Annotated in this window: 201 protein-coding genes and 2 pseudogenes (1 of these 203 running past the window's edge); 112 read left to right on the forward strand and 91 right to left on the reverse strand. The window is 71.4% G+C overall.

Going from position 1 to position 217,329, the window contains the following annotated elements; all coding sequences use genetic code 11:
* The 5 genes from ME121_RS01525 to ME121_RS33110 form a co-directional block, all read left to right on the forward strand.
* Positions 1 to 1,059 carry the 3' portion of an efflux RND transporter periplasmic adaptor subunit gene (locus ME121_RS01525; protein WP_059408177.1) on the forward strand. Its footprint begins 102 nt before the window's first position, so 1,059 of the gene's 1,161 nt are visible here — the last part of the coding sequence; its start codon lies off the left edge, out of view; the stop codon is at positions 1,057 to 1,059.
* 25 nt (positions 1,060 to 1,084) lie between these two features.
* A complete protein-coding gene (locus ME121_RS01530; protein WP_059408180.1) occupies positions 1,085 to 4,243 on the forward strand; it encodes a multidrug efflux RND transporter permease subunit in 3,159 nt (1,052 codons plus the stop codon).
* Between the two features lie 117 nt (positions 4,244 to 4,360).
* Positions 4,361 to 5,650 carry an MFS transporter gene (locus tag ME121_RS01535; RefSeq protein WP_234741259.1) on the forward strand — a complete coding sequence of 430 codons (1,290 nt, stop codon included), beginning with the start codon at positions 4,361 to 4,363 and terminating at the stop codon, positions 5,648 to 5,650.
* Positions 5,651 to 5,659: 9 nt separating this feature from the next.
* On the forward strand, positions 5,660 to 6,400 hold the full coding sequence (locus ME121_RS01540; protein WP_029358525.1) for a phosphatase PAP2 family protein: 741 nt from the start codon (positions 5,660 to 5,662) through the stop codon (positions 6,398 to 6,400).
* Positions 6,401 to 6,572: 172 nt separating this feature from the next.
* Positions 6,573 to 6,740, forward strand: coding sequence for a hypothetical protein (locus tag ME121_RS33110; RefSeq protein ID WP_164891327.1), 168 nt, complete (start codon positions 6,573 to 6,575; stop codon positions 6,738 to 6,740).
* 18 nt (positions 6,741 to 6,758) lie between these two features.
* On the opposite strand, the gene ME121_RS01545 is transcribed toward ME121_RS33110, so the two are convergent.
* Entirely contained in the window at positions 6,759 to 8,540 is a 1,782-nt protein-coding gene (locus ME121_RS01545) for a peptidoglycan DD-metalloendopeptidase family protein (protein ID WP_246753097.1), read from the reverse strand.
* Between the two features lie 699 nt (positions 8,541 to 9,239).
* Between ME121_RS01545 and ME121_RS01550 the strand changes: the two genes are divergently transcribed.
* Positions 9,240 to 9,569 carry a CsbD family protein gene (locus ME121_RS01550; RefSeq protein ID WP_059408191.1) on the forward strand — a complete coding sequence of 110 codons (330 nt, stop codon included), beginning with the start codon at positions 9,240 to 9,242 and terminating at the stop codon, positions 9,567 to 9,569.
* Positions 9,570 to 10,135: 566 nt separating this feature from the next.
* Positions 10,136 to 10,396 (forward strand): hypothetical protein, encoded by a 261-nt coding sequence (locus ME121_RS01555; RefSeq protein WP_012317302.1) that lies wholly within the window; start codon positions 10,136 to 10,138, stop codon positions 10,394 to 10,396.
* A gap of 64 nt (positions 10,397 to 10,460) precedes the next feature.
* Here ME121_RS01555 and bcsS read toward each other — a convergent pair whose 3' ends face one another.
* Positions 10,461 to 11,276 carry a cellulose biosynthesis protein BcsS gene (gene bcsS / locus ME121_RS01560; RefSeq protein WP_012317301.1) on the reverse strand — a complete coding sequence of 272 codons (816 nt, stop codon included), beginning with the start codon at positions 11,274 to 11,276 and terminating at the stop codon, positions 10,461 to 10,463.
* Between the two features lie 162 nt (positions 11,277 to 11,438).
* Positions 11,439 to 13,868, reverse strand: a complete 2,430-nt coding sequence (locus ME121_RS01565) for a response regulator (protein ID WP_059408193.1) — start codon at positions 13,866 to 13,868, stop codon at positions 11,439 to 11,441.
* 435 nt (positions 13,869 to 14,303) lie between these two features.
* On the opposite strand from ME121_RS01565, the gene bcsA reads away from it, so the two are divergent.
* From bcsA to bcsN, 5 genes are read left to right on the forward strand one after another with little or no spacing between them, the layout of a single operon-like run.
* The gene (bcsA, locus tag ME121_RS01570) at positions 14,304 to 16,688 is read left to right on the forward strand and encodes a UDP-forming cellulose synthase catalytic subunit (protein WP_029358533.1); all 2,385 of its coding nucleotides are present in this window, start codon (positions 14,304 to 14,306) and stop codon (positions 16,686 to 16,688) included.
* Positions 16,689 to 16,693: 5 nt separating this feature from the next.
* Positions 16,694 to 19,282, forward strand: a complete 2,589-nt coding sequence (locus tag ME121_RS01575) for a cellulose biosynthesis cyclic di-GMP-binding regulatory protein BcsB (RefSeq protein ID WP_059408289.1) — start codon at positions 16,694 to 16,696, stop codon at positions 19,280 to 19,282.
* Positions 19,279 to 20,433, forward strand: coding sequence for a family 8 glycosyl hydrolase (locus ME121_RS33115; RefSeq protein WP_089230976.1), 1,155 nt, complete (start codon positions 19,279 to 19,281; stop codon positions 20,431 to 20,433). The genes ME121_RS01575 and ME121_RS33115 overlap by 4 nt, the downstream gene beginning before the upstream one ends.
* A complete protein-coding gene (locus ME121_RS01580; protein ID WP_089230979.1) occupies positions 20,418 to 22,427 on the forward strand; it encodes a tetratricopeptide repeat protein in 2,010 nt (669 codons plus the stop codon). Before ME121_RS33115 ends, ME121_RS01580 begins: the two co-directional genes overlap by 16 nt.
* Positions 22,424 to 23,386 carry a cellulose biosynthesis protein BcsN gene (gene bcsN / locus ME121_RS01585; RefSeq protein ID WP_089230982.1) on the forward strand — a complete coding sequence of 321 codons (963 nt, stop codon included), beginning with the start codon at positions 22,424 to 22,426 and terminating at the stop codon, positions 23,384 to 23,386. Before ME121_RS01580 ends, bcsN begins: the two co-directional genes overlap by 4 nt.
* Positions 23,387 to 23,423: 37 nt before the next feature.
* Here the strand turns inward: bcsN and ME121_RS01590 are convergent, their stop codons facing one another.
* The 5 genes from ME121_RS01590 to ME121_RS01610 form a co-directional block, all read right to left on the reverse strand.
* A complete protein-coding gene (locus tag ME121_RS01590; RefSeq protein WP_059408196.1) occupies positions 23,424 to 23,753 on the reverse strand; it encodes a hypothetical protein in 330 nt (109 codons plus the stop codon).
* A gap of 88 nt (positions 23,754 to 23,841) precedes the next feature.
* A complete protein-coding gene (locus ME121_RS01595; protein WP_029358349.1) occupies positions 23,842 to 25,353 on the reverse strand; it encodes a DUF2336 domain-containing protein in 1,512 nt (503 codons plus the stop codon).
* On the reverse strand, positions 25,350 to 26,432 hold the full coding sequence (locus ME121_RS01600; protein WP_029358348.1) for a lytic transglycosylase: 1,083 nt from the start codon (positions 26,430 to 26,432) through the stop codon (positions 25,350 to 25,352). Before ME121_RS01600 ends, ME121_RS01595 begins: the two co-directional genes overlap by 4 nt.
* An 89-nt stretch (positions 26,433 to 26,521) precedes the next feature.
* On the reverse strand, positions 26,522 to 27,151 hold the full coding sequence (locus ME121_RS01605; RefSeq protein ID WP_059408197.1) for a flavin reductase family protein: 630 nt from the start codon (positions 27,149 to 27,151) through the stop codon (positions 26,522 to 26,524).
* Positions 27,152 to 27,162: 11 nt separating this feature from the next.
* The gene (locus ME121_RS01610) at positions 27,163 to 27,726 is read right to left on the reverse strand and encodes a nitroreductase family protein (protein WP_029358346.1); all 564 of its coding nucleotides are present in this window, start codon (positions 27,724 to 27,726) and stop codon (positions 27,163 to 27,165) included.
* Between the two features lie 153 nt (positions 27,727 to 27,879).
* Between ME121_RS01610 and ME121_RS01615 the strand changes: the two genes are divergently transcribed.
* On the forward strand, positions 27,880 to 28,797 hold the full coding sequence (locus tag ME121_RS01615) for an RgsD C-terminal domain-containing protein (protein WP_012317289.1): 918 nt from the start codon (positions 27,880 to 27,882) through the stop codon (positions 28,795 to 28,797).
* Between the two features lie 31 nt (positions 28,798 to 28,828).
* On the opposite strand, the gene ME121_RS01620 is transcribed toward ME121_RS01615, so the two are convergent.
* Positions 28,829 to 29,716, reverse strand: a complete 888-nt coding sequence (locus tag ME121_RS01620; protein WP_012317288.1) for a DMT family transporter — start codon at positions 29,714 to 29,716, stop codon at positions 28,829 to 28,831.
* Between the two features lie 265 nt (positions 29,717 to 29,981).
* Here ME121_RS01620 and ME121_RS01625 point away from each other — a divergent pair, with 265 nt between their 5' ends.
* Positions 29,982 to 30,380 (forward strand): PRC-barrel domain-containing protein, encoded by a 399-nt coding sequence (locus tag ME121_RS01625; RefSeq protein WP_012317287.1) that lies wholly within the window; start codon positions 29,982 to 29,984, stop codon positions 30,378 to 30,380.
* A 77-nt stretch (positions 30,381 to 30,457) separates the two neighbouring features.
* On the opposite strand, the gene ME121_RS01630 is transcribed toward ME121_RS01625, so the two are convergent.
* Positions 30,458 to 30,700 carry a hypothetical protein gene (locus ME121_RS01630; protein WP_012317286.1) on the reverse strand — a complete coding sequence of 81 codons (243 nt, stop codon included), beginning with the start codon at positions 30,698 to 30,700 and terminating at the stop codon, positions 30,458 to 30,460.
* Positions 30,701 to 30,990: 290 nt separating this feature from the next.
* Between ME121_RS01630 and ME121_RS01635 the strand changes: the two genes are divergently transcribed.
* A complete protein-coding gene (locus tag ME121_RS01635) occupies positions 30,991 to 31,485 on the forward strand; it encodes an HD domain-containing protein (RefSeq protein WP_053620654.1) in 495 nt (164 codons plus the stop codon).
* Here the strand turns inward: ME121_RS01635 and ME121_RS01640 are convergent.
* Positions 31,422 to 32,489 carry an alpha/beta hydrolase gene (locus ME121_RS01640; RefSeq protein ID WP_059408200.1) on the reverse strand — a complete coding sequence of 356 codons (1,068 nt, stop codon included), beginning with the start codon at positions 32,487 to 32,489 and terminating at the stop codon, positions 31,422 to 31,424. The genes ME121_RS01635 and ME121_RS01640 overlap by 64 nt on opposite strands.
* Positions 32,490 to 32,690: 201 nt before the next feature.
* Between ME121_RS01640 and ME121_RS33120 the strand changes: the two genes are divergently transcribed.
* The 6 genes from ME121_RS33120 (at position 32,691) to ME121_RS33125 (ending at position 35,861) form a co-directional block, all read left to right on the forward strand.
* Positions 32,691 to 32,918 (forward strand): hypothetical protein, encoded by a 228-nt coding sequence (locus tag ME121_RS33120; protein ID WP_012317283.1) that lies wholly within the window; start codon positions 32,691 to 32,693, stop codon positions 32,916 to 32,918.
* A 345-nt stretch (positions 32,919 to 33,263) separates the two neighbouring features.
* The gene (locus ME121_RS01645; RefSeq protein ID WP_081437732.1) at positions 33,264 to 33,668 is read left to right on the forward strand and encodes a DUF2231 domain-containing protein; all 405 of its coding nucleotides are present in this window, start codon (positions 33,264 to 33,266) and stop codon (positions 33,666 to 33,668) included.
* On the forward strand, positions 33,665 to 35,005 hold the full coding sequence (locus ME121_RS01650) for a PQQ-dependent sugar dehydrogenase (RefSeq protein WP_059408204.1): 1,341 nt from the start codon (positions 33,665 to 33,667) through the stop codon (positions 35,003 to 35,005). Before ME121_RS01645 ends, ME121_RS01650 begins: the two co-directional genes overlap by 4 nt.
* A 40-nt stretch (positions 35,006 to 35,045) precedes the next feature.
* Positions 35,046 to 35,252: a hypothetical protein gene (locus ME121_RS01655; RefSeq protein WP_012317280.1), complete on the forward strand. Its 207-nt coding sequence runs from the start codon at positions 35,046 to 35,048 to the stop codon at positions 35,250 to 35,252.
* Positions 35,253 to 35,369: 117 nt separating this feature from the next.
* On the forward strand, positions 35,370 to 35,627 hold the full coding sequence (locus tag ME121_RS01660; protein WP_012317279.1) for a hypothetical protein: 258 nt from the start codon (positions 35,370 to 35,372) through the stop codon (positions 35,625 to 35,627).
* 75 nt (positions 35,628 to 35,702) lie between these two features.
* Complete coding sequence (locus ME121_RS33125; RefSeq protein ID WP_164891328.1) at positions 35,703 to 35,861, forward strand: hypothetical protein; 159 nt, start codon at positions 35,703 to 35,705, stop codon at positions 35,859 to 35,861.
* Between the two features lie 6 nt (positions 35,862 to 35,867).
* On the opposite strand, the gene ME121_RS01665 is transcribed toward ME121_RS33125, so the two are convergent.
* The 10 genes from ME121_RS01665 to ME121_RS01715 form a co-directional block, all read right to left on the reverse strand.
* Positions 35,868 to 36,056 (reverse strand): hypothetical protein, encoded by a 189-nt coding sequence (locus tag ME121_RS01665; RefSeq protein WP_012317278.1) that lies wholly within the window; start codon positions 36,054 to 36,056, stop codon positions 35,868 to 35,870.
* A gap of 333 nt (positions 36,057 to 36,389) precedes the next feature.
* Positions 36,390 to 38,078 (reverse strand): methyl-accepting chemotaxis protein, encoded by a 1,689-nt coding sequence (locus ME121_RS01675; RefSeq protein ID WP_058606504.1) that lies wholly within the window; start codon positions 38,076 to 38,078, stop codon positions 36,390 to 36,392.
* Positions 38,079 to 38,337: 259 nt separating this feature from the next.
* Positions 38,338 to 38,835: a DUF3617 domain-containing protein gene (locus ME121_RS01680; protein WP_043072984.1), complete on the reverse strand. Its 498-nt coding sequence runs from the start codon at positions 38,833 to 38,835 to the stop codon at positions 38,338 to 38,340.
* Positions 38,836 to 39,049: 214 nt separating this feature from the next.
* On the reverse strand, positions 39,050 to 40,318 hold the full coding sequence (locus ME121_RS01685; RefSeq protein ID WP_059408206.1) for an MSMEG_0569 family flavin-dependent oxidoreductase: 1,269 nt from the start codon (positions 40,316 to 40,318) through the stop codon (positions 39,050 to 39,052).
* A complete protein-coding gene (locus ME121_RS01690; RefSeq protein WP_012317273.1) occupies positions 40,315 to 41,529 on the reverse strand; it encodes an MSMEG_0565 family glycosyltransferase in 1,215 nt (404 codons plus the stop codon). The genes ME121_RS01685 and ME121_RS01690 overlap by 4 nt, the downstream gene beginning before the upstream one ends.
* Entirely contained in the window at positions 41,526 to 42,521 is a 996-nt protein-coding gene (locus tag ME121_RS01695) for a sll0787 family AIR synthase-like protein (protein WP_012317272.1), read from the reverse strand. The genes ME121_RS01690 and ME121_RS01695 overlap by 4 nt, the downstream gene beginning before the upstream one ends.
* Positions 42,518 to 43,060 carry an MSMEG_0567/Sll0786 family nitrogen starvation N-acetyltransferase gene (locus tag ME121_RS01700; RefSeq protein ID WP_175654113.1) on the reverse strand — a complete coding sequence of 181 codons (543 nt, stop codon included), beginning with the start codon at positions 43,058 to 43,060 and terminating at the stop codon, positions 42,518 to 42,520. Before ME121_RS01700 ends, ME121_RS01695 begins: the two co-directional genes overlap by 4 nt.
* A complete protein-coding gene (locus tag ME121_RS01705; RefSeq protein ID WP_012317270.1) occupies positions 43,060 to 44,163 on the reverse strand; it encodes an MSMEG_0568 family radical SAM protein in 1,104 nt (367 codons plus the stop codon). Before ME121_RS01705 ends, ME121_RS01700 begins: the two co-directional genes overlap by 1 nt.
* A complete protein-coding gene (locus ME121_RS01710) occupies positions 44,117 to 45,193 on the reverse strand; it encodes a Nit6803 family nitrilase (protein WP_024827777.1) in 1,077 nt (358 codons plus the stop codon). The genes ME121_RS01705 and ME121_RS01710 overlap by 47 nt, the downstream gene beginning before the upstream one ends.
* 69 nt (positions 45,194 to 45,262) lie before the next feature.
* Positions 45,263 to 45,745 carry an MSMEG_0572/Sll0783 family nitrogen starvation response protein gene (locus ME121_RS01715; protein ID WP_012317268.1) on the reverse strand — a complete coding sequence of 161 codons (483 nt, stop codon included), beginning with the start codon at positions 45,743 to 45,745 and terminating at the stop codon, positions 45,263 to 45,265.
* Positions 45,746 to 46,104: 359 nt separating this feature from the next.
* Here ME121_RS01715 and ME121_RS01720 point away from each other — a divergent pair, with 359 nt between their 5' ends.
* Both ME121_RS01720 and ME121_RS01725 read left to right on the forward strand, forming a co-directional pair.
* On the forward strand, positions 46,105 to 47,544 hold the full coding sequence (locus ME121_RS01720; protein WP_059408208.1) for an aminotransferase-like domain-containing protein: 1,440 nt from the start codon (positions 46,105 to 46,107) through the stop codon (positions 47,542 to 47,544).
* 454 nt (positions 47,545 to 47,998) lie between these two features.
* Positions 47,999 to 48,817, forward strand: a complete 819-nt coding sequence (locus ME121_RS01725) for a hypothetical protein (protein ID WP_012317266.1) — start codon at positions 47,999 to 48,001, stop codon at positions 48,815 to 48,817.
* A 52-nt stretch (positions 48,818 to 48,869) separates the two neighbouring features.
* Here the strand turns inward: ME121_RS01725 and ME121_RS01730 are convergent, their stop codons facing one another.
* The 4 genes from ME121_RS01730 to ME121_RS01745 form a co-directional block, all read right to left on the reverse strand.
* Positions 48,870 to 49,346 (reverse strand): bleomycin resistance protein, encoded by a 477-nt coding sequence (locus tag ME121_RS01730; protein ID WP_012317265.1) that lies wholly within the window; start codon positions 49,344 to 49,346, stop codon positions 48,870 to 48,872.
* 141 nt (positions 49,347 to 49,487) lie between these two features.
* A complete protein-coding gene (locus ME121_RS01735; RefSeq protein ID WP_246753096.1) occupies positions 49,488 to 50,285 on the reverse strand; it encodes a hypothetical protein in 798 nt (265 codons plus the stop codon).
* A gap of 80 nt (positions 50,286 to 50,365) precedes the next feature.
* On the reverse strand, positions 50,366 to 52,153 hold the full coding sequence (locus ME121_RS01740; protein ID WP_058606497.1) for a glycosyltransferase: 1,788 nt from the start codon (positions 52,151 to 52,153) through the stop codon (positions 50,366 to 50,368).
* Complete coding sequence (locus tag ME121_RS01745; protein WP_245337748.1) at positions 52,153 to 53,790, reverse strand: hypothetical protein; 1,638 nt, start codon at positions 53,788 to 53,790, stop codon at positions 52,153 to 52,155. Before ME121_RS01745 ends, ME121_RS01740 begins: the two co-directional genes overlap by 1 nt.
* Positions 53,791 to 54,008: 218 nt before the next feature.
* On the opposite strand from ME121_RS01745, the gene ME121_RS01750 reads away from it, so the two are divergent.
* Together ME121_RS01750 and ME121_RS01755 are read left to right on the forward strand one after the other, a co-directional pair.
* Positions 54,009 to 55,004, forward strand: coding sequence for a glycosyltransferase family protein (locus ME121_RS01750; RefSeq protein ID WP_024827784.1), 996 nt, complete (start codon positions 54,009 to 54,011; stop codon positions 55,002 to 55,004).
* A gap of 31 nt (positions 55,005 to 55,035) precedes the next feature.
* Entirely contained in the window at positions 55,036 to 58,239 is a 3,204-nt protein-coding gene (locus ME121_RS01755) for a glycosyltransferase family protein (RefSeq protein WP_059408215.1), read from the forward strand.
* 160 nt (positions 58,240 to 58,399) lie between these two features.
* Here the strand turns inward: ME121_RS01755 and ME121_RS01760 are convergent, their stop codons facing one another.
* Positions 58,400 to 59,278 (reverse strand): NmrA family NAD(P)-binding protein, encoded by an 879-nt coding sequence (locus tag ME121_RS01760; RefSeq protein ID WP_059408217.1) that lies wholly within the window; start codon positions 59,276 to 59,278, stop codon positions 58,400 to 58,402.
* A gap of 122 nt (positions 59,279 to 59,400) precedes the next feature.
* Here ME121_RS01760 and ME121_RS01765 point away from each other — a divergent pair, with 122 nt between their 5' ends.
* Positions 59,401 to 60,291 carry a LysR family transcriptional regulator gene (locus ME121_RS01765; RefSeq protein WP_089230987.1) on the forward strand — a complete coding sequence of 297 codons (891 nt, stop codon included), beginning with the start codon at positions 59,401 to 59,403 and terminating at the stop codon, positions 60,289 to 60,291.
* Between the two features lie 61 nt (positions 60,292 to 60,352).
* Here the strand turns inward: ME121_RS01765 and ME121_RS01770 are convergent, their stop codons facing one another.
* Positions 60,353 to 61,309: a LysR substrate-binding domain-containing protein gene (locus ME121_RS01770; RefSeq protein WP_059408221.1), complete on the reverse strand. Its 957-nt coding sequence runs from the start codon at positions 61,307 to 61,309 to the stop codon at positions 60,353 to 60,355.
* A 108-nt stretch (positions 61,310 to 61,417) separates the two neighbouring features.
* Between ME121_RS01770 and dsdA the strand changes: the two genes are divergently transcribed.
* The 3 genes from dsdA to ME121_RS01785 all read left to right on the forward strand — a co-directional run bounded on the left by dsdA (position 61,418) and on the right by ME121_RS01785 (position 65,624).
* On the forward strand, positions 61,418 to 62,707 hold the full coding sequence (dsdA, locus tag ME121_RS01775) for a D-serine ammonia-lyase (protein WP_059408223.1): 1,290 nt from the start codon (positions 61,418 to 61,420) through the stop codon (positions 62,705 to 62,707).
* Positions 62,708 to 62,849: 142 nt separating this feature from the next.
* Positions 62,850 to 64,079, forward strand: coding sequence for an MFS transporter (locus ME121_RS01780; RefSeq protein ID WP_029358311.1), 1,230 nt, complete (start codon positions 62,850 to 62,852; stop codon positions 64,077 to 64,079).
* A gap of 48 nt (positions 64,080 to 64,127) precedes the next feature.
* On the forward strand, positions 64,128 to 65,624 hold the full coding sequence (locus ME121_RS01785; protein WP_059408226.1) for an amidase: 1,497 nt from the start codon (positions 64,128 to 64,130) through the stop codon (positions 65,622 to 65,624).
* Between the two features lie 42 nt (positions 65,625 to 65,666).
* On the opposite strand, the gene ME121_RS01790 is transcribed toward ME121_RS01785, so the two are convergent.
* The 3 genes from ME121_RS01790 to ME121_RS01800 form a co-directional block, all read right to left on the reverse strand.
* The gene (locus ME121_RS01790) at positions 65,667 to 65,879 is read right to left on the reverse strand and encodes a PilZ domain-containing protein (protein ID WP_245295878.1); all 213 of its coding nucleotides are present in this window, start codon (positions 65,877 to 65,879) and stop codon (positions 65,667 to 65,669) included.
* Between the two features lie 138 nt (positions 65,880 to 66,017).
* Positions 66,018 to 66,338 carry a hypothetical protein gene (locus ME121_RS01795; protein ID WP_059408228.1) on the reverse strand — a complete coding sequence of 107 codons (321 nt, stop codon included), beginning with the start codon at positions 66,336 to 66,338 and terminating at the stop codon, positions 66,018 to 66,020.
* Between the two features lie 487 nt (positions 66,339 to 66,825).
* Entirely contained in the window at positions 66,826 to 67,113 is a 288-nt protein-coding gene (locus tag ME121_RS01800) for a hypothetical protein (protein WP_012317251.1), read from the reverse strand.
* 586 nt (positions 67,114 to 67,699) lie between these two features.
* Here ME121_RS01800 and ME121_RS01805 point away from each other — a divergent pair.
* The 4 genes from ME121_RS01805 (at position 67,700) to ME121_RS01820 (ending at position 74,577) form a co-directional block, all read left to right on the forward strand.
* Entirely contained in the window at positions 67,700 to 70,963 is a 3,264-nt protein-coding gene (locus ME121_RS01805; protein ID WP_059408229.1) for an efflux RND transporter permease subunit, read from the forward strand.
* Positions 70,963 to 72,348, forward strand: a complete 1,386-nt coding sequence (locus ME121_RS01810) for an efflux RND transporter periplasmic adaptor subunit (protein WP_059408230.1) — start codon at positions 70,963 to 70,965, stop codon at positions 72,346 to 72,348. The genes ME121_RS01805 and ME121_RS01810 overlap by 1 nt, the downstream gene beginning before the upstream one ends.
* 176 nt (positions 72,349 to 72,524) lie before the next feature.
* Positions 72,525 to 73,205, forward strand: a complete 681-nt coding sequence (locus ME121_RS01815) for a response regulator transcription factor (protein ID WP_043072972.1) — start codon at positions 72,525 to 72,527, stop codon at positions 73,203 to 73,205.
* Complete coding sequence (locus ME121_RS01820) at positions 73,192 to 74,577, forward strand: sensor histidine kinase (protein WP_059408231.1); 1,386 nt, start codon at positions 73,192 to 73,194, stop codon at positions 74,575 to 74,577. The genes ME121_RS01815 and ME121_RS01820 overlap by 14 nt, the downstream gene beginning before the upstream one ends.
* Positions 74,578 to 74,640: 63 nt before the next feature.
* Here the strand turns inward: ME121_RS01820 and ME121_RS01825 are convergent, their stop codons facing one another.
* Both ME121_RS01825 and ME121_RS01830 read right to left on the reverse strand, forming a co-directional pair.
* Entirely contained in the window at positions 74,641 to 74,934 is a 294-nt protein-coding gene (locus ME121_RS01825; protein WP_012317246.1) for a hypothetical protein, read from the reverse strand.
* A gap of 565 nt (positions 74,935 to 75,499) precedes the next feature.
* Positions 75,500 to 77,098, reverse strand: coding sequence for a porin (locus ME121_RS01830; RefSeq protein WP_024827797.1), 1,599 nt, complete (start codon positions 77,096 to 77,098; stop codon positions 75,500 to 75,502).
* 792 nt (positions 77,099 to 77,890) lie between these two features.
* Between ME121_RS01830 and ME121_RS01835 the strand changes: the two genes are divergently transcribed.
* The 5 genes from ME121_RS01835 to ME121_RS33135 all read left to right on the forward strand — a co-directional run bounded on the left by ME121_RS01835 (position 77,891) and on the right by ME121_RS33135 (position 84,459).
* Positions 77,891 to 79,663 (forward strand): ethylbenzene dehydrogenase-related protein, encoded by a 1,773-nt coding sequence (locus ME121_RS01835; RefSeq protein WP_012317244.1) that lies wholly within the window; start codon positions 77,891 to 77,893, stop codon positions 79,661 to 79,663.
* Positions 79,664 to 79,677: 14 nt separating this feature from the next.
* On the forward strand, positions 79,678 to 80,715 hold the full coding sequence (locus ME121_RS01840) for a 2Fe-2S iron-sulfur cluster-binding protein (RefSeq protein ID WP_029358298.1): 1,038 nt from the start codon (positions 79,678 to 79,680) through the stop codon (positions 80,713 to 80,715).
* A 75-nt stretch (positions 80,716 to 80,790) separates the two neighbouring features.
* The gene (locus tag ME121_RS01845; RefSeq protein WP_024827800.1) at positions 80,791 to 81,600 is read left to right on the forward strand and encodes a PstS family phosphate ABC transporter substrate-binding protein; all 810 of its coding nucleotides are present in this window, start codon (positions 80,791 to 80,793) and stop codon (positions 81,598 to 81,600) included.
* On the forward strand, positions 81,597 to 83,438 hold the full coding sequence (locus tag ME121_RS33130; protein ID WP_491892817.1) for a diguanylate cyclase domain-containing protein: 1,842 nt from the start codon (positions 81,597 to 81,599) through the stop codon (positions 83,436 to 83,438). Before ME121_RS01845 ends, ME121_RS33130 begins: the two co-directional genes overlap by 4 nt.
* Positions 83,425 to 84,459, forward strand: coding sequence for a putative bifunctional diguanylate cyclase/phosphodiesterase (locus tag ME121_RS33135; protein WP_491892818.1), 1,035 nt, complete (start codon positions 83,425 to 83,427; stop codon positions 84,457 to 84,459). The genes ME121_RS33130 and ME121_RS33135 overlap by 14 nt, the downstream gene beginning before the upstream one ends.
* A 45-nt stretch (positions 84,460 to 84,504) precedes the next feature.
* Here ME121_RS33135 and ME121_RS01855 read toward each other — a convergent pair whose 3' ends face one another.
* The 4 genes from ME121_RS01855 to ME121_RS01870 form a co-directional block, all read right to left on the reverse strand.
* Positions 84,505 to 84,987, reverse strand: a complete 483-nt coding sequence (locus ME121_RS01855; RefSeq protein WP_059408232.1) for a DUF1203 domain-containing protein — start codon at positions 84,985 to 84,987, stop codon at positions 84,505 to 84,507.
* A gap of 97 nt (positions 84,988 to 85,084) precedes the next feature.
* A complete protein-coding gene (locus ME121_RS01860) occupies positions 85,085 to 86,140 on the reverse strand; it encodes an adenylate/guanylate cyclase domain-containing protein (RefSeq protein ID WP_012317239.1) in 1,056 nt (351 codons plus the stop codon).
* Positions 86,141 to 86,173: 33 nt separating this feature from the next.
* Positions 86,174 to 86,533, reverse strand: coding sequence for a response regulator (locus ME121_RS01865; protein ID WP_024827802.1), 360 nt, complete (start codon positions 86,531 to 86,533; stop codon positions 86,174 to 86,176).
* Between the two features lie 49 nt (positions 86,534 to 86,582).
* On the reverse strand, positions 86,583 to 89,507 hold the full coding sequence (locus tag ME121_RS01870; protein WP_059408233.1) for a response regulator: 2,925 nt from the start codon (positions 89,505 to 89,507) through the stop codon (positions 86,583 to 86,585).
* Between the two features lie 291 nt (positions 89,508 to 89,798).
* Here ME121_RS01870 and ME121_RS01875 point away from each other — a divergent pair, with 291 nt between their 5' ends.
* The 11 genes from ME121_RS01875 (at position 89,799) to ME121_RS01915 (ending at position 99,790) form a co-directional block, all read left to right on the forward strand.
* Positions 89,799 to 90,008 carry a hypothetical protein gene (locus ME121_RS01875; RefSeq protein WP_024827804.1) on the forward strand — a complete coding sequence of 70 codons (210 nt, stop codon included), beginning with the start codon at positions 89,799 to 89,801 and terminating at the stop codon, positions 90,006 to 90,008.
* A gap of 358 nt (positions 90,009 to 90,366) precedes the next feature.
* A complete protein-coding gene (locus ME121_RS33140) occupies positions 90,367 to 90,507 on the forward strand; it encodes a hypothetical protein (RefSeq protein WP_012317235.1) in 141 nt (46 codons plus the stop codon).
* A gap of 324 nt (positions 90,508 to 90,831) precedes the next feature.
* On the forward strand, positions 90,832 to 90,978 hold the full coding sequence (locus tag ME121_RS33145; protein ID WP_179239930.1) for a hypothetical protein: 147 nt from the start codon (positions 90,832 to 90,834) through the stop codon (positions 90,976 to 90,978).
* 11 nt (positions 90,979 to 90,989) lie between these two features.
* Positions 90,990 to 91,079: a K(+)-transporting ATPase subunit F gene (locus ME121_RS01880; protein ID WP_059408234.1), complete on the forward strand. Its 90-nt coding sequence runs from the start codon at positions 90,990 to 90,992 to the stop codon at positions 91,077 to 91,079.
* Between the two features lie 21 nt (positions 91,080 to 91,100).
* Positions 91,101 to 92,816, forward strand: a complete 1,716-nt coding sequence (gene kdpA / locus ME121_RS01885) for a potassium-transporting ATPase subunit KdpA (protein WP_059408235.1) — start codon at positions 91,101 to 91,103, stop codon at positions 92,814 to 92,816.
* Between the two features lies 1 nt (position 92,817).
* Positions 92,818 to 93,012, forward strand: a complete 195-nt coding sequence (locus ME121_RS01890; RefSeq protein WP_059408236.1) for a hypothetical protein — start codon at positions 92,818 to 92,820, stop codon at positions 93,010 to 93,012.
* A 103-nt stretch (positions 93,013 to 93,115) separates the two neighbouring features.
* The gene (gene kdpB, locus ME121_RS01895; protein ID WP_059408237.1) at positions 93,116 to 95,206 is read left to right on the forward strand and encodes a potassium-transporting ATPase subunit KdpB; all 2,091 of its coding nucleotides are present in this window, start codon (positions 93,116 to 93,118) and stop codon (positions 95,204 to 95,206) included.
* Positions 95,207 to 95,228: 22 nt separating this feature from the next.
* The gene (locus ME121_RS01900; protein WP_059408238.1) at positions 95,229 to 95,834 is read left to right on the forward strand and encodes a K(+)-transporting ATPase subunit C; all 606 of its coding nucleotides are present in this window, start codon (positions 95,229 to 95,231) and stop codon (positions 95,832 to 95,834) included.
* Between the two features lie 21 nt (positions 95,835 to 95,855).
* A complete protein-coding gene (locus ME121_RS01905; protein ID WP_059408239.1) occupies positions 95,856 to 98,573 on the forward strand; it encodes an ATP-binding protein in 2,718 nt (905 codons plus the stop codon).
* Entirely contained in the window at positions 98,570 to 99,298 is a 729-nt protein-coding gene (locus tag ME121_RS01910; protein WP_059408240.1) for a response regulator, read from the forward strand. Before ME121_RS01905 ends, ME121_RS01910 begins: the two co-directional genes overlap by 4 nt.
* A gap of 45 nt (positions 99,299 to 99,343) precedes the next feature.
* Positions 99,344 to 99,790, forward strand: coding sequence for a PTS sugar transporter subunit IIA (locus ME121_RS01915; protein ID WP_024827811.1), 447 nt, complete (start codon positions 99,344 to 99,346; stop codon positions 99,788 to 99,790).
* A 16-nt stretch (positions 99,791 to 99,806) separates the two neighbouring features.
* On the opposite strand, the gene ME121_RS01920 is transcribed toward ME121_RS01915, so the two are convergent.
* Genes ME121_RS01920 through ME121_RS01930 form a run of 3 tightly spaced genes read right to left on the reverse strand, consistent with a single transcriptional unit; the run spans position 99,807 to position 104,718 of the window.
* On the reverse strand, positions 99,807 to 101,147 hold the full coding sequence (locus tag ME121_RS01920; RefSeq protein WP_024827812.1) for an NCS2 family permease: 1,341 nt from the start codon (positions 101,145 to 101,147) through the stop codon (positions 99,807 to 99,809).
* On the reverse strand, positions 101,147 to 103,882 hold the full coding sequence (locus ME121_RS01925; RefSeq protein WP_059408241.1) for a molybdopterin-dependent oxidoreductase: 2,736 nt from the start codon (positions 103,880 to 103,882) through the stop codon (positions 101,147 to 101,149). Before ME121_RS01925 ends, ME121_RS01920 begins: the two co-directional genes overlap by 1 nt.
* Positions 103,879 to 104,718 (reverse strand): FAD binding domain-containing protein, encoded by an 840-nt coding sequence (locus ME121_RS01930; RefSeq protein WP_053620682.1) that lies wholly within the window; start codon positions 104,716 to 104,718, stop codon positions 103,879 to 103,881. Before ME121_RS01930 ends, ME121_RS01925 begins: the two co-directional genes overlap by 4 nt.
* Positions 104,719 to 104,890: 172 nt before the next feature.
* Between ME121_RS01930 and pucL the strand changes: the two genes are divergently transcribed.
* Both pucL and ME121_RS01940 read left to right on the forward strand, forming a co-directional pair.
* The gene (pucL, locus tag ME121_RS01935) at positions 104,891 to 105,733 is read left to right on the forward strand and encodes a factor-independent urate hydroxylase (protein ID WP_012317223.1); all 843 of its coding nucleotides are present in this window, start codon (positions 104,891 to 104,893) and stop codon (positions 105,731 to 105,733) included.
* 455 nt (positions 105,734 to 106,188) lie between these two features.
* Positions 106,189 to 107,673, forward strand: a complete 1,485-nt coding sequence (locus tag ME121_RS01940; protein WP_059408242.1) for a methyl-accepting chemotaxis protein — start codon at positions 106,189 to 106,191, stop codon at positions 107,671 to 107,673.
* A gap of 25 nt (positions 107,674 to 107,698) precedes the next feature.
* On the opposite strand, the gene ME121_RS01945 is transcribed toward ME121_RS01940, so the two are convergent.
* Complete coding sequence (locus tag ME121_RS01945; RefSeq protein ID WP_024827816.1) at positions 107,699 to 108,418, reverse strand: sensor histidine kinase; 720 nt, start codon at positions 108,416 to 108,418, stop codon at positions 107,699 to 107,701.
* A gap of 1,607 nt (positions 108,419 to 110,025) precedes the next feature.
* Here ME121_RS01945 and ME121_RS01950 point away from each other — a divergent pair.
* Positions 110,026 to 111,732 (forward strand): methyl-accepting chemotaxis protein, encoded by a 1,707-nt coding sequence (locus ME121_RS01950; protein WP_059408243.1) that lies wholly within the window; start codon positions 110,026 to 110,028, stop codon positions 111,730 to 111,732.
* Positions 111,733 to 111,768: 36 nt separating this feature from the next.
* Complete coding sequence (locus tag ME121_RS01955; protein WP_245337750.1) at positions 111,769 to 112,722, forward strand: substrate-binding domain-containing protein; 954 nt, start codon at positions 111,769 to 111,771, stop codon at positions 112,720 to 112,722.
* 71 nt (positions 112,723 to 112,793) lie between these two features.
* Here the strand turns inward: ME121_RS01955 and ME121_RS01960 are convergent, their stop codons facing one another.
* A complete protein-coding gene (locus ME121_RS01960; RefSeq protein WP_024827819.1) occupies positions 112,794 to 113,606 on the reverse strand; it encodes a universal stress protein in 813 nt (270 codons plus the stop codon).
* A gap of 186 nt (positions 113,607 to 113,792) precedes the next feature.
* Between ME121_RS01960 and ME121_RS01965 the strand changes: the two genes are divergently transcribed.
* A complete protein-coding gene (locus tag ME121_RS01965) occupies positions 113,793 to 115,235 on the forward strand; it encodes a cytochrome ubiquinol oxidase subunit I (protein WP_012317217.1) in 1,443 nt (480 codons plus the stop codon).
* 5 nt (positions 115,236 to 115,240) lie between these two features.
* Positions 115,241 to 116,254 (forward strand): cytochrome d ubiquinol oxidase subunit II, encoded by a 1,014-nt coding sequence (gene cydB, locus ME121_RS01970; RefSeq protein ID WP_012317216.1) that lies wholly within the window; start codon positions 115,241 to 115,243, stop codon positions 116,252 to 116,254.
* Between the two features lie 76 nt (positions 116,255 to 116,330).
* Here cydB and ME121_RS01975 read toward each other — a convergent pair whose 3' ends face one another.
* From ME121_RS01975 to ME121_RS02010, 8 genes are all read right to left on the reverse strand, one after another.
* Positions 116,331 to 117,155 carry an alpha/beta hydrolase gene (locus ME121_RS01975; RefSeq protein ID WP_059408244.1) on the reverse strand — a complete coding sequence of 275 codons (825 nt, stop codon included), beginning with the start codon at positions 117,153 to 117,155 and terminating at the stop codon, positions 116,331 to 116,333.
* Positions 117,156 to 117,219: 64 nt separating this feature from the next.
* On the reverse strand, positions 117,220 to 118,503 hold the full coding sequence (locus tag ME121_RS01980) for a hypothetical protein (RefSeq protein ID WP_012317214.1): 1,284 nt from the start codon (positions 118,501 to 118,503) through the stop codon (positions 117,220 to 117,222).
* Complete coding sequence (locus tag ME121_RS01985; RefSeq protein ID WP_059408245.1) at positions 118,500 to 120,278, reverse strand: alpha/beta fold hydrolase; 1,779 nt, start codon at positions 120,276 to 120,278, stop codon at positions 118,500 to 118,502. The genes ME121_RS01980 and ME121_RS01985 overlap by 4 nt, the downstream gene beginning before the upstream one ends.
* The gene (locus tag ME121_RS01990) at positions 120,268 to 122,703 is read right to left on the reverse strand and encodes a glycosyl hydrolase 2 galactose-binding domain-containing protein (protein WP_059408246.1); all 2,436 of its coding nucleotides are present in this window, start codon (positions 122,701 to 122,703) and stop codon (positions 120,268 to 120,270) included. Before ME121_RS01990 ends, ME121_RS01985 begins: the two co-directional genes overlap by 11 nt.
* Before the next feature lie 8 nt (positions 122,704 to 122,711).
* Positions 122,712 to 123,683 (reverse strand): DUF1839 family protein, encoded by a 972-nt coding sequence (locus tag ME121_RS01995; protein ID WP_059408247.1) that lies wholly within the window; start codon positions 123,681 to 123,683, stop codon positions 122,712 to 122,714.
* A 4-nt stretch (positions 123,684 to 123,687) separates the two neighbouring features.
* Positions 123,688 to 124,647: an amino acid--[acyl-carrier-protein] ligase gene (locus tag ME121_RS02000; protein ID WP_012317210.1), complete on the reverse strand. Its 960-nt coding sequence runs from the start codon at positions 124,645 to 124,647 to the stop codon at positions 123,688 to 123,690.
* Positions 124,647 to 125,810 (reverse strand): acyl-CoA dehydrogenase family protein, encoded by a 1,164-nt coding sequence (locus ME121_RS02005; protein WP_012317209.1) that lies wholly within the window; start codon positions 125,808 to 125,810, stop codon positions 124,647 to 124,649. Before ME121_RS02005 ends, ME121_RS02000 begins: the two co-directional genes overlap by 1 nt.
* Positions 125,807 to 126,055 (reverse strand): acyl carrier protein, encoded by a 249-nt coding sequence (locus ME121_RS02010; RefSeq protein WP_199825845.1) that lies wholly within the window; start codon positions 126,053 to 126,055, stop codon positions 125,807 to 125,809. Before ME121_RS02010 ends, ME121_RS02005 begins: the two co-directional genes overlap by 4 nt.
* Before the next feature lie 390 nt (positions 126,056 to 126,445).
* On the opposite strand from ME121_RS02010, the gene ME121_RS02015 reads away from it, so the two are divergent.
* The 9 genes from ME121_RS02015 (at position 126,446) to ME121_RS02055 (ending at position 138,993) form a co-directional block, all read left to right on the forward strand.
* The gene (locus ME121_RS02015; protein WP_059408248.1) at positions 126,446 to 127,534 is read left to right on the forward strand and encodes an acyltransferase family protein; all 1,089 of its coding nucleotides are present in this window, start codon (positions 126,446 to 126,448) and stop codon (positions 127,532 to 127,534) included.
* A 267-nt stretch (positions 127,535 to 127,801) separates the two neighbouring features.
* The gene (locus ME121_RS02020; protein ID WP_059408249.1) at positions 127,802 to 128,971 is read left to right on the forward strand and encodes a glycosyltransferase; all 1,170 of its coding nucleotides are present in this window, start codon (positions 127,802 to 127,804) and stop codon (positions 128,969 to 128,971) included.
* An 11-nt stretch (positions 128,972 to 128,982) separates the two neighbouring features.
* Entirely contained in the window at positions 128,983 to 131,178 is a 2,196-nt protein-coding gene (locus tag ME121_RS02025) for a GumC family protein (protein ID WP_029360463.1), read from the forward strand.
* Positions 131,175 to 132,401 carry a glycosyltransferase gene (locus ME121_RS02030; protein ID WP_179239931.1) on the forward strand — a complete coding sequence of 409 codons (1,227 nt, stop codon included), beginning with the start codon at positions 131,175 to 131,177 and terminating at the stop codon, positions 132,399 to 132,401. Before ME121_RS02025 ends, ME121_RS02030 begins: the two co-directional genes overlap by 4 nt.
* A gap of 44 nt (positions 132,402 to 132,445) precedes the next feature.
* A complete protein-coding gene (locus tag ME121_RS02035; RefSeq protein ID WP_029360461.1) occupies positions 132,446 to 133,582 on the forward strand; it encodes a glycosyltransferase family 4 protein in 1,137 nt (378 codons plus the stop codon).
* Positions 133,563 to 134,807, forward strand: coding sequence for a glycosyltransferase family 4 protein (locus tag ME121_RS02040; protein WP_029360460.1), 1,245 nt, complete (start codon positions 133,563 to 133,565; stop codon positions 134,805 to 134,807). The genes ME121_RS02035 and ME121_RS02040 overlap by 20 nt, the downstream gene beginning before the upstream one ends.
* A gap of 110 nt (positions 134,808 to 134,917) precedes the next feature.
* Complete coding sequence (locus tag ME121_RS02045; protein ID WP_029360459.1) at positions 134,918 to 136,141, forward strand: glycosyltransferase family 4 protein; 1,224 nt, start codon at positions 134,918 to 134,920, stop codon at positions 136,139 to 136,141.
* On the forward strand, positions 136,138 to 137,649 hold the full coding sequence (locus ME121_RS02050) for a lipopolysaccharide biosynthesis protein (RefSeq protein ID WP_059408250.1): 1,512 nt from the start codon (positions 136,138 to 136,140) through the stop codon (positions 137,647 to 137,649). The genes ME121_RS02045 and ME121_RS02050 overlap by 4 nt, the downstream gene beginning before the upstream one ends.
* A gap of 114 nt (positions 137,650 to 137,763) precedes the next feature.
* The gene (locus ME121_RS02055) at positions 137,764 to 138,993 is read left to right on the forward strand and encodes an O-antigen ligase family protein (RefSeq protein ID WP_245337751.1); all 1,230 of its coding nucleotides are present in this window, start codon (positions 137,764 to 137,766) and stop codon (positions 138,991 to 138,993) included.
* A gap of 37 nt (positions 138,994 to 139,030) precedes the next feature.
* Here ME121_RS02055 and ME121_RS02060 read toward each other — a convergent pair whose 3' ends face one another.
* From ME121_RS02060 to mdcA, 8 genes are all read right to left on the reverse strand, one after another.
* On the reverse strand, positions 139,031 to 140,512 hold the full coding sequence (locus ME121_RS02060; RefSeq protein WP_012317198.1) for an aldehyde dehydrogenase: 1,482 nt from the start codon (positions 140,510 to 140,512) through the stop codon (positions 139,031 to 139,033).
* 68 nt (positions 140,513 to 140,580) lie between these two features.
* Entirely contained in the window at positions 140,581 to 141,564 is a 984-nt protein-coding gene (gene gmd / locus ME121_RS02065; RefSeq protein WP_012317197.1) for a GDP-mannose 4,6-dehydratase, read from the reverse strand.
* 176 nt (positions 141,565 to 141,740) lie between these two features.
* Positions 141,741 to 142,667 carry an acyltransferase domain-containing protein gene (locus tag ME121_RS02070; RefSeq protein ID WP_012317196.1) on the reverse strand — a complete coding sequence of 309 codons (927 nt, stop codon included), beginning with the start codon at positions 142,665 to 142,667 and terminating at the stop codon, positions 141,741 to 141,743.
* Positions 142,664 to 143,323: a malonate decarboxylase holo-[acyl-carrier-protein] synthase gene (mdcG, locus tag ME121_RS02075; protein ID WP_012317195.1), complete on the reverse strand. Its 660-nt coding sequence runs from the start codon at positions 143,321 to 143,323 to the stop codon at positions 142,664 to 142,666. The genes ME121_RS02070 and mdcG overlap by 4 nt, the downstream gene beginning before the upstream one ends.
* Complete coding sequence (gene mdcE / locus ME121_RS02080; RefSeq protein WP_059408252.1) at positions 143,316 to 144,032, reverse strand: biotin-independent malonate decarboxylase subunit gamma; 717 nt, start codon at positions 144,030 to 144,032, stop codon at positions 143,316 to 143,318. The genes mdcG and mdcE overlap by 8 nt, the downstream gene beginning before the upstream one ends.
* Positions 144,019 to 144,948, reverse strand: a complete 930-nt coding sequence (locus ME121_RS02085; protein ID WP_012317193.1) for a biotin-independent malonate decarboxylase subunit beta — start codon at positions 144,946 to 144,948, stop codon at positions 144,019 to 144,021. The genes mdcE and ME121_RS02085 overlap by 14 nt, the downstream gene beginning before the upstream one ends.
* Before the next feature lie 2 nt (positions 144,949 to 144,950).
* Complete coding sequence (gene mdcC, locus ME121_RS02090; RefSeq protein ID WP_012317192.1) at positions 144,951 to 145,259, reverse strand: malonate decarboxylase acyl carrier protein; 309 nt, start codon at positions 145,257 to 145,259, stop codon at positions 144,951 to 144,953.
* 39 nt (positions 145,260 to 145,298) lie between these two features.
* Entirely contained in the window at positions 145,299 to 146,945 is a 1,647-nt protein-coding gene (gene mdcA / locus ME121_RS02095) for a malonate decarboxylase subunit alpha (protein WP_012317191.1), read from the reverse strand.
* A gap of 163 nt (positions 146,946 to 147,108) precedes the next feature.
* On the opposite strand from mdcA, the pseudogene ME121_RS02100 reads away from it, so the two are divergent.
* Both ME121_RS02100 and ME121_RS02105 read left to right on the forward strand, forming a co-directional pair.
* A pseudogene (locus ME121_RS02100) lies at positions 147,109 to 147,375 on the forward strand (malonate transporter subunit MadM); the annotation flags it as partial.
* Between the two features lie 123 nt (positions 147,376 to 147,498).
* Positions 147,499 to 148,167: a GntR family transcriptional regulator gene (locus tag ME121_RS02105; protein WP_058607544.1), complete on the forward strand. Its 669-nt coding sequence runs from the start codon at positions 147,499 to 147,501 to the stop codon at positions 148,165 to 148,167.
* Positions 148,168 to 148,192: 25 nt separating this feature from the next.
* Here the strand turns inward: ME121_RS02105 and ME121_RS02110 are convergent, their stop codons facing one another.
* Positions 148,193 to 149,077 carry an NmrA family NAD(P)-binding protein gene (locus tag ME121_RS02110; protein ID WP_024827843.1) on the reverse strand — a complete coding sequence of 295 codons (885 nt, stop codon included), beginning with the start codon at positions 149,075 to 149,077 and terminating at the stop codon, positions 148,193 to 148,195.
* Between the two features lie 74 nt (positions 149,078 to 149,151).
* Between ME121_RS02110 and ME121_RS02115 the strand changes: the two genes are divergently transcribed.
* Positions 149,152 to 149,586 (forward strand): winged helix-turn-helix transcriptional regulator, encoded by a 435-nt coding sequence (locus tag ME121_RS02115; protein WP_024827844.1) that lies wholly within the window; start codon positions 149,152 to 149,154, stop codon positions 149,584 to 149,586.
* A gap of 72 nt (positions 149,587 to 149,658) precedes the next feature.
* Here the strand turns inward: ME121_RS02115 and ME121_RS02120 are convergent, their stop codons facing one another.
* Together ME121_RS02120 and ME121_RS02125 are read right to left on the reverse strand one after the other, a co-directional pair.
* The gene (locus ME121_RS02120; RefSeq protein WP_059408253.1) at positions 149,659 to 150,030 is read right to left on the reverse strand and encodes a cell division protein ZapA; all 372 of its coding nucleotides are present in this window, start codon (positions 150,028 to 150,030) and stop codon (positions 149,659 to 149,661) included.
* Positions 150,031 to 150,072: 42 nt separating this feature from the next.
* Positions 150,073 to 150,357, reverse strand: a complete 285-nt coding sequence (locus ME121_RS02125) for a DUF4164 family protein (RefSeq protein ID WP_024827845.1) — start codon at positions 150,355 to 150,357, stop codon at positions 150,073 to 150,075.
* 450 nt (positions 150,358 to 150,807) lie between these two features.
* Here ME121_RS02125 and gap point away from each other — a divergent pair, with 450 nt between their 5' ends.
* The 7 genes from gap to ME121_RS02160 all read left to right on the forward strand — a co-directional run bounded on the left by gap (position 150,808) and on the right by ME121_RS02160 (position 156,889).
* Positions 150,808 to 151,812, forward strand: a complete 1,005-nt coding sequence (gap, locus tag ME121_RS02130; RefSeq protein ID WP_012317185.1) for a type I glyceraldehyde-3-phosphate dehydrogenase — start codon at positions 150,808 to 150,810, stop codon at positions 151,810 to 151,812.
* An 89-nt stretch (positions 151,813 to 151,901) separates the two neighbouring features.
* Positions 151,902 to 152,387 carry a hypothetical protein gene (locus tag ME121_RS02135; protein ID WP_012317184.1) on the forward strand — a complete coding sequence of 162 codons (486 nt, stop codon included), beginning with the start codon at positions 151,902 to 151,904 and terminating at the stop codon, positions 152,385 to 152,387.
* A gap of 34 nt (positions 152,388 to 152,421) precedes the next feature.
* Positions 152,422 to 153,624, forward strand: coding sequence for a phosphoglycerate kinase (locus ME121_RS02140; RefSeq protein WP_043072928.1), 1,203 nt, complete (start codon positions 152,422 to 152,424; stop codon positions 153,622 to 153,624).
* A 10-nt stretch (positions 153,625 to 153,634) separates the two neighbouring features.
* On the forward strand, positions 153,635 to 153,937 hold the full coding sequence (locus tag ME121_RS02145; protein WP_089231704.1) for a hypothetical protein: 303 nt from the start codon (positions 153,635 to 153,637) through the stop codon (positions 153,935 to 153,937).
* Between the two features lie 167 nt (positions 153,938 to 154,104).
* Positions 154,105 to 155,175, forward strand: coding sequence for a class II fructose-bisphosphate aldolase (gene fba / locus ME121_RS02150; RefSeq protein WP_012317181.1), 1,071 nt, complete (start codon positions 154,105 to 154,107; stop codon positions 155,173 to 155,175).
* A 20-nt stretch (positions 155,176 to 155,195) separates the two neighbouring features.
* On the forward strand, positions 155,196 to 155,840 hold the full coding sequence (locus ME121_RS02155) for a thiamine phosphate synthase (protein ID WP_058607548.1): 645 nt from the start codon (positions 155,196 to 155,198) through the stop codon (positions 155,838 to 155,840).
* Complete coding sequence (locus ME121_RS02160; protein WP_059408255.1) at positions 155,837 to 156,889, forward strand: tetratricopeptide repeat protein; 1,053 nt, start codon at positions 155,837 to 155,839, stop codon at positions 156,887 to 156,889. The genes ME121_RS02155 and ME121_RS02160 overlap by 4 nt, the downstream gene beginning before the upstream one ends.
* A 4-nt stretch (positions 156,890 to 156,893) precedes the next feature.
* Here ME121_RS02160 and ME121_RS02165 read toward each other — a convergent pair whose 3' ends face one another.
* The 3 genes from ME121_RS02165 to ME121_RS02175 are packed head-to-tail and all read right to left on the reverse strand — an operon-like array spanning position 156,894 to position 158,198.
* Positions 156,894 to 157,334: a cupin domain-containing protein gene (locus ME121_RS02165; RefSeq protein ID WP_012317178.1), complete on the reverse strand. Its 441-nt coding sequence runs from the start codon at positions 157,332 to 157,334 to the stop codon at positions 156,894 to 156,896.
* Complete coding sequence (locus ME121_RS02170; protein WP_058607550.1) at positions 157,331 to 157,744, reverse strand: carboxymuconolactone decarboxylase family protein; 414 nt, start codon at positions 157,742 to 157,744, stop codon at positions 157,331 to 157,333. Before ME121_RS02170 ends, ME121_RS02165 begins: the two co-directional genes overlap by 4 nt.
* 28 nt (positions 157,745 to 157,772) lie before the next feature.
* Complete coding sequence (locus ME121_RS02175; protein ID WP_012317176.1) at positions 157,773 to 158,198, reverse strand: DUF779 domain-containing protein; 426 nt, start codon at positions 158,196 to 158,198, stop codon at positions 157,773 to 157,775.
* A gap of 148 nt (positions 158,199 to 158,346) precedes the next feature.
* On the opposite strand from ME121_RS02175, the gene ME121_RS02180 reads away from it, so the two are divergent.
* Positions 158,347 to 158,640, forward strand: coding sequence for a hypothetical protein (locus tag ME121_RS02180; RefSeq protein ID WP_012317175.1), 294 nt, complete (start codon positions 158,347 to 158,349; stop codon positions 158,638 to 158,640).
* A 79-nt stretch (positions 158,641 to 158,719) separates the two neighbouring features.
* Here ME121_RS02180 and adh read toward each other — a convergent pair whose 3' ends face one another.
* The 6 genes from adh to ME121_RS02210 all read right to left on the reverse strand — a co-directional run bounded on the left by adh (position 158,720) and on the right by ME121_RS02210 (position 164,019).
* Positions 158,720 to 160,243, reverse strand: coding sequence for an aldehyde dehydrogenase (gene adh / locus ME121_RS02185; protein ID WP_012317174.1), 1,524 nt, complete (start codon positions 160,241 to 160,243; stop codon positions 158,720 to 158,722).
* Between the two features lie 300 nt (positions 160,244 to 160,543).
* Positions 160,544 to 160,891, reverse strand: coding sequence for a DUF3325 domain-containing protein (locus tag ME121_RS02190; RefSeq protein ID WP_012317173.1), 348 nt, complete (start codon positions 160,889 to 160,891; stop codon positions 160,544 to 160,546).
* Positions 160,888 to 162,381 carry a PepSY-associated TM helix domain-containing protein gene (locus ME121_RS02195; protein WP_059408256.1) on the reverse strand — a complete coding sequence of 498 codons (1,494 nt, stop codon included), beginning with the start codon at positions 162,379 to 162,381 and terminating at the stop codon, positions 160,888 to 160,890. Before ME121_RS02195 ends, ME121_RS02190 begins: the two co-directional genes overlap by 4 nt.
* A gap of 26 nt (positions 162,382 to 162,407) precedes the next feature.
* Positions 162,408 to 162,719 (reverse strand): hypothetical protein, encoded by a 312-nt coding sequence (locus ME121_RS02200; RefSeq protein ID WP_059408257.1) that lies wholly within the window; start codon positions 162,717 to 162,719, stop codon positions 162,408 to 162,410.
* Between the two features lie 161 nt (positions 162,720 to 162,880).
* Positions 162,881 to 163,147, reverse strand: coding sequence for a hypothetical protein (locus tag ME121_RS02205; protein ID WP_024827853.1), 267 nt, complete (start codon positions 163,145 to 163,147; stop codon positions 162,881 to 162,883).
* Between the two features lie 98 nt (positions 163,148 to 163,245).
* A complete protein-coding gene (locus ME121_RS02210; protein ID WP_059408258.1) occupies positions 163,246 to 164,019 on the reverse strand; it encodes a cold-shock protein in 774 nt (257 codons plus the stop codon).
* Between the two features lie 314 nt (positions 164,020 to 164,333).
* Between ME121_RS02210 and ME121_RS02215 the strand changes: the two genes are divergently transcribed.
* The 4 genes from ME121_RS02215 to ME121_RS02230 all read left to right on the forward strand — a co-directional run bounded on the left by ME121_RS02215 (position 164,334) and on the right by ME121_RS02230 (position 167,509).
* Positions 164,334 to 164,807, forward strand: a complete 474-nt coding sequence (locus ME121_RS02215; RefSeq protein WP_012317168.1) for a response regulator — start codon at positions 164,334 to 164,336, stop codon at positions 164,805 to 164,807.
* A 110-nt stretch (positions 164,808 to 164,917) separates the two neighbouring features.
* Complete coding sequence (locus ME121_RS02220; protein ID WP_012317167.1) at positions 164,918 to 166,000, forward strand: Ppx/GppA phosphatase family protein; 1,083 nt, start codon at positions 164,918 to 164,920, stop codon at positions 165,998 to 166,000.
* A 10-nt stretch (positions 166,001 to 166,010) separates the two neighbouring features.
* Positions 166,011 to 166,736 (forward strand): RlmE family RNA methyltransferase, encoded by a 726-nt coding sequence (locus ME121_RS02225; RefSeq protein ID WP_012317166.1) that lies wholly within the window; start codon positions 166,011 to 166,013, stop codon positions 166,734 to 166,736.
* A gap of 11 nt (positions 166,737 to 166,747) precedes the next feature.
* Positions 166,748 to 167,509 (forward strand): hypothetical protein, encoded by a 762-nt coding sequence (locus ME121_RS02230; RefSeq protein WP_053620451.1) that lies wholly within the window; start codon positions 166,748 to 166,750, stop codon positions 167,507 to 167,509.
* Between the two features lie 69 nt (positions 167,510 to 167,578).
* On the opposite strand, the gene ME121_RS02235 is transcribed toward ME121_RS02230, so the two are convergent.
* From ME121_RS02235 to ME121_RS02255, 5 genes are all read right to left on the reverse strand, one after another.
* Positions 167,579 to 168,631 carry a DUF4167 domain-containing protein gene (locus ME121_RS02235; protein WP_029359052.1) on the reverse strand — a complete coding sequence of 351 codons (1,053 nt, stop codon included), beginning with the start codon at positions 168,629 to 168,631 and terminating at the stop codon, positions 167,579 to 167,581.
* 420 nt (positions 168,632 to 169,051) lie between these two features.
* On the reverse strand, positions 169,052 to 169,951 hold the full coding sequence (gene prmC / locus ME121_RS02240) for a peptide chain release factor N(5)-glutamine methyltransferase (protein WP_059408259.1): 900 nt from the start codon (positions 169,949 to 169,951) through the stop codon (positions 169,052 to 169,054).
* A gap of 8 nt (positions 169,952 to 169,959) precedes the next feature.
* Positions 169,960 to 171,045 carry a peptide chain release factor 1 gene (gene prfA, locus ME121_RS02245; protein WP_012317162.1) on the reverse strand — a complete coding sequence of 362 codons (1,086 nt, stop codon included), beginning with the start codon at positions 171,043 to 171,045 and terminating at the stop codon, positions 169,960 to 169,962.
* A 220-nt stretch (positions 171,046 to 171,265) separates the two neighbouring features.
* Positions 171,266 to 173,527: a phosphoenolpyruvate--protein phosphotransferase gene (gene ptsP / locus ME121_RS02250; protein WP_012317161.1), complete on the reverse strand. Its 2,262-nt coding sequence runs from the start codon at positions 173,525 to 173,527 to the stop codon at positions 171,266 to 171,268.
* A 187-nt stretch (positions 173,528 to 173,714) separates the two neighbouring features.
* Complete coding sequence (locus tag ME121_RS02255; protein ID WP_043072921.1) at positions 173,715 to 174,950, reverse strand: aspartate kinase; 1,236 nt, start codon at positions 174,948 to 174,950, stop codon at positions 173,715 to 173,717.
* A gap of 225 nt (positions 174,951 to 175,175) precedes the next feature.
* Between ME121_RS02255 and ubiG the strand changes: the two genes are divergently transcribed.
* From ubiG to ME121_RS02285, 6 genes are all read left to right on the forward strand, one after another.
* On the forward strand, positions 175,176 to 175,937 hold the full coding sequence (ubiG, locus tag ME121_RS02260; RefSeq protein WP_020091504.1) for a bifunctional 2-polyprenyl-6-hydroxyphenol methylase/3-demethylubiquinol 3-O-methyltransferase UbiG: 762 nt from the start codon (positions 175,176 to 175,178) through the stop codon (positions 175,935 to 175,937).
* A 46-nt stretch (positions 175,938 to 175,983) separates the two neighbouring features.
* On the forward strand, positions 175,984 to 176,556 hold the full coding sequence (locus tag ME121_RS02265; RefSeq protein WP_020091503.1) for a YbhB/YbcL family Raf kinase inhibitor-like protein: 573 nt from the start codon (positions 175,984 to 175,986) through the stop codon (positions 176,554 to 176,556).
* A gap of 134 nt (positions 176,557 to 176,690) precedes the next feature.
* Positions 176,691 to 177,311 (forward strand): PAS domain-containing protein, encoded by a 621-nt coding sequence (locus ME121_RS02270; RefSeq protein ID WP_059408260.1) that lies wholly within the window; start codon positions 176,691 to 176,693, stop codon positions 177,309 to 177,311.
* 177 nt (positions 177,312 to 177,488) lie between these two features.
* Complete coding sequence (gene ykgO, locus ME121_RS02275; RefSeq protein ID WP_003601867.1) at positions 177,489 to 177,614, forward strand: type B 50S ribosomal protein L36; 126 nt, start codon at positions 177,489 to 177,491, stop codon at positions 177,612 to 177,614.
* Between the two features lie 138 nt (positions 177,615 to 177,752).
* Positions 177,753 to 178,364, forward strand: coding sequence for a tetratricopeptide repeat protein (locus tag ME121_RS02280; RefSeq protein WP_012317156.1), 612 nt, complete (start codon positions 177,753 to 177,755; stop codon positions 178,362 to 178,364).
* Entirely contained in the window at positions 178,361 to 179,377 is a 1,017-nt protein-coding gene (locus ME121_RS02285; RefSeq protein ID WP_012317155.1) for an alpha/beta fold hydrolase, read from the forward strand. The genes ME121_RS02280 and ME121_RS02285 overlap by 4 nt, the downstream gene beginning before the upstream one ends.
* Before the next feature lie 36 nt (positions 179,378 to 179,413).
* Here the strand turns inward: ME121_RS02285 and pyk are convergent, their stop codons facing one another.
* The 3 genes from pyk to ME121_RS02300 all read right to left on the reverse strand — a co-directional run bounded on the left by pyk (position 179,414) and on the right by ME121_RS02300 (position 182,757).
* Positions 179,414 to 180,850 (reverse strand): pyruvate kinase, encoded by a 1,437-nt coding sequence (gene pyk, locus ME121_RS02290; RefSeq protein ID WP_012317154.1) that lies wholly within the window; start codon positions 180,848 to 180,850, stop codon positions 179,414 to 179,416.
* 139 nt (positions 180,851 to 180,989) lie between these two features.
* A complete protein-coding gene (locus ME121_RS02295) occupies positions 180,990 to 181,472 on the reverse strand; it encodes a DUF1036 domain-containing protein (protein ID WP_012317153.1) in 483 nt (160 codons plus the stop codon).
* Positions 181,438 to 182,757, reverse strand: a complete 1,320-nt coding sequence (locus ME121_RS02300) for a glycerate kinase type-2 family protein (RefSeq protein ID WP_059408261.1) — start codon at positions 182,755 to 182,757, stop codon at positions 181,438 to 181,440. Before ME121_RS02300 ends, ME121_RS02295 begins: the two co-directional genes overlap by 35 nt.
* A 190-nt stretch (positions 182,758 to 182,947) precedes the next feature.
* Here ME121_RS02300 and ME121_RS02305 point away from each other — a divergent pair, with 190 nt between their 5' ends.
* The 3 genes from ME121_RS02305 to ME121_RS02315 all read left to right on the forward strand — a co-directional run bounded on the left by ME121_RS02305 (position 182,948) and on the right by ME121_RS02315 (position 184,478).
* Positions 182,948 to 183,712 carry an N-formylglutamate amidohydrolase gene (locus ME121_RS02305; protein ID WP_012317151.1) on the forward strand — a complete coding sequence of 255 codons (765 nt, stop codon included), beginning with the start codon at positions 182,948 to 182,950 and terminating at the stop codon, positions 183,710 to 183,712.
* A 62-nt stretch (positions 183,713 to 183,774) separates the two neighbouring features.
* The gene (locus ME121_RS02310; protein ID WP_024827862.1) at positions 183,775 to 184,083 is read left to right on the forward strand and encodes a DUF1244 domain-containing protein; all 309 of its coding nucleotides are present in this window, start codon (positions 183,775 to 183,777) and stop codon (positions 184,081 to 184,083) included.
* 116 nt (positions 184,084 to 184,199) lie between these two features.
* Positions 184,200 to 184,478, forward strand: coding sequence for a DUF2312 domain-containing protein (locus ME121_RS02315; RefSeq protein WP_026604676.1), 279 nt, complete (start codon positions 184,200 to 184,202; stop codon positions 184,476 to 184,478).
* A 427-nt stretch (positions 184,479 to 184,905) separates the two neighbouring features.
* Here ME121_RS02315 and ME121_RS02320 read toward each other — a convergent pair whose 3' ends face one another.
* Positions 184,906 to 185,943 (reverse strand): aspartate-semialdehyde dehydrogenase, encoded by a 1,038-nt coding sequence (locus ME121_RS02320; RefSeq protein WP_024827863.1) that lies wholly within the window; start codon positions 185,941 to 185,943, stop codon positions 184,906 to 184,908.
* Positions 185,944 to 186,366: 423 nt separating this feature from the next.
* On the opposite strand from ME121_RS02320, the gene ME121_RS02325 reads away from it, so the two are divergent.
* The 3 genes from ME121_RS02325 (at position 186,367) to ME121_RS02335 (ending at position 189,447) form a co-directional block, all read left to right on the forward strand.
* Entirely contained in the window at positions 186,367 to 187,110 is a 744-nt protein-coding gene (locus ME121_RS02325) for a hypothetical protein (RefSeq protein ID WP_245337809.1), read from the forward strand.
* 136 nt (positions 187,111 to 187,246) lie between these two features.
* A complete protein-coding gene (locus ME121_RS02330) occupies positions 187,247 to 187,669 on the forward strand; it encodes a hypothetical protein (protein ID WP_012317146.1) in 423 nt (140 codons plus the stop codon).
* Between the two features lie 158 nt (positions 187,670 to 187,827).
* Positions 187,828 to 189,447 (forward strand): gamma-glutamyltransferase family protein, encoded by a 1,620-nt coding sequence (locus tag ME121_RS02335; protein WP_059408263.1) that lies wholly within the window; start codon positions 187,828 to 187,830, stop codon positions 189,445 to 189,447.
* Positions 189,448 to 189,451: 4 nt separating this feature from the next.
* On the opposite strand, the gene ME121_RS02340 is transcribed toward ME121_RS02335, so the two are convergent.
* The 8 genes from ME121_RS02340 to ruvA all read right to left on the reverse strand — a co-directional run bounded on the left by ME121_RS02340 (position 189,452) and on the right by ruvA (position 195,696).
* The gene (locus tag ME121_RS02340) at positions 189,452 to 190,420 is read right to left on the reverse strand and encodes a hypothetical protein (protein ID WP_012317144.1); all 969 of its coding nucleotides are present in this window, start codon (positions 190,418 to 190,420) and stop codon (positions 189,452 to 189,454) included.
* A 75-nt stretch (positions 190,421 to 190,495) separates the two neighbouring features.
* A complete protein-coding gene (locus ME121_RS02345; RefSeq protein ID WP_059408264.1) occupies positions 190,496 to 191,854 on the reverse strand; it encodes a DUF817 family protein in 1,359 nt (452 codons plus the stop codon).
* Positions 191,851 to 192,498: an alpha-ketoglutarate-dependent dioxygenase AlkB family protein gene (locus ME121_RS02350; protein ID WP_024827868.1), complete on the reverse strand. Its 648-nt coding sequence runs from the start codon at positions 192,496 to 192,498 to the stop codon at positions 191,851 to 191,853. The genes ME121_RS02345 and ME121_RS02350 overlap by 4 nt, the downstream gene beginning before the upstream one ends.
* Positions 192,499 to 193,137: a 2,3-bisphosphoglycerate-dependent phosphoglycerate mutase gene (locus ME121_RS02355; protein WP_012317141.1), complete on the reverse strand. Its 639-nt coding sequence runs from the start codon at positions 193,135 to 193,137 to the stop codon at positions 192,499 to 192,501. It lies immediately after the preceding gene.
* Between the two features lie 17 nt (positions 193,138 to 193,154).
* Positions 193,155 to 193,952 (reverse strand): 4-hydroxy-tetrahydrodipicolinate reductase, encoded by a 798-nt coding sequence (dapB, locus tag ME121_RS02360; protein ID WP_012317140.1) that lies wholly within the window; start codon positions 193,950 to 193,952, stop codon positions 193,155 to 193,157.
* Between the two features lie 119 nt (positions 193,953 to 194,071).
* On the reverse strand, positions 194,072 to 194,569 hold the full coding sequence (gene bfr / locus ME121_RS02365) for a bacterioferritin (protein ID WP_012317139.1): 498 nt from the start codon (positions 194,567 to 194,569) through the stop codon (positions 194,072 to 194,074).
* 44 nt (positions 194,570 to 194,613) lie between these two features.
* Entirely contained in the window at positions 194,614 to 194,886 is a 273-nt protein-coding gene (locus tag ME121_RS33150) for a (2Fe-2S)-binding protein (RefSeq protein WP_076729208.1), read from the reverse strand.
* Positions 194,887 to 195,078: 192 nt separating this feature from the next.
* Positions 195,079 to 195,696, reverse strand: coding sequence for a Holliday junction branch migration protein RuvA (ruvA, locus tag ME121_RS02370; RefSeq protein WP_024827869.1), 618 nt, complete (start codon positions 195,694 to 195,696; stop codon positions 195,079 to 195,081).
* A gap of 131 nt (positions 195,697 to 195,827) precedes the next feature.
* On the opposite strand from ruvA, the gene ME121_RS02375 reads away from it, so the two are divergent.
* The 16 genes from ME121_RS02375 to ME121_RS02450 all read left to right on the forward strand — a co-directional run bounded on the left by ME121_RS02375 (position 195,828) and on the right by ME121_RS02450 (position 209,582).
* Positions 195,828 to 196,460: a YceI family protein gene (locus tag ME121_RS02375; RefSeq protein WP_012317136.1), complete on the forward strand. Its 633-nt coding sequence runs from the start codon at positions 195,828 to 195,830 to the stop codon at positions 196,458 to 196,460.
* Positions 196,461 to 196,728: 268 nt separating this feature from the next.
* Positions 196,729 to 197,100, forward strand: a complete 372-nt coding sequence (locus tag ME121_RS02380; protein WP_245337808.1) for a hypothetical protein — start codon at positions 196,729 to 196,731, stop codon at positions 197,098 to 197,100.
* 189 nt (positions 197,101 to 197,289) lie between these two features.
* Positions 197,290 to 197,604: a 50S ribosomal protein L21 gene (rplU, locus tag ME121_RS02385; protein ID WP_010683509.1), complete on the forward strand. Its 315-nt coding sequence runs from the start codon at positions 197,290 to 197,292 to the stop codon at positions 197,602 to 197,604.
* Positions 197,605 to 197,692: 88 nt separating this feature from the next.
* Positions 197,693 to 197,959 carry a 50S ribosomal protein L27 gene (gene rpmA, locus ME121_RS02390; RefSeq protein ID WP_012317134.1) on the forward strand — a complete coding sequence of 89 codons (267 nt, stop codon included), beginning with the start codon at positions 197,693 to 197,695 and terminating at the stop codon, positions 197,957 to 197,959.
* A 186-nt stretch (positions 197,960 to 198,145) separates the two neighbouring features.
* Positions 198,146 to 198,742, forward strand: a complete 597-nt coding sequence (locus ME121_RS02395; RefSeq protein WP_012317133.1) for a GNAT family N-acetyltransferase — start codon at positions 198,146 to 198,148, stop codon at positions 198,740 to 198,742.
* Positions 198,743 to 198,831: 89 nt separating this feature from the next.
* Positions 198,832 to 199,860, forward strand: coding sequence for a GTPase ObgE (obgE, locus tag ME121_RS02400; protein WP_012317132.1), 1,029 nt, complete (start codon positions 198,832 to 198,834; stop codon positions 199,858 to 199,860).
* A gap of 70 nt (positions 199,861 to 199,930) precedes the next feature.
* A complete protein-coding gene (proB, locus tag ME121_RS02405) occupies positions 199,931 to 201,046 on the forward strand; it encodes a glutamate 5-kinase (RefSeq protein WP_029359076.1) in 1,116 nt (371 codons plus the stop codon).
* Between the two features lie 159 nt (positions 201,047 to 201,205).
* Positions 201,206 to 202,504, forward strand: coding sequence for a glutamate-5-semialdehyde dehydrogenase (locus ME121_RS02410; RefSeq protein ID WP_043072912.1), 1,299 nt, complete (start codon positions 201,206 to 201,208; stop codon positions 202,502 to 202,504).
* 19 nt (positions 202,505 to 202,523) lie between these two features.
* The gene (locus ME121_RS02415; RefSeq protein ID WP_076729212.1) at positions 202,524 to 203,183 is read left to right on the forward strand and encodes a nicotinate-nucleotide adenylyltransferase; all 660 of its coding nucleotides are present in this window, start codon (positions 202,524 to 202,526) and stop codon (positions 203,181 to 203,183) included.
* Between the two features lie 129 nt (positions 203,184 to 203,312).
* Positions 203,313 to 203,645, forward strand: coding sequence for a ribosome silencing factor (gene rsfS / locus ME121_RS02420; RefSeq protein ID WP_085985303.1), 333 nt, complete (start codon positions 203,313 to 203,315; stop codon positions 203,643 to 203,645).
* Positions 203,646 to 203,660: 15 nt separating this feature from the next.
* Positions 203,661 to 204,155, forward strand: coding sequence for a 23S rRNA (pseudouridine(1915)-N(3))-methyltransferase RlmH (gene rlmH, locus ME121_RS02425; RefSeq protein ID WP_012317127.1), 495 nt, complete (start codon positions 203,661 to 203,663; stop codon positions 204,153 to 204,155).
* 42 nt (positions 204,156 to 204,197) lie between these two features.
* Positions 204,198 to 205,529, forward strand: coding sequence for a murein hydrolase activator EnvC family protein (locus tag ME121_RS02430; protein ID WP_041372452.1), 1,332 nt, complete (start codon positions 204,198 to 204,200; stop codon positions 205,527 to 205,529).
* A complete protein-coding gene (locus ME121_RS02435; protein ID WP_012317125.1) occupies positions 205,529 to 206,869 on the forward strand; it encodes a S41 family peptidase in 1,341 nt (446 codons plus the stop codon). The genes ME121_RS02430 and ME121_RS02435 overlap by 1 nt, the downstream gene beginning before the upstream one ends.
* Positions 206,870 to 207,043: 174 nt before the next feature.
* Entirely contained in the window at positions 207,044 to 208,279 is a 1,236-nt protein-coding gene (locus ME121_RS02440) for a divergent polysaccharide deacetylase family protein (protein WP_043072911.1), read from the forward strand.
* A 94-nt stretch (positions 208,280 to 208,373) separates the two neighbouring features.
* Positions 208,374 to 208,928, forward strand: coding sequence for an RNA pyrophosphohydrolase (locus tag ME121_RS02445; protein WP_012317123.1), 555 nt, complete (start codon positions 208,374 to 208,376; stop codon positions 208,926 to 208,928).
* A 24-nt stretch (positions 208,929 to 208,952) separates the two neighbouring features.
* Positions 208,953 to 209,582 carry a DUF2939 domain-containing protein gene (locus tag ME121_RS02450; RefSeq protein WP_029359079.1) on the forward strand — a complete coding sequence of 210 codons (630 nt, stop codon included), beginning with the start codon at positions 208,953 to 208,955 and terminating at the stop codon, positions 209,580 to 209,582.
* A 31-nt stretch (positions 209,583 to 209,613) separates the two neighbouring features.
* Here ME121_RS02450 and ME121_RS02455 read toward each other — a convergent pair whose 3' ends face one another.
* Together ME121_RS02455 and ME121_RS02460 are read right to left on the reverse strand one after the other, a co-directional pair.
* Entirely contained in the window at positions 209,614 to 209,979 is a 366-nt protein-coding gene (locus ME121_RS02455) for a hypothetical protein (RefSeq protein WP_012317121.1), read from the reverse strand.
* Between the two features lie 24 nt (positions 209,980 to 210,003).
* Positions 210,004 to 210,435, reverse strand: a complete 432-nt coding sequence (locus tag ME121_RS02460) for a response regulator (protein WP_024827877.1) — start codon at positions 210,433 to 210,435, stop codon at positions 210,004 to 210,006.
* Between the two features lie 207 nt (positions 210,436 to 210,642).
* Between ME121_RS02460 and ME121_RS02465 the strand changes: the two genes are divergently transcribed.
* The 4 genes from ME121_RS02465 (at position 210,643) to ME121_RS02480 (ending at position 214,290) form a co-directional block, all read left to right on the forward strand.
* Complete coding sequence (locus ME121_RS02465) at positions 210,643 to 211,317, forward strand: YoaK family protein (RefSeq protein ID WP_058607562.1); 675 nt, start codon at positions 210,643 to 210,645, stop codon at positions 211,315 to 211,317.
* Entirely contained in the window at positions 211,314 to 212,327 is a 1,014-nt protein-coding gene (locus tag ME121_RS02470; RefSeq protein ID WP_059408265.1) for a WD40 repeat domain-containing protein, read from the forward strand. Before ME121_RS02465 ends, ME121_RS02470 begins: the two co-directional genes overlap by 4 nt.
* 93 nt (positions 212,328 to 212,420) lie before the next feature.
* The gene (locus tag ME121_RS02475; RefSeq protein ID WP_024827879.1) at positions 212,421 to 212,945 is read left to right on the forward strand and encodes a DUF2937 family protein; all 525 of its coding nucleotides are present in this window, start codon (positions 212,421 to 212,423) and stop codon (positions 212,943 to 212,945) included.
* Between the two features lie 106 nt (positions 212,946 to 213,051).
* Complete coding sequence (locus ME121_RS02480; RefSeq protein ID WP_058607565.1) at positions 213,052 to 214,290, forward strand: hypothetical protein; 1,239 nt, start codon at positions 213,052 to 213,054, stop codon at positions 214,288 to 214,290.
* 4 nt (positions 214,291 to 214,294) lie between these two features.
* On the opposite strand, the gene ME121_RS02485 is transcribed toward ME121_RS02480, so the two are convergent.
* Positions 214,295 to 215,308 carry an alpha/beta hydrolase gene (locus ME121_RS02485; protein ID WP_029359083.1) on the reverse strand — a complete coding sequence of 338 codons (1,014 nt, stop codon included), beginning with the start codon at positions 215,306 to 215,308 and terminating at the stop codon, positions 214,295 to 214,297.
* 115 nt (positions 215,309 to 215,423) lie between these two features.
* Entirely contained in the window at positions 215,424 to 216,725 is a 1,302-nt protein-coding gene (locus ME121_RS02490; protein WP_059408266.1) for an RsmB/NOP family class I SAM-dependent RNA methyltransferase, read from the reverse strand.
* Between the two features lie 211 nt (positions 216,726 to 216,936).
* Here ME121_RS02490 and ME121_RS33155 point away from each other — a divergent pair, with 211 nt between their 5' ends.
* On the forward strand, positions 216,937 to 217,107 hold the full coding sequence (locus ME121_RS33155) for a hypothetical protein (protein ID WP_012317113.1): 171 nt from the start codon (positions 216,937 to 216,939) through the stop codon (positions 217,105 to 217,107).
* A gap of 21 nt (positions 217,108 to 217,128) precedes the next feature.
* Here ME121_RS33155 and ME121_RS33160 read toward each other — a convergent pair.
* A pseudogene (locus tag ME121_RS33160) lies at positions 217,129 to 217,329 on the reverse strand (ketopantoate reductase C-terminal domain-containing protein); the annotation flags it as partial.

The raw sequence follows: 217,329 nt of genomic DNA on the forward strand, positions 1-217,329 counted from the left end.
GCGGTCGAGACGCCGACGCCGGACGTGTCGGTCGCGACCGTGACGCCGGCGACCGTGCCGCGCCTCTTCGACCTGCCGGGGCGCCTCGCCTCGACGCGGGTGGCGGAGGTCCGAGCCCAGGTCTCGGGCATCATCCGGGAGCGCGCGTTCGAGGAAGGCAGCCTCGTCGCGAAGGACGACGTCCTCTTCCGCATCGACCCGGCCGTCTACAAGGCCGAGGTCGACGCGAAGGCCGCGTCCCTCGCCCGAGCCGAGGCGTCGCGGGTGCAGGCGCTGAAGCAGTCGGAGCGGACCGAGACGCTGCTGGAGCGGCAGGCGGCCAGCACCGCCCAGCACGACGTCGCCGTCGCGACCCTGCGACAGGCCGAGGCCGACGTGGCGAGTGCCAGGGCGCAGCTTGACCGGGCCCGGATCGACCTGGACTTCGCCACCGTTCGAGCACCCATCGGCGGGCGGATCGGGCGGGCGCTCGTGACGGAGGGCGCGCTCGTCGGCCAGGGCGAGGCGACGAAGCTCGCGGTCATCCAGCAGGTCGACCCGATCTTCGCCGACTTCAACGCCTCCGCGTCCGATTACGGGTTGCTGGCGGACCGCGGTGGGGCCGGAGGCGCCGAGGTCCGGCTGGTCCACGCGGACGGCACCCTGCACGCCGATCCCGGCAAGCTCCTGTTCTCGGACGTGAGCGTCGATCCGGGCACCGGTCAGGTCAGCCTGCGCGCCGCCTTCGCAAACCCGCGTCTCTCCCTGCTGCCCGGCGCCTATGTTCGGATCCGCGTCGCGCGCGGGGTGCAGCCGGGCGCCGTCATCGTGCCCGCGCAGGCGATCCAGCGCTCCAGCGCCGGCGAGGCCCAGGCCTTCGTGGTCGGCGCGGACCGGGTGCTGGCCCTGCGGCCCCTGCGCACCGGCGCGATGACCGAGGTCGGCTGGATCGTCGAGGACGGGCTGAAGCCCGGCGAGACCGTCGTCGTCGAGGGCTTCCAGAAGATCCATCCCGGCCTGGCGGTCAATCCGGTGCCGTGGGCGGGCGGCCGCACGGCCACCGCCGCCCCGCAGCCCTGACTCCGTCACGCAGGCTCGACCCGCCATGACCCGCTTCTTCATCGAGCGCCCGATCTTCGCCTGGGCGATCTCCATCTTCATCGTGCTGGTCGGCGCGATCTCGATCGTCTTCCTGCCGATCTCGCAGTACCCGGACGTCGCCCCGGTCACGATCCAGACGACGGCCATCTACCCGGGCGCGCCGCCCGAGCGGCTCTACGACGGCGTCACCCGGATCATCGAGGAGGAGCTGAACGGCATCCCCGGGCTGATGTACTTCGAGTCCACGAGCGACACGTCGGGGCAGGCGCAGATCCTCGCGTCCTTCGCTCCTGGCTCGGACCCGTCGAGAGCCACCGTGGCGGTCCAGAACCGCATCAAGCGCGTCGAGGCGCGCCTGCCCCGGGCGGTCACCCAGCAGGGCATCATCGTCGAGGAGGCCAGCACGAGCTTCCTGCAGTTCGTCGTGGTCAGTTCCCGCGACGGATCCCTGAGTGAGAGCGATCTCGGCGACCTCGCCGCGCGGCGCATTCTGGGCGAGCTGCGGCGCGTGCCCGGCGTCGGGCGCGCGACCCTGTTCTCGTCCGAGAAGGCACTGCGGATCTGGGTCGATCCGGTGAAGCTCGTCGGGCTCGGCATGGTGCCGGGCGACGTCACGGCCGCGGTCCAGGCGCAGAACGCCCAGGTCGCCTCGGGGACCGTCGGCGCCCAGCCGGCGGCGGAGGGCCAGCGCATCGCCGCGAACGTACTGGTCAAGGGCCAGCTGACCACGGTGGCCGAGTTCGCCGAGATCGTGCTGCGCGCCAACCCGGACGGCTCGCTCGTGCGCCTGCGCGACGTGGCCGAGGTCGAGCTCGGCGGCCAGTCCTACGCGATGCAGACTCGCCAGGACGGCCGCCCGGCCGCCGGCATCGGCATCCAGCTCGCGCCCGGCGGCAACGCCCTCGCGGCCGCGACCGGCGTGAAGGCGCGGATCGCGAAGCTCCAGCGCACGCTGCCGGCCAATGTCAGCGTGACGGTGCCCTACGACACGACGCCCTTCGTCGAGGTGTCGATCCGGAAGGTGCTGATGACGCTCGCCGAGGCGATGGCGCTGGTCTTCGCGGTGATGTTCCTGTTCCTGCAGAACATCCGCTACACCCTGATCCCGACCATCGTCGTGCCGGTGGCGCTGCTCGGAACCTGCGGCGCGCTGCTCGTCGCCGGCTTCTCGATCAACGTGCTGACGATGTTCGGCATGGTGCTGGCCATTGGCATCCTCGTGGACGACGCCATCGTGGTCGTCGAGAACGTCGAGCGGATCATGGCCGAGGAGGGGTTGCCTCCGACGGCGGCGACCCGCAAGGCCATGGGCCAGATCACCGGCGCCATCGTCGGAATCACCGCGGTGCTGATCGCCGTGTTCGTGCCGCTCGCCTTCTTCCCCGGTTCGGTCGGGGTGATCTACCGCCAGTTCGCGGTCAGCATGGCGACCTCGATCGCCTTCTCGGCCTTCCTGGCGCTGTCGCTGACGCCCGCGCTCTGCGCGACGCTGCTCAGGCCCGTCGAGGCCGGCCAGGGCCACGCCGAGAGCCGCTTCTTCGGCTGGTTCAACCGCCGGTTCCAGGCTGGCACGCGGGCCTACCGGTCCGGCGTCGCCGGGATGCTGCGCCGGCCCGTGCGAGCGCTCCTCGTCTACGCGGCCCTCGTAGCGGCCCTCGGCTGGGGTTACCTGCGCATGCCCACGAGCTTCCTGCCCATCGAGGACCAGGGCTACGTCATCGTCGACGCGCAGACGCCACCGGAATCGGCCGCGGGGCGCACCCTCGACGTGGTCCGGCGGATCGAGGATCATTTCGGAGCCGAGCCGGCGGTGGCAGCGCGGACGACGCTGCTTGGCTACGGCTTCTCGGGCCAGGGCCAGAACGCCGCCATCGCCTTCGTCACCTTGAAGGACTGGGCGGAGCGCGGTCCCGGCAACGGCGCCGAGGCGGTCAGCGCCCGGGCCAACGCGGTGCTCGGCGGCCTGCCGGACGCCATCGCCATGGCGCTGTCGCCGCCGGCCATCGAGGCCCTGGGCAATTCGAGCGGCTTCGGCTTCCGCCTGCAGGACAGGGCGCAGCAGGGGCAGGCCGCACTGGCCGCCGCGCGCGACCAGCTGCTCAAGGCGGCCCAGCAGAGCCCGATCCTCCAGGGCGTCTACGTCGAGGGCCTGCCGACCGCCCCGCAGATCGAGCTGACCCTGGATCGTCAGAAGGCGAACGCGCTCGGCGTCACCTTCGCCGACATCAACGACGCGCTCTCGACGAGCCTCGGCTCGGCCTACGTGAACGACTTCCCGAACCAAGCGCGCATGCAGCGCGTGATCGTGCAGGCGGAGGCCGGGCGCCGCATGAGGGCCGAGGACCTGCTCGACCTCAACGTGCGCAACGCCAAGGGGCAGATGGTGCCGCTCCAGTCCTTCGCACGAATTGCCTGGACGATGGGGCCGTCGCAGATCGTCGGCTTCAACGGCTACCCGAGCATCAAGATCTCCGGCAGCGCCGCGCCGGGCTACGCCAGCGGCGACGCCATGGCCGAGATGGAGCGCCTCGCCGCGCAATTGCCGCCGGGCTTCGACTTCGCCTGGACCGGTCAGTCGCTGCAGGAGAAGCTCTCGGGCAGCCAAGCGACCTACCTGCTGGCCCTGGCGCTGGTCTGCGTCTTCCTCTGCCTCGCGGCGCTCTATGAGAGCTGGGCCATCCCGCTGGCGGTGCTGCTCGTGGTGCCGACGGGCGTGGTCGGGGCGATCTTCGCCATGCTCGTCCGCGACATGCCGAACGACGTCTATTTCAAGGTCGGCTTGATCACCGTGATCGGCCTGACCGCGAAGAACGCGATCCTGATCATCGAGGTGGCCAAGGACCTCGTGGCGCGGGGCCGCCCCGTCCAGGCGGCGGCGCTGGAGGCCTGCGAGCTGCGCTTCCGGCCGATCATCATGACTTCGTTCGCGTTCATCCTCGGCGTCGTGCCCCTCGCGGTCGCCAACGGCGCGAGCATGAACAGCCAGCGCGCCATCGGCACGGGCGTGCTCGGCGGCATGGTCACCGCGACCGTGCTGGCCGTGTTCGCCACGCCGCTCTTCTACGTGCTGATCGCCCGGGCCATGGGCGCCCGCACCGCCCCGAGTCCGGCGGATGGCGGCGCGCGGGCGGGCGCCCCAGGAACGCCGGAGACGTCGCGCTGAGCCGCGTTCGCGGCGACGGGCCCTCCCGGTGACCGTCCGGAAGTGGGCCGCCCCCTCCGGGCCGGCGCCCGGTGCCCTAGGTTGGCTGAAAAGGGAGCCAGCCGGTTGACGCAGGACATGAGCGAGCGAGGAGGGACGGATCCGGCCCCGCGGGAACCGTCCGTCGCCCGAGCCCTCGATCTGCTCAATCTCCTGCTCATCGACGTCAATGGGGCGATCAAGCCCTATCTGAACGTGTACCTCTTTGTGCATCGCGGCTGGGACGACGCCGCGGTCGGGCTCGTCGGCACGGTGTCGGGGATCGTCGGCATCGCGGCGCAGACGCCGATCGGGACCGCCATCGACGCCGTGGGCGACAAGCGGCGGATCCTGCTCGGGGCGCTCGTGGCCCTGTCACTCGCCACCGTGCTCGTCGCCGTGGCGCCGCACTTCTGGCCCGTCCTCGCCGCCTCCTGCGTCCTCGCCGCGGTCGGCGGGATGCTCAGCCCGACGATCGCGACGCTGACCCTCGGGCTGTTCCCGGCCGGGAAACTGCCCCGGCGCTTCGGCCGCAACGCGGCCTTAGAGCGGACAGGGAACGTGGCCATCGCGGGACTGATCGGCCTCGTGGGCTGGCTGTTCCCGGACCGCGCCGTCTTCCTGCTCGTCCCGGCCTGCGCGATCGTCTCCGCCGCAGCGCTCTACGCGATACCCCGCCGGGCGATCGACGCGCGGCGGGCCCGCGGGGGCGGCGAAGGCGGGGCGGACGCGGCGCCGACGCGCTGGCGGACGCTGCTGACCTGCCGTCCGCTGATGGTCTTCGCGGTCTGCGTGATGCTGTTCCACTTCGCCAACGCGCCGCTGCTGACGCTGGTGGCGCAGGAGATCGGCCAGACCCGGCCGGACTGGTCGTCCGTCATCGTCTCCGTCTGCATCATCGGCGCGCAGGCGGTGATGGTGCCGATGGGCCTCCTCGTCGGCCGCCTGGCCGAGCGCTGGGGCCGCAAGCCGCTGCTGGTGATCGGCTTCGCCGCCCTGCCCGCGCGGGCCCTGCTCTATCTCGTCTGGCGCGACCCGTTCTGGCTCATCGCCGTCCAATGCCTCGACGGCGTCGGCGCCGGGCTGCTGAGCGCGGTCAAACCCCTGGTGATGGCCGACATCACCCGCGGGACCGGCCGCTACAACGCCGCCCACGGACTGATCGGGACCCTACAGGGCGCGGGCGCGGCGCTGTCCTTCGTCATCGCCGGGAGCCTCGTCCAGGCGGCCGGATTCCACGCGGCCTACCTCGCCTGCGCCGCGGTGGCCGTTGCGGCGCTCGCGGTGCTGGTGCTGCTGATGCCGGAGAGCGCCCCCGACGCGCCGCGCGGCAGCCCGGGCGCGTGGCTGCGGGGTCTCGTGCCCGGCGGCGTGTCGAGAGGCGCGTAGGGAGGAATCATGAGGCGTCGAATCACCGGTGCGGAGCGCCGCGCGCGGGCTGCCTGCCTCGCCGGTCTCGTCGTGTTCGCCCTCCCAGCGGTTGCCCCGGCGGCCGCCGGCACCCTGCACAGCACCTACATCGACCCGGAGGCGCTGGCGCTGCAGCGGGTCTTGCCGCCGCCGCCCGAGGCGGACTCCGAGATGCAGCGGGCGGATCTTCGGGCTGTCGAGGCCGCCGTCGGTGCCCGCACCCCTGACGACGAGCGCCGCATCACGGCGAACCTGCCCTGCACGCTCGACCGCTTCACCGAGGTTCTTGGACCGGCCTTCACGGCACGGGCGATGCCCGTCACCGCCGCGCTGATCGAGCGCGTGTTCCAAGACGGCGAACTGGCCGTGCTCGCCGCCAAGACCGCCATCGGCCGGCCACGTCCCTACACGCTCGAGCCCGATCTCGCGACGTACGGGCACCGCTCCGACAGCACGTCCTACCCGAGCGGCCACGCGACCTTCGGCCACCTCGCGGCGACGGTGCTGGCGCAGCTCGTCCCGGCCAAGCGCCGGGCCCTGTTCGCGTTCGCGGTCGGCTACGGCGCCAACCGGATGATCGCCGGGACCCATTTCCCGTCCGATCTGGAGGCCGGGCGGATCGCCGCGGCCGTGATCGCGGAAGCACTGCTGCGCGATCCCCGTTTCCAGCAAGATCTCGGGCGCGCCAGGGCCGAGATCGCGGCGGCCGGCGCCGCCTCCGCGCGATGACGGCGAGGTTGCTTCGGCCGGATCACGAAGGCGGGAGGCGGGTTGCGAGGCCGCCCGACGCCGTTATTTCCCGCCGGTACCGCGTTTCTTCCTCGAGAGACGCGGGCCGCGCTCGCGAATTCCGGAGACAGGCCGTTCGGCAACCGAACCTCGGACAGCAGGAGTTCCCGCCATGCACTACGTCACCAAGGAGAAGGCTGCCGACGGGCACTTTATGGTCAAGGTCGCTGGCCGCGCTGTCACGGAGACGTGCGAGAAGCGGCAAGCCAAGCGCCTCGTCCGCGCGATCCGCGGTCTGCGGCGCCTGAAGAAGGCCAAGCGGCGGGCACAGGCCGTCTGACTGGCGCGGACGACCGGCTCAGAGCGGCAGTGCGGACATCGCCAGGGCTCCGTGGTGGCGAAGTGTGTTCGTGGCCGCTACCTGCCGCTCGAAGGCCGTCATCAGCTTGGCCGATACCCCCTGGCTGTCGGGCAGGCGGATCGCCATCGGATCCAGGAAGTGGCCGTTGACGCTCACCTCGTAGTGGACGTGGGGCCCCGTCGAGAGCCCGGTCGAGCCCATATAGGCAATCACCTGCCCCTGATGGACGGCGGCGCCGGCCTGAACGCCGTGCGCGAGCCGCTGCAGGTGATTGTAGGCCGTCACGTAGCCGTTGGCGTGGTGGATCTCGACGCGGTTGCCGTAGCCGCCGCGCGGACCCGCATACGCCACCGTTCCGTCGCCCGTCGCCATGATCGGCGTGCCGGCCTTGTTGGCCCAGTCGACGCCATTGTGGAAGCGGGCGTAGTGCAGGATCGGGTGAACGCGCGTGCCGAACGGCGAGGTGATCCGCCCCTCCGCGATCGGCATGCGCATGAGGAACTTGCGGAGCGAGCTGCCCGTCTCGCTGAAGTAGCTGGCCGCCCCGGCCTCGGGCGCCTCGAACCGGTAGGCGCGGTGTTTCACGCCGTCGAGCGTCAGGGCAACGTAGCGGACCTCGGGCGGTCCACCCGCCTTCTCGCTCGGACTGAACAGCACCTCTAGCCGGTCGGACGGGTTGACCCGGTGCTGCATGTCCAGGCCGAATGCGAAGATTCCGACGATGCGCTCGGCCAGGATGCCGGGCAGTCCGTTGCGCAGGACCGCCTCGTAGATGCTCCTGTAGAGGGTCGCGCCGGAGCCGTCGCCATCGTCGCCCGTACGCGCCGCCGCGAACTGCGCGGACGGCGGCGCGACCGTGACGAAGCCGCCGGAATCCCGTTCCGCGACGATCTCCTCGACGCCCCCCGCGCCGTAGAGCGTCACGCGGCTGATCTGCCGCGCGGACTGGCCGACGCGCGACCGGATGAGGAGCAGGTCCACATGCTGCCCCTCGGAGAGGCCGGTGCGGGCGTGGTCGCTGAAGGCGGCGAGGATGGCCTTCACGCGCGCGGGCTCGGCGCCGTTCGCCGCCAGCGTGTCGGCCAGGGTCTCGCCGCGCTTGAGCACGACGTCGCGGGTCTCGGTGAGGCTCAGGCCGGAGGCGGGCTCGGTCTCGGCGAGGTCCGTGATGTTCTCCGGAACGACCCGCACCTCGATCGCGTGAAACGGGTCATGGCCCGCATCCGCGCCGGCGGCCTTCGCGGCCCCGTCGTCCGGCGCGGCGACCAGGATCTGGGAGAGCTGCCTCTGCGGCGCGAACGGCACGGCGATCCGCGAACCCGCCTCCCGCGCGACCTGCGCCCGCGTCTCCACGAGAGCGGTGACATCCTCGTCGCTCAGGCCGGGCGCGTCGTCCGGGACCGGCGCTCCCGCGAGATCGGAGCGCGTGATCGTGACCATGGTGCCGGACGGATCGTCCTCCGGTTCGTCGGAAACCGCGGCGACCTGCCCGTCCTCGGCGAGCTGGCGCGTGGGATCGAAGGGCGGGATCTGCCCGTCGACCTCGTCGCCGGACGACAGGCTGGTCACGAGCCGCACGAAGGGCTGGGTCCGGATGATCTCGCGCGCGCCGACTTGGTGAGCCACCGGCGCGGAGAACTCCTCCCGGTCCGAGGCGACGAACTGGTGCCGTACGAGGCGGTCGCCGCGCCGTCCGGCCACACCCTGCCCTTCCGCCACCTGGGCGGGACCCTTGCGGAACGTCGGCGGGGCGGGCCTGAGATCGGTGTCCACGGACATGCGGAGCGCCGCCCCCATCAGGGCCGCGCCGCAAGTAGCGATCAGAGAGCTGGCGCAGAGCCAGCGCCGATTCAGGCGTCGCCGGTCGAGCGGCGTCGCGCCGTCAGCCGGCGGCGCGGCAGCGCTGCTCAGCAGGGACCGGTGCAGTATGGGCAGCTCGCCGCGCGGTGCTCGTCCGCCCTGGTTCATCCGGTCCCCTCACACTCAAGCTTGCCGCTTCGGCGGTGAGTGCGGTTTGAATGAGGCTGCGGAACGCGCCTGACGCCATCGTCCGCCGGCCATGCGCATGCCTGGGTTTCCCGGTGCTCGGGTCCACGGCGCCACGGCCTGGCCTCGCCTCCGACCGGGTTGAAGGCAGCGGATTCCGGGACGACCGCCGCGCACGCGGCCGGGGGCGCCGAGCCCCCCCGACGGGTCCAGGACCAGCCGCACGAGGTCTCGGAAGTCGCGATGCCGGACAGCCCGACGGGGCGAGCGATCGCCGCGCGTCGCGTCGACGGCACAGCGACGGCCCGTGAGCGACGAAGTCGTCGCTTCAATAGGCGACGGAACGGGGGCCCCAAGCGAATCGACCGGTGATCGCGAGCGATCTCGGGAACGGGCGGAGGCGACCGCTGTTGCCCCAGTCGCCACAAAGGGATGGGTGTTCGGCCGCCGCGGCTCCGACACCGGTCCGCGACGGATTCGGAGAGCATGGCAATGGTCGACACCGACAGGATCACGGGCGCCGCACGCGAGCTCGGCGGCAAGGTACAGGGCGCAGTCGGCGACGCGGTCGGCTCGAACCGACACTCGGTCGAGGGGCGCCTGCGCGAGGCGCAAGGCACCGCCGAGACTCTCTACGGCCAGGCCAAGGACGCCGTGCGGCACGCGGCCGACGAGGTCTCGGACCGGGCCGCCGAGGCCTACGACCGGAGCCGGCACGCCGCGTGGGAAGGCCATCAGGCATCCGTCGCGTGGCCTCACGCCTCCCTGATCTTGGCCGGTCTCGTCGGCTTCGGGCTCGGCTTCCTGGTCAGCCGTCCCTGACGCCGATCCCCGCGCGCCGCCGTCGGCTCCGCGTCGAGGGGATAGCGGCGCGCGGCCCTGTCCGAGATGGTAGCGCCGTTCGCGATCGGGTTGGGACCGAGGCCTTGGCCGAGCCCCTGCCGTCTGTGGCGCGGATGCCCCATCGCCTGCGGGGCCGGGACAGGGTGAGGGATCAATTCGTGCCGAAGGAGGATGGCCTGATCGAGCCCGCGACGGCGCGCGATCGGGAAGCGTCTTCGCTCTGACCCCAGCCCTCTCCCTCACGCATGAGGCACGGCGCGAATGCCTCGACCGGGGTCGCCGGCTTTCCATTCCGTTGCGACAGGATCGGAAGCGGCTTTAGCGGGCGCAGGCACATCTCTCCTACTCCCGGGTCGCCCCTTCGGAAGCGCCCCTCGGCGCAGGAACAGATCGGGGCTCGAGCAGACGTCGGCGTCAGCCCGCGAGAACCTCGGACCAGGTCCGAGATTGGGCCGGCCGTATCCGCGCCTGTATGAGTTCTTGTTCCGATATGGAACAAAGTTCTTGGCGCTATTCTCGCTTTTGACACCGCTCAGAGGTGTCTAATGCATCAGTTTATCGGCCTATTCGCCATCTTCGTGACACTGGCTGGAGTGCTCCACACCTGGGGCGTGCCGCGCTGGGCGATCGCCGGTCTGTGCCTGATCGGTCTCGCCGGCGCGTCCGCCACGCTCATCGGCAGTCAGCCCAGGGTGGCCCCGTCGCCGATGTCACGGGTGAACGCGCTCAACGACGCGATGCAGCCGGTTTTCGAGGGCGTCTGGGACCCGCTGAGGCCCGGCCGCCTCCTGACCACGTCGCGGTAAGGTCGCCGGTCAGCGCGGTCGCAGTAGCAGCGCGCGGGTCGCTCTCGAGAGCCCGCGCATCACCCTAGAAGGTCGAGCGCGCCTCGATGCTGGAATAGTAGCCGGAGCCCTGCACCCGATCCCGGACGTACCCGGCGGCCACCGACATCTGGACGGGTCCGAAGCGGACGCCGGTCAGATGGGCACCGATGCGGTACTGGCGGAAGAAGTCGTCGCCTAAGAACAGCGCTTCAGGCCCGATATAGACGCCGTCCGCGAGCATGTAGCCCACACGCAGGCGTGAGTAGTAGGCGTTGAATTTGGTCGAGTAGGAGCCGTAGGCCGAGATCATGGTCCGGTCGGTCGGCGTCGCGTAGAAGTTGCCAGCGACCTTGAGCCCGACGCCCGTACCGACGACCGGGTTGCCCGGGTCGGGGATGGACAGCTGATTGCTGCGGACGTTGAAGCCGATAAATCCGGCGAGAGCGGCGTCCTTCCAGACCCACTCGTAACCCGCCTGAAGGGCGCCTTCCTGCTGGTAGCCGGTCACCCGCGTCGCGACGGACCTGCCGGGATACGAGTAAGTTCCCCCGATGGCGTCGACGCGGACCCGCAGGCCGTCCCGGGTGGGGGAGCCGTTGGGTGCGGCGGTGACGGTCACGGAGCCGAAGGCCGAGCTGTTCGACGTGACGCTGGTCGATCCGTCGACCGCGACGGCCCAGCTGTCGTCGACCGCCTGCTGCGAGGCACCCGTGTACCAATCGGCGCTCGCCCCCCGGGCCGGCAGGTCGGCGGCGGTCGCGTGCGTGACCGATGCGGCGGCGCAGGCGCACGAGAGAGCGAGAGCAGTCGTGAACGGCGTGAAAGGACGTCGGGCAGTCGGTTCCGCAGTCCCGCCCATATTCGCCGGCTCCGTTCAGGTACGATTTACGCTTTAACCAACACTCGGCGACAATGGTTAACATCCGATTTTGTGGTGACTGCTTCTCGATATCGGCGGCGTCATCGAGGTCGGGCGACGCGCGCTCGCGAACCGCGCGTGGCGTGCCGGAGCGCGCCGCGGTCAGGCCGCGCGGGCGCGGCTCGCCGCGGCGTCGAGGACGACCTGCAGGTCCTCGTTGCGGAAAGGCTTGTCGATCCGCAGGAAGGCGTCGGCGGATTGCGGCAGCTGGCCGTGCGGGCTGGCGAGGATGATCCGAATCTCCGGATACCGCTCGACCACCGTGGCGGCGAGCTGGAGGCCGGCCATCACCGGCATGGATTGGTCGACGATCATCGCGTCGAAGGCGGGGTCGCGGGCGAGAATTTCCAGGGCGTGCGCGCCTGAGGCGGCCTGCACCACCGCGTGGCCGAGATCGGCGAGCACCTCGGCGACGCTGGCCCGCACGAGACCGTCGCTCTCGACGAGCAGGATCTTCAGGCCCGCCGCGCGGGCCGGCGGGAGCTTGGCGACGGCCGGGGACGCGGCGGGCAGCCAGAACTCGGCCAGGAAGGGCTCGGAGTCGGTCCCGTCGCGGATCAGGCGCCAGAGGCCCCCGCTCTCGGTCACGAGGGCGGCGGCCGACGTCAGGGTCGGTCCGGTGCCGGCCGGCAGCGGCGCGGCCTCGGGGCGGCGACCGCTACTGACGAGCACCCGCACGTAGGATGCAAACGCCGCCTCGGCGCCCGCGTCCTCGGGCGCGCCCTCGACCGCCGCGATGGCGAAGCCGGCGAGGCCGGCGTCGCGGATATGGAAGGCCAAGTTGAGGAGCAGCAGTTCCAGCACGCGCTCGCTGCACAGGACGGGCGGCAACCCGGCGGGGATGCGATTGAGGACCGGCATCTCGCCGAGGGCGTTCGCGGCCAGGAATGGCAGGTAGCCTTCGAAGGTGGTGGCGAGGTCGGTCTCGGCCAGGGTGATGCTGGTCTCGTCGCCGCGCACGAGGTGCAGCATCCGGCGGGTCAGCGCCGCGCCCCGGCGCGCGCCGGCCGTAGCCCGCGCGACGAGCCGTTCCTGCTCCGGCGCGAGGGCGTGGCGGCGCGTCAGCAGCGTGAGATTCGTCAGAACGACGGTGAGGACGTCGTTGAACTCGTGGACGATGCCGTCGGTCACCCGCCGCAGAACGAGATTGCGGCGCGGCTCGACCTGCTGCGGCAGGGGCGCCGCCTCGCCGCCCGGGAGCTTGCGCATGAGGGCGAAGAGCCGTCGGTCGCCCCGGGCATCGGCGAGGCTCAGCAGCCTCACCTGAACCTGCTGCTCCGGCCAGTCGCGCAGGTGCAGGACCACGTCGTGCGGGCCGTCGGCTCCCAGGGCGGCAGCGCGCGCCCGGTCGAGAACGGGGCGGTCGTCGGCAACGAAACAGGCGGCGAACGGGGCGGCGGACGGGTTTCCGTCGCTGCCGAGCGCGGTCCGGGCATCCAGGAGGGTCCGGCCGGTGTCGGGATCGATCTCGCAGCAGGCCCAGCCGGAGACCGCCTCGAAGGTTGTCAGCCGCGCCTTGAGCCGCGCGACCTCGGACCCGGCACCGGCCATCATCAGCCCGGCGCTCCGGCGATGACCCGCGAGGACGTCCGAGAGCGCCGCGAACTCGCCGATCCACGGCAGTGGCGCCTCGGATTCGCCCGCGGCTGTCCCGCCCTCCCCCTTCATGAGGCGGCGCAGCGGTCGCGTCAGCCGCTCCCCCGCGACGTAGCCGAGGGCCGCCGCGCAGGCCACGAGGACGAGGCCGATGCCGAGCATCCGCCAGTCCGGCGGCGCGGTCCGCGCCGCGCCGGAGGGGACGGCTTGCGCTGTCACCAGCCATCCCGGTGAGCCGATCTCGGCCGCGACGCGCATCGGCGTCGTGGCCGAGGCGCCCATTGTCCGGAACGGGCTCGGGGTCCCGGAGAGAACCCGACTGTCCGGGGTGGCGACGAGGAACGCGAGCGTCTCGGGCAGCGCCCCGGCGCGCCGCACGTCCTCCTCGACCTTGGTGAAGTAGCTCGGGTCGGCGTCGAGGCGCAGCAGGCCGTCCTGTCCGCGCTCGCCCAGCGCGACGGCCGCCCCGAACGGCGCGTCGGCCTCCGTACCGTCGCTGACCACGATGACCCCGGCCGCGCGGCCGCGCAGGAACCAGGTCTGCCGCGCGACGCTGCTGCCGATGCGGTGCTCGTCTCGGGCCGCCAGCACGGTGCCGTCGGGCGCGACGAGCACCGCGTCCCGGTAGGCCGGGTTCAGGGCGAGCCACGCGCGCAGGCGCGCGGCGCGCTGGTCGGCGGAGAGCAGGCCGTCGTCGTCGCGGAGCGTCAGAGCAGCGTTGCGCGCCTCGCCCACGGTCTGCCGCAGCCGCGCCGCGATGGCGGCGACGTAGGCGCGCGAGGCCGAGTCGACCATCTCCTGCGGGGACGAGGCGGTTCCGGGTTGGGCGGCCGGCACCACGATCAGGAGGGCGGCCGCGAACCCCGCCGCGGCGGCAATCGCCACCTGCAGCGCGTTGAGCAATCCGAGGGAGATCTTCAGCGGCTTCGCGGTCATCCGTACGCCCGGGGGTCGGTCCCGAGCGAGGCTCGATTTTCGTTAAGGGTCGATTAAGGCCCGCGGCGCACCGAGACGGCGGCACCGGGTCCAGGCCCAGCCGGCCGGCCGGAACGCCTAAATCGCAACGACTATTTGTGGCGCTCTTCCTCGCATGCGCCGGGCCATCACCGATTATCGAGAAGTTTACGAACGGATCGTTAATGTATTCAGCGTGGCGGCGCGTCTCAAGTCCGCTGCTGCAGCCAGATCCACTTCGTGACGCCGCCTCTCGACTGGGCTGGCCGCATTCCTTAGTTAACTGTAATTTTCGATCAAGTGCATCTTGCCGGATATTGCGAATGGGTTTGTTCATTGACCTTCGTCGCTGTACAAAGCCGGCCTTAGAGCCGTTGCACCTCGATCCGAGGGATTGTTGGCCCGGGAGGCTGTAGCGTGAGGCAGGCGTTGCGTTGGCTGGCCTGGGTTGGGGCGACAGTCGCCAGCCTCGCCTTGCTCAGCCAGCCCGTCGGGACGCAGGCCCAGCTCGCCATGAGCCTCGCCGCCATGGCGGTGATGATCGTGCTGTGGGCGGTGCTCGACGGGCCGCGAACGCGGTTCGTCTTCATGGCGCTCGGCAGCCTCGTGGTGCTGCGCTACATCCTGTGGAGGCTCACCAACACCCTGCCCTCGCCGGGCGACCCGGTCAGCTTCGGGTTCGGCCTGATCCTGCTGGTGGCCGAGCTCTACTGCGTCTTCATCCTGTTCGTCAGTCTGATCATCAACGCGGACCCGCTGCGGCGCGACCCGCCGCCGGCGGCCCCGGCGGCCGACCTTCCCACGGTCGACGTGTTCGTGCCGAGCTACAATGAGGACACTTCGATCCTCGCCATGACCCTGGCGGCGGCGCGGCAGCTGAACTACCCGCCCGACAAGCTCACCGTGTGGTTGCTTGATGACGGTGGCACTGACCAGAAGTGCAGCGATGCCGACCCGGCCAAGGCCGCGGCGGCGCGCGCCCGCCGGGGCGAGCTGCAAGCGCTGTGCGACGAGCTCGGCGCCCGCTACCTCACCCGCGCCCGCAACGAGCACGCGAAGGCGGGCAACCTCAACAACGGCCTCGCCCAGGCCCGGGGCGACCTCGTGGCGGTGCTCGACGCCGACCACGTCCCGTTCCGCTCGTTCCTGACCGAGACCGTCGGCTACTTCGCGCAGGACCCGCGCCTGTTCCTCGTCCAGACGCCGCACGCGTTCCTCAACCCCGACCCGGTCGAGCGCAACCTGCGAACCTTCGAGCGCATGCCCTCGGAGAACGAGATGTTCTACGCGGTCACGCAGCGCGGCCTCGACAAGTGGAACGGCTCGTTCTTCTGCGGGTCGGCGGCCCTGCTGCGGCGCACCGCTCTCGACGAAGCCGGCGGCTTCTCGGGCATCACCATCACGGAGGATTGCGAGACCGCTTTCGAGCTGCACTCGCGCAATTGGACCAGCGCCTACGTCGACAAGCCGCTGATCGCCGGCCTTCAGCCGGACACGCTGGCGGACTTCATCGGCCAGCGCTCGCGCTGGTGCCAGGGGATGTTCCAGATCCTGCTCCTGAAGAACCCGGTCTTCCAGAAGGGCCTCAAGCCCATCCAGAAGATCGCCTACCTCTCCAGCATGACCTTCTGGTTCTTCCCGATCCCGCGGCTGATCTTCATGTTCGCGCCGCTGCTGCACATCTTCTTCGACCTGAAGATCTTCGTGGCCAGCGTGGACGAGTCGATCGCCTACACGCTGACCTACATCGTCATCAACCTGATGATCCAGAACTACGTCTACGGCAAATTCCGCTGGCCGTTCGTGTCGGAGCTCTACGAGTACATTCAGGGCGTCTACCTGGCCAAGGCGATCGTCTCGGTCATCGCCTCGCCGCGCAAGCCGACCTTCAATGTCACCAACAAGGGCGCGACCCTCGACCACGACCATATCTCGTCGCTCGCCCTGCCGTTCTTCCTGATCTACCTGCTCCTGATGCTCGGCTGCGCGGTCGCGGCGTGGCGCTACCTGTACGAGCCCGGCGTGACCAACCTGATGCTGGTGGTCGGGCTCTGGAACTTCTTCAACCTGCTCACCGCGGGCGCGTCGCTCGGGGTCTGCGCCGAGCGGCGCCAGCTCGAACGCACGCCGTCGCTGGCGATCGATCGCCGCGGGGTCCTCAGCCTCTCCGGGCACAGCGTCGACGTGGCGATCGAGCGGGTCTCCGCGGACGCCTGCACCCTGCGCCTCCTCAGTGGCGCCCTCGATCCGGGTCTCACCCGCCCGCCGCTGCGGGGCGCGCTCAGCGTCGAGCCGACGGCCGGGGCACGCCGGGCCGCGCCGCTGCCGGTCCATCTGGAGCATGCGACGCGCGACGGCCCTGAGCTCGTCATGCGGGTGAATTTCGGCACGCTGGCGGTTCGCGACTACCCGGCGCTCGCGGGCCTCATGTACGGCGACGCAGAGGCGATGCGCCGTTTCCAGCTGCGGCGGCGGCGGCACAAGGACATCCCCACCGGCACGCTGCAATTCGCGTGGTGGGGTCTCGTCGAGCCGTTCCGCGCCCTGCGCTATCTCCTGGCCAGCCGGCGCCCGCGGCCCGTCGAGATCGAGGAGGCTCCGGTCTACGACGCGCCGTCGGCGGCCGTCGCCCCGACGCCGTCCGTCCCGGCCGCGGCGACGGCCGGTGCGGCGCCGACACTGCCCACGGCCGCCAAACCCACCGACGTCGAGAGCGGGGACGACTGGGTCCGCCTGATGATGGATTACGAGAACGAGCGCACCCTGGCCGAGCTTCGCGGCCGGCGCACGAGCGCGGCGTGACGGCGATGGCGACCCGGCTGCGCCTCCCCGTGCTGGGGCTGCTGGTCTGTCTCGCGAGCGGGCCGGCCTTCGGCCAAAGCTTCCTGGGCACGGGCCCCGCGGAGCGGCTGACGGTCCCGCCCAGCGGCAACGCCCTGCGCGCGCCGTCCGAGGATGGGGCAAGCCCCGCGCGCCGGCCGGACGCCGCGGCGGCGGAGCCGAAATCGACGCCGCGACCGCCCGAGCCGCCGCGGGCCGCCGCGCCGCAGACGGTGCCGCGCGCGGTGATCCAGTCGACGATCGCGCCGGCGCGGCGGCTTCCGTCCGGCCCGCGCGGCTTCCGCCTGACCGGCGAGGAGGATTCCCTGCGCTACCCGGTCTACCTCACCGACGCGCAGACGCGGGGACCGGTGAGGCTGCGCCTCTCGTATCTCTCGGCGATCTCGGTGGCGCCGGAGAGCTCCGAGCTCGCCGCCTTCGTTAACGGCGCGAAGGTCGGCTGGACCCGCATCCAGGCGCCCGGCGCCGTGAAGGTGGTGGAGTTCGCCATTCCCGACGGCGTGCTGAAGGCCGGCTTCAACGCCGTGACCTTCACCGCCAGCCAGCGCCACCGGGTCGACTGCTCGGTCGGCGCGACCTACGAATTGTGGACGCAGATCGACCCGTCGCGGTCCGGCCTCGTGGTGGGAACGGCGACCGACATGGACGTCCGGTCACTCGCTGCCGCGGAGCCCGACGAGAGCGGCGCCCTGCCGATCCAGGTCATCCTGAATGAGCGTCCGAACCTGGCCCGCCTGGAGCGCATGATCGAGGCGGCGCAGGCCCTCGCGCTCGTGGGGCGGGTCGCCCGGCCGACCGTGACCTTCGGGCCGCCCCTGCAGGGCCGCAACGGCATCAACCTCGTCGTCGGCACCGCCTCCGAGATCGCCGGCGTCGAAGGCGTCTCCGAACTCGGCCCGATCACCGGGCCCCGCCTCGCCATGCTGCCGACGCGGCCGAACACTCCGCCGACCCTGGTGGTCACCGGGGCCCGCGATGAGGACGTCCGTCAGGCCATCACCAATCTCGCCGTCCCGGCCGACACCGGGACGCCGAACGGGCTGAAGGCGGTGCAACTCTTCCGCGGCTACATGGTACAGGGCGGCGAGAACCTGACGCTCGACCGGCTCGGCGCGACGTCCCGCGAGTTCTCGGGCCGGCTGCTCCATGTCGGCTTCGCCCTTCGCTTTCCCGGTGATTTCGTCCCGGCCGATTACGGCAAGGTCATGCTGCACCTCGCTGGGGCGTACGTGGCCGGGCTCTCCTCGGACGCCCGCATCGTCATCGACATCAACGGACGCAACGCGGCCAGCGTCCCGCTCCCCGACGCGCGCGGCGAGGTGTTCGACGACAGCGCGATACCCCTGCCCTTCAGCCTGTGGCGTCCTGGGGTGAACCACGTGGAGATCTCGGCGCAGCTGCCGAACGCCGCCGACCAGGTCTGCGACACCCTGAGCCCCGCGGCCAAGCAGGCGCGCTTCCTATTCCTCGACCGCTCCCGGATCGAGATCCCGCACTTCGCCCGGGCGGCGCGCAGCCCCGACCTCGCGGCGATCAAGGGCGGCGCCGTGCCGTTCGTCGTCCCGGGACGGCGCCCGCGCCTCGTGCTGCCGACGCCCGACCGCGACAGCGCCGACGCGGCCGCGACTCTCGCGGCCCGGCTGGCCATGGCCGCCGAGCGGGTCATCGATTTCGAGGTGGTGACCCAGCAGCAGGTTGCGTCCGATACCAGCCAGCTCGTCGTCGCGCCCGCCCGTGCCCTCGACCCCGCGCTCCTCGAGGCGGTCGGTTTCGATCCGCAGCAGGTTCAGCGAGTCTGGGAAGGCCGCGCCGATATGGTCGCCACGCCGGGCCAGTTCGGCCCCGAGGGCGTGCTCACCCTCGATCGCCTGCGTCGCAACCTGCCGATGCGCTGCGCCCTGCCCACCCTGATCCCGCAGGTGCGCCCGGCTCAGCCCGCTCAGGCACCGGCGTCCCAGAGCGAGGCGAGCGCCGCGCCCGCGCCGACCTCGGCTACCGTCCCGGCCACCGCTCCAGGCTCCTCCTCGGACCGAGAGCTCATCGACCGCTGGGAGGCGTCGACGCGCGGCTCGCGCCAGATCTGGGCCGCCCTCGACTCCGTCTGGAACGAGATCACCGGGACGGCGCGCTCCCTGCGCCAGACGGTGACGGCGCAGGTGAAGCCGGACGAGACAGTGGAGGTCCCGGCCACGGCCTCGCTGCTCATCGCCGAGGGTCCGCCGGTCCAGTCGAGCAACACCGTGATCGTCACCGCGCCGAACGCGTCCCTGCTGAAGGCGTCCGTCTCCTGCCTCGTCGACCCCGTGGTCTGGGCGAGGCTCGGCGGCAGCGCCGCCTTCCTCGACGCGTCGAACGGCACGCTGGTGACGTCCCGGTCCGAGCGGATCGAGATCGTCGAGACGCAGCCGCGATCCCTGGCCAACCTGCGCCTCGTGTCCGCGGCGTGGCTGTCGATCAACACGGAATACTACGTCGGCATGACCCTCGCGATGGCACTCTGCCTCGGCCTCGCGACCACGAGCCTCGTGCGCAACGTCGGCAGGAAGAACTCATGAGCCGCCGCGACCGCGCCCCTCTCGCCGCGGCCTTCCTCGTCGCGGCGATGCTGCCCGCGGCGGCGGCCTCGACGCAGGACGAGCCTGCCGTGCCACCGAGTACCGCGCAACCGGGCACGCAGCCCGCTCAAACCGCCAGGGCGGCGAGCCCCGGCCTCGCCGGCAAGCTCGGCAATGACGCCGCATGGCGCGCCTACCGCTCCCGGTTCATCACCGATCAGGGTCGCGTGGTGGACACCGCCAACGGTCTGATCAGCCACAGCGAGGGCCAGGGCTACGGCATGCTGCTCGCCGTGGCGGCGGGCGACCGGGTCAGCTTCGAGCGGATCTGGGGCTGGACCCGCGCCAACCTGATGGTCCGCGGCGACGAATTGCTGGCGTGGCGCTGGTCGCCCGACAAGCGGCCGGCGGTGAGCGACATGAACAACGCCACCGACGGGGACATCCTCGTCGCCTGGGCCCTCACCGAGGCGGCCGAGGCCTGGAACGAGCCGAGCTACCGCACCGCGGCCCGTCGGGTCGCCATCGAGTTCGGGCGCAAGACCATCCTGTTCCGTGACCCGCACGGGGCGCTGCTGCTCCCCGCGGTCTCGGGCTTCTCGGCCCGCGAGCGCCCGGACGGCCCGCTGGTCAACCTCTCCTACTGGATCTTCCCGGCCTTCCCGCGCCTCGCCCTGGTGGCGCCGGAATACGACTGGGCGGCCCTGACGCGCAGCGGCCTCTCCCTGCTGCGGCAGTCCCGCTTCGGTCCGAGCAACCTGCCCACCGAGTGGATCTCCGCCAAGGACGCTCCGCACCCCGCAACCGGCTTCCCGCCCCTGTTCTCCTACAACGCCATCCGCGTCCCGCTCTATCTCGCCTGGGCGGGGCTGGTGCGGCCCGACGACCTCGCGCCGTTCCAGGCCCTGTGGTCGAGTTCTGACCGGGAGCGGCTGCCGATCGTCGACACCGGCGACGGGCGGAAGGTCGAGTGGCTCACCGAGGCCGGCTACATGGGGATCCCCGCCCTGGTGGCCTGCGCCCTCGACGGCACGCCCTTTCCGGAGGATGCCCGGGGCGACATCGGCAACCAGAACTATTATCCGGCGACCCTAAGCCTCCTCGCCCTGACCGCGGCCCGCATGCGCTACCCGTCATGCCTGAAGTCCTGAAGGGCCCTCCGCCGGCCCGGGTGCGAGCGGCCGCCCCCTGCCTCCTACTCCTCGCGCTCGCCGCCTCGCCGGCCGCGGCGCAGGTCGACGCGCGTTCCGGACAACCGCCGCAGCCCTCCGCCGCGCCGACGCGGACCGAGCCCCGGATCGTCTACGGCGACGGCCCGCGCGCGCCGGCGATCCTGGCCGACCCGGCCACGTCCCGCACGACCAACATGGTCGACGAGAGCGCGCTCCGCTACTACGCGGCCCAGAAGCAGACGGCGCGGATGAAGGCCGAGATCGCCCGCCTGAAGCGTCTCTATCCGGGCTGGAACGAGCCGCCGGACCTCGACGCGCTGCAGCCGAGCCCGCCCGAGGAGGCGCCCCTGTGGGATCTCTTCACCGCGGGGCGGTTCGACGACCTCCGCACGGCGATCGCCGCACGCCGCTCGATCGATCCCGCGTGGCAGCCCTCCGAGGAGCTGGCGCGCAAGCTTCGCCGGGCCGAATTCCGCTCCCGGATCACGGCGCTCACCGGCAAGGAGGCCGACGCGATCATCCACCTCTACCGGGCCGATCCCGGCGCCCTCGACCCCCTCGACGTCCAGAGCATCTGGACGGTCGCGGACGCCCTGGGCGATTCCGGCTCGGGCGACGAGGCGTTCGAGCTCTATAAGTCGATCCTCGACGGCAGCGCCGATTCCGGGGTGCGCCTCGCCACCATCCAGAAGGCGATGGCGCATCTGCGCATGGCGCAAGCGGAGCGCCTGATCGAGATGGGTCACCGCGGCGCGAACGGGGCCTCGGAGTTCGACGCGATCCGCCTCGACATCACCCGCGCGCGGATCGCCGCCTTCCTGCACGAGGAGAGCGCCGAGACCCCGTCCCCGGCCGATCTCGCGGCTTTCCAGGCCGTCGCGCGCAAGAGCGGAGATCCGAGCCAGACCAGCCTGCTCGGCTGGTACGCCTACAAGCGCCGCCAATTCCGGGAGGCGCTCGAGTGGTTCAAGCAGGCGATCGCCCGGGGCGGTGACGCCATGGTCGCCCACGGTCTCGCCCTGACCCTGCGCCAGCTCGACATGCCGCGCGAGGCCGAGGAGGTCGCTTACGCCTGGCGCGACCGGTTCGTTGGCAACGAGCTGCTCTACATCGACATCCTGGAGCAGAAGCTGACGCTGCCTCGCCCGCCCGCGATCGAGCCGGCGCGCATCGCGCGCTACGCCCAGGTCGTGACGGCCTCCACCTCGGGCGAAGGCGCCCAGGGGCTCGCGTGGTACGCCTACAATTCCTGCCAGTTCGACACGGCGCTGGAATGGTTCCAGCGGGCCGTCGCCTGGATGCCCAGCGAGGGAACCGTTTTCGGCTACGCCCTCACGCTGCAGCGGCTGAAGCGGCAGCGGCCCTTTTTAGAGGTCGTGAACCGCTACGACGGCCTCTTCCCGAAGGTGGTCGACCTGCTGTTCCGCGAGACGACAGGCGGGTCGCCGCTGCCCTGCGAGCCCGCGTCCTCGACCGCCGCGGGCGCGCCCGGGCGGCACGCGGCTCCCGCGACGCGTGCCGAGACGCCGACGGCCAACCGGGTGCCGCGGCCGGACCTGCCTTCGGTCGCGGCGGACACCAAACCGCTCGCCGTCCAGCGCGGCGAATTTCCCCTGGCGGTCTCCTTGGAGAACGCGCTCCGCTACCCGCCGCCGGGGCTCGTGCGCGCCCTGGCCGAGCCCGTCCCCGCGGGGACCTACGTCCGTGAGCCCGCGACCCAGGCGCCGCCCCTCGTGGCCCGGCGCGTACCCGGCGCGGGGCCGATGCCCTACGAGCGGTTCGGCTACGCCCTGCTGCCCGACTATCGTGGCATCGATAAACCGGAATTCCTGTCGCCGCCTGCCGCCGGGACCCTGTGGCAGGACCAGCAGGCCGAGCGCGGGCGGTCCGAGAACTCGGAAGGGAAGCGGTTCCAGATGCCCGGCCGCTCGGCCTACGACACATCCGCCACGACCGAGCGGACCACCCCTTGAGGCGCGCGGCGATCCGCTCGGTCCGGCTCTGTGCCGTGGCGTGGCTCCTGCTGCTTGCCGGCGCGCGGGCGCAGACGGTGCCGGTCCTGACGCTGCCCGGCGCCGGGGCGCTGACCGCGGTGATCGAGACCCGCGAGCGCGACGGGTTCGACCAGCGGTTGCGCTACGCCGGCGGCGACGGTCGCAACCACGCCGAGATCGCCCTGCGGCGGGAGACGGCGGACCTGCTGCTCGCCTTCCCGCCGCGGCTGGCCAAGCCCAGCGAGTTCGGGATCGCGGGTGAGATCGCCGTCCGGTTCCCCGGGCAGGCGATGACGGTGCGGCCGCCGCTCCGGAACGCCTACGGCCCGGTGGGCATCGCGCTGGGTGCCGACTGCCTCTACGCGTGGCAGTGGATCGAGGGCGGCCGCGGCGCCGCTGTCGCCGGCGGGCAACCGCCCGCTCTGTTCCAGGCGGAGCCGACCGCGCGCCGCGCAATCTCCCTGCGGATCCGGCTGTGCCGCACCGCCGACGCGAGCCTCGGCGACCTCGTGCGGTCGGTGGAGAGCCTCCGGATCACCTTGCCGGGCACCCGCCCGCCGCCGGCCGTCGTGCGCGAGCGGCCGCGCCGGGCCGCGCCCCGAACCGTCGTCCGGCGCCCGAGCCGACCGGCCGCGGCGCGGAAGGACGAAGCCCCGCCGCCCCGGGCGCCCGCCGCGCCACCGCCGCAGACGCCGGTAGCGCCGCCCGTCGCGCCACCCGTCGCACCCCCTCCCAGCGCCGCGACGCCGGATCAGAAGCGGTACATCGTACCGCCGACCCCCCAGGCCCCCGCGGCGGTGCTGCCGGAGCCCGGCGGCCAGCGCTACATCACGGAGGGGAGCGGCAGCGGGATCGCGCCCAAGCCTGCCCCGGGGCAAGCCCCCGGCGAGACGTTCTTCCGCGACCTGCCGCCGGAGGCCTATCGGCCGCCCAATTGAGCGTGCGGATGCGGTGAATTCCTGCCGGACTGCGTCATCAGAGCACGAAACGCCCCAGCTCGTTGGCCGGGAAGGTGCGGAAGCGCCGGTATCCGCTCTGCACGGCCTGGGCGACGGCCGCGATGCCCTCGAGATCGCCCCGGTCGGCCCGACGGGAATCCTCTTCGGTGAGGACGAGGCCCACCGTGATCGAGACCGCGCCGATCGCGACCGGCACGGCGAGAACGTGGCGGCCGGTCTGGCCGTCGGAAGCGGCCACGTCGACCGCGTAGAGGCTGAGCCGGTAGGCGCGCTCCGCGATCAGCGTCCGTGCCGCCGCCAGGACGTAGCGCGGCTCCGCGCCCGGAAGCCGACGGTATCGGGACATGTCCGGTGCTATCACTCCACCGCGAGACCTGACTTTGCTGGGCGGGACGCGGGGCTCGGAAGCCCCCGTGCGGCCGGCGCCGCGACGATCAGGCGGCGATGCGCTCCGGCTTGTCCGCGCTCGCGTCGGGCTCCGGCTCCGCGCGGCCTTGGCTGGCGCGGAAATGATCGAGGAGGCTGTCGCCGAGGCCGTCGAGCACGAGGTCGGTCGCGGCCTGGACCTCCGGGTCCAACTCCTCCGGGCGATACCAGGCCAGGATCTGTTCGGGCAGCGCGTCGAGGATCACGCCGACCGGGTTGACCGGCTCGACCTCGGGCAGGACGTCCGCGGTTTCGGGGACCGCGACGACGAGCGGGGTTTCCGTATCGGCCTCCTTCGCGAAGGCGGTCCGGCGCTGGCTCTCCAGGGCGGCGCGCCACGCGGCGTCGGCGGCCTCGGCCTCCCGGCGGGCCGTCTCGCGCGCCAGCGCCTGGGCGGCGATGGCGCGCGCCACCTCGCGGGCCTCGTCGCGCGCCGCCTCGGCCTCGTAGCGGTTGAGCAGCGCGATCACCGGATGCATGTCCGGATCCGACAGGTCACCGCAGGCCGCGATGGCGGACTCGATGAGGCGCCGGGACAGGCCGGTTCCGCGAACGGGGGCGGCCCCGCGGACGAGATCCTGCCACGCGGACAGCGCCGCCTGCATCGCCGGCAGGAGCGCGCCGGGCAGCCCGGCGCGGTCGTGCAGGTCGGCAAACAGGCGCGGGTCGCGCATGGCCCGGGCGACGCCGGCATGATCCTGGCCCGACAGGTCGGCCAGGGCGGCCAGGGCGAAGTCCGTCCGGCCGGACAGCACGGCGCGCAGGATCAGGCCCGCGGTCAGCTGGCGGGTCGCGCGCAGGTGCGTCACCAGCCGCGTGACGGCGGCCGCGCCGAAGCCGTCGCAGGCCTCGAGCGCCACCCGCTCGCCGGCCTCGCGGCTCATCCGGTCGCAGCGCTCGGCGCCGAGCCAGGCGCGGTCGGTGACGAACCCCGTCAGCGCCCGCGCCACCGCGATCCCGAGGGCGTGGCGCACTTCCGGCGGCAGGTCGGCGCGGGTGAGGAGCGCCTCGCGCAGGGCGGCTTCGTCGCCCCTCCGCTCGATCATGCGCAGCATCCGGCCCGCGGTGATCTTCGCCGTCGGATTGGCCGCGAGCACGACCAGCGTGTCGGTCTCGCCGATCTCGGAGAGCGCGCCCGCGACCGCGTGGGACAGGTGGTGCCGGGCGGCGATCACCGCGCGGGTCGATTCGTCGCCGAGGGCGGCCGCGTCCACGAGGTCGGCATCGGTGAGGACCGGCGACCGCGCGAGCACCGGCCGCGCCACTTCCGGAACGTCGCAGGACAGGGCGACGACCAGCGGCCGCGGTGTCCGCGCCGAGGCGGCGCAGGTCTCGGCGAGCGCCCGGCGCACCCGGGGCGACGGGTCGTCGAGGAGCGCGAGCAGCGCGGTCTTGGCCTCCCAGGCCGCCTCGGCGCCAAGGTCGCCGTACAGGTAGGTCCGGGCCAGCGTCGCGGTCGCCTCGGCCCGGCGCTCTGCCGAGGCGTCCTGCGTCCAGGCCAGAAACTCGCGGATGATCATCGACCGCTCCGGGGGGCGAACAGGCTGGTCCTGTTGCCGGACATGGACGCTGCGGCCGCGAGTTCCGCGGGTCGGCGGGGCGGCAGCGGCGGATTGAGGAGGGCGGCGCCCGGCGGCGTCGCCGGTTCGCTGAGGGCGCCCGTGACGTCGGGCTCCACGGTGGCGACGCGCGGCGGCGGTTCCGAGTCGGAGCGCGGGAAATAGGTGGGCGCCGCGTGCTGCACCGGCGCGGCGCCGTTGCGCGCCTGCCAGAGTCGGGCCGCGGCGTCGGAGGCCGCGCCGCGCTGGTCCGTCTGGAAGAGGCTGCGCAGATCCGAGGTCCCGCCGAAGGCGGTCGCCGCGCTGGCGTAGGCTGACACGGCCTGCGGCGCCGCGGCGCCGTCCTGGCGCAGGCCGGTCAGGTCGGTGGCGGCGGCGCCCTGGGCCGCCGCCGCGAGGCTGGCATAGAGTTCGGCGGCGCTTCGCGGCCGGCCGGCGCGATCGTAGAACAGCGCCCGGTTGGCGCCGGCCGCCTCCGGCAGGTCGAGGGCGGCGGCGCGCTCCGGAAAGGCGCGGGCGGTCGAGATCAGGGCGGCCGCGCCCTTCGCGCCCAGCACGTGCGCCGCGTAGAGATCGCCCGCGGTCGGCTCACGGCCGAGGGCGCTCGTGAGGGCGTCGGCGTTCTGCTGGGTCAGGGCGCCGGCCAGCGTCGCGGAGATCTTGGGATCGCGGCGCAGGTCGAGGATCGCCTGCCGCTGGCTCGCGTCGGGCACCGTGTAAGTGCCGTCCGACTGCCGGGTGATGGCGTCGGCCTGCGCCTGCAGCCCGAGCCGCGGCCCGGCATTCTTCATCACCCCGAGCCAAGTCTGCTCGATGAACTGGAACAGGCCGGTGGCCGAGGAGGTCCCGGCCTTGGCCGCGGGATCGAGGGCGGATTCGCGCCGCGCCGTGGCGAGGAGATAGTCGAAGCCGACGCCGCTCGCCGTCGCCCCGTCACGGATGGCCTGGACCACCGGCCCGGAGGCGGGCGTGCCCGGCAGCGCCCGCGCCTGGGGCGGCGGGTTCTCCGGTGGGCTCGACGGCGTGGTGAACAGGAACATCCGGGCGGGCACGGTGCTGGAGACCGCCCGAACCTGCGCCCGCTATAGTAAACAAGTCCTCAATCGGCCGCGCACAACCGGTTCCTGTTTCAGGACCCGGTGAACTCACCCGCGCCCTTCGGCCGGCGCATCTGGAAGCGCGTGTCGGCGGTCGCGTGGAAGTAGTCGAAGTATCCGCCCCGCATGATCGGATGCATCGCCGCCGTATCGACCATGCCGTCCGTCACGAAACGTTCGTCGACGTAGATCGACACCACCTGTCCGATCACCAGGAAATTCTCCGCCTCGCCGCCCCCGAGAGGCACCAGCGGCACGGTCTGAAGCCAGCGGCACTCCAGAGCCGCCGGTGAGGCGGCCACGCGCGGCGGCCGCACCTTCCGCGAGGGGGCGGTCTCCAGGTTGGCGAAGGCGAACTCGCTCGTCCCGCGCGGCAGCGACGCCGAGGAATCGTTCATCCCGTCGCGCAGGTCCCAGGTGGCGAGGCTGCAGACGAATTCCCGGCCCTCCTCGGCGAAAGTCATCGCGTCCTTCCGGCCAGAGGACGAGAACGCGACCATATTGTCGGCCACGGCGTTGAAGAACGAGTAGGGCGCGAGGTTGAGCGCGCCGTCGTGATTCATGGCGCTGATCCAGCCGATCGGACGCGGCGCGACGATGGCCTTGAGCGGGTTGTGCGGGAGGGCGCGCGCCTCGCGCGGCAGGTCGAGATCATAGTGCACGGCCGGTCCCTTCAGAGGTAGGTGACGATCTCGTCGAGCGCCGGCCGCGGCCGGTCGGAGGGCACCTCGCGCGCCCGGCCGATATGGACGAAGCCCGCGAGTTTCTCGGTGGGCGCGAGGCCGAGGGCGTCGAGGACGCGGCGGTCGTAGGCGAACCATTCGGTCAGCCAGGACGTGGCGAAACCGGCGGCGTTCGCGGCGATCAGGAGGTTCATGGTCGCGGCGCCGGCGGAGAGCACCTGCTCCCATTCCGGGATTTTCACGTGCGGCCCCGCCCGCGAGACCACCGCGATGGCGACCGGAGCGTGGGTCAGGCGGGCCCGTTCCTGGGCGAGCCGCTCGGGTCCGGCGTCGGGATTGTCGGCCGCGAAGGTCGCCGCGATGACCTCGCCCACCTTGGCCCGGGCGTCGCCGGCGATGACGATGAAGCGCCAGGGCGCCAGCTTGCCGTGGTCGGGTACGCGCGCGGCGGCGGTCAGGATGGTGTCCAGCTGCGCCCGGTCCGGCCCGGGCTCGTCCAGCAGCGCCGGCGGTACCGAGCGGCGGGTCTTCAGGAGATCGAGGGTGGCGGTCATGCGCTCCGTCCCGGTATCGCGTCCCGACCGGGATGTGGCATGCGCGGCCCGCCTGTGGAAGAGCGGCCTTGCCGCCGCCATGGTCGGAGGTCAGAGGCGGACCCGGACGATCCGGTGTCGCGACCGGCGTGACGAGCAGAGAAGGGCCGACCGATGCGCATGAGGCTTGCAGCGACCGCGCTGGCGATTCTCGCCGCCGGCCCGCCGGCCGCGCGCGCGCAGCAGGACCCGTTCCAGAACCGGCTCGGCGGCGCTCTGCCGTCGCCGTCGATCACCACCCCGAACCTGCCGCCGTCTCTTCCCCCCGCCGAGCCGGAGGCGCAGCTGTCCCTGTCCGCGCTCCTGTCGGGCCCTGGCACGGCCCTGCGCCAGGGGCTCGCGTGGCGGATCTACGAGGATCGCGGTGACGGCACGCGCCCGTCGATCGTCGCCCGCTCGACCGAGGCCGAGCCGCACTTCACCCTCGCGCCGGGCGCCTACGTGGCGACCGTAACCTACGGTTTCGCGAGCGCGTCGAAGCGGATCGTGATGGGCGGTCAGCCGACGACCGACACGCTCCGGGTGGCCGCAGGCGCCCTCAAGCTCGCGGGCGCGGTGGGCGACCAGAAGATCCCGCCCGGGCAGGTGACGTTCTCGGTTTTCGTCCCGGTCGGGACCAACTCCGAGGGCCGGCTCGTGCGCGCCGGCATCAAGACCGGCGAGCTGCTGCGCCTGCCGGAGGGTACGTATCACGTGGTCTCGACCTACGGTGAGTCGAACGCGATCCAGCGCGCGGACCTGCGCGTCGAGAACGGCAAGGTCACGGAGGCGACGCTCAACCACCGCGCCGCGACGGTGACCCTGAAGCTCGTGGCCGCTCCCGGCGCCGAGGCCTTCGCGGGCACCGCCTTCTCGGTCCTGACCCCCGGCGGTGACACGATCCGCGAGGCGATCGGCGCCTTCCCACAGGTGACTCTCGCGGAGGGCGACTACGTGCTGATCGCCCGCCACGACGGACAGGTCTACACCCGGGAGTTCAAGGTCGAGAGCGGCCTCGACCGCGACATCGAGGTGGTGGCCAAGTCCGGCTGACGAGGGCCGGCCGACGGCGCCCGGCCCGCTCTCAAGCGAAGCGCCGCGCCAGCGCCACGCAGGCCGCCACTGCCAGGGCGGCGCCGATCATCGCGGGCTCGATCCGCTCGCCCAGGATCAGCGCGGCGACGCCGAGGCCCAGGAAGGGCTGCAGCAGCTGGAGCTGTCCAACCGACGCGATGCCGCCGCGCGCCAGAGCCCTGTACCAGAACACGAATCCGATCAGCATGCTGAACAGGGCGACGTAGCCGAGGCCCGCCCAGGCCGGCAGCGGGATCGCGGCCAGCTCGGCAGGCCGGAGCAGCAGGGCGAGGGGCAGGCTGACCGGCAGCGACAGGACGGTGGCCCAGGCGATCACCTGCCAGCCGCCCAGCCTGCGGGCCAGGACGCCGCCCTCGGCGTAGCCGAGCCCGCAGAGCAGGATCGCGGCCAGCATGAAGGCGTCGCCGGCACCGGGTGGTCCATCGAGCCCGCGCGCGGCGAAGCCGACCGTCACCAGCGCGCCGGTGATCGAGAGCAGCCAGAAGATCGGCGACGGCCGTTCGCCGGAGCGCAGCGCACCGAACAGGGCGGTGGAAAGGGGCAGCAGGCCGACGAAGACGGTGCCGTGCGCGGCGCCGACCGTCCGTAGGGCCAGGGCGGTGAGGAGCGGGAAGCCGACCACGACGCCCGCGGCCACGATGGCGAGCGCCGGGAGATCGGTTCGTCGCGGGCGGGCCTGTCGGAGCGCCAGCAGAGCGGTTGCGCCGGCGAGGCCCGCGAGCGCAGCCCGGGCCGCGCTGAGGAACAGCGCGTCCATGCCGGTCAGCGCGAGGCGTGTCGCCACGAGCGAGGCGCTGAAGATCGTGACGCCGATGAGGCCGTCCACCCAGGCGCCGGTCGCCGATCCGCGCCTCGTCTCGAGCACTCCTCCCGCCACGGTGTCTCCTCCCGACCTCTGCGAGTCCCGGCATGCCGTCCCGGGGTAAGGTCGGCCAGGAACGATCGGTGCGCAGTCGGGCGATCTGTCCCGGCCGATCTTCAATACAGTTGCCGCTTCGCCCACGGCGTGGCCGCGTTGCCACCCTGCCCGCGCACCGGGCGAAGGTTCCATGTTCCGCGCATTAACATTTCCGTGTTGTCGCGGAACGATGCGATCGAGGCGACGATTTCCGAGCACCCATACCGGGCCATTGGAGTTCACTATGCGCCGCCTCGTCCTCGCTGCCCTCGCATCCGCCGCCCTCGCCGGCCCCGCCTTCGCCGCCAACGAGGCGCCCGCGACGGTCGCGCCGAAATTCGAGACCGTCCCGCAGGACGCGGTGCTCAGCTACAACCTGATCGGCCTCAACGTCACCGACGCGCAGAACAACACGGTCGGCGAGATCAAGGACCTCGTGATCGATCACGAGAAGCTGGCCGGATACATCGTCTCCGTCGGCGGCTTCCTCGGTATGGGCGAGCGCTACGTCGCGGTGGCCCCGAGCTCGATCGCGATCGGCTACGACGCCGACGCCAAGAAGTGGAAGGCCATTATCGGCGCCAGCAAGGATCAGCTGAAGGCGGCGCCCGAGTTCAAGTACGAGGGCAAGTTCAAGCGCTGACGCTCACCAACGCCGCGGCCGGGCGCAGTGCCCGGCCGATCCAGCGGTCCCGCGGCCCCGACGCGGCGCAACCGCGCCTAGAGGGGTGTGTCGAGGGCCTGACGCGCCAGCCGGGCGACCAGGGCCTCGCGCTTGGCCTGACGCAGCACGATCCGCGCCGCGGCTCGCGCGTTGGACGCGCGCAATTCGGCCCGCGGACCGCCGTCGCGCAGGGCCCGCCACGCCAGCGCGCGGAACCACCGGACGTTGGCCAGCGCCGCCGCCCGGCGGCTCAGCGGCCCACCGACATCCAGCGGCTTCTCGAGTGTCCCGGACGTCATTGTCTCGATCCTGAAGCGCGACCCGCCGCTTGTCCGATTACGGAACAAGAGATGGCGATTCCACGGGAGCTGGGCAATAGTGTTGCCAACCTGAACTTTTGAATCGACAGCGAAGACTGCGCATCCACGAAATGGGGTAAGCGCGCCGCCACGAAGCGTACGGCGTCACGGCGCCGCGCGGCGGGCGCGGCGGCCGGTTGAGCGGGAACGCCGCGGCGGGCACGCGATTTCCCGGAGCGGAAGGCCGGCGCGGCGTAGCTTCGGGTCGGTCGATCTGGGGAGCCGGGTGCGTGCCGACGATCTTCGATGCCCATACCTTCGCCCTCACCGCGCATGCGGGCCAGCTCGACAAGGGTGGCGAGCCGTGCATGCGGCACTTGGAACGCGTCGCGAACGCCGCCCAGGCCCGGGCCGGTCACGCCCGACTCATCGACGGGCTCGACATCGAACCGATGCGAGTCATGCAGGCCGCGCTCCTGCACGATGTGCTGGAGGACACGCCGCGCACGGCAGCCGACCTCCGCGCCGCCGGCTTCGAGGCGGACATCGTCGAGACGGTGACGCTTCTCACCAAGCCGCCGAGCCGGACCGCCTATTCCGAGCGGGTCACGGCCCTGATCGCCGCCGGCAATTTCGCGGCGCTGCTGATCAAGATGTCCGATACCGAGGACAATCTCTGTCCGAGCCGGATCCCGCCCAACGCCGCGTTCCTGCGCGAGCGCTACGCCACGGCGTTCGAGCGCCTGAAAGAGGCGGCCGTAGCTTCGGGGTATACAGGTCGCTGACGGCGTGCGTCGGACGCGCTGACACGACGTCGGATGAAGGCGCCGGCCTCGTCGAGGGCGCGGGTCGCCTCGGGGATCGGCGCCCCGACGAAGACGTGGCACTGGCCGGGATACCGGTACAGCGCCACCTCGCGCCCCGCCCGCGCCAAGCCGTCTGACAGGCGCAGGGCATCCGGATGAAGGATGTCCCGCGTGCCGGTGACGATCGCCGTCGGTGGGAGCCCCTCGAGGGACCCGAACAGCGGGCTGATCCGCGGATCCGTCAGCGGCGTGCCGCCCGCCCAGAGGCGCGCCGCCTCGCGGCAGCCGGGCACCGCCAGCATCGGATCTCGCGGCGCGATGGCCGCCACCCCGGGATCCGAGAACGTCAGGTCGAGCGCGGGTGAGAACAGCAGCAGACCTGCGGGGAGCGGCTCGGCCCGCGCGCGCAGCCGCTGCGCGATTCCGAGGGACAGGCAGCCTCCCGCCGAATCGCCCGCGACGATCAGCCGGTCGCGCGCCTCAGCGCCGATCGAGCCCAGGAGCTCCTCGAGGAACGCGTAAGTTTGGCGCCAGGTGCTCTCGGGCGCCAGCGGGTAGCGCGGGAGGATCACCCGGGCACCGGTGCGCGCGATGAGGGCGTCGACGATCCGCCAATGCGGACCGAGAACGTCGAACACCCAAGCGCCGCCGTGAAGGTAGAGGATCGTGATGTCCGAGCTTCCGCCGCGCGGGCTGACCGTGATCACCTCCGCGCCGTCCAGTAAGTCGGTTCGGACGCTGCGCTCGCGGCGCTGCCAGAGGGTCGGCCGTGCGGGCTCGATCCGCCGGTGCCGGGCGATCTCGCGCCGCAGCCCCTGCGCGTCGCGCGCCCTGCGCTTCATGCCGCTCAGCGGCAGCGCCACGTCGTTCACCAGCTTGGCACGGACGCTGACCCGGGAACGCCGGGCCCAGGCGACGAGGCCGACGGCTGCGAGCGTGACGGCTCCTGCCGTCAGCGCGGCGACACGCGACGAGCCGTCCAAGAGAATCCTCCTCTGCGCCGAACCCGCCGCTTTAATGAACGGCGGATCGGCCTGTTCCCGAGTCCGAACGTGCCGCCGCGGCACCGCTCCCGCAGGAACACCGTCGGACCCGCAGGGTTGGCCAGACATCGCCGACCGGTTTCGTGCCGCGCGGATCTTCGGAGAGACGGCCAGCGCGGCGGGCGCATCAGCAGGAACGGTATGAGCACATCGAAGAAGACCCCCGCAGCCGACCGTCATCACGGCGGACCGGGCAGCAGCCATCAGGATGCCACGAAGCCGCACGACGCGGCGGAACACGGGCCCGCGCCGGGAAGCCCGACCAACGACTCGAAGTCCCACGTCTCCGGTGGGGGCGGCGAGCGGGACAGCCACCATACCCACAGCACGAAAGGCCGAGCACCGGATCGCGCCGATCGATCGCACTGACGCGGGAGCGGCGGGCATACGGCCTGGCGCACGCCCGTGACCGCAGGCGTCAGCGGAAGCGCGTGCAGATCGGCGAGCGGGCGTTCCGGCAGATCGGGCCGGGCGGCTCTGCTTTAACCACCGCCCATCCCTCTGCACAGGTCGTCGACAGAACGACCTCATACCGACCGACATCGCTCGGCCACGCGAGAGCGTAGGACCTCGCCTGGCGGCCGGAGCCGGGAACATTCGGCTCCGGCCGCCGGTACATCCTGCATCGAAGCAGCTCCGTCCGCCGAGGATCCCGGCTTGATCCTGAAGACCCCGCAAGCGACGGCCCGAATCGCAGGTCACCCCATCCACGTGATGCTGGTCCCGATCCCGGTCGTCTGCTTCGTGGGGACGCTGGTGACCGACATCGCCTACTGGCTCACGGCCAACATGCAGTGGGCGAATTTCTCGGCCTGGCTCCTCAGCGTCGGCCTGATCGCGTCGACCTTGGCCGCGGTGGCGGGGCTCATCGACTTTCTCGGCGATCGCGGTATCCGCCGCCTTCGGCCGGCCTGGATCCACGCCGCCGGCAACGCGGTGGCTCTGGTCCTGAGCCTCATCAACGTCTTGGTGCACAGTCGCGACGCCTACACGTCGGTCGTGCCGACCGGTCTGATCCTGTCGACCGTCGTCGTGCTGATCCTGCTGGTCACTGGCTGGAGCGGCGCCGCGCTGGTGCACCGGCACGGTGTCGGCGTGCGAACGGAGGAGCCGGCATGATCCGGCGCGTCCCGCTCCTCGCCGCCGGCGTTCTGTTTCCGCTCGCCGCCTGCGGGCCCGATCCCATCGACCCGCAGACCCAGGTCGGACCGAACCCGCCACTGCCCGATCTGCATCAGTACCTGCTGCAGCCGATGCACGTCTCGAGCGCGGTCGGCTGGAAGGACGGCGAGACGCCCGAGGGCGCATCCGGGCTGCAAGTGAAGGCCCTCGCAACGGGCCTGAAGAACCCGCGCTCGCTCCTCGTCCTGCCCAACGGCGATGTCCTGGTGGCGGAGAGCGGCGGCCCGACGCCGCCGATCAACCGGCCCAAGGAGATCATCATGGGCTGGCTCGAGCGGAAGTCCCATTCCGCGGAGACCCCGGGTCAGCGCATCACCCTGCTGCGGGATGCCGACGGCGACGGCGTCGCCGAGCAGCGGACCGTGCTGCTCGACAAGCAGAACGCGCCCTTCGGCATGGTGCTGGTCGGCGGCGACCTCTACGTCGCGGAGACCGACGCGGTCGTGCGCTACCCCTACAAGTCCGGCGACACCGCGATCACCGAGCCGGGCGTGAAGCTCGTGGACCTGCCGGCGGGCCGCATCAATCACCACTGGACCAAGAGCCTGACCGCGAGCCCGGACGGCTCCAAGCTCTACGCCGGCGTCGGATCGAACAGCAACATCACGGAGAACGGGCTGGACGAGGAGAAGGACCGGGCCGCAATCTGGGAGATCGACCGGACATCCGGCGCGCACCGGCTCTACGCCACGGGCCTGCGCAATCCCAACGGCCTGACCGTCGAGCCGCAGACCGAGACCCTGTGGTGCGTGGTCAATGAGCGCGACGAGCTCGGGCCCGACCTCGTGCCCGACTACATGACCTCGGTGAAGGATGGCGGCTTCTACGGCTGGCCCTACAGCTACTGGGGCAACCACGTCGATCCGCGGGTGATGCCGCAGCGTCCGGACCTGGTCGCCGCCGCACTCATGCCCGACTACGCGCTGAGTTCGCACGTGGCGCCCCTGGGAATGACCTTCTCCAGCGGCGCGGGTCTGCCGCAGGCCTATCGTGCCGGCGCCTTCGTGGGCGAGCACGGCAGCTGGAACCGTGAGCCGCTGAACGGCTACAAGGTGGTCTACATCCCCTTCGAGAACGGCCGGCCGGCCGGTAAGGCCCAGGACGTGGTGACCGGCTTCCTCACGGATGACGGACACGCTCGCGGGCGCCCGGTCGGGCTGGCGATGGACGGTCACGGCGCGCTGCTCATCGCCGACGATGCCGGCGGCGCCGTGTGGCGCGTCACCGCCTCCGGCTCGCAGACGCGGGCCGAGCCGGCCCCGATCGTCCGCTGACCCGGTCCACGATCGAGATGTCAGTGCTGGAGAAGTGCCGATGACGCCATCGACCCGTTCACCCGCCGCGATCAGCGACGAGGGGCGCCACGCCCGCGACCGCGGCGATCCGATCACCGCGAACCCCTATCCGCCGGACACGGAGGCCTGGGCCACCTGGGATCGGGGCTACCGGATGCCGGACGAGCAGGCGCGTGTAGCTACCCCGACGGCAGTCCGGCCGGACGCGCCGCCGGAGGCATCCTGATCCGGCACCCGCGCGCGCGTCGAAGACGTGGCCGGAACAGGCGCGACGGCGTGCGGTTGCCCGGATGACCGGTAACGGCTCCGCGAGCGCGATTGCCGGACCGAAGGGAGATCCGCCATGAAACTCACGAGTCTCGCCATCGCCGCCCTTCTCGCCGCCGCCATCCCCGCAGCGGCCGCGGAGAATACCGGCGGTGCGACCAGCCGGTCGGGCACGGCCAACAGCACCGGACCGAGCGATGCGGGGTCCGGCTCCACGCCGGGCGCCGCCGGGAGCGGACCGTCGACCGGCTCGATGAGCCGCTCCGGCACGACGAATAGCACCGGCCCGAACGATGCCGGATCCGGTTCCAAGCCGCCGGCCGGCAGCCGCTGACGGGACCGCGTCACGGCGCGAGCGGCGCTGTCCCGCCCGCGGACGGGCGCCGCTCACACGCCGCAGGGAGGATCCATGACGGTAGGAACGCGCATCGCGCTCGCCGGGCTACTGCTGCTCAGTCTCGCTTGCTGCGATGACAAGCAGGCCCAGAACAGCACGCCGACCAAGCCCGACTCCACTAAGATGGAGCCGCAGACCGACCAGTCGGCACCGAACACGCAGAAGCGCTAGGCGCGCTCACGCTCGGATCGCATTTGCGCCGGTCTCGGGCGTGCCGGTATTCGAGCTCGCGGGCGGATCGCCGGACGGGTCGACGATCAGCGGCACGGCCGCGCCGAAACCGAGGGCGGCCTCGACGAGAATGTCGTCGAGAGTGTCGGCGACCCACTCGGCGCCGTCGACGACGGAAGTCAGGAATCGATTCATCGGCCACCTCCCTCCCGCATCCCGGGGCGCCGTCGCCGGACGGCGGCGTCCCGGGATGCGGTCTTCATCCGCTTCGCACCCGCCGTCTCAGACGAAGTGCATCGGGAGGGCGCGGTCCAGGATCTCGACGTAGGTGCCGGCGAGAACCGCGACGGTGGCGGCGGCAGCGGCAGCGGCGAGGGTGAAGCGGGCAACGCGGGTCATCGAAGTCTCCATCAGGTCCGCGACTGTGTTCGCGGTGTGACCCTGATGTAAGCTCAAGCTTTCCCCGCCGAGGTGCTGCGGCACACCCCGGCGATTGACTATCGAGCGCTGCCCTCGTCGCGCGGCGCGTCAGGCCGCGCGCACGGTGGCGAGGAACCGTCCGACCTCGGCCGACAGGTGTTCGGACTGGCGAGACAGCTCGGAGGCGGCGCCCAGAACCTGGCTCGCCGCGGCGCCGGTCTCCTCGGCGGCACCGGCCACGCCGGCGATGTTGCTCGTCACCTCGCCCGTGCCCTGCGCGGCCTGGGTGACGTTGCGGACGATCTCCTGCGTCGCCGCACCCTGCTCCTCGACGGCGGCCGCGATCGAGGTGGCGACGCCGTTGATCTCGCGGATGCGCCCGGTGATCGTCCCGATGGCGGAGACCGCCTGCCCGGTGACGCCCTGGATCCGGCCGATCTGGGTGGAGATCTCCCCGGTCGCCCGGGCCGTCTGCTCCGCGAGGGCCTTCACCTCCGAGGCCACCACCGCGAAGCCGCGGCCCGCCGCGCCCGCGCGGGCGGCCTCGATCGTGGCGTTCAGCGCCAGGAGGTTGGTCTGACCGGCGATCGAGGAGATCAGGCCGACCACGTCGCCGATCTTGGCGACGGCGGTGCTGAGTTCCTGCACGAGGGCCCCGGTCTCGTCCGCCTCGCCGGCGGCGGAACGGGCCAGCTCGGCCGAGCCCTGGACCTGACGTCCGATCTCCTGGACCGATGCGCCGAGTTCCTCGGCGGCCGCCGCGACGGTGCTGACATTCGAGGCCGCCTCCTCGGCGGCGGCCGCGACCGCACCGGACTGCGCCGAGGTCTGCCCCGCCATGGCCGACATGGAGCCGGCGGTGGCCTGCAACTCCGTCGCGGAGGCGGAGACTTGCCCGACGATGCCGCCAACCGCGGCCTCGAAGCTGTCGGCCATCTGGCGCATGCCGATCCGGCGCTGCTCCTCGGCGGCGAGGCGCGCCTGCGCGGTCTCGGCCTCCAGCGCCTTCATCTGGACGAGCCCCTGCTTGAACACCGCGACGGCGGACGCGATGGTGCCGATCTCGGTCTTCTCGCCCTGGTACGGGATCTCGGCCGACAGGTCGCCGGCGATCAGCGCCTGCATCGGCCGCACCACCGAGGCGATGCCGCGGGTGACGCCGAGGACGATGATCACGCCCGACAGCACCGAGACAGCCACGGCGAGACCGATGGCGACGAGGCTCAGCGTCCAGGTCTCGTTGAAGATCGCGGTGCTCTGAGCCTGCGCGGCGTCGGCGCCGGCGTTGTTGATGGCGATCAGCTTCTCCAGGGCCTTGGACGCGGCGCGACGCGGGATCAGTCCCTTTGTCTCGTAGAGCTGATAGGCCTCGGCCTTCTTCCCCGCCCGCGACAGGTCGACGACGTCGTTGCGCACCGTCTTGAAGGTCTGGGACTCCTGGTTGAACGCATCGAAGAGCGTCCGCTCGTCGGGGGAGCTGATCAGCCCCTTGTAGACGGCGATCCGGTCGGCCAGCTTCCGATCGAAGCTGTCCATGTCCTTCTCGATGGTGGCCAGCAGCGCCGGATCGGTCGCCTGTGTGTGTCGCAGCAGGAGACCGCTGCTGCGTGCGGTGAGCGTGTCGATCTCGCCCAGCGCGCGGATGCTCGGCATCCAATTCGTATCGATTTCGACCGCCTGCTCGCGGAGCTTGCGCGTACTCATGAGCCCGAGCATGCCGAGTCCGACCACGAAGACGGTCAGAACCGAGAATGCGACCACGAGCTTTGTGCGAATTGAGACACTCTGTAGCGACACGGCGGCCTCGCGGCAGCCGAATAGAACAATTCTGCGGCTGCGGGGCGCACGATTAGCCGAATGTATTTAATATCCCATAAATTGAGCTTGCTCGCCGGCGTGGGCCGGCGCCGGCCTCGCGGCATGGATCCTCGCCGCGGATCGGAGCCGCTCGGACGCCGTGGCGCGTGCCGCAGAGATTAGGACGGGGTGCGACGCGCGTGTGGCGTGTGCGGAGCTCCGGCAGCCTCTCCCGCGCCCGACGAGCCTGTCGAGACGCCTATCGGGGCGCCGGCTGGGGCATCTTCACGATCTTGCCGTCGGGCAGGATGATGTCGCCGGGGCTCTGTCCAGCCTCACAGGGACCGATATAGGTGGCGTCGATGACCATCTGGCGCCGCATGGGCTCCTTGGCGTTCGGCAGGCCCGTCAGCGTCGTATCCACCTCCATGTGGATCTTGCTGTTGAAGTCACCGGTGATGACGGTGTTGCCCGCGGCCGAGATCGGGCCGAGCTTGCACTCCGTCTCGCCCTTGTAGCCGGTGCTCGTCTTCACGATGGTGCGCTTCGAGCAGTTCTGCCCACCGCCGAACGCGGCCTGCGCGATCTGATCGGTCTTCTCATCGATGCATTGGCGCGCCGTCGTGTTGCCGTCGGTCGAGGTGGTCTTGCTCTCCCACAAGCCGGCCTTGCGTGCCGGCAACGTTTCGGCGGATGCCGCGCCGGTCATCACCGATAGAGCCGTCGCGATCCCGACACCGACGATACGTCCTCGCATGGATAATTCCTGGGTCTACGCGGCTCAGACGCCGCAACGGCGCTTGGCTAACCGATGCGATACAGGCGAACAAGCCGGGATCTGAACGAGGTACGACGCCGAACACTGGATCCCAACGGCGCTTCGGTGCTGCGGATACCCCGCATGTCCGGCCCGAATAGCCGCAATATCTGCGACGCGCGCCGGCGCAACTTTGCCCCGACGAGAACCCGGCTCACACCGCCCGCTTCAGACCGACCGCGCCGGCGCCGAGACGCGCCTGGATCACCTGCACGATGTACTCGGCGTCCCGGCCGACCGCGCCGAAGCGCCCCGAACCCCAGGTGTTCAGCCAGGGCAGGCCGACGAAGGAGATGCCCGCCTCTTGCGTGACGCCGCGCCGGTGCTTCGGCCGCCCGGCGCCGTTGAACACGGACGCGTCGAGCCACCGGAAATCCGGCGCGAAGCCGATGCACCAGACGATGCTGGTGATGCCGGATCCCTCGAGGGGAAGCGCGGTGACGGGCTCGCCCGGCTCCCAGACCGGGCTGTAGGGCGCCTGGACAGGCGCCGCGATGCCGGCTTCGGCGATGTAGGCGTCGATGGCCGCGTTGATGCCGTTGTAGGTCCGGTCGGCTTGGTCGAGCGAGCGCCGCAGGTTGTCGCGGAAGCGGAGCGCGCCGTCGGCGTAGTCGTCGAGAACGCCGTGGAGCGCCATACCCTCCAGGGCGAAGCGGCGCAGGTCGATGTCCCGGCCACCGTCGCGACCAGTCACGTAATGGTTGGTGTTGTCCCGGACGCCGTCGCGCAGCGGGTGATCGTCGACGGTCTTCTCGTAGTACCCCATGTCGGCGAGCCACGCGACGACGTCGCGGCCGCGGTAGAATCGGGCGCAGCGGGGCGCGTCGCCGACGGCGAGGTGCACCTGCCGACCGGCGAGATGCAGGTCCTCGGCGATCTGTGCACCGGACTGCCCGGAGCCGACGACCAAGACCGCGCCGTCGGGCAGCTGCGCCGGATTGCGGTACGCGTTCGAGTGAATCTGGGTGATCGCGGGCGGAAGCCTCTCGGCCAGGCGCGGGATGATCGGCGTGTGGTAGCCGCCGGAGGCCACCACAATCTCGTCCGCGGTGTAGTCGCCCTCCGAGGTCTGGACCGCGAACAGACCGTCGTCGCGCCGCGCCACGCGCGTGACCGCCACACCCTCGCGGATCGGCGGCCTCACCTTGGCGACGAAGGCTTCGAGGTAGGCGACGATCTCATCCTTCCTCATGAACCCGTCCGGATCCGGTCCATCGTAGCGGTGGCCCGGCAAGTCGCACTGCCAGTTCGGCGTGACGAGGCAGAACGTGTCCCAGCGCTGCGTCGCCCAGGTATGCGCGGCCGTGTGCTTCTCGAACACGAGGTGCGCGATGCCCCGCTGCTTGAGGTGGTAGCTGACCGAGAGGCCGGCCTGCCCCCCGCCGACGATGGCGACGGGAACGTGACGGGTCGTGGACGTCATGGCTCCAACTCCGTGAGGGCTGCCGGACCGGCGAGAGACTGGGAGCGCCCGGCGGCCGCGCCGCGGGCGCACCCGGCGTAGGCGTCGAGGTGGCGCGCGGCGCAGGCGCGCCAGGAATGGGTGGCCGCACGCGCCAGCCCCGCCGCTCGCAGGCGGGCGCGGGTCCGCGGCTCCAGCGCCGCCGCCATGGCGTCCGCGATGGCGTCCGGGTCGGCGGGATCGACGAACAGCGCGTCGGTCGGCGCGAGGTACTCGGTGAAGGGGGGGCGGTCGGAGACGATCGCGGGCGTTCCGCAGGCCATGGCCTCAAGCACGCACAAGCCGAACCCCTCCGTCCACGACGGGAAGGCCAGCAGGTCCGCGGCTCGGTAGAGCGCCGGCATGTCGGCCTGCGGGACCGGGCCCGTCGCGACGACCGCGAGGCCGCGACCGACCTCGAGGCCCGCGGCGGCCAGGGCCGCGCGGCAGCGGTCTCGATAGGCGGCGTGGTCGAGGAGCGAGGCGCCGCCGGCGACGACGAGCTGCGCGCCGGGGTGGCGCGCCCGCAGGCGCGCGAAGGCCCCGACGATGCCGAGCGCGTTCTTGCGCGCCTCGAAGCCGCCGACGCTCAGGATAATGGGCCCCCCGCCGAGACCCCACCGGTCCCGGAACGCGGCGTCCGCCCCGGTCGGCGCGGGCCGGTAGACCGACAGGTCGACCCCGTTGCCGACGATCCCGGCCTCCGCGCCGAGCGTGTCCCGGATCCAGTCGGCCCAGAGGCGGCTGACACAGAGCAGCCGATCGGCCTCGCGGATCGCGCGGTCCTGCCACGACGCGAGCACGGGATCGGCGAAGCTGTCGACGTGATGCACGGTGCGGACGAAGCCCGGGATCAGGCGCCGGTGCCTGAGCGTCGCGAGGGCGTTGCCGCCGATCCCGTCATGGGCGTGGAAGACGTCGAAGTCGCAGGCGGCCGGCGTCGCGAAATGGCGCAGGTAGTCGTGGATGCGGGCCCGCACGAGATCGACCGTCGCACCCTCGACCGGCTCGGCCGCCACCGCCACCGTGGGACAGGCCGCGTCCCGGTAGAAGCCGCGGCCCGCCGGGTCGGGCGCGTGCACCACCGCCTCGTGGCCGAGGGCGCACAGGGCCTCGGCGAGCGCGAGGCTGTGGGCGACGCCGCCGCGCGGGTTCGTGGAATGGGTCAGGATCGCGACGCGCAGGCCCGTCACGGCACGGCCTCCGCTCTTTCGCGGCCGCAGCCGGTCAGCGCGTCGGCAGCGAAGTCCCAGACGACGGCCTCGTCGCCCGTCCGGTCGCGCACCCGGGCGACCCGGCTGCCGTCGAGGCGCCCGATCTGCGCCGCCGCGATGCCGCGCGCGGCGAAGCGCGCCACCACGGCCGCCGTGCGGTCGGGTCGGACGCTCACGAGGTAGCCGAAGCTCGGGAAGGCGTTCACCCAGCGCGGCAGCGGGACGTGGTCGGGACGCGGGATCGCGTCGAGGTCGATGACTCCGCCCACCCCCGAGCACTCGAGCAGCATCAGCGCCGTGCCGACGATGCCGGCCATGCTGATGTCCTTCGCGGCGTGGGCCAAGCCGTCCTCGGCGAGGCCCGGCAGCAGCGCGAGGTCACCGCGCAGCCGCGCGCCCGGCGCGCCGGTGGAGGCGTCCCAGTACGGGTGCGGGTCGCGGAAGCGCCCGCGCAGGTCGATGGCGGCGACGAGGTCGTCGCCGGGCGCGGCGTCGAAGCTCGTCAGAAGGCGCGGCCCTGCCCGGCCGAGCACCGCGACCGCGAGGTTGCCGGCGGCCGCGCGCGTGTTGGTGTGGCCGCCGACCACCGGGACGCCGTAGAGCGCGGCGGCATCGGACAGGCCGGCCAGGACCGGATCGGCGGCCGCTCCATCCGGGCTCCAGAGGGCGTCAACCACGGCGAGCGGGCGGCCGCCCATGGCGGCGACGTCGCTCAGGTTGACCATGATCCCGCAGTAGCCGGCGAAGTAGGGGTCGTCCGCCACGAAGCTGTCGAGGAAGCCCTCGATGGCCAGCAGGAGGTGCCCGTCGCCGTCGGGGATCGCCGCGCAGTCGTCGCCGACCGGCACGGCCGCGTGCCGGCTTCCGAGACCGAGCCGCCGCACGACCGCGTCGATGTCGCGCTTGTGGCCGACCCCGCGGGCCTCGCGGATCTGGCGGGCCAGCGCCCGTGTGTCGACCGCGGCGGTCACGCGGCCCTGCGGAAGGTGAGGAGCCCGTTCTCGGGATCGTGCATCGGCGGGTAGGCCGCGAGATCCGCCTCCATCAGGCGGTGGGGCCGCCCGTGCAGGTCCAGGGCGTCGAGGCTCTCCCAGTGCAGGGCCTCGAACAGCGCGACGTTGCCCTCCTGCACGTGCGCGAGGAAGCGGGTGCAGCCCCGCGCGCGGGCCGAAGACACCGCGACCCGGATGAGCCCGGTCCCGAGGGCGGCGGCGCTGCGGAAGGGCTTGGCGACGGCGAGGCGCGAGCCCCACCACGTTCCCGGACGCGCGCGGTCCTCGTGGATCCGCACGGTGCCGACGACGGCGTCCGCGTCGCCGCCGAGCGTCGAGAGGGCGCAGATCGGGAGGGCGTGCGCGTCGATCGCGTCGCAATCGTCCTCGGCGAAGATCCCCTGCTCCGCGCAGAAGACCTGCCGGCGCAGGGCCGCGCAGGCGCGCCGCTCCCAGGGCGCGACCGCGAACTTCACCCGGAAGTGGCTGGGCCGGTACGGCGGCACGGGGTCGAACATCACGCCGCCCCGCCCGCGCGCTCGTAGGTGGAGAGCGCCGAGCAGGCGCCGCACCGCCCGCAGCCGGCCTTGATGTCGGCGGAGCGCAGGTCCGCCCGGCCCAGCATCTCCGCGAGCGGCTTCAGGACGGCGTGCATGAAGTCGGGCCCGGGGGCCGGATGGCTCTCCAGCGGCGTGCCGGAGATCGGCACGAAGGGCACCACGAACGGGTAGACGCCCATCCCGATCAGGCGGTCGGCCGTCGCCAGGATCGCGTCCGGCGCGTCGCCGAGGCCGGCGAGGATGTAGGTGGAGACCTGGCCGCGCCCGAAGACCGGCACGGCCGCCGCGAAGGCGTCGAAGTAGCGCTCCAGCGGCACGCTCGCCTTGCCGGGCATGATCCGCGCCCGCACCTCGGGCGTGACGGCCTCCAGGTGCATGCCGAGCGCGTCGACGCCGGACGCCCGCATCCGCTCGAACCAGCGGTCGTCGTCGGGCGGCTCGCACTGGGCCTGGATCGGCAGGTCGACGGCGGCCTTCACCGCGAAGGCGCTCTCGCACAGGATCGCGGCGCCGCGGTCGGTGGCGTTCGGCGTGCCGGTGGTCATGACCATGTGCTTCACGCCGTCGAGCAGCACGGCGGCGCGGGCGACCTCGGCGAGCTGCTCGGGCGTCTTGCGCGCCACGGTCCGCCCGGCGGCCAGCGACTGGCCGATCGAACAGAACTGGCAGGTCTTGGCGCGGCTCTGGTAGCGGATGCAGGTCTGCAGCACCGTCGTGGCGAGGACGTCGCGCCCGTGCAGCACCGCGATCTTCGCGTAGGGCACGCCGTCGAAGGTGGAGAGGGCATAGAAGCGCGGGCGCCCCGGGAAGGTGACGCGGCCGACCACGACGCCCGCGTGCTCGATCACCGCGATCCCGTCCGCGTCCGGCGGGCGCACGAGGAAGGGCGAGTCGAAGGCGGCCTCGGTATGGACCGGCACCATCACGGTGCGGCCCGCGATGGTCATCGCCTTGTGATCCGACGGCCCGGCGCCGCCGCGGCGGCTCGGCGCCCCGGCGCGGCTGTCGGCGAGCCTAACGCCGTAGGATTGCAACGCGTTGATCAGGCGCTCCGTCGGCATCCCGATGAGGCCCGTCGGGACCGGCGGGGACGCGCGACGACTCGTCGGAAGCGGGCTGCTGCTCATGGTCGAGGCTCCGGTGGGCGGGCTGCGAACGGGCCGGCCGCTGCACGGAGGCGGCCGGGCGGTCGTCGTGGAGCAGGCTGAGGAGTTCGGGCCGCGCGTAGTGGCCGACCGAGTCCATCATCCGCTTGCGCTTGGTCACCAGCGCGAGGTCCATGTCGGCGATCAGGATGCCCTCGCCCGGCCCGAGAGGATCAGCGAGGTGCTTGCCCTCGGGCGACACGATGGCGGTGCAGTTGCCGCCCCGGCAGGCGCCGCGCAGGCGCTCGTCCGGGCAGACCTGCGCGACCTGCTCGTCGGTGAGCCAACCCGTGGCGTTGACCACGAAGCAGGCCGCCTCCAGGGCGTGGTGACGGATCGTCACCTCCATCTGGTCGGCGAAGATCTGGCCGACCAGGGAGCCCGGGAACTGAGCGGCGTGGATCTCCTCGTGGCGCGCCATGAGGGCGTAGCGGGCGAGCGGATTGTAGTGCTCCCAACAAGCCAGCGCCCCCACGCGGCCGACTGCCGTCTCGACCACGGCGAGCCCGGCGCCGTCGCCCTGACCCCAGATCATGCGCTCGTGGTAGGTCGGTGTGATCTTCCGGCGCTTGAGCTTCAGGGCGCCGTCCGCGTCGAAGATCAGCTGCGCGTTGTAGAGCGAGCCGTGGTCGCGCTCGTTCACGCCCAGCACGATCACCGCACCGTGGCGCCGCGCGGCCGCCGAGACCGCCTGCGTCACCGGGCCCGGCACGGCGACCGCGCGCTCGTAGAGTCGCAGATGCTCGGGCCCCTGGAGCGCGGGCGGAAGGACGAATGAGAAGTAGGGGTAGTAGGGCAGGAAGGTCTCGGGGAAGACCATGAAGCGCGCGCCCTTGGCGGCGGCCTCGTCGACCGCATTGAGCACGCGCTCCAGGGTGCCGTCCGGGCGGTCGAGGTCCGGCGCGATCTGGACCGCGGCAGCCCGCACGATCTGCGTCTCTGACATGGGTGGTCCTCCGGCTGAGCCGGCGGCCGCGCGCGTCCCGCGCGGCCGCCGGGAGCGTTAGCGCGGTCGTCAGACGGTCCAGGTGTCGATGATCACCGCGTTGTCGCGCTTGTGCAGGAGGATGCAGTCGAGCACGTCGAGGGGGTTGATCATGCGGATGCCCTCGATGAAGGCCGCCTCGCCGTGCCCGTACAGGGCCTGTGTCGAGAAGCGGCAAGCGTAGACCTTGCCGCCTTCGGCCATGAACTTCTCGAGCTGGTTGTTGAAGTTGAGATGGCCCGGGAAGGCCTCGTCGCCGAGCCGCGGGAAGCCCCGCTGGACACCGAGGGTGATGCCGGGGCCGTAGAGCAGGATCGAGGTCTCGAAGCCTTTGCGCTGCAGGCGCGTGGCCTGGAGCAGGTTGACGAGGCCGATCGAGCCCTCGAACGCGACGGTGTGGAAGGTGACGAGCGCCTTCTGACCCGGTTCGGCCTTCACGTCCTCGAAGACCTTCTCCTCGTAGTCGACCAGAACGTCGCCCTTCTTGTGCGGCTCGCGATTCACGGCAGGCATTGCTCACGCTCCTCGGTGATCTGGACCGCTGCAGTCGGCGCTGCGCGCGATCAGCCGAGGCAATGGCAAGCGGTGTGCCAGAACAGCGCGATCATGGATCCAGTCAATGCGTCGCCCTGCGATACATACAATATTGCGATCAATGGACAGTCGGCGACCGGCGAAGATCTATTTCCTTTCGCACATTTCATCACCAAGTCGTGCGCATGCCATGGTCAATCGACGCCTGTTTCGGCGTCGAATATTGTACGCATTGAACGGATCGTATGAGCCGTGACACGCGATGCGGCGCCCGGTACGGTGCTTGCAAGCCATACAATCGATCATTGATCGCTTTTCACGACGCGGGTGCAGGACGGATGAGGGCGAGCGGGCGGGGAGTTCGGTTCGTCGATAGGGGCGGCGCGGACAATGTCTGGACGCCCGACCTCAAGCGCTGGGGCAAGCCCCATTACCTCGCTATCGCGGACGCGCTGGCGGACGATATCCGGACCGGTCACCTGCTGCCGGGCACGCGCCTGCCGACCCAGCGCGCGCTCGCCGCCACGCTCGACCTCAACTTCACGACCGTGTCCCGCGGCTATGTCGAGGCTCACAGGCGCGGCCTGATCGAGGGGCGGGTCGGCCGGGGCACCTTCGTGGTCGACCCGGCGGACACGACCCGTCCCGCTGAGGCCGCGCACGCCCGGCGGCCCGGACCGGTCGACTTCACCATGAACCTGCCCCCGGAGCCCGACCTGCCGGGCCTGCAGGCCCGCATGCGGTCGTCCTTCGCGGAGCTGTCCGGCAATCTCGCCGACCTGCTGCGCTACCAGGGCTTCGGCGGGACGGAGGCGGACAAGGAGGCCGCGCTGCGCTGGCTCGGGGGTCGCGGGATCGTCGCGGCGCGCGAGCGCCTCCTGATCTGCCCGGGCACGCACAGCGCCCTCTCCAGCATCCTGGGACAGGTCGCGCAGGCCGGCGATACCATCTGCGCCGAGCGCATCACCTATCCGGGCATCCGGACCCTCGCGGCGCATCAGGGCCTGCGCCTCGTCGGCCTGCCGATGGACCGCCACGGGATCGACCCCGACGCCTTCGCGGCCGCCTGTACCCGCGGCGCGCCGAAGGCCCTCTACCTCAATCCGCTCCTTCAGAACCCGACCACGGCGACCCTATCCCGCGCGCGGCGCGACGCCATCGTGGCCACAGCCCGCCGCTACGCGGTCACCATCATCGAGGACGACGCCTACGCGCGGATCTGCCCGGCACCGCCGCCGAGCTTCGCCGAACTGGCGCCCGAGATCACCTACTACGTGGCGGGCGTCGCGAAGTGCCTGGGCGCGGGGCTCCGCCTGGCCTTCCTGGTCGCGCCGAACGCGCGGGCCGCCCTGCCCCTCGGCGATGCCCTGCGCGCTGCGACCGTGATGGCGTCGCCGATCTCGACCGCGCTGACCACGCGCTGGATCGTGGACGGGACGGCGGACGCCATCGTGGACTTCGTCCGCGCCGAGTCGGCCGCGCGCCAGAGCCTCGCGGCCGCGCTGCTGCCCGCCGAGGCCTACGTCGCGGACCCGCACGCCTTCCACGTCTGGATCACCCTGCCGGCTGGATGGACGCGCTCGGCCTTCGCCAGCCAGGGCCGCGCGGCGGGTCTCGGGGTGGTCGGCAGCGATCCCTTCTGCGTCGCCGGAGCGCCACCCGAGGCCGTCCGGCTCTGCCTCGGAGGCCCCTCGACCCGACAGCAGATCGCCCACGGCCTGGAGAGACTGGCCCACGCCCTGGACGGCTCGCCGGCGCTCGCCTCGACCTACATCTGAGCCGCCCGGCCGCGTTCCCACGCCCAAGGATCGTGGTCGGCAGAGTCTTTCCGGCGCGTCGCGTCCAGCTCGCGTCGCGCGGGCGGTGCGCCGAGCCGGCCGTGGAGATCCGAAGTCCTATCCGGCAGATCGGTGTTGCCAAGCGCCACGGAAGGTACACCGTGGCCGGCTCTCGAAGCCGAAATCCGTGCTCTCGACTGCATCAATCTCGGTCATTGAAGTCGAGAATTGGGTGAAAGTCTATCGCGCTCGCAAAACACGGCCGCCCGCTGCGTCCGGACCATCGCGGGCGGCACGGCGGCGGTCGCGCGGGCCGACGAGCAGGTCGCCCCGGCCGGTTTCGTAAGCGCGGATTCGCGAGCCGGCCGCTTTGGCCGGGACCGGTCGCCCGTGATAGCGAGGGCGTGGCTCCGATGCCGACCCGGGTCGGCGACGCGACGCGCGGGAAACGACCTTGGCGGCGATTTGGCTGACGGCCCTGATCCGGGCGCTGACCTCCGGGACCGTGGTGGTGCTCGCCTCCGTCCTGGCCGAATGGCTGGGGCCGGTCTGGGGCGCGCTCGTCGTCAGCCTGCCGGTGTCGGCCGGGCCGGCCTACGTGTTCATGGCGATGGAGCATGACGCCGCGTTCGTCGCCGGGGCGGCCCTCAACGGCTTCGCGGCGAACGCCGCGACGGGCCTGTTCCTGATCGTCTACGCCCACCGGGCGGCCGGTCGCGACATGATCGCCACCCTCGGGCCGGCGATCCTGGCGTGGCTCGCGGCGGCCCTGCCGGTCTCGGCGCTCGCGTGGACGCCGACGACGGCGTTCCTGCTCAATGCCCTCGTCTATGGGGCCGGCGCCGTCTCGACCCGGCACGTGGTGCGCGCGACCCTTGTGCGGAGCGCCGTCGTCGCGAGGCCGCGCCCGCTGGATCTGCTCATCCGCGCGAGTGCCGTCGCGCTGTTCGTCGCGGCCCTGCTGGCGCTCAGCACCGCCCTCGGTCCTGCCCGGACCGGGGTGATCGCCGCCTTCCCGGTTACGATGACGAGCGCCTTCGTCATCCTTCATCGCCGAATCGGAGGCGCGGCGATGGCGCGCTTGGCGAGCGTCGCGATCCGCGGGGTGTTCGGCTTCGGCCTGACCCTGCTGACGCTCCACGTGATGATCGAACCGTTCGGTGCCGCGCTCGCGCTGACGGTCGCGCTCCTCGTCTCGCTGGTCTACTCGGCCGGACTCCTCGTGGTTCAACCCCGTCCCGGCCGGCAGGAGCCGAGCATCGTCACGCGCTGACGCGGCCCCTGCGGCCGCGACGGTGTCGTCTCCCGGTCCGGACGGGCGGGGGCTACGCGGGTTGTCGGTGACCGAGATCCTCGGCGAGGCGCACGAGGTACCCGTCGGGATCCTGGACGAGGAATTCCCGCTGGCCGCCCTCGACCGGACCCGTCCGGTACCAGGCCTCCCGCGGCGCCTCGAACAGCGGCCATCGCGCGCCGGCGAGCGCCGAGAGGATCGGATCCAGCCGATCGACCATGATCTGGAAGTTGACCCCGCGGCCGCAGGGCGGATCCAGCGGGCCCGTGCTCCAGCGGCCGTTGTGCTGGCACAGCATGATCTGCGCGCCGCCTCGCGTCAGATAAGCGAAGCGCGCGGCCGGTCGATCGTAGGCGACCGTGAAGCCGAGCAGATCGCACCAGAAACGCAGGCTCACATCGAGGTCCCGGACGCTCAGCTCGGGGGTCAGGGCGGCGAATCCGCCCTCCGGGGGCTGACCCGTACCGGGAGAGCGAGCGCGCGCGATCGGGTCGGTCAGCGGTTCCATCGCGCCGATCAGGCCACGCTGGAGAGACGATGGTCAAGGCGCGGGCAGGCGGTGTCGTCCGCCGCCGGCCCGCGCGCCCCGCCCGTCGACCCGGCGCCGTCGACGGTGCGCCGGCACCGCCGCCGCGTTGGCCGGATCGCCTCAGAGCCGACCGGCCTCCGTCTGCAGGGCCCGCTTGCGCCAAGCCGTGAGGAGCGTAGCGAGCGTGTCGGGATCCAGTCCATAGTTGTCCGGCAGCGCCGCGTTGCGCCCGATCAGGCGACGGTTCATCGCCCCGAGGCGGGTCGTGACGGCGCTCGCGTCGTCGAACGTGACGAGACGTTGGCCCGAGCCGGCTGCGGCGACCGCCGCGAATTCGCTCACGTCATGCCACCGTGCGCGCCGCGACCGGCCCAACTGCACGACGGTGAATCCGGTCTCGTCGAGCTGCAGCGCCGAGCCGCGGATCGCCGTGAGGATGAGGACCGGGACGCCTCCGAGGAAGAGCACGACACCCGGCCACAGCAGCAGGTGCATCGTGGTTGAACGCGTCTCGTGCAGCAGGATCCAGAGCGTCACCCCGCCGAAGCCGGCGGCCATCAGGGCGAGGAACAGGAGTCTCCGCAACGAGGCGCGCAAGGTCACTGGGCCAGGAAACTGGGCCGCCAGTGACCCCGCCGACCGGCTCTCCGATTCGAGGAGGTCCGGCCGCAGCTGCCAGACGGCGACGGCCGCGCAGACGCCGAAGAACACCGTCGTCGCGACGCCGCCATCCGCGCCGGTGACGATCATCCCGAGACCGGCGGCGACGAAGAGGAGGCTGATGCCGAGCAGCACGAGGTTCCGGCCGCGGTCGCCGCGCGCTTGTTCCAACACGAACGCCATGTCCTCCCGCGAAACCCGTGGCCGGCCGTCGCCACCGGATTCCGGAAAGCGACCATATCGGAGCGGGTCCGGCAATTCCCGGTCCCGCGGAGGCTGTCGCCCCGCAGCCTCTCGCGCTTCGCGCCGATCTCGCACGCCGCTCCGCGAGGCCGCACTCACGCGCGCTGTGCCGCGTCGCCGTTCGCGCCCAACATCGCCAGCACCTGCGCGGCCCCCTCCTCCGGGGCGATGCGGGACGTGTCGAGGAGCGGCAGCCGCAGCTCCTCCGCGAGCGTCCGGTAGCCGGCGATCCGGTCCTCGGTCATGTGCTCCGACGGGTTGGGGACGCCGCGCGCGACCATGCGGGCGATGGTGGTGGGGCGGTCGGCCCAGCACATGACGGTGAACGGGCGCGGCTCCCATCCCGGACGATAGGCCGGCGACAGGAGCTGCGAGGCGGTGAACCAGTGCCGATCGAAGACGACCGGTCCCGGCGGCGCGTTGGCGATCGCCGCCGCGACGGCCGCGTGCGCCACGTCGTCGGCGAGCGCGTGCTGCCCCGTCCGGGCCAGATGGACCAGGATCGCGCCGACCTGACCGCTGAAGGGATTGAGCACTGTCGCACCGAGCGCCTCGGCGACGCGACGCGCGATGCTCGACTTGCCGGAGCCGTCGAGCCCGTCGACCGCGAGCGCGATCCGCGATGCCTGGGCGGCCTTCTGCTGCGCCCGCGTCAGGTTCGAGGGGTAGATCCGGCCCTCCCGCCGGCCGTGCTCGAGGTAGTGCAACTGCCCCTGCCACGCGTGCTCGAACAGCGCCGCGAGGTCCGGATGCAGCCGGATATAGCCGAGCGCGTCGAAGTCCTCCGGCAGCGCCCCGTCCCGGCGCGCGAGGTCGGCGAGGCGCAGCACGGTCTCGCGGGGCGGCGTGCCGGACGGGCGCGCCGCCGTGGCCCGGTCGGCCCGCAGCGCGATCGCCTCTGCGACGGCGGCGAGCAGCCCGTCCGCGTAGGTGTCCCAGTCGAGCGCCCGGATCCGCGCTCGTCCCGCCTCGGCGCGGGACGCGGCGGCGGCGGGATCGGTGACGATCCGGTCCGCGGCCAGCGCGACGGCGGCACCGAGCGCCGCGTCCGGACCGTCCGGCACCACCAGGGCGGTCACAGCGTCCTCGGCGAAAGCCAGCGTGCCGTGCACGGTCGTGACGAGCGGCGTGCCGCAGGCCATCGCCTCGGCGGCCGGGTTGCACCAGCCGGCATGCGCCTCCGCGCTGCAGAACGCGTCGAGCCCGTGGTACCACGCGGGCAGGTCGGCCTCGACCAGCGGACCGTGGACGACGAGGCGGCCCGAGGCCACCAGATCGGCGCGCGCGCCCACGAGCCCCCAATCCGGCCGTCCGAACCAGTGCAGCGCCCACGCGTCGCCGAGCCTGTCGAGCGCGGCGAGCTGCGCGGCGGGGCGCTTGTTGGCGATGCCGCCGAGCCGGTGCCGCGCGCCGCGCGCCGGCCTCGAGACGGGCGGCGCGAACAGGCCGGCATCGACTGCACCGACGAGTCGGCGCCACGGCAGGCCGAGGGCGTCGAGGGCCGCATCGTCCCAGTGGGCGTTGTTCGCCACGACGAGGTCGGGCGCGAAGGTCCGCGTGACGCGCGCGTAGGCGTCCCGTCGCGCCGGGGCGTTGAGGAAGTGCTGAATCCGGGCGCCGAAGTTCGGGGCCCGCAGGTCCGCGAAACCCTCGATCGTGGCATCCGGGAAACCGCCGCCCGGCACCATGACGGCGTCCCAGCTCTCGCGCGCGGCTTCCTCGGGGTGCAGGACGCGGTGACGCGTCTCGAACCCGTCCTCGCCCGTGCCGAACGTGAGGAAAGAGAACGTGTGCCCGCGACGCGCGAGCACGCGCCCGACCCGCTCGAAGCGCAGGAGGCCGCCCGTCAGCGCGAGGTGGTCACAGGCCACGAGCAGCCGCATCAAGGGGTCCCTCTGAGCAGGCGCAGGAGGCGAAGGGGCAGACGGCGCCCGTAGGCGGACGAAGCGCGGCGGGCGTCGAGCGTGTTTTGAAGGTGGTCGCGCGCGCGGTGCAGTTCGGCCGCGTAGGCGATCACGCGGTCGGTGCGACGGGCGCTCTCGCGCTCGGTGTCCGCATGCGCGGCGGCGTCGGCGGTGCGCGCGGCGCGCAGGGCCGCATTCTCCTCGCGCAGCCGGGCGATCTCGGCGGACGCCTCGACGAGCGCCGCGCGGGGATCCGCGCCGCTGCGGGCCGGACCGCCGGCCGGCAGGCGCGTCGCCGCCGCCCAGCCCAGACCGCGCTCGATCACGCGGTCGCTGACGATGGACTGGAACCGGCTCTCCCGGGCCAGCCGGTCGGCGAGCTGCGCATCGTCCAGGGCGAATCCGAGCCTCGGCAACAGGGCGCGCAGGGCGTCCAGCAGGGTCAGGCCGGACGCTCCGCCGGGCCGCCAGTCCGGCGCGTCGGTCAGCGCGTTGACGAGGCCGCGCACAGCGAGATGACCCGCGTCCAGAGGGACGCCGAGGTCCCATTCCAGGTCTATGAATGTCCGGTTTGTACCCGAGACGAGGTTCTTCGGGATCGCGTCGAGCGCCCGTGCCGGGAGCAACGTGTCCGGTCCCATCCGCGCCCCGGCCGCGAAGCAGCGGGAGACGGCCTCCAGCCACGTCCCTGCCCAGGCGGCGACCGCGTCCGGGCACCAGCCCTCCCGCGCGAGCCGCGCCTCGAGATCCGCCGACCAGAGGGAACCGGGCGCGTAGGTCTCCGATGGCAACAGGTTCGTCACCCCTGCGACCGCGACGGGAAGATCAGGGTTCACGCGCGCGCGGCGCACCGCGATCCGCGACCCGGCATCCGCGAAGGTCACCAGACGCTCGAATTCCGGGCGGCGGCGCAGTCCGAGGTGGATCGCCAGCCGGTCATCCGGCGGCAGCGGCGCTTCCGACGCCGCGACCGCGAAGGCCGGCGCCAGATCGCCGGTGAGCCCCAGATCCGCCACCGGCCCCCAGGCGCGCCGGGGCGAGAAAAGTGCGCCCGCGCAGGCTGCGGGTTCCGGGCCGGCTGCGCCGATCGCGAGCATTCCGGGGTCGAACCCACCCGGCCGCGCCAATCCGCGCTCGGCGACGAGGCTCAGGGGTCGCCCCTGGTCCGGAAACGGGAACCACCAGTCCTGATGGACCAGGCCGCGGGCCCCCAGGGACCGCTTCAGACCTGCCCGCGTCGGCAGCCGGGCGCCGTCGGATCGGGGACGCCCTTCGAGGCTCGGGAAGCCGCGCTCCCCCGCCGTCTCGGACCCCGAGGCGAGGCCGTGGAGCGACAGCGCGTTGTCGACGACGAGGATCAGCCGCCCGCCGAGTCGCAGCCGCTCCTGAGCCCAGGCGATCGTCGCGTCGAGCGCGCACCCGCCCCCGTCGTCTCGTCGGGACAGGAGACCCAGCAGAACGACGGCATCGAAGCGCGTCGAGGCCGGAAGGTCGGCGCCATCCGCCGTGTGGACCACCGCGGCGGTGGGTGCCCAGCGCGCCCTGCTCTCCGCGTTGGGCCTCGTTCCCAACAGCAGAAGGCTGCCGGTCAACCACGGCAGGAAGGGGTGCAGCACCTCCGCGCACGGCTCACCCGGTGGGGTCGGCGCGCCTATTGCCAGTTTATCCCGTTCCATACTTCCTAATTGCCAACAGTAGACTGCCCAAAATTTCCCGCGCGACAGGAGGTTGGGGGAAATTAATGTCCGAAATGGACACGCGACAGTTGCGTGTCTACTTACAATTGGCGTTAACCTGCAAACAAAACTGGCCTGTCTCGCCGAGGTCAATAGGGATGAATTTCGTCAGCGCGATCTCGTTGGCCGGGCCGCACGTGCTGGTCACGAGCACCTTCCCCGATGCGCTCAATCGAAATCCCGGGATCCGGAGCGATCTCGCCGAGGGCTTTGCCGAACTTCTCGGTGCTGAGCGGGTCGCGCAGACGCCTCTGGAACTTGCGGACGCGGCAATCCGCGCGTCTCGCCCGGATGTCGTGGTCGCGGTCGGAAGCCTCGTGCCTGACCTGGCGGATCTGCGCGCGCTTCGCCGGGCGGTGGACGCCGTCGGTGGCGTGCTGATCTTCTGGCTGACTGATGACCCGTACGAGTTCGACTACGCCTTCAAGGCGGAACTCTACGCCGACATCGTCGTGAGCAACGATTCCTGGGCGGCGCAGCATTACCGTCACCCGGACGTCCATCACCTGCCCCTGGCGGCCGCGCCCAACCGGCACTTCCGACCGATCGTCCCGGTCGCGGAGCGGGAGACCGTCCTGTTCTTCTGCGGCGTCGCCTACCCGAACCGTATCGCCCTGATGCGTCGGATCGACGATCTCCTGTGCCGCCACGTCGTGGAGATCCTGGGCGCCGGGTGGCCGGACACGCTCCGGTGCGCGGTGAACCGCCGCCTCACGCCGGCGCAGATGGCCGACTACGCCGCGGCGGCCCGGCTGACGCTCAATATCGGCCGCGACCTCGACGTGGCCAATCGCCGGCTGTCGCTCCCGCAGGCGACGCCGGGGCCGCGGACCTTCGAGGTCGCCCTGTCGGGCTCGGCGCAGGCCTTCTTCGTCACGGGCCTGGAAGTCTGCGAGCATTTCGAGCCGGATACGGAAATCCTGCTGGTGGACGGCGCGGCCGACATCGCGCGCGCCATCGAGCGGTCGCTCGACGAGCCCGCCGGCATCGAGGCGATCGCGCGCCGGGCGCAGGCGCGGGCGCTGCGCGACCACACCTACCGGCACCGCGCGGCCCGCCTGCTCGATCTCAGCCACCTGACGGTCATGGCCTGAACACGTCGCCACAGAGCAGACCCGACCGACCATGTCCGACCTGTCGATCCTGTTGCTGGACACCGAGCCGCAGACGCACAACCGCTACCTCGTGCTCGCCATCGCGGACGCGCTGCGGCGCCATCCGGCGGTCGGCCGGGTCCAGGTCGGCGGGCATGGCGATGCCCTGGTCACCTTCGTCGAGCAGGCCCTCGACACGCTGATCGCGTTCGGCGGCGCCCGCGCGCACGCGCCCCTCGTCGGGCGGCTCGCGGGGCTCGCCCGCACCAGCGTGCTCTGGACCACGGAGGATCCGTACGAGCGCGAGGCGAACGTGCGCGGGTCGGCGGCCTTCGATCTGGTCTTCACGAACGACCGGGCCACGGTCGCGGCCTATGGAGGTCGGGCCAACCACCTCGCGCTGGGCGCCTCGTCGCTCTTCCACGATCTCGCGGTGATCGAGGACGACGCGCGCTACCGCTACGATCTGCTCTTCATCGGAACGGCGTGGCCGAACCGGGTCGCGACCCTGAACGCGCTGTCGGCGAAGCTGCCGCGGGACGTGAAGTTCAAGCTGGCGCTGCCGTGGAACGAGCATATCGGGCCGCCCGAACTGGAGGACGAGGCGCTCGTCACGGACTGGCGCTGCGGCAACCGGGACTTCGCCCTTCTGGCGAACCGCAGTCGCGTCGTGCTGACCCTGCCCCGGATCTTCTCGTCGGCGCGCGCCGATCAGGCGACCGGCTCGACGCCGCCACCGCGGCTGTTCGAGACCGCACTCGCCGGGGGCTACCAAGTCGTCGTCTCGCCCGAGCCGGAGACGGCCGCGTACTACGCGCCCGGCGCCGAGATCGCCCTCTGCGGCGACGAGGCCGCTTCCGTCGACGCGATCCTGGCGGCCCTGACTGACCCGGAAACCCGCATCGCGCGCGCCCGCGCCGCGCAGGCCCGGACCCGCGCCGAGCACCTCTACGACCACCGCGTGGCGACCATCCTGGACGCGGTCATCGACCACCGGCAGACGCAGACGCGTCGGCCGCACCGGGCGGCGACCGCGACCCGCACGGTCCTGATGCTCACCCACAACCGCCTGGGGCATCGCCACGGGGGCGGGGTCGAGGTCTATCAGGAACTGCTGACCGAACTCGGCGAGCCGTACCGGATCCTGTTCCTGTTCCCCGTCTTCGGCGACGGGCGCTGGGCGCTGCGGCTCGAGGGTCCGGGGATCGCGGAGAGCTTCGCCTGCGGCGCCGTCACGCCGCCGCTCTCAACGGACCCGTTCGTGGAGGGGCTCTTCCAGCGATTGCTGTTCGAGCATCAGGTCGATCTCGTCCACATCCATCATCTGATGCACGTCCCGCTGTCCCTGCCCCTCATCGCGCGGGCCTGCGGCATACCCACCGTCTATCACCTGCACGATCACTTCCTCATCTGCGAGCGCTGGCTGCTGCTCGATCACACCGGCCGATTCTGCGACGTCGTCAATCGCGGCGCGGACCAGTGCGACGCCTGCCTGATCTCGGGCAACAACTATCCGCCCGGGTCGAAGGCGCGCCGCGACGGCATGATGACCCTGGTGACCGACGCGATCGACGCGTTCGTCACGAGCACACCGGAGACGGCGCGATACCTCAGGCGCTACTATCCCGCCATTCCGGCCGAGCGGATCGTCGCGATTCCGATGGTGGCGCCGAGCCCCGCGGCCGCCGAGGTGCGGTCGGTCGCCCGGCGCAAGCGCGACGCCGATCGGCTGACCGTGGCGATCCTCGGCAACCTCGCGGCCCACAAGGGCGGGCAGCAGGCGATCAACCTGATCCGCAGCTGCGAGGCCTATCCCATCCACTTCAAGGTGATCGGCCGGATCGACGACCCGTACCGCGACGCGGTCGCGGGCTTCGGACCGGATCAGGTGAGCGTCACCGGCGCCTACGAGCAGCACGCGATCGGCGGCCTGCTGGCCGGGTGCGATGTCTCGCTCCACCTCTCCACCTGGCCCGAGACGTTCGTCATCGCGCTGACCGAAGCGTGGCAGGCGGGCCTCGTCCCGATCGTCGCCGATATCGGGGCCCTTGCCGAGCGCGTCGAGGACGGGATCGACGGATTCAAGGTGCCGCCTGACGACGCCGGCGCCGTCAGGGCGCGTCTCATCGGGCTACACTACGATCGCGCACGCCTGGGCCGGATGCAGGCCCTCATCGGCCGCAAATCCTTCCCCGACGTCGGCAGCCACCTCGTATCGGTACGCGCCCTCTACGAGCGCCTGATCGAGGCCCGGCCCGTCCGCCACGGACGGGTACCCAGCCACCTGCGGCACGGGTTCGACCTCCGGCTCGAGACCTTGGGGGTGCGGACGAACGCCGCCTCGTGGACCAGCGGCGCGATCCAGTGGGACGAGGCCGCTCGTCCTCCGGCCGCGCCGTCCACCGCGATGGCGGGCGCACGGGCGCGCCCGCTGCCGGATCTGCCCGACGAAGTCCGGCGCCTGACATCGAGGCCGATCCGGCGCAGCGAGTGCGGATGGAGCCTCGACGTGCTGCGCACGGACGAGCGCCTCAACCGAAGCCTGGATCTCTCGTCGGTCGTCGCGCGGGCCTCGGTGTTCCTGCGCGGGTGGCTGCACGTCTCGGGACCGGCGCCGACGGCGATCTACCTGCGGCTGACGGGCCGCAGCGGGACATCGTGGGTCGCGCTTCAGAGCGATCTGCGTCCGGACGTGGCCAAGTGGTATGGCGAACCCGCCGCCGCGACGTCCGGCTTCACCGGCCAGATCGACGTCGCGGGAATGACGTTCGGTCGCTACGCGCTCGCCATCGTCCAGGTCGCCGACGGCTGCCTCCGAACCCTGGACGACGTCGCGTCGATCTTCATCGCACCCGACACCGAGCCGCCGGCGCGCTTCGTTCCGGAGCCGCGCCAACTCGTTGGCGGGCCGCCGCACAGTCTGACCCTGCTTCACAGTCTCCCGGACACCGACGAGGCACCCCAGGTCTCGCCGGGGCAGCTCTGGGCCGCGGAAGTCGCGTTTCCGGGAACCGCGCCCAAACTCGGCAAGGACACGCTGGCGGTGTTCCGGGCCGCCAACGGTCAGACGTGGCGGGCGCCCGTCCTCCAGATCGACGAGCGGACGGTGCGCATCACCGCCGCCGTCCCCCACATCGATCCGGGCGCCTACACGGTGTCGCTCGCCGAGCCGCACAACAGGACGTTGCGGAGCCTCGCGACGCTGTTCCGCGCGCAGGTCGCGCGTTCGGAATGAGGGGAATACCGGGAAGCGCGGCGTCGCTCCCCGTTCCCCGCCGACCAAGCCTCGACGCGCTGACCGCCGAAGATGCGCGCGATCGGGAGCTCGAAGATGAAGCAGGGGCTGAGCTTCGGCGAAGCGGCGGCCTCGTCGAGGCGGGCCTGCGGCTCGGCGGTCAGGCGCCCCGCCAGTCGCGGGCGACCTCGGCCGCGAAGGCGCGGTAGCTGCGGGGCCTGCGGCCGAGCAGGGTGGCGAAGCGCTCCACCTCGGCCTCGGTCGCGACGGCGCCGTCCTCCTGGTAGCGGCGCATCATCACCCGCAGGTCATAGGCGAGCCAGGCGGGCGCGAAGCCGCGGAGCCGCTGCTCCAGCCCGTCGAGATCGTCGCCGCCGTAGCGCACCGCGCGCCCGAGGGCCTGAGTCCAGATCTCCGCCAGCGCGTCGCCCGTCAGGGCATCCGGCCCGACGACGTCGAAGGTCTCGGCCGGCAGCCTCTCCGGCGCGCGCTCGCGGCGCAGCAGCGCGATGGCGGCCGCCTCGGCGATATCGCGCACGTCGACCATCGAGACGCCGGCCTGCCCGACGGGCACGCCGAAGATTCCCGCTCCGAGGAGCGGCTCCTTCTGGGCGAAGTCATTCTGCATGAAGTAAGAGGGCCGCAGCACCGTGGCGGGCAGGTCGAGGGCCGCGATCATTCGCTCGACGGCGTGCTTGCCGGTGAAGTGCGGGGCGTCGACGTAGGCCTCGCTCTTGAAGACCGAGAGATAGACGATGCCGCGCACGCCCGCGTCTCGGGCGAGGCTGAGCGTCGTGATCGCCTGGGTCAGCTCGTCCGGCACGTTGGCGACGAGGAGAAACAGGGTATCGACACCCGACAGCGCCGCGCGCATCGCGTCGATGTCGGCGGGATCGCCGCGGACGGCCTCGACGCCCGACGGGAAACGCGCCGTCTCGGGCGCGCGCGTCAGGGCGCGCACGGCGGCGCCCTCCGCCACGAGGTGATCGACGACGGCGGAGCCGATGCGGCCCGTGGCACCGGTGACGAGGATGGTCATGACGAATCTCCTTGAAGCGCGGAGGCCCGGGGCGGGCCGCCGATGTCCCGAAGATGCGCCGTTCCTATTCTGAGCCATAGATGGCAGGATCGGGACTGGGTGTCCCGCATATGGAACAGCTTATGGACCTCTCGGCGCTCGCCGACTTCAACCTCGTCGCCACTCACGGCGGCTTCGGCCGCGCCGCCCGGGCGAGCGGGCGGGCGAAGGCGACGCTGTCGCGCCGCGTGTCCGAGCTCGAGGCGAGCCTCGGGGCGCGGTTGATCGAGCGGGGCGAGCGCAGCCTGCGCCTGACCGAGGCGGGCGCGCTCCTCCATGCCCGGACGGGGCCGCTGCTCAGCGAGATCGCGGAGGCCGGCGCGGTGGTGGGTGGCGGCCTGGACCGGCCCCGTGGGCGCCTCCGGGTGAGTGCTCCGCTCCTCCTGTCCGACACGCAGCTCGGCTGCGTCGCCGCGGACTTCGCCCGCGCCTATCCCGAAGTCGAGCTGGAGATCTGCGCCGAGGACCGGTTCGTCGATCCGATCGAGGAGGGTTTCGACGTGATTATCCGGGTCAATCCGAAGCCGGACGAGCGGCTCGTCGGGCGCTGCGTCCTGCGGGACGAGCTCTGGCTGGTGGCGCCGCCGGATCTCCCGCGCCCCGATACGTCGGCTGAGAGCGACGTGACGCCTGTGCCGGCGGCGGTCCGCTGGACGCCGCGTCCGGAGGAGGCGTGGCAGGTCCATGATGGCCGGACACGCCGCGCCTTCGCGCCCGTGCCGGTCCTGCGGCTGTCCTCGCTGCCGACGCTGCGCGACGCGGTGGTGGCGGGCGCCGGCGCCGCCCTGCTGCCGCGCTCGCTGGTCGGGGGTGACGTGGCGGCCGGACGGCTGGCCTGTTGGGGCTGGCTCGAGGGGCCGCCGACGGAGCTGTGGGCGCTCCACACGTCCCGACGTCTAGTCAGCCCCAAGGTGACCGCCTTCGTGGCCCACCTGGCGACCGCGCTGTCGACGGATCTGTCCGCCAACCGATAGACCTTCCGTCCGGGACGAGGGGGCGCCGCGCAAGGCCGTCGCGCGCATGCCGGACGCGTCCCTATTCGCGGTTCAGCGCGCCGTCCGGGTGGAACGGTTCGGGCGAGCCCGGCGGCCCCGCCATGCTCTGGCCGAGCCAGTCGACGAAGGCTGCCGCCGGCCCCGCGGGCGGCAGGGCACGCACGAGAACGAAGTACCGGAGCCCGCTCATGACGGCCTCGCCGCAGGCGGGCACCAGGCGCCCGTCGGCGCGATAGGGCGCGACGATCAGTGAGCGTCCGAGCGCGATGCCCGATCCGCCGAGCGAGGCCCGCAGCGCCAGTTGCGCGAGGTTGAAGTAGAGGTTCTGGATCCGGCCGTCCCAGGGCGCCCCGTGGACGCGCATCCAGCGATCCCACTCCTCCGAGACGGTCGCCGCGGCCTCCCACGGTGTCGCGTCGTGGAGCAGGACGACGGCCCCGCCGGGCGTCGCGGCCGCATCCCGGTAGGCGGGGGCGCAGACCGGGTAGACGGGCTCGGGATGGTCGAAGACGACCGTCGCACCGGGGGGCGGCGCCGGGCCGTAGCGGATCGCGACGTCGTTGCCGGACTGCGCCATGCGGTCCGGGTCCAGGTCGTGGGTCTCCCCGAAGACGGCGACGTCGATGCCGGGATGCCTGTCGCTGAAGGCTTTCAATCGGGGCGCGAGCCACTCCGATGCCAGGGAGGGTATGCAGCTGATCCGGAGCGTCTCCCGGCCCTCGCGCCGCTCCGCCCGGAGCAGGGCGTCGCCCATCCCGTCGAAGCCGTTCCGCGCCGCGGCGAACAGGTCGTGGCCCTCGGCAGTCAGGCGGATCTCGCGGCCGCCCCGCTCCAGCAACAGGTAGCCGAGGCGCTGCTCCAGCCGCTGGATCCGCTGCGTGACCGCGCTCTGCGTCACCGCCAGGCGGTCGCCCGCCCTGGCGAAACCGCCCGCCTCGACCAGGGCGCGGAAGAAGAACAGGTCGCCGACCAGGCGCGCATCGAGCCTTACGGGCATGCGCGATCATAAGCTGGCCTAATAGGCTGCACCAGAGAATATAATTGGCCGCCCCTTAATCTTTCGCGCAGGTTCGGCGCGCACGTACCCAGCAGGATCGGAAGCGCCATGGCAGCGGCCGTCGAGATGCAGTCCCGACAGTGGGGCGACCGGATCCCGGAGGCCGTCAGGCATGCCAGCCCTGCGATCTGGATGAACCCGTCGCTGACCGCCACCGCCTCCGTGCTGCCCAATCTGGCGATCGGCCGCGCCGACGTGGACGGGGCCGTGGCGCGCTGGAACCGGTTCGCACCGCTTCTCGGCCGGCTGTTCCCTGAAGAGGGTGCCGGCCGGATCGACTCGCCGCTCGTCCCGCTCGACGGACCGCTGGCCCGGGACATCCTGGACGGGGCCGCCGGGCGCGTGCTCGTGAAGGCCGACCACGCGCTGCCGGTGACCGGCTGCATCAAGGCGCGCGGCGGCGTCTACGAGGTCCTGGCCTACGCCGAGGAACTGGCCCTACGGGCCGGCCTGCTCGGCGAGGGGCAAACCTACGCGGCCTTCGCCGATCCGGACTTCCGCGCCCTGTTCGCCCGCCACATCATCGCGGTCGGCAGCACCGGCAACCTCGGATTCAGCGTCGGCCTGATGGGCCGGGCGCTCGGCTTCGCGGTCGAGGTCCACATGTCCCACGACGCCAAGGCGTGGAAGAAGCAGCGCCTGCGCGAACTCGGCGCCCGCGTCGTCGAGCATCGCGGCGATTACGGCGCCGCGGTCGCGGCGGCGCGCGGCGCCTTTGCCGGCCGGGCCGACGCCCATTTCGTCGACGACGAGGATTCGGTCGATCTGTTCCTCGGCTACGCGGCCGCGGCCCTCGACCTGCAGCGGCAGCTCGCGGAGGCCGGTATCGCGGTGGGGCCGGCGCATCCCCTGTTCGTCTACCTGCCCTGCGGCGTCGGCGGTGCGCCGGGCGGCGTCGCCTTCGGGCTGAAGCTGCTGTTCGGCGACGTGGTGCACCCGGTTTTCGTCGAGCCGGTCGCGTCCCCGTGCATGCTGGTCCAGCTGGCCGCCGGCCTCGACCGCTCGGTCAGCGTCTACGATGTCGGCCTCGACAATCGCACCGCGGCGGACGGGCTGGCCTGCGCCTCCGCGTCGATGCTCGTCGCCCGGACGCTGGAGAAGCTCGTCGCGGCCGTGGTCACGGTGCCCGACGACGCGCTCTATCACTGGCTCAAGGTGATGTGGACCGAGGCCGCCGTTCGCCTGGAGCCTTCGGCGGCGGCCGGCTTCGCGGCTGCCGGGCGCTTCGCCGCCACACTGCCCGCGGAGGCGCGCGCCGACGCCACCCACGTGATCTGGACGACGGGCGGCGCGCACCTCCCGGCCGAGGAGTTCGAGGGGGCCCTCGCCCGCGGCTGAGGCGCGAGCCGGCGCATCGATGCCGGCTGAGAATCGGAGAACGCGCGGCCCTCGGCGCCGCGTGCACGGGCGGCCGAGCCCGACTCGGCAACCTGCGCGGGGATTCGGCTCCGCGCGCGCTTTATCGAACCGGAGCCAGACCATGGACCCCGCCCAGCCCGCGCGACCGGGCCGACCCTATCTGGGTTTCGCGCTGCTGTACGCCGCCTACTGCATCTCCTACGTGGACCGCGCCGCGATCGCGCTGGCCCTGACCCAGATCGGGCGGGAGTTCGGCCTCAGTCCGACCGAGTACGGCGTGGTCCTGAGCGTCTTCTTCTTCGGTTACTCGCTGATGCAGCTGCCCGGCGGCTGGCTGGCGGACCGGTTCGGGTCGAAATACGTCGTCATCGGCACGGCCGTCGCGTGGTCGATCTTCACCGCGCTGACCGGGCTCGCGTGGTCGTTCACGTCCCTGATCGTCATCCGGCTGATCTTCGGTCTGGCCGAGGGCGGCTTTCCGGCGGCCTGCATCAAGGCGGTCTCGGAGCAGTTCACCGGACCGGCACGCCCGAAGATGTCGTCGCTGATGATCTCGTCGAACTACGTCGGAAGCCTGCTCGCGCCCCTGGTGATGGCCCCGCTGCTGATCTATTTCGGCTGGCGCCACGCCTTCTTCATCGTCGGCGCCGCGGGCCTCATCTTCGGGCTCGTCTATGACCGCATGATCCCGCACCGCCCCCCCGCAGAGGTCCCCGGCGCAGCCCGCGCCGGACGCGGCCCGTCGGCTCCGGCGCGCGAACTCCTGCGCAACCCGCTCCTGTGGCAGCTGATGCTCGTCTGGTTCGGCCTCGGCTGCATCAACAAGGGCCTCGACGCGTGGATGCCGACCTACCTGCTCCAGGCGCGCGGTCTCGACCTCAAGGCGGTCGGCCTGCTGACGCCCCTCCCCTTCATCATGGCGAGCATCGCGACGGCGATCGGCGGCTGGGTCATGATCCGGTTCTTCGATGGCCGGGAAAAATACATGATCGTGGTCAGCACGATGCTGACCGGAATCTTCCTCTATCTGATGTACCAGGCACCGACGATCGCGGGCGTGATCACCTTCCAGTCGATCACCTACTTCTTCAAATCGTTCGTCTTCGCCGCGGCCTTCGCCCTCCCGACCAAGCTCATGCGGGACGATCAGATCGGCACCAGCATCGGCATGGTCAATCTGGGAGGCCAGTGCGCCGGCTTCATCGCGCCCCTGGTGATGGGCCTGCTGGTCGATCACTACGGCACTTACGACGCCGCGTTCGACTTCCTGTTGACCGCCGCCGCCGTTGCGACCCTGGTCGCATTGACCATCCGGAGCCGCTCGACCGCCGCCGTGCCGCAGGCGGCCTGATGACGTTTCCCATCGATCCGCGTGCCGAATTCTGACGGAGATGACGCCGTGACCGACCTTTGCGACATGTCCGCGGTGGACCTGCGCCGCCTCATCGGGCGCGGGGATGTCTCCCCCGTCGAACTCATGGACTCGTGTCTCGACCGGATCGCCCGGATCAACCCGGCAGTGAACGCGGTCGTCGCCCTCGATACCGAGCGGGCGCGGGCCGCGGCGCGGAGAGCCGAGGCCGCGGTCCGCGTCGGCGAGCCCCTTGGCCCGCTCCACGGCATCCCGGTCGGCATCAAGGATACGGAGGACACGGCCGGGCTGCGCACGACCTACGGCAGCCCGATCCACGCCGACAACGTCCCGGCGCGGGACCTCGGCGTCGTCGCGCGGCTGCGCGAGGCCGGAGCCATCGTGCTGGCCAAGACCAACACGCCCGAGTTCGCGGCCGGCGCGAACACGCGCAACACCGTCTACGGTGCCACCGGCAACGCCTTCGATCCGACGCGCTCCGCGGCGGGGTCATCGGGTGGCTCGGCGGTCGCCCTCGCCTGCGGCATGGTCCCGCTCGCGTCCGGCTCGGATACCGGGGGGTCGCTGCGCAACCCGGCCGCCTACGCGGGGATCGTCGGGATGCGCCCGTCCTCCGGACTGGTCCCGAACGAGCGTCGCGGGCTCGGCTGGGCCAATCTTCCGGTGAACGGGCCGATGGCCCGGACGGTGGGCGATGCCGCCCTCATGCTCGGCGCGATGGCCGACGATGATCCGCGCGATCCCCTCGCCTACACGCTGCCGGGCGAGCCGGTGCGCGGGCGCGCGGATCGCTACGACCCGCACCGCGCGCTCGACCTCGGCGCCCTCCGCGTCGCGTTCACGGAGGATTTCGGCTTCGCGCCGACCGAGCAGCACGTCCGGCGCGTGTTCCGTCACCGGGTCGCCTCCCTGTCGCCGCTCTTCGCCACCGCCGAGACGGCGACACCGGACTGCGCGGGGGCGGATGAGGCCTTCGCGATCCTCCGGGCCGCGCAGTTCCTCGCGCTCCACCTCGACAATTACCGCACCCGGCCGCATCTGCTCGGACCGAATGTCCGCGCGAACGTCGAGGAAGGCCTCGGCTACACGCTCGCCGACTATGCCCGGGCGGCGAGCGTCCAGACCGCCATCTACCGGACTTTCGTGGACTTCTTCCGTCGGTACGACCTGCTGATCAGCCCGACCATCACGCTCTCGCCCCGCCCCTGGACCGAGCGGTACCCGACAGAGATCGACGGTGCCGCCACCCGCTCGTACTTCCACTGGCTGGCCCTGGCCTACGGCGTGACCCTCGCAGGCCACCCGGCGATCAGCCTGCCGCTCGGTCTCGACGAGGCCGGCCTGCCCTTCGGCGTACAGGTCGTGGCCCGGCGCGGCGGCGACGCCGACCTGCTCGCGGCGGCGGCGGCCATCGAGGCCCACTGCGCCGGCCGACCGGAGCTGACCCGTCCGAGACCCGACCTCGCTGGACTGGCCGGGCGGGCGCCGATCGCCCGGAGCCCCGGCTTCTTCGATCTCGGCTGATCGATCGCGCGCGCCGGTGGAGCCGCCGGCACCGGCCGGCGGTCACTCCATCAGGTCGGTCAGAGCCCCGATCTCGTCGGCATTCTTCCAGACCGTCTCGCAGCCGATGACCTTGTCGGTGGCGTCGATGGTCAGCGTGAACGCGGAGGGAACTCGATCGGTCCCCACGAGCCTGAGGCGGACGCCCCACCGCGACATGTCGTGCACCACGCAGGGGATGGCGGGGTGGCCCGCCACCGAGATGCGTCCGTTCAAGTTAACGGATACGCGCCGGGCGTTGCGCTGGTTATCCATAAGTACTCCGCGCTCAAGCGCCGAAGACTGGACCGCCACAGTTCAATAAGCCGTTCACAAACTGACGCCAATTGCGCTTAGAACCCGCGTCGGGCCGCCTCATTCTGGGGCTTTCGGTTGCCGGTTGGGAAGCCACCGGGAGACGAAGGGCAGCGGCCGCGCCGCCCCGGACCGGGTGCCGGCATCACCGTGCGCCTCGTCCGGAAGCAGCGACGCGATCAGATCGAGCAGCTTCTCGCGCTCCTCCCCGGTGAACAGCACGAGGAACGAGCCGAGATCCAGCTGCACCTCCGGCGCGTCATCCCCGGGGCGATGGGAGACGTAGGGCTGCCCGGACTGGCCGTCGCGCATCAGCGCCCAGCGGTCGCCGCCGACACCGACATGGAATTCGCGCGCGATCCGTGGGGCCTGTTCAATCATCGCTCATCCAGCGCGCGATCAGCGTGCAATGTTCGATGAAATAAAGCGCACAGTGGCGACGAGATATAACCTGGTACAAGGATTCACAGGTTTCGGCGGCCGCCGCGTGGTCGCGCGGGACAGCGCGTCGTTTCTCAGGTTGCGCGCCGCCGTCAAGGGGTTTCCGCAGCGGCTCCGACCGGGCCGGTCGCGGTACGGACGCGATGTTCGGCCCCGCGCGTAACGTCGGCCACCGCAACGGCGACCATGTCGACCACGGCGCCCGGGATGGCGTGCTCGGCTGGACCCCATCCCGCACGTCGATTGCCGGGGCGCGGACCGTCCGGTGCGCCGGATCGTGCGCGGGCGGCACCCGAGCGCCGGTTTGGCGCCCCGCTACGGCACGGGGCTGCACGACTCTCTGACCCGATCGCCTTCGGTCCGGCGGGCTCTGTCGCGCGCTCGGCGCGGGCTCGTCGCCCGCTCTCGGCCCCTTCGACGAACGGCTCTAGCGATACGCGTGCGGGCGAGAGCGCTCGAAGGCGTCCGCGCAGGCGGTGTCGAACAGCTTGCAGGGCGGCTGAGCGTCGCCCGGCTCAGCCAGCATCGGCTGTCCGCGGATGTCTCCGGCGGAGTGGACCTGCGCGTACCGCGATCGCGGATCGAAATAGGGATCCGCGGTGTAGCTGCTCATGAACGCACCGCCCGCCGGCATCTCGCTCTCGGACAGCGCCGGGCCGATCTGCAGCGGAAGCGACAGCGCCAAGACGAGGAGCCGTGAACATCGTCTGACCATGGGCGCGTTTCTCCCCGAGCGCGCGTGATCGGCAGCGCGCAGGCCGGTCGCCGAATTTCTCAGGCTGGAATGACGTCGCCGCCGCGAGATCGGCGGCCGGTCTATTCAGGAGGGCCCACCGTCACGTGGGCATTCCAGGGACAGCTTTCCGCTGCGCATTCAGCATGACCGCCCCCCCGCCCCGACCGCTTTCGCCGGATCGGCCAGTCCCGTTTTCGGGAAGATCGTACAAGATGACCTCGGGCCGCAAGAAAATAAGATTTACGCCAGCAAAGATCGAATTTCTTTTCAAAATCTTTTTTCAATACCCGGTGCGAGAAACGGCGATAGCGATCCGCTGCGCAGGATGGGCCGGTGGCGGATCAGTCTCACACTTCAGAGAACCCGTGTCGTTTTAAGTTTCTTAAAACCGCTTCAGTTTGTCGTGCCGAATTCATTCGAACAGCGATTTTACGAAGGCTATATCTGCGTCGCGCCGGGCTATTGCCCAGGCTTCTCTTCGCAGACGAGGCTCGATCGGCTCGTTGTCCAGCGGACACGCCGCGCGGAACGAGGCCAGGCCACGGCAGGACATCCGACTGATCTCATGGAACTCGTCCGGTTCGCCCTGAAATTTCGCAAGAGCTTCTATGTTCTCGCCGTCCTCATGTTCCTCACGGGGCTCGGCTCGATCGCCGTCGCGCCGAAGGATGTGCTGCCCGCCGTCGACATCCCGGTGGTGGTCGTGGTGTGGACCTACAACGGTCTCGACGCGACCGACATGGTCCAGCGCATCACGAACTACAGCGAGTTCTCGCTGTCGAGCAACGTGAACAACATCCGGCGGATCGAGTCGACGTCGATCCAGGGCACGGTCACCGAGCGGATCTACTTCGACTCTGCCGTCAGCATCGACTTGGCGATGACCCAGGTCGACTCGGCGATGAACGCGATCCGCTCGCGCATGCCGCCGGGCGTGCAGCCCCCGGTCATCATGCGCTTCTCCGCGTCCTCGGTGCCCGTCATCCAGATGGCGCTGTCGTCCTCCAAGCTGCCGCTCACCGAGGTCTTCGACTACGCCCAGTACCGGACCCGCCGGCGGCTCGCCGAGGTGCCGGGCTCCACGCTGCCGTCGCCCTACGGCGGGGCGCCGCGTCAGGTCATGGTCGATCTCGACCCCGCCAAGCTGCGCGCGATCGGCATGACACCGCTCGATGTCCTGAACGCGGTCCTCACGCAGAATCTCGTGGTTCCCTCGGGTCTCGCGAAGATCGGGACGCAGCAATACACGGTGCGGCTGAATTCGAGCCCGCAGCTGATCGATCAGCTCAACCGCATCCCGATCAAGGTCGAGAACAACCAGCCGGTCCTGCTGCGCGATGTCGCCCACGTCCGGGACGGCGCGCCCCCGCAGATCAACGTCGTCCGCGCCGACGGCCACCACTCCGTCCTGCTGCAGGTCCTCAAGAACGGCGCGGCCTCGACCCTGGACGTCGTCAACGCTGTCAAGGCCGCCCTGCCGGACATCCACGCCGCCGCGCCGAAGGGTATGACCATCACGCCGCTGTTCGATCAGTCGGTCTTCGTCTCCGACGCCATCTCCGACGTGGTGCGCGAGGCGGTGATCGCGGCAGGGCTCACCGGTCTCGCCATCCTGCTGTTCCTGGGCTCCTGGCGCTCGACCATCGTGGTGCTGATCTCGATCCCGCTCTGCATCCTGACCTCCCTGTCGATCCTCGTCGCCCTGGGCCAGACCATCAACGTGATGACCTTGGGAGGCCTCGCCCTGGCCGTCGGGATCCTGGTGGACGACGCGACGGTGGCCATCGAGAACACCTACCGGATGTTCGAGGAAGGCTTCTCGTTCCGGCGCTCGGTGGTGGAGGGCGTCGCCGGCATCGCCAAGCCGGCCCTGATCTCCACGCTCGCGATCTGCTCGGCCTTCTCGGCCGTCTTCTTCCTCACCGACGCGCCCCGCTACCTCTTCGTCCCGCAGGCCGAGGCTGTGGTCTTCGCGATGCTGACCTCCTACCTGCTGTCGCGGACGCTCGTGGCGATCCTCATCGACGTCCTCGTCGCCCCGGAATACGCACGGCACCACGGCGGCCCGGTCGCTGAGACCGAAGGGGCGTCGCCCCGCCGCTCCGTCCTCGGCCGGATTCTCGGCGGCGTGACTCGGCCCCTCGCCTGGATCCTCCGGTATCCGCTGCGCGGCGCCCTCGCCTTCCGCAACGCGTTCGAGCGCGCTTTCGCGCGCTTCCACGCCGGCTATGTCGGCCTCCTCTCCGCCGTGCTCGGCCATCCCGCCCGCGCGCTGTTCGGCGCGCTCGCCGTCGTCGCGGTGACAGCTGCGATCTTCCCCTTCGTCGGGCAGGACTACTTCCCGCAGATCGAATCCAGCCAGATGACCCTGCACATCCGCACGCGGCCGGGTGAGCGGATCGAGCAGGCGGAGAAGACCTTCGCGCAGGTCGAGGACGTCGTCCGACAGGTCGTCCCGAAGGACGAGCTCGGGCTCATCCTGGACAATATCGGCCTACCCGCCTCGAACTACAATTTCGCCTTCATGGACGCCTCTTTCGTCGCGTACAATGACGGACAGATGCTGATCAACCTGAAGGGCGAGCACAAACCGATCTCCTACTACGAGAAGCGGCTGCGCCAGATCCTGCACGAGGCCTTCCCGGACGATACCTTCTATTTCCAGCCGTCCGACATCATCACGCAGATCCTGAATTTCGGGACGGTCGCGCAGATCGACGTGCAGGTGTCCGGGCGTCACGATGCCGAGGACCTCGCGCTAGCGCAGGACCTCGTCCGCCGCATCGGGGCGGTCCGGGGTGCGGTCGACGTCCACCTGCATCAGATCGTCGACGCCCCGCAGATGTACGTGAACGTCGACCGCAGGCTCGCCTCGGAGATGGGCGTGAGCGAACAGTCCATCGCGCAGAACCTCAACGTCTCGCTCTCCGGCTCCTTCCAGGTCAGCCCGAACTTCTGGGCCGATCCCAAGTCCGGCATGCCGTATCAGCTCTGGGTCCAGACGCCGGAATGGCGCAACGCCGACATCGCGCAGCTGATGAACACGCCGGTCTCCGTGCACGCGACCGCGCATGACAGGCCCGGCATCCCGATCCTGCTGTCAAACATCGCCACGATGCAGCGGCGTCCCGAGCAGACGGTGATCAACCACGTCAATCAGCAGCCGACCTACGACATCCTCGCCAATGTCCAGAACGCCGATCTCGGCAGCGTCCGCAATGCCGTCGACCGGATCGTCGCCGAGGAGCAGGTCCGGCTCCCGGCTCCGGACAAGATTCTCGTGCGCGGCCAGATCGAGAGCATGGAGAGCGCCTTCTCGCGCATCGAGATCGGGCTCGGGATCGCGCTGGTCGCGGTCTACCTGCTGCTCGTCCTGAACTACCAGACCTGGGTCGATCCCTTCGTGGTCATCGCCGCCCTGCCGCTGGCCTTCTGCGGCATCGTGATGAGCCTGTTCATCACCAGCACGGCGTTCTCGATCCCCGCCCTGTTCAGCGCGATCATGTCGGTCGGCGTGGCGAGCGCGAACTCGATCCTGCTCGTCACCTTCGCCAAGGAGCATCGCGAAGCCACCGGCTGCTCGGCCAGCGAGGCCGCCCTGATGGCCGGCCACACCCGCCTCCGGCCGGTGCTCATGACCGCCTCCGCCATGTTCCTGGGCCTGATCCCGATGGCGATCGGGGCGGGCGAAGGCGCCGAGCAGAATGCCGCCCTCGCCCGCGCGGTGATGGGCGGGATCGGGATGGGCACCGTCTCGACCCTGCTGTTCGTCCCCCTTCTCTACACCCTGCTCCGCCGCAACCCGATCAAGCCCCTCGAGGATTATTGATGACCGACTTCAACGACGCTCCCGGGAGCGGCGCCGAAGCCGCCGCGCGGGCGCACCGGCACGCGGTCGAGATCGACCCGCTGCGGCAGGACCAGGCCGGCGAGGTGCTGGTCCACGCCGTGCCGCCGCCGCCGCGCAAGCGCCCGTTCCTCGTGGCGCTCCTGGCGCTCGGAAGCGCCCTCGGGCTCGGCGCCTGGCGCCACTGGGAAACCTATCAGGCCTCCCTGGTGACGCAGTCGGAGGCCGTGAACTTCGTGCCCAACGTCCGCACCGGGCCGGCGCAGGTGGATGACGGGCCGATGATGCTGACCCTGCCGGGCCAGACCGAGGCCTTCGACCATGCCGACATCTTCGCCCGCGCCACCGGCTACATCGCTGAGCGCCGGGTCGACATCGGGTCGCAGGTGAAGAAGGGCGATCTCCTGGTCCGGATCACCGCGCCCGACCTCGATCAGCAGGCCCGGCAGGCCGAGGCCCAACTCGGCCAGTTCGAGGCGCAGCTCGCGGTCGCGCGGGCCGACGTGGAGCAGGCCGAGGCCAGCGTGACGCTCGCGAACGTCACCGATGCCCGCACCGCGACCCTGGCCGGGCAAGGCTGGGCCTCGAAGCAGAATGCCGACCAGACCCGGGCCGGGATGCTGACCGCCACCGCCTCACTCGCCGCCGCGCAGGCGAAGGTGAAGGTCGCGGAGGCCAACATCACCGCACAGCAGGCGACCGTCGACCGGCTCCGCACGCTGACCACATTCGAGAACGTCGTCGCGCCGTTCGACGGCATCGTGACCGCCCGCAAAGTCGATGTCGGCGACCTCGTCCACGGCGATGCCGGCTCCGGGACGCCGCTCTTCACGATCGACAGCACCGATGTCCTGCGCGTCGCGGTGCAGGTGCCGCAATCGGCCGCCGTGGGCATACGCGACGGGGTGAAGGCGCGCGTTCAGGTCGCGCAGATCCCGGACCGCGTGTTCTCCGGCTCGGTGTCGCGCAGCTCGGTCGCTCTCCGATCCTCGGTGCGGACGCTCGACACCGAGGTCGACGTCGCCAACCCGGACGGGGTTCTCCGGCCCGGTCTCTACGTCGCCGTCACCTTCGCGGTGCCGCGCACGCATCCGCGCGTGATCGTGCCGTCCGAGGCGCTGATCTTCGACGCGGACGGGACGCGGGTCGCCGTGGTCGGGGCCGACGGCACCGTCCGGCTGCGCCCGATCACGATCGCGCGCGATCTCGGCACGCGCCTCGAATTGCGCAGCGGCCTCGAGAGCGGCGACACCGTGGTCCTCAACCCGCCCGCCGGCCTCCAGGACGGCAGCCGCGTCATACCTCGGAGTTCCGTCGCCTCGCAGACCCCGACAGCCAAGCTCTCAGAGCAGGCGAGCGCGGAGTGAGGCGCATGGTCCAGATCCCCCGCTCTCCCGTAAGCTTCGCCGCTCCGATGATGCAGACCGCCGGCCGCGATCGGACCCCATTTGACTCCGGGACTGAAGAGGATAAATCCACTCCTCCCTCCGAGCCGCAGGAGACCAGACAGGGCCGGCGAATACAAAATAAGAAGGAAAAACGAATGGCCAACGTATTGGTAGTCGAGGACGACCGGCGGGTCGCCGCCGAGATCGGGTCGGCCCTCGCGGAATACGGATTTCAGGTAGACGAAGCGCCGAGCGGCAGCATCGGACTACGCAAGGCCCTCGGCGGTAACTTTGACGTGATCGTGCTCGATCGGATGCTCCCGGAGATCGACGGCCTGTCGCTGCTCACCGAGCTGCGCGCCGCCAAGGTCTCGACGCCGGTCCTGATTCTCAGCGCCCTTTCGGCCGTCAACGAGCGCGTCGACGGGCTGCGCGCCGGCGGCGACGACTACCTCGCCAAGCCGTTCGAGTTCATCGAGCTGACGGCGCGCGTCGACGCGCTCGCCCGGCGCAAGATGGCGGCCGAGGCGGTGAACGAGCTGGTGGTCGGCGATCTCCGCCTGGACCTGATCGAGCGCGTCCTCTACTGCGCGGGGCGCGAGATCGAGCTCCTGCCCAAGGAGTTCGCGATCATCGAGTTTCTGATGCAGAACGCCGGCACGCTGGTCAGCCGGAAGATGATCTTCGAATCCGTCTGGGGCTACAGCTTCAACCACCAGTCCAGCGTCATCGACGTCCATATCGGCAAGATCCGCAAGAAGCTGGATCCCGACGGGCTGAATCCGCGGATCCACACGGTGCGCAACACCGGCTTCATTCTCCGTGCGCCTTCTTGAGATCCGGCGCACCAGCGGCTTCCGGGTCGCCTGCCTGTTCTTCGCGACCTTCGGGACCGCGTCGCTCGCGCTGTCGGGCTTCCTGTACGTCGACACGCGCAGCTACGGCCGCAAGGCCGCGTTCGAGTGGGTCGGGTGGGAGTCGAAGCACCTCCTGAGCCTGTCGCCGCGGGCGCTGCGCGAGCGCATCGACGCCTCCGAGGATTTCGCCGAAGGCGGCCGACCGCTCGTCCTGTTCGGGCCAGACCACGTGCGCCGGGCGGGCGCGCCGATCGACTTTCCCGATCAGGCGCCGATCGGGAGGCCGTTCATCCTGTTGCAGCCGGTGGACCACCGCAGCCGCACGCTGTTCAGCCAGCTCACCGAGCTCCCGAGCGGCGAATACGTCCTGGTCAGCCGCTCGGCCCAGGATCTTCAGGCTCTCGAGAAGGCGCTGGTCGAGACCTTCGTCTGGGGGATGGCCGCCACCATCGTCATCGGCCTGATCGGTGCCGTGGTCTTCGGCGCCGGCTCACTGCGGCAGAACGATGCGATCACCAAGGCGGTAGAGCGCATCATGCGCGGCGACCTGAGCGAGCGCCTGCCGACGCGCGGCGTCTCGGCCGACCTCGCCCACCTGACCCGCGTCGTCAACGACATGCTGGATCAGCTCGAGCGGCTGATGCTGGAGATCAAGGGCGTTAACGAGAACATCGCCCACGACCTGCGCACGCCGCTGACCCGGGTGGTCGGCACGCTGGAGCGCTCGCTCCGCAAGGCCGACAGCGTGGAGGCCTTTCGCACCTTCAACGAGGACGTCCTCGCCGAGGTCAAGACCATCGTCGTCCGGTTCTCGGCCCTCTTGCGCATCTCCGAAATGGAAGACCGTCTGCGCCGGTCGGGCTTCACGCAGGTCGATCTCGGTCGGCTGCTCGAGGACGCGGTGGAGTATTACGAACCCCTCGCCAGCGAGCGCGGCATCGAACTCCTCTGGGACCGCCCGGAAGACACCTGTGCGATCGAGGGCGACCGCAGCCTGATCTTCGAGGCGGTGAGCAACCTGATCGACAATGCCCTGAAGTTCACGCCGGCCGGAGGAGAGGTGACGGTCGCGCTGATCCGGAACCCGCTGGGAATCCAGGTCACGGACACGGGCTGCGGCATCCCGGCCGAGGAGCTGAGTGCCGTTCGCGCCCGGTACCGCCGCGGGGCGCTGAAGACCGACAAGAGCGGCTTCGGGATCGGCCTGAGCCTGGTCGACTCCATCGCGCGGCTGCACAGCGCCGCCTTCGACATCGCCTCCGACGGGACCGGCTGCCGCGTGACCCTCAGCTGGACCCACACGGTCGGGACTGATCCGTCCGTCGATCTCCTGCCCGCCGCGTCCCACTGACGCCGTCGCGCCCGGCCGATCCCGTCCCGCGGGATCGGCCGGGCGCATGGCCTCGGAGGGGTCTCAGTAGGACGGCTGACCGCGCCGACGCTCGCGGCTGTTGAGGCGGCTCCACTGCCGATTGGCCGGGACGGTCTCGATCGCGCTGGGCCGCTGGACCGCGGCGCTGTAGCCGGTCGCGCCTTCCCACATGCCGCCCGCCTTGTCGTTGCCCTCGGACGCGGACCACGGGTCGAGGCCGCTGCCGTTCGTCCGGATGATGAGGCTCGGATCGATCGCCGCGCCCGCGTCCTGAGCGAAGGCAGGACCCGCGACCAGCACTGCGCCCATCGAGCAGGCCAGGACGATGTTCTTCATGATGTTCTCCCGCTTCTTGAGCTGTCGCCCAACGGCGACGTGCCTGCAAGATGCCGCATGACTGGTTTAAACTCTATATATTATTGAATAATAATTCTTCTGCTCTTTGGGTAGTTTTCAATATTACAAATATTTTTGTTTCCCGGGTGCAGTGGCACAGATCCGCCTGGATCGCGACCACCGCGACCGCGTGCGGGGCTGCGCCGCTCGAGTCTCGCGGACTGCCGCGCATGGCGGGAGCGTGCAGCGGACATGAAAAAGCCGACCGGTTGCCCGGTCGGCGAAGTCTTATGGGTCTGAAGCTCTGGGTCAGACGGGCCCTGCCCTGGTACCCGGGCCAGCCAGTCTGAAACCATAGCATCCGCTCGCTCGGCGGCGAAGCAGGCCGCTGAAGAGCTGCTCTCGTTGTAGATGATTCCGCGCGATGCGCAAGCAAAAGATCTTTTATTTGTTTAATGTATTCGAATTCATTCAACGATGTATGTCCGCAGCCAATGATAAAAGCCCGACCTCGCGGTCGGGCTCAAGATTAGATCGTGCGTTTGTAATGAAGCTTCACATCGGTTCAGAAATCTCGCTGCACGCGGAACCGGAATTGGGCCGCGTCCTGCGAATTGACGTAGCGCAGCGCGTTCTTCGAGATGTCCGGCGTGACGCCGCTATTCAGCGCCGTGCGGATGTACTCGCCCTCGACGCCGATATCGAGGTCCTTCACCGGGGTCCAGATCAGGCTGGCGCCGGTGATCATCTGGTTGTTGCCCCGCAGGATGGGGCTCGTGGCGAAGGCCAAGGCGTTGGACGCGCTGGCCCCTGCCGGGGCGAAGCCGAAGCCCAGCAGACCCAGCGCGTTGCGGCCTTTGGAGTTGTAGTCGATCTGCGCGTAGCTGCCGAAGAAGGCAGATCGCCAAGCGGGCGACCAGTAGTGGAGCAGGGACGCCACGGCGGAGAACGAGGTCGATAGCTCGAGTCGACCGGTCGTCGGGTTCAGCACCGCGTCCGCATAGTATTGCGCGAACGAGCCACCGCCGACCGGCGCCGCACCGAGAGCGTCGTACGGCGCCGTGTAGTTCGAGATGCCCGTGTAGGCGATGGCACCCTGCCCGTAGGCGCCCTGCAGGTAGAGCGTGTCGCCCGTCGCGATGAACGGCAGGTTGACCTTCAGGCCGCCCTGAACTGCCCAGCCGTAGGCGTTGGAGGCGCGTCCCGTGGGCGAGATGCCAAGACCGGCCGTCGCGGTGGTAATGCCCGCGACCGTGCTGCCGGCGTCGCCGGCATTGATCTCGTGAACGGCGGCGGAAAGCTGTGCCGAGCCCCAGGCTTGGTCGATGCGGGCCACGCCGATGAAGTCCGGCATGCGGCTCTTCTGCGTGACATCGACGAAGGCGACGTTGCCCGCACCGACGACGATCGGCGCGAGCCAGGTCGACGGGGTGAACGGGTTGAAAGCGTTGCTGTAGCCGGCAAACCCGCCGCCCGCCGTGAACGCACCGACCGCCGAGCCCGTGCCGAAGATCGGAAAGCGCCGGTAGGTCGGGTCCTCCATCGAGGCGGTCAGCGTGATGCCGTTTCCGAAGACTGCCGAGTAGGCGAGCAGGTTCGTGCTGAACGTATCGGAGCCGGCTGTACCGCCGATCAGCTCGAAATCGTGCGCGTAGAAGTCGAAGAACGAGGACGCACGGCCTGCGGTGAGTCCGGCGAACTGGATGAAGGCCTTGTCGGCATTGACGTAGGTCTGTGTGCGGCCGAAGGCGTCGGCGCCGAGGCCCGCAATGGCCAAGCTCTCGCGCTGCCGGGATCCCGAGGTCAGGAACGGCCCGCTGCGGTTGGCGACGTCGATGCGCAGGAACGCGCGCAGGGTTCCGTAATCGGTCTGGGTCCGCGAATCGAGATTCAACCGCATCAGGCCGAGATAGCCGGTGAGGTCGCCGCCGCCGCCCGTACGAACCTTGCTGGTCTGATACAGGAAGTCATACCGCGCTCTTCCGGACAGCCGGATGCAGGTATCGGTCCCTGGGATGTAGAAGAATCCGGCGCCATAGGCGTTGCAGACGCGTACGAACTCGACCGGCGCCGCCTTGAATGTCGGGAGATCGGCGGCGTACGCACCGCCGATCGGGATCATCAGGGCCGAGCAGCCCAGTAGCAGCGCCTTGATTCTGGTCATCATAACCCCGCATCCGACGCCGTGGACGTGCCACTGCAGGCGTCAACCCAACAATCCGCGTTCACGCACGTGTTCGGGTGCCGACACGATGCGACGTCGCAGTGGTTTAGAGAATTGGCCGCTCTATCGAGAGACAGCTTGACCGTATCCGTCAAGGATTCATTTTACAAATAAATTGCACTTCTATAATTCAACGAGAATTGACTTCATGAAATTTGTTTCGGTATCTTAAGCGATCGCGAGAAGGTGAGCGCGCGTTCGGCGCATTTCGGCCATCGCGGCCGCGTCGGATTGGCGGAACGGGTCGGGCCGCACGAGAGGAGCCGCCCTACAAGAGGACCTCGCGGGCCGGATCGTGTTCAGATCTCGATGTTGAAGTGGCGCGGACCGAGACCCGCCGCGCTGCCCGTTGCGGGCAGCGGCGAGCGACCGTCCGCCACCCATCAGGGGACAACTGATCCGACGACAGAGTTGGGGGCGGCCTCGGAGAACGCGTTCCGAAACGGCCACGAAGAAGAGGCCGCTGCCGCGTACGGGTCCGCTATCGCGCGGATAGCGAGGCCTATCGGCCTCGTCTGACGATGTGCGCCGTCGGCGCGCCTTGTCCTGCCGGCGCTGCGGCGGGGCGGCAACGCCGCGGGCCCGCCCGACGCGCGCGGACGATCGCGCCCGTTAAGCATGTTCCTCAAGAGTTCAAGATTGCAAAGCTCGGCTATATCCGCGAGCCGTCATCGTGATTTACAAAGTTCTAACGTAGCGAGTCCAATTTGCGGCGACGGTGCGGAGAAACGAATGTCGGAACCGCTGACCCTCTCGCCGCACCCGCCCGGCGGACCCGACGCCGCCTCCGGTTGGCGCAGCACGCCCGCCGCGCGGGCCGACCGGCATCCTCGCTCCGATGTCGGGACGATCGTCATCCACTGGATCGTCGCTATCGCCATGGTGGCGAGCCTGCTCACCGGCCTGCGCATCTCGGCCGACGCGCCCGTGGCGCGGACCGCGAAGTTCCTGGCGCCGATGCTCCCGCAGGGAGAGGTCTGGACCGTCCATTTCGTGGCCGGCCTGACCCTGTTCTTCGGCATCACGGCCTATCTCGTCTACCTCGTGCGCGGGCGTCTCACCGACCGCAACGGCCTCTCGCGGCTCCGCGCCCTCCGCGTCAGCGGGCGGACGAAGGCGGCCCGGAAGGCCCGGTGGGGCGGCATCAACGTCGCGCTGCACTGGCTGATCTACGCGGTCACGCTCATCCTGACAGGCACAGGGGTCGCGCTCTACCTGGGCTACGGCGGCTGGGTGGTGTGGCTGCACGCCACCTGCGCGCTGGTGGCCCTGGCCTACATCGCGGTCCATACCCTCGCGCACTTCATGTACGGCGGGCTCTGGCAGCTCCTGCGGTTGTTCCGTCCCGCGGCCCTGGCGGACGGCGCGGCGCGGCGGCGGCGGCCGCTCCTGGCGGCCGCCGTGATCGGTCTCCCCGTCGTCGGCGGCCTGGCCTTCGCGGACGTGAAGGGCCGCTCCACACTCGTCGTCGACAAGGTGTCGGCCGGACCGGACCTGTCCAAGCTCCTCGAAGACCCGGTCTGGCGCACGGCGCGGCCGGTCTCGGTCCGGACGATGCAGGGCGCCAATTTCGGCGGGACCGGCGAGACGACCGTCGAGATCCGCGCGGTCCGCGACGACGCGAACGTGTACTTCGCCTTCCGCTGGTGGGATCCGTCGCGCTCACTGAAGCGCGTCCCGATGATCAAGAAGGCGGACGGCTGGCACCTCCTCGACGCGGACGCCGCGCGCGCGGACGTGACCGCCTACTACGAGGACAAGCTGGCGGTGATCTTCTCGCGATCCGACGCCTTCGGCAGCGGCGGGTCGACCCATCTCGGCGCCCGGCCCCTGCCCGACGCCCCCGCCCCGCTCAACGGCCGCGGCTACCACTACACCACGGACGGCAGCTACATCGACATGTGGCAGTGGAAGGCGGCCCGGGGCGGCATGCTCGGCGTCGTCGAGGACATGCATATCGGGCCGCCCACCGAGCCGACCGCCGCCGAGCGGGCCGTGAAGGGCCGCTATCAGGCCGGCTACTGGGGCGATCCCGGCACCAGCGCGTACCGCTACAACTTCAAGTTCGAGGGTCCCGGCGGTTACGCGGGCGCGGTCGAGCCGCTGCGGCTTCCCAAGGACTGGCGCGCGACGGTGGCCAAGCTCGGCACCGTGGATCTCGCCTTCGACGCCAGCACCTCGCCGGGCTCGGAATGGTGGATGGTCGAGAAGACCGACACGGTGCCGTACACAGCGGCCGCAGACGCGGAGATCCCGGTCGGGACCGTCATGCCGGGCGTCCTCATGACCGACGGCTATACGGGGGATCGCGCCGGGATCTCGGCGGCAGCCGACTGGGCCGACGACCACTGGACCCTGGTCGCCTCCCGCAAGATCGCGACCGGCAGCAAGTACGACGTCGATTTCCTGCCCGGCAACACCTTCTACCTGTACGTCTCGGCCTTCGATCACACGCAGACCCGCCACACGCGGCACATGCGGCCGGTCGAAGTCCTGTTGCGCTGAGGCGGGAGCGCGCCATGGCCGATCGCGTCGACCTCATCATCAACGGACGGCGCGTCAGCGCCGTCGCGGGACAGACCCTGCTCGACGCGGGTCTGGCGGCCGGACGCGCGATCCCGCACGACTGCGCCACCGGTCAGTGCGACACCTGCCGCGTCCGGATCCATTCGGGCTCGGTGGACGATGCGGGGACGCGCATCGGCGAGACCGTGCAGGCCTGCCGGGCGCGCCTGACCAGCGACACGGTCATCGAGTTCGACGAGGTTCCCGAGACCGTCCGGCGCGCCGGCACTGTGGACCGCGTGGTCGATCTCACCGCCGAGATCGTCGAAGTCACGGTCGCGCTGCGCAAGCGGCTGATCTACCTGCCGGGCCAGTATGTCCGGGTCTCCTTCGCCGGGCTGCCGGCACGGGACTACAGCCCGACCCTGCGCTCGGATGGATCGGGCGAACTGAACGAGTTGATCTTCCAGATCCGCCGGCAGCCCGACGGCGCGGTCTCGCCGCTGCTCGGCAACAAGGTCGGACCGGGAACGGCGGTGAAGGTCGAGGGTCCGTTCGGGGCCGCCTTCCACCGGCTCGGACGCGGTCGCCTCGTCGTCGTCTCGTCCGGCGTCGGTTGGGCGCCGGCCTGGGCGGTCGCACGCGCGAGCCGGCTGCGCGAGCCGGAGCGCGAGCTGCTCGTCGTGGCCGGCGCGCGGCACCCGCAGAACCTCTACATGCGCCCGGCGCTCGACTGGCTGCGCGAGCGCGGGGCAACGACGATCCTGACCTGCAGCGGCAGTAACCCACCTCCGGATGCCCGGGCGGGGCGACCGACCCTCCACATGCCGATGCTCACGCGGGACGACATCGTCCTCGCGGCCGGCGCCCCGGAGATGGTCGCAGCGGTCCAATTCCTGGCCGCGGCCACCGGTGCGACCTGCTACGCCGATCCCTTCTACGCGGCCGCGCGCGGCGCGGAGGAGAACCCGCCGTCCGACACGAATTTCCTGCAGCGCTTCCTGCAGCGCGTGGCGGGCCATCGGACCGCTAAAACGGAGCCCGTCGCCTAGCAGATCGTCAACCACACCTTCAATGTACGGTATCCGGTGACCTCGAGTTAAGCACTCAAGGCGCATTATCCGGTCATGGCACTGTCATTCTCGAATCTTCGGCGCGTCATCGCGGGTGGAATCATCCTCCTCGCCCAGTCGGGCGGCGTCCGGGCGGACGATCTCCCGATCGTCGGCACGGGTGACGGGATCGAGATGCTCCAGGCGGTCGCGGCCGCCTACAATGCCGAGGGCGGCGACGCCCGCGTCTCGGTTCCTCCGAGCATCGGCTCCGGCGGCGCCGTCGCGGCCGTGGGCGGCGAGCGCCAGCGGCTCGGACGGGTGGCGCGCCCGCTCACCGAGGCCGAGAAGGCCCAGGGCCTGGTAGAGGTGCCGCTCGCCCGCATCCCCTCGGCCATCTTCGTCCACCGGGGCGCCGGCGTCACGAACCTGACGAGCGCGCAGGTCGCGGCCATCTTCGCGGGCACGACCGACAATTGGAGCGCCCTCGGCGGACCCGATCTCAAGATCCGCGTCGTCCGCCGCGAGGAGACGGACAGCACGCTGTCGGTGCTTCGGGCGACCATGCCGGGCTGGCGCGACCTCGTCCTGACCAGCCGCTCCAAGACCGCGACCACGACCCAGGACGCGATCGCCACGGTGCGCGAGACGCCCGGCGCGATCGGCTTCGGTCCGTACTCCCCGGCGCTCGCGGGCGATCTGACAGTGCTGACGATCGACGGTAGGGCGCCGCGCGATCCGGCCTATCCGAGCGCCGTGACCCTCGCGCTGATCTACAAGGCCGCCACGCGCGACGCCGCGGCATCCGCGTTCCTCGCCTTCGCGACGTCCGATCGCGCGGGTCAGGTCATGGCGGAGCGGGGCGGCGCCCCGCTCAGGCCGTGACGGGCACCGTCTTCTCGCGTTCCCTGCGCGCGCGCCTCGTCGGCGCGACGCTCTCCACGGCCGCGGTCGCGCTGGCGGCCCTGGTCTTCCTGGTGGTCCTGCGCTCCGGGCAGACGCTCCGCGAGCAAGAGCGAGAGGTCTCGACTTGGTCCGAGGCGCAGCTCTCCGACCGCCTGTTTAGCGACGCCAAGCTCGCCGCCGCCCGGCTCCAGATGCAGCGCGAGGACGTCGAGCGGCGCTTCGCCACCATGGCCAAGCGCTGGGACGTCGCCAAGGCGGTCTTCTCCGGCAACACGGTGGCGGCCTCGGAGCTGCTCCGGCCGGCGCTGGCGCTTGCGGACCTCGACGGTGCCATCGCCTTCGACCTCAATCTCCGCGCTCTGACGGCCGACCGCGTCGACGCGGATCTCCTCGCCGCCAACGGGGCGTTCGGGACGTCACCCGTCGCGACGGCCCTCCGGGCGGTGCTCGCCCGCAACGATAGGGAGCGCGCGGACGGGTTCGTGCTGTCGCTGCGCTGGGACGACGCGCTGGCGCGCGCGCTCGCCGCGAACGAGAGCGGCACGGTCGCCGACATCTTCGGCCAGCCGCTCTTCGACGATTTCGGCGAGGTGATCGGCGGCCTCGTCGGATACCGGGTCCTGCGTCCGCACGAGCCGACCCTGACGGCCTTCGCGTCGCTCAGCGGACGCGACGTCCTCATCCTCTCCGGCCAGAGTCTGCTCTCCTCGGCGGGCGCGGAGGTCTCCCACGCCCAGCTCGGACCCGCGTCGGGTGCTGAGCTTCACGCCGTGGTGGGGGCCGAGAAGGTGGCGCGCTGCATCGCCCAGCCTGCCGACATTCGCCTCTGCGTCGCGGCGCCGCTCAAGGAGCTGCAGCAGCTCACCGGCAAGGTCGTGGGCATCGGCGAGGAGAGCTCGCGCTCGCTCCTGCGGACGCTCAGCGTCGTGGCGGGTCTGACCCTGTGCCTGGTCGCGGTCGTCCTGCTCTTCCTGTCGAGCCGGATCACCCGACCCCTGGTGCGCATCACCCAGACGGTCTCCGAGGTCGCGCGCGGCAACTGGCACGTGAGCGTGCCGGATACCGATCGCGCCGACGAGGTCGGCGATATCGCGCGCGCCGTCGTCGTGCTCGAGCACTCCCTCTCTGAGCGCGATCAGCTGCGCGACGACGTGTTCCGGCAGAACACGATCCTGACGGAGCGCGAGCGGCAGCTCCAGGAGCAGAACGAGCGGTTCGACGCGGCCCTGAACAACATGTCCCAGGGCCTGTGCATGTTCGGGGGTCACGGCCGGCTCAAGGTCTACAATGCCCAGTTCTGCCGGATCTACGGCATCGCCCCGGGCGCGCTCGATACCGAACCGGCGCAGGCAGAGGTTCGCCGGCTCGCCGGTCTCGCGGACTGGCCGGACGCGGAGAGCGGGCCGAGCCGCCGGACCCTCACCCGGACGCTCGCCGACGGCCGCTGCGTCGAGATCACGGTCGAGCCGATGGCCGATGGCGGCTGGGTGGAGACCCACGAGGACGTCACCGCGAGCGTCACCGCGCAGGCGCGGATCGCGCATCTCGCGACCCACGACGCGCTGACCGGCCTGTCGAACCGGGCCCTGCTGGCCGAGCGTCTGGCGGCCGCCTTCGCGGACCATGCGGGCGGCGGCCGGGCAGTGACGGTGATCTGCCTCGACCTCGACGACTTCAAGGGCATCAACGACACCCTCGGGCATCCGGCCGGCGACGAGCTTCTCCGGCAGGTCGGGCGTCGCCTCACCGCCCTGTGCCCGCCCGGCGGCACCGGTGGCGCGCCTTGGCGGCGACGAGTTCGCGATGGTCCTCTGTGAGGCGGATCTGCCGGACGGAGTCCTCGTCCTCGCCGAGCAGATCCTGACCCAGCTCAGGCGGCCGTTCTTCCTCGCTGGCCAGTTCGTTTCCGTGGACGGGAGCCTCGGCATCGCCGTCTCCGGCACGGAGGATGCCGACGGCGACGATCTCCTGCGGCGCGCCGACGTCGCCCTCTACGCCGCCAAGGCCGACGGCGGTCGGCGCGTCCGCGTCTTCGAGCAGGAGATGGAGGAGCGCCAGAACCAGCGGCGCTGGCTGGAACGAGAGCTGCGGCTGGCGATCGGCACCGCGCAGATCGAGCTGCACTATCAACCGCTCTTCGATCTGGCGACGAACGCGGTGACGAGCTTCGAGGCGCTGGCCCGGTGGCATCACCCGGAACGCGGGATGATCTCGCCCGGCGAGTTCATCCCGGTCGCCGAGGCGACGGGGCTGATCGACGCCCTCGGCGCCTACGTGCTCGAGCGGGCCTGCGCGGATGCCATGACGTGGCCCGGCTCCCTGCGGGTGGCCGTCAACATCTCGCCGATCCAGTTCCGGGAGGGCAATCTCGACCGCTTCGTCGAGGAGGTCCTGCGCAAGACCCGGCTGCCGAGCCACAGGCTCGAGCTGGAGATCACCGAGTCGGTGATCCTGAGCCAGGATCAGGCGAGTTTCGACATGCTGAGCCGCCTGCGCCGCCTCGGCGTGCGGTTCTCGATGGACGATTTCGGGACCGGCTACTCGTCCCTCAGCTCGCTGAACACATTCCGCTTCGACAAGATCAAGCTGGACCAGTCCTTCGTCCGGAACCTGCTCGAGAAGGACGAGGCCGCGGCCATCGTCCACGTCGTGGCCGAACTCGGCCGCAGCCTGAAGATCACGACGACGGCCGAGGGTGTCGAGACCCCCGAGCAGTTGGCCCGGCTGCGAGCGAGCGGCTTCTCGGAGGTCCAGGGCTACCTGCTGAGCAAGCCGATCCCGGCTGCCGGCGTGGCCGCCTTCATCACAGCGCAGCAGCATCTCCACGTCGCGGCCTGATGGGGCGCCGGCACGGCTTGCGCGGAACGGCGCGGAGGACCGCGGTCAGCCGGGCACGCGCTCCACGCGCACGAGCAGGCACCCGGGTCGGGCCGTGTGGACGTTGACGAACCGGGTGCGCGGGTCGGCGAGGACGCCGAGGAGCGGACCTTCGGCCTCGCTCCCGGCACAGACCTGTCCGAGATCGTAGAGACAGAGATGCTCCGCGTCGTAGGCGCGGATCGACACGAGCGCGTTCGCGCGGACGATCGGCGCGAGTTCGTCGACCGTCTCGGCGCGCGGGCAGTCTCGCGCGTGCAGGAAGATCGGGCTCGGAGTCCAGTAGATGCCGCGGGGCTCCGGCAGATCGTAGGATCCGAGCAGCATGGACTCGCCGGGCTGGCCGAGTCGCAGGCAGTGGCGGCACGGAAAGCCTCCGTCTGCCGTCGCGGCGACCAGCCGGATCGGGTTGCCCCGGTCGTCCAGGCCGGCGCTGCGGAAGCGATCGGCGGTCTCCGTCGGGATTGGAACGCATCGAAAACGGGTCATGGTGCACCTCCGGGACGGGCCCTAGGCCCCGCCCCGGCGCGCCGCATCCCGCTTCTTGCTGCGCAATCCGGAACGCTTCGTGGCCGCCGAGGCCGTCTCAGGCCGGGTCCGCGTCGCCGGCCGCGAGGGCGTGGCAGTACACGTCGACCGCGCCCTTGCCCTTCAGCGTCACGGCGCCGATCGGCCGGACGTCGCGCGGATCGGCCAATCGGTCGAAGGCCTCGCGCGACAGGTGCAGCGCGCACCCGTCGCCGAGGCCGGCGAGGCGCGCGGCGACGTTCACGGTGTCGCCCCACAGGTCGAAGGTGAACTTCGTCCGGCCGACGATACCGCCGACCACCGGCCCGATGTGGATGCCGCCGCGGATCCGCCAGCCCGGCTCGCCCGCCGCGGCGATCGCCACCATGTCGGCGGCGCAGCGGATGGCGGCGGAGACCGGGTCGTCGTGGGGCCGCAGCAGGTTGGCCGTGGCCATGAAGGCGTCGCCGATCGTCTTGATGTTCTCCAGGCCCCGCGCCTGCGCGACCACTTCGAAGGCTTCCGCCAGGCGCTGGATCTCCGCGACGACGACGTCCGGGCCCTGGTCGTGGCACCACGTGGTGAAGCCGACGAGGTCGATGAACAGGACCGCGACGTCGTCGAACAGCCGCGGCTTGACCTGCCCGGTCTCCATCAGCTCCGCCACCGCCGAGACCGGCAGGATGGCGTGGAGCAGCTCGTCGGCGCGCTTGCGCTCGCGCTCGATGGTCCGCAGATGCGCGACTTCACGGTCATGCGCCCGCTTCCGCTCCAGGCAGGATCGGATGCGGGCCTCCAGGATCACCGGCTCGAAGGGCTTCGGCAGGTAGTCGAACGCGCCGAGCTCGATGCACCGGACAATGCTGCCGATCTCCATCAGGGCGGAGATCATCACGACGGGCGTGTGGCGCCAAGCCTCGTGGGCTTTCATGCGCTCGAGCACGGCGTAGCCGTCCAGGGCCGGCATCATCACGTCGAGCAGGACGAGGTCGAACGGCTCCTCGCTCAGCCGGTCGAGGGCTGCCCGCCCGTTCGCGGCCCGCACGCTGGTATGTCCGAGGAGCTCCAGCTCCTGCTCCAGCAGGTCGAGGTTGAACGGCTCGTCGTCGACGATGAGGATGCGGGCTGGCTCCACGGGTCCTCCCTTCCTGGCGTGCGACGGCCGCGCTCAGCCGAGCCAGTGCTGCAGCTTGGCGAAGAGGAGGTCCTCGTCGACGGGCTTGGTCATGAAGTCGTCGCAGCCGGCAGCCCGCGCGCGGTCCTCGTCGCCGGACATCGCGTTGGCGGTGATCGCCATCACCGGAATGGCGGAGGTGGTCGCGTTCGCCTTGATGCGGCGCGTCGCCTCCCAGCCGTCGACGAGCGGCAGCGACAGGTCCATGAGGATGAGATCCGGCCGGTGCGCGATCGCCATGTCCACGCCGTCGGCCCCGTCGACGGCGATCAGGATCTCGTACTCGTCCTCGAGCAACTGGGTCAGCAGATCGCGGTTGAGCGCGACGTCCTCGACGATGAGAATCCGCTTCATGGGCCGGTCCCGGGCGTTGCGGGCCGCCGCGCCCAGGTTGTCCCGAGCCTCATCGGCCACCGTCGGCGGTCTCAGTCTCCAGGACCGGCAGCACGCGGCGGACCTCGCGAATCAGGGCGGCGCGGTCGAGCCCGCCCTTGTCGATCAGCCCGAGCACACGCTCCCGCAGCATGCCGCGATCGGCTGAATCAAGCGACGCGGCGGTCAGGACCACGACAGGGATCGATCGGGCGGCGGGGTCCGCCTGCAGGGCATCCAGGAAGGCTAGGCCGTCCATCCGCGGCATGAGCAGGTCGAGGAGGATGACGCTCGGCCGGGCCTGCGCGATGCGCTCCAGGCCAGCCGCGCCGTCGGCCACCCAGTCGACGGTGCAGTGCTCCGAGTCGAGCAGCTGGCGCACGAGGTCGGGCACGTTCGGATCGTCGTCGATCACGAGGACGCGCTCGTTGTCGGGGGCGATCCGCGCGAGGGCGCCGATCAGGGCCTCCCGCTCGAACGGCTTCACGATGTAGTCGGTCGCGCCGAGCCGGAAGCCGAGCTCCTTCTGGTCGACGATCGAGATCAGCACCACCGGGATGTCGCGGGTCAGCGGATCGGTCTTCAGCGCGTGCAGCACCTGCCAGCCGTCGGTGCCGGGCATCATGATGTCGAGTGTGATCGCCCGCGGCTGCAGCTCCCGGGCCTTCGTCAGACCTTCCTGGCCGCTCGCCGCGCCGACGACCGTGTAGCCGGCATCGGCGAGATTCTCCTTCAGCAGGTAGACGACGTTGGGATCGTCGTCGATCGCCAGCACGACCTTGGCGCCCGAGCGCGGCGCGGTGACGGTGGCGGGCGCCGGCTTCGGGGGCGGCGCCTCGGCGCCGCCGGCGATCCGCGGCGGGATGGTGAGGGTGAAGGTCGAGCCCTCGCCCTCGCGGCTCTCGACGTCGATCCGGCCGCCGAGCAGGCGCGCGAGCCGGTGGCTGATCGCGAGCCCGAGCCCGGTGCCGCTGTGGGACCGGGTCGCGCTGTTGTCGACCTGATGGAACTCCTCGAAGATCGCGCTCAGGGCGCCCGCCGGGATGCCGATGCCGGTATCCATCACGGCGAACTCGATGCCCTCATCGACCGAGCGGACGCGGAGCGTGACCGATCCGGCCTCGGTGAACTTGATGGCGTTGCTGAGCAGGTTGATCAGGATCTGCCGCAGCTTCTCCTCGTCCGTGCGCAGCATCGGGGGCGGGTCCCGGACGTCCCGGACGAGGCGCACGCCCTCGTTCTTGACGAGGGGCTCGACGGTGCGGAGGCACAGGTCGAGGACCGGCTCCAGGGCGAAGTCCGAGGGCTTCACCTCCATGCGCCCCGCCTCGACCTTGGCGAGGTCGAGGATACTGTTGATCAGCGAGAGCAGGTGCTCGGAACTCGCCAGGATCTTCTCGAGATTCTCGAACTGCTTGACCGGCAGGACATCCTTCGCCCGCCGCATCACCAGCCGGGTGAAGCCGATGATCGCGTTGAGCGGGGTCCGCAACTCGTGGCTCATGTTGGCGAGAAAGCTGCTCTTGGCGCGGCTCGCCTCCTCGGCCGCCTCCTTCGCCTGACGCAGGCTCTCCTCGGCCTGCTTGCGCTCGATCACGCGGCCGAGCTGCGCGCCGATGTTGCTCATGACCCGGAGCAGCGAGGCGTCCGGCGGGGACGCGTCGCGGGCGAAGAACTCCAGCACCGCGACGACGTCGCGCCCCACCGTCACCGGAAAGCCGAATCCCGCCCGGATGCCGTGCTCGACCGCCGCCGGCGCGCGCGGGTCCGCGGCCAGCGTCGGGTCCCCGACGCTCCATTCCGGCGCGCCCGAGACGAGAACGCGGCCGGCCAGGCCCGATCCGGCGGCCAGCAACGTGGCGGCCGTGGCGGCCTGGAATCGCGCGACATCCGCGCCGGGATCGCAGTGCCAGATGCCGGTCGGGAGCAGCGTCCGCGTCCCGTCCCGGGCCAGGATATGGGCGTGACCGACAGGCCAGCCGGCGTGCTGCGCGACGCGCTCGAGGCAGAAGCGCAGGGCGTCCTCGACCGTCGGCGCCTCGTTGGCGGCCGCGGCGGCGGCCTGGAGCAGCTCGACGAAGGCGGTCTGCTTCTGCAGCGCCAGCTCGGCTTCTTTGCGCTCGGTGATGTCGCTCCAGGACTCGACCACCTCGACGGGCTGTCCGCCCAAATCCCGCAGGAGGCGCTGCTCGTCCCGGACCCAGCGATAGGTGCCGTTCGCGTGCTGGAACCGGTACTCGATGACGTTGTGCCCGTCGGCGAGCAGGCGCGGGAACTCGGCGAGCACGCGGTCGCGGTCGTCGGGATGAAGCCGCTCCAGCCAGAATTCCGGCCCGGCCAGGTAATCGCCCGGCTCGTAGCCCAGGAGATCGCGCACGTTCTCGCTGATGAAGGTCGGCGCGTTCCTGCCGCCGACCTCGAAGCTGCAGATCATCGACGGGGACGCGGTGAGCAGGTAGGTCAGCCGCCCCTGCGTCGCTTGGAGCACCTGCTCGGCGCGCTTGATCTCGGTCACGTCGGTGTAGACGGCGACGACGCCGCCGTCGTTGGTCTTGCGCTCGTTGACCTGGACCCAGCGGCCGTCGACGCGCTGCTGGAGAAGCGGGCCTCCCGGCGCGCGGTAGTGGGCGATCCGCTCGGCAAGCCAGCCCTCGACGGTCATGCCGTTCGGGCGAACGACGCAGGTCTCGGCGACGGCGCGGGCGATGGCCTCGAAAGCTACGCCCGGCACGATGATCGTCGACAGGCCGGGATGGAGATCTTGGAAGTGCCCGTTGCATATGACGAGGCGATCGTCCGAATCGAACAGTGCGAAGCCCTCGGAGCTGCACTCGATCGCCTCGATGAGCTTCTGCTTGGCGACCCCGACCTCGTCGAGCGGCCCGGCGTTCCGGACCGGGGCGGCGTCCGCGGCCCGGCCCGCTCCGTCAAGTGACCCGGCCGGCGTGTGGGACATGACTCGAACCACTCCGACACCGATGCGCCATGGCGTGACGCCCTGCCCTAGAAGGCCTGATCTGCGCGATGCCCGAGGCTGCGCAATTCATTATTCGGCACCGTCGCATGGTCTATTTTGCGGATCAAGCTGTACGGAGACTGCTGTCCCGCTCCAGTCACGGGTTGACCGTTTCTGACCGATCTACCCGTATGTCGCCGCCGTTCCCGCCCGAAACGCATCGGTGCCATGTCTCGGCGCGACGTGGCGGCACGCCGAGAAGGTGTATCTTCCGTGAAAACGGAGGAAACGATGGCTTACAAAATCACTTTTCGCCGCGGGAAGCGCGAGAGCTTCACCAAACTGTGGCCGTGCGATCTCGAGGCGGCGACGGCCTACGCGCTCGCGCAGCTCCCCGTGCAGCAGCGCGAGAACGGGGCGACCTCGGTCAGCGTGGTCTGCGAGCGGACCGGCGAGGTCGTGTTCAACTCGACCGAGCAGCCAGAAGCCGCGACGGTCTAGAACCGCGCCCGGCCGCGTCGCGGCCGGGTCCGACATCCGGCGTCCGACGCGGCGCCCGGCCTGACGGCCGGCCGCGGACAGGACGCTTCCGGAGGGACCGCGTCATGCCGTCAGACCCGACCCGCGCGCCCGAGGGTGTCCCCGCGTCGCCGAGCCGCGACGAGCCGGACTTCGGCGCCTACAGCTCGCCGCCCTGCTTCCTGCACGAGCTCGACCCGAGCTTCCTGGGCCTTGCGGACGCGCCGCCGCCCGGTCCTGATGACATCCCTATGCCGGACGCCTCGCACGCGTCTTGGTCCCTCACGGCCGATGCGGACGTGGTCACGCCATCGGGCAACAGCCCGGATGGAGCCTCCGCATGCGAATCGTCCGCCACATCCTCGCCGAGTGCAGGGCCGACCACGTCTTCGCGCTGATGGTGGTCGCGCTCGGCGGGTGGTCCGCCGTGTCCCTCGCGCTGCTCGCACTGAACCTCTTCGAACCCCTGCAGGTCCGGTGAGCGCCGGAGTCTCTCCCGCCTGTCGCGGCGCCGCTGCGTCGCCGGCCGACGCGTCACCCTCGCCCTGCCCCATCGAGCCGCTCGCCGGACGCTGCGGCGTCTGCGGCCTCGGTTACGGCGGGATCCTCGGCCGAGAGGCCGGGGTGATCCGCCTGGACCGCGCCCGGTGGCGCGCCCTCTGCCCGGGCGCGGCTTGGCTGACCGTTCCGGCAGCCTGCGCGGGCCTCCAGGCGAGCTTCGGCCGACGCACCCGATCCTAACGCGACCCTTATATGTTCCGGCTCGGTCCTCGCTCGAACCCTAACGCGGTTCCCGGCGAGACTGATGGTCGGCCAAGCCCGGCCGCGGAGCCTCCGCGGCCGGTCCGCCGAACCGGACCTGACCTCCATGCTCGACATCGTCTTCCTGGCCGGAGGGCTCGCCTTCTTCGTCGCGGCGGCCGGCTACGCGGCCGCCTGCGACCGGCTGTGAGAGAGGCCGCCATGACCCTCGACCTCGTCCTCGGCGCCTGCGTGACCGCCGGCCTCCTCGTCTACCTCACCTACGCCCTCGTCCGCCCCGAGCGGTTCTGAGCGGCCCGCAGGATCTCCCCCATGACCCTCAACGGCTGGATCCAGATCGCGCTCTACGGCGCGATCGTTCTGGCGCTCGTGAAGCCCCTCGGGTCGTACATGACCCGCGTCTTCACCGGAGAGCGCACCTTCCTCTCGCCCGTGCTCGGACCGATCGAGCGCGGTCTCTACCGTGTGTCCGGCATCGATGACCGCCAGGAGCAGCACTGGCTGGCCTACACGGGTGCGGTCATCCTGTTCCACGTGCTGGGATTCGCGGTCCTCTACGCGATCCTGCGGCTGCAGGCGGTGCTGCCGCTGAACCCGGCCGACCAGACCGCGGTGGCGCCGGACCTCGCCTTCAACACGTCGACCAGCTTCATCACCAACACGAACTGGCAGTCCTACGGCGGCGAGACCACGCTCTCGTACCTGTCCCAGATGCTGGGTCTGACGCACCAGAACTTCCTGTCGGCGGCGACCGGCATCGCGGTGGCGGTGGCGCTGATCCGCGGGTTCGCCCGCGCCTCCAGCGGCACGATCGGCTCGTTCTGGGTCGATGTGACCCGCGCGACTCTCTACGTGCTGCTGCCGATCTGCGTGCCCTACACGCTGTTCCTGGTCTGGCAGGGCATGCCGCAGACGCTCGGCGCCTACGCGGACGCCACGACGCTGGAAGGCGCCAAGCAGACCATCGCGCTAGGCCCGGTCGCGAGCCAGGTGGCGATCAAGATGCTCGGCACCAACGGTGGCGGCTTCTTCAACGCCAACGCCGCGCACCCGTTCGAGAATCCGACCGCGCTGTCGAACCTCGTCCAGATGGTTTCGATCTTCGCGATCGGCGCCGCCCTCACCAACGTCTTCGGCCGCATGGTCGGCGACGAGCGGCAGGGCTGGGCCATCCTCGGCGCCATGGGGATCCTGTTCCTCGCGGGCGTCCTCGTCACCTACTGGGCCGAGGCCCACGGCAGCTCCGTCCTGAACAGCTTCGGGCTGACCGGCGGCAACATGGAGGGCAAGGAGACCCGCTTCGGCATCGCCGCCTCGGCGCTGTTCGCGGTGATCACCACGGCGGCCTCCTGCGGTGCCGTCAACGCCATGCACGACTCGTTCACGGCGCTCGGCGGCCTGATCCCGCTGCTCAACATGCAACTCGGCGAGATCATCATCGGCGGCGTCGGCGCCGGCCTCTACGGCATGCTGATCTTCGTGATCGTGGCGATCTTCGTGGCGGGCCTGATGGTCGGCCGCACCCCCGAGTACCTCGGCAAGAAGATCGAGGCGAAGGAGGTGAAGATGGCCATGCTCGGCATCCTCTGCCTGCCGCTGATGATGCTGGGCTTCACGGCGCTGGCGACGGTGGTGCCGGCGGGCCTCGCCGGCCCGGCCAATGCCGGCCCGCACGGCTTCACCGAGATCCTCTACGCCTACACGTCGGCGGCGGCCAACAACGGCTCGGCCTTCGGCGGGCTGACGGCCAACACGGTGTTCTACAACAGCACGCTCGGCATCGGCATGCTGGTCGGCCGGTTCTTCGTGAAGATCCCCGTGCTCGCCATCGCGGGCTCGCTCGCCGCCAAGAAGACGGTCCCGGCCTCGGCAGGCACGTTCCCAACCCACGGCGGCCTGTTCGTCGGGCTGCTCGTCGGGGTGATCCTGATCATCGGCGGCCTGACCTTCTTCCCCTCGCTGGCGCTGGGCCCCGTGGTCGAGCACCTCGCGGGCGCCGCCGGCCAGACCTTCGCGACGGGGGGCTGAGATGCCGCGCGCCCTCCCCGCCCGGCGCGTCGCGCGCCACCACCTCGTGCTGCACCGGCAGCCGCATCGCGCCGGCCGTGCCGGAGCCCCGCCCCCGCGGACGTCGGACCTCGTGCTGGCGCTTCTCGGCGTCCTCCTCCTCGGCGGCTTCGCCCTGCTGGCGGCCTACGCGCTGACCCTCGGCGTCGCGGGCTGAGCCCCTCAGCAATCGTCCTCGCGAGCGCAGCGCGGCCCTGGATCGCATCGCTCCGCCCGCGAGGACGGCAGCCCCACTTCCGTCTCTCCTCCGGACATTTTCCATGTCTCGCCAGACGTCATCCCTGTTCAGTGCCGCCCTGATCGGGCCGGCCCTCATCGGCTCCGTCAGGAAGCTCGATCCCCGCGCCATGATCCGCAACCCGGTCATGTTCGTGGTCGAGGTCGTGGCGGTGCTCACCACGATCCTGTTCGCCCGCGACCTCATCACCGGCGGCAGCGATCTCGCCTTCTCCGGCCAGATCATCCTCTGGTTGTGGTTCACCCTGATCTTCGCCAACTTCGCCGAGGCCCTCGCGGAGGGGCGCGGCAAGGCCCAGGCCGACAGCCTGCGGCGCACCCGCACCGAGATGACGGCGAAGCGCCTCAAGGGACCGGGCCGCGCCTACGAGACGGTGCCGGGCACCGCCCTCAAGGTCGGCGACGTCGTGCTGGTCGAGGCCGGCGACCTGATCCCCTCCGACGGCGAAGTGATCGAGGGCGTGGCCTCCGTGAACGAGGCCGCCATCACGGGTGAATCCGCGCCGGTGATCCGCGAATCCGGCGGCGACCGCTCGGCGGTGACCGGCGGCACGCAGGTGCTCTCGGACGAGATCAAGGTCCGGATCACCGCCGCGGCCGGCTCGACCTTCGTGGACCGGATGATCGCGCTGGTCGAGGGCGCCTCGCGACAGAAGACGCCGAACGAGATCGCCCTGAACATCCTGCTCGCCGGGCTCACCATCGTGTTCGTCTTCGCGGTGGCCTCGATCCCGAGCTTCGCGAGCTACGCGGGCGGCTCGATCCCGGTGATCGTCCTCGTCGCCCTGTTCGTGACCCTGATCCCGACGACGATCGGCGCGCTGCTCTCGGCGATCGGCATCGCCGGCATGGACCGGCTGGTCCGCTTCAACGTGCTCGCCATGTCGGGCCGCGCCGTCGAGGCGGCGGGCGACGTCGACACCCTGCTCCTCGATAAGACCGGCACGATCACGCTCGGCAACCGGCAGGCCACCGAGTTCCGCCCGGTCTCCGGCGTGAGCGCGCAGGAACTCGCCGACGCGGCGCAACTCGCCTCGCTCGCCGACGAGACGCCGGAGGGCCGCTCGATCGTGGTGCTGGCCAAGGAGAAGTACGGCATCCGCGCCCGCGACATGGCCGCGCTCAACGCCACCTTCGTGCCGTTCACCGCACAGTCGCGGATGTCGGGCGTCGACTTGGAGAGCGCCTCGATCCGCAAGGGCGCCGTCGACGCCGTGATCGCGTCGCTGTCCGGTCAACCGGTGGCGAGCCGGGGCTCGAGCGCCGCCCTGGCCTCTCAGCCGGCTCCGGAGACGGGCGCCGTCAAGGAGACCCGCGCCATCGCCGAGGAGATCGCCAAGGCCGGCGGCACGCCGCTGGCCGTCGCCAAAGACGGCCGCCTGCTCGGCGTCGTCTACCTGAAGGACATCGTGAAAGGCGGCATCCGCGAGCGCTTCGCCGAGCTGCGCCAGATGGGCATCCGCACGGTGATGATCACCGGCGACAACCCGATGACCGCGGCGGCGATCGCGGCCGAGGCCGGCGTCGACGACTTCCTCGCCCAGGCCACGCCCGAGGACAAGCTCGCGCTGATCCGCAAGGAGCAGGCGGACGGCAAGCTCGTCGCCATGTGCGGCGACGGCACCAACGACGCTCCGGCGCTGGCCCAGGCCGATGTCGGTGTCGCCATGAACACCGGCACGGTGGCGGCCCGCGAGGCTGGCAACATGGTCGATCTCGACAGCGACCCGACGAAGCTCATCGAGATCGTCGGCATCGGCAAGCAGCTGCTGATGACCCGAGGCGCGCTGACGACCTTCTCGATCGCCAACGACGTGGCCAAGTACTTCGCCATCATCCCGGCGATGTTCCTCGGGCTCTACCCGCAGCTCCAGGCGCTCAACATCATGGGCCTCGCCTCGCCGCAGAGCGCGATCCTGTCGGCGATCATCTTCAACGCGCTGATCATCGTGGCGCTGATCCCGCTGGCCCTGCGCGGTGTCACCTACCGGGCCGTCGGCGCGGCCGCGCTGCTGCGCCGGAACCTCCTGATCTACGGCCTCGGGGGCGTCCTCGTGCCCTTCGTGGGCATCAAGGCCATCGACCTCGCCGTCAGCGCCCTCCACCTCGTCTGAACCGGTCCCTCGGAGACCCGCCATGCTGAAACAGCTTCGCCCTGCCCTTGTCCTGCTCACCGCCCTGACGGCGATCACCGGCCTCGCCTATCCCCTCGCGATGACCGGCCTCGCCGGCGCCATCTTCCCCGCCAAGGCCGCCGGCAGCCTGATCGAGCGCGACGGCACGGTCATCGGCTCCAGCCTGATCGGCCAGAACTTCACCGGTGCCGGCTACTTCCACGGCCGGCCTTCGGCGACCACGGCGCCGGACCCCGCCGACGCCTCGAAGACGGTGCCGGCGCCCTACAACGCGGCCAATTCCTCGGGCTCCAATCTCGGGCCGACCAGCGCGGCGTTGGCCGAGCGGGTGAAGGCCGATGTCGAGGCCTTGAAGGCCGAGAATCCGGGCGCCCCGGTGCCCGTCGATCTCGTGACGACCAGCGGGTCCGGCCTCGACCCGGACATCTCGCCCGAGGCCGCCTACTTCCAGGTTCGCCGCGTCGCCAAGGCCCGCAACATCCCGCAGGACAAGCTGCGCGACCTCGTGACCGCCCGCATCGTGGGCCGCACCCTGGGCATCCTGGGGGAGCCGCGCGTCAACGTGCTGGCGCTGAACCTCGCCGTCGACGATCTCGCCCGTCGCTGAACGGCGCTAAGTAGAGGGATCATGCCCGAGACCGGCCGCGACCCGACCCGCCCCTCGCCCGACGCCCTGCTCGAAGCGGCGCGCCGGGAGGAGCGGACGCGCGGCCGGCTCAAGGTGTTCCTCGGGGCCGCCCCCGGCGTCGGCAAGACCTACGAGATGCTGACCATCGGCCGGGCGCGCCTCAAGGCGGGGATCGACGTCGTGGTCGGCGTCGTCGAGACGCACGGCCGGGCCGAGACGGAGGCCCTCCTCGACGGGTTCGAAACGATTCCCCGGCGGTCGGTGCCGTATCACGGCACCGTCCTCCAGGAGATGGACCTCGACGCCCTGCTGGCCCGCCGGCCGGCCCTCGCGCTGGTCGACGAGCTCGCGCACACCAACGCCCCGGGCTCGCGCCACCCGAAGCGCTACCAGGACGTCGAGGAGTTGCTCGACGCCGGCATCGACGTGCTCACGACGCTCAACATCCAGCACGTCGAGAGCCTCAACGACGTGGTCGCGTCGATCACCCGCATCCGGGTGCGCGAGACGGTCCCGGACGGCGTCCTCGACCGCGCCGATGACATCGAGGTGGTGGACCTCAATCCCGACGACCTGATCCAGCGCCTGAAGGACGGTAAGGTCTACGTCCCGACCCACGCCGAGCGCGCGCTCAAGCACTACTTCTCCCGCGGTAACCTGACGGCGCTCCGCGAGCTGGCGCTCCGGCGCACCGCCGACCGGGTCGACGACGAGTTGCTCGGCCACATGCGGGCCAACGCCATCGCCGGTCCCTGGGCGGCGGGCGAGCGCGTGCTGGTCTGCGTGAACGAGGATCCCCGCTCCTCCGGCCTGGTGCGCTACGCCAAGCGGCTGGCCGATCGCCTGCACGCCCCCTGGACGGCGCTCTCCATCGAGGGCGCGCGGGCGGCGGCCCTGAGCGAGGCGGAGCGCGACCGGATCGCCGAGGCCCTTCGGCTCGCCGACCGGCTCGGCGGCGACGCCGTCACCCTGCCCGGCGGGCGCCGGATCGCCGACGACGTGCTCGACTACGCGCGCTCGGCCAACGTCAACCACATCGTCGTGGGCAAGGCGCACCGGTCCTGGCTGTTCGAGCTGCTCAACGGCTCGGTGGTGCACGACCTCGTGCGGCGCAGCGGCGCCATCAGCGTGCACGTCGTCCCCGGCGAGGCCGTCCCCGACGAGACGCCGCCGCGCCGCGCCGTGGCGGTGACCGCGCCGCGGCCGGGATTCGACGCGCGGCCCTACGCGATCGCCCTGGCGGCGATCGCCGCGGGGCTCGGCGCGGCCATCGTCGCGGAGCCCTACGCGGGCGTCGAGAACGCCGACCTGTTCCTGCTGACCGCCGTCGTGGCGGTGGCGGTGCGCTGGGGTCTCGGGCCGGCGCTCGCCGCGGTCGTGGCGGCCTCGCTCGCCTACAACTTCTTCTTCCTGCCGCCGGTCTACACGCTCACCATCGCAGACCCGACCAACGTCGCGGCCTTCCTGCTCTTCACCCTGGTGGCCGTCCTGGTCTCGAACCTCGCCTCGCGCGCGCGCCGCGTGGCGGTGGTCAGCCAGGGCCGCGCGCGGGCGACCGAGCGGCTGTTCGGCTTCTCGCGGAAGCTCGCCGCCTGCGGCACCCTCGACGACGTGCTCTGGGCCACCTGCGCCCAGGTCGCCGCGATGCTGAAGGTGCGCGTCGTCCTGCTGCTGCCCGACGGCCAGGCCGTGACGGTCCGGGCCGGCTACCCGCCCGAGGACATGCTCGACGAGGCCGACCTCGCGGCCGCGCAGTGGGCCTTCGACAACGACCGGCCCGCGGGCCGGGGCGCCGACACGCTGCCCGGTGCCAAGCGCCTGTTCCTGCCGATGCGGACCGGGCGCGGCACGATCGGGGTGATCGGCCTCGATTCCGACGGCTCCGGGCCGATCCTGTCGCCGGAAGGCCGCCGCCTCCTCGACGCCCTGGCCGACATGGGCGCCCTCGCCATCGAGCGGGTCCGGCTCGTGGAGGATCTCGACCGGGCCGAGCGCGCCGCCGAGACCGACCGCCTGCGGCAGGCGCTGCTCACCTCGATCAGCCACGACCTGCGCACGCCGCTCGCCTCGGTGCTGGGCGCGGCCAGCACGCTGCGCGACCTCGACGCGGCGCTTCCCGCCGAAGCCAAGGCGGAGCTGCTGGCGACGATCATCGAGGAGTCGGAGCGGCTCAACCGCTTCATCGCCAACCTCCTCGACATGACCCGGCTGGAGGCCGGCGCGGTGGCGCCGAACCTCTCCGCCCAGGACGTGGCCGAGACGGTCGACACCGCTCTGCGCCGCACCCAGAAGATCCTGGCCGACCACCGCGTGGCCGTGGAGGTCGAGGCCGACCTGCCGGCCCTGGCGCTCGACCCGGTCCTGTTCGAGCAGGTCCTGGTCAACCTCCTCGACAACGCCGCCAAGTACGCGCCCGAGGGTTCGACCGTGACGGTCCGAGCGCGCCGCGCGGGCGACCGGGTCCGGATCGCCGTGCTGGACGAGGGCGACGGCCTGCCCGAGGCCGATGTCGAGCGGGTCTTCGACAAGTTCTACCGCGTCCGGAAGGGCGACCGGGTCCGGGCCGGCACCGGCCTGGGCCTCGCGATCTCCCGGGGCTTCGTCGAGGCGATGGGCGGCACCGTCACGGCCGAGAATCGCCGCGACCGCGGCGGGGCCTGCTTCACCGTGAGCCTGCCGGTTCCGGCCCGGAATGCGCCCAGGGACATCGCCGCATGAGCCCCGCCGTCCTGGTCGTCGACGACGAGCCGCCGATCCGCAAGCTCCTGCGCATGGGCCTGGCCACCCAGGGCTACGCCGTCCTGGAGGCGCCCGATGCGCGAACCGCCCTGGCGCTGCTCGGCCGCGAGGGGGTGGATCTCGTCATCCTCGACCTCGGACTGCCCGACATGCGCGGCCACGACCTGCTGCGGTCGGTGCGGACGAGCCATCCGGACCTCCCCGTGGTCGTCCTGTCGAGCCGCGACGACGAGGGCGGCAAGGTCGAGGCGCTCGATCTCGGCGCCAACGACTACGTGACCAAGCCGTTCGGCATGGCGGAGCTGCTGGCGCGCCTGCGGGCCGCCATGCGACACCAGCTCGCCGCGCGGGGCGAGCGGCCGATCTTCCGCGTCGACAACCTGTCGGTCGATCTGGTCCGCCGGATCGTGAAGGTCGACGAGGCCGAGGTGAAGCTCACGCCGCGCGAGTACGACTTCCTGCGCGTCCTGGTCCTGCACGCCGGCAAGGTGCTGACCCACGCGCAGCTGATGCGCTCCGTGCCGTCCTCGTCCGACCCGCAATACCTGCGCGTCTACGTGCGCCAGCTCCGCCAGAAGCTGGAGGCGGATCCCGAGCGGCCGCGGATCTTGCTGACCGAGACCGGCGTCGGCTACCGCCTGCGCGCGCCGGACGACGAGCCGGCCCCGCATTCCCGCGGCGCCGACGGCGCGACCGCCCACTGATTCCGAGGACGAGTTGATGCTTCGCAGCGCCCGCGATCCCGCGCGATGACGATGGATCGGATCCTCGCGCCCGCCGACGTACTCGTCGGCCTGCGCGCCGCCAGCAAGAAGGCGCTGCTCGAGGAGATGGCGTGCCGCGCGGCCAGCGCCCTCGGCCTCGCCGTGGAGACGGTCCTCTCGGCGCTGATCCGGCGCGAGACCCTGGGCTCGACCGGGATCGGCGACGGCATCGCCCTGCCGCATGCGCGGCTCGAGGCTGTCGCGCGCCCGTACGGGATCCTGGCCCGGCTCCGCGACCCGATCGAGTTCGATGCGGTCGACGACCGGCCGGTGGACCTCGTCGCTCTGCTCCTGCTCCCGACCGCCGCCGAGGGCGAGACGCTGAACGCGCTGGCCTGCGTGGCGCGGCGCCTGCGCGACCCGGGGGCCGCCGCGGCGATGCGCGGCGCGCGGGACGCGGCGGCGCTCCACGCGGCCGCGACGGGCCGTTAGGGGCGCCGCGCGGGCGTCAATGCGCGCCGCCGGTCTCCACGAACTTGAACAGGAAGACCGCGGCGATCACCCAGACGATCGGCTTCACCTCCCGGGCGCGGCCCGCGAACAGCTTGAGCGCGGCGTAGGTGATGAAGCCGCACGAGACGCCGGTGGCGATCGAGTAGGTGAAGGGCATCAGCAGGGCTGTGACGCAGGCCGGCACGACTTCGGTGAGGTCGTCCCAGTCGAGTTCCGTCAGCTCGCGCAGCATCAGGCAGGCGACGTAGAACAAGGCCGGCGCCGTGGCGTAGGCAGGCACCGCGCCCGCCAGGGGCGCGAAGAACAGACAGGCGAGGAACAGTACCGCCACGGTGGCGGCCGTGAGCCCGGTGCGGCCGCCCTCCTCGACGCCGGAGGCGCTCTCCAGATACGCCGTGGTGCTCGACGTGCCGAGGAGCGAGCCCGCGAAGACCGAGACGGAATCGGCCATCAGGGCCCGGTCGAGGCGGCGCATCCGCCCGTCGGTCAGGAGCCCGGCCCGGTTCGCCACGCCCATCAGCGTGCCGGTGGCGTCGAACAGCTCCACCAGGAACAGGACCAGGATCACGTTGAGCAGGCCCGCGGAGAGGGCGCCCGGAATGTCGAGGGCGAACAGCGTCGGGGCGATCGAGGGCGGAAGGGAGACGATGCCCTGAAAGGTGTTGCCGGCGAAGATGAAGCTCAATGCCGTGACGGTGAGGATGCTGGAGAGCAGCGCCGCCCGGACCTTCCGGGCGGAGAGGACCGCCACGATCAGGAAGCCGATCACCGCCAGGATCGCCTCGGGCTTGTGCAGGTCGCCGAGCGTGACGAAGGTCGCCGGGCTCGCCGCGACGAGGCCGGCGTTCTTGAGCGCGATGATCGCCAGGAACAAGCCGATCCCCACCGTGATGGCGATGCGCATGGATCGCGGGATCCCGTCGACGATGAGCGCGCGCAGGCCCGTCAGCGTCACGATCAGGAAGCACACGCCCGAGATGAACACAGCGCCGAGGGCCGCCTGCCAGCTGTAGCCGAGCTGCTGGACCACCACGTAGGTGAAGTACGCGTTGAGCCCCATCCCGGGCGCTAGGGCGATCGGGTAATTGGCGTAGAGCGCCATGATCAGCGAGCCGAGCGCCGCGACGAGGCAGGTCGCCACGAACACCGCGCCGCGCGGCATGCCGGCATCCCCCAGGATGCTCGGATTGATGAAGACGATGTAGGCCATCGTCAGGAAGGTGGTCAGCCCCGCCAGCAGCTCCGTGCGCACGCTGGTGCCGTGCTCGGCGAGGCGGAAGGTCCGCTCCAGGAAACCCGGCTTCGCCGTCGGCATCGTGTCCCGCGCGCGATCCATCACGGGAGCCCGGCCCGGCCGGCCGCCACGGCCCGGTAGATCCTGTCGGGCGTGAAGGGAGTCGCGGTCAGGCGAGCCCCGGTCGCGTCCCGGATGGCGTTGCCGAGCGCCGCCGCCACCGGGTTGAACGGCGACTCGCTCATGGACTTGGCCCCGAGGGGGCCGACGCTGTCGTGGGTGTCGGCGAACAGGACCTCGGTGTCGGGCACGTCGGCGCAGGCGGGGATGTGATAGTCGCGGAACGTCTGCGTGACGAGGCTCCCGTCCGCGGCGATGCGGACGTCCTCGTAGAGCGCTGCGCCGAGCGCCTGCGCGATGCCGCCCTCGACCTGACCGCGGCACTGCATCGGGTTGATCACCCGCCCGGCATCGGCGGCGTGGACGCTCCTGAGAATCCGCACCGCGCCGCTCACCGGGTCGACCGCCACACGGAAGGCGTGGACGTTGAACGCCACCGAGCGCGGGCTGCCGTCGGCCCGGCCGGTCGCGTCGAGGGGACCGACCGCCGCCAGCGTCACCGGCCCCGCCGGCGTCTCGACCTGCTCCCCGTTCAGGCGGCACGAAGCCGGGGGCGCGCCCGCGATCTCCGCCGCCCGCGCGCAAATTCGCACCGCGAGCGCCTCGGCCGCGCGCAGGGTCGCCAGACCCGCCACCACGGTGCCGGTGCTCCCGTAGGCGCCCGTGTCGTGTCCGACGATATCCGTATCCGCGCCCGCGATGCGGACACGCTCCGGCGCGGCACCGAGCGCCGATGCGGCGATCTGCCGATGCACCGTGCTGGTGCCGTTGCCGAACTCCGCCGTCCCCACGCGCACCGTGAAGTGCCCGTCGGCGTCCAGGCTGACCCGCGCGTCGGCGTGGTGGCCGCGCGGCGGGATCGTGTCGATCATCGCCATGGCCATGCCGGTCCCGGCGCGCCAGCCGGCCTCCGGATCGGGGCCCGGATCGGCCCGCAGCGCCTCCTCGACCAGGGTCAGGCACTGGTCGAGCCCGTAACTGCCGAAGATCACGTCGTGCGGTTCCAGGCTGTTAGACACCATGGCGTCGCCCGGCTTGACGGCGTTGCGCCGTCGCAGGGCGAAGGGGTCGAGGCCGACTCCGCGGGCGACCTCATCCAGGGCGGATTCGAGCGCGAAGATCGTCTGGCTCAGCCCGTAGCCCCGGAAGGCCCCCGCCGGCACCGTGTGGGTGTAGACGGCGCGGCCGCTCACCTGCTTGTTCGGGCAGACATAGGCGGCCAGCACCTCGTGGCAGGCGTGGTGGATCACGCCGCCCGCGTGATTCCCGTAGGCGCCGGTCTCGGACAGGACATCGAGGCTGAGCGCCGTGAGGGTGCCGTCCCGGCGGGCGCCGACTTTCACGTCCACCCGCATCGGGTGGCGCGTCGTCGTCCCGACGAACTGCTCCTCGCGGGTCAGCTCCCAGCGCACGGGCCGCCCGGTGTGCAGGACCGCCAGGGCGACGAGGTCCTCGGTCAGCATCTCCTGCTTGCCGCCGAAGCCGCCGCCGACCCGGGCGCAGACGACGCGCACCGCGTCCTTCTCCAAGCCGAACAGGTCCGCCAGCGCGTCCCGGGTCAGGAACGGCACCTGGGTGCTGGTGCGCAGCGTCAGGCGCCCGTCCTCGGCGCGCCAGCCGATGCAGCCGTGGGTCTCCATGGCAGCGTGCTGGACGCGCTGCGACCGGAACGTCCCCGCGTAGACGAAGTCCGCCTCGGCGAAGCCCCCGTCCACGTCGCCGACGGCGCCGTGCACCTCTCCGGCGAGGTTGGGATGGCGCCCGAGGGGCGGTGCGTCCTCGCCCGGGCAGTCGCGGGGGTCGTGAATCCGGGGCGCGTCGGCCTCGAGGGCGCGCTCCGGATCGAGGAGCGCCGGTCGGACCTCGTAGGTCACTCGCAGGGCGCGACATCCGGCCTCCGCGGCCGCCTCCGTCTCCGCCACAACGGCGGCGACGCGCTGGCCGACGAACCGCAGGATCGGGTCGAGCACCCGCGTGTCGGAGGCGTCGTCCCGCGGATCCTCGTGGCGGGCGGTCGAGAACCGGCGCGGCGGTGCGTCGGCGTGTGTCAGCACGGCGACCACGCCCGGCACGGCGCGGGCCGCCGACGCGTCGACCGCGACGATCCGGGCATGGGCGTGCGGCGAGCGCAGCACCTTGAGATGGAGCGTGTCGCCGAGCGGCAGGTCCATCGTGAATCGGGCGCGCCCGGACACCACCAGCGGCGCGGCCGGCGCCGCGAGGTTGCGGCCCACGGGATCGCCGCACGCCCCGCTCTCGACCGGATGCGTGCCGCCCACGATGGCCTCGCGCACGGCCCGGTAGCCGGTGCAGCGGCAGAGATTGCCCTTCAGGGCGGTGCCGAGATCCTGCTTCTGGCCCTGGTTGAGGCTCGCGGCCGTCATGATCATGCCGGGCGTGCAGAAGCCGCACTGGAAGCCCTGGGCCGCCAGGAACGCCTCCTGCATCGGGTGGAGCGCCGTCGGCTCGGCCGCGTCGGCACGGCAGGGACCGGCCAACCCCTCGATGGTGGTCACGCTCCGCCCCTCGGCGCGGAAGGCCGGCATCAGGCAGCTGTGCACGGGCTCGCCGTCCAGATGGATCGTGCAGGCGCCGCAATCGCCGGCGTCGCAGCCTTTCTTCACGCCGAACCATCCGGCCTCGCGCAGGTAGGTCCTGAGGCATTGCCCCGCCCGCGGCGCACCCTCGTGCGCGGCACCGTTGATCGTGAGCTTCATGACGCGGCTCCCGGCGACGGCGCCGCGTCGAGCGACCCGCGGATCTCCTCGGCGAAGTGACGGGTCATGTGGCGGCGCCAGTCGGGCCGCCCGTGAACATCGTCATGGTAGAGGGCCTCCGGGACCGCGTCGTCGAGCGCCCGCACCAGCTCGGCCCGACCCGGAAGCCCCTCGAAGGCGAGGCGGAGCGGCCGCTTGACCGAGGCCGTGACCGTGAGCGCGAACGCGCCGTCCGCGCCGCGCGTCCCGATCAGCAGCGCGCCGGAGCGGCCGTTCGGGCTGAGGCTGACGCGGCGGAAAGCCGTGCGCCGCGCGAGCGCGGCGGCCGGCATCGACAGGCTCCGCAGGATCTCCCCCGGCGCGAGCGCGTTCCGCTGCGGCGCGAGGACGAAGTCGAGGATGGAGACGGTGCGCTCAGCTCCGTCCCGGGACCAGATCGTGCAGGTGGCGTCCAGGGCCGTCGCGAGGGCGATCATCGGGCCGGCCGGGAGGGCGAGGCAGATATTCCCGCCAACCGTGGCCACGTTCCAGATTTTGAAGGAGCCGAGCAGGGCGCGGCAGCACTGGCCGACAAGCGGCGCCGCGTTCCATCCCGACGGCAGCTCGAGCCGGTCGAGTTGCGCGATGGTGCAGGTCGCCGCGAGGGTGAGGCCGTGCGCGTCGATCGCGTGCGGAGTCCATTCCAGGGCCGCGAGGTCGACGAGGCGCCGCGTCCCGACCTGCGGCTCGGAGAACAGCCACGTCCCGCCCCCCAAGCAGGCATCGCCGTCCGCCCAGGCGGGGAGCTCGGAACGATTCTTCGGCCGGACGACAGTCTCGATCGTGTGGAGGTCCATGCCCGCTCGCCGGTCCGAGGCCGGTTCGGCCCGGCCCTGCACTATGCCGGTTTCCATGAGGCCTCGGTCAAGCCGCACCGACACGTTCGAACCTTGGCGCCCCCACGCGCGTCGGCCTAGGATGAATAAGATTTGCGTGAGATGGCCGGCGACGGTCCGGTCGGAGATCCCCATGGCCCTGACGGCATCGCGGTACGGCAAGGAACGGGTCCGGGTGCTGCGCCTCGCCCGTGACGGCGACCACCACACGCCGCGCGAAGTGACCCTGTCGGTCATGCTGACCGGGCGCTTCGAGGCCGCCTGGACCGGGGGTGACAACCGCGCTTCCATCGCCACCGACAGCATCCGGAACATCGTCAACGTCACGGCAGCGCGGAACCTCGCGCTCGACGCCGAGGGATTCGTCGTCGCGGTCGCGCGGGTGCTGCTCGAGACCTATCCCCAGGTCGAGACGGTGGCGATCGAGGCGGAGGAGGTCCGCTGGCTGCGGCACGCGATCGCCGACGCGCCGCACGGCCATACCTTCACGCGAGACGGGAACGGCGCCGGCTTCGCGGGTCTCACCGCCGATCGGAGCGGCTCGACCCTGCGCTCCGGTCTGCGCGGGTACACCTTCATGAAGACCACGCAGTCGGGCTGGACGGGCTTCGTGGCGGACCAGTACCGGACCCTGCCAGATACGACCGACCGCATCGCCGCCACCAGCATGGACGCGACCTGGACCTGGGCCTCGGCCCCGCAGGATCACGGCGCGGCCAATGCCCGGATCCTCGCGACGCTGCTGACCGTGTTCGGCACCACCTACAGCCGCGGGATCCAGGACAGCATGTACCGGATGGGCGAGGCGGCCCTGGCCGCCGTCCCGGAACTGGCCGAGATCGGCTTCGTCATGCCCAACAAGCACTACCTGCCGATCGACCTCGCGCCGTTCGGCCTCGACAACCCGGGCACGGTCTTCCTGCCGACCGACGAGCCCTACGGCCGCATCGAGGCGACGATCGGCCGGACGGGCTGACGCGGGCACCGACGCCGGCCTCGTCCCGCGGCGGGCGTGTCGGACCGACCGGACTCCGCACGTCATCGTGCGGCGTCGTAGGGCGAGATGCGGCGCTTCGCGCAGATCCTACAAAGGCGGGCCGGGAGGCCTTCCGGGCGGCGTCGGCCACACACAACGTAAAATAGTGGCGCCCTTGATCGAGGCTGATCCGCTACGCCTTACAGCTGTGTTTGTAGACCTTATCAAACATCACTGCACGCATCGTCCCACTCCACGCTTTTTGGTCAGGAGGCGAACCATCTTAACGGCCGCGCAACGGTGTCGTCCTATGCCAGACATCGCTATAGCAGGGCCTCGACAGACATCTGACGTCGCCCAGCCCGATAGAAGGCGGACTCGGTCAAGAAGATCTTGATCTGACCGCCCAGGTGCGCGTTTCGGCCGCACCCTCATCACGGGATGCGGAGGAATCGATGTTCGAGGGCGCGAAGGTTCGGAAAGATCAGGCTGCCAAGCTCGCGGCCCTCAGCCGGTCCCTGGCCACGATCGAATTCGCGTTGGACGGCACGATCCTCGACGCGAACCCGAATTTCCTGGCGACGGTGGGCTACACGCTCGAGGAGATCCGTGGCCGGCATCACAGCCTCTTCGTTCCGCCGTCCGAGCTGGGGAGCGACGCCTATCGGGAGTTCTGGGACAGCCTGCGACGCGGCACCTTCGCCAGTGCCGAGTACAAGCGGCTCGCCAAGGGTGGACGGGAGGTCTGGATCCAGGCCTCCTACAACCCGGTGCTCGACGCCAGCGGCAAGCCAGTGAAGATCGTCAAGTTCGCCACGGACATCACTGACCAGAAGCTCCGCGCCCTCGATCTCGAAGGGCAGATCAGCGCGCTGCACCGCTCGCAAGCGGTGATCGCCTTCTCGCTCGACGGCACGATCCTGACCGCCAACGCCAATTTCCTCGACGCCGTGGGCTATCGGCTCGACGAGATCGTCGGTCGGCATCACAGCCTGTTCGTCGGCGAGGCGGAGCGCGTCGGCGAGGAGTACCGGATGTTCTGGGCCGCACTCGCGCGAGGGGAATTCCAGTCCGGCGCGTTCAGGCGCACCGGCAAAGGCGGTCGCGAGATCTGGATCCAGGCGACCTACAACCCGATCACGGACGCGGATGGACGGCCCGTCCGGGTCGTCAAGTTCGCCACAGACATCACCGCCCAGGTCCACGAACGGCAGCAGCGCGCCGCCGCGCAGCGCGCCATCGGCGCGGAGCTGGACGCCATCGGCGACGCCGTGGCGGACGTGACCCGGCAAGCCGACGCGGCGGTCGCGCGCGTGGGCCGCGTGTCCGGCGACATCCGGTCGGTGGCCACCGGCGCTGAGCAACTGTCGGCCTCGGTGGACGAGATCAGCCAGCAAGTGAGCCACGCCGCCGAGACGGCCGGGCAAGCCGTGGAGCAGGCGCAGCGCACCGGCCGGATCGTGACGGGCCTCAGCGACCAGGCCGCGCAGATCGGCGAGGTTCTGGGCCTCATCTCCGGCATCGCCGCGCAGACGAACCTGCTCGCGCTCAACGCCACCATCGAGGCGGCCCGCGCCGGCGAGGCCGGTCGCGGCTTCGCGGTGGTGGCGTCGGAGGTGAAGATTCTGGCGGCGCAGACCGGCCGCGCGACGGATCAGATCCGCCACCAGATCGCCTCGACGCAGGCGGCGACCCGCGAAGCCGTCGACGCCATCGACGCGATCCAGGGCACGATCCGGACATTGAACGCGGTCTCGTCGACCATCGCGGCGGCGGTAGAGGAGCAATCCGCGGTGATGCGCGAGATGTCGGGCAGCATGCAGACCGCTGCGGAGGACGTCTCGGCGATTTCCGGCGGGATGACCACGATCGCGCAGGCGAGCGGCCGGGCGGACCGAGCGGCGCGGCAGGTCCGGGAGACCGCCCGGGCCTTCGGGTGAGGCGATCCGCGCGTTCGACGCCGGCTCAGGGCGGTTCGGCGCCTTCGTCCGCGCGCTCGTCCTCGACCAAGCGCCCGATCCGCGGGATCAGCGGGCAGTCGACCGTGCAGCGCAACCCGTCGGGCTCGAAAGCGAGCGCGACGGTCGCGCGCAGCTCGTAGCTCAACATCTCGGTGAGCACCTGCATGCCGAAGCCGCGCCGGCTCGGCGGCGTGACGCCCGTGCCGCCCGTTTCCTTCCAGACGAGCGTCAAGTCACCGGGCGCGCTCGTCCCGTCCCCCGCGACCGCCCAGGTAACGTCGACACCGCCCTTCGAGAGACCGAAGGCGCCGTGCTCGACCGCGTTGCTGCAGAGTTCGTGGACCGCCAGGGCCATCAGCTGCGCGGCCTTGGGCCTGAGGCGCACGGACGGTCCTTCCAGCGTCGCCTGCTCGCCTTCGCGGATCAGGTGGACCATCAACTCGTCGGAGATCAGCGTGTGCAGGCTGACCTCGCCGAAGGTGTCGGCCGCGACCCGCACGCGCGCGATAGCATCGAGCCGACCTTCGAGGTGCGTCGCGTAGCCGTCGACGGTCTCCGCGGTCTCGGCGGAGAGCCGCAGGACGGCCCGCAGCATCGCCAACGTGTCGCGCAGGCCGTGACGCAGACCGTCCGGTGTCCCGGTCTCGTCCAGGAGGCGGCGCAGACGGGCGTTGTCCGCTTCGAGCTGTGCGAGGCGCGCGTCCGTTGCTTCAGGCTCTGCCATATTCGCTCTCTCAGCGTCGAAAGCCGGGAGGATTCGTGTATCTCAGATAACGTGTGACGGTCCTACGCCAGCATCACAGGCCGGAGATTTTTGCTCAACCGGGCCGGCGAGGCCGGCACCAGACCAGCCGATCTGAACACGGGCCGACGCGTCAGAGTCATGCGGGACCGGCAGCCGGCTAGGCCGCGAGCCCGGACGATCGGCGCAGCTATTCACCGCGTTGCCGGAGCCTGATCCGATCAGGGCACGCGGACCGGCGATGGTTCTTCCAGCTGGTCCAGAATTCTCAGACCTCCGATCAACGTGGCAAGCATCGCGCCAACATGACGCACCGGAATGCTCGCGGTAACATCGGGTATGCCCGGCGACGACGTGACCTTCGCTGAAGAAGCACTGGCGACGCCCTTTGGGCCCGACGCGCCGGCTTCTCGATACTCCTGGTCCTGCGAATCCGCCGACGAGCGAGCGCCGGTTGCGTGAGAATCCAGGGCTACGGCCGCACCCTGCGCGATCCGGCCGATCCGCCGACAGACGCGAAATCGTGAGCGGTAGGGCGACGGGTGCGCCTGCCCAGGGGGGCTCGCATACGCCCGACGCCGGGCCGGCGTCCGACCCTTGTTTCGGCCCCGCTAACCATCTCCGAAGCCCTCGCCTACCCGTGACCGCCTTTGATGCGCGGGAGACAGATGCGTGGCGGAACGTAGCTTGCGGAAGGCGGGACGGCTGAAGCGGCTCTGGCCCGGGCGCTCGGCCGCCCTTCCGCCTGCACCGCGCCCGCCGGGACCCGCCCTCCTTCCCGAGCCGCCACCGCTCCGAAGCCTCACGGCCTCGGAGTTGATCGCTATGGCGCGGCAAGCCCGCGCCGCGTCCGCTGAGCGGGATCCGGCAAAATTCCCGAGCGTTTCCTGACGTTCACTGCGCCCTGCCGGGAGGTCCCATGGGACTGGTCGCTTTCATCGTCTTCGTCTGTCCCTGGATGGGCGTCGCCGGTCTGCTGTGGCTGCGCGCCCAGCAGGCCAAGCCGCTCTGATCGGGCCCTCATCGCGGCGGCGCTCCGCGATGATCGCTGGCAAGATTCTTCCGTCGACGCGTCCGCTCGGGGGCGCGCCACAGGGTGCGTCCACACCGCCCGCGGACCGGGGAGCGGATGCCCCGTGCTCCCGACCTGGGCTCAGGCCTTCCGCGAGGGGACAGAGAGGGGTCCGGCCTGCACTTCCGCGCGTACCGCGCGCTGACGAGCGAGGCCGGTGACCGGTTCCGTTCCAGTCACGGTCTCCGCGAGGCGCACCAGTACCGCCGAGTCGTTCTCGTTCGGTACGGTGAAGCGGGACAGCACATCCAGCTCGACCGCCGCCCAGTTGCCCGGCTCCCGACATCGCGCGTCTCCACACTGCTGCCCATCGATATTGATCTCTGATGGTCAAGCGGGCGGTCGAGATGCATTAGATGCGGCCTGCTCGAGGTGAAAACATGATAACTTTCGATCAATAATCTCGATTTTCGTGAATTCGATCTATCGCGCTGGCGCGTGTAATTGTCGTGAGCGATTGATTTTCTGCGGCTCGTAAAATAGACGCGGTCTCGAGGTCATGCCTCGGACCGCATCTATGGTGTCTTTCCCTATTCTGCGCGATGATCATTATGATTTGGGTCTCAGGACCTTCGTGATCGGCTTCACGGCCTCGTTGTTGTGTATTCCCCTCGCTTTCGGTTGCGTTTCGGCATTTCAATTCGGCACCATCGACTCCTCCAGTCGGTCTCTGGTCAGAGAGATCGAAGCTGTCAGGCTTCTCGGCACCATGAAGCAGCTGACTCAGGAACTTCGCGCGCTCGACCATCTGGCGCACGCCGCATCGACCGATCGGGCGCGCCGCGACAAGGCCGCCCGAACTGCGCAGGCGCACGACGCATTCACACGGGCCTGGAGCGCCTATGCGCCGACCGTCCGGACGGCGGATGAGCGGAAGCGGGCGCAAGGTCTGTGGGAAGCCTGGCAGCACTTCCTGACCGCGGAGGCCGAAGCAGCCGCTTTCGACCGAGCCGGGGAGCGCGATCTCGCCGAGACGGTCCTGATGACAGTGTCGCAGGCCGACGCGGCGGCCTTCACGCAGGCGGCCGACGCGGTGCTGAGCGACCACGAGGCAGGGATCACGGCGCTGATCGATGCTGTCGACGCCGCCGGCACGACCTATCGTCTGGCGCTCGCGATCGGCTCGTGGGGCGCCGCCCTCGCTGCCCTGGGGCTGATGCGTCTCGCCCTGCGCCGCGTCGCGCACCCGATGACCGCGCTGGCCTCCGCCCTGCAGCGACTGGCCGACAACGACCTCACGGTTGCGATCCCTTCGACGTCGCGTCCCGCCGAACTCGGCGTCATGGCGGCCGCGACGAGAGCCGTTCAGGAGACCCTGCGGCACGCGGCGCGGCGCGACGCGGAGGCTGCTCGGTTGCAAAGTCAGGGCGAGCAGCGCCGCATCGTGGTCGAAGAAGCGACCGTGCGGGTCGAGAGCGCGATCGCCGGCATCGTCGAGACCGTGAGTTCCAGCGCCGCGGCGCTGCGCGGCACCGCCGACGGCGTCGGCCGTTCGATCTGCGAGACGGCACGTCGATCGACGATGATGAACGCCCTGCTCGCGCAGACGCGATCCAGCGTCCGGCGGGTCGCCGACTCCGCCGGTGCGCTCGGCGCGGCGGTCGGCGAGGTCGGCGCGCAGGCGGAGGCCGCCGCAACCCTGGCCGAGACAGCCGCGGCGGAGGCGGAGCAGTCGACCGCCCGTGTGCGGGCGCTCAGCGGCGTCGCGGACCGGATCGGCGACGGAGTCCGCCTCCTCGCGAAGGTCACCGCTCAGACGGATCTTCTGGCGCTCAATGCCACGATCGAGGCCGCGCGGGCCGGCGACGCGGGCCGCGGCTTCGCCGTGGTCGCTTCCGAAGTGAAGGCCCTGGCCGCGCAGACCAAGGACGCCACCGACACCATCGGCCAGCACGTGGCCGAGATCCGCGGCTCCACCGCGGAGGCGGTATCGGCGATCGCGGGCGTCGCGGCGCGGATCGAGGGCATGAGCCGCGCGGCGCGTGCCATCGTGGATGCCGTGGCGCGGCAGGGCGCGGCCGCGCGGGAGATCGCGCAGAGCATCGCGGCGGCGGCCGACGGCACCGACCAGTTGGACACCGACAGCGCGGGCGTCGCCGACACGCCGGAGACGGTCGATCCGGCCGCGACCGCCGTGCTCACCGCGGCGGAGAGCCTGACGCAGGACGCCGCGCGTCTCGGCGACGAGATCGCCGGCATCTTGGAGAGCCTTCGTGCGGCCTGAATTGTGTAGCGCGGCGAGCGGGACGGAACAGGCCTGATGACCTGGACTGTGTGGGTGCGCGGCCGCTTCGCCGGCCGGTCGCTCCGAAAAGCAGCCCTCGTCCTCGTCCTCGTGGCTTGGACGCTGCCGGCCTCGGCTACCACCATCGCGATCCTGATGCCGCCGCCTGCCCTCGCCCGGCGCCTGCACGACGGCCTCGGCGAGCAGGCGCAGGCGCGCGGGGTGGCCGCCCGCTTCGCCTACGCGCCCGAAGGTGCGGGCGAGGTGCAGATCGCGCAGGTGCGGCGGTTCATCGCCGAGAAGGTCGACGCCCTCGTGGTGATGCCGGTCGACCCGACGGCCCGCGAGGAGATCAACCGGCTGGCCCTGGAGGCGGATGTCCCGCTGGTCCTCATCGGCCGGGGCCCGCGCACGGACTGGTTTGCCGGACGCGTCACGCATGTCGTTCCGAACGACCTCGTTGCCGGGCGCCTGCAGATGCGCAAGCTCGCTCAGATGCTGGGCGGGGTCGGGCGCGTCGCGATCATCGCGGGCAGCCCCTCCGACCCCGGCTCAGTGCTCCGCCAGAGGGGCGCCGGGGAGGTGCTCTCGGTGAGCCCGGGCCTCCGTCTCGTCGCGGAGACGACCGCGGATGGAAGCCGCGCGTCGGCGCGGGCCGCCGTCGGCGCGTGGATCGCCCGCGGCATCGGCATCGATGCGATCGCCGCCGGCAGTGACGAGATGGCGCTCGGCGCCTCCGATGCGATCGAGGCGGCCGGGATCCCGGTAGGCCAAATCCTCATCGGCGGCGCGGATGCCACTGCGGACGGCATGCAGGCGATGCAGGACAAGCGCCTCGCCGTGACGATCTACCAGGACGCCGGCACCCAGAGCCGTCGCGCGATCGACGACGCCCTGGGACTGATCCGGCGCGAGCCGGTTCCGCAATACGACTGGGTGCCGTCCGAACTCGTCACGGACCGCATGTCGACCACCCATTTCTCGCGCTAGGACCGCTTCGCCCGGGCAAGCCTCGGTCGGCCCGTCGACGATTCGGTCGGCCGCCGTGCCGGTTCAGCCCATCAATGCGCCATCAGGCAGCAGAGACTGCTCGCCTGCAGGATGTCGCGGGTAGCGCCACCGAAAGCCCATTCCCGAAGGCGCGAGTGGCCGTAGGCACCCATGACGATCAGGTCGGCCTGCTGCTCGCGGGCGAAGCGCAGGATCTCCTCCCCGTCGCTCACCGCCGTGGTCAGCAGGTGGGTCGTGATCGCCGCGCCGTGGAGCTTGAGATGGGCGGCGACCTCCTCGGCCCCTTCGAGGCGGGCGCCCTGACCGGTCGTAACGACGAAGACCTGGCCGGCGGAGCGCAGGAACGGCAGGGCGCCCGACACCGCCCGCCGGGCCTCCGGCGTATCCTTCCAGGCCACGACGATCCGGCGGCCCGGCTCCCCGGCATGGTGCTGCGGGACGACCAGGACGGGGCGCCCCGCCTCCATCAGGACGGGTGCGACCGCCACGCCGAACGGGCTCGGATCGATCTCGGTCTCGCCGGCCCCGCCCACGACGATCAGGTCGGCGGCGCGGCCCCGCTCAACGAGATGGGCGAACGACCGCTCCGTGCCGCCCCGCCAGGCGGTGCGGGGCGCCGCGCCGGCGCAGCGGGCGAAGACGGCCTCCGCGCGCTCCACCTCCTGCAGGATCTTCGCTTTCGAGCGCTCGTACTGGGCCTGCGCATCCCGGATGTCGTGGGCGAAGAGCGGCGCCGGCACCTCGGCGGCGGCGGCGCCGGTCAGCGTCGCGTCGAAGCGGCGCGCCAGCGCGGCCGCGAGCCGGACGCGGTCGGCCGTCGCCTCGGCGAAATCCACGGATACCAAGATGTTGGCGTAGGACATGGCGGTCTCCTCGCGGGCCGTGACCGAACCCCCGCGCCACTGTCGGCGGACGCGCGAGCGGCGGCCTTGATCCAGCGCAATCGCCTCGCCGCGCTCAGAATCGCGGCCCCGGCCTTGAGCTGAATCAACGCGTCCGCGTCCGGGCCGCGGCAGAGCTGCCGCGTTTGTCCTCCCCTGGAGACCGCGATGTCCGCCCTCGAACTGCCGAGTGCAGTCAATCTCGCGCGAGCCCAATTCGCGCTCACCGTCGTCTGGCACTTCCTGTTCCCGGCCTTCACCATCGGGCTCGCGAGCTATCTCGCCGTGCTCGAAGGCTTCTGGCTGCGGACGGGCAAGGCCGTCTATCTCGACACCTACCGCTACTGGCTCCGCATCTTCGCCGTCGCCTTCGCGATGGGCGTCGTGTCGGGCCTGGTCATGAGCTACCAGTTCGGCACGAACTGGTCGGTCTTCGCCGACCGGACGGCGCCGGTGCTCGGGCCGCTCCTCGGCTACGAGGTGCTCACGGCCTTCTTCCTGGAAGCCGGCTTCCTCGGCGTCATGCTGTTCGGCTTGGAACGGGTCGGCAAGGGACTGCACTTCCTGGCGACCTGCCTCGTCGCCGTCGGCACCCTGACCTCGGCGTTCTGGATCCTCTCGGCCAATTCCTGGATGCAGACGCCCACCGGCCACGTCGTCGGGCCGGACGGCCGCTTCAACCCGGCCGACTGGTGGGCGATCGTCTTCAACCCGTCCTTCCCCTACCGCTTCGCCCACACGGTCACGGGCGCCTACCTCACCACCGCGATGATCGTCGGCGCCGTGGGCGCGTGGCACCTGCTGCGGGACCGGGCCAATCCCCGGGCCCGGCTGATGTTCTCGATGGCCATGTGGATGGCCGCCGCGGTGGCGCCGGCCCAGCTTGTGATCGGCGACCTGCACGGTGGCAATTCCTACGCGCACCAGCCCGCCAAGGTCGCGGCCATGGAGGGGCACTTCCGGACGGAGCGCCGGGCCCCCGCGATCCTGTTCGGCTGGCCGGACGCGGAGGCGGGTGAGGTGCGCGACCGGATCGGGATTCCCGGCCTCGCCAGCCTTTACCTGACCCACGAGCTCGACGGTGAGGTCCGCGGGCTCAACGACATGCCGCGCGACCTCTGGCCGACCAACCTCCCCCTGGTCTTCTGGTCGTTCCGGATCATGGTCGGCCTCGGCCTGCTGATGATCGCCCTCGGCCTCGCCGCGCTGTGGTTGCGCCATCGGGGGCGGCTCTATGACACCCCCTGGCTGCACCGCTTCGCCGTCGGCATGGGACCGTCCGGCCTGATCGCCGTCACGGCCGGCTGGACGGTGACGGAGGCCGGCCGTCAGCCCTTCACGGTCTACGGCGCGCTGCGCACGATCGACAGCGTGTCCCCGGTGGCGGCCCCGGCCGTCGCGGCGTCGCTGGCGGCCTTCGCGGCGGTGTACCTCGCGGTGTTCGGCGCGGGCATCTGGTACCTCCTGCACCTGTTCAACCAGGCGCCGCATGCCCACGAGCCCGGGCCGCCGCCCGGACAGCCGATCCGCACCGCCGGCATCACGCCCGCCCCCGCCCTCGTCGCCGGCGCACAGGATGCCGGCCGCCCCCTCGCGCAGCCCGCGGAGTAGTCCCGATGTCCCTCGATCTCACGCTCATCTGGGCGCTCCTCATCGCCACCGCGGTCTTCCTCTACGTGGTGATGGATGGCTTCGACCTCGGGGTCGGCATCCTGTTCCCGGCGGTCCGCGGCAAGGCGGACCGGGACGTCATGGTCAACACCGTTGCGCCGGTCTGGGACGGCAACGAGACCTGGCTGATCCTCGGCGGCGGCGGGCTCTTCGCGGTGTTTCCGCTCGCCTACGCCACGATCCTGCCGGCGCTCTACATGCCGCTGATTCTGATGCTCCTGGCGCTGGTGTTCCGCGGCGTCGCCTTCGAGATGCGGTTCCGCGCGGCCTCGCCCGGGAGCCAGCGGACCTGGGACCGGTCCTTCTCGTGGGGCAGCTACGTGGCGACCTTCTGCCAGGGCATCTGCCTCGGCGCCCTGGTCCAGGGCATCCGGGTCGAGGGCCGCGCCTACGCAGGCGGCTGGTGGGACTGGCTGACGCCGTTCTCGGTGCTGACCGGCGCCGCCCTCGTGGCCGGCTACGGCCTGCTCGGCGCCTGCTGGCTGATCTGGAAGACGCAGGGCGACCTCCAGCTCCGGGCCTACCGGCTCGCGCGCCGGCTCGGCCTCGTCACCCTGGCGGCCATCGTGGTCGTCTCGGCCGCGATGCCGATCCTGAGCGAGGCGTTCCGGGCGCGCTGGCTGTCCTGGCCGAACCTCGCCCTGGCCGCGCCGGTGCCGGCTCTGGTCGCGCTGCTGGCGTGGCGCTTCTTCGTCGCGCTCGATCGACGGGCCGAGGTGACGCCGTTCCTCTGCGCCCTGGGGCTGTTCCTGATGTCGTATGTCGGGCTCGGGATCAGCCTGTGGCCGATGATCGTCCCGCCCGCGATCTCGATCTGGGACGCGGCGACCCACCCGAGCAGCCAAGCCTTCCTGCTGGCCGGCGCGGTGGTCCTGGTGCCGATGGTCCTGGCCTACACGGGCTACGTCTACTGGCTGTTCCGCGGCAAGGTCGCGGCGGGCGCGCCGGGCTATCACTGAGGCCGCGGCCCGTCGCGGGCGTGGGCGGCGGGGATCGGCGCGGGCCGCGCCGATCCCCGCCCACTCGCGCTCCGGGTCACGGGCCGGCGTGGGCGCCCTTGACGAAGCGCGCGACGTCGTCCGCGACCGAGAACCGGAGATTGAACGGGAAGCTCATCGCGTGAACGATCTGCCCGTGGCCGAGATCGGGGTAGATCTTCACGGTCTCCTTGCCGTCGAAGCCCCGCAGCGCGCGGTCGAGCGCGAGGGTTCCGGCAGGGTTGACGTCGAGATCCGCCGCCCCGGTGGCCAGCAGCATCGCGGGATGGGAACCCGCGGCGTGGTTGATCGGCTGCAGAGCCGGGTCGCTGCCCACGAACACCTGGCGATCCAGCGGATCGGTCAGAGCCGACGTCGCGTAGGGCCCGGCCAGACCGACGATGCCGGCGAGCTTCGCGGGACTGGAGCCGGCCCTGTCGAGCCAGGTCCGGTCGAGACCCAGCATCGCGGCGGCCCAGGCCCCCGAGGAATGCCCCACGACGGTGACGCGGGCGGGATCGCCGCCGTACGCGGCCGCGTGCGCGATGGTCCAGGCGACCGCGGCGGCGTTGTCCGCGAGGATGTCGGGGAGGGTCGCCGCCGGGACGTGGCGGTACTCGGGGATGACCGCGACGACACCCCTGCGCGCGAAGGCCGCGCCGACATAGGCGACCTCGTCCTTGGATCCGGTCCGCCACCCGCCGCCGTACAGGAACACGGCGACCGGCCGCGGCTTCCCCGCGGGTGGCCGGTAGATGTCGGCCCGGTGCTCGCTCCCGGCAGCGTAGGGGACGCCCTTGTCGACGTGCACGTCCAGCGGCGCGAGCGCGTTCAGGACCGCGAGGGTCAGGCCGACAATCGTGTCACCCAGGTAGCTCAGCATGGACTCGGCCTCCGTCGGGTCGGAGTTCAGGCGCGTCTCTGAACGGGCCGCGTGGGCGGTCGCTCTACGTCAGCTCGACGACGCCGAGGCGGTCCGTGACCGGGATCGGCACCCGCCTGCCCGCGGGAAGATCCACCACGCTCACGGCGCCGTCGTCGTCGAAGCGATGGAGGCGCGCCCGCCGGGGCTGCCGTGACAGGCAGAGCTCTGCGGTGCGCGCCGGCATGTCCGGCCGCGCTGCCCGGCCGCGCCGGTCCCAGCCGTCGAGGCCGAGCCAGATCGGGACGAGCGTCGCCCCGTCCCGCCGCGCGAAGCGCGCGGTGACGAGATCGGGAACGGGGGCGGCGAGCGTGACGTCGCGGTCGGCCGGAACCGCGGCGATCTCCGCGGCGGGGGCGCCGAACAGCCGGACGAGGTTGCGCACCGCCGCGAAGGCGGGCGTCGGCCGGCCATCGTGGGCGAGGAGGCCGAAACGGCTCTCGGGATCCGCGTCGCCGCGGTCGAAACTGGAGATCAGCTCGTACAGGTAAGTCCGCCGCACACCTTGAAGGTAGCTCCAGAGCAGCATCCGCGGGAGGTATCGGGCGCGCAGGCCCGGCGAGATCGGCAGGTGGGCGCTGCCGGTGGCGAGCGCCGTGTGATAGCCGTTCTCGGTCGCGATCACCGGCGCGTCACCGAAGACCGGGCGCGCGGCCGCGACGAAGCGCGCGAGGCTGCCCCCACCGTCGGTTTCCGGGTGCTCGGCCCCCGGATAGGCGTGGATGTTCGCGAGGTCGACCACCGCGGCGAGGTTCTGCGCCGCCGCGACGTTGCCCTGGATGTAGCTCGGTCCGGCAACGCGGACGGCCCGGGCCCGGTCATCCGCCCGCACCGCGCGGAACAGGGCCGCCTGGTGATCGGCCGACAGCCGTGCGAGGCCCGGCCGCGCCGCCACCGGCGGCTCGTTGCCGCCCTCCGCCACGAGGAGCCCGTCGCCGGCCCAGCCGGCGATCTCGGCGAAGCGCTCGGGTGGCACCCGCGGCCCGGGCGTGAGCCCGTCGTAGAAGATCAGGCTGAAGCGGTAGCCCCGGTCGGCAAGATCGGCGATCCGCTCGAACTGCCCGGCCGGCTCGTCACCGATCAGCACGATGTCGTCGCGCAGGTGCCGGATCCCGAGTTCGTCGAGGGCCTGGGCGCAGGCGGCGAAGCGGTCGACGTAGGGGCTGCCGCGATGGCCGAGATGCACGTTGACGCCGATCGAGTCGATCAGCGCCTCGCAGCGGTGCAGCGGCTCGGCCGCGGCGGCGCGACCGGACGCGAGGGCGCCCGCCGCCAGGGCGAGGGCCGACCGGCGCGTGAGCCGGGTCACGTCCGGCCCGCCAGGGTCAGCTCGCCTCGCGGCGCGGCGGCGGCCGCGGTGACGCGCGTCGCGTGGGCGCGCCGGACAGCCCGCAGGAGATCCTGCAGCGCCTCGGTGACGCGGGCCTGAGCCTCTTGGGAGCCGAAATTGTGGTCGACGCCAGTTACCACCGTCACGGGTGCGCCGACGCGGCGGTCCGCTGGGCCGGGCGAGCGTCCGAGATGGCGGCGGACGGCCGCGAGCCCGGGGTCGCCCGCGCTGTAGAGCAGGCGGATCTCGGCCCCCCTGCGACGCAGGGCGGCGATCCGCCGGGCGGGCGAGCCCCCGGGCGGTCCGGGGCGGAGAGCCCGGCGGATCCTGCGAAACGCGGCCACGATTCCGCGCCGGGCCAGGGCGGCCGCGATCGCGAGGATCCGGATCTCGCCGCGGATCAGCCGGCGCCACGTCGCACCACGCTTGAGCAGAGCCGCGTAGGTGGACGCGCTGCCGAAGGTCTGCCGGATGACCTGGTCGAGGTCCTGATCCGGATCCCAGTCGAAGCAGTAGAGGTTGAGCAGCAGCGCCCCGTCGACTCGGCGGTCCCGACAGAGCGCGTGGAAGGCCGCGTAGGCGCCGCTGCACCCGCCCACGAGCAGGATCGGGCCGCCCGTTCCGGCGATCGCGTCGATCGCCGCCGCGACGTCGGAGAAGCCGTCCGCGGCGAAGAGGGGCTTGCGGCCGTCCGGCCGGTCGTCGCTGTCGCCGATGCCGCGCAGGTCGAACCGGAACGACGCGACCCCCTCAGCGGCGAGGCGCCGGGCCAGATCCGTGGTCTGGCGCCCCCAGCCGGAATGCACGCTCATGCCGGTCGAGACGAACAGGATCGTCGGCGCCGCTCCCTCCCCTCGGTCCGGCCGGCACCGGATGCCGAGCAGGCCGTGGCCGAAGCGGACCGGCACCTCCGCCCAGCCCGGCCCGGTCAGACCGTTCGCGAGCCGGCCGTCGGCGGCGGTGCCGCCGGATCGCGGCCCGGCGACCGGCATGCCCTCTGTCGCGAAGCCGATCACGCGGGCGAAGTCCGCGTCCGGGACATCGGAGAAGATCGGGTCGGCGACGAGCGCCGCGAGACCTGGGAACGCGCCCGTCGCCACGTCGCAACCGAGGGCGCCGAGGCGGGCGGCCAGCGCCTTGGTCTCGGCCGCGAGGAGCAGCGCGTGTCCGGCCGGCGCCCGCCGGAGCCGCGCGAGATTCAAGTCGGCGAGATCGGCCAGGAACGCGGCTTCCATCCGGAAGCCGCCGACGGTGAGGCAATCCGGGTCCTGCGCCGGGGCGGACCCGTCCGGCAGGCGGCCGATCGTCTGCGCCCGCAGCCGCATCTCGCGGAGATAGGCGCGTCCGGTGGTGACCGGCGCCAGCAGGACGAGGCGGTCCACGGCCTCGCCCTCTGCGGCCAGCGCCGCGAAGGTCGCGCCGAGACGCAGGCCGACGACGACGATCTCGGTGACGCCGGTTGTCGCGCGCAGGAAGCGGACCGCCCGCCAGACCGCCGCGACGCAGGCATCGACCCGGGCCTCCCCGGGATCGGCCGAGTCGCCCTCGCCCGGATAGTCGAAGCGCAGCGTCGGGCAACCTGCCGCGGCGAGGCCTTCGGCCAGCGAGCGCCAGGGCCGATGCGCGGCCATCTGCTCGAATCCGTAGGCCCCGCAGAGGACCACGCCGCGCATCCCGGCCGCCGGATGAAGCCACCCGAACAGCCCCTCGAACGTCACCGGCACCGCGGCCTCGGACCGGACCTCACCTGTCATGACCGAAGTCCACGATCTCGCCGCTGTTGATCGCCCGCACGCACCCGCGCGGAAGCCGGGCGGCTTCCGCGAACCTGATGATCCGGCTCGACCCGGGCGCGAGATGGAAGCCGCTGTCATCCGGCCGCGCTCCGGGGGCCAGAACCTGAACGCCGAGGGCGAAGCGCTCGGTGCTGATCCGCAGACCCGGTCCTGCCCCGGTCGCCACCGGCTCGGCCCGGAGCCCGACGGCCGACCGGTCGACCGGCCGCGCGCCGGGGAAGTAGAAGCTCTCGGCGATCACGCGCCCGTCGGCGTCGCTCAGCCGCGCGTGCGCGAGATCTTGGATGCGCGGTCCGAAACGGTAGCTGTCGGTGGCGTCGAAGAAGCGGCCGAGCAGGGCGGCAGAGGTGAGCGTGAGCGCCGCCCGCGAGCCGACCAGAAGGTCGCGCTCGGCGCGCGCCGCGACGCGGCCCGCGACATCGCAGAAGGTCAGCGTCAGGGTCAGCGCCCGCGCCGCGGCCGTCTCGTTGAGGACATGGACGTGCAGGCCGTCGAGGCCCTCGTCGGCGAGGAGGACCTGGACCGGGCGGAAGGCGCGCTTCAGCGCGTACCAGGCGGATTTCGGCCGCTGCGTCCAGTCGATCACGCCCCAGCCGGCGCCCGGCGCGAGGTCGCGCAGCATCAGGACAAGGCCGCCGGCCGTCAGCGAGCGCGGGCGGCGCCACTCCGCGAAGGTCGCCTCCATGACCTCGGCCACCGCGGCGCGGCCGAGGTCGAGGTAGCGGTCCGGGTCGTCGGCGCGCAGCGCGGCCGGATCGACGCCGTAGAGCGCGGCGACGTAATGGTCGCGCACCCCCTCGAAGTCCCAGTCGGCACCCCGATCCCGGGGGATGCCGGCCTGCCAGAGCGGATCGGCCGGCCCGCTCGGGCCCGGCGTGCCGGGATCCGGCGGGTTGGCGAAGGCGAGGCACTCGCTGGCGAACCCGACCTCGGCCCGGCGGGCATCCCCGAGCGGCCGACGATAGGCGCCGACGCCGAAATAGTGGGTGCAGCCCGCGCGCGGCGAGAAGGGCAGGTCGCCACCCGAGGGGGAGTTCGGCGCCACGACGAGATCGGGGCGCCGCTCCGCGACGCGTTGCGGAAGCGTCTCCGCGCAGAAGGTGTCGGCCCAGACGGCGCGCGGAGCACCGAGCATCGCCGCCTGCTGCCAGACCTCGCTGCCGCCGCAGACCACGCAGAGCGACGGTGCGGTCTGCGTCCGGTCGAGGAATGCCGACAGCTCGCGGTCGAGCGCGGCCGCGAAGGCCGGATCGTCGTGCGGGTAGTCGAAGTTGGCGAGCATCAGATCCTGCCAGACCAGGATGCCGAGCTCGTCGCAGAGGTCGTAGAAGTCCGGGGCCGGATAGAGCGTCGACCCCGGGACGCGCAGCATGTTCATGCCGGCCTCGCGCGCCAGCCGGAGCAGCGTCTCAGTGCCGTTCGAGCCCAGCCCGACGAGGTCCGGCGGCGTCCAGACGGCACCCCGGCAGAAGACCGTCACGCCGTTCACGGCCAGCGCGAGGCCCTCCTCGAAGGGCCGCGCGAGCGACAGGGTCCGGAAGCCGACGCGGCCCAGGTCGATCCGCGCACCGTCGACGCGGATCTCCACCGGGTGGAGGTTCGGCGCGCCGTGAGTATGCGGCCACCAGGGCGCGATGCCCGGCAGCGCCAGCTCGCCCGCGAACAGCCCCGGCTCGACCGCGGCGAGCGGGATTTCCTCGCCGCCGCACCTGAGGATCACGGGGCCGACCGGCCCGTCGACCCGCAGGCGCACGGCGAGGCGCCCGACGTCGCCGTCGAGCGTGGAACGCACATCCGCGGCGCTCGCGCGGGGGCGGACAGGCTCGACTGTCAGCGGGCGGTAGGGACCGACGAGGTCGATCCCGGGGCACCAGCCCGGCATGAAGCCGAGGACGCTCGTGCGCACATGGCGCAGCGACCCGGGCGTGATCATCCGCGGCCGCCAGCGCCCGCGCTTGGCCGGACGGTCGAGCTCCGACCCGAGCGCGCGGAAGCAGAGGACGAGATCGGAGACATCGCCGAGGACCGCGTCGACGGCGTGTTCCTCGAACATCGAGCGCACGCACAGGAGCGGGACGCCGTCGAGCCAGACCTCGGCGATCGTGGCGAGACCCGCGAAGCGCAGCCGGGCCGGGCCGGAACCGGTGATGCGTGTCCGATACCAGACGTCGCGATCGTGGATCGGCTCCGGCGTCGCCTCGCTCCAGCGTCCGGCCGCCCGCAGGGCGGACGCGGCGGTGCCGGGAACCTCGGCCGCGATCCAGTCGGTGACCCCGTCGAGGTCGCCGGGGCCCGCGCAGGCGCCCGGCGGCGTCACGGCGAGCCGCCACGGCCCCAGCTGGACCTCCGGCGCCCGGTCGTCGAGGCTGCGGATGCGGGCCATCGCGGCGCTCAGCGGTCCAGCGCGCGGTCGAGACCCGCGAAGACGCGGTCGTAGGTCGCCGCGAGGCGGTCGAGGCGCGGCGCCAAGCCGTCGGCCGAGCGGCGGTGGAAGGCGCGGGCGAGCTGGAACTGGAAGGCCTTGGCCTCGCGGCTCAGATCCGCCGCGGCCGCGGCGGCCGGCGCGAATCCGTCGGCCTCCCGGTCTTCGAGCCACGTGAGATGGCTGGCGAGCATCTCGAAATTGGCGCCGAGCTGGCGCGTCGTGTTGAAGGCGTAGGCGTGGAACACGCTGAGCGGCCGGACGACCAGATCCCCAGCGGTCGCCGCGAGGGCGTCGCGGAACGCCAGGACGGGGTTGCGCCGGGGTGCGCGTGCGCGATGCCGGACGAGCAGTTCGCGCGCCACCGTCGGCAGCTCGGCCGTGCCGAGCGGCGGGGCGACAGTCTTCACGAACTCGGCGTAGGGCGGCAGCGTCGCCGGCCCGAAGATGCCGCCGTAATCGTCCCCCGAGAGCCGGAAACGACCCGCATTGTGCAGGTAATCGAGTTCCCGGGCCGCCGGATCGAGGGCCAGGATGCCGATCGTGGTCTTGCCGTGCTCGCGGCCGTAGGTGGTCCCCTGCGTGTCGGGCAGGTAGATCGCGTCGACTTCGACCAGGACCGGCCGGCCGGCGGCGGCCTGGATCTCCGCGTGGTTCTCGAGGCCGCCGTAGACCGCGAGTTCCAGCACTTCCAGACCGTAGAGGCGCTCGATATCGCCGGTCGGCGGCTTGAAGAAGGTGAACTGGTCGCCCTCGAAATCCTGCCGCAGGGTGAAGCCCAGCATCGCCTCCGGCACGAGGCCGCGGCCGTGCAGGAGCTCGATCCAGAGGTCGACGTAGCAGTTCGTCTCCGGCCAGTCGCGGCCGGAATCGTGGAGCGGGTGCGGGACGTGGGGTCCCGCGGCTCCGAGACCGACCGGCAGGCGCAGAGCGGCGGTCACCGCCTCAATCCCACAGCTCGGCGCGCACGGCCTCCGGCCAGGCGGCGAGATCGAGCCCGTGGTGGCGCAGGAGCGCCAGGGTGATCCGCTCCAGGCCGAATCCGACGCAGGCCGTGTGAGCGACCGCGCCGTCCGCCTGGCGCAGCTCCCATGTGCTGCCGAAATGGTCCTGGTGATAGTTGAAGCTGAGGCAGGCCGTCGGCTTGTCGACGCTGTTGACCGGGACGTTCAGCTCGAACTTCAGCCCCTGAGCCCGCTGGTTGTTGGCGAGCATCCGGCCGGCGCGGCCGAAGAACGGGTCGTTGGCCGCGTCGATGGCGAGGGGCAGACCGAGGGCGCGCATCATGGCCGTGCCGCGCTCGAGCCAGGTTTCGCGGAAGGCCAGAACCTGCTCGGGGCTGCCCATGCGCACGTACTCGCGCATCCGGAAGAGCTGCATCCGGGTCGGCTCCAGCGACGGCTCGCGCCGGAAGCAGTAGGATTGCAGGTCGAACAGGCGGCCCTCGGTCGGCAGCGCGCCCCGCGCGGCGGCGACCGGATAGACCGGGTAGCAGGCCGCGGGCGTCAGCACGACGTCGGTGGCCTCCTGCTGGCCGGTCCAGTCGGTCCCGGCCTCGAGGCAGGCGAGGATCTCGGCGTGTCCGCGCGCGTCGCCGCAGAAGCTGTGCACGGTCCCGGCGAGGTTCGGGAAGCCCTTGAGATAGCCGCTGCGCTCGAAGGCCGGGCGGCTCATGGCCGGCGGGAACCGCAGCACCTCGGCCCCCTCGGCGGCCCCGAGGCGCGTGATCATCCGGTCGAGGGCGTCGACGACGCTCTCGAAGCCGCCGCTGCGGCCGTAGAGGCCGTCGACGCCGGTCCGGACGAGCAGGCCGCGGTCGAACAGGCGGTCGAGGAAGGTCGGGCCGCCGGCCGGCTCGTCCTCGAGCAGGACGACGTCGCCGGCGGGAGAGGAGATCGATTCCATCACGCACTCATGAGCTGGCCGCTGCCCTTCTGCACGAGCAGGAGCTTGGCGGTGTTGGCGAGGATGCGGTCGTTGCCGATCATCAGCGGCGCGGAGAGGACGTCGCGCAGCGGCCGTCCCAGGCTGAAGGGCGTGTCGTTCCGGTAGCCGGCGAGACCGACGATCGCGAGCGCCCGCCGCACGATGTCGACCGCCATGTCGGAGACGGTGACCTTCAGATTGTTGAGCATCACGCAGAAGCCGACGGAGCCGATCGTGTCGGCGTCCCCGTGGGCGTCCTCGAAACGGCGTAGGGCCGACGCGATGGTGCCGCGCATGGCCTGGTGCGCGTTGGAGACCTCGGCGAGGCGCGTCGCCGTCGGCGGCACCTGCCCGGGCCGGCGCCGCGCCTCGGCCTGCACGAAGGCGCGGGCGCGATCGACCGCGTAGGTCGCGATCCCGTACCAGACGCTGCTCCAAAGCAGGTGCGAGGAGGCCAGCATCGACTGGGCGGCGATCTCCGCGAACGGCTTCGGCAGGATCTGCTCGACCGGGACGTTCCGGGCCTCCAGGCGGAAGCCCTCGCTGCAGGTCCCGCGCATGCCGAGGGTGTCCCAGTCGCCCGTGCGCACGAGGGAGACCTGGTCGGCCATCAGCGCGACGAGGACCTGATCGGACGTCGCCGCGTCCGGATGGCGCCGCGCCGTGGCGAGGATCAGGTCGGCGTGGGCGCCGTAGGAGATCACCGACGCGTCCTTGCCGAGGGCGAAGACCTCGCCGTTGGTTTCCACCGCGCAGAGGCTGTTCCGGAGGTCGCCGCCGATGCCCGCCTCGGTGGTCGAGGAGGCGACCAGCAGTTGCTCCCGCGCGATCCGCTCCATCAGGCGTCCGTGCCAGGGGCTGTCCAGGCCGTGGGTCACGAGGCTGGACACCTTGATGTGGTGCATCGCGAAGGTCATCGCCGCCGCGCTGCAGGCCTGCCCGAGCGTGCTGCACAGCTCGGCGATCTGCACCAGCCCGGCCCCCTCGCCGCCGAGCTGACCCGGGATCTGGAGGCCGAGCAGGCGCTCGGCCTTCATGGCGGCGACAGCCTCCACGGGGAAGCGGCCTTCGCGGTCGACGGCGTCGGCGTGGCGCGCCGCCACCGCCGCGGCCCGCTCGGCGCGCGCGGCGAGCGTGCTCATGCGGCTTCCTGCTGAATCAGGGAGGAGACGGCCTCGCGGATGGCGCGGATGGACGAGAACGACTTCCGATTCAGGAGCTCGTCGGGGAACTCGATGCCGAAGCGCTCCTCGAGGCCCAGCATCAGCTGAACCGAACCGAACGAGTCCAGGCCGAGATCGAACAGGCTGTCATCCTCGGAGAGGTGATCCGCCTTCCCTGCGAAGGCTTCGTTCGAGCCGAGAATCTCACGGATGTCCTGAGCGATGTTCAAGGCGGAACTCCTTATTCCAGTTGTCGAGACGCTATTGAACCGATCGGCCCGGCGTCAAATTATCTAATGATTAATAGTAAATAGCGGCTGGCACTGGGCAGAACGGGGTGGCGCACTGTGCAAGCGGGAGATCCGTGCGGCCGGCGTCCCACATTTGACGGCCGCCTCTTTACGATCACTTTCCAGCTCTTGATTTCGTGATCTTCCGTCCAGAGATTTCGCGGATCTAGCAACTCATGCGTGTAATCGCTCCGCCTGAGCTTAATTCGAGACCCGGAGCCATTTAGGACGTTTCGGGACTCGTCGTGACGCGGTGGGGCCATCTCGGCCATAAGGGCGCGATGTCGCCCGTCTCGGGCGGGCCCAGCGATCAGCCGGCGCGCGATGATCTACAACCTTCAAATCCTGCGCGCCGTCGCCTCGTACCTCGTCTTCCTCACGCATTTCGGCCTCTATGTCGGCCCCGTCCTGCCGCGGCCTGACCTCTTCGCCTTCGGGGCGAGCGGCGTCGACGTGTTCTTCGTGCTCTCCGGGTTCATCATGTTCGTGAGCACGAGCGGGCGCCGCGAGAGCCCGGGGGAGTTCCTGCTCCGCCGCGCCTCGCGCGTCGTCCCGGTCTACTGGATCGTGACGATCGGCCTGGCGTTGATCGCGCTCACCGGGCTGAGGCCCATCGGGATCGTGGAGATCCGGACGGATTACGTCGTTCAGTCCCTGCTGTTCCTGCCGTTCTCGCGGGGTGGTTTCATCGAGCCGCTGAACTCCGTAGGCTGGACCCTCAATTACGAGATGTTCTTCTACGTGGTTTTCGCGGGATTGCTGCTGGTGCCCAAGCCCGCCGTCCGGGCGCTCGGCGCAGCCGCGGTCTTCCTCGCGCTGATCCTGCTCGGATTGCTGCCGGCGTCGGGCCTCTACTGGGCGTACTACACCAAGCCGATCCTGATCGAGTTCGCTGCCGGCATCGGGCTGGGCTACGCCTACCTGAGGCTCGGAGTGTTGCCCGCAGGCTTCCCCGCCCGCCGCGTCGCCGGCGCGGTCGTCGCGGCCGCGGTGCTGCTCATCCTCGGCGGCCAGGTCGTCACCGAGGCGCTCGGCGCCAGCCCCGAACTGTCGGGGTTCGCCCGCCCGCTGGTCTGGGGTTTCGCGGCCGTCCTGATCGTGGGCGCGATGCTGCTGCTGGAGCGGGCCGGCATCGTGTTGAAGTCGCGCTGGCTGCTCTCGCAGGGCAATGCCAGCTACTCCTTCTATCTGGTTCACAATCTGCTGCTGCACAGCGCCGCCAAGATCGCGGCGCTCGTCGTCGCGCCCGGCATCGCGCGCGCTGTCCTGATCTTCGCGATCGCGTTCCCAGCGGCGGTGGCCGCGGGGGAGTTGCTGTTCCGGTATGTCGAGGCGCCGGTGATCGCGGCCCTGCGGCGCCGGCTCGACCGGCGCCCCTCGCCGGGCCCCCTGCCCGCCCCGATCGCCTCGTAGATCGCGGCGTCGAGTCCGCAGGCAACCCCATTCCGGCGGCGCGGCGAGCTCCTGACCTTAACGTTAATCGTTCGCAAAAATTAAGTTTACACGTCAGGTTTAAGGCTCGAATCAGCACTATTTTCGATAGTTGCTGGCGCGGTGACCCCTTTTTTAGAGATCACGTCTCTATTACCCTCACGTGTGTGCCTACGCTCGCTGTCAGAGGCGGGGCCGGCAGGACGGAATGCATTTTCCAGCGTCCGGCGCACCGACGAGGAAGCTGTGATGCGCGTCGCGATTGTTCACGACTGGTTGTATATCGTCGGTGGCGCCGAGCGTGTCCTCGAGCAGCTGCTGCGGATCTATCTGGACGCGGACGTCTTCGCCCTCTTCGACTTCCTGCCCGACGCAGACCGGGCGCGGCTGGGCTACACGCAGGCGCGGACGAGCTTCATCCAGCGCATGCCCTTCGCGCGGACGCGGCACCGCAACTACCTGCCGCTGATGCCGCTCGCGATCGAGCAGTTCGATCTGTCGGCCTACGATCTGGTCATCTCGAGCAGCTACGCGGTGGCGAAGGGCGTCCTGACCGGGCCCGACCAGCTCCACGTCTCCTACATCCACTCGCCCATGCGTTACGCCTGGGACATGCAGCACACCTACCTGCGGGAGAGCGGCTGCGACGCGGGCATGAAGAGCCTGCTCGCCCGGCTGATCCTGCACCGGATGCGCGTCTGGGATTTCCGCACGGCGGCCGGTCCCAACGCGATCGTGGCCAACTCGGCCTTCGTCGCCCGCCGCATCCACAAGGTCTACGGCCGCACCGCCGAGGTCATCCACCCGCCGATCACGCTGCCGACCCTGCGGTACGACGGCCCGCGCGCGAACCACTTCCTCGTGGCCAGCCGCCTCGTGCCCTACAAGAACGTCGAGGCGGTGATCCGCGCCTTCGCGCTGCTTCCCGATCTCGAACTCGTGGTGGCGGGCTCCGGGCCGGATGCCGCGCGGCTGCGCGAGATCGCGGGGCCCAACGTGACATTCTCGGGCTTCGTGCCCGACGCGGAGCTGCGCCACCTCATGGCCACGGCCCGCGCCTTCATCTTCGCGGCCGAAGAGGATTTCGGGATCATCGTGGTCGAGGCCACGTCGGAGGGCACGCCCGTCCTCGCGCTGGGCCGCGGCGGTGCCCGCGAGACGGTCCAGACCCGCGGCCCGCAGCGCACCGGGATGTTCTTCGACGTGCCCGAGCCCGAGGCCATCGCCGAGTGCGTCCGGCGCTTCCTGCTGCAGGAGAGCCACTTCACCCGCGAGGCCTGCTGGGCGCAGGCCGAGACGTTCTCGGCCGAGCTGTTCCGCAGCCGGTTCTCGAACTTCGTCGATGACCAGATGGCCCTGCACCGGGCCGCCTGCGAGACGCGCCCGCGGATCGTGCCGCGCCTCGAAGCCGTCGGCTGAGGGCAGATCGCATGTCCTTCCTGACTGTCGATCTGGCCGACCGGGCGCCGGTCCGGGCCCTCCCCCAGGAGCCGGCGCGCGGCGGTCCGCTGGCCGCCGCCCTCGCGCGGATCTGGCATCGCCGGACCCTGTTCCTGGCGGTGTTCGCCGCGGTCCTCGGCCTCGCCGTCACCGCGCTGCTGATGATCCAGCCGCAATACGTGGCGAGCGGCTCGGTGATCGTCGCCGAGGCCGAGCCGGGCGCCAACAACGCCTCGATGGCCTGGATCCAGAAGATCGGCGACCCGGCGGACATCGAGAGCCAGATCCTGGTGATCCGCTCGCCACGGCTCCTGCGCCTCGCCATCGACGACAACCTCGTCGCCGCGGTCCTCGCCGAGTGCCGCTACGCGGCGACCGGCGGTCATCCCGACCGGATCAGCGACAAGAAGGACGCCGCCTGCACAAAGCTCACGACCGACCGCAACGCGCTCGTCGAGTATCTGCAGAGGCGCTACACGGTCCTGAGCTCCGGCCGCTCGCGCATCATCACCATCGGCTACAAGTCGCCGCTGCCCGAGACGGCGCAGACCATGGCCAACGGCCTGATCAACGCCTTCCTGGAAGACCAGCGCGAGGCGCAGGCCTCGAGCCGCAAGGCGGCGGCCGACTGGCTGCACACCGAGATCAGCCAGCTGGACGCGTCGATCCGGGCCGACGAGACCCGCATCCAAACCTTCCGGCGCCGCAAGGGCCTGCTGAAGGGCTCGCTGGCCCCGATCAGCGCCGAGCGGCTCACCAGCATCAGCCAGCAGCTCGCCGCGGCCGAGACCGCCAAAGCGGACGCCGCCGCGCGGCTGAGCGAGATCGAGGCCAGGGGCGCCCGCGGCGCCGACAGCGCCCCGGCCGTCCTGGCGAGCCCGACCATCGTCTCGCTGAAGCAGCAGCTCAGCGGTGTCAGCGCGCAGCTCGCCAACCAGAGCACCCTGCTGGGCGCGAACCATCCGGTCATCCGGGCGCTCGAGACCGAGCAGGCGAGCCTGCGCGCGCGGATCGAGCAGGAGATCGGGAACGTCGCGCGGGGCCTGCGCAAGTCCTACGAGGCCTCGAGCACCCTCGCCAAGTCGCTGCGCGCCCAACTCGAGACCGCGAAGACGGACGCCGCCGCCGCCATGGACGACGAGGCCTCGATCGAGGGCATGGTGCGCAACGCCGAGATCAAGCGCACCCGCTACGCCGATCTGGTGAAGCGCGCGGGCGAGCTCGAGACCGAGCGGCGGATCCTCACCGGCAGCACGCGGCTGGTCAGCCTCGCCGAGCTGCCGCAGGAGCCGTTCTCGCCCAAGGCCGTGCCGTTCCTGGCGGGCGGCCTCGTGCTCGCCGGCGTGCTCGCCGCCGCCGCCGCGCTGCTGCGCGACTACACCGACCGGCGCGTGCGCACCTCGGCGCAGCTGATGGCGGGCACCGGCGCACCGGTCTTCGCGCAATTGCCGAGCCTGGAGACCGCCGGCCTCGTCGGCCGCTTCTCCGAGCGCCAGCGCGAGCTCGACCTCGCGGAGGCCCTGGCGCGGGCGCGGGTCTATCCGGTGATGCAGAACGTCCTGCGCAACCTGCACGCCCATCTCGTGCTGGCCGGCGCCGGCAAGTCCCGCGTCATCCTGGTCACCTCGGCGAAGCCGCGGGAGGGCAAATCCTTCACGGCCTTCGCGCTCGCCGGGATCGGCGCCGCCAGCGGCCGACGGGTGCTCGTGGTCGAGTGCGACCTGCGGCGCCCGAACTTCGAGGCCTCCCTCGGGCTCGGCCGCGGCGCGGGCCTCGGCGGCGTGCTCCGCGGCGAGATCGACCCGGCCGAGGCCGTTGTCCGGGCCGGACGCTTCGACGTCATCCCCGCGGGAACGCCGACGGCCGACTCGACCGAGCTCCTGATGGGCGACCGGATGGCGGACTTCCTCAAGTGGAGCCGCCGCTACGACCTCGTCCTCCTCGACACGCCGCCCACGAGTCTCCTGATGGACGCGCCGATGCTCGCCCGCCAAGTCGACGGCGTGCTCTGCTGCGCCCGCTACGGCCGCTCGCAGCTCTCCGACACCGTCGAGACCGTGGCGAACCTGCGCCGCGCCGGCGGACACGTCCTCGGGATCGCCATGACCATGGTCCGCCCGGGTATCCAGTCGACCTACGACGTGATGCCGCTTCCCGATCCCCGGGCGGCCGCGAGCGCGCGATGACCGACGTGCTTCCCGCCGAAGCGCTCGCCGAGCGCGGCCTCCTTGACCGGGTGCGGGCCACCCGCTCCGACGTCGCCGCTCGGCCGCGCGTCCTGTTCGTGAGTCACACCGGCACCATGTCGGGAGCCGAGCTGGTGCTCCGCGACGCCGTCCGGCCGTGGCCGGGCTCGACCGCGTTCCTGTTCGAGGACGGCGCCCTCACCGAGGCCCTGCGCGATCAGGGCCTGGAGATCCGCCTCGCGCGCCGACGGTCCGCCCTGGCGGGCCTCCGGCGCGATGTCTCCCCCCTGAGCGCGCTGCCGGTCCTGGGCCAGCTCGGCGCCCTGGCTCTCGAGATCGCCCGGGCGGCCCGTGTTTGCGACGTGGTCTACGCCAACTCGCAGAAGGCTTTCCTGCTCTCCGCCCCGGCGGCCCGCGCCGCCGTGCGTCCCCTGATCTGGCACCTGCACGACATCCTCGACGGCGCGCATTTCGGCCGGGCGCAGCGCGTCCTGCAGGTCCGGCTCGCCAATCTCTGCGCCGCCCGGGTGATCGTGCCCTCCGAGGCCGCCGCGCGGGCCTTCGTCGAGGCCGGCGGGCGCCGGTCCCTGATCCGCGTCGTGCCGAACGGCCTCGACGTCGACCCGGTGCCCTGCGGTGCCGCCGCCCTGCGCGCGGAGCTCGGCCTGCCGGACGGTCCCCTCGTCGGCGTCTTCAGCCGCCTCGCGCCGTGGAAGGGGCAGGACGTCCTGATCGACGCGCTGGCGACCCTGCCCGGCCTGCGCTGCGTCGTGGTGGGGGCGCCCCTTTTCGGCGAGGATGCCTACGCGGCGCATCTGCGCGACCTCGCGGCGCGGCGCGGCCTGTCGGACCGGGTCCTGTTCCTCGGCCAGCGCGACGATGTCCCCAGGCTGATGCAGGCGGTCGACGCGGTCGTGCACTCCTCGGTCGATCCCGAACCGTTCGGCCGTACCCTCGTCGAGGCCATGCTGGTCGGCGTGCCGGTGATCGCCACCGACGCCGGCGCGTCCGCCGAGATCCTCGACGGCGGCGCGGCCGGAACCCTGGTGCCGCCGCGGCGGCCGGACCGCCTCGCGGCGGCCCTGTCGGCGCTGTTCGCCGCTCCCGACGCCTTCAGGGCGCGCACGGCGCTCGCGCGCGAGCGGGCGCTGTCCCGTTACGGCGCGGACCGCATGCAGCGCGATCTCACCGACATCATCCTCCAGGTCGCCGGCCGGGCCTGACGGGCCCGCGTTTCCCTTTCCCGTTCGGAGCCGTCAGACCCGCCATGCCGCGCGTCCTCGTCAACATGCCGAGCCAGCATGCCGGTCGGCCGTCGGGCGTCGCGCTCGTCGCCTTCCGGGTGATCGCCGGCCTCGTCGCGCGCGGCACCTTCGCGGTGGTGCTGCGCTCCCCCTGGCGTCGCGATCAGCTGCCGGCGGCGATCCGCGACCGCGTCGAGGTCGTGACGGTGAAGCGGCCGCGGATCATGCTGCTCGACGTCCTGCGCCAGTGCCTCGCCGTCCCGCGGCTGTGCCGCGCCCGCGCCATCGACGTGGTGCTGAACATCGATCCCTACGGGGCGGCGTTCGGCGGCCGCGCCCGCGTCAGCGTCGTGCACGACCTCTATTTCCGCACGCTGCCCGGGCGCATCCGCTCCCGCGAGGCCCTGACCACCGACCCGATCTTCCGCCTGGTCCTCGGCAGCAGCGCCCGGGTGATCGCCGTCTCGGAGGCGACGCGGCGCGATCTGGAGCACCACTACCCGCGACTCCACGCCCGGACGCGGACCGTGCCGTCCGCGGCCATGCTCGACCCGACGGCGGGTGGCTCCGCCGCCGAGATCCCCGCGGGGCCGTACGTGCTCGCGGTCGGCAACGCCCTGTACAACAAGAACTTCGCGACGCTCGCGCGCGCCGTGGTCGGGCTCGGGCGGCCGGGACTCGGGATCGTCCACGTCGGCGAGGATCATGACGAGGCGATCGCAGGGGCGCTCGGCGGCGCGCCGGTCCCGCTGACCCGCCTGTCGCATATCGGCGACGACAGGCTGGCGGCCCTCTATCGCGGCGCGCTGTGCCTGTGTGTCCCGTCCTTCGCCGAGGGATTCTGCCTGCCCGTTCTGGAGGCGCAGGCCCTCGACTGCCCGGTGATCTGCTCGGACCGCTCCGCCACACCGGAGATCGCGGGCGCCGGCGCCCTCACCTTCGATCCCGCCGACGCGGCGGCGCTGACCGCGTGCCTGCGGCGCCTGCTGGACGAAACCGGGCTCCGGACCGCGCTGATCGCCCGCGGTCGCGACAATGTCCGGCGCTACGACTGGGCCGAAACCGCCCGCCGCTACGAGACACTGCTGCTCGACGCGCTGCGGGACGGCGCGACGGCGCGTACCGCCCGGGAGGTGCCGCATGCGCATCCTGCACCTTAGCTCGCTCTACGCGCCCGAGCAGGTCGGCGGCGCCGAACTGATGGTCGAGACTCTCGCCCGGACCCAGGCGGAGCTCGGCCACAACGTCGCCGTCGCCTGCGCGGCGCGGACCGAGGGCGGACCGGTCCTGCAGGACGGCGTCACCGTCTACCGGACCGGGTACGGAACGCCGTTCCACATCCTCGACTGGTCCCAGCGCGGGCGGGTCGACCGCCTCCGCTACAAGCTCGCGGCGCAGTGGAACCGCCACGCCCTCGACCGGATGATGCGGGCGGTCAGGGACTTCGCCCCCGACCTCGTCAACACCCACTCCATCTCCGAGCTGCCGCCGGCGCTCTGGCCGCTGCTTCGGCGACTCGGGGTGCCGGTCGTGCACACGCTGCACGACTTCACCAGCCTCTGCACCAACGGCGCCATGGTGCGCCACGGGCGTTCCTGCGCCGGCCAGCATCTCAAGTGCCGCCTCTACGCGGCGCCGCACCGGCGCTGCCAGCGCGCCGTGACGGCCGTCACCGCCGTGGGCTCGGACATCCTCGATCGCCACCTCGCCGCCGGCCTCTTCGCCCACGTGCCGCCGTCGCTGCGCCGAGTGATCTGGAACCCGATCCGGCCCGGTTCACCCGTGGCGCGGAGGCAGCGCGCGCCCGGCGCGCCGGTCCGGTTCGGCTATCTGGGCCGGATCGAGGGCGCGAAGGGCTTCGACGTGCTCCTCGAGGCCTGCCGACGCCTGCCGGAGGCGGGCTGGCGCCTCGCCGTCGCGGGCCGCGCCGTGGACGGGCTGGACCGTTACCGCACCCTGGCCGAGGGCCTGCCCGTCAACTTCCTGGGCTACGTGGAGCGCGACGCCTTCCTCGACGGTCTCGACTGCCTCGTGGTCCCGCCAGTCTGGCCCGAGCCCTTCGGCCGGACGGTGGCGGAGGCCTACGGGCGCGGCGTCCCGGTGATCGGCACCGCCACCGGCGGCATCGGCGAGCAGGTCGGGCCGGGCCCCTGGCTGGTCCCGCCGGGCGACGCGTCGGCGCTCGCCGCCGCGATGACCCGGATCGTCGCGGAGCCGGCCCGCCTCGCCGAAGGTCTCGCCCGCGCCGCCCGGATCCGCGCCGGCACCGATCCGGTCGCCGTCGCGACCGCCTTCCTCGACCTCTACGCCGCGACCCGCACCGAACCGCTTCCCGAGCTTTCCGCCCGCGCGGAGCGCCCGCATTTCAGCGAGTGCCGTCCATGATGACCCCCTCCCTGTCGTCGAACTACGCCCGGCTCCTGACCGAGGAGCCGCGCGCTCAGGGCCAGGACCGGCCGAGGGATCAGGCCACCGCGCGCGCGGTGACCGGACCGCTGCGGATCCTGCATCTGAGCGCCCTCTATCCGCCCTACATCGTGGGCGGCGCCGAGCGCTCGGTGGAGCATCTCGCCGAGGAACTCGTCGCGGCCGGCCACACGGTGGCGGCGGCCTGCATCGCGCGGGAGCCGGAGCCCAAGAGCGTGCGCGGCGGCGTCACGGTCTACCGCATGGCCCACCACAACGATTTCTGGCTGGAGGACTGGCCCCAGGCGAGCCGGTTCGGCCGCGCCTGGGCCAAGCTCAAGCAGCAGTGGAATTTCGCCGTGGCGGCCGAGTTCGGCCGCGTCCTCGACGACTTCCGGCCCGACATCGTCAACACGCACTCGCTGCTCGACGTCTCGACCCTCGTCTGGCGCGAGGCGGCCAAGCGCGGGATCCCGATCGTCCACACGGTCTGCGAGTACGACCTGATCTGCGGCAACGCCGCGATGTTCAAGGACGGCAAGCCGTGCGACCGCTGGCACCTCGGCTGCAAGGTGGTCAACGCCGCCAAGCAGATCACCAACCGGTCGGTGGACGCCGTCGTCAGCGTCGGCACCGAGATCCTCAAGACCCATGTCGACCACGGGTTGTTCGCGCATCTCGCGCCCGAGCGGCGCCGGGTGATCTTCTATTCCTGCACGGTTCCCGGGGGCGACCCGGAGGCACGGCGCCGGATCGACCGGACCGGCAGGCCGATGACGTTCGGATATCTCGGCCGGATCAACACCGAGAAGGGGGTCGGCACGATGATCGATGCCTTCCGGCGGATCGGTCCCGGCGACTGGCGGTGCCTCGTCGCCGGCCACGCGATGGACGACTCCATCGAGCGCTTCAAGGCGCGGGCCGAGGATCTGCCGATCGAGTTCGTCGGCTGGGCGAAGCCCGCCGAGTTCCTCAGCGCCGTCGACGTGCTGATCGTCCCCTCCTTCTGGGCCGAGCCGTCGCCCCGGACGATCTACGAGGCCTACACGATGGGCGTTCCGGTCATCGGGGCGGCCTCCGGCGGGATCCCCGAACTGATCGGCGAGGACAACGCCGACTGGCTGTTCACGCCGGGCGACGACGCCGACCTCGCCGCGCGGTTGCGGACGGTGATCGACCGTGGCCGCGGGAACCTGCCGGACGAGCGCGCCTTCCAGCACGTCATCCGCGAATCAACCTCGGAGCGCGTCGCCGAGAAGTATCTCGACCTCTACGCCGAACTCGTCGCCGAGCGTCGGGCGAGCCGCCCGTGACCGCCGCCGCGCCGGTCCTGTCGGAGGCCGCCGCCGCCGAGGAGGAGCCGGGGCTCGCCTCCGGCGCCGCCGTGACGCGCCGCTCGTTCGACGCCGCGCGCTGGGTGGCGGTCGCCTCCGTCGGCAACGTGACCTTGAGCTTCGGGGTTTTCCTCGTGCTCGCCCGCCTGATCGGGCCCGCCGAGTTCGGAATGGTGGCGATCGCGGCGGTCTTCATCGACATCCTGCAGATCGTCGCCCGCTGCGGGCTGCCCGACGCGGTGGTCCAGCGCGCCGACCTCGACGAGGACTTCGCCGCCACCGCCTTCTGGGTGATGCTCGCCACGGGCGCCGTCTGCGCCGCCGGCCTCGCGGCGCTGTCAGGCCCGATCGCCTGGATCTTCGACCTGCCCACGCTGCAGCCGGTCCTGTGCGCGCTCTCCGCCTGTTTCGTGATCACCGCCGCAGGCGCGATCCACGAGGCGCGGCTCCAGCGGAGCTTCGGCTTCCGCAAGCTCGCGCTGCGCGCGCTCGGCGCCAACATCCTCGGCGGGGCCGCGGCCCTCGTCCTGGCCCTCGACGGCTACGGCGTCTGGAGCCTCGTGGTGCAGCGGCTCGTCGCCGCGACCGCGACCACGCTCCTGACCTGGGTGGCGGCCCGCTGGATCCCGCCCCTGCGGCTCCACCTCGCCTCCGTGCGCGAGCAGATCGCCTTCGGCTCGCGGCTGTTCTGCACCTACCTGCTGCTCGTCGCCTCGATCCGGAGCCAGGAGGTGATCGCGGCCTACTTCATCTCCGCGACCGAGGTCGGCTATCTGCGCCTCGCGTGGCGCTGCATCGACCTCGTGAGCCAAGTGGCAGTGATCCCGCTTACCACGGTCGGGCTGACAACCTACGCGCGCCTCCAGGACCAGCCGGGCGAGTTGGCCGCGGCCTTTCACCGATTCGCCGAGGCCTCGGCGTTCCTCGCGGTGCCCGCCTTCTTCGGCATGGCGGCCGTGGCCCCGACCCTCATCCCGTTCCTGTTCGGCGACCAGTGGCACGACGCGGCGCCGGTGCTGCGGACGCTGGCCCTCCTCGCCCCCGAATTCGTCGCGACCTCGATGCTGTGGATGGTCTTCACGGCTCTGGGCCGCAACGGCACCGCCCTGCGGCTCGCCGGCGCGCAGTTCGGCCTGGGCGCCGTGGCGGCGCTCGTGAGCGCGCCCTTCGGCCTCGCCGCACTCGTCGCCGGGCACGTGGTGCGGGCCTACCTGTTCACGCCCGCGATCGTCGCCAGCGCCGGGCGCGTCGTCCCGGTCACCAACGGGCGGCTCGTGCGGCTCCTCGCGCCGATCACGCTCTGCGCCGGCGCGATGGCCGGGCTCGTGCTGCTCGTCCAGACCCCGATCCACGCCGCCTTCGGGGACCGGCTCGGCCTCGTCGCGGCCGTCGGTATCGGGATCGCGGCCTACGTGAGCCTCGCCTGGATCTTCATGCGCGACACGCTCCGCACGGCCGTCGGCCTCTTCCTGCGGCGCCCGGCCTGATCTGCACCCTCCGCCAACGATTGTGGGCGACACTGCCTGCCGGAGACCCCGCGGCCGGCAGGCGGCATCGGCGGCGGGTACGGGAGACGGTGCGGGGCGATGGCGGGACAGGCGTTGCCGATCGGAACGAGTGCGCCGGCCGCGTCCCTCTTCGCGGACCGCGTCGCCGTGTTCCTGCTCGGCGCCGCCCTGAACTTCAACGTCCTGACCTCGACCTTCGGGCTTCCGTTCCAGCGCCTGTCCGACCTGCTGCCGTTCCTGCTCATCCCCTGGCTGGGTCTACGCCGGGCCGTCGTGGCAGAGGCGGTGCGGCAGGCCGCGCCGCTGTCCGGAATCCTGGCGCTGATCGCGGCCTCGCTGGTGCTGAAGGCGCACAAGCAGGCGGGCGACGTCTACCTGACCCTCGTCCTGCTGCTCTACGTGGTCCAGGCGTTCATCCTGCTGGTGATGTTCCGCGACCGGCGCGTCGAGGACGCGTTCTGCGTCGGCCTGCTCGCCGGCATGCTCGCCTCCCTCGCCGTGCTGCTGCTCGCCGCCTCCGGCACGCAGCTCGACCGGCTCGGGCTCGCGGTCCCGACGGACGGGCTCGACGAGGAGCTGAAGCTGTTCGTGCAGGACAAGCAGGGCGGCCTCTGGGCCTCCGGCAACGAGACCGGCCACGTCTTCGCGCTGGCCGGGGCCGCGGCTCTGCTGCTCAGCCTGCGCTATCACCTCAAGATCATCTACCTCGCCTACGTCGCGGCCCTCCTGGCGAGCTTCCCGTTCACCAACAACCGCGCCGGCCTGTTCATGCCGCTCCTGTTCCTCGGCCTGGTGATGCGGCGGAACCTCAGGGCGTACGCCGTGCTGGTTGCGCTCGGCGTCCTGGGCGTCCTGCTCGTGGCCTGGGCAGTGACGGGGGAGATCCCGCTGCCGGGAACCCTGTCCCAGGCGATCGAGCGGCGCTTCGCCGGGGACCACAACGTCACGGGCAATTTCGACGAGCGGTTCCTGTCCGGCGTGACCGCGCTCCAGCTCGTCGCCGAATACCCGTTCGGCGTCGGCGAGGTCGCTAGGCGGGAGGAGCTGCAGGCGCTGACCGGCCTCGTCACGCCCCATAACGGCTTCGTGTCTCTGGCGCTCCAGAGCGGCATCGCCACGGCGCTGCTGCTCATCGCAGGCCTCGGGCGGATCCTGCTGGCGCCCGCCGCCTTCGGGCCGTTCCTGACCTACAGCGCGGTGTTCCTGATCCCGTCGCTGATGTTCGAGGAGCTGTCGGTCAACCAGTACTTCCTCTTCTTCATGGGTTTCATTCTGGCGTCCCTCGCGCTGCCGCCGGACCGCGCGCCATCGGCCACGAATTAGGGGCGGGCCGCGCCGCACCGCGGCGCGGCCCGCTCGGTCACCGCATGACGAAGGGGTTCTCCGGCGCGTCGCGGCTCGTGGAGATCCAGACGCTCTTGGTCTCCAGATACTCGCGGATCGACTCGATCCCGCTCTCGCGGCCGATGCCCGAGCGTTTCATGCCGCCGAACGGCATCATGTAGCTCACCGCCCGGTAGGTGTTCACCCAGACGGTGCCGGCGCGGAGCCCCTTCGACATGCGCATCGCGCGACCGATATCCTGGGTCCAGACGCCCGCCGCGAGCCCGTAGATCACGTCGTTGCCGACCTTCAGCGCCTCGGCCTCGTCCTCAAAGCCGATGATCGACAGCACCGGGCCGAACACCTCCTCCTGGGCGATGCGCATATCGTTGGTGACGCCCGTGAAGATCGTCGGCTCGACGAACTGGCCGCCGAGCACGCCGGGACCGGAGGCGGGATTGCCGCCGAACACGCAGCGCGCACCCTCGCTCTTGGCGAGCGCGATGTAGTCAAGCACCTTCGTGTACTGGGGCGGCGTCGTGATCGGCCCGATGTTGGTGTCGGCCTGCATCGGGTCGCCGAGCTTGGCGGTGCGGGCGAGCTCGATCAGGCGCTCGGTGAATTCCTGGCGGATGCTGTTCTGCACCAGCAGGCGCGATCCCGCGATGCAGGTCTGCCCGGTGGCCGCGAAGATGCCCGAGATCGCTCCCGCGGCGGCGGCCTTCAGGTCGGCATCGGCGAAGACGATGTTGGGCGACTTCCCGCCGAGCTCCAGGGATACGCGCTTGATCTGCCGCGCGGCCGCTTCGTAGACTTTCGCCCCGGTGACGTCGGAGCCCGTGAAGGTGATCTTGGCGACGTCGGGATGCTCGACGATGGCGGTGCCGGCCTCACCGCCGAAGCCGGTGACGACGTTGAACATGCCGTCGGGCAGCCCGGCCTCCTTGGTCAGGCGGGCGAATTCCAGCGTGCTCGCGGACGCGAACTCGGACGGCTTCACCACGACCGCGCAGCCGGCCGCGAGCGCGGGGGCGCATTTCCAGGCGACGAACAGGAGCGGCGAGTTCCACGCCGTCAGCGCCCCGACCACGCCCACCGGCTCGTGCCGGGTGAACGCGAAGGTCTCGGGCTTGTCGATCGGCACCTGCGCGCCCTCGACCTTGTCGGCGAGACCCGCGTAGTACCACCACCATTCCGGCTGGTAGCGGGTCTGGCCGTACATCTCCGCGAAGAGCTTGCCGTTGTCGCGGACCTCGACTTCGGCGAGTGCCCTGGCTTCGCGCTCGACGAGATCGCCGATCCGGCGCAGGACCTTGCCGCGGGCCGAGGCCGTCATGGTGGCCCAGGGGCCGTCCCACATGGCGCGCTTGGCGGCGGCCACCGCCCGGTCGACGTCGGCGCGCCCGGCGCGCGGGATGCGGGCCCAGGGCTCGCCGCGATAGGGGTCGATGGACTCGAACCACGAGCCCTCGACCGGATCGACCGATTGCCCGTCGATGTAGAGCTGGTAGGTCTTCACGGCGCGCCTCTCCGTTCAGGGATGCGCGCCATATGGACCCGGAGCCCGCCGGCGGCGAGCCCGACGGCTCAGGCGTTGGCGCTGAGGCGCTTGATGTCGGCGTCGACCATCTCGGTGATCAGCGCCTCGAGGCTGGTCTCGGCCTCCCAGCCGAAGGTCGCCTTGGCCTTGGCGGGGTTGCCCAGCAGCACTTCGACCTCTGCCGGCCGGAACAGCGCCGGGTCGACGATCAGGTGGTCGTCCACCTTCAGGCCGACGTGCTTGAACGCGATCTCGCACATGTCGCGCACCGTCGTGGTCCGGCCGGTGGCGATCACGTAATCGTCGGGGCGGTCCTGCTGCAGCATGAGCCACATCGCCTTCACGTAGTCGCGGGCGTGGCCCCAGTCGCGCTTGGCGTCGATGTTGCCCAGCCGCAGCTCCTTCTGCCGGCCGAGCTTGATCCGCGCCACCGCGTCGGTGACCTTGCGGGTGACGAACTCGACGCCGCGCAGTGGGCTCTCGTGGTTGAACAGGATGCCGTTCGACGCGTGCAGCCCGAAGCTCTCGCGGTAGTTGATGGTCATCCAGTGCGCGTACAGCTTGGCCACGCCGTAGGGCGAGCGCGGGTAGAACGGCGTCGACTCGCTCTGCTTGGCCTCCTGGATCAGGCCGAACATCTCCGAGGTCGAGGCCTGGTAGTAGCGCGCCTGGGGCGCCGCCGAGCGCAAGCATTCCAGCATGTGCACCGCGCCGAGGCCGGTGACCTGCCCGGTCAGCAGCGGCTGCTGCCAGGACGAGGTCACGAACGACTGGGCCGCGAGGTTGTAGATCTCGTCGGGCTTGGCCGCCTGGACGATGCGCAGCAGGGCGGACTGGTCGAGCAGGTTGCCGTCGACCAGCTCGACATCGTCGAGGATGCCGAGCCATTTCAACCGGTGATCGAACACGCCGGCATGGCTGGAGCGCCGCACGATGCCGGTGACGGCGTAGCCCTTCTGCAGGAGCAGCTGCGCCAGATACGCGCCGTCCTGGCCCGTCACTCCCGTGATCAGCGCTCGCTTGGCCGTCATGAACCCGTCCCGTCCCGAAGATGCCCGGCTGCTACGACCGCAACGGGCCGCGCGTCAAGGCGAGGTGTCGACATCAGTATTGTGCCAAGCAAGCGGAGCCGGAAGGGCACATCACCAGACTAGCGCCGCCCGGGGACAACCATCCGCAAGGGTTGTGCGGCATCTGTGCGACGCCGCTAAGGTCGCGCGAGCCAGTCCGCCACGCCGCCGAGCGAGCGGAATTCCTCGATGGCGTGAACGCGCGCCGCCGGGAGGGCGGCCCGGGCCATCGTGGCGAGGGCGTGGCCTGGCCCGAGTTCGAGCACGCGGTCCGCGCCGTACTCGCGGCACGCGTCGAGGCAGGCGGCCCAGTCGATCGTGCGCGAGATCTGGAGCGCCAGATTCTCGCGGCCGTCGGCGTCGCGGAACACCGTGCTCCCGTCCAGCCCGCTGACCAGCCGCGGCGCGCGGAGCGGCGGCCGACGCGGCGGCACTGCGGCGAGCGCGTCCCGGAAGGCCGCCGTCGCGGCGTGGAGCAGCGGCGTGTGCGACGGCGTGTGGACGGGCAGGACCACCGCCCTCTGGGCGCCCGAGCCGGTCGCCTCCCGGCACAGCGTCTCCAGCGTCGCGCGCGGACCGCCGACGACACCGCTGTCGGCCGCGTTGCGGATGGCGAGGTGGCAGCCGTGGCGGTCCGCGAGATCCGTGAGCGCGTCGAGGCTCAGGCCGCGGATCCCCGCAAGCCCGAACCCCGTGCCGGAAGCGGCGTCCATGGCCTCCGCCCGTCGGGCCGCCAGGGCGAGCACGTCGGCGGGGTCAAGGCGGCCGGCGACGCCCCAGGCCGCGAGATCGCCGATGCTGTAGCCGGCCACGATCGACCGGTCCGGCGCCGCCTCCTCCAGCGCCCGCCACGCCGTCAGGGCGGCGACGCAGCACAGGATCTGGCCGGTCCGATTCGCGTGCAGGTTGTCGCCGCCCGCTCGGGCCAGGTCGCGCGGGTCGGCGCCGCCGAGGAGCGGCCTGGCGGCCGCGAACGCCTCCTGGGCCGCCGGATGATCGGCCGTCAGGTCGAACATCGCCGGGTGCTGGCCACCCTGGCCCGAAAGGAGGATCGCGAGGGTCATGCGGGGCCCGGGCCCCGCAGGCCCGCGACCGGCCGCAGAAGCAGCCGCTCCAGGCTCTTGGCGAGCACCGAGCCATCCTCGGGCGCCGCGCGCAGCTCGCGCCAGTGCAGACCCGCGCCGTCCGGCAGCAGGATCTCCCCGTCGATGCCCATCGGCGCCGCCTCCGCCACCGCGGCGATGCCGTCGAGCAGGCCGACCGGCACCGGAGGTCGGCACGGCCAGAGCAGGTCGAGGTCGGAGGTGGCGCTGAGGTAGGTGAGGCCCGTGACCGCCTGCCACAGGAGGCTGCCGAAGGGCCGCGGCGCGAGGCCGTGCCGTCGGCCGAGCTCCGTCAGCGCGTCGAGGGTCGCGCTCCAGGGCACCGGCGCGTGCGCGGCGGCCTCGGCGAGGCTCACCACCGGCGCCGGCGACAGCGCGGATGCCGGCAGGGCGAGCCCGATCCGCCGCTTGCCGTCCGCGGGCGGCAGCGGCAGGCCGAGCGGCACCGCGTCGCCGGTCTCCCCGGGGATGCGGCGGCGGACGATCAGCGGTCGGCCCGAAGCGGCCCAGTGCTCCAGATGCGGGACGGCGCTGAGATCGGGCCGGCCAACGCGCCACGCCGCCCAGGCCGCCGGGTCGGCCCGGACGAGGTCGTGGCGTCGGAAAGGCTCAGCCAAGGCGGGCCTGGTCGGCGACGGCCGCCGCGACGGCGCGGGCGACCGGGCGGCCGCCGCGCTCGGCGCCCAGACGGTCGCGGATGTCCTGCGCCTGCATCGTGTCGATCGCCCCGCGGATCTGGCCCTCGAGGGGCTGATCCGGGTCCAGGACCACGTGGACGGCGCCCGTCGCGACCATGTTGTCGAGGCCGGGCGCGAAGACCGGCGTCGTCTTCGCCATGTCCTGCAGCTTCTCGAGGGGCAGCTTGGTCACCCGGGCGACGGACGGCAGGTCCATCACGCTCGGATTCGCCCCGGGCAGTGCCGCGAGGACCCGCGTCGCAAGGGCCGTCGCGATGAAGGCGCCGGCGGCCGAGTGGCCGTAGATCAGCCCGATCGTCGGATGGCCCGACCGGTCCGCCAGGAGCAGCGCCTTGGCGAGGTGCGCGAGGCACTCGTTGAGGCCCAGCAGCTCGTCGCGGCGGCTCATGCGCTGGCTGTCGGAATCCACCGCCACGAGGATCGACGCGCGGTCGCCGGACCGCACGGCGTCGAGCACGGCCCGCGACAGGACCAGTGCCCCGTCGGTGCCCAGCGGCGTGTCGCCGTCGACGCCGACCACGTGCATCCGGCCGCCCGCGAACGGTCCGGTGCCGGACACGAGACCGTCGCGCACCGCCACCGCGTGACCCTGCGGGAACAGGGAGGCGAGGATCTCAGCGAGCGTCATGGTCGGCCTCCGGACTCCGGGCCACGGTCTCGTCGAAGGCGGCCGTGTCCATCGCGGGCACGGCCTCGGGATCGTTCACTCCGAGGCGCGCCCAGACATCGGTCGCGTCGCGACAGTCGCCGAACCGCTCGATGCGGGCCTCCAGGCGCGCCTGCTCGGCTTCCAGGGTGTCCAGGTCGAAGGGCGGGGCGCGGCCGACGAGGTCGCGGGCGGCCGCGCGGAAGGCCGAGACCGTGTCGGCGCAGAAGGCGTCGGCGCCGCCGATCAGGCGGCGGTGCTTGCCGCCCATGGTCCGCCAGACCAGGGCGCGGTCGCGGGAATCGAACTCTTCGGCGCCCTTGTTGGTCTCGATCACCTCTGGGCCGGACACCGAGATCCGCCCGCCTTCCGACACGGCGAGCCGCGAGCAGGTGCCGGCGATCAGACCGCCGCCACCGTAGCAGCCGGCCCGGCCGCCGATCAGCCCGACGACGGGGATGCCGGCCGCGCGGGCCTCGACGATGGCCCGCATGGTCTCGGCGATGGCCGTCTCGCCGGCATTGGCCTCCTGCAGGCGGACGCCGCCGGTGTCGAACAGGATCAGGACCGCCTTCGGCCTCAGCTCCAGGGCCGCCCGGAGCAGGCCGACGAGCTTGCCCCCGTGCACCTCGCCGAAGGCGCCTCCCATGAACCGGCCCTCCTGGGCGGCTATCAGGACCGGCTCGCCGTCCAGGCGCGCGCGGCCGACCACGATGCCGTCGTCGAAGGCGCGGGGCAGATCGAAGAGCGGCAGGTGCGGGCTCATCCGCCGCTCCGTCGGCGGCAGGAACTCGCGGAAGCTTCCCGGATCGGTGAGCGCCAGCACGCGCTGGCGGGCGGTGGCCTCGTACCAGCTCAGGGCGTCCGGATCGGGGCGCGCGGCGCGGTCGCCAGCCATGGTCAGGCCTCCATCAGCCGCGCGCCCTGGAGCAGGCGCAGCGACACGGTGTCAGGGCGGGCGCCGCCGTCGTTGATGCTGATGCGGAGGCCGCCCGGCTGCGCCCGGGCAACGAAATCGGCCACCACCGCCTCCCAGACGCCGCCGTACCCGGCGATTGGGGTCTCGATGGCCACCTCGCAGGTATCCGGCGGCAGGACCCGCTCGAGCAGGATCTCCAGGTTGCCGGACGCCACGACGCCGGTGATCGCGCTCGGTGCCGAGCCGGAGAGCGGCTTCTCGGTGGTGTGGCGGAAGGTCAGGGATTCCATCGCCGTCTCCTCGCGTGCGGATCCGTCATCGCGCGACGCTCACCAGTTCCGGAACCGGGCCGGCGGCTCGTAGAGGCCGCCCGACCAGTGCACGAGATCCTTGATCGACTTCGCGGCGAGCAGCGCGCGGTCCGCGTCGAGCGGCTCGATGCCGAGATCCTCCGGGCGGCGGATGACGCCGCGGGCGCGCAGTTCCTCGACCTTCGCGCGGTCGCGGCCGCGACCGACCCCAGTGTAGCCCGCAACGCCCCGGATCGCCTGCTCGCGCTCGTCGGCGTCCCGGCAGAGCAGCAGGTTGGCGATGCCCTCCTCGGTGACGATGTGGGTGACATCGTCGGCGTAGATCATCACCGGTGCCAGCTCGAGTCCGATCTTCTTCGCCAGTTCGAGAGCGTCGAGCTTCTCCACGAAGGTCGGGACCAGCTTGTCCCCGAAGGTCTCGACCAGCTGCACCACGAGCTTGCGCCCGCGCATCAGCGCCGGATCGCCGACGATCTGGCCCTCGCGGCCGGCCTTCATCCAGGCATCGGAGGGGTGGCGGCGGCCGTGCGGGTCCGAGCCCATGTTGGGCGCGCCCCCGAAGCCCGCCACCCGCGACTGGGTGATGGTCGAGGAATGGCCCATCAGGTCGATCTGGAGCGTCGCGCCGATGAACATGTCGCAGGCGTAGAGGCCGGCCGTCTGGCAGAACGCCCGGTTCGAGCGCAGGCTCCCGTCGGCGCCGGTAAAGAAGACGTCGGGCCGCTCGCGGATGTAGCGATCCATCCCGACCTCGGAGCCGAAGCAGTGGACCTGCTTGACCCAGCCCGACTCGATCGCCGGGATGAGGGTCGGGTGCGGGTTGAGCGCCCAGTGGGTGGCGATCTTGCCCTTGAGGCCGAGCTTCTCGCCGTAGGTCGGCAGCAGCAGCTCGATCGCCGCCGTGCCGAACCCGATGCCGTGGTTGAGCCGCCTGATGCCGTACTCGGCGTAGATCCCCTTGATCGCCATCATGGCGATCAGGATCTGCGTCTCGGTCATCGCCGCCGGGTCGCGGGTGAAGAGCGGCTCCACGTAGAAGGGCTTGTCGGCCTCGACCACGAAGTCGATTCGGTCGCCCGGGATGTCGACCCGCGGGACCGTGTCGACGATCTCGTTGACCTGCGCGACCACGACGCCGTTCTTGAAGGCGGTCGCCTCCACGACGGTCGGCGTGTCCTCGGTGTTCGGCCCCGTATACAGGTTGCCGTTCCGGTCGGCCGAGACGCCGGCGATCAGCGCCACGTTGGGCGTCAGGTCGACGAAATAGCGGGCGAACAGCTCGAGGTAGGTATGGACCGCCCCGAGCTCGATCTGGCCGCCGTAGAGCATCTTGGCGATGCGGGCGCCCTGCGGGCCCGAGTACGAGTAGTCGAGCCGCTTGGCGATCCCGGTCTCGAACACGTCGAGGTGCTCGGGCAGAACGATTCCCGACTGGACCATGTGCAGGTCGTGGATCTTGGCGGGATCGCAGGCGCTCAGGCCGCGGGCGAGGCAGTCGGCCTGCTTCTGGTTGTCGCCCTCGAGGCAGACGCGGTCGCCGGGCCGCAGGATCGCCTCCAGCAGGTCGACCACGGCCGCGGCCGGCACGACCTTGCCGTCCGCGTGGGCGCGCCCGGCCGCGATCCGCGCGTCGCGTGCCTGCCTCTCACCGCGCCAGTCGCCCATCCGCGTGCTCCAATCGGTGTACCGGACTTTACATAGCCCCCAGTTCGGTATTTTAAAACCCGTGCCATTGACAGTTTCGTATACGGGATTGCTGTTCCGCCAACCTCTTGCATACCTTCCGCGACAGCTCAAAGGCCGATCCGGGAAAGAAACGCTCCCCGACGCACGCGTCGACGCGGATTCCACCGTGATGGCGCTGTCCATCGCCACCGGCGTGACCGAAGCGATCATGGTGATGTCGGGACGCCCCTGAGTGGCCCGGCTGATCGGCATCGACAACCCGCGCTCGGCCATGGCGTATGGTGGCCTGGCCGCGACCGATCCGAAGCTCGTTCCCTACGGCACGCTGACGGCGACGTTCCACACCGGCATCGGCTGCCTCGTCGGACCGTCGATCCTGTTCCTCACGGTCCGGGCTTTGGTCGACTGAAGCGGCGGTCTCCCGGTGCGCCCGGTCGAATTGCGGGCGCGCGCGCGCGGATTAGGGTATTGTTCCTCATCGTCTTCCCGAGGACTGGCAGGCGTCGCTGAAGGGACGATCGAGGAACGGCGGATGCACGGAGACTTCCGGAAGATCGACAGCGGGCTGCTCTCGGACCGGATCCGCGACGCCCTCACCGACGCCATCGCGTCGGGGACGATCGCGGCCGGCACGGCCCTCGACGAGCAGAACCTGGCCGATCGCTACGGCGCGTCGCGCACGCCCGTCCGGGAGGCGCTGCGCCAGCTCGCCGCCTCCGGGCTCGTGGAGATCCGGCCCCGCCGGGGCGTGGTGGTGGCGCGCCTGACGCCGCAGCGGATCGCCGACATGTTCGAGACGACCGCCGAGATCGAGGCGATGTGCGCTCGACTCGCGACCTACCGGATGACGCCCCTCGAGCGCGGGGAGCTGATGGAGCTCCACGAGGAGTCCGCCCAGGCGGTCGAGGCGGGCGACGTCGACGCCTACGACCGATTCAACCGTGCCTTCCACGAGGCGCTCTACACGGCGACCCATAACGGCTTCATGGCCGAGCAGGCCCTGGCGATCCGCGAGCGGCTGGCCGCGTTCCGGCGCACGCAGCTCCGCCATGCCGACCGGATCCGCCGCTCGCGGGAGGAGCACGGCGAGATCCTGTCGGCGATCGCCGAGGGCGACGGCGAGACGGCCGCCCGGCGCATGCGCGCGCACATGCTCCGGGCCGCGGCGGCGCTGGGGCGCTACATCGCCGAGACGGAGTGACGATGCGGACAGTCGCGCACGGGATTCAGAGGCGCGCGACGGCGTCGTGCACCGTGGACCTGTAGGGCGTCGTCGGCCTGCCGATCAGCGCGCTCAGCTGACGCGTGTCGTCGTCTAGCGCGCCGCGGGCCGCGGCCGCGTCCGAGTCGGCGAGCAGCGCGGCGAAGTCTGACGGTATCCCGGCGGCCACGAGCGCCGCCCGGTACTCCGCCTGCGGCAGATCGCGGTACGCGACCGGTCTGCCTGCCGCGGCGGCGATCGCCGCCGCGAATTCGGTCAGCGTGTAGGACTCGTCGCCCGCCAACTCGTAGATGCGGCCGCCCTGCCCCTCGGCGGTGAGAGCAGCCGCCGCCGCCGCCGCGTAATCGACCCGCGCGGCCGAGGCGATCAGCCCGTCGCCCGCGCAGCCAAGGACGGCGCCGTGGGCGAGCGCCGGCGCGATGCCGGCGGCGTAGTTCTCCGTGTACCAGCCGTTGCGCAGCACGACGAACGGCACGCCGGAATCCGCGAGCAGCCGCTCGGTCTGGCGATGCTCCTCGGCCAGGGCGAGGGCCGACGTGTCGGCGTGCAGGACGCTCGTGTAGGCGATCAGACCGACACCGGTCCGTCCGGCACTGTCGATGACGTTGCGATGCTGCGCCACGCGCCGGCCGATCTCGCTCGACGAGATCAGCAGGAGGCGCTGGATGCCCTGGAACGCCGCGTCCAGACTCGTCGGATCGGCGTATTCGGCCCGGCGGACCGCGACGCCCAGGCTTCGCAGGCTGCGAGCCGACTCGCCCTCGATGTCCCGCGCGCCGGCCACCACCGCGCCGGCCGGGACGCGCTCCAGGAGCGCCGCGATGACCTGTCGGCCCAGCAGGCCCGTGGCGCCGGTCACGAAGTAGCTCGGATGATCGGTCCGCGTCATACCTGTCTCCCATGGTTCAATTCCGGGACATGGTCACTAGATGAGACCACCCGGGCGGTGAAGGAGGCAGGATTTTGGGACCAGGTTACGCGAAGGAGACCGCGCTGCCGCCCGCCCGCGCCGAGCTGGCGGCCAAGTACGCGGTGTGGCGGGCCGGCACCCTCGATCCGGCGGCGTGCCCGGTCCGGGACGTGCTGGATCGGGTGGGCGACAAGTGGTCGATGCTGCTCCTGATCGCCCTGGCCGACGGGCCGCTCCGATTCAGCGCCCTCCTCCGCACGCTGCCCGACATCTCCAAGCGGATGCTGACGCAGACGCTCCGGGATCTCGAGCGGGACGGGTTCGTGGCGCGGACGGTGTTCCCGACGAAGCCGCCCAGCGTCGAGTACCGGCTCACGGACCTCGGGGGCGCCCTGCTCGAGCCGCTGGCGCGCCTCGTCCGATGGGCCGAGGAGAGCCACGGCGCGATCCAGGCGGCGCGGACCCGGTTCGATGCCGCGCCTTCCTAGGACAGGCGCTCACGGCCTGTCTCTGATTCATGGGGACGTCGGTCCTCGCGAGGCACGTCCGGGCGCCGCGGATCAGGCCCGCGGCGCCGACGCGCCGAGGGCGTCGGCGAGCCGCCCGATATGCTCGGCCGCGCGACCGATCCCGAACGCCGCGCGCTCGGCATCTTCCGTCCGCCCCCGCTCCGCGGTCTCGGCGGCGGCGCGCAGTTCCGCGACGTTGCCTTCCAGCGTCGCGATCCGCGACCGCAGCTCCGCGAGCTCGTCGGCGATGGTCAGCGCCGCCATGACCTGCAGGCGCATGTCGCCGATCTCGCCGAAGCTCTTGCGCATCTCGGCGATGCGCCCGTCCAGGGTGGCGGCGAGGCCCATCAGATGCGCCTCCTCGCCCTCGCCGCAGGCCATGCGGTAGCTGCGGCCGTCGATGGTCACGTTGATCTGCGGCAAGGATGGCTCCGCTGGTCGCTCCGACAGGCGGGGGCGGTGGGGTCAGGCGCGTCCGAGCACATCCTGAACGGTCTCGATGGCCCGGTCGAGCCGGTGCCCGACCTCCCCGGTCGTCGCCGAGACCGCGGCGAGGCGGGCGCTCGCCGCGTCGAGGGCGGCGGCCAGCCGGGCTCGATCCTCGTCCATCAGGGCGAGCTCCGCGTCCCGGTCGTCGGGCTGCGCGTCGGTCTCGAGGCGGTGCTGGACGACGGCGTCGAGGCGGGTGATCGCCGCTTCGAGCCGGCTGAGCGCGTCGTCGATGGAAAGGGTCTCGGTCTCGTCGGCCATGGTTCTTCGTCTACCCCGACGCGAAGCTTTCGGTCGAATGCAGGCGGAATTCCAGCGCGAAATCGCGTTCGATCCCCGATCCGCCCGCTGACCGAATGGATCCTGGCAATCCCTGTTTATTGGTCGGTGGATCGAAGGTCTTTGTCACAGCGACGCGTTTGACAGGTCGAGGCTCCATGCTAGACAGCCGCGCGATCCCGAGAGGGACCGCGCGAGACATGCCGGAGGGCCGGTCCGCGACAGTTCCGAGGCCTCAGCCAGCACCGTCCGATCCGACGGTCACGGGCGTCGAAGCCCGGCCTCTCCCGGTCCGGTTCATCGCAGGTTCAAACCCGCCCGCCCAGATCCCGTCCGGCCCGGCCCGGACGGTATGGCGGGCCGCCGAGACCGCTTCGCGGACCGCTCCCGAGGTCCGGCGCGCGGCGAGCCGCATCAGGAAGGAGTCACGCCGTGACGAAGGTTGCCATCAACGGGTTCGGACGCATCGGCCGCAACGTCCTGCGGGCGATCGCGGAAGCCGGCCGCAGCGACATCGAAGTCGTGGCGATCAACGATCTCGGCCCGGTGGAGACCAACGCCCACCTGCTCCGCTACGATTCCGTGCACGGCCGCTTCCCCGGCGAGGTCGCGGTCGACGGCGAGTTCCTGGTGGTGAACGGCAAGCGCATCAAGGTCACGGCCGTGCGCAACCCGGCCGAGCTGCCGCACCGCGACCTCGGCGTCGACATCGCGCTCGAGTGCACCGGCATCTTCACGTCGAAGGACAAGGCGAAGGCCCATCTCGATGCCGGCGCCAAGCGCGTCCTCGTCTCGGCCCCGGCCGACGGCGCCGACCTGACGGTGGTCTACGGCGTGAATCACGACAAGCTCACGGGCGAGCACCACGTCGTGTCGAACGCCTCCTGCACCACGAACTGCCTCGCCCCGGTGGCGAAGGTGCTGGACGAGGCCGTCGGCATCGAGCGCGGCTTCATGACCACGATCCATTCCTACACCAACGACCAGCCGTCGCTGGACCAGATGCACAAGGATCTTTACCGGGCCCGCGCCGCGGCGCTCTCGATGATCCCGACCTCGACCGGCGCCGCGAAGGCCGTCGGCCTCGTGCTTCCGGAGCTCAAGGGCAAGCTCGACGGCACCGCGATCCGCGTGCCGACCCCGAACGTCTCGGCGGTGGATCTCGTCTTCACGGCCAAGCGCGCGACCACGGTCCAGGAGATCAACGACGCGATCAAGGCCGCCGCTTCCGGTCCGCTGAAGGGCGTCCTCGGCGTCACCGACCGGCCGAACGTCTCGATCGACTTCAACCACGACCCGCATTCGTCGACCTTCCACCTCGACCAGACCAAGGTCATGGACGGCGTTCTGGTGCGCATCCTGACCTGGTACGACAACGAGTGGGGCTTCTCGAACCGCATGGCCGACACGGCCGTCGCGATGGCCAAGCTCATCTGAGCTGGACTGCAGCGGTCGCCGCCTCCTGAGAGGCCGGCGGCCGCACTTCTCTTCGGACGGCCTATCTTCGAACCAGGGACTCTTCAGGGATGACCGACGCTTCGCAGGGCACGTCGAGCGGGCCGGCAGCCGTGCCGCCCGCCCCCAGGCCGGCTCCGCCGCCGCCCAACGCACCCGCCGTGGCACCGACCGCCGCACCCGCCGCCTCCGCGGTCCCGTCCCACACGCTCCCGGCCAATCAGCTCTTCGATCAGCTCGCGCGGATCGAGGACAAGTGCTCGCGCATCGAGGACAAGTACGCCCGCTCCGAGGCGCTCCTGTCGCGGGTCGAGGACAAGGTCGAGAATGCCGCGAGCCGGATGAACGAATCCGCGCGGCAATCCGACCTCGCGGCGCTCCGGACGGAGATGCGCGGCCTCGCCGAGCGCACCCGGCGCCTGCCCGGGACCGGCGCCCTCGTCCTCACCGCCGTGATCACCGCCATCCTGACCGTGGTCCTGATGGTGGCCGTCCAGCGGCTCAACCTCGACCGTCTGCTGCCGCAGCGGGCCACCATCGGCACCACCGCGCAGTAATCGCCCCGCCTCGCACAGGACCGCACCAGACCGCATGAGCGCCTTCCGCACCCTCGACGATGCCGGCTCCCTCAAGGGCAAGCGGGTCCTCATGCGCGTCGACCTGAACGTGCCCATGGAGAGCGGGCGCGTGACCGACGCGACCCGCATCGAGCGCGTCGCGCCGACGATCCGCGAGGTCGCCGAGCAGGGCGCCAAGGTGATCCTGCTCGCCCATTTCGGTCGACCGAAGGGCAAGCGCGAGCCGAAGGATTCGCTCGAGCCGGTGGTTCCCGCCCTCGGCGCGGCCCTCGGACGCGATGTCGCCTTCGCGGCTGACTGCGTCGGCGGCGCCGCCGCGCAGGCGGTGGCGGCCCTCAAGGACGGCGACGTCCTCCTCCTCGAGAACACCCGCTACCACGCGGGTGAAGAGAAGAACGACGCGGCCTTCGCGGACGCCCTGGCGGCGAACGGCGACGTCTACGTCAACGAGGCCTTCTCGGCGGCCCACCGCGCGCACGCCTCCACCGAGGGTCTGGCGCACCGGTTGCCGGCCTATGCCGGCCGCGAGATGCAGGCCGAGCTCGATGCGCTGACCAAGGGCCTGGAATCGCCCCAGCGCCCGGTGATCGCGCTGGTCGGAGGGGCCAAGGTCTCGTCCAAGATCGATCTCCTGGAGAACCTCGTCGCCAAGGTCGACATGCTGGTGATCGGCGGCGGCATGGCCAACACCTTCCTGCACGCGCAGGGGAAGGCGGTGGGCAAGTCCCTCTGCGAGAAGGATCTCGCCGAGACCGCCACGCGGATCCTGGCGGCGGCCGAGAAGGCCGGCTGCCGGATCATCCTGCCGGTCGACGCGGTCGCCGCGAGCGAGTTTCAGGCGCAGGCCCCCCACGAGACCGTACCGGTGGACGCCGTGCCGGACGCCAGCATGATCCTCGATGCCGGTCCGCGCTCGGTCGCCGAGATCAACGCCGCCATCGACGGGGCCAAGACCCTGGTGTGGAACGGCCCGCTGGGCGCCTTCGAGCTCGCCCCGTTCGATGCCGCGACCGTGGCCGCCGCCAAGCACGCGGCCGCGCGGACGAAGGACGGCCAGCTCGTCTCGGTCGCGGGCGGCGGCGACACGGTGGCCGCGCTCAACCATGCCGGCGTGGGGCAGGACTTCACCTACGTCTCGACCGCCGGCGGCGCCTTCCTCGAGTGGCTGGAAGGCAAGGCCCTCCCGGGCGTCGAGGCGCTGCGGGCGAAAGGCTGAGAGGGTCGCCTTGCTCTCCTCCGCCTGCGGCACGACCCTATCTACATGGCCGGCCGTCGTCGGCCGGGGGGCCGAGGCCAGGGGTGACCACGTGGAGATCGCAGCCTTCGAGATCCCGAAGGGCGTCCAGGCGAGCCTGGCGCATCTGCGGACCGGGACGGTGACGCGCCTCGACGGGCGGATCGACCGCCTCGATCTCGGCATGCGCGACGAGGGGCGGAACGCGGCCGAGATGCGCGCGACATCGCGGGTTACGGCCGTGACTTCGTCGCGCGAGTCAGCGAGGGCGAGGAACGCGTCGTGGCACCGGTGAACCGGACCGGGTGAGGATCATCCGCCGAAAGAATGTCCTGCGCCCTGCCGGAGATTGACCGAAAGCGAGGCACCCGGCAGAGCGACACGATACAGCGCAGCTGAGGGTTTCTTGATACCCCCGGCGATCCGGCGGACGACGAAACGGGAAACGGGAAGACACGCACGATGGCACGCATCACCCTCCGGCAGCTCCTCGATCACGCCGCTGAGTACGAGTACGGCGTGCCCGCCTTCAACCTGAACAACATGGAGCAGGGGCTCGCCATCATGGCGGCCGCCGACGCCACCGACTCGCCGGTGATCCTCCAGGCGAGCCGCGGCGCCCGGGCCTACGCCAACGACGTCGTGCTGGCCAAGCTGATCGACGGCCTCGTCGAGATCTACCCGCACATTCCGGTCTGCATGCATCTCGACCACGGCAACAACGAAGCCACCTGCGCCACCGCCATCCAGTACGGCTTCACCTCCGTGATGATGGACGGCTCGCTGAAGGCCGACGGCAAGACCCCGGCCGACTACACCTACAACGTCGAGATCACCCGCAACGTCACCAAGATGGCCCACTGGGCCGGCGTCTCGGTCGAGGGCGAGCTGGGCGTGCTCGGCTCGCTCGAGAGCGGCCAGGGCGAGGCCGAGGACGGCCACGGCGCCGAGGGAACCCTCAGCCACGACCAGCTCCTGACTGACCCTGACGAAGCGGTGAAGTTCGTCGAGGCCACGAAGGTGGACGCGCTGGCCGTTGCCATGGGCACGAGCCACGGCGCCTACAAGTTCACCCGCAAGCCCGACGGCGAGGTGCTGGCGATGAACGTGATCGAGGAGATCCACCGCCGCCTGCCGACGACCCACCTCGTCATGCACGGCTCGTCGTCGGTGCCGCAGGACCTGCAGGACATCATCAACCAGTACGGCGGCCAGATGAAGCCGACCTGGGGCGTCCCGGTCGAGGAGATCCAGCGCGGCATCAAGCACGGCGTGCGCAAGATCAACATCGACACCGACAATCGCATGGCGATGACCGGCCAGATCCGGAAGGTGCTCACCGAGAACCCGTCCGAGTTCGACCCGCGCAAGTACCTCAAGCCCGCCATGGAGGCGATGACGAAGCTCTGCAAGCAGCGCTTCGAGGAGTTCAACACCGCCGGCAAGGGCTCGAAGATCCGACCGATCTCCGTCGCCGAGATGGCCAAGCGCTACGCCAGCGGCGCCCTCGACCCGAAGATCGGGCCGCAGTAGGGCGCGGGTTGCCGGTTTCGATGAGCAATAGCGCCCGTCTCGCCCTGCTCGGACCGCACGGTCTCGAAGCGGAAGGCATCGCCGCTTTCGTGACGGCCCTGAAGGTTGCGTGCGAAGCCGGCGATGTCGCCGCCGTGATTCTGCGGCTGGCTGCTACCGACGAGCGCGGGCTGACGGCCCGCGTCAAATCGGTCGCTCCGCTCGTGCAGGAGCGCGGCGCGGCCCTGGTCGTCGCCTGTCCGGGTTTCGCCGGCGATCTCGCCGCGGTGGCGATCCGGGGCGGCGCCGACGGCATCCACGTCGACAAGCCGCGCGACCTGAAGGACCTGCGCGGCCGGCTCCGGGAGGGGCGAATCCTCGGCGCCGGCGGCCTCGAGACCAAGCACGGCGCGATGGAGGCCGGCGAGGCCGGGATCGACTACCTGATGTTCGGCGGCCTGTACCCGGACGGCGTCGCGCCCGAGGCGGAGACCGTGCGGGCCCGCGCCGCGTGGTGGGCCGAGATCTTCGAGACACCGTGCATCGCGGTGGCGACTGCCGCCGATGAGATCGCGCCTCTCGCCGCGACGGGTGCCGAGTTCGTCGGCCTGGAGAGCGGCCTCTGGCTGCCGGATCCGGGCGCGGTCGAGCGGGCCCAGCGCGCCGTCCGGGAGTCCGAGGCGTGAGAGGCCGCAACGTCCGTCGGCTGGCGGCCTTCGCCGGCGCGGCGCTGCTGGCGCTGCCGGCCTGGGCGGCCTCGGGACCGGCCGATCCGGCCCGGACCGCGGCGCCCGGCGCGATCGGCCCCGCGGCGCAGACCGGCAAGACGCCGATGCCGGAACTGCCGAGCCCCTATACGCCGAACTACTCGCGCGGCGCCGTGCCGCCAGCGGGCGGCCAGCCACCGGACTTTGCCTACGGCGCCTATCAGAAGGGCCAGTACGTCACCGCCTTCCGCGAGGCGACGAAGCGCATCGAGGCGAATTCGAAGGATGCCGCCGCCATGACGCTGCTCGGCGAGCTGTACAATCAGGGCCTCGGCGTGAAGCAGGATCCGGTCAAGGCGGCCGACTGGTATCGCTTGGCGGCCGCGCAGAACGACGCGTCCGCCATGGCCTCCCTGGGGCTGATGGCCCTCGACGGTCGCGGCATGCCGAAGGACCCGAAAGCCGGGCGGCGCTGGCTCGAGCAGGCCACGGCCCACGGCTCACCGACCGCGGCCTACAATCTCGGCCTGATCCTGATCGGCACCGGCGCCACGGCCGACGAGGCGGCGGCCGCCGCGCAGTTCCGCAAGGCGTCAGACGCCGAGATCGGCCCGGCCCAGCACGACCTGGGCGTGCTCTACCTGCAGGGGCGCGGCGTGCCGAAGGATCCGTCGAAGGCCGCGGAGCTGTTCCGGCGCGGCGCCGACAACGGCGATCTCGCCAGCGAGGTCGAGTACGCGATCCTTCTCTTCAACGGCACCGGCGTCACCAAGGACGAGCGTGCGGCCGCCCGGTACTTCCTGCACGCGGCCTCGCGCGGCAACGCCATCGCGCAGAACCGCGTCGCGCGGCTGTACGCGGTGGGCCGCGGCGTTGCCAAGAACCCCGTGGAGGCGGCCGCCTGGAACCTCGCGGCCGCCGGACAGGGCCTGTCCGACGCGTGGCTCGATCAGACCCTCTCCGGTCTCTCGGCCGACGAGCGCACCCGGGCGGAGCGTCTCGCCAACGAGCGGATCGAGCAGCGCTGAGACGCTAGGCCTCGGCCTTCGACCAGTCGACGCCCGCCTCGAGGTGCGGCAGCAGGACGACGCTCTCCTGCTCGTTCGGGTCCGTCCGGGCGATCACGGCCGTGACCGGCTCCGTCTGGCTGCGGTTGTAGGGCAGGTGCGGCACGTCGGCGGCGATGTAGACGAACTCGCCGGCGCCCGCGATCGCGTGGTTCTCCAGCCGCTCCCCCCAGAAGCAGCCCGACACGCCCGACAGCACGTAGATCGCCGTCTCGTGGTGCTCGTGCTTGTGGGCGTGGGCCCGCTCACCGGGCGGGATCTCCAGGAGCTGCATGTGCAGCGCCCGCGAACCCACGGCCTCGGCCGAGATCGCCGGCCGGTAGATGTGTCCCTGCTTGCCGCGGAACGGCGCACTCTCGTGCACCACCCGGAACCCCTGCTTCTCCGTGCCGGACGCGGAACTCATGGACCTTCCTCCACTCTGAAGGCGGCATCGATGGGGATCTGCATACCGTTGACCAGCGCGTTCGTCTGGTTGGCCATCCCGACCACCGCCAGGAATTCGCCGTGCTGGCCCTCCGTCAAGCCCTTGGCCCGCGCAGCCGCGGTGTGGGAGTGGATGCAGTACGGGCAGCCATTGGCGATCGAGACCGCGATGTAGACCAGTTCCTTGGTCAGGGGATCGAGGGTCCCCGGCCCCATGACGGTCTTCAGGGCGGACCAAGTCCGCTCAAGCAGCGCGGGATCGTTGGCGAGGCCGCGCCAGAAATTGTTGACGACGTCGGATCCCCGGGTCGCCCGGATGTCCGCGAAGACCGCGCTGACGCGCGCGTCGGCCTCGGCCTCGGCATCGGACCAGAGTTTCACGGTCGCCACGGCAATCGCCTCCCCGCTCAGCCCGTCCTCAGAGCTTGCACGCGCCCTCGAGCGCACGATTCTCCGCCTCGGAGAACAGGCGCGAGCGGATATGGAAACGCTTCTCCCGGCCGTTCTCCAGCGAGAACATGCCGCCGCGGCCCGGCACCACGTCGAGGATCAGGTGCGTGTGCTTCCAGACCTCGAACTGCGACCGGCTGATGAAGAAGTCCGCGCCCCCCACCGTGCCGAGATTCACGTCGCCGTCGCTCACCAGAAAGTCGCCCACCGGGTAGCACATGGGCGAGGAGCCGTCGCAGCAGCCGCCCGACTGGTGGAACATGACCGGACCGTACTCGCGCCTCAGCTCATCGATCAGGGCGAGCGCCGCCGGGGTGGCGGTGACCCGCAGGGGTGTCCCGTCGACGCCGGCCTGCTCGGCGACGTTGGCGTCGATAACCTGGTCCGAAGTCATGCCGTCCTCCCTGTCGATGTCTGAATATGCTGTGTTCCCGGCCGGTTTCCACTGCGCATCGCGCCGGATGCCGGCGCCGAACGGTCGCGTCGCGCGTTGTGTCGCCGAAGGGCGGCGGACACCGCCCGACCGATCAGGAGCCCGCACCATGTCGGTTCGCACACGCGCTGCCTGCCTCATCCTGGCCGTGGCCGGTCTCGCAGGGCCCGCCGCCGCCGAGCCGCTCGTCCTGCGCGTTCAACCCCGCGAGCACCCCCTGTTCGTGCAGCACGCGTGGCGCGTCGCGGGGAATCCCAACGTCACTCCCGATAACCCGATGGGCGTGGTCGGCTGGGACGGCCCGCCGGACGACGTGCCGAGCGTCAGCGGCGATGCCGGGCCGCTGGCTCCAGGCTCCATCGTCAACGCGCCGTTCGAGGGCTACGGCTTCGGCCTCTACTGACCGCGCGATCCGGGATCGAAAAAGCCCCGGCCTCTCGGCCGGGGCTGAAGTTGTCTCGGGGGTTGACCCGGGAAGAAACTCAGAAGAACCCGAGCTTCTTGGCCGAGTAGCTGACCAGCATATTCTTGGTCTGCTGGTAGTGATCGAGCATCATCTTGTGGGTCTCGCGGCCGATGCCGGACTGCTTGTAGCCGCCGAAGGCCGCGTGGGCCGGGTAGGCGTGGTAGCAGTTCGTCCAGACGCGACCCGCCTGGATCGCCCGGCCGAAGCGGTAGGCGCGGGTCCCGTCGCGGGTCCAGACGCCGGCGCCGAGGCCGTAGAGCGTGTCGTTGGCGATGGAGAGCGCCTCGGCATCGTCCTTGAAGGTCGTGACCGACAGGACCGGCCCGAAGATCTCCTCCTGGAAAATGCGCATCTTGTTGTGGCCGCGGAACACGGTCGGCTTCACGTAGAAGCCCTCGGCGAACTCGCCGTCCTTGACGTTGCGCTCACCGCCCGTGAGGAGCTGCGCGCCCTCCTGGCGGCCGATATCGATGTAGGAGAGGATCTTCTCCATCTGCTCGCCCGAGGCCTGGGCGCCGATCATCGTGGCCGGATCCAGCGGCGAGCCCTGGGTGATCGCCTCGACGCGCTTCACCGCGCGCTCCATGAACCGGTCGTAGATGGACTCGTGCACGAGCGCGCGGCTCGGGCAGGTGCAGACCTCGCCCTGGTTGAGGGCGAACATCGTGAAGCCCTCGAGGGCCTTGTCGAAGAAGTCGTCGTCCTCGTTCGCCACGTCAGCGAAGAAGATGTTCGGCGACTTGCCGCCGAGCTCCAGCGTCACCGGGATCAGGTTCTGCGACGCGTACTGCATGATGAGGCGGCCGGTGGTCGTCTCACCCGTGAAGGCGATCTTGGCGATTCGCGGCGACGAGGCGAGCGGCTTGCCGGCCTCGAGGCCGAAACCGTTGACGATGTTGAGCACGCCCGGCGGCAGCAGATCGCCGATGATCTCGGCCAGCACCAGGACCGAGGCCGGGGTCTGCTCGGCCGGCTTCAGGACCACGCAGTTGCCGGCGGCGAGCGCCGGGGCGAGCTTCCACACCGCCATCAGGATCGGGAAGTTCCACGGGATGATCTGGCCGACGACGCCCAGCGGCTCGTGGAAGTGGTAGGCAACCGTGTCGTGGTCGATCTCGGAGATCGAGCCCTCCTGCGCCCGCACGCAGCCGGCGAAGTAGCGGAAATGGTCGATGGCCAGCGGGATGTCGGCGTGAGTCGTCTCGCGGATCGGCTTGCCGTTGTCCCAGGTCTCGGCCAGCGCGAGCAGGTCGAGGTTCTCTTCCATCCGGTCGGCCATCTTGAGGAGGATGCGGGCGCGCTCGGCCGGCGCCGTGCGGCCCCAGGCCTCCCGGGCCGCGTGGGCGGCGTCGAGGGCCTTCTCGACGTCCTGCGCGTCCGACCGGGCCACCTCGCACACTACCTTGCCGGTGATCGGCGAGGTGTTCTCGAAGTAGCGGCCGGCCGCGGGGGCGACCCACTGGCCGCCGATGAAGTTGTCGTAGCGGGCCGAGAAGGGCGACTTGACCTTCGAGTCGCCGAGGAATTCCGGCTTGTTCATGGCTATGTTCCCTCCGTGGGCCCCGGCCTCGCGAACCGCGGCTCTTGGGCTTAAGCTGGCGCTCGGACGACCGATCGTGGGGGCCGCATCCGCTTCCGCTCTGTTCGCAGCCAATGGCTTTTGGCCTGTCGAATCAAGGTGGACTTTTGGCCAGTGCGCGAGTGGGGCGATCCTACGCGCTTCCCGCCGTCACCGCGAGCGGGCAAAGATTCCCAGTCCGGACCGTACTCCCGCGACGAGCGGCGTTTGGGACGTCCGGACGGCCGAATCACCGTGCGCGCCGAGAGTCGGCCCCGTCGCTCAGCCGAGCAGGGCGAGCGGAACGGTCGCCGCCGCGAGCGGGAGCGCCGCCAGGGCCGCAATCCGCAGCCAGGTCGGCCGATAGGCGACGATCGCCACCACGGCCAGGGCGGAGCCCGTCAGCGATCCGATCCACTGCACCGGTCCGAAATTCCAGCCCGCCGCCGCAACGGCCGCCGCGAACGAGAGGCCGAGTCCGCACCAGCCCGCCATCCGCAAGCTTCCGACCCGCGCCTTCGGCACACCGACGCGGTAGGCGGCCCGGTGATGCCGGTCGAGGCTGAGGGCGAGGGCCGCGAAGCCCGAGAAGCTGAGGAGCAGGCTGAGGATCAGCGCGGCGGATGTCATGCTTCGACCGTCCGTGACAGACTGGCTTTGGCGGGGCGCGCGGTCGCCAGCTTACGCCGCGCCGCCAGCCAGGATCCGACGCCGAGAGTGACGCCCACGGCCACCAGGGCGACGTCGAAGGCGAGGAAGCGCTGCTGGCCGACGAGGATCGCGTCCACGAAGGCTATCGCCAGGAAGGCGCAGGCCGGCACGGCCAGAGCGAGCGACCACGCCCGCTGCCGCGGATACAGGGCCGCGGCGAGGGCGGCGGCGACCCAGGCCGCGAAGAACGCGCGCACCTCCCAGTCCGCCCGGGCCCCGAGCCCGTCGGGCAGCAGCCGGTTCGCGAGGAGATACGCGGCGAGGCCCACCGGCAGGCCCGCGATGGTCCCGAGGTTGAGGAATCGCACGAGGCGCAGGCCGAAGCCCTCGGGATCCGCGCCCTTCGGCGCCCGCGCCACCGTCCAGAGGACGAGGCCGCTCGCGACCGTGGCGGCACCCATCACGCCGCAGAGGAAGAACAGGAGGCGCAGCGGCGCGGCGGCGAAGTGCGCCTCGTGCAGACCCGCCATCACGGCCCCGGTGCGGGTCGCCGCGCCGGCCTCGCCGACCCGGGCGATCTCCGCACCGGTATCGGCCGCGTAGGCGATCTGCGGATGCAGGTGCGCGAGCCCGTGCGGCTCCTCGAAATACGCCGTCACGGTGGCGCCGGCATCGCCCGGATGGGAGACGAGTATCACCTCGGGCGCCTCGCCGCCGGCAGCCGCGGCGCGGGCGACGATCTCGCCGAGCGGCAGCGGCCTGCCGGGACTGCCAACCGGGGCCGTGCCCGGCGTCGCGAGGCCGGCCTCGGCGTAGTAGCGCAGTATGTCGTCGCCGTAGACGGCCTTCATACCCCAGGGCATCAGCGTCGCCGACAGTGTGACGAGGCCCGTGTAGACGATCATCAGGTGGAAGGGCAGCGCCAGCACGCCGACCACGTTGTGTGCGTCCAGCCAGCCGCGCTGCGCCGAGCGGTCGCGGCGGAAGGTGAAGAAGTCGGCGAAGATGCGCCGGTGCGTCACGATACCGGAGATCAGCGCGATCAGCAGGACCATGGCGCAGGCCGACACGATCCAGCGCCCCCAGATCGGCGGCAGGCTCAGCTCGAAGTGGAAGCGGTACAGGAAGTCGCCGCCGCGCGTGTCGCGGACGCGCGCGGGCTCGCCCGTGGCGGGATCGAGCAGCGCGTGGTGGAACGGGCCGCTGAAGTTCGGCCACCAGTAGACCTCGACGGCCGAGGTCTCGGCGTTCGGCAGCTTGATCGACCAACCGGCCGCGTCCGGCATTGTCCTGCGCAGGAACGCGCCGGCCCGCGTCGCCGCCGCGGCGGGATCGGGGGCTGCCGCGGACAGCTCCGGCCGCATCCAGTCCGAGATGTCGGTGCGGTAATAGCTGGCGGTACCGGTGACGAAGATGGCGAACAGCACCCAGCCGACCACGAGGCCGGACCACGCGTGCAGCCACGCCATCGCCTGGCGGAAGCTCCGGGCAGGGCTCACGCGGCCGCTCCGGACACGAAGGCGCCGGCGAGCCACAGGGCGCCGGTCAGCAGGAGGGCGATCAGGCCGAGGACCAGGGCCGCGCGACCGAGCGTCGGGGCGGCGAACACCCAGATCACCGCGCCCGCCATGATGGCGAAGCTCGCCAGCGTTCCGGCCGAGACCGCCTCGGCGCGCGGGACGGGAAGAATCAGCGCCAGCAGCGCGCTTGCCAGGGCGGCGACCGCGTAGCCGCCGAGCGTCGCGAGCAGCACGCGCCCGGCGACTGCCGCGCGATCCGCCAGCGTCGGCATGGTGCGGGCGCTCATGGCGCCACCTCTCGTTCCCGTGAGCCCATAGCGGGACCTAGCAGCGGCCGAGGCCGCGGTGCAACGCCTATGTTCCGGAACGATTCCAGTGTGAAACGAGGTATTTAGAACGGACTTCGGCCGCGCGCGCGGCGATGCTCTCCCGCGCTCGGAGCCTCGTCTCAGAAGCCGGCGGCTCCCGGTGCGCCGTCGCGTCCGGACCTGCGGATTGCCACGGCCGCGTTCCGGGCGCTCGGCGGCAGGTCGGCTCCGGGGTCCGGTTTGGTCGAGGCCGCGGCGGATCCGGGCACCGGACCGGCGGCACGGCCGTCGCGCGCGTGTCCCCATCCGTAGCCCGCGTTGATCCCGGCGTAGAAGCCCGTGAAGTCCTCCGCCCGGGCACTCCCCGCGAGCAGCATCAGGGCCGTGGACAGCAGCAGGCGGCGCATGGATCGTCCCGAAACGAGGAAGGCGGCGGCCCCGCAGGGAGCCGCCGCCTCGCAGTCTTCGCGCGGATCGCGGCGGCAGAGAGGCCGCCGCGTGCTCCTCAATCCTCGACGTTGATGCTCTGGGCCTCGCGGCCCTTCTGGCCCTCGACCACGCCGAGCGTGACCTGCTGACCTTCGGCGAGCGAGTCGAGACCGGCGCGGGACAGCGCCGAGCGGTGCACGAACACGTCCTTGCCGCCGTCGTTGACCGAGACGAAGCCGAAGCCCTTGGCGGGATCGTACCACTTCACGGTGCCGCTCATCTCCACCGACGGGCCGCTGGCGAAACGGCCACCGCCGCCACCACCGCCGTAGCCGCCGCCGCCACCGTAACCACCGCGGTCGCGGTCGCCGTAGCCGCCGGCACCGGCGCCGTAGCCGCCGGTGCGCGGGCGGAACTCACGCCGGGGCGCGGGCGCCTCGGCCGTGGAGGTGTCAACGCTGGTTACGCTCGTGACCTGCGGGCCCTTCTGGCCCTGGGCCGTCGTGACCGTCAGCCGGGTGCCCGGCATCAGATCGTCGTGGCCGGCCGCCTCGACAGCGCGGATGTGGAGGAAGGCATCGCCCGAACCGTCACCGAGTTCGACGAAGCCGAAGCCCTTCTCCTTGTTGAACCACTTGACCGTCGCATCACGCTCCGGCCCGGACGCGACCGGAGCCGCGCCACGCGACGGGCCGCGATCGAAACCGCCCCCGCCGAAACCACCGCCGCCACCGCCGAAACCGCCGCCGCCGTATCCGCCGCTGGGGGGAGCCTGATCAGGCCATCTCGGCTCGCCACTCTCGTCGAAGCCGCGCTTCTGCGGCCCTCTGAAATCACGACCACGTCCCATAGAAAGCTCGCAAAAACCGTCCGCCGCCCTTGTCTCGAATACCGCGTGCGCGCCATCCCAGACAGCCCACGCCCCGCACTATCATTACCCCAGGTCGCGGTAACCAAGAATAACGCCCCAGTCCTGACGCAATCGGGCCTTGACCGCAAGGACCTTCTTGGCCCAGAGGCGCCCGTTTCGTTACTTTCTTGCGGCAAACAACGGAGCCCGCCCCCGCCGCCGGGCCGGCCCTTTCTCATTTGAGGGAAGGCGTTAGCGAAACGCAAAGGCTGTCCGGCTACACTCGGCCCCGCGCCCCGCAGACTCGGCCGGCCATGATCGCGACACCGACTTTCCCCGATCTCTCTGCTCTCGTGGTCGACGAGAGTCTCTACATCCGCCGAATCGTGCGCGACATGCTGATGCGCGTCGGGATCAAGCGGGTGCTCGAGGCGCCGGACGGGGCCGAGGCGCTCGGCGTGCTCGCCGAGAGCAAGCCCGACATCAGCATCATCGACTGGGACCTGTCGATCCTGTCGGGCGAGGAGTTCATCCGGCTGGCGCGGACGCCGACCACTTCCCCCTGCCCCACGATCCCGATCATCCTGATGCTGGCCCAGCCGCGCCGGAACGTGGTCGACCGGGCGGTGGCGCTCGGCGTCAACGAGATCATCGCCAAGCCGTTCTCGCCTAAGACGCTGTGGTCGCGGCTGGACGAGGTGATCAACCGGCCCCGCCCCTACTCGCAGGTGAAGAGCCTCCTGCGCCCGATCCCGCGCCGGGCCAGCGCGATGAAGGCCGTGGCCTGACCGCGACCGCGATGGGACATTGCAGTTCGCCGCCGAGCCTGTAGGGTCGCAGATCAGCGAAGGCCGAGCGCGCTGCTCAAGGCCGACCCGAAGGATCGACGGCCGCGCCGATGAGGGACGAGACCGCCGCGGCCGCGCCGTCCCGAATTCAGACCGGCGCGGTGCCGCTTCAGACGCAAGCTCCTATACCGGGCCGTGAGCGTCGGCGCGCCGCCTACGCGGCGCTCGACCTGGGCACCAACAATTGCCGCCTGCTGGTCGCGGAGCCGACCTTCAGCGGCTTCCGCGTGATCGACGCGTTCTCGCGGATCGTGCGCCTCGGCGAGGGACTCGGCACGTCCGACCGCCTGAGCGAGGCGGCGATCGAGCGGACCGTGGAGGCCCTGCGGATCTGCCGGGCCAAGATGCAGGCGCGCGGGGTGCAGCGAGCCAAGATCATCGCCACGGAAGCCTGCCGCCTCGCGGTGAACGGCGCCGCCTTTGTGGAGCGCGTCCGCCGCGGCGTCGGCCTCGACCTCGAGATCGTCGACCGGCAGACTGAGGCCTATCTCGCGGTCACGGGCTGCGCGGCGCTCGCGGATCCGCTCGCCGAATCGGTCATCATCTTCGACATCGGCGGCGGCTCGACCGAGATCGCGTGGCTGGACGGCGCGGCCGCCAACCCGTCGACCGACCCGACTCTGCGGATTCGGGCCTGGGATTCTCTTCCGGTGGGCGTGGTGACGCTGGCCGAGCGCCACGGCGGCGCCGAGGTCACCCGACGGATGTTCGAGGGCATGGTCGAGGAGGTGGCCGAGAAGCTCTCGGCCTTCGCGCTCCGGGCCGCCCCGGCGGCGACGGCGCCGCACTTTCACCTGCTCGGAACGTCCGGCACCGTCACGACCATCGCGGCGATGCATCTGCGGCTCGCCCGCTACGAGCGGCGGCGCGTCGACGGCTTGTGGATGAGCGACGACGCGGTCTCGACCGCCATCGACGACCTGCTCGACACGCGGCTCGAGCAGCGCGCCGACAACCCCTGTATCGGCCGCGACCGCGCCGATCTCGTGCTCGCGGGCTGCGCGATCCTCGAGGCGATCCGCCGGGCCTTTCCCTCGGAGCGCCTGCGCATCGCCGATCGCGGCCTGCGCGAAGGATTGCTGATGAACATGATGCGGGAGGACGGGGTCTGGAACCGGAAGGCGGTCCGATGAGGGCGGCGCGATGAGCGACCGGCGCGGCGGCGCGAGTTCCGGCGGCGGTGTCCGGGGCGAACTGAAGCAGCGGGTGAAGACCGGCCGCGGACGGACCCTGTCCCAGAAGCGCTGGCTCGAGCGCCAGCTCAACGATCCCTACGTGGCCCGCGCCAAGCGCGAGGGCTACCGGTCCCGGGCGGCCTACAAGCTCCTGGAGATCGACGAGCGCTACAAGCTCCTGCGCCCCGGCCAGAAGATCGTCGATCTCGGCGCCGCGCCGGGGGGCTGGTCGCAGGTGGCCGCGCGGGTGGTCGGGCCGACGGGCCGCGTCGTGGGCATCGATCTCCTGGAGATCGAGCCGATGGCCGGGGTCGAGTTCATCACCCTCGACTTCCTCGACCCCGAGGCGCCTGACCGTCTGACCGGGATGCTCGGCGGCCCCGCCGACCTCGTCATGTCCGACATGGCCGCCAACGCCACCGGTCACAAGAAGACCGACCACCTGCGGATCATCGGCCTCGCCGAGACGGCGGCGGAGTTCGCCCGCGAGATCCTGGGCCCCGGAGGCGCCTACCTCGCCAAGGTGCTCCAGGGCGGCACCGAGGGCGCGCTGCTCACCGACCTGAAGCGCGACTTCGCCACGGTCCGGCACGTCAAGCCGGCCGCGAGCCGGGCCGATTCGAGCGAGCTCTACGTCCTGGCGACCGGCTACCGGGGCGCGCCGGGCCGGGCGGCGTCCGTCGACGAGGGCTGAGCCGCCCGGCGATGCTCCTCGCCTGGGCCCTGTCCGCCCTCAACCCGGCGCCGCTTCCCCTGCGCCGGCTCGGCTATGTCCGCCAGAGCGGCCTGCTCCACGCCCGCTCGCGCCGCTGCCGGGCGGCCTGGGCGCCACACCTCGCGCGGGCGCGGTCCGTGATCGCGGCGGCGGCCGGAGCGACCCGGCAGCGCCGGCACGCGGTGGTGCTGGGCTCGGGCCTGCTCGACGACGTGCCGCTCGACGCCCTCGCCCGCCTGTTCGACCGGGTCAGCCTCGTGGACGCCGTCCATCCCTGGCCGGCGCGCCTCGCCGCCCGCCGATATCCGAACGTCGCGCTGGTGACCGCGGAGATCAGCGCCGGTCTCGCCGGGGCCTGGGCCGAGCTCTGCGCGGAGGCCGACCTGATCGTCTCGGCGAATCTGCTGTCGCAGATCCCGCTCCTCCCGATCGAGGCCCACGAGACCCGGGGCCGCGAGGCGCCCCCGCGGCTCGGCGCGCACCTCGTCGAGACTCACTTGGCGGCGCTCGACGCGCTCGCCGGGCGCGCCGAGCGAGTCTGCCTGATCACCGACACGGTGCAGCGCGAGGAAGACCGGGCGGGCCGGACCGTCGACAGCGCCGACCTGCTGTTCGGGATCGCGCTGCCGCCCGCGCCGGAAGCCTGGGACTGGGAGATTGCGCCGTTCGGCGAGATCGGCCGGCGTCGCCGCCTGATCCACCGCATGCACGCCTACCCGGACTGGAAGGCCGCGCGGCGGTCCGCGCGCTGAGCCGCGAACGAAGAAGGCCGCCCCGGTTTCCCGGAACGGCCTCGTTTCAGTCTCATCCGGGATGTCGGATCACTCGGTCGGCACGTCCGCCGCCGGCGTGGTCGCGCCGCCCTCGTCCGCGGCGCTCTCGAAGCGCGGGCGCCGACGGCGGCGGGGCTTGGCGGCCGGAGCCTCGTCGGCCGCCGCCTCGGGCTCGGGAGCGCTCGACGGCTCGACCGCGGGCGCGGGGCGCGCGGGGGCCATCAGGAAGGCCGGCAGGCCTGTGGGCTCCTCGGCCTCCGCCGCGGGCGCGGCCTCGCGGCGGCGCTCGCGGCGCGGCGCGGCCTCGGCACGGGGGGCCCGCTCCGGGCGAGCCTCGGGACGGGTCTCCTGCCGGCCCTCGGCGCGCGGGGCATCGCCGCGCCCGTTCTCGTAGCGGCCCTGGTCGCCGCGATTGTCCTGACGGTTGTCCTGACGCGCGTCCTGGCGGCCATCCTGCCGATTGTCCGGACGGTCCTGGCGATCCGGCCGACCCTCGTGCCGCTCCTGGCGGTAATCCGGACGGCCGTAATCCTGGCGGTCCTGACGATCCTGCCGGTTCTCCTGGCGATAATCCTGCCGCTGGTAGTCCTGGCGCTGATAATCCTGACGCGGCTGGTCCTGGCGCCGGTAGTCCTGACGACCGTTGTTGTCGAACCGGCGCTGGTCGCGGTTCTGGAACCGGTCACGGCCCTGGCGACCGTCCTGATTCCCGTCGGGGCGGCTCTCGTAGGGCTGCGGCTGCTGGCCGGGGTCGTTGTCGTCGTAGCCGTTATAGGCGTGACCGTTCTGGGATCCGCCATTGCCCTGGGCGTCGTCGTCACCCTCGTCCATGTCATCGTCGTACGGACGACTGGCATAGCCGCCGGTGTTGGCCGGGCGGTTCTGGTCCTGAGCGCCAGAGACAATACGGAAGTAGTGCTCGCCGTGCTGAAAGTAGTTCTCGGCCGCCACCGGGTCGCCGGCCGCCAGAGCATCCCGCGCGAGCTGCGCGTACTTGTCGGCGATGTGCTGCGCGGTGCCGCGGATTTTGACGTCGGGACCGTTGGATTCGTAGGAGCGCGTCAGCGGATTCGGACCCTTCGGCCGATTCCGGCCGCGCATCCGTCGATTCTGGTTTGGTCTCATCGGTCTGTAATGACCCTCGTTCACGCAAACGACTGTCTACGGAGGCGCCCGGGCGGATCTCGTGGCGCAGTCCGGCCAAGCGCATCCGGCGGCGCCGCGCGTGGGACCGCTCTTCGGTCCGCGCGTCTGCCTGACCATCCCTCGAACCAGGCGCCCGGTGAAAGCCGCCGATCCTCAGTCGATTGTCAGGTTCGAATGTGTCGTCCCGCCGCGCTGGCACCGGCGCGTTCTGGTTCGACGGTCTAGGGGGATCAGCGAACCAGCCGGCGACCCACGGTCACCACCGACCTTACAGCCGTCCGTCTTAACGGACGGTTCGCGATCTTCAAGCCGACTCTAGCGTTCCCCGGTTGATGCAACAAGCAATTTTTCGGTGCCGGGATGGTTGACCCAGACTTAGGCATCCCTGTGGCCGGAAAAAAGACCCTCCGGCCGATCGAAACTCAGCACCCGGTCGTGACCGGCGAGGTCGCGGGTCAGTCCGCGGGCGCGGTAGCCTGCGGCGCGCGCCAGATCCGTCACGGCCGCCGCCTGATCGTAGCCGATCTCGAGCACGAGCAGGCCGCCCAGGGCGAGACACGCCCCCGCGCCGCCCAGGATCCGCCGGTATGCCTCGAGGCCGTCGGCACCGCCGTCGAGGGCGGCGGCCGGGTCGTGCCCGCGGACCTCGCGCTCCAGGGTCCCGATGACGGCGCGGGCGATGTAGGGCGGGTTCGAGACCACGAGGTCGAAGCGCCCCCGCAGGGCGTCGCACCAGTCACCGGCCACGAAGCGCGCCCGGTCGCCGACGCCGTTCGTGACGGCGTTGTCCCAGGCAACGCGCAGGGCGCCCTCGGAACGATCGAGCCCGACGCCGGTGGCGCGCGGTCGCTCGGACAGGAGGGCCGTCAGGATGCAGCCCGTCCCGGTCCCCAGGTCCAGGCAGCGGAGCGGCGCGGCGCGGTCGGGCCGCGCCGCCAGCGCGACCTCGACCAGGATCTCGGTGTCCGGGCGTGGCACGAGCGTGTCGGGCCCCAGCCGGAACGGCAGGCCCCAGAACTCCCAGGCGCCCAGGATGCGGGCGACCGGCTCGCCGGCGAGCCGCCGGGCCAGCGCCGCCGCGAGGGACGCGGCGTCCGCTGGGCCCAGGCGCCGGCCCCCCTCAATCAGCAGGTCTCGGGTCTCCAGGCCCAGGATGCCGAGCAGGAGGAACCGGGCGTCGCCCGCGGCTTCGGCAACGCCGCCGGCGTGCAAACGCGCCGTCAGCGCGCGGAGCGCCTCGCGGCGCGACAGGTCTTGGAGCGCGTCCGGCGTCACGGCGCGGATCAGGCCATGCCCTCGGCGGCCAGGAGCTCAGCCTGGTGCTCGGTGATGAGGGCGTCCACCACCTCGTCGAGGGCGGTCCCGGCCATCACCTCCTCGAGCTTGTAGAGGGTCAGGTTGATCCGGTGATCGGTCACGCGACCCTGCGGAAAGTTGTAGGTCCGGATCCGCTCGCTGCGGTCGCCGGAGCCGACCTGCGCCTTGCGGTCGGCCGCGCGCGCCGAATCCTTGGCGTTGCGCTCGGCCTCGTAGAGCCGCGCCCGCAGGAGCGCCATGGCGCGGGCCCGGTTCTTGTGCTGCGACCGCTCCTCCTGGACGAAGACGACGATGCCGGTCGGCAGGTGGGTGATGCGGATCGCCGATTCCGTCTTGTTGACGTGCTGGCCGCCCGCGCCCTGGGCCCGCATCGTGTCGATCTTCAGGTCGGCGTCGTTGACGTGGATGTCGACCTCCTCGGCCTCGGGCAGCACCGCCACGGTGGCGGCCGAGGTGTGGATCCGGCCCTGCGTCTCGGTGTCGGGCACCCTCTGCACCCGGTGAGCACCGCTCTCGAACTTGAGGCGGGCGAAGACGCCACGTCCCTTCACCTCGGCCACCACCTCGCGGAAGCCGCCGACGGTGCCCTCGCTCTCGGAGATCACCTCGACCCGCCAGCCCTTCGACTCGGCGTATTTCGCGTACATCCGGAACAGGTCGCCGGCGAAGAGGGCGGCCTCGTCGCCGCCGGTGCCGGCGCGGACTTCCAGGATCGCGCTCTTCTCGTCGGCGGCGTCCTTGGGCAGGAGCAGGAGCTGAAGGGCCCGGTGGGCGGTCTCGAGCGCCGCCAGCGCCTCCGGCTTCTCCTCGGCGGCGAGCGCGCGCATCTCCGGATCCGTGCCGGGCTCGTCGATCAGGGCCTCGACGCCCGCGAGGTTCTCCAGCGCGGCGCGGTAGGCGCGGATCGCCGCCACGACCGGGTCGAGGTCGGACAGCTCGCGGGAGAGCTGGACCACCGTCTCGGGATCGATCTCGCCGGAGGCGAGCTGCGCGGTAACGATGTCGTGCCGCGCCAGGATGGCGTCGAGGCGCTCGGTGGGAAAGGGGATCATCGCCCGTGTTTCTGCAGGTCTGCGCGCGCCGTTCCGGGCCGGGCGCGGGTCTCGTCCCGGGGACGGAGACGCGTGGCTTCGAGGGTGTAGGACCCGGTAGGACGTCCCCCAAATCCACGCCTCGTCCGTCCGAGAGCGGAAGCCGCGGCGCGTCGACCGAAATCGTCGTGGCGTTGCCGTACAACCCCGGCCGAATGTTCGGCAAGGGTCGCGTTCGCGCTTAGATAGGGATGCCGTGCGCGTGCGCGAAGGCCGTGAGCGCCGGGCGCAGGGAGTCGCCGTCGTGCATCCGCGCCATCTCGGCGTCGATGAGCTCGGCGACGGCGGCCGCGTCGAGGCTCAGCACCATCGCCTTGACGGGACCGATCGCGGCCGGCGACATCGACAGCTGGCGGTAGCCGAGGCCGATCAGCGCCATGGCGTCGAGGGGCCGGCCGCCGATCTCGCCGCAGACCGTCACCGGGCAGGAGGCCGCGTTGGCCCGCTCGGCGATCAGCCGGAACGCGCGCAGCGCCGCGACACTCAGCGGATCGAACCGGTCGGCGACTCGCCGGTTCTCGCGGTCCACCGCGAACAGGAACTGCATCAGGTCGTTCGACCCGACCGAGAGGAAATCGGCCTCCTTGGCGATCTCGTCGATCTGGAACAGGAGCGAGGGCACCTCGATCATCGCGCCGAGGCGGCAATCGGTCGGGAGCCGGTAGCCGTGGCGTCGCAGGTAGGCCTTCTCGCGCTCGACGATGCCGCGGGCGCGCACGAACTCGTCCACCGTGGCGACCATCGGGAACATGATCTTGAGCGGGTCGCCGTCGGCGGCCTTGAGGAGCGCGCGCAACTGCATGCGCAGCAGCGCCGGCCGGTCGAGGCCGATGCGGATGGCCCGCCAGCCGAGTGCCGGGTTCTCCTCCTCGAGCTTGGCCATGTAGGGCAGGATCTTGTCGCCCCCGATGTCGAGGGTGCGGACCGTGACGGACTTGCCCGCCGAGGCCGCGAAGACCTTGCGGTACAGCTCCTCCTGCTCGGCCGCCGACGGCATGCGCTGCGCCACCATGAACTGCAGTTCGGTGCGGAACAGCCCGACTCCCTCGGCCCCGGTCTCCTGCAGGTGGCTGAAATCGACCAGCAGGCCGGCGTTGAGGTGCAGGCCGACCCGCACGCCGTCGCGGGTCTGGGCCGGGACGTCGCGCAGCGCGCGGTACTGCTCCTGCCGGCGGGCGCGCAGGCGCACCATCTCGGCGTAGGCGGCCTCGACCTCGGGGCCGGGCCGGACATGGATCTCGCCGGCCACGCCGTCGACGATGATGGCGTCGCCCGCGTCGCACAGGGCGGCGGCGTTCTCCACCTCGCCCACCGCCGGGATACCGAGCGCCCGGGCGACGATCGCCACGTGGCTCGTCGGACCGCCCTCCTCGAGGACGATGCCGCGCAGGGTCGACGCCTCGTAGTCGAGGAGCGCCGCCGGCCCCATGGTGCGCGCCACCAGGATGGCGTTCTCGGGCAGGACCAGGGCGCCGGCCGCCTCGGGACCGATCAGGGTGCGCAGGACGCGGTTGGCGAGGTCGTCGAGATCGTGCAGCCGCTCGCGCAGGTAGGGATCCGACTGCCGCATCATGCGGGCGCGGTTGTCCGATTGGACCCGCTCGACCGCGGCCTCCGCGGTCAGGCCGGAGCCTACGGCCTCGCGCATCCGGCGGAGCCAGCCCTTGTCGTGGGCGAACATCCGGACGGTCTCGAGGACCTCACGGGATTCGGCGGTGCCGATCCGGTCGCCGCGCTCCACCAGCGCGTCGATCGCTGAGCGGACCTCCTCGATCGCCGCGTCGAGGCGGGCGACCTCGCGCTCGACGTTCTCGGCGATCAGCGTCTTCACCACGACGCGGGGCTCGTGGAGCACCACGTAGCCCAGGCCGATCCCGTCCGCGAGGGCGATGCCCCGGGCCAGGACCGGGCGCCGGGCCGCGGTGCCGGCGTCCGGCGCCAAGCCCTCCAGCTCGCCCGAGGCGATCATCTCCGAGAGCACCATCGCGGTGGTCTGGAGCGCCTCGATCTCTTCCTCGGAGTAGACGCGGTAGGTCTTGTTCTGGACCGTCAGGACGCCGAGCGTGTTGCCGGCGCGCAGCAGCGGCACGCCCAGGAAGGCGTGGTAGGCCTCCTCGCCCGTCTCAGGCCGGTACGAGAAGGCCGGGTGGTTCTGGGCGTCCGAGAGGGAGAGCGGCTCCGCCGTGCGCGCGATGAGGCCGACGAGGCCCTCGTCGGTGCGCATGCGGGTCTGGTGCACCGCCTCGCGGTTCAGACCTTCCGTGGCGAACAGCTCGAGCGTGTTGTCGTCGCGCAGCACGTAGACCGAGCAGACCTCGGCCACCACGTTGGCGGCGATCAGGACGACGATGCGGTCGAGGCGCGCCTGGGGGCTGACCGGCTCCGCCATCGCTTCGCGGAGGCGGCGCAGCAGCAGGCGCGGGCCTCCGGGCGCAGCGGGCATCGGTTCGTCGTTCCAGCGTCGGTGAGTGGCCTTGGCGTCGACCACCCTGCAACCTTGGCGCCAAACCCGGGACGGGCCGGCGCCGGATGGACCGGACCGCTGATCCCAGAGGCGTTCTGGGATCGGCGGATCGGCCCGTGACTGTTCAGTTCACACCACGCGCCCCGCTCGAACCCGCGTCCCAGGCTCAGGCCTGATCCAGGCCGTATAGCGAGTGAAGCGTGCGCACGGCAAGCTCCGTATAGGCGGCGTCGATCAGCACGGAGAACTTGATCTCCGAGGTGGTGATCGCGCGGATGTTGATACCCTTCTCGGCGAGCGCCCGGAACGCCTTCGCGGCGACACCCGCGTGGCTGCGCATCCCGACGCCGATCGCCGACACCTTCACCACGTCGGTGGCACCCTCGATCTGCGCGTAGCCGATCTGCGCACGGGCCTCGTCGAGGATCTTCCGGGCACGCTCGTACTCGGCGGACGGAACCGTGAAGGTCATGTCGGTGGTCGACTGGTCACCCGACACGGTCTGGATGATCATGTCGACGTTGATGTTGGCGTCGGCCAGCGGCCCGAAGATCGCGGCCGCGACGCCCGGGCTGTCCTTGACCTTGCGCAGGGTGATCTGCGCCTCGTCCCGGGAGAAGGCGATCCCGGTGATGATCTGCTGTTCCACGATGTCGTCCTCGTCGCAGATGAGGGTACCCGGACGCGCGGCGTCCGGCGGATCGAAGGAGGACCGGACCGTGGTCGGCACCCGGTGGACCATGGCGAGCTCCACCGAGCGGACCTGCAGCACCTTGGCGCCGAGCGAGGCCATCTCCAGCATCTCCTCGAAGGTCACCCGCTCCATGCGGCGGGCCTTCGGCACGATGCGCGGGTCGGTGGTGTAGACGCCGTCCACGTCCGTGTAGATGTCGCAGCGCTCGGCCCCGATCGCGGCCGCCACGGCCACCGCGGAGGTGTCGGAGCCGCCGCGGCCCAGCGTCGTCACCCGGCCGGTCTCGTCGTGGACGCCCTGGAAGCCGGCGATGACCGCGACCTCCCCCTTGGCGAAGCCCGCCTCGAGGTTGCTCGGGTCGATCTCGGCGATGCGGGCCGAGCCGTGCGCGTCCGACGTCACGACCGGGATCTGCCAGCCCTGCCAGGAGCGGGCCTTGATCCCGTCCTTCTGCAGGGCGATCGCCAGGAGGCCGGCGGTGACGAGCTCGCCGGACGCCACGACGGCGTCGTACTCGCGCGGATCGTAGAGCGGGTTCGCGTCCTTGACCCAGTCGACCAGCTCGTTGGTCTTGCCCGACATGGCCGAGACGATCACGGCGACGTCGTAGCCGGCCGCGACCTCGCGGGCGACGTGGCGCGCCACGTTGCGGATACGGTCGACGTTGGCGACGGAGGTGCCGCCGAATTTCATCACCAGACGGGGCATGGTCTCTCGGTCGCGGGTTCCCGGTGGCGACTGAACGGGCCGCTGCAGCCCCGTCCGGACGGTGCCCGGCGGGTACAAGCGGCCCGGGGGAGTGTCAACAACCGGCCAAGCATGGCGCCCGCGCGCCGCGGCGACTTCCGGGCGATCGCCGTGCTAGAGCGCGGGCACGACGCAGCCACGAAACCGCGCGGCGGATCCCGGCCGCCGGCATGAGGACGGAACACGATGGACAGGTCAGCCACGGACCGGGTCACGGAAGGCTTCGTCGACCGCGCCGAGGTTGCGCGCTTCGACGCGCTCGCCGCCACGTGGTGGGACGAGACCGGCCCGATGCGCGTCCTGCACCGGTTCAACCCGGTGCGGCTCGCCTACATCCGCGACGCCCTCTGCCGGCGCTTCGGTCGCGACCCGAAAGCCCCCTTCCCGCTCGACGGGCTGACGATCTGCGACGTCGGCTGCGGCGGCGGCGTTCTCTCGGAGCCGCTGGCCCGTCTCGGCGCCCGGGTGACCGGGCTCGACCCGGCCGAGCAGAACGTCGCGGTCGCCCGAACCCATGCCGAGGCGGCCGGGGTGCCGGTGGATTACCGCGGGCAGACCATCGAGGCGGTGGTCGCCGGCGGCGAGAGCTTCGACGCGGTGCTGATCATGGAGGTCGTCGAGCACGTCTCCGACATGCCGGCCTTCGTGCGGACCGCCTGCGCGGCGGTGAAGCCCGGCGGCATGCTGTTCGGGGCCACCCTCAACCGGACGCTGCGCTCCTTCGCGCTCGCCATCGTCGGCGCCGAGTACGTGCTCGGCTGGCTGCCGCGCGGCACGCACGACTGGGAGAAGTTCGTGACGCCGGACGAGCTCGCCCGCGCGATCCGGGCCGGCGGCCTCGACGTCACCGACACGGTCGGCGTCGTCTACAACCCGCTGACGGACGGGTGGCGCACCGGCCGCGACAAGGCGGTGAACTACATGGTCGCGGCCGAGCGGTCGGCGTGAACCGGTCGCGTCCGCCGCCGTTGCCATCGCGGCGGAGGACGCGGCGATGCTCGAGAAGATTCCCGGTGTGCTCGGCGAGGCGCTGTCGGGGCTGAAGGCGGGCCTGGACAAGACGACGTCCCGCGCTGACTTCCCCGACGTGCCCGAGACCGTGACGCTGTCGAGCCCGGCCTTCGCCGACGGGGCGGACTTGCCCGCCCGCTTCACGGCCGACGGCGCGGGCGTGTCGCCGCCCCTCGCCTGGAGCGGGCTGCCGGCGGGCACCGCCGCCCTCGTCCTCCTCGTGGAGGATGCGGGCAGCCCGACGCCCCGGCCGCTGGTCCATCTCATAGCCTGGTCGGTCCCGCCGGAACCCGCCGGCCTGTTGGAGGGTGCGCTGCCGGGTCCCGGCCACGCGGGCACCGTGGAGGCCGTGGGCCGGAACAGCTTCCTGCGCGCGGAATGGCTGCCGCCGGACCCGCCCACCGGCCACGGGCCGCACCCATACCTCTTCCAGATCTACGCGCTGCGGCAGCCCCTCGCCCTTGCCGAGGCGCCGGGCCGCGGCGCGCTGATCGAGGCCATGCGCGGTCAGGTCCTCGCGAAGGGGATATTGACCGGCGTTTACCATCGTCCCTGATCCGGCCGATACCGATGCGATACAGCTCAGCCCTGCAGAACTCGCGCGTTGTGCCGCATTCGTGATCTCAGTATTGTGTCGACCAACGAAGCGGTCTGGGCAGACCGCCTGAAAAATGGCTGGAGGTCGGGCCTGTGGGCGTCGGCGTGCGCACGAAGCGGCGGGGCGGCAGCAGTGTGGCGCGCGCGCTCGCTGTGTCGGATGTCGGGACTTGGACCTGGCACATCGCCGACGATGTTCTCCGGTGCGACCCCGTCGCGGCGACGATGCTGGGCCTGCCCCGAACGAAGAGCGGCAGCGGGACGACTTTCGGGGCCTTCCTCGACCGCATCCACCCGGAGGATCAGCGGCGGATCGCGTCGATCCTCGACGACCTCCGCCGGCAGGGCGGCCTATACATCGCGCAGTACCGGACGGTTCCGGAGCCGGGCGAGGTCCGGTGGATCCTCGCGCGCGGCCGCTTCATCCTGGACCCGGAGGGCGGCGTCAGCGAGGCCCACGGGATCGTCATCGACGTGACCGAGTGCGGCCGCGACGGTTTCCTCGACGAATCCGCCTTCTGCGCGACCGACGTGGCGGCCGGCGGCATCGACCGCGTGGCCGAGATGGCCCTGGCCCTCTACAACGCCGCCGAGGACGGCCTGCCCCGGCCGGGGTTCGAGCGCCTGAAGCCGCTGCTCGACGTGCTGCTACACGAGATCGGCCGGCAGCTCGTGCTCGCGCCGGCCGTGCCGGATCTCGACAGGGTTCACTGAGCCGCCCCGCCTCCGCTCGATGCCCGTCGCGCCTTGCCTTCCGGGGGCGAATCCTGATATGGCCGCGCCATCCCGCGATGCGTGAGCCGTGATCGCCGGACGCGACGCCGCGTCCAGCCTCGTGACCACGTTCCCGACACCCTACACAACGGACGGCCCTCCGGGCTCGAGAGACCCATGAAGATCCGCAACTCCCTCAAGTCCCTGCGTGGCCGCCACCGCGACAACCAGCTCGTGCGCCGCAAGGGCCGGGTCTACGTGATCAACAAGACCCAGAAGCGCTTCAAGGCCCGCCAGGGCTGAGGCCGCTCCGCCCGGTCAGGCCGGGTCGGACGACGATCGACGTTGGGACGGCCGTACCCGAAGGGGCGCGGCCGTTTCCGCATGCGCGCGGCACCGCGGCACGTTGACGGATCCCGGGCCGGCGCACAGTCTGGCCGCATGACGCCGACCCGCCTCCTCGCCGCCCTGGTCTGCCTGTCGGGCCTCGCCCTGGACATCCCGGCGGCGCGAGCGGCTCCGGAGACCGGGCGTCCCGGCCGCACCGCTCCCGAGGGGAAGCCGGCCCCCAAGCCGCCGAGCCTCGACGACCTGTTCGCCCGCCTGCGCGCCAGCGAGGACCCGGCCGAGGCCAAGGGCATCGCCCGGCTGATCGAGCGGCGCATGGCCGGGTCGGGCAGCCCGACCGCCGACCTCCTCACCGACCGCGCCCGGCAGGCGGTCACCGCCCACGACTTCCCGCTGGCGGCCGAGCTGATGGACCGCGTCACCGCCCTCGAGCCGAACTGGTCGGAGGGCTGGAACCGGCGCGCGACAGTGTTCTGGCTCCTGTCCGACAAGGACGACGCCCTGGCGGATCTTCAGCGGGCCCTGGTGCTGGAGCCGCGCCACTTCGAGGCCTGGGCCGCGATGGGCCGGATCTACGAATCGCTCGACGACAAGGCGCGGGCGCTGGCCGCCTTCCGGCGGGCGCGGGCGCTCTACCCGCAGATGGAGAAGATCGGCGAGGCGATCAACCGCCTCACTCCGGAGGTCGACGGCCGCGACCTGTGAGCCGGGTGACCGCCGTCCTCCTCACCCTCCTGGCCCTGCCCTTCGCCCTCGCCGGGCTCGTGCTCGCGGCCGGCGCGCTGGCAACGCTGGCCATCACCCTGCGGGTCGGCGCCGCCCACCCGCCGGCAGGCCCGTTCGTGGCGGTCACCGGCGGCCGGCTCGCGACCCTGCAGGACGGGCCGGCCGACGGACCGCCCGTCGTGCTCCTGCACGGCGCCTCGGCCAACGCGTCGGATCCGATGGAGGGGATCGGCCACCGGCTCGCGGCGCGGGGTTTCCGGGTCATCGCTTTCGACCGGCCGGGCTTCGGCTGGAGCGAGCGGATCGGTGGCGACGCCGCCGCGCCCCCCGCGTCGCAGGCCGGACTGATCGCGGAGGCGCTGGAACGGATGGGTGTCGGCCCGGCGCTCGTCTTCGGCCATTCCTGGGCCGGCGCCCTGGCCCTCGCCCTCGCGCTGGATCACCCGGACCGGGTGTCGGCCCTCGCCCTCGCGGCGCCGGTGGCGATGCCCATGCCGGACCGGATGCCCGATCTGCCCTGGTACTGGCGGCTCGCCGTGACCCCGCCGGTGGCGTGGCTGCTCAGCCGGACGGTCGGGCCGCCCATCGCGCAGCACTTCCTGCCCGAGGCGGCGCGCCGGGTCTTCCAGCCGCAACCGCCGCGTGCGGATTACCCAGACCTGGCGCGGTCGGACCTGGTCCTGCGGCCCGCAACGCTGCTCGCCAACGTCCAGGACCTGCTCGGTTTGCCGCTTGCCCTCGCGGCGCAGAGCCCGCGCTACGGCGCGATCCGCGTGCCCACCGTGGTGATATCCGGCGAGGCGGACCCGATCGTCCGCGCCGACACGCAGGCGGTGCCGCTGGCCCGCGCGATCCCCGGCGCGCGGCTGGTACTGCTGCCGGGCATCGGCCACATGCTCCAGTACGTCGCCGCCGATCGGGTCACCGAGGAGGTGGCCCGGCTGGCCGGCGCGACGGGCGCGGCCGGCCCGGAGCCGGCCGTCGCGCACTGACACGCCGGCCGGTCCCGCTCTCGTATCCCGGTGCCATCAGGCCTTCTCGGCATGCTCGCGAGTGATGAAGGTCAGACGCACAAGGTTGGTGGCGCCCGGCGTGCCGAACGGCAGGCCGGCCACCACGATCACCCGGTCCCCCACGGCGGCGAACTTCTCGCGCACGGCGAACTTGGCGGCCCGGAACGACATGTCGTCCACGTCGCTGGCGTCCTTGGTGACGATCGGGTGCGTGCCCCAGGCCAGGGCGAGGCGCCGCGCCGTCTCGCGCCGGGGCGTGAGGGCGATCACGGTGGCGTTCGGGCGCTCGCGCGACAGGCGCAGGGCCGTGGAACCGGAATTGGTCCAGGCCATGATCGCGTCGAGGCTCAGCGCGTCGACCATCTGGTGCGCCGCCGCCGCGATGGCGTCGGCCGCCGTCTCGTCCGGGGTCGCGCTCTGCGCCCGGATGATCGACCAGTAGATCGCGTCCCGCTCCACCTGCTCGGCGATGCGGTTCATGGTCTCCACGGCCCCGATCGGGTGGGCGCCCGAGGCGCTCTCCGCGGAGAGCATCACGGCGTCCGCCCCCTCGTAGACCGCTGTGGCGACGTCGGAGACCTCGGCGCGGGTCGGCACAGGCGCGGTGATCATCGACTCGAGCATCTGGGTCGCCACGACCACCGGCTTGCCGTAGCGCCGGGCGCCGCGGGTGATGCGCTTCTGCACGCCCGGCACCTGCTCCAGGGGCATCTCGACACCGAGGTCACCGCGGGCGACCATCAGCCCGTCGGAGATCTCGATGATCTCGTCGAGGCGCGCCAGCGCCTGCGGCTTCTCGATCTTGGCCATCACCAGGGCGCGGCCGGCGCAGACCTTCTTCACCTCGGCCACGTCCTCGGGGCGCTGGACGAACGACACGGCGATCCAGTCGGCACCGGCGTTCAGACCGGCATCGAGGTCGGCCCGGTCCTTGTCGGTCATCGCCGGCACCGGGATCACGGTGTGCGGCAGGGACACGCCCTTCCGGTTCGAGATCCGGCCACCGACCTCGACGCGGGTCACGGCGCGATTGTGCGCCGTCTCGAGCACGGTCAGCCGCAGCTTGCCATCGTCGACCAGGATGGCGTGGCCCGGCTCCAGCGCCTCCAGGATCTCGGGATGCGGCAGGTGGCAGCGTGCGGCGTCGCCGGGCGTCGGGTCGCCGTCGAGCACGAAGGTGCCCCCGGCCTCGATCATCGCGGCGCCCTCCGCGAAGGTGCCGAGCCGCAGCTTCGGCCCCTGCAGGTCGACCAGAATGCCGATCGGCCGCTTCGCCTCGCGCTCGATGGTGCGGATCGCCTCGACCTTCTCGGGCAGCTTCTCGCGCGGCAGGTGGCTCATGTTGAGCCGGAATACGTCGACGCCCGCGCGGAACAGCCGTTCGATCATCTCCGGCGAATCGGAGGCCGGACCGAGGGTGGCGACGATCTTCGTGCGGCGTGACCGTTTCAAGCGTATTTCCTCCGTGTTCTCGTTGCCGCGCAGCGTCGAGCGCCGGCGGTTAGAAGATCTGGCTCAGGGAGCGCCGATCGGCTGTGAGCATCCCCAGCCGGACAGCGTCAAGGCCGCAATCACGGCCGCCGTCGTCACATTACGGTTTCGCCGGCGCGTCTGCCCGGTTCGGATCCGTGAGCTGGATGGTCCAGCTCTTCTGCTCGCCGGTGTCGACTTCGAAGAAGCCGTTCCGGTCGTAGCCGCGGGCGAGACAATCCTCGATCCCGCGAATCGTGAACTCCGAATCGCGGGTGCACATCAGCGAACGGCCGCTCCACTCGCCGCCGCGCGTGTAGTCGACCGCGAAGACGTAGTAGAACCGCGCCGCCAACGCGCCCTTGAGCAGCGTCTCGCAGGCTTTCGGCGCCAGATCCCACCAGCCCTCCGTCACCCACCCCTGCGGGTCGCGGTAACCCAGCGAGATCCCGACCTTGCTGGCGGTCTGGTTGCATAGGCGCAGGTCCGCCCGGGCGGGACTCGCGCCGAGGAGCGCGAGGCCGAGGACCGTGACTGCCGGGAGGAGCTGAGCCGCCGAGACGCGAGACCTAGTTGACGAGGATGATGCGGCAGTCGTTGACATTGGTGCAGGTCGGACCGGGGTTCACGAGGTCGCCGAGGGCCGCGAAGAAGGCGGTGGAGTCGTTCTGCTCCAGCATCGCGGCCGGGTCGAGGCCGGCGGCCCTGGCCCGTTCGAGGGTCGAGGGGTCGACGAGGCCGCCCGCCGGGTCGGTGGCGAGGCCCCGCCCGCCGTCGGTCCCGTCGGTGTCGGCGCTGATGCCGAAGATGCCGGGTTCGCCGTCGAGCGCCACCGCCAGCGCCAGGGCGTATTCCTGGTTCGGGCCGCCATGGCCCTCGCCGCGGATGGTGACGGTGAGCTCGCCGCCGGAGATCAGCGCGACGCGCTTGCCGGCCGCCTTGTGGCGCTTGGCCTCGGCCGCGTGCTCGGCCGCGACCTCGCGGGCCTCGCCCTCCAGGTCGGCGCCCAGCAGGATCGGCTCGTAGCCGGCCGCGCGGGCCGCCTCGGCGGCGGCGTTCAGGGCGTCGATCGGCCGGGCGATGATGCGGTACTCGGCGCGGGCGAAGGCGGGATCGCCGGCCTTCGGCGTCTCGTTGTTGGGGTCGTTCAGGAGGCGCACCGCCTCCTCGGGCAGCGGAATGCCGCGCTTCTCGCAGATGGCCCGGGCATCGGCCAGGGTCGACGGATCGGGCACGGTCGGCCCGGAGGCGATCACCGCCGGATCGTCGAAGGGCACGTCGGAGATCGCCAGGGTGAGGACGCGCCGGGCGTTGCGGGCCGCGAGCGCCAGGCGGCCGCCCTTGATCCGCGAGATGTGCTTGCGCACCGTGTTGATCTCGCCGATCGGCGCGCCGGAACGGAGCATCGCCCGGGTGATCGCCTGCTTCTCCACGAGGGTCAGGTCGCCGGCCGGGGCGATCCAGTTGGCCGAGCCGCCGCCCGAGAGCAGCACCAGCACCTCGTCGTCCGGGCCGGCCTCGGTGGCGAGCCGCAGCGCCTCCCGGGTCGCCGAGATGCCGGCCTCGTCGGGGACCGGGTGGCCCGCCTCGACCATGTGGATGCCCGGCGCGTCCTGTCCGTAGCCGTGGCGCGCCACCGCGAGGCCGACGATCCGGTCATCCCCGAGGCCGTGCTTCTGGCGGTAGAAGCGGCTCGCTACGGCGCTCATGCTGCCGGCGGCCTTGCCGGCGGCCAGGATGATCAGACGGCCCGGGCTCGGCTCCGGCAGGTGCGGCGGCAGGCAGAGATCCGGGTGGGCGGCGCGGATCGCGGCCGTGAGGATCGAATCGAGAAGCGCGCGCTGGTCCCGGGTGGCCGCGTCGGCGACGGGCGGAACGGTCTCGGTCATGGCGTTGAACGGGCTCCTCTCTCCATTGTGTCGCGCGATCCCCGCCCGTTTCTTCCCAGGGCGGCGGGCCCGTTTCTTGCCGTGAGCGCACGATCCTTGATAGGTGATCTGCCCGAGCGGCCGCGCGACGGCAAGCGCCATCGGCGCCCTCGCACAGATCTGAAGACCTCTCGCAAGACCTCGGAGCCCCGTGACCCGTCCGGAGACAGAAACGGCCGTCGCGCCCGCGCATCCCTGCGAGATCATTCCCGGCGATCCCGCCTGCGGCCTCGTCATCGCCTGCGATCACGCCTCGAACTTCGTCCCGCCGGACATCGCGCTCGGCGTGCCCGCGTCGGAATATGCCCGGCACATCGCCTACGACATCGGCGCGGCGGCGGTAACGCGCAGCCTCGCGGCGCAGCTCGGCGCCCCGGCGATCCTGACGAACTTCTCCCGCCTCATCATCGACCCGAACCGCGGGCGCGCCGATCCGACCCTGGTGATGCGCCTGTCCGACGGTGCCGTCGTGCCGGGCAACGCCCGGATCGACGAGGCCGGGAAGCAGGCCCGGATCGCCCGCTTCTACGCGCCGTTCGACGCGGCCATCGACGACGCGATCGCCGCCGCCCAGTCAGCCGGCCGGCCGCCGGTGCTCCTGACCATGCACAGCTTCACGCCCTACTGGCGCGGGATCGCGCGGCCCTGGCAGGTCGGCATCCTGTACGACCGGGACGAGCGCTTCGCCCGCCCGCTCATCCGCGCGCTGGAGGCCGATCCGGCCGGGCTCACCGTCGGCGACAACCAGCCCTACGGCGGCGGCCTGCCGGGCGACACGATCGACCGCCACGCCACCGCCCGCGGCCTCGCGAACGCCCTCGTCGAGATCCGGCAGGACCTGATCGCCGGCGCCGACGGTCAGGCCGAGTGGGCCGCGCGCTTCGCCCGCATCCTGCGCCCGCTGCTCGCGGCTTGATCTCCGGCCGGCCGGTCCCGAAATCGGGAGCGGCCCGCCAGACCCGAAGAGAGTTGCGACGAATGAGCGAGATCGATCCCCGGACCCAGACGGAACTTGAGGCCGCGGTATTCCGCCGCCTCGTCGCGCATCTGCGCGAGCGGCCGGACGTGCAGAACATCGACCTGATGAATCTGGCGGGCTTCTGCCGGAACTGCCTGTCGAACTGGCTCAAGGACGCCGCCGACGGCGCGGGCGTGGCCCTGACCAAGGACGAGAGCCGCGAGGCGGTCTACGGGATGCCCTACGCCGAGTGGAAGGCGCGCTTCCAGACAGAGGCGAGTCCGGAGCAGCAGGCCGGCTTCGCGGCCGCGCAGCCCAAGGACCACTGAGGCTGCGCCCGCGTCGCGGCGAATCGGCTAAGCTTCCGGTAAGGCCGGCCCGTTAACCACGGGTCCAGGGCGCAACCGCGCCGTGCATTCGGGAGAGCCCCATGAACGCCCATTCGATGCCCACTGCCGCGCAGCGGCCCGGCGGCGACGTCTCGTCGGCCGAGGGCGTGGCCGCGGACGAGCTGAAGCAGTTCATCGAGCGCCTGGAGCGTCTCGAGGAGGAGAAGGCCGGCATCATGGGCGACATCAAGGAGGTGTTCGCCGAGCTCAAGGGCCGGGGCTTCGACGCGAAGGCGGTCCGCACGATCCTGCGCATCCGCAAGCAGGACCACAGCGAGCGCCAGGAGCAGGAGGCGATCCTCGAGCTCTACATGCAGGCCCTCGGCATGGCGTAGCCGGACCGGGCGGCGAAGCGGCCACCCGATCTGCAGCCCCGCTTCCGACAGGACCGCACCGCAGCGGTAGCCGGAACCTGCACGGCAATGTCGATCGTGTCCCGACGTGGCCGGCCTCGACCACCATCCGGCCGCTCACCGGCGCGATGGTGTCCGACGCGGTGACGGCCGGGGACAGCGAGTGGGTGTCGGTGAACCGCGCCCCGCCCCGCCTCGGGTCGTCGATGATCGGCTAGGTCGCGACGCTCGAGGGGCTGCCGTGCAGACTGCTGGTCGAGCACACCGCGCATTCACGTCGCGGACGGAAGCGCGCGTCACCCGATCCACGGCATGAGCCCCGACACTGACAGACGCGTGACGGATCCCAAGGATCGTGTCCCGAGGATCCGTCCGAAGGATCCCCCTCCCGCCGGGAGAGGGACCGGTCTCAGGCCGCGCGCTTGGCCCGGTTCAGCAGCTTGCGGTTGACCAGCACCTCGGCGATCTGCACCGCGTTGAGGGCCGCGCCCTTGCGGAGGTTGTCCGAGACGCACCAGAAGTTCAGGCCGTTCTCCACCGTCGCGTCCTCGCGGATGCGCGAGATGTAGGTCGCATCCTCGCCAGCCGCCTCGTGGGGGGTCATGTAGCCGCCGTTCTCGCGCTTATCGATCACCAGCACGCCGGGGGCGGCGCGCAGGATCTCGGTAGCCTTCTCGGCCGAGAGCGGCTGCTCGAACTCGATGTTCACCGATTCCGCGTGACCGATGAAGACCGGAACGCGGACGGCGGTCGCCGTCAGCTTGATCTTCGGGTCGAGCATCTTTTTGGTCTCGGCGACCATCTTCCACTCTTCCTTCGTGTAGCCATCCTCCATGAACACGTCGATGTGGGGGATGACGTTGAAGGCAATGCGCTTGGTGAACTTGCCGCCCTGCTTGATCTCGCCGGCGGTGAACACGGCGCGGGTCTGGTTGAAGAGCTCGTCCATCGCCTCCTTGCCGGCGCCGGAGACCGACTGGTAGGTCGACACGACGACGCGCTTGATCGTGGCCGCCTCGTGGAGGGGCTTGAGCGCGACGACCAGCTGCGCGGTCGAGCAGTTCGGGTTGGCGATGATGTTGCGCTTGGTGAAGCCCACGACCGCGTCGGCGTTCACCTCGGGCACGATCAGCGGCACGTCGGCGTCGTAGCGGAACGCCGACGAGTTATCGATGACCACGCAGCCCTGCTGGCCGATGCGGGGCGACCACTCCTTCGACGCCTCGCCGCCGGCCGACATCAGGCAGATGTCGGTGTCGGAGAAGTCGTACGTGTCCAGCGTTTTGACCTTGAGCGTCTTGTCGCCGTAGGAGACTTCCTGACCCTGGCTGCGGCGCGAGGCCAGCGCCACGACCTCGTCGGCGGGGAACGCCCGCTCGGCCAGGATATCGAGCATCTCGCGGCCCACGTTGCCCGTGGCGCCGACGACGGCGACCTTGTAACCCATCTCTCGTCTCCGCGCGGAAAACCCCGACCGATCCGGGTGCCGCGCCTGTGCCAGTACAATCGGCCGAAGGATCGTTCGTGCCGGATGCGCCCGCCAAACGGGCGCGGCCGCAGACCCCGTCCTCCGCAGAGGTGGGGGCGACGGCCGGGTCGAGCAAGGCGCGCAAGGGCGCGCGCTGTCAAGGCCGCCGACAGCGCAACACTCGATTCACCCTGCCTCCGGAAACCCGGTGACGGCCTCCAGCCGGGAGAGGGAATTCAATCCTTCGGCGCGACCCTGACCGCCCATCCCCGCGGCCTCCCGCCGCCACGGAGCACGCCCCTGACCGGAACAGCGCACCTCGTCGATCGGATCGGGCTCGGCGTGCCGGGCGGCCGGGCCACGCGCGGGCCGGACACCCCGGGCTCTCCGGGCTCTCTGGGCGTGCGCATCGTCCTGGCATCCGCGGCGATCGCGCTGCTGTGGGCCCTCCCCCGCTGGACCGCTGAGACCCCGGGGGTCGCGCCCGCCGCGCCGGTCGCCGCGGAGACCGCCTTCGTCCCCTCCGTGCAGGCCTTGCCGGCGCCGCCCGCGGCCTCGGTCGCCCAGTTCGGCCTCGCGGAGCCGGGGCTCGATCCGGTGCGTGTGTCCGCCCGCGTCGATCCGCGGACCGGGCTGCGCGAGGACACCCTGATCCGCGGCGACGTCGCGGCGATCGAGGCGCCGGCACTGCGGGTCCAGCTCACTCGCGGGCCTCGGTCCGGCGCACCGCCGACGCTCTTCGTCCTCATGGCCCGGCGCGCCGCGAGCGGTCCGGCCCTCGACCGGCCGGCCCTGGCCGTGGCCCGGACCGGCGCCCGCGACCAGATCCGCACCAAGTTCGGTGCGGTCGAGACCCTGGAGGTGACCTTCGCGGGCCCCGCGCAGCGGACCTGCACCGGCTTCGTCACCCGCGACACGGCGTTCCAGCTCGACGGATGGCTCTGCGCGCCCCTCGCGCGCCCGCCGGAGCCGCAGGCCCTCGGCTGCATGCTCGACGCGCTGAGCCTCGTCGACCTCGCCGATGCCGCCACGACGGCGGCCTTCTCGGTCGCGCCCGATCCGGCGGGCGCGTGCCCGGCATCGTCCGGGACAGAGCCGCCCGGGAGGGCCGGATCGCTAATCCGGCGGCCGCAAAATAAAAAATGAGGCCGGAGTGTGGCAAAACGCACAAGCTCAGCCATAAGGGCGGAACAACAGCCTCGCCCAAGCGTCTTATCGTCAAAGGCGGCGAACTGTTAAGCTTCGGTCGCCATACTGATGGCACTCAAGGACAAGGTTGGCCATGCGCTCGCTCAAGATCGCCCTTCTCGGCGTCGTCGCCGCCACCGGCCTCGGCGCTCTGGCCTCCGCGCCCGCCCAGGCTCAGGATGGCTACATCACCGGCCCGATCTACCGGGTCAGCCGGCCCCTGCCGATCCGCGTGCGTCCGCGCAGCTGGCTCGACGCCGGCAACGTGCCGCTGACCTCGAACGTTCCTGGCGCCGGCGGCTCGCGTAACCCGGCCCTGAACCCCTACCTGATCGCGGCGTCGAACCAGCTGACCCCGCCCTACGGCCCGACCGACCGCTTCGGCCGCGGCATCCTTCCGGACCCGATCACCAACGGACCGTTCATCGGCGCCCGCTCCTCGGCGATCCGCAACGTCGACCTCTCCTTCGTCGACCGGCTGGATCCGACCTCGCCGCTCTACGGCCGCCCCTACTGAGCGGCCCGACCAGACAACATAACGTTCGCGAAGCGCGGGTCCTCGGGCCCGCGTTTTTCGTTGGCGGGCCATGCCGGCCCACGCCTTCACCGGGGCTGGATATCCTGTATGCCAAGTGCCGCGGGAGCGCGTGGGCTGCCGAGGCCGGGAACTGAGCGATGAAGCCGTTCGACTGGGTGACCGGGTATCCGTCGCTGCGGATGCCGATGTTCGGGCGCAACTGCGTGGCGACCTCGCACGCGCTGGCAGCGCAGGCCGGCATTCAGATGCTCCAGGCCGGCGGCAACGCCGTCGACGCGGCGATCGCCACGGCGGCCGCCAAGACCGTCACCGAGCCGTGCAGCAACGGTCTCGGCTCCGATGCCTTCTGCATCCTGTGGGACGGGAAGGCGTTGCACGGCCTCAACGCTTCGGGCGGGGCTCCGGCCGCCTGGAGCCGGGACTACTTCCTGAATAAGTACGGCGCCGCCGAGCGGCCGCCGATGCGCGGCTGGGACTCGGTCACCGTGCCGGGCGCGGTCGCCGCCTGGGCGGCGCTGAGCGAGCGCTTCGGCCGGCTCCCCTTCGCCGACCTGATGCAGCCCGCGATCCGCATCGCCGAGCGCGGCTACCTCGCCCCGGTCGTGGTCCAGCAGAAATGGGCGGCCGCGGCCCGGATCGAGGCGATCACCCGCCAGCCGGGCTTCTCGGAGTTCTTCCTGCCGCGGGGCCGGGCACCGGATGTCGGCGAGCTGGTGACCTTTCCCGGCGCCGAGAAGACCCTGCGGCTGATCGGCGAGACCAAGGGCGAGGCCTTCTACCGGGGCGAGATCGCCGAGGCGATCGCCGCGCACGCGCGGGCCAACAACGGCGCGATGACCGCCGCCGACCTCGCGGCGTTCCGCCCCGAATGGGTCACGCCGACCGCGAAGGATTACCACGGCTACACGCTGCACGAGATCCCGCCGAACGGCCAGGGCATCGCGGCGCAGATCGCGCTGGGCCTCCTGGAGCAGTTCGACCTCGGCGGCCTGCCGGTCGACGGGCCGGAGTCGCAGCACCTGCAGATCGAGGCGATGAAGCTCGCCTTCAGCGACACCTACCGGTACGTCGCCGACCCGCGCGGGATGGAGGTGACGCCGGAGGCCATGCTCGACCCCGCCTACCTCGCGGAGCGCGCCAAGCTGATCGACCGGAATCGCGCCCAGGTCTTCGGGCCGGGCAAGCCGCCCGCGGGCGGCACGATCTACCTCACCGCCGCCGACGAGTCCGGCATGATGGTGAGCTTCATCCAGTCGAACTTCATGGGCTTCGGCTCGGGCGTCGTCGTCCCGGGCTGGGGCATCTCCCTGCAGAACCGCGGCTACGGCTTCGTGCTCGATGCGGAGAGCCCGAACGTGGTGGCGCCCGGCAAGCGGCCGTTCCACACCATCATCCCAGGCTTCCTCACGAAGGACGGTGCGCCGGTGATGAGCTTCGGCGTGATGGGCGGCAACATGCAGCCGCAGGGGCACGTCCAGACGCTGGTGCGGATGATCGACCACGGCCAGAACCCGCAGGCGGCCTGCGACGCGCCGCGCTGGCGGGTGAACGAGGGCCTCGACATCAACGTCGAGGCGGCGATGCCGGGCGCGACGCTAGAGCGCCTGAAGGCCCTCGGCCACCAACTCGAGGTGATCGAGGACAGCTACCAGGATTTCGGCGCCGGCCAGTTCATCTGGCGGATGGGCGATCCCGCCGTCGAGGGCTACGTGGCCGCGAGCGACCCGCGCCGCGACGGGCAGGCCGTCGTCTGGTGACGCGCTACTTGACCTGCACGCTGTCCACCACTTGCCGGAACTTGGCGAGGACGCCGTCGCGCTGATCCTGCCGCACGACGCCGAGGGCGCGGATGTAGCCGTCCGGTGCGAACCGGATGGTCTGCATCACCACCACCGGCTGATTGGTCGGCTGGTCGAGGGCGCGGGCCACGATCTCGTGCCAGTCGACACCGTTCGAGCGGTAGCTCTGCGCCCGCTCGATGACGAAGTCCTTGAGGGTCTGATTGGACGCCAGGGCGGCGCGGGCGAAGCCGTCGCGCTGCTCGGCCCCGGGCGGCTGCTGCACCGCCTGCGCCAAGACCAGGATCGGCTGCTCCAGATTCTGCATCTGGTCCTTGGGCCCGCTGGTGAGGAGGACCGAGTTGCCGGCCATCACTCGCACCGGCCGGAAGCCCGCCATGTCGGCGATGCGGAAAGGCAGCGCGTCGACCTGCTGGGTCAGCGAGAGGGCCGGCCGGAGCGTGACGCCGGTCACCATCTTGCGCATCGAGGCCTCGGTCTCGGCGTCGGGCAGTGCCTGGGCGATGATCAGCCCGGTCACGGTCGGCGTGCCGACGACGAGGATCCACTTCCGGATCGCCGGCGCGGACGAGCCGGGATCGGCGGGCTGCTCACCGGTGTAGAGCATGCCCTCGTTGTCGCCGATCTTGACCTCCTCGCGCTTCTCGACCGCGAAGCCCTGGCTGAGGAGGTTGGCGTCGGTGAAGCCGCTGACGAGCTCCGCGAAGGCGTTCGCGGGCAGTTCGACGACCGACACGGTCGCGCCGCCCTCCTTCCGCTCGAAGCCCGAGAAGCGCCGCGACAGCGACATGTCGGCGGGCGGGTCGAAGCCGAAGCGCGAGCCCGCGGGATAGACGGGATCGCCGGCCCGGGCGGCCGAGCCGAGGCTGGCCGCGAGCGCGGCTGCGCACAGAACCCGTCCGAGACGCAGCGTCAGGTTGCGCATCCGCATCGAAAACCGGTTCTCCTGGTGGACCCAACTTTGGGTTAGTCCGCACCCGATGGGTCTGCCGGGCGACCTGTTCTGTCAAGCCGGCAACGCGGCGCGCCTGCGTTCACGATGAAGGGAAAGCGCGAGCGCGGCGGCGGCGGCGATTCCGACGCCGTAGGCGAGGAGATTCCACGGCGAGAAGATGGAGCCGAGGAGGAGCTGACCCGGCAGGGGCGTCCGGAAGGCGTCCAGGGCCGGCGTATGGACGAGCCGGCTGGTCTCGATGAGCGCGGCGGCCGCGAAGGCGGCGATCAGGCAGGTGCGCAGGCCCCAGCTGCCGGGTCGCAGGGCCGCGACCAGAAGGAACAGCATCGCCCCCCACAGGAGGCCGCCACCGTAATGGTGGATCGCGAGCGGCAGGCGCCAGGGCGGCACGCGCAGCAGCAATCCCAGGGCGATCACCGCGGCCGCGAGGCCGAGATGGGTCGCCCGCGCCAGCGGCAGAGTCCGCCGCGCCGGCGCCGTCGGCGCGATCGGCCAGGTCGCGATGCCGTTCGCCCGGGCGACCAGGGTGTAGGACACGATCATCAGCAGGAACCAGGACGAGAGCTTGGCCACCGGGACGACCGACCAGTGCTGCCGCTGACTCGGGTAGAGCCACGTGCCGGAGAGCGTGCCGAGATTCTCGGCGAACCAGATGAACAGCGCGACGAGCAGCAGGCCGAGCAGCAGCGGCATGGTGCGGTGTTCCCGCCAGACCTTGAAGTACACGGTCGCGGGGGCGAAGGCCGCGAACGCGACCGCGATGAGGCCGGCGCGCAGGTCGATGCCGCGGTGATCGATGAGGAAGTTGACGTAGATCGCCACTGACAGGACCGCGAGCAGGCGCAGGCTCGGGTGCCGGGTGAAACGGAAATCGAACAGGCGCCAGACGCGGGCAAGATAGCTGCCGACGGCCGCGTACATGAAGCCCGTGAACAGCGGGACGCCGCCGAGCCGAAACAGGTTCGCCTCCGGGTAGACCCAGCTGCCGATCGCGGTCTTGTGGATCTCCATCGCCGTGCCGATGACGTGGAAGACCAGGATCACACGGGCCTCCGACCACGTCTCCATCCGCAGCCGCAGCATCGCGACCTGGAGCAAGAGGGCGGCGAGGAACAGCGCGTCGTAGCGGGCGATCGGCGCGTGGGCCGGCCAGACGAGGCGCGTGCCGAGCATCAGCGCCAGAAGCAGGCCCCCGAACAGGCAGGCCCAGCCCTGCTTGAGCCCGAATCGGACGAATTCGTAGAGCCCGGCCGCGGCGCGGCCGCGCGCAAGCGCCGCCTCCTGGAGGCGGCCCTCGGCCGCGACGAAGCCGGCGAGCGCCGGCCACTGCGCCGCCGCACTGTCGCGCGCGCGCGGGATCGGGACCGGCGTTACGGACGGCTCCGCGTCCGGGTCTCGCTCGCGCGTCATGCCGGGCCCGGCACCGTGACGCGCCGCAGGGTGAGATTGCAGCGGCCGCCCGGCGGCAGGAACGCGGGGCCGTCCGCCGCAGCCAGCAGGTCGCCGTCCGCGTAGAGCCGGTCGATGCCGTGGAAGACCAGCCGCGACGCGCCGCCCATCACCAGCGCGTCGCCGGCCTGCAGGCGGATCGAGCGGGTCGGGCCCGACCGGCTCAAGCCGCCGTACCGGAACAGGGCCGCCGCGCCGAGGGACAGCGACACGACCGGCGCCGCGAGATCCGCCTCGTCGCGATCCTGGTGGAGGCCCATGCGGGTGCCCGGGGCGTAGAGGTTGATGAGGCAGGCTTCCGGCGGTGCCGGGTAGGCCGCGAGCGCCGCCCACGCCGCGCGGGCGGTCGGCGGCAGGGCCGGCCATGGCCGCCCGGTCTCGGGATGGTCCGGCTGGTAGCGGTAGCCCGCGACGTCCGAGACCCAGCCGAGCGGGCCGGCATTGGACATCCGGACCGAGAATGGCTTTCCGGTGCGGGGCATGCGCGGCGTGACGGGCGGTGCCTCGGCGAGGATCGCGGCGATCTCGGAGGCGAGCCGCGCACGGGCCGTCGCGTCGAGGAAGCCGGGGTGGTGCATCAGGCCCGGAGCGAGTTCCGTCGCCACTCAGCGGCCCGCGTCGACGTCCTGGTCCAGCACGGTCTTCGACGCGACCGTGGTGTCGGCGTTCAGGCGGTAGACCAGCGGCACGCCGGTCCGGATCTGGAGGTCCGGCACCTGCGCCTCGGTCAGGCCGTCGAGGACCATGACGAGGGCGCGCAGCGAGTTGCCGTGGGCCGCCACGAGGACCCGCTGGCCGGCCATCACGCGCGGGAGGATCGTCGCCACGTAGCAGGGCAGCACCCGCGCGGCCGTGTCCTTCAAGCTCTCGCCGCCGGGCGGCCGCACGTCGTAGCCCCGGCGCCAGGCGTGGACCTGCGCGTCGCCCCAGCGGGCGCGGGCCTCGTCCTTGTTGAGGCCGGAAAGGTCGCCGTAATCGCGCTCGTTCAGGGCGCGCTCGCGCAGGATCGGGATCTCGGAGAGGCCCATCTCCTCCAGCACCAGCGCGCAGGTGCGCTGCGCCCGGATCAGTGCGGAGGTGAAGGCCACGTCGAAGCCGTAGCCGTCCCGCTTCAGACCACGGCCGGCGGCCCGCGCCTCGGCGACGCCGCGCTCGGTCAGGTCCGGGTCGCGCCAGCCCGTGAACAGGTTCCGGAGGTTCCACTCGCTCTGGCCGTGCCGGACGAGGACGAGGAGCCGCTCCATCGCCGTCTCGCCGCCGGTCACAGGTCGAGCACGTCGGTCATGGTGTAGAGCCCCGGCGGCTTGGGATGGGCCCAGAGCGCGGCCTTGACGGCGCCCGTGGCGAACAGGCCCCGGTCGGCGGCGTGGTGGCTGATCGTCAGGCTCTCGCCGGTGCCGGCGAAGATCACGCTGTGATCGCCCACGACGCTGCCGCCCCGCAGGGTAGCGAAGCCGATGTCGCCCGGCCGGCGGGCACCGGTATGCCCGTCCCGGGTCGAGACCCGGACCGCCTTCAGGTCGACGCCGCGGCCCTCGGCGGCGGCCTCGCCCAGCATCAGCGCGGTGCCGGAGGGGGCATCCACCTTCATGCGGTGGTGCATCTCGGCGATCTCGATGTCGAACTCGTCGCCCAGGGCCTTGGCCACCCGGCGGACCAGGGCAGCCATCAGGTTGATGCCGAGCGACATGTTGCCGGACTGCACGATGCGGGCGTGGTAGGAGGCCGCCTTCAGCTTGGCGAAGTCCTCCTCCGACAGACCGGTCGTGCCGACGACGTGCACGATGCGCGCCTGGGCGGCGAGCTCGGCGAAGGCCACCGTGGCGGCCGGCGCGGTGAAGTCGAGGACGCCGTCGGCAGCCGCGAAGGCCGTGAGAGCGTCGTCGGTGACGGGCACGTCGAGGGGCGGCAGGCCGGCGAGCACGCCCGCGTCCTGGCCGAGCGCCGGCGAGCCGTCGCGCTCGATCGCCGCTGAGAGCGTGCAGCCCTCGGCCTGCGCCACCGCGCGGATCAGCATCCGCCCCATGCGCCCGTCGGCGCCGACTACCACGAGCCGCATTCCGTTCCCCAGCTAGCCGTCACACGCAGGCGGGAACAGGAGCGCGCCGGCCCCGCCCCTGCCCGCCACGCTGTCCGGGCGCCCGCTCCGCCGCGCGGGCGGCGGGAGCCCGGTCGCTCTCACTCCTTCTCGGGGGCGATCTGCTCGAGCCCGCCGATATGCTTCTGCGCGTAGAGCGGCAGGCCGATCTGCTTGATCAGCTCCAGCTGGGTCTCGAGGAAGTCGATGTGACCCTCCTCGTCCTCGGCCAGATCCTCGAAGAGGCGCTTGGACACGCGGTCGTTGATCGAGTCGCAGTACTTCGCGGCCTCGAGGTAGAGGCTGCGGGCCTCGTTCTCGGCGGCGAGATCGGATTCCAGGATCTCCTGGACATTCTGGCCGATCCGCAGCGGGTCGAGTTCCTGCAGGTTCGGGAACCCGTCGAGGAACAGGATCCGGTCGATGAACCGATCGGCGTGGTTCATCTCCTCGATCGATTCCTTGCGCCAGAACTTCGCCAGCTCGACGTAGCCCCAGTCATTGAGCATGCGGAAATGCAGCCAGTACTGGCTGACGGCGGTCAGCTCGCTGCGCAGGCCGCGATTCAGATACTCGATGACCTTGGTGTCGCCCTTCATGCCCCCGTACTCCTTACCGTGCTCTCAGGCGGGGGGTAGAAGCATCAGGCCGCGACTCCCTCATCCGCAGTTTGGAACTTCACCAAACTACACGCGCTGGCGCAAGCCGTCGTGCAAGCATGGCTGCTCTCCGCCGCCGCGGCCTCGCCCAACGCGTTCTGCATGATCGCCCGGATCGTGCGGGCGCAGCGCCCGCATTTCGGGCTGCAGCCGAGGCAGGCATAGACCTGCGCGGGCGTGCGCGGGCAGCCGGGTCCGGGCGCCAGGCAGCCGCGGACCGCGCCGTCCGATATGACGTTACAAGAACAGACGATCATGCGCGCCGCAAATCCCGTCATCCCCGTGCCCGCCGCGGTCGTCGACGACCGTCCGGAGCACCCGCGCCAGTTTAGAAGAGTTGAAAAGTAGCTGGCTTTTCAATACCTTATTGACCGCGGTCGACATGGCACCGCGGGTCGCGCGGGTCAAGGGCGTGCGATCTAAGTGTGCCCCAACTGTCAGGCGGGCCTTTAGCGGGCGAGCTCGCGCAGGCCGAGCCGGATGAGCACCTTGGCCTCGGCGCCCTCCCCCGCGCCCTTCAGCGCGGCCGCGATGGCGGCGGCGGCCTGGACCTGCGGGTAGCCGAGATTGACCAGGGCCGAGACGGCGTCCGTCACCGGCTGCGGGGCGGCGCCCTCCTCGACGGCGCCCGCGAGGGCGACCAGCGCCGGGTCGACGGGCGCGAAGGCCGGGGCCTTGTCCTTGAGCTCGGCGGCGAGCCGGGCGGCGAGGCGCGGCCCGACCCCCGGGGCCCGGCTGATCGAACCCTTGTCGCCGGTGGCGATGGCGCTCGCCAGCGCCTCGGGCTCGAGCACCGAGAGCACGCCGAGCGCCACCCGGGCGCCGACGCCCTGGACGGTCTGGAGCAGGCGGAACCACTCCCGCTCGGCGTCCGAGCGGAAGCCGTAGAGGCGGATCATGTCCTCGCGGACGTGGGTCTCGATCGACAGCTCTGCGGGCTCGCCGACCTTGGGCATGCGCTGCAGGGTCCGCGCCGAGCAGTGCACGATGTAGCCGACTCCAGACACGTCGAGGATCACGAAATCCTCGCCGAACGAGTCCACGACGCCCTTGAGCTTGCCGATCATGCCACGCCTGCCGCTGTCCCGGGTTGCCTACAGAACCGCGGCGGCCTCCGCCAGACGTGCTTGAGCGCGCAGGGAGATCATGAAATCACGGGCCCGCGCCGGCCGAGCTTGGCCGGTCACGGGGGGATGACATGCGCGCGCCACTTCTTGTCCTGATCGGCCTGCTCTGCGCCGGCCCGGCCCGGGCGGCGGACAACCCGGCGGCCCCGCCCGCACCGGTCGCCCCGAGCGCGGATCCGACCCAGGTCCGGCCCGGCAGCTACGTCCTCGATCCGGATCACGGCAAGGTCACGTGGTCGGTCTCGCATCTCGGCTACTCGACCTATTACGGCCAGTTCACCGGACTCAGCGGCACGCTCCAGCTCGACCCGAAGGCGCCGGAGAAGAGCCGCCTCGAGGTGACCGTGCCGCTCGGCGGCGTCATCACCGGCAGCGCGCGGCTGAACGAGCACCTCGCGGCCCCGGACTTCTTCGACACGGCCAAGTTCCCGACCGCCACCTTCACCGCCACCAAGGTCGAGCCCACCAGTCCGACGACCGCGCGGATCACCGGCGACCTCAACCTGCGCGGGACGGTCCGGCCGTTCGCGATCGATGCCACCTTCAACCAGGCCGGCATCCATCCGGTGGATCAGCGCTACACGGTGGGCTTCGACGGGCGCGCCGTCGTCAAGCGCTCGGATTTCGGCATCAACGCCTACCTGCCGCAGCTCGGCGACGAGGTCAGCCTGCGCATCGAGGGCGAGTTCAAGGCCGCGCCCTGACGGCCGGTCCGCCGGCCGGCCGCGAATTCTCCCGCGTGGCGATGCCGGGGGCGCCGGCGTCCCGCGGCGTCCGCGGCGGTGCCGGACCGCGGATGCGAGCCGGGGCGGCGGGTGACGCCCCGGCGCCGGGGGTGTAGTCAGCCGCCGTCGCGGCGCCGCGGCGAGGGGCGGACCTCACAGGTCCTCGTTCCTCACGGGCGACGCCCGACATTGTCCCGAGCGGGGCGCGCCACCGCGCCGATCGATGCTCACCCTGGAGGCCAGAGCCGTGCGGCGTGTCGGTGTCCCCACTCTTGCCCTGACGCTGTGTCTCGCGGGGACGGCCGCCGCGCAGGTGCCGGCGGCGCCCTCGCCCCTCGACAATTACGCGTCGGCGGCGGCCACGACCATCATCGCCGAGCAGGCCTGTCCGGGCGTGCAGGTCCGGGCCGGGCAGCTGACGACGCTCCGCCTCGCGGCCCGGGTCAATGCCGGGCAAGAGGCGATGCTGGAGGAGAAGCTGCGGACCCGCGCCACGCAGGTGCGCCAGCAGCTCGCCGCCGACGGCCGGGACACCTGGTGCGCGCAGGCGCTCGCCGCCTTCGGCCCTGAGGGAAGCGTCGCGAAGGGCATCCTGGCGAACGGCGCGCCGATCCGCTGACACCGCCCGGCAGGCCGCAGCGGATTGACACGGCGCCGCTGCGCCCGTACTGACCTCGCACGGCGCGCGGCCTCTGCTGGGGTCCGCGCGTTTCGCGTTGTCCGGGCCGAACGCCCGCGCAATGACTTCAAACAAGAAGCCGGTCCAGGGGCAGCCGTCCCGGAGGCCGTTCGAGAACACGAGAGAACGATGTTCGCAGTCATCAAGACGGGCGGTAAGCAGTACCGCGTCGCCGCCAACGACACCATCACGATCGCCTCCCTGGCAGGCGAGGCCGGCGAGGCCGTGACCTTCGGCGAGGTCCTCCTGTTCGCCGACGGCGCGGGCGCGACCCAGGTCGGCGCCCCGACCCTGTCGGGCATCAGCGTCACGGGCGAGATCGTGCGCCACGGCCGCGACAAGAAGGTCATCGCCTTCAAGAAGCGCCGCCGGCAGAACTCCCGCCGCAAGCGCGGCCATCGCCAGGACCACACGGTCGTGCGCATCACCGGCATTTCGGCCTGACGCACGCCAGACGCTGGGCGCGTACGGTCCCCTGAGAGGGATCGATCCGCGACCGCATCCAAGCCACTCAGAATTCGGAGCTCATCCCATGGCACACAAGAAGGCTGGCGGCTCGTCCCGCAACGGTCGCGACTCGGAAGGCCGGCGCCTCGGCGTCAAGAAGTTCGGCTCGGAGGCCGTGATTCCGGGCAACATCATCGTGCGTCAGCGCGGCACCAAATGGCATCCCGGCGCCAATGTCGGCATGGGCAAGGACCACACGATCTTCGCGCTGGTACCGGGCCATGTCCGCTTCGAGACGCGCCGCGGGCGCGCCTTCGTAGGTGTTACCCCGCTGGCCGAGGCCGCGGAATAAGAGGCGGGCGCCCTGAGTGGCGAAGCTGGCGTCCCGCCCGGTGTCCCACACCGGACCGGAGACGTCGTTGCCGAGCCCCTGACGGGCCAGGTCGAACGGAACACCGGGGAGGATGGGACGCCATCCTCCCCTTCGTCGTCTTGAGGCGGTGGCCCGGAGCCGGGAACGCCGCCCTGCGAGGGCACGATGTTCCCCGATCTGACCCGCGATGACGTTTTCCGGATCGAGACACGGCGGCTGTGGCTGCGCTGGCCGACAGCCAAAGACAGGGACGCGATCCTGAAGCTGGCCGGCGACCCGTCTGTGGCCGCGATGCTGGCGCGTGTGCCGCACCCGCTCCCGGCCCCGGCGGTGGACGCGTTCCTGCTGCAGGCGCGCTCGCAGAACGCCGCCGGGTCGGCGCTCACGCTCGCCCTCGCGCCTCGGGCGGCGCCGGGCAGCCTCATCGGTGTCATCAGCATCGAGGAGCGGACCGACGCGGCCCCGGAGCTCGGCTACTGGCTCGGGCAGCCCTACTGGGGCAGCGGCCTGATGGCCGAGGCCGTCACGGCCCTGTGCCACGCCTTCTTCGCCTATACCGGCGGGACGGAACTCGCCGCGTCCGCCCGCACGGTCAACCCCGCGTCCCGGCGCGTGCTGGAGACCTGCGGCTTCGTGCAGGCCGGCAGCGCGACCCGGCCGTTCCCGGCGCGCGGCGCGGATCTGCCGGTCGATCTCTTCAGCCTCGACCGGCGGCGCTGGCAGGCTTCGCCGTCGGAGCCGGCGATGACGCGGGCCGCCTGAGGCGGTCCCGCGGCGCCGGGGCTGGCCGGCGGCCGCTCACAGGGTGATGGTGCGGGTCGCGAATCCGCGCCCGACAAAGGATTCAGGTCGTGAAGTTCCTCGACGAAGCCAAGGTCTATGTCCGCTCCGGTGACGGCGGTCCCGGCTGCGTCTCGTTCCGGCGCGAGAAGTTCATCGAGTTCGGAGGACCGAACGGCGGCGACGGCGGCCGGGGCGGCGATGTCTGGGTGGAATGCGTCGAGGGTCTCAACACCCTGATCGACTACCGCTACCAGCAGCACTTCAAGGCCAAGAAGGGCGAGCACGGCATGGGCTCGAACTGCCACGGCGCCAACGGCGCCGACACGGTCCTGAAGGTCCCGGCCGGCACGCAGATCTTCTCCGAAGACGGCGAGACGCTTCTCGCCGACCTGACCGAGGTCGGCCAGAAGATCCGTCTCGCCAAGGGCGGCAACGGCGGCTTCGGCAACGCCTACTTCACGACGTCCACCAATCGCGCCCCGAAGCACGCCAACCCCGGCCAGGAAGGCCAGGAGATGTGGATCTGGCTGCGGCTCAAGCTGATCGCCGATGCCGGCCTCGTCGGCCTCCCGAATGCCGGAAAGTCGACCTTCCTGGCGAGCGTCACCGCGGCGAAGCCGAAGATCGCCGACTACCCGTTCACGACCCTGCATCCCGGCCTCGGCGTGGTGCGGTCGGACGGGCGCGAGTTCGTGCTCGCCGACATCCCGGGCCTGATCGAGGGCGCCCACGAGGGCGTCGGCCTCGGCGACAAGTTCCTCGCCCATGTCGAGCGCTGCCGGGTGCTGCTGCACCTCGTGGACGGCACGAGCGAGCATGCCGGCAAGACCTACAAGCTGGTCCGCGGCGAGATCGAGGCCTACGGCAACGGCCTCGCGGAGAAGCCCGAGATCGTGGCGCTCTCGAAGGCCGACGCCCTCGACGCCGACACGCTCAAGAGCCAGGTGGCGAAGCTGAAGCGCGCCGCCGGCCGCGCGCCGCTGATCCTGTCCTCGGCGAGCCGCAAGGGCGTTCCCGAGGCGCTGCGAGCGCTCCAAACCGAGATCGACGCCAGCGCCGAGGCCGAGCGGAAGCCGGTAGCCGCCTGGCAGCCGTAGCCCTCGACCGACTGTTCAAAGGGCGGCTCTTGGTTCACACCCGCCGTCGACGCGCCGTCCCGCAAGAATCATGATCCCTGCCCTCGAAGAATTTCGCCGTGTGGTCATCAAGGTCGGCTCGGCCCTGCTGGTCGACCGCAGTGCCGGCCGCCTGCGCCATGCCTGGCTCGCGGCGCTGGCCGAGGACATCGCGGAGTTGCACGGGCGCGGCGTCGACGTTCTGGTCGTGTCGTCCGGCAGCATCGCCCTCGGCCGGACGGTGCTGGGTTTGGCACCCGGCGTCCTGCGCCTGGAGGAGAGCCAGGGCGCGGCCTCGGTGGGGCAGATCACGCTGGCGCGCCACTGGGCCGAAGCTCTGGGCCATCACGGCATCGTCGCCGGCCAGATCCTCGTGACGCCGCAGGACACCGAGGAGCGCCGCCGCTACCTCAACGCCCGCGCCACCGTGCTGAAGCTCCTGGAGATGCGCGCGGTCCCGGTCGTGAACGAGAACGACACGGTGGCGACCTCGGAGATCCGCTACGGCGACAACGACCGGCTCGCCGCCCGGGTCGCCACCATGATCGACGCCGACGTGCTGGTGCTGTTCTCGGACATCGACGGCCTCTACACCGCGCCGCCCAAGAGCGATCCGGACGCCCGCCACCTCGCCGTGGTCGAGCGCATCACCCCGGAGATCGAGGCGATGGCCGGCGGCCCGGCCTCCGAGCTGTCGCGGGGCGGCATGCGCACCAAGGTTGAGGCCGCCAAGATCGCCGCCTCGGGCGGCACGCACCTGGTCATCGCGGACGGACGCGGGAAGAACCCGCTCAAGGCCGTGCGGGACGGCGCGCGCTGCACGTGGTTCCTGTCGGGCTCCACGCCGACGGCCGCCCGGAAGACCTGGATCGCCGGCTCCCTCGAGCCGCGCGGCACGCTGACGATCGACGCGGGTGCCGAGCAGGCGCTCCGGAGCGGGGCCAGCCTGCTCCCGGTGGGCGTGCGGGCGATCGAGGGCAGCTTCTCGCGCGGCGACGCCGTGATGATCCGCGATCCGGAGGGCCGGATCCTGGGCCGCGGCCTGGTGGCGTACGACAGCGCCGAGGCCGCGCTGATCATCGGTCATCCGAGCGCGCGCATTCCGGAACTGCTCAATTATCCCGGTCGCGCCTGGATGGTGCACCGCGATGACTTGGCACTGTTCTAGAAGTCGCGGACATAAGCTAATCTATATACAATTTTTCCTCTCAATTACCGTCACAATTCCCGGCCCGGCACTCTTGTCGGGACGGCGCTCGATGTGCAAATACGGCGCTTTCCCCCGTCCGGGTCGCGCGTGCGGCCGTCGACAACCGAGGACGCCAGCGTGCCCGTCCTGAACCTGAGATCGGACTTCGCCGAGGCCGATGCCCTCCCGGAGCAGATGGGGGCGATCGGCCGTCGCGCCCGGGCGGCGGCGCGGCGCATGGCGCTGGCCTCGGCGCGGACCAAGGACGCGGCGCTCAAGCTGATCGCCGAGCGGATCCGCGCGAGCCGCGACGAGATCCTGAGCGAGAACGCGCGGGACGTGGCCGCGGCCCGGAGCGCGGGTCAGACCGCCGCGCTGATCGACCGGCTCACCCTCGACCCTGGGCGCCTCGCGGCCATCGCGGACGCCGTCGAGAAGGTCGGGTCGCTGGCCGACCCGGTCGGTCGCCAGCTCGCCGCGATCGAGCGGCCGAACGGCCTGCTGATCGAGCGCATCGCGGTGCCGCTCGGGGTCGTCGGCGTGATCTTCGAGGCGCGGCCCAACGTGACGGCGGATGCCGGAGCGCTCTGCCTCAAGGCCGGCAACGCGGCGATCCTTCGCGCCGGTTCGGACAGCCATCGCAGCGCCATGGCGATCGCGAGGGCCATGAGCCGGGGGCTCGCCGATGCCGGCCTGCCGGAGGACGCGATCCAGCTGGTGCCGACCCGCGACCGCGCCGCGGTCGGGCTGATGCTCGCCGGCCTCGACGGCTGCGTGGACGTGATCGTCCCGCGCGGCGGCCGCGGCCTCGTGGAGCGCGTCCAGGCCGAGGCGCGCGTTCCGGTCTTCGCCCATCTCGACGGCATCAACCACGTCTACGTCGCCGCGGCGGCCGACCTCGACATGGCCCGCACCGTGCTGCTCAACAGCAAGATGCGCCGGACCAGCGTCTGCGGCGCCGCCGAGACCCTGCTGGTCGACCGTGCCTGCGCGGCGACGCACCTCGCGCCGCTGGTCCAGGCCCTGCTCGACGCCGGCTGCGCGGTCCGGGGCGATGCCGCGACGCGCGCGGTCGATCCGCGCGTGACGGCCGCTTCCGAGGAGGATTGGCACACCGAGTACCTCGACGCGATCATCGCGGTGCGGGTGGTGGACGGGATCGAGGCCGCCATCGAGCACATCGAGACCTACGGGTCGCATCACACGGACGCGATCATCACCGAGAACGACGCCGAGGCGACCCGTTTCCTGGCCGAAGTCGACTCGGCGATCGTCACGCACAACGCCTCCACGCAGTTCGCCGACGGCGGCGAGTTCGGCTTCGGGGCCGAGATCGGCATCGCCACGGGGCGGATGCACGCGCGCGGGCCGGTGGGCGTCGAGCAGCTCACCACGTTCAAGTACCGGGTCCACGGCACCGGCCAGATTCGCCCGTGATCCGACCTGAAGGTCCGGCGTGCGGCTGACCCTGCCGCCGAGCGCCCCCGGCATGCGGATCGGCCTCTACGGCGGATCCTTCAATCCGGCCCATCTAGGCCACCGGCACGTGACCCTCTCGGCCCTGCGGCGGCTCGGGCTCGATCGCGTCTGGTGGCTGGTGAGCCCGGGCAATCCGCTGAAGAGCCGGAGCGCCCTCCCCTCCGTCGCAGCGCGGTGCGCCCAGGCGCGCGAGATCGCCCGGCACCCCCGGATCGCCGTGACAGGGATCGAGGCGGCGCTCGGCGTCCGCTTCACGGTCCAGACGCTGCGGTTCCTCACGCGCCGGTGTCCGGGCGTCCACTTCGTCTGGATCATGGGGGCCGATTCCCTCGGCACCTTCCATCGCTGGAAGGGTTTCGCCGAGATCGCGCGACTCGTGCCGATCGCCGTCATCGACCGGCCCGGCTTCACCATGACGCCGCTGAGCGCCCGGGCCGCGCAACGCCTCGCCGACGCCCGGGTCCCCGAGGCGGCGGCATCGACACTCGCGCTACGGTCGCCGCCGGCCTGGGTGTTCCTCCACGGGCCCCGCTCGACCCTCTCGTCCACGCAGATCCGCGCGCGCGCGGGCGCGCCGACGCCGCGACCGCAGCCTGCGCGGTTGCAATCGGGGCGCGATACCGCCAATTTCACCTGATCCCGCAAGGCCCGACGTCGCCGTGCGGCAGAACGAGGAACCAGGACTCTGCCCGAGACCAGTCGCACGGAGACGATCCGCACCCCCGTCCAAGCCCCGGTCGAAGCCGGTCAGGCGCGCTCGGACGATCTGAAGGCACTCGCCCTCGAATGCCTCGACGACATGAAGGCCGAGGAGACGATCGCGATCGATCTGGCCGGCAAGACCTCGCTCGCCGACACGATGATCATCACGTCGGGTCGCTCGCAGCGGCACGTCGGGTCGATCGCCGACAAGATCATCCAGGAGATGAAGAACCGCGGCTTCGGCAATGCCCGGGTCGAGGGCATGCCGGCCTGCGACTGGGTGCTGATCGACGCCGGCGACGTGCTGGTGCACATCTTCCGCCCCGAAGTCCGCGGCTTCTACAATCTCGAGAAGATGTGGGGCGCCGACCGTCCCGTCGGGCTCGCGGCCGGCTAGGCCGGACCGAGGTCCATGCGCCTGATCCTGGCCGCGGTCGGACGGCTGAAGGCCGGGCCGGAGCGCGAGCTCGCGTCACGATATCGCGACCGCGCCGCACAACTCGGACGCGGCCTCGGCTTCCCGTCCTGCGACAACGTCGAGATTCCGGAATCCCGGGCCCGTCGCGCCCCCGACCGGTGCGCCGAGGAGGCGGCGGCGCTCGCGACCTATCTGCCCTCCGGCGGAGTCCTCGTCGCCTACGACGAGCGCGGCCGGGCCGATCTCGGCAGCGAGGCCCTGGCAGAACGCGTCGCCGGCTGGCGCGATGCGGCCCGGCCGGCGCTGGTCGTGACGATCGGTGGGCCGGACGGGCTGGACGCCTCAATTCGGACGCGGGCCGAGTTGATCCTGTCGTTCGGGGCCGCCACCCTGCCCCACGGACTCGTTCGCGTGCTCGCCCTCGAACAACTCTATCGCAGCCTCACGATCCTGGCCGGACACCCCTACCATCGCGGTGAGGCGGGCTGAACGGCCGTGGGGAAGTCCGAGACCGAGGCCGAGTCCAACCCCGTGCCGCGGCGCGGACGCGCGGCATTCGCCCTGCTGGCCGTGCTGTCGATCACCGTGGCCGCGCGCGCCGAAGCCCCGAAGCCCACGGACCCCGAGGCGATACAGCGGGCCAACGAGGAGCGGGAGCGCCGGGCCGAGAACCTGAAACGCGTGCAGGACGCCCTGGCCGCCAGCGCCGGACAGCGCGCGCAGTTCGAGGCCGAGATCGCCGCGATCGGGTCTGACCGCGCGAAGCTCGACACAGCCCTCCTCGACGCGAACCGGCAGGCGCAGGCGACGGAAGATCGCCTGAGCCGCCTCGAGGAGCGCCTGAAGGCGATGAGCGAGAGCGAGGCCGCGATCCGGCACTCGCTGCAGGGTCGGCGCGGCATCGTCGCCGAGATCCTGGCGGCGCTCCAGCGCATGGGCCGTCGTCCGCCACCGGCCGTGCTGGTGAGTCCCGAAGACGTGCTGGCCGCGATCCGGACCTCGATGCTGCTCGGCGCGGTGGTGCCGGAATTGCGCGGTGAGGTCGACACGCTCGCGGCCGATCTAGCGGAAATGATCAGGCTGCGCGGTTTGATCGCGCAGGACAAGGAAGGGCTCTCGAGCGATCTCGCCGGCTGGGCGAGGGAGCAGCAGCGCCTCCAGGCCCTCGTCGCGGCCCGACGCGCACGGCAGGCGGAGGTTGAGAGCGGCCTGACCGCCGAACGGCGCCGGGCCACCGAGCTCGGGGCGCAGGCCAAGACCCTGAAGGATCTGCTCGACCGCACGGAGGCGGAGGTCGCGGCGGCGAAGCGCTCCGCCGAGGAGGCCAAGGCCGCCGCGGAGCGCGAAGTGCGCATCACCCAGGAGCGGTTCGCCGCGGCCGGCTTCCGCGATCCCGCGCGGCTGGCCCCCAAGGTGCACTTCGCCGAGGCACGGGGCGAAGTGCCGCGGCCGGTGAGCGGTCGCGTCGCACGGGGCTTCAACCAGCCCGATGGCAATGGGGGGACGACGCGCGGCGTGTCGTTCACGACCCGCCCGAAGGCTTCGGTCTCCTCCCCGGCCGACGGGTGGGTGCAGTTCGCCGGGCCGTTTCGGTCCTATGGCCAACTCTTGATCATCAACGCGGGCGACGGCTACTATCTTCTGCTCGCGGGAATGGACCAGATCAGCGTCGAGGTCGGTCAGTTCGTGCTCGCGGGCGAACCGGTCGGCAGCATGGGCGACAAGGGTGCGGGTCCCGGCGGGTCCGAGGGTGATCCCACGCTCTACGTCGAGTTCAAGAAGGACGGCGGCTCCATCGATCCGGAGCCGTGGTGGGCGAAGAGCCCGAATAATACGGTACTTGGCGAGAAGGTTCGCGGCTGATGCGCAAGACTTCCCTGATCATGCTCGGCGCCTTCCTCGGTGCCGGAACGTCCATGGTGGCGACCCAGACCGACTTCCTGTCGGGTCCGCGGGCCGTGGCCGCCTCGGCCGAGACCTACCGCCAGCTCAGCCTGTTCGGCGACGTCTTCGAGAAGGTCCGCACCGACTACGTCGAGAAGCCGGACGAGTCGAAGATGATCGAGGCGGCCGTCAACGGCATGCTGACGTCGCTCGATCCGCACTCGAGCTACATGGACGCCAAGGCGTTCCGCGACATGCAGACCACCACCCGCGGCGAGTTCGGCGGGCTCGGCATCGAGGTCACGATGGAGGACGGCCTGATCAAGGTCGTCACGCCGATCGACGACACCCCCGCGGCGAAGGCGGGCCTGCTCGCGAACGACATCATCACGCAGATCGATGACGACCAGGTCCAGGGCCTCACCCTGAACCAGGCGGTCGACAAGATGCGCGGCCCGGTGAACTCGAGCGTGAAGCTCAAGATCACCCGCAAGGAATCGAAGGATCCGATCGACGTCACGCTCACCCGCGACGTCATCAAGATCAAGCCGGTGCGCTCGAAGATCGAGGGCGGCGACGTCGCCTATATCCGCCTCACCCAGTTCAACGAGCAGACCTTCGACGGCATGCGGGCCGCGATCGACAAGCTCACCGGCGAGATCGGTGCCGACAAGATCAAAGGCTACATCGTCGACCTGCGCAACAACCCGGGCGGCCTGCTCGATCAGGCCGTGATGGTCTCGGACGCCTTCCTCGATCGCGGCGAGATCGTCTCCACCCGCGGCCGCAACCCGGACGAGACCCAGCGCTTCTCCGCCAAGGCGGGGGATCTGACCAAGGGCAAGCCCATCGTGGTGCTGGTCAACGGCGGCTCCGCCTCGGCCTCCGAGATCGTGGCCGGCGCCCTCCAGGATCACAAGCGCGCGACCATCATGGGGACGCGCTCCTTCGGCAAGGGCTCGGTGCAGTCGATCATCCCGCTCGGCGGCTCCGGCGCCCTCCGGCTCACCACGGCGCGCTACTACACGCCGTCGGGCCGCTCGATCCAGGCCAAGGGCATCGAGCCGGACGTCGAGGTCACGCAGGACGTCCCGGACGAGCTCAAGGGCAAGGACGAGACGAAGGGTGAGGCCGGGCTCAAGGGCCACCTGAAGCAGAAGGACACCGACGAGCGCGGCGGATCCTCCGCCTACGTCCCGCCGGACCCGGCCAAGGACAAGCAGCTGATCTCGGCCGTCGACTTCCTCCACGGCATCCAGAAGGGCGCCGCCAACGGGACGCCCGCGCCGCAGCAGCAGAAGCCGAGCCTGCCGAACTGATCACGCGGCCTCGCGCTGCGCCAGGACCCGATCCCGCCCGGCCACCCCCCGGGCGGGATTTCCCGTTCTGGGACCGGGCATTAGCGGAACGTTAACCATACCCGGCCGCAATGGATCCGAGGGTTGGGACCGCGCCGACCGGCGCAGGAACCGCGATCCCGTATCGAGAGCCGCTTGACCGAGTCCACCGACGATATCCTCACGCGCCCCCTCGGGGTGCCGGAGGCGGCGCCGGCGCAGCCCGAAGGCCGGATCGGACGCCTCGTCGCGGCTGGCCGCCGGCCCCGGGTCGCGGCCGCCGCGCTCGCGGCCAGCTTCGTGGTGGCGGCCGGCCTGGTGCTCGCGCTGGGGGACCCACACGGCGGTGAGCCCCGCGTCCAGGTGGCGATCACGATGCGCGAACCCGCGGCCCGCCCGGCCGCGCAGGCGCCAGCCGCACAGCAGCCCCAGGTGATCACGACGGAACCCGGAACCGCGCCGCTCCAGCGCAGTGCCGAGGAGGTCGAGACCGCCTCCGGCGTCACGGTCGTGCGCCCGGCCGGCAGCGGGCCGAGCGAGGCGGTGGTGATCCGTGTGCCGCCGCCGAGCGCCCCCCGTCTCGCCCAGGCCCCGGATCCGCGGATCAGCGAATCCGGCCGCCACGGTCTCATGCCGAAGCTGGGCGAGGGCCGCATCCGCGCCCTCGACGTGTACGCCCGATCGGAAGAGGCCGGCTCGGGGCCGCGCATCGCGATCGTGGTGACCGGTCTCGGTGTCGGCCAGGCCGCCACCGCCGGCGCCACCGCGCGCCTGCCCGCCGCCGTGAGTCTCGCCTTCCTGCCCTACGGCGGCGAGGTCGAGCGCGCCGCCGCGCGCGCCAGGGACGCGGGCCACGAAGTGTTCCTGCAACTCCCGATGGAGCCCTTCGACTATCCCGACAGCGACCCGGGCCCGCAGACGCTGCTCACCGCGTTGAAGGGGCTGGAGAATGCCGATCGGCAGGCCTGGGCGATGGCGCGCTTCCCGGGCTATGTCGGCGTCGTGAACTACATGGGCTCGAAGCTCATGGCCGATGCGGCGTTCGAGCCGGTCCTGCGCGAGATCGGCGCCCGCGGTCTGGGGTTCCTCGACGACGGCACGGCTCCGAAGCCCGCGGTCGCGCCCGCCAACAAGGGGAAGACGCCGGTCGCCCGCGCCGAGATCGTCCTCGACGCCACGCCGCGCGCCGACGCGATCGACGCCGCACTCGCCCAGGCCGAGGCTCGGGCCCGCGCCAACGGCTTCGCCCTGGTCTCGGCGACCGGAACACCGCTGAGCGTCGATCGGATCGCGCGCTGGGCGAAGGAGATCGAGTCCCGCGGGCTGCGCCTCGTGCCGGCGAGCGTGGCGCTGCGCGGCGCCCGCGACAAGCGAGTCTCCACGGCTGATTGAACGCGACCGTGTCGAAAGTCAGCGCAAGTAGATCCGGCACCGTCCGGATCGGTGAAGACTTGGTCGACGTTGCCGCCTCGCCCACCCCTGACCTATGGTCGCCGCGATGGTAACGGATTCGGACCCAGGCACTGCCCTGCCCTATCGCCCCTGCGTGGGCATCGCCCTGATCGCGCCGTCGGGCGGCGTCTTCGTCGGGCGTCGCAGCAAGGAGGCGGGTCCCGAGCACGTCGACGGTCCGCACATGTGGCAGATGCCGCAGGGCGGCATCGATCCCGGTGAGGATGCGGAAGCCGCCGCACGGCGCGAGCTCTACGAGGAGACCAACGTCCCGCCGGAGGCGGTTAAGCTCCTCGCCGAGATCCCGGACTGGCTGCCCTACGACCTGCCCCCGGCGGTGATGAAGCAGGCCTGGAAGGGCCGCTACCGTGGCCAGACGCAGAAATGGTTCGCCTACGGCTTCGTCGGCAGCGAGGACCTGATCGACGTGCTCCGGCCCGGCGGCGGCGCTCACAAGGCGGAATTCGACGCTTGGCGCTGGGCGCAACTCTCCGAACTTCCGGACCTGATCGTCCCATTCAAGCGGCCGGTCTACGAGCGGGTCGTCGCGGCCTTCTCCGGCCTCGATCGCTGGGCGGCGCGGTCATGACCGCGCGGACGGGGCGCTGAGGCCGTGCGCTGGCTCGCGGTCCCGGTCGCTCTCGCCCTGGCGTGGCTCGCCTTCACGATGAGCCCGCTCTGGTCGCTCTACGACCTCGCTCAGGCGGTGCGTCGGCACGACGCCGCCTATGTCGAGAGTCACGTGAACTTCAGGACGCTGCGGCTGTCGCTGGTCCGGCAGATCACCGCCGCGATGCGCGCGGCCTCTGAGAGCGATCCCGACCTGGAGCCGCGCGACCGCCAGCGCCTGAACGACGCCGCCTACGGGCTCGCCCTGGCGCTCGCCGAGACGATGGTGACGCCGGAGACGGTGATGGATCTGCTGGCCAACGGCTGGCCCGACAAGCTCGACGTCGAGCGGCCGGACGGCACCCGGCCTGAGGGCTTGGTCATCCGCGGCCTCGGGCGGCTCATACCCTACTACGCGGCTCTGGAGATGCGCGGCTTCCGCGCGGTCGTGATCCCGATCCCGCCGGAGGGGCCCCGCCCGGAACGCACGCGGATCCGGCTGCGGCTGCGCGGCCTGAGCTGGCGCCTCGTGGATATCGAGATGGCCGACATGCTGCGCGAGCAGATCGCCGCCAAGCTCAGCCGCGCGCTGGCGCGCGCCAAGATCGGCGCCAGCGCCGGCGAGGAGCGCTGACGGGCGCCGCGCCCCGGACGGCCGCGGCTCGCTACTTCGCCTTCGGGGCGCCCGCCGCGTCCTTGGGCTCGCGCGCCTCGATCAGGTCCTCGGCCTTCTCCTCGTCGGTGTCGCCGCTCTGCTCGATGGTCTTGCTCGGATTGGCCAGGAGGGAGCGCACGATCCCGAGCAGGACCTCGCACTCGCCCGGAAACTTGTAGCTCTCGAGGACGATGGCGGCGTCGCGCAGGGTCCGGAGGTCGCGGACCAGCTGCGCGTTAGCGTCCTCGCGGAGCTCGCTCTTCTTGGCGATCGCCTCCTCGATCTGCGCGCCCTTCACGTCGCAGGCGGCCCGGGCCGGCGATGCGGCGACCGCGGCGGCGAGCGCGAGGCCGATTGCGGGAAGAGAGCGCCACATGGCGGGTATCCTCGAAGATCCAATTCAGAAGGTGTGCACGGGCGCGGTGCGCAGGACGTCCTGCGTTAGCGCCACGAGCTGGCTCGGGCGGTACGGCTTCGGCACGAAGACCGAGCCCGGAACCGCCTCGCAGGCCGCCAGGGAAGCCCGGCCCCCGGAGGTGTAGACGACCGGGAGGTCGGGCGAGAGCCGGCGGGCGCACCGGGCGAGCGACAGGCCGTCCGTGTTGCGGGCCAGATCGATATCGGTGAAGAGCAGGTCGACGCTCTCCCGGGACAGGATCGCCTCGGCCTCCCAGGCATCGGCGGCGGTGAGCACCCGGTACCCCTCGTCGAGGAGCGCCTCGGCGGCCAGCTCGCACACGGTCGGCTCATCCTCGACGACCAGGATCGTGGCGACGCCCCGGTCCGGGACAGGCAGGGTCGGGCAGACGAAAGCGGCGGCGAACGGAACCATGACGCAACTCCCACTCACCCGGCGGGGGCACGATGTCCCCGAGCCGGATCGCTGGGGCAACGGCCCCTTCCGACGCGGCGTTCACCGTGTTTGCATCGAATTGCTCGGGTTTGGTGAGCGGCGCGTTAACCGCGGCCCGGCGTCCGTGAACGAAGGCGTTCGAATGGTTAACGGAGCGTTACCGGCCCGCGACGGCGAGGCCGAACGGTGAATCGCCGCTGGCAGCTGGGCGTCGGCCTGCTCCTCACCGGTATGGCGGGCTACGTCGACGCCCTCGGCTTCGTGAGACTGGGCGGCCTCTACACGTCGTTCATGAGCGGCAACACCACGCAGCTCGCCGTTCTCGGCGCCCAGGTCGAGCTGCACCGCATGATCCTCCCCGCGATCCTGATCCTCGCGTTCCTCACGGGATCGGTCCTGGGGAGCGGGCTGGCGATCCTCGTGCCGCCGCGGTGGACGACGCCGGCGGTCCTCGCCTACGAGTCCCTGCTGATCCTCGCCGGTCTGGGACTCGGCCTCCAGTCGCCCGAACTCGGCCTCGCGGCCTTCTTCGTCGCCGTGGCGATGGGATCCCAGAACGCGGTGCTGGCGCAGGTGAAGGGGTTCCGGGCCGGCACGACCTTCGTGACCGGCGCGCTCTTCAGCCTCGGCCAGAAGATCGCGCAGGCCCTGACACGCACCGGGGATCCTCTCGGCTGGCTCGGCGACGCCTCCGTCTGGATCTCGCTGCTGTTCGGCGCCTATCTGGGCGCGCACGCCTACCAGCAGGTCGGCCTGTACGCGCTGATCGCCCCGGCGGCGATCTCGGGCGGGCTGGCGATGATTACCGCGTTCCTGGTCTTGCGCACCGCGCCGCCGGCCGCGAAGGTCCCCCCGACATGAGCAGCCCCGTCAGCAACCCGTCCCTCACCAGTCACGTCGCCGCGCTGGAGCCCGGCGAGCACGTGCTCGCCGCGCACTTCCTCAAGGACGTGCCGGCCCTGGCGCTCAGCGACGGCACGGTCGCGCTGGTGCGGGCGGACGGGATCGCGCGCGTCGCCGCGCATCCCGACAGCGGGATCCTCGTCGCGGCCGGCGGTGTCGACCGGCTGGTCACGGGGGGCGACGACGGGCGCGTGGTGGCGATCCGCGCCGACGGGGCGATGGAGCAGCTCGGCCTCGCCAAGGGCGTTGCCTGGATCGACGCGCTGGCGGTCCATCCCGACGGTGGCGTGGCGTGGTCGGCCGGCCGCTCCGTCGTGGCCCGGGACGCCAAGGGCCGCGAGAAGACCTTCGAGGCGCCGTCCTCCGCGCGCGGCCTCGTCTTCGCGCCCAAGGGGTACCGGCTGGGTGTCGCCCACTACAACGGCGTGAGCCTCTGGTACCCCAATCTGGAGACGCCCGCCGAGGTGGTCACCTGGAAGGGCTCGCATATCGACGTGACGTGGTCGCCGGACGGGCGCTTCGTGGTGTCGACCATGCAGGAGAACAGCCTGCACGGCTGGCGCCTGCAGCCGGACCGCGGCCACATGCGGATGTCGGGCTATCCCGGCAAGGTCCGCTCCATGTCGTGGTCGTTCGACGGCAACTGGCTCGCCACGAGCGGGGCCGAGGCGGCGATCGTGTGGCCGTTCGACTCCAAGGAGGGTCCGACCGGCAAGGCGCCGCGCGAATGCGGCGTCCGCCCCGCCCGCGTCTCCCGGGTGGCGTTCCACCCGAAGGCGCCGGTGCTGGCCATGGGCTACGAGGACGGCTGCATCCTGCTCGTCCGCTTCACCGACGCGGCCGAGCTGCTGGTGCGCCCCGCCGTCCAGGGAAGCGGCGTGACGGCGCTCGGCTGGGACGCGCGCGGCGGCCGGCTGCTGTTCGGCTGCACCGACGGCAAGGCCGGCCTCCTGACGCTGCCGGGCTGAGCCCACGGAGGCGAGCGTCGTCGCGCCCGCGGCTGGAACCGGGGCCCCGTGCGTGCTCTTTGTCGGGGGTCGATTCCCCGCCGGAGGCCAGACATGTTTCGCGTGTTCCGCACCTTCGGCCTCGCCCTCGGCCTGCTCGGAGGCGTGGTCGCCGCGCAGGCCCCCGAATTCGCACAGCAATACGCGCAGCGCCTCGGCGGCGCCGCCGACGAACTCCGTCGGCAGGTGGCGGTCCTCGAATCCGACGCGCAGGCCACCGGCACGACGCGCGAGGGCGCCGTCGACCGGCTGCGCGCCAGCCCGGACCAGCTCGTCGCCCGCCGCGGTGAGGCCGCCCAGGCCGACATCGCCCGTCTCGCCCGCCTGAGCGCCCAGCAGCAGGCCCTGGCCGCGGCGACGAGCCCCCTCGGCCGGGTGGTGGCGATGCTGCGCGATCCCGACCTGCCGGTGGCCGAGGCCGCCTACCGCGAGTTCCGCCCGGCCGTACCCACGAGCGCCGACGGCCTCGCCGCGGGTCTGATCGGTTTTTTTGTCGCGTGGGGTGGCTGGCGCGTCGCCTCGGATGTCGGCCGACGAGCGGTCCGTCGGCGCCCGCGGGAATCCGCGACCGCGGCGTGAGCGCGGTTCGCGCGGGCAAGACTGTGGCGCAACGTCTACAGCGGCTTGCGCGAGCCTTGCGTATCGAGCAGGGATCCGGCCGTCCCGGTCCGGGAGAAGGCGCAAGATGCCGCGCGCGTCGAACTCCACCACCATCGATCCGGCGCTCGACGCCGCCGCGCTGCTGCGGCGTATCGGCTTCTTCGGCCTGTTCGTGGTTCTCCCGGTCCTGGCGCAGGTCGCGCGCCGCGCTTCGGTGATCCTCGCGCCGATCGCCGTGATCCTCCTGATCATCGCCAGCGTCATCGACCGGCGGCAGCGCCCGGTCCGCCCGGCGACCTACCGTCTCCTGACCGCTCCGGCCTTCCTGGCCGGCATGCTGGTCGTGCTGTGGTCGGCCCTGTCGCTCACCTGGACGCCCTTCCTCGGGCCCGCGCTGGAGCGGCTCGCCAATCTCGGCGCAACGATCGGCCTCGCCCTCCTGGGCTACCTCGCCCTCCCCGACCGGATGCGCTCGGCGAATCTCTACCTCCTGCCGCTCGGCGTCGTGGCGGGGGCGATCGTGGCGATCATGCTCGGTCTGTTCGGCGCCCACCTCGCGCCGTCCGGCGTCGAGGATGACGGCGCGCTCGATCGCGGCCTTGTCCTGCTCATCCTGCTGCTCTGGCCGGCCCTCGCGTGGCTGCGATCCCGCCGCCGGGACCGAGAGGCGCTGGGCCTCGCGCTGCTGGTCGCCCTCGCCCTCACGGTCCAGCCGGACGGGACCCAGATCGCCGCCCTGTCGGTCGGCGCCGTCGCCTTCGCCCTGACGAGCTACCGCCAGGGGCTCGGCGTGATGCTCACCGCCACCCTCTCGGCCGCCCTGCTGGCCGCGGCGCCGCTGCTGCCCTTCCTGGCGCGGCCGGTGGGGGCCGCGCTGCTCGGGCCGGTCGCCCCCGCGGTGCTGTCGCTGAAGAGCTGGCAGAAGGTCGTGACCTCCGATCCGGTGCGGCTGATCACCGGGCACGGCTTCGAGACGGCCCTGCGCGGACGGCTGGTCGGCCTGCTGCCGGCCAACGCGCCGACCACGGCGCTCTTCGAGTTCTGGTACGAGCTCGGCATCGTCGGCGCGCTCGCCGCCGCCTTCGCCCTCTACGCCTCGATCCGGCGGGCCGGCCGGGACGGCCCGGCCCTGGTGCCCGGCGCGATGGGCTGCTTCGCGGCCGCCTTCACGGTGGCCTGCCTGAGCGTGGGGCTGACCGCGGTGTGGTGGCTGACCACCCTCGCCATCGCCATCGTGGTCTTCGTCGCGGTGGAGCGCGGCCAGTTCCGGACCAGTCGGCCGAAGGTCGCCAAGCTGCACCGCCTGCAGACGCGGGGGGAGTGAGCGGTCAGGCGCGCAGGAAGCCGTGCAGGCGGATCCAGGCCAGGAACAGGCCGGGCCACGCCGCCGCGGGTGTGCCGGGCGCGCCGAGGCCGAAGCCGTGGCCGCCGCGCTCGAACAGGTGCAGCTCGGCCGGGACCCGCGCCTTCCGCAGCGCCGAGAACATCAACAGCGGATGGTCGGCCACGGCGACGGGATCGTCGATCGCCTGGACCAGGAAGGTCGGCGGCGTCTCCGGCCCGACCTGCAGGTCCACCGAGTAGGTCTTCATCTCGTCGGGGGTGACGTCGTCGCCGACCAGGATGCGGCGGGTCGCGGTCCGGTCGAACGGCTTGCGCATGGTGATCACCGGGTAGATCAGACCGGCCAGCGCGGGCCGGATCGGCTGGGCGTCGGTCGCGTCGACGCCCGCGTACAGGTCCCGGGCGCTCCCGACCGCGGTCTCGCCCATCAGGTGGCCGCCCGCCGAGAAGCCGAGGACGCCGACCCGCGCGGGATCGATGCCGAACTCCGCGCCGCGTGCCCGGACCAGCCGGAGGGCGCGCTGTGCGTCCTGACGCGGCGCGTCCGGTCCCGAGCCCCACCCCTCCGCCGGCAGGCGGTAGACGAGGAGGAAGACGGTGACGCCGGCGGCGTTCAGGACGCGGCCGACCGGGACGCCCTCGTTGCCGATGGCGATGAACTCGTACCCGCCACCGGCCGCGACGATCATCGCGGCGCCGTTGGGATTGGCCGGCCGCATGACCAGCAGACAGGGTCGCGACACGCGCGTGATGTCGCCGAACGTCCCCTCGACGTAGCGGTAGCCGTCCGCGTGCGGTCCGTCACCGCCGCCCGGCGGCGCGCCGGGCCACAGCTCGATCACCTGCAGATCCGCGCCGGGGAGCGAGCGTGGCAGCGCCCGGACCGACTCGTGCGGGAGGGGTGGCGGTGCCGTCTCCGCGGCCCCTCCCGCCCCGGTACCGCGCAGCCCGAGGGCGCTTCCGAGACCGGCGAGCAGGAAACGGCGGTCGAGGCGCAAGGGCATCTCCCGGATGCGGCCGCGAGCGGGACCGCCGCGCGGCGAACCCGGCTCCTGCAGGAGCGCGGGTGCAACGCCCGTCGGAGCGGCACGGGTTCCGTCGCGGCGGCGCGCCTCAGCCCTTCCGCGCGATGACCGCGACGTAGAAGCCGTCGGTCCCGGTCCGCAGCGGACTCATCTGGATCCCGTGGGCCGTTTTCCGCACCGCTGCCCGGAGCGACTCCGGTCCTGCCGTCAGCACCTCATCGGCGGGGACGACGTCGAAGCGGCCGCGCCAGCCCGACAGGAGGCCGGAGACGGCCGCGTCGTTCTCGGCCGAGAGCAGCGAGCAGGTGATATAGACGATCCGCCCGCCGGGCCTGACGAGCCGCGCCGCCCGATCGAGGACCTGGGCCTGCTCGGTGGTCCGCAGCGCGAGGCTCCCGGGCCGCAGCCGCCACTTGGCATCGGGATTCCGGCGCCACGTGCCGGACCCGGTGCAGGGCGCGTCGACCACGACCCGGTCGACCTTGCCGTCGAGATCCGCGAGGACATCGGCCCGCGCCTTGCCGCTGCGCGGGGTCCGCACCTCGGCCTGCGCACCGGACCGGCGCAGGCGCTCGTGGATCGGCGCGAGCCGGCGCGGATCGCCGTCGGTGGCGATGAGGCGGGCGCCGTTCCCGGTCTCAGCCGCGAGCGCCAGGGTCTTGCCGCCGCCGCCCGCGCAGAGGTCGACGATGGTCTCCCCGGCGCGGGGCGCGGCGAGGAGCGCGGCGAGCTGCGAACCCTCGTCCTGGATCTCGTACCAGCCCTCCAGGAACTCCGCCTCGACGTGGAGCGCCGGACCGCGGCCGTCGGCGCCGATCGGGACGCGGAGGCCCGCCGGCGCGTGCGGTGTCGGCGCCGCGTCGAAGGCCGCGAGCGCCGGCAGGATCGCGTCGCGGTCGCCGCGCAGGGCGTTCACTCGGATATCGAGGGGCGCCCGCCGCGCCAGCGCCTTCAGCTCCGGGACGAGGTCTTCGCCGAGCGTGGCCGCGAGGTCCGGGAGCACGAAGGCCGGGGCGTCCCCCGCCACTTCCGGAGGCGCGTCCTGCAGCGACCCGCCGTCGAGGCGCGCGCGCTCGTCGTCGCTGAGGGGGGCCGGCGCGAAGCGCTCGCCGGTGAACAGGTCCGCGACCGAAGCGGCGGCGAGTCCCTGCTGGAGGCGCAGCGTCCCGATCAGGATGGCGCGCGGCGTGTCCGCGCCCATGATCCAGGCCGCCGAGGCCCGCCGCCGCAGGGCGTCGTAGACGAGGCTGGCGATGCCCGCGCGGTCGCCCGAGCCGGCGAAGCGGTGGGCGAGGCCCCAGTCCTTGAGGGCGTCGGCGGCCGGTCGACGGCGCTCGGCGATATCGGTCAGGACTTCGATGGCGGCAGAGCAGCGAGCGGCGGGTGTCAGGGGTCAGATCCTCCGGAATGCGTCGACGACGACGTGAAACGGCCACGCTTGGCCCACGATGCCGCCACGTTACGGCCGAGCTTCCTGCACCTTCGCGGCGCAGACCGTGCTGCGGGCGGCTCGCCGTGCGGGCCGCCGCGTGTCGTATGGCATCCGCCCGCGCCGGACCAGACCGGTCCGTCGCCGGGCGCATCCCGGGAGTACCCAGCCCATGACGTCCACCGTTCGCGTCGCCCTCGCGGCCCTGGTCACCGCCACGCTCGCCGCCTGCGCGAGTGCGCCCGCCGCCCAGCCGGAGCTGACGCCGGTGCCGCGTCCGCGCGTCGATGCCAAGACGCAGCTGGAATACGGCAACCCGCCCCCGCCGCCCGGCCGCTACTGAGACGTCCGCGCGGGGTGCGGTTCAGGCCGCTTCCCGCGCCCGGCGGGCCTCGTACGCCTTGAGGCCCGTGTAGACCGCGGTCAGGAGCGGGAACGGCACTTCCGGTGCCAGCCGCTCGCCGCGGGCGATCAGGTCGCCGATCACGTGGTCCGCCTCGATCCGGCCCTGTTCTCGATGTCGCGCAGCATCGAGGCCGTGAACGGTCGACCCCGCGCCGTCAGC

Source organism: Methylobacterium sp. ME121, from assembly GCF_000974725.1.
Lineage (GTDB): Bacteria > Pseudomonadota > Alphaproteobacteria > Rhizobiales > Beijerinckiaceae > Methylobacterium > Methylobacterium radiotolerans.

Bases quoted from the DNA above. Each gene is read 5' to 3' on its own strand.
- ME121_RS02015 (WP_059408248.1), top strand. From the start codon at position 126,446: ATGATCTACAACCTTCAAATCCTGCGCGCCGTCGCCTCGTACCTCGTC.
- ykgO (WP_003601867.1), top strand. From the start codon at position 177,489: ATGAAGATCCGCAACTCCCTCAAGTCCCTGCGTGGCCGCCACCGCGAC.
- rlmH (WP_012317127.1), top strand. From the start codon at position 203,661: ATGCGCCTGATCCTGGCCGCGGTCGGACGGCTGAAGGCCGGGCCGGAG.
- fba (WP_012317181.1), top strand. From the start codon at position 154,105: ATGGCACGCATCACCCTCCGGCAGCTCCTCGATCACGCCGCTGAGTAC.
- ME121_RS01985 (WP_059408245.1), bottom strand. From the start codon at position 120,278: ATGACAGGTGAGGTCCGGTCCGAGGCCGCGGTGCCGGTGACGTTCGAG.
- ME121_RS02205 (WP_024827853.1), bottom strand. From the start codon at position 163,147: ATGCGCCGCCTGCTGCTGTCCACGGCCCTGATGCTGCTCGCGGGGAGT.
- gmd (WP_012317197.1), bottom strand. From the start codon at position 141,564: ATGACGGCCAAGCGAGCGCTGATCACGGGAGTGACGGGCCAGGACGGC.
- ME121_RS01815 (WP_043072972.1), top strand. From the start codon at position 72,525: ATGGCCAACGTATTGGTAGTCGAGGACGACCGGCGGGTCGCCGCCGAG.
- ME121_RS02435 (WP_012317125.1), top strand. From the start codon at position 205,529: ATGCGCAAGACTTCCCTGATCATGCTCGGCGCCTTCCTCGGTGCCGGA.
- ME121_RS01555 (WP_012317302.1), top strand. From the start codon at position 10,136: ATGCATCAGTTTATCGGCCTATTCGCCATCTTCGTGACACTGGCTGGA.
- ME121_RS02000 (WP_012317210.1), bottom strand. From the start codon at position 124,647: ATGGAATCGATCTCCTCTCCCGCCGGCGACGTCGTCCTGCTCGAGGAC.
- ME121_RS02335 (WP_059408263.1), top strand. From the start codon at position 187,828: ATGAAGCCGTTCGACTGGGTGACCGGGTATCCGTCGCTGCGGATGCCG.
- ME121_RS01795 (WP_059408228.1), bottom strand. From the start codon at position 66,338: ATGATTGAACAGGCCCCACGGATCGCGCGCGAATTCCATGTCGGTGTC.
- ME121_RS02035 (WP_029360461.1), top strand. From the start codon at position 132,446: ATGCCGCGCGTCCTCGTCAACATGCCGAGCCAGCATGCCGGTCGGCCG.
- ME121_RS33155 (WP_012317113.1), top strand. From the start codon at position 216,937: ATGACGTCCACCGTTCGCGTCGCCCTCGCGGCCCTGGTCACCGCCACG.
- ME121_RS01805 (WP_059408229.1), top strand. From the start codon at position 67,700: ATGGAACTCGTCCGGTTCGCCCTGAAATTTCGCAAGAGCTTCTATGTT.
- ME121_RS02135 (WP_012317184.1), top strand. From the start codon at position 151,902: ATGACCGACGCTTCGCAGGGCACGTCGAGCGGGCCGGCAGCCGTGCCG.
- ME121_RS02105 (WP_058607544.1), top strand. From the start codon at position 147,499: ATGCACGGAGACTTCCGGAAGATCGACAGCGGGCTGCTCTCGGACCGG.
- ME121_RS02375 (WP_012317136.1), top strand. From the start codon at position 195,828: ATGCGCGCGCCACTTCTTGTCCTGATCGGCCTGCTCTGCGCCGGCCCG.
- ME121_RS02125 (WP_024827845.1), bottom strand. From the start codon at position 150,357: ATGGCCGACGAGACCGAGACCCTTTCCATCGACGACGCGCTCAGCCGG.
- ME121_RS02345 (WP_059408264.1), bottom strand. From the start codon at position 191,854: ATGACGCGCGAGCGAGACCCGGACGCGGAGCCGTCCGTAACGCCGGTC.
- ME121_RS01930 (WP_053620682.1), bottom strand. From the start codon at position 104,718: ATGGACCTCCACACGATCGAGACTGTCGTCCGGCCGAAGAATCGTTCC.
- ME121_RS01545 (WP_246753097.1), bottom strand. From the start codon at position 8,540: ATGTCCGTGGACACCGATCTCAGGCCCGCCCCGCCGACGTTCCGCAAG.
- ME121_RS02355 (WP_012317141.1), bottom strand. From the start codon at position 193,137: ATGGAGCGGCTCCTCGTCCTCGTCCGGCACGGCCAGAGCGAGTGGAAC.
- ME121_RS02005 (WP_012317209.1), bottom strand. From the start codon at position 125,810: ATGAGCACGCTCGCCGCGCGCGCCGAGCGGGCCGCGGCGGTGGCGGCG.
- ME121_RS33140 (WP_012317235.1), top strand. From the start codon at position 90,367: ATGCGAATCGTCCGCCACATCCTCGCCGAGTGCAGGGCCGACCACGTC.
- ME121_RS01925 (WP_059408241.1), bottom strand. From the start codon at position 103,882: ATGAAGCTCACGATCAACGGTGCCGCGCACGAGGGTGCGCCGCGGGCG.
- ME121_RS01780 (WP_029358311.1), top strand. From the start codon at position 62,850: ATGGACCCCGCCCAGCCCGCGCGACCGGGCCGACCCTATCTGGGTTTC.
- pucL (WP_012317223.1), top strand. From the start codon at position 104,891: ATGGCCCTGACGGCATCGCGGTACGGCAAGGAACGGGTCCGGGTGCTG.
- dsdA (WP_059408223.1), top strand. From the start codon at position 61,418: ATGGCAGCGGCCGTCGAGATGCAGTCCCGACAGTGGGGCGACCGGATC.
- ME121_RS01910 (WP_059408240.1), top strand. From the start codon at position 98,570: ATGAGCCCCGCCGTCCTGGTCGTCGACGACGAGCCGCCGATCCGCAAG.
- ME121_RS01600 (WP_029358348.1), bottom strand. From the start codon at position 26,432: ATGTTCCTGTTCACCACGCCGTCGAGCCCACCGGAGAACCCGCCGCCC.
- ME121_RS01920 (WP_024827812.1), bottom strand. From the start codon at position 101,147: ATGGATCGCGCGCGGGACACGATGCCGACGGCGAAGCCGGGTTTCCTG.
- ME121_RS02225 (WP_012317166.1), top strand. From the start codon at position 166,011: ATGAGCGACCGGCGCGGCGGCGCGAGTTCCGGCGGCGGTGTCCGGGGC.
- ME121_RS02340 (WP_012317144.1), bottom strand. From the start codon at position 190,420: ATGCGGATGCGCAACCTGACGCTGCGTCTCGGACGGGTTCTGTGCGCA.
- ME121_RS01610 (WP_029358346.1), bottom strand. From the start codon at position 27,726: ATGACCGCCACCCTCGATCTCCTGAAGACCCGCCGCTCGGTACCGCCG.
- ME121_RS01940 (WP_059408242.1), top strand. From the start codon at position 106,189: ATGTTCGAGGGCGCGAAGGTTCGGAAAGATCAGGCTGCCAAGCTCGCG.
- ME121_RS01685 (WP_059408206.1), bottom strand. From the start codon at position 40,318: ATGACGTCCACGACCCGTCACGTTCCCGTCGCCATCGTCGGCGGGGGG.
- ME121_RS01975 (WP_059408244.1), bottom strand. From the start codon at position 117,155: ATGCTGAGCTACCTGGGTGACACGATTGTCGGCCTGACCCTCGCGGTC.
- ME121_RS02475 (WP_024827879.1), top strand. From the start codon at position 212,421: ATGTTTCGCGTGTTCCGCACCTTCGGCCTCGCCCTCGGCCTGCTCGGA.
- ME121_RS01990 (WP_059408246.1), bottom strand. From the start codon at position 122,703: ATGGCCCGCATCCGCAGCCTCGACGACCGGGCGCCGGAGGTCCAGCTG.
- ME121_RS01530 (WP_059408180.1), top strand. From the start codon at position 1,085: ATGACCCGCTTCTTCATCGAGCGCCCGATCTTCGCCTGGGCGATCTCC.
- bfr (WP_012317139.1), bottom strand. From the start codon at position 194,569: ATGAAGGGCGACACCAAGGTCATCGAGTATCTGAATCGCGGCCTGCGC.
- adh (WP_012317174.1), bottom strand. From the start codon at position 160,243: ATGAACAAGCCGGAATTCCTCGGCGACTCGAAGGTCAAGTCGCCCTTC.
- ME121_RS01800 (WP_012317251.1), bottom strand. From the start codon at position 67,113: ATGGTCAGACGATGTTCACGGCTCCTCGTCTTGGCGCTGTCGCTTCCG.
- ME121_RS01680 (WP_043072984.1), bottom strand. From the start codon at position 38,835: ATGCGAGGACGTATCGTCGGTGTCGGGATCGCGACGGCTCTATCGGTG.
- ME121_RS02255 (WP_043072921.1), bottom strand. From the start codon at position 174,950: ATGCCCCGTCTGGTGATGAAATTCGGCGGCACCTCCGTCGCCAACGTC.
- ME121_RS02140 (WP_043072928.1), top strand. From the start codon at position 152,422: ATGAGCGCCTTCCGCACCCTCGACGATGCCGGCTCCCTCAAGGGCAAG.
- mdcC (WP_012317192.1), bottom strand. From the start codon at position 145,259: ATGGAATCCCTGACCTTCCGCCACACCACCGAGAAGCCGCTCTCCGGC.
- ME121_RS33115 (WP_089230976.1), top strand. From the start codon at position 19,279: ATGAGCCGCCGCGACCGCGCCCCTCTCGCCGCGGCCTTCCTCGTCGCG.
- mdcE (WP_059408252.1), bottom strand. From the start codon at position 144,032: ATGACGCTCGCTGAGATCCTCGCCTCCCTGTTCCCGCAGGGTCACGCG.
- ME121_RS02110 (WP_024827843.1), bottom strand. From the start codon at position 149,077: ATGACGCGGACCGATCATCCGAGCTACTTCGTGACCGGCGCCACGGGC.
- ME121_RS01645 (WP_081437732.1), top strand. From the start codon at position 33,264: ATGCTGGTCCCGATCCCGGTCGTCTGCTTCGTGGGGACGCTGGTGACC.
- ME121_RS01945 (WP_024827816.1), bottom strand. From the start codon at position 108,418: ATGGCAGAGCCTGAAGCAACGGACGCGCGCCTCGCACAGCTCGAAGCG.
- ME121_RS33135 (WP_491892818.1), top strand. From the start codon at position 83,425: ATGGTCCTCTGTGAGGCGGATCTGCCGGACGGAGTCCTCGTCCTCGCC.
- ME121_RS01880 (WP_059408234.1), top strand. From the start codon at position 90,990: ATGACCCTCGACCTCGTCCTCGGCGCCTGCGTGACCGCCGGCCTCCTC.
- ME121_RS02215 (WP_012317168.1), top strand. From the start codon at position 164,334: ATGATCGCGACACCGACTTTCCCCGATCTCTCTGCTCTCGTGGTCGAC.
- dapB (WP_012317140.1), bottom strand. From the start codon at position 193,952: ATGCGGCTCGTGGTAGTCGGCGCCGACGGGCGCATGGGGCGGATGCTG.
- rplU (WP_010683509.1), top strand. From the start codon at position 197,290: ATGTTCGCAGTCATCAAGACGGGCGGTAAGCAGTACCGCGTCGCCGCC.
- ME121_RS02230 (WP_053620451.1), top strand. From the start codon at position 166,748: ATGCTCCTCGCCTGGGCCCTGTCCGCCCTCAACCCGGCGCCGCTTCCC.
- ME121_RS01655 (WP_012317280.1), top strand. From the start codon at position 35,046: ATGACGCCATCGACCCGTTCACCCGCCGCGATCAGCGACGAGGGGCGC.
- bcsS (WP_012317301.1), bottom strand. From the start codon at position 11,276: ATGGGCGGGACTGCGGAACCGACTGCCCGACGTCCTTTCACGCCGTTC.
- mdcA (WP_012317191.1), bottom strand. From the start codon at position 146,945: ATGGGCGACTGGCGCGGTGAGAGGCAGGCACGCGACGCGCGGATCGCG.
- ME121_RS02265 (WP_020091503.1), top strand. From the start codon at position 175,984: ATGCTCGAGAAGATTCCCGGTGTGCTCGGCGAGGCGCTGTCGGGGCTG.
- ME121_RS02180 (WP_012317175.1), top strand. From the start codon at position 158,347: ATGTCGGTTCGCACACGCGCTGCCTGCCTCATCCTGGCCGTGGCCGGT.
- proB (WP_029359076.1), top strand. From the start codon at position 199,931: ATGATCCCTGCCCTCGAAGAATTTCGCCGTGTGGTCATCAAGGTCGGC.
- ME121_RS01965 (WP_012317217.1), top strand. From the start codon at position 113,793: ATGTCCGCCCTCGAACTGCCGAGTGCAGTCAATCTCGCGCGAGCCCAA.
- ME121_RS02300 (WP_059408261.1), bottom strand. From the start codon at position 182,757: ATGACCGAGACCGTTCCGCCCGTCGCCGACGCGGCCACCCGGGACCAG.
- prfA (WP_012317162.1), bottom strand. From the start codon at position 171,045: ATGATCCCCTTTCCCACCGAGCGCCTCGACGCCATCCTGGCGCGGCAC.
- ME121_RS01915 (WP_024827811.1), top strand. From the start codon at position 99,344: ATGACGATGGATCGGATCCTCGCGCCCGCCGACGTACTCGTCGGCCTG.
- ME121_RS01650 (WP_059408204.1), top strand. From the start codon at position 33,665: ATGATCCGGCGCGTCCCGCTCCTCGCCGCCGGCGTTCTGTTTCCGCTC.
- ME121_RS01825 (WP_012317246.1), bottom strand. From the start codon at position 74,934: ATGAAGAACATCGTCCTGGCCTGCTCGATGGGCGCAGTGCTGGTCGCG.
- ME121_RS01840 (WP_029358298.1), top strand. From the start codon at position 79,678: ATGGCCGATCGCGTCGACCTCATCATCAACGGACGGCGCGTCAGCGCC.
- ME121_RS01905 (WP_059408239.1), top strand. From the start codon at position 95,856: ATGCCCGAGACCGGCCGCGACCCGACCCGCCCCTCGCCCGACGCCCTG.
- ME121_RS33110 (WP_164891327.1), top strand. From the start codon at position 6,573: ATGCACTACGTCACCAAGGAGAAGGCTGCCGACGGGCACTTTATGGTC.
- ME121_RS02460 (WP_024827877.1), bottom strand. From the start codon at position 210,435: ATGGTTCCGTTCGCCGCCGCTTTCGTCTGCCCGACCCTGCCTGTCCCG.
- ptsP (WP_012317161.1), bottom strand. From the start codon at position 173,527: ATGCCCGCTGCGCCCGGAGGCCCGCGCCTGCTGCTGCGCCGCCTCCGC.
- ME121_RS02470 (WP_059408265.1), top strand. From the start codon at position 211,314: ATGAGCAGCCCCGTCAGCAACCCGTCCCTCACCAGTCACGTCGCCGCG.
- ME121_RS02320 (WP_024827863.1), bottom strand. From the start codon at position 185,943: ATGGGTTACAAGGTCGCCGTCGTCGGCGCCACGGGCAACGTGGGCCGC.
- ME121_RS01710 (WP_024827777.1), bottom strand. From the start codon at position 45,193: ATGTCAGAGACGCAGATCGTGCGGGCTGCCGCGGTCCAGATCGCGCCG.
- ME121_RS02315 (WP_026604676.1), top strand. From the start codon at position 184,200: ATGCCCACTGCCGCGCAGCGGCCCGGCGGCGACGTCTCGTCGGCCGAG.
- ME121_RS01595 (WP_029358349.1), bottom strand. From the start codon at position 25,353: ATGATCATCCGCGAGTTTCTGGCCTGGACGCAGGACGCCTCGGCAGAG.
- ME121_RS01580 (WP_089230979.1), top strand. From the start codon at position 20,418: ATGCCTGAAGTCCTGAAGGGCCCTCCGCCGGCCCGGGTGCGAGCGGCC.
- kdpB (WP_059408237.1), top strand. From the start codon at position 93,116: ATGTCTCGCCAGACGTCATCCCTGTTCAGTGCCGCCCTGATCGGGCCG.
- ME121_RS01575 (WP_059408289.1), top strand. From the start codon at position 16,694: ATGGCGACCCGGCTGCGCCTCCCCGTGCTGGGGCTGCTGGTCTGTCTC.
- ME121_RS01615 (WP_012317289.1), top strand. From the start codon at position 27,880: ATGCGCATGAGGCTTGCAGCGACCGCGCTGGCGATTCTCGCCGCCGGC.
- ME121_RS02220 (WP_012317167.1), top strand. From the start codon at position 164,918: ATGAGGGACGAGACCGCCGCGGCCGCGCCGTCCCGAATTCAGACCGGC.
- ME121_RS01890 (WP_059408236.1), top strand. From the start codon at position 92,818: ATGCCGCGCGCCCTCCCCGCCCGGCGCGTCGCGCGCCACCACCTCGTG.
- ME121_RS02310 (WP_024827862.1), top strand. From the start codon at position 183,775: ATGAGCGAGATCGATCCCCGGACCCAGACGGAACTTGAGGCCGCGGTA.
- ME121_RS33125 (WP_164891328.1), top strand. From the start codon at position 35,703: ATGACGGTAGGAACGCGCATCGCGCTCGCCGGGCTACTGCTGCTCAGT.
- ruvA (WP_024827869.1), bottom strand. From the start codon at position 195,696: ATGATCGGCAAGCTCAAGGGCGTCGTGGACTCGTTCGGCGAGGATTTC.
- ME121_RS01845 (WP_024827800.1), top strand. From the start codon at position 80,791: ATGGCACTGTCATTCTCGAATCTTCGGCGCGTCATCGCGGGTGGAATC.
- ME121_RS01660 (WP_012317279.1), top strand. From the start codon at position 35,370: ATGAAACTCACGAGTCTCGCCATCGCCGCCCTTCTCGCCGCCGCCATC.
- ME121_RS02330 (WP_012317146.1), top strand. From the start codon at position 187,247: ATGCGCTCGCTCAAGATCGCCCTTCTCGGCGTCGTCGCCGCCACCGGC.
- ME121_RS33150 (WP_076729208.1), bottom strand. From the start codon at position 194,886: ATGATCGTCTGTTCTTGTAACGTCATATCGGACGGCGCGGTCCGCGGC.
- ME121_RS02175 (WP_012317176.1), bottom strand. From the start codon at position 158,198: ATGACTTCGGACCAGGTTATCGACGCCAACGTCGCCGAGCAGGCCGGC.
- ME121_RS02020 (WP_059408249.1), top strand. From the start codon at position 127,802: ATGCGCGTCGCGATTGTTCACGACTGGTTGTATATCGTCGGTGGCGCC.
- ME121_RS01855 (WP_059408232.1), bottom strand. From the start codon at position 84,987: ATGACCCGTTTTCGATGCGTTCCAATCCCGACGGAGACCGCCGATCGC.
- ME121_RS02040 (WP_029360460.1), top strand. From the start codon at position 133,563: ATGCGCATCCTGCACCTTAGCTCGCTCTACGCGCCCGAGCAGGTCGGC.
- ME121_RS02200 (WP_059408257.1), bottom strand. From the start codon at position 162,719: ATGAGCGCCCGCACCATGCCGACGCTGGCGGATCGCGCGGCAGTCGCC.
- ME121_RS01740 (WP_058606497.1), bottom strand. From the start codon at position 52,153: ATGCGGCTGCTCGTGGCCTGTGACCACCTCGCGCTGACGGGCGGCCTC.
- ME121_RS01865 (WP_024827802.1), bottom strand. From the start codon at position 86,533: ATGAAGCGGATTCTCATCGTCGAGGACGTCGCGCTCAACCGCGATCTG.
- ME121_RS01960 (WP_024827819.1), bottom strand. From the start codon at position 113,606: ATGTCCTACGCCAACATCTTGGTATCCGTGGATTTCGCCGAGGCGACG.
- ME121_RS01870 (WP_059408233.1), bottom strand. From the start codon at position 89,507: ATGTCCCACACGCCGGCCGGGTCACTTGACGGAGCGGGCCGGGCCGCG.
- ME121_RS01535 (WP_234741259.1), top strand. From the start codon at position 4,361: ATGAGCGAGCGAGGAGGGACGGATCCGGCCCCGCGGGAACCGTCCGTC.
- ME121_RS01950 (WP_059408243.1), top strand. From the start codon at position 110,026: ATGGTGTCTTTCCCTATTCTGCGCGATGATCATTATGATTTGGGTCTC.
- rpmA (WP_012317134.1), top strand. From the start codon at position 197,693: ATGGCACACAAGAAGGCTGGCGGCTCGTCCCGCAACGGTCGCGACTCG.
- ME121_RS02480 (WP_058607565.1), top strand. From the start codon at position 213,052: ATGCCGCGCGCGTCGAACTCCACCACCATCGATCCGGCGCTCGACGCC.
- ME121_RS01565 (WP_059408193.1), bottom strand. From the start codon at position 13,868: ATGACCGCGAAGCCGCTGAAGATCTCCCTCGGATTGCTCAACGCGCTG.
- ME121_RS01700 (WP_175654113.1), bottom strand. From the start codon at position 43,060: ATGTTCGACCCCGTGCCGCCGTACCGGCCCAGCCACTTCCGGGTGAAG.
- kdpA (WP_059408235.1), top strand. From the start codon at position 91,101: ATGACCCTCAACGGCTGGATCCAGATCGCGCTCTACGGCGCGATCGTT.
- ME121_RS01630 (WP_012317286.1), bottom strand. From the start codon at position 30,700: ATGACGTCCGGGACACTCGAGAAGCCGCTGGATGTCGGTGGGCCGCTG.
- ME121_RS01770 (WP_059408221.1), bottom strand. From the start codon at position 61,309: ATGCCCGTAAGGCTCGATGCGCGCCTGGTCGGCGACCTGTTCTTCTTC.
- ME121_RS01760 (WP_059408217.1), bottom strand. From the start codon at position 59,278: ATGACCATCCTCGTCACCGGTGCCACGGGCCGCATCGGCTCCGCCGTC.
- ME121_RS02155 (WP_058607548.1), top strand. From the start codon at position 155,196: ATGAGCAATAGCGCCCGTCTCGCCCTGCTCGGACCGCACGGTCTCGAA.
- ME121_RS01955 (WP_245337750.1), top strand. From the start codon at position 111,769: ATGACCTGGACTGTGTGGGTGCGCGGCCGCTTCGCCGGCCGGTCGCTC.
- ME121_RS02295 (WP_012317153.1), bottom strand. From the start codon at position 181,472: ATGTCAACGACTGCCGCATCATCCTCGTCAACTAGGTCTCGCGTCTCG.
- ME121_RS02025 (WP_029360463.1), top strand. From the start codon at position 128,983: ATGTCCTTCCTGACTGTCGATCTGGCCGACCGGGCGCCGGTCCGGGCC.
- ME121_RS02190 (WP_012317173.1), bottom strand. From the start codon at position 160,891: ATGACATCCGCCGCGCTGATCCTCAGCCTGCTCCTCAGCTTCTCGGGC.
- ME121_RS02445 (WP_012317123.1), top strand. From the start codon at position 208,374: ATGGTCGCCGCGATGGTAACGGATTCGGACCCAGGCACTGCCCTGCCC.
- ME121_RS02395 (WP_012317133.1), top strand. From the start codon at position 198,146: ATGTTCCCCGATCTGACCCGCGATGACGTTTTCCGGATCGAGACACGG.
- ME121_RS01665 (WP_012317278.1), bottom strand. From the start codon at position 36,056: ATGAATCGATTCCTGACTTCCGTCGTCGACGGCGCCGAGTGGGTCGCC.
- ME121_RS33120 (WP_012317283.1), top strand. From the start codon at position 32,691: ATGAGCACATCGAAGAAGACCCCCGCAGCCGACCGTCATCACGGCGGA.
- cydB (WP_012317216.1), top strand. From the start codon at position 115,241: ATGTCCCTCGATCTCACGCTCATCTGGGCGCTCCTCATCGCCACCGCG.
- ME121_RS01590 (WP_059408196.1), bottom strand. From the start codon at position 23,753: ATGTCCCGATACCGTCGGCTTCCGGGCGCGGAGCCGCGCTACGTCCTG.
- ME121_RS02085 (WP_012317193.1), bottom strand. From the start codon at position 144,948: ATGGCTGGCGACCGCGCCGCGCGCCCCGATCCGGACGCCCTGAGCTGG.
- ME121_RS01715 (WP_012317268.1), bottom strand. From the start codon at position 45,745: ATGCCTGCCGTGAATCGCGAGCCGCACAAGAAGGGCGACGTTCTGGTC.
- ME121_RS01830 (WP_024827797.1), bottom strand. From the start codon at position 77,098: ATGACCAGAATCAAGGCGCTGCTACTGGGCTGCTCGGCCCTGATGATC.
- ME121_RS01810 (WP_059408230.1), top strand. From the start codon at position 70,963: ATGACCGACTTCAACGACGCTCCCGGGAGCGGCGCCGAAGCCGCCGCG.
- ME121_RS01550 (WP_059408191.1), top strand. From the start codon at position 9,240: ATGGTCGACACCGACAGGATCACGGGCGCCGCACGCGAGCTCGGCGGC.
- ME121_RS01765 (WP_089230987.1), top strand. From the start codon at position 59,401: ATGGACCTCTCGGCGCTCGCCGACTTCAACCTCGTCGCCACTCACGGC.
- ME121_RS02280 (WP_012317156.1), top strand. From the start codon at position 177,753: ATGACGCCGACCCGCCTCCTCGCCGCCCTGGTCTGCCTGTCGGGCCTC.
- ME121_RS01705 (WP_012317270.1), bottom strand. From the start codon at position 44,163: ATGCCGACGGAGCGCCTGATCAACGCGTTGCAATCCTACGGCGTTAGG.
- ME121_RS01875 (WP_024827804.1), top strand. From the start codon at position 89,799: ATGGCTTACAAAATCACTTTTCGCCGCGGGAAGCGCGAGAGCTTCACC.
- ME121_RS02070 (WP_012317196.1), bottom strand. From the start codon at position 142,667: ATGACCCTCGCGATCCTCCTTTCGGGCCAGGGTGGCCAGCACCCGGCG.
- ME121_RS01720 (WP_059408208.1), top strand. From the start codon at position 46,105: ATGAGGGCGAGCGGGCGGGGAGTTCGGTTCGTCGATAGGGGCGGCGCG.
- ME121_RS01755 (WP_059408215.1), top strand. From the start codon at position 55,036: ATGTCCGACCTGTCGATCCTGTTGCTGGACACCGAGCCGCAGACGCAC.
- ME121_RS02210 (WP_059408258.1), bottom strand. From the start codon at position 164,019: ATGGGACGTGGTCGTGATTTCAGAGGGCCGCAGAAGCGCGGCTTCGAC.
- ME121_RS01540 (WP_029358525.1), top strand. From the start codon at position 5,660: ATGAGGCGTCGAATCACCGGTGCGGAGCGCCGCGCGCGGGCTGCCTGC.
- ME121_RS01625 (WP_012317287.1), top strand. From the start codon at position 29,982: ATGCGCCGCCTCGTCCTCGCTGCCCTCGCATCCGCCGCCCTCGCCGGC.
- ME121_RS02195 (WP_059408256.1), bottom strand. From the start codon at position 162,381: ATGGCGTGGCTGCACGCGTGGTCCGGCCTCGTGGTCGGCTGGGTGCTG.
- ubiG (WP_020091504.1), top strand. From the start codon at position 175,176: ATGGACAGGTCAGCCACGGACCGGGTCACGGAAGGCTTCGTCGACCGC.
- ME121_RS01900 (WP_059408238.1), top strand. From the start codon at position 95,229: ATGCTGAAACAGCTTCGCCCTGCCCTTGTCCTGCTCACCGCCCTGACG.
- ME121_RS02030 (WP_179239931.1), top strand. From the start codon at position 131,175: ATGACCGACGTGCTTCCCGCCGAAGCGCTCGCCGAGCGCGGCCTCCTT.
- ME121_RS01835 (WP_012317244.1), top strand. From the start codon at position 77,891: ATGTCGGAACCGCTGACCCTCTCGCCGCACCCGCCCGGCGGACCCGAC.
- ME121_RS02235 (WP_029359052.1), bottom strand. From the start codon at position 168,631: ATGCGCGGCCGGAATCGGCCGAAGGGTCCGAATCCGCTGACGCGCTCC.
- ME121_RS02455 (WP_012317121.1), bottom strand. From the start codon at position 209,979: ATGTGGCGCTCTCTTCCCGCAATCGGCCTCGCGCTCGCCGCCGCGGTC.
- ME121_RS02165 (WP_012317178.1), bottom strand. From the start codon at position 157,334: ATGAGTTCCGCGTCCGGCACGGAGAAGCAGGGGTTCCGGGTGGTGCAC.
- ME121_RS01730 (WP_012317265.1), bottom strand. From the start codon at position 49,346: ATGGAACCGCTGACCGACCCGATCGCGCGCGCTCGCTCTCCCGGTACG.
- ME121_RS33145 (WP_179239930.1), top strand. From the start codon at position 90,832: ATGGTCGGCCAAGCCCGGCCGCGGAGCCTCCGCGGCCGGTCCGCCGAA.
- ME121_RS01750 (WP_024827784.1), top strand. From the start codon at position 54,009: ATGAATTTCGTCAGCGCGATCTCGTTGGCCGGGCCGCACGTGCTGGTC.